The following is a 230,686-nucleotide window of genomic DNA, read 5'->3' on the forward strand; positions in this document are numbered from 1 at the left end:
CGGCGGCCAGTGGCACCTGCTTGACCTGATCCGTACCCATGCGGCCGCCGTGCTTGGTCATGCCGACGCGCAGGATGTCGACGCTGACCGGAGCTTTAGGGAACAGGGCTTCGACTCGTACGCCGCCATCAAGATGTGTGACCGACTCACCGCGGTGACCGGGCTGCGGCTGCCGACCACCCTGCTGTTCAACTACCCCACTCCCGTGGCACTGCGGGGATACCTGCAGCGCCGGTTGGACGGGCTGTCAGAACCGGCAACCGAACCGGTCGCCGCAGCCACTGCGCTCGACGAGCCGGTGGCGATCGTCGGGATGGGGTGTCGGTATCCGGGTGGGGTGGATGACCCGGACGGGTTCTGGCGGTTGCTGGTCGAGGGTGTTGACGCGGTGGGTGAGTTCCCCGCGGATCGGGGTTGGGACCTGACGGCGCTGCACGGCCCTGGTCGGCAGGGGTCGGAGACTCGGTACGGAACATTCCTTGCCGGGGCCGGGATGTTCGACGCGGGGTTCTTCGGGATCAGTCCGCGGGAGGCTGTGGCGATGGATCCGCAGCAGCGGCTGTTGTTGGAGGTTTCCTGGGAGGCGTTGGAGCGGGCGGGGATCGACCCGTCGGGGCTGCGGGGGTCGGACACCGGCGTGTACGTGGGCCTCATGTACCACGACTACGCCATGCAGTTGGCGGCAAGCCCGGCCGAAACCGAGGGATACACGCTGACCGGAACCAGCGCAAGCGTGGCGTCAGGGCGGGTGGCGTACACGCTGGGTCTGGAAGGCCCGGCGGTGTCGGTGGATACGGCGTGTTCGTCGTCGTTGGTGGCGGTGCATCTGGCGGCGCAGGCGTTGCGGTCGGGTGAGTGTTCGATGGCTCTGGCCGGTGGTGTGACGGTGATGGCCACGCCGGGGGCGTTCGTGGAGTTCTCCCGGCAGGGCGGGTTGGCCGCCGATGGGCGGTGCAAGCCGTTCGCGGACGCCGCTGACGGTACGGGTTGGGGTGAGGGTGTCGGCGTTGTGGTGTTGGAGCGGTTGTCGGATGCGCGTCGGCGGGGGCATCAGGTGTTGGCGGTGGTGCGGGGCAGCGCGGTCAATCAGGATGGTGCGTCGAATGGGTTGAGTGCTCCGAATGGGCCGTCGCAGCAGCGGGTGATCCGTCAGGCTTTGGCCAACGCGCGGTTGTCGCCTGGCGAGGTGGATGTGGTGGAGGCGCACGGTACGGGCACCACCCTGGGTGATCCGATCGAGGCGCAGGCGCTGATTGCCGCGTACGGTCAGGATCGGCCGGCGGGGCAGCCGTTGCGGTTGGGGTCGGTGAAGTCGAACATCGGTCACACCCAGGCGGCCGCAGGTGTTGCCGGGATCATCAAGATGGTCCTGGCGATGCGGCACGGTTTGATGCCCAGGACATTGCATGTGGACGCCCCGTCGTCACATGTGGACTGGTCGGCCGGTTCGGTGCGGTTGCTGACCGAGGCGACACCGTGGCCGGTCAGCGGTCGGCCGCGGCGGGCTGGGGTGTCGTCGTTCGGGATCAGTGGCACCAACGCCCACCTCATCATCGAAGAACCCGAACCGCTCCAGATCCCGGACGAGACCGAACCGATCGAGTCGCCGCAGGGCACACCGGCTGACCCGGCGGCCCCGGACCAGGAGTCGGGCCATGAGCCGCTGGCGCTGCCGGGTGGGATGGTGCCGTGGTTGTTGTCGGCGAAGTCTGAGGTGGCGTTGCGGGCGCAGGCGCAGCGGCTGGCGGGGTTTGTGGCCGACCAGCCTGAGGTGGATCCGGTGGTGGTGGGGCGGGCGTTGGTGGACAGCCGGGCAATCGGGTTCACCTACCGGGGTGTGGTGCTCGGTCAGGATCGGTCGGTGTTGGTGGACGGGTTGCAGGCGTTGGCCTCTGGTGTCGAGGCGCCGGGGGTGGTTGCCGGGGTTGCGGGGTCTGGTCGTCTGGCGGTGGTGTTTTCCGGGCAGGGCAGCCAGCGGCTCGGGATGGGCCGGGGCCTGTATGAGGCGTATCCGGTGTTCGCTGAAGTGTTCGATGAGGTGTGCGCGTACTTCGACCAGCATCTTGAGCGGCCGTTGCGGGACGTGGTCGCGGGCGAGCCACGGCTGCTGGACCAGACGATGTACACCCAGGCGGGGTTGTTCGCGGTGCAGGTGGCGTTGTACCGGCTGCTCGACTCGTGGGGGGTGGCCCCGCAGTATCTGGCCGGACACTCGATCGGCGAGTTGAGCGCGGCGTATGTGGCTGGGGTGTGGGGTCTGCCTGATGCGGTGGCGGTGGTGGCCGCCCGGGGCAGGTTGATGCAGGCGCTTCCTGCTGGTGGTGCCATGGTGGCGTTGACCGCCAGTGACGTCGAGGCGCAGGAGTTGATTGCCGGGCACACCGATCTGGTGGGCGTCGCGGCGGTCAACGGTCCCCGCTCGACGGTGATCTCCGGTGACCAGAATCTGGTGCTGGGCCTGGCGCGGCAGTGGCGAGACAGCGGCGGCAAAGCCCGGCAGCTGAAGGTCAGTCACGCGTTCCATTCGCCGTTGATGGAACCGATGCTGGCCGAGTTCGCCGACGTGTTAGCCGGGGTGGTGTGGCGGGAGCCGACCATCCCGGTGGTGTCCGGCATCCCGGGCGCGGACGTGACCGATCCCGAGTACTGGCTGGTGCATGCCCGCCAGACGGTGCGCTATCACGATGCGGTGAACGCGTTGCGTGAGCGAGGGGTGGGTGTCTTCCTCGAGTTGGGCCCGGACGGCACGCTGACCTCGATGGCCGACCCCGACACGGACGTGTGGCTACCCGCGCTGCGAGCTGAGCGGGATGAGCCGCAGACACTGTTGACCGCAGTCGCGGGCGTCCACGTACACGGCGGAGCGGTGGACTGGCCGACGCTGCTCGGTGCGAGTACCGGCCCGGCCGAGGCCATGGGCGTGGCGGTGGGCGGGGCCATCGCGCTGCGGGCTGAGTTGCCGACCTATCCGTTTCAGCGTCAGCGGTTCTGGCCGGTGGTGCGGGGTGTGTCGGTGGGGGGTGTGGATGGTGGGTTTAGGTGGTGCAGCGGGGTGATGTGGCGGCTTTGGCTTCTGTCTTGCGGGTGGATGAGGAGGGTGTGGCGGGGGTTCTGCCGGCGTTGGTGGAGTGGCGGCGGGCTCGTGAGGGCCGGCGGTTGATTGACGGGTGGCGGTACCGGGTTGTGTGGGAGCCGTTGACTGGTGGTCCTGAGGCGATGCTGGATGGTGTGTGGCTTCTGGTGTATGGCGTGGATTTGGTGGCTGATGACAGTGAGTGGGTCGGGTTGGTTGAGCAGGTTCTGGTGGGGCATGGTGCGCGGGTGGTGCCGGTAGCTGTTGACGGCAGCCGGGTGGGGGTGGCTGCGGCGTTGGGGGCGGTGGTGGGCGGGCCTGATGGGGGTGGGTGGGGTGGGGTGGTGTTCCTGCCTGGTCGGGCGCCGGTGCCTGAGTTGTTGGCGTTGCTGCAGGGTCTGCACGACGCTGACATGGGTAGCGACGCGGGGCGGGTGTGGGTGTTCACGCGGGGTGCGGTGGGTACGGGTCGTTTCGATGCTCCTGTGGATCCGGTGCAGGCTCAGGCGTGGGGTTTGGGTGTGGTCGCGGCGTTGGAGTATCCCCGTGTCTGGGGTGGTCTGGTTGATCTGCCCATGTCGTGGCCGGATGGGTCGCGGGACGCGGCTGCGATGGGGCGTCGTTGTGCTGGGGTGTTGGCTGGGTGGGGTGGTCAGGATCAGGTCGCGGTGCGCGCGAGTGGTGTGTATGGGCGCAGGTTGGTGCGTGCCCGGGCGGAGGGGTCGCCGCGGGTGTGGCAGCCGCGGGGCACGGTGTTGATCACTGGTGGTACTGGTGGTCTGGGTGGACATGTGGCTCGTTGGGTGGCTGGGCATGGTGCGCAGCATGTGGTGTTGGTGTCGCGTCGGGGTGTGGATGGGCCGGGCGTGGCCGAGTTGGTCGGTGAGTTGAGCGCTGATGGCCGGGTCCGGGTGAGTGTGTGGGGTTGTGATGTGGCGGATCGTGACGCGTTGGCGGCGGTCCTGTCCGAGGTGGGGCCGGTGGATGCGGTGGTCCACGCGGCGGGGGTGGGTCATCTCGCGGCTATCGATGATGTCGGTCCGCAGGTGGTAGAGCGTGTTTTGGCGGGGAAGGTCGCGGGTCTTCGTAATCTGCATGAGCTTCTGGTCGAGGGGTCCGAGCATCGGTTGGACGCGATGGTGTTGTTTTCTTCGAATGCTGGGGTGTGGGGTGGTGGTGGGCAGGGGGTGTATGCGGCTGCTAATGCGTTTCTGGATGCCTACGCCGTTCAGCAGCGTGCTGTGGGGCGGTCGGTGACCAGTGTGGCGTGGGGTTTGTGGGCTGGTGAGGGGATGGCTGAGCAGGGCGATACCGCGCGGTTGCATCGGCGTGGGGTTCGCAGTATGGATCCGCAGCGGGCGGTGCAGGCTCTGGCCGAGGCGGTCGGTCAGGGTGAGGACTTCCTCGCGGTGGCTGACGTGGACTGGGGCCAGTTCACGAAGGCGTTCACTTCCGCACGCCCGAGTGCGCTCCTGGCCGGACTGCCCGAGGCACAAGCCGCCACCACCGACGTCGAGCCTGGGCCGCTCGATGATTCAGCACTGGCCACCGAGCTACGGACGTTGACCGGCCCGCAACGTCAGCAGAAAATCCTCGAACTGGTACGCACCCACGCCGCCACCGCCCTGGGCCACGACAGCGCCGAGGCGATCCCACCTGATCGGGCGTTCCGCGAACTCGGCTTCGACTCGCTGACCGCGGTGGAACTACGCAACCGGCTGGCTACCGCGACCGGACTGCCGTTGCCGGCCACGCTGGTCCTCGACTACCCCAGTGCGGGGGTGTTGACCGACCATCTGACGGACCTGCTGCTTGGCAACAACGCTGCCGTGGCCGTCGCGCCGGCGACGGTCGGTGCAGATGTCGACGAGCCGGTAGCGATCGTCGGGATGGGGTGTCGGTATCCGGGTGGGGTGGATGACCCGGACGGGTTCTGGCGGTTGCTGGTCGAGGGTGTTGACGCGGTGGGTGAGTTCCCCGCGGATCGGGGTTGGGACCTGACGGCGCTGCACGACCCCGATCGGCAGCGGTCGGAGACTCGGTACGGAACATTCCTTGCCGGGGCCGGGATGTTCGACGCGGGGTTCTTCGGCATCAGTCCGCGGGAAGCTGTGGCGATGGATCCGCAGCAGCGGCTGTTGTTGGAGGTGTCCTGGGAGGCATTGGAACGGGCGGGGATCGACCCGTCGGGGCTACGCGGCTCGGACACCGGCGTGTATGTCGGCACCAACGGCCAGGACTACATCTCCATGATCGGTGACGCGCAGACCGGCAGCGAGGGACATCTGCTGACCGGTAATGCGGCGAGTGTGATGTCGGGGCGGGTGGCGTACAGCTTGGGCCTGGAGGGTCCGGCGGTGTCGGTGGATACGGCGTGTTCGTCGTCGTTGGTGGCGGTGCATCTGGCGGCGCAGGCGTTGCGCTCGGGTGAGTGTTCGATGGCCCTGGCCGGCGGTGTGACGGTGATGGCTACGCCGGCAGCGTTCGTGGAGTTTTCCCGGCAGGGTGGGTTGGCTGCTGATGGGCGGTGTAAGCCGTTCGCGGATGCGGCTGACGGTACGGGTTGGGGTGAGGGTGTCGGGGTTGTGGTGTTGGAGCGGTTGTCGGATGCGCGTCGGCGGGGGCATCAGGTGTTGGCGGTGCTGCGGGGCAGCGCGGTCAATCAGGATGGTGCGTCGAATGGGTTGAGTGCTCCGAATGGGCCGTCGCAGCAGCGGGTGATCCGTCAGGCTTTGGCTAACGCGCGGTTGTCGCCGGGCGAGGTGGATGTGGTGGAGGCGCACGGTACGGGCACCACGCTGGGTGATCCGATCGAGGCGCAGGCGCTGATTGCCGCGTACGGTCAGGATCGGCCGGCGGGGCAGCCGTTGCGGTTGGGGTCGGTGAAGTCGAACATCGGCCACACCCAGGCGGCCGCAGGTGTTGCCGGGATCATCAAGATGGTCCTGGCGATGCGGCACGGGTTGATGCCCAGAACGCTGCATGTGGACGCCCCGTCGTCACATGTGGACTGGTCGGCCGGTTCGGTGCGGTTGCTGACCGAGGCGACACCGTGGCCGGTCAATGGCCGGCCGCGGCGGGCTGGGGTGTCGTCGTTCGGGATCAGTGGCACCAATGCCCACCTCATCCTCGAAGAAGCCGAACCGCTCCAGATCCTGCAGGAGGCCGATCCCACACCGGACACGGCGTCGGGTCATGAACCGGCCCCGCCGCTGGCCGGTGGGGCGGTGCCATGGTTGTTGTCGGCCAAGTCCGAGGTGGCGTTGCGGGCGCAGGCGCAGCGGCTGGCCGGGTTCGTGGCCGACCAGCCCGACGTCGAGCCGGTCGTGGTGGGGCGGGCGTTGGCGGACAGCCGGGCGACCGGGTTCACCCACCGGGGTGTGGTGCTCGGCCAGGATCGGTCGGCGTTGTTGGACGGGTTGCAGGCGCTGGCCTCTGGTGTCGAGGCGCCGGGGGTGGTTACCGGGATCGCCGGGTCTGGTCGTCTGGCGGTGGTGTTTTCCGGGCAGGGTAGCCAGCGCGTCGGGATGGGCCGGGGCCTGTATGAGGCGTATCCGGTGTTCGCTGAAGTGTTCGATCAGGTCTGCGCATACTTCGACCAACATCTTGAGCGGCCGCTGCGGGACGCGGTCGCGGGCGAGCCACGGCTGCTGGACCAGACGATATACACCCAAGCAGGGCTGTTCGCGGTGCAGGTGGCGTTGTACCGGCTGCTCGACTCGTGGGGGGTGGCCCCGCAGTATCTGGCCGGACACTCGATTGGTGAGTTGAGCGCGGCGTATGTGGCCGGGGTGTGGGGTCTGCCCGATGCGGTGGCGGTGGTGGCCGCCCGGGGCAGGTTGATGCAGGCATTACCCGCTGGCGGCGCCATGGTCGCGTTGACCGCCAGCGACGTCGAGGCGCAGGAGCTGATCGCCGGGCACACCGACCTGGTAGGCGTCGCGGCGGTCAACGGTCCCCGCTCCACGGTGATCTCCGGTGACCAGAATCTGGTGCTGGGCCTGGCGCAGCAGTGGCGAGACAGCGGCGGCAAAGCCCGGCAGCTGAAGGTCAGTCACGCGTTCCATTCGCCGTTGATGGAACCGATGCTGGCCGAGTTCGCCGACGTGTTGGACGGGGTGACCTGGCGAGAGCCGACCATCCCGGTGGTGTCCGGCACCCCGGGTGCGGATGTGACCGAACCGGGATATTGGCTGGCGCATGCCCGGCACACGGTGCGCTACCACGATGCGGTGAACGCGTTGCGTGAGCAAGGCGTGGGTGTCTTCCTCGAGTTGGGCCCGGACGGCACGCTGACCTCGATGGCCGACCCCGAGACCCCCGACACGGACGTGTGGCTACCCGCGCTGCGAGCTGAGCGGGACGAGCCGCAGACACTGCTGACCGCAGTCGCGGGCGTCCACGTACACGGCGCGGCGGTCGACTGGTCGACAGTGCTCGGCACGAGTACCGGCCCGACCCAGCCGGTTGCCCTGCCGACCTATCCGTTCCAGCATCAGCGGTTCTGGCCGCAGACGGTAGCGGCTGGTGTGGGCGACGTCCGGGTGTTGGGGCAGGGTTCGGCTGATCATCCGTTGTTGCGGGCGGCGGTGTCGTTGGCTGATGGGGACGGGGTGTTGTTGACCGGCCGGTTGTCGTTGTCTGCGCAGCCGTGGCTGGCTGATCACGTGGTGTTGGGTTCGGTGTTGTTGGCGGGCACGGCGTTCGTGGAGTTGGTGGTGTATGCCGGGGATCAGGTGGGTTGTGGCGTGGTGCAGGAGTTGACGCTGCAGGCGCCGTTGGTGTTGCCCGAGCAGGGTGGGGTGCAGGTGCAGGTGTGGGTCGGTGATCCCGACCAGGACGGTCGACGGCCGGTCAACGTGTACTCCCGGGCAGAGGGCGTGGAGGGTGTGGGGGGTTCGTGGACTCGGCATGCCACGGGTGTGCTGAGCCCGCAGACTGGCCGGGTTGCGGCGGGGTTGGGGCAGTGGCCGCCGGCGGATGCGCGGCCGGTGGCGGTGGACGGCTTGTACGAGCGGTTGGCCGATGGTGGGTACGTATACGGGCCGGTGTTCCAGGGTGTACGGGCGGTGTGGCGTTCCGAGCGGGATGTGTACGCCGAGGTGACGCTGCCCGAGCACGCCGAAGCCGACGGGTTCGGGTTGCATCCGGCGGTGTTGGACGCGGCGTTGCACCCGATCGGGTTGACCGGACTGCTCGGCGACGATCAGGCGGTGTTGCCGTTTGCCTGGAGCGGGGTCCGGCTGCACGCGACCGGAGCGAGGACGCTGCGGGTCCGGCTGACATCCGCCGACGACGGCGGCATAGCGGTGGCGGTGTTTGACACCGCCGGCCAGCCGGTCCTGACCGCGGACTCGCTGGTGCTGCGACCGGTGACCGCCGACCAACTGGGCGCCGGGGTGCCGGATGCGGCCCGGTCACTGTTCGCGGTGGAGTGGGTGCCGCTGCCGGACGCGGAGCCCGACATCACGCCGGTGGTTACCGAGACGGCCTGGGCGTGGCATGGGCAGGTTGAGGGTGAGCTGCCCCCCGTCGTGGTCGCTGAGCTACCGGCTGCGGGCGATGCTGTGGGTGTTGTCGAGGCTACGCACGTGGCGAGCGCGTTGGTGTTGGGTTGGGTTCAGGATTGGCTGGCTGGTCCGGGTACGGAGGGTTCCCGGTTGGTGGTGCTCACCCGTGGTGCTACCGATGGTAGTGACCTGGCCGCGGCTGCGGTGTGGGGCTTGGTCCGTTCCGCGCAGTCTGAACACCCCCGCCGTTTCATCCTGCTCGACACCGACACCGACACCGACACCGACACCGACACCGACCACGGCACCGGCACCGGCACCGACCACGGCAGCGAATTGGGCAGGATTCTGACGGCGGTGCTCGACAGCGGCGAACCGGAGATCGCGGTTCGCGCTGGCGGGTTGTATGTCCGGCGGTTGACCCGAGCCGATGGTGCTGGCGGGTTGTCTCTGCCTGGGGCTGAGCGGTTGTCGTGGCGTCTGGGTGTGTCGGAGCCGGGCAGTTTGGACAATCTTGCGGTGGTGGAGTGTTCGGAGGTGGTGGCGCCTTTGGGGGTTGGGCAGGTGCGGGTTGGGGTGCGGGCGGCGGGGTTGAACTTCCGGGATGTGTTGGTCGGGTTGGGTATGTATCCGGATCCGGCTGCGGTGATGGGTAGTGAGGCGGCGGGGGTGGTGTTGGAGACTGGTCCGGGTGTGAGTGGGGTGGTGGTCGGGGATCGGGTGTTTGGCATGTTCAACGGTGCGTTGGGGCCGGTGGCGGTCACTGATCATCGGCTGTTGGCTCGGGTGCCGCGGGGGTGGTCGTTTACCCGGGCGGCGTCGACGCCGATTGTGTTCCTGACCGCGTTCTACGCGTTGCGGGACCTGGCTGGTGTGCGGTCGGGGCAACGGATCCTGATTCATGCTGCGGCCGGTGGGGTGGGTATGGCCGCGGTGCAGTTGGCCCGGGCGTGGGGTTTGCAGGTGTACGCCACCGCGAGTGCCGGTAAGTGGGAGATCTTGCGGGGGATGGGGTTGGACGATGCGCACCTGGCTTCTTCCCGGGATCTGGAGTTTCGCCGCAGCTTCCTGGCCGTGACAGGGGGGGAGGGTGTGGATGTGGTGCTCAACGCCTTGGCCGGGGAGTTCGTGGACGCGTCGTTGGACCTGCTGCCCCATGGTGGCCGGTTCGTGGAGATGGGTAAGACCGATGTGCGGGACCCGGCGCGGGTTGCCGCGGACCATCCCGGGGTGGTGTATCAGGCGTTCGACCTGTCCGACGCTGGTGCTGACCGGATCGGGCAGATGCTGGCCGAGGTTTTGGACATGTTCGCTGCGGGGGTCCTGCGGCCGCTGCCGGTGAGTGTGTTCGAGGCGACTGACGCGGTGCAGGCCCTGCGTCATCTGCAGGCGGCTCGTCATGTGGGCAAGGTGGTGCTGCGGCTGCCGGCCGGGTTGGATCCGGAAGGCACGGTGGTGGTCACTGGTGGGACTGGGGTGTTGGGTGGGTTGGTGGCCCGGCATCTGGTCACCACGTATGGGGTCAGGCATCTGTTGTTGTTGTCGAGGCGGGGTCCGGCCGCGGCGGGGGCGGCGGAGTTGGTCGGTGACCTGACCGGGTTGGGTGCGCGGGTGCGGGTGGCGGCGTGTGACGTCGCCGACCGGCACGCTTTGGCCGATGCCCTGGCGGCGGTGCCGGCCGAGCATCCGCTGGTCGGGGTGGTGCACACCGCGGGAGTGCTTGATGACGGGGTGGTCGAGGCGTTGACGCCGCAGCGGCTGGACACGGTGTTGCGGGCCAAGGCCGATGCGGCGTGGTGGTTGCACGAGCTGACCCAGGATATGGATCTTGCGATGTTCGTGGTGTATTCCTCGGCCGCGGCCACGCTCGGATCACCGGGGCAGGGAAACTACGCCGCGGCGAATGCGGTCTTGGACGCCTTGGCGTTGCGGCGGCGGGCTGAGGGTCTGGTCGGGCAGTCGTTGGCGTGGGGGCTGTGGGCGCAGCAGTCGGCAATGACCGGACATCTCGAGGAGGCCGACCTGGACCGGATGCGACGCAGCGGCATCCTTCCCCTCTCCTCCGAGCAGGGCCTGGCATTGTTCGACACGGCAGTACGCACCCACCAGCCGCAACTCGTGCCGATCCGGGTGGACCTCGCCGCGCTGCGTCGCGCCGACGCCGGAGGTATGCCGCCACTGTGGCGGACGTTGGCTGGCGGCTCGGCCCGCCGTACGGCGATCACCGCCGATACGCGGGTGGATTTGGCCGCCAGGTTGGCTGCCATGGGAGTTGAGGAACGCCAGCGGACAGTCCTGGAACTGGTACTGACACAGGCCGCCGTCGTGCTCGGCCATGCCGACCCAGCGGCGATCAACCCGGACAGCGCGTTCCGCGAGCTCGGCTTCGATTCGCTGACCGCGGTGGAGCTGCGTAACCGGTTGGCCGCCGCGACCGGACTGTCGTTGCCGGCCACGCTGGTCTTCGACCATCCGGCCCCGGTGGTGTTGGCCGGGTATCTGTTGACGGAGCTGCTCGGTGAGCAGGTCGATGTTCTCGTGCCAGTGGCGGTTGGTGCGGGTGTGGATGAGCCGGTGGCGATTGTGGGGATGGGGTGTCGGTATCCGGGTGGGGTGGGTGACCCGGAGGGGTTCTGGCGGTTGCTGGTCGAGGGTGTTGACGCGGTGGGTGGGTTCCCTGCGGATCGGGGTTGGGATCTGACGGCGCTGTACGACCCCGATCGGCAGCGGTCGGGGACCAGTTATGCCCGTGAGGGCGGGTTTCTGGCTGACGTGGCGTTGTTTGATGCGGGTTTTTTTGGGATCAGTCCGCGGGAGGCTGTGGCGATGGATCCGCAGCAGCGGTTGTTGTTGGAGGTGTCCTGGGAGGCGTTGGAGCGGGCGGGGATCGATCCGTCGGGGCTGCGTGGGTCGGACACGGGCGTGTATGTGGGTACCACCGGGCAGGACTACGTCTCGGTGGTTGGTGATGCGCAGACCGGTAGTGAGGGGCATTTGCTGACGGGGAATGCGGCGAGTGTGATGTCGGGGCGGGTGGCGTACGCGCTGGGTCTGGAGGGTCCGGCGGTGTCGGTGGATACGGCGTGTTCGTCGTCGTTGGTGGCGGTGCATTTGGCGGCGCAGGCGTTGCGGTCGGGTGAGTGTTCGATGGCTCTGGCTGGTGGTGTGACGGTGATGGCCACGCCGGGGGCGTTTGTGGAGTTTTCCCGGCAGGGCGGGTTGGCTGCTGATGGGCGGTGTAAGCCGTTCGCGGATGCGGCTGACGGTACGGGTTGGGGTGAGGGTGTCGGGGTTGTGGTGTTGGAGCGGTTGTCGGATGCGCGTCGGCGGGGGCATCAGGTGTTGGCGGTGCTGCGGGGCAGCGCGGTCAATCAGGATGGTGCGTCGAATGGGTTGAGTGCTCCGAATGGGCCGTCGCAGCAGCGGGTGATCCGTCAGGCTTTGGCCAACGCGCGGTTGTCGCCGGGCGAGGTGGATGTGGTGGAGGCGCACGGTACGGGCACCAGGTTGGGTGATCCGATCGAGGCGCAGGCGCTGATTGCCGCGTACGGTCAGGATCGGCCGGCGGGGCAGCCGTTGCGGTTGGGGTCGGTGAAGTCGAACATCGGCCACACCATGGCGGCCGCGGGTGTTGCCGGGATCATCAAGATGGTCCTGGCGATGCGGCACGGGTTGATGCCCAGGACATTGCATGTGGATGCTCCGTCGTCACATGTGGACTGGTCGGCCGGTTCGGTGCGGTTGCTGACCGAGGCGACACCGTGGCCGGTCAATGGTCGGCCGAGGCGGGCTGGGGTGTCGTCGTTTGGGATCAGCGGTACCAATGCCCACCTCATCCTCGAAGAAGCCGAACCGGCATCGGATACGGCGTTGGCTCATGAGCCGGCCCTGCCGGCTGACGGTGTGGTGCCGTGGTTGTTGTCGGCGAAGTCTGAGGTGGCGTTGCGGGCGCAGGCGCAGCGGTTGGCGGGGTTTGTGGCTGACCGGCCTGAGGTGGATCCGGTGGTGGTGGGGCGGGCGTTGGCGGGTCGGGCCGTGTTTGCGCATCGGGCGGTGGTGGTGGCCGCTGGTGTGGGCGGGTTCTTGGCGGGGTTGCGGGATGTGGATGTTTCGTCGGTGGTGGTGCGGGGTGTCGCGGCTGGTGTGGGTGGGTTGGGTCCGGTGTTTGTGTTTCCGGGTCAGGGGGCGCAGTGGGTGGGGATGGGGGTGGCGTTGTGGGATGTGGAGCCGGTGTTCGCGGAGGCGATGGGTCGGTGTGCGGAGGTGTTGGCGCCGTTTGTGGATTGGTCGTTGCGGGAGGCGTTGGCTGATCCGGTGTTGTTGGGTCGGGTGGATGTGGTGCAGCCGGTGTCGTGGGCGGTGATGGTGTCGTTGGCGGAGTTGTGGCGTTCGGTGGGTGTGGTTCCGGCGGCGGTGGTGGGGCACAGTCAGGGTGAGATCGCGGCGGCGTGTGTGGCTGGTGGTTTGTCGTTGGCGGATGGGGCGCGGGTGGTGGCGTTGCGGAGTCGGGCGATTGTGGCGTTGTCGGGGTCGGGGGGCATGGTGTCGGTGCCCGCACCCCTGGACGAGGTGCTGGAGTTGATTGTCGGGTGGGGTGGGGACCTGTCGGTGGCGGCGGTCAACGGTCCGGCGCAGGTGGTGATCTCCGGTACCGCGGCGGCGTGTGAGGAGTTCGTGCAGGCGTACGCGGAGTTGGGTGTCCGTCGGATCGCGGTGGACTACGCGTCGCATTCGTCGCAGGTGCAGGCGATCCGCGACCGGTTGCACACCGATCTGGCCGGTCTGCAGCCTCGTAGTGGGCAGGTGCCGTTCTACTCGACGCTGGAAGCGGGGCGGGTCGACACCGCTGGCCTTGATGGCGGCTACTGGTATCGGAACCTGCGGCACACGGTCCGGTTCGGCGAGGTGATCCAGACGCTGACCGAAGCCGGTCATCGGACGTTCGTGGAGGTTAGTCCGCATCCGGTGTTGGCGATGGCGGTGGAGCAGGCCGGTGAGGATCTGGTGGTGGCCGGCACTCTGCGTCGTGACGACGGCGGACGGGACCGGTGGCTGCGTTCGATGGCCGCCCTGCACGTTGCGGGCATCACCATCGACTGGACCTCGACACTGCTCGGCCCGAGTACCGGTCGGCAGGCTCTGGAGCTGCCGACCTACCCATTCCAGCATCAGCGGTTCTGGCCGCAGACGGCGCTGCCCGGTGTGGGCGACGTCCGGGTATTGGGGCAGGGTTCGGCTGATCATCCGTTGTTGCGGGCGGCGGTGTCGTTGGCTGATGGGGATGGGGTGTTGTTGACCGGCCGGTTGTCGTTGTCTGCGCAGCCGTGGCTGGCTGATCACGTGGTGTTGGGCTCAGTGCTGCTGGCGGGCACGGCGTTTGTGGAGTTGGTGATGTACGCCGGGGACCAGGTCGGGTGTGCCCTGGTGCAGGAGTTGACCCTGCAGACGCCGTTGGTGCTGCCCGAGCAGGGTGGGGTGCAGGTGCAGGTGTGGGTCGGTGATCCCGACCAGGATGGTCGGCGGCCGGTCAACGTGTACTCCCGGCCGGAGGGTGAGGGCGTGGGGGGTTCGTGGACTCGGCATGCCACGGGTGTGCTGAGCCCGCAGGCCGGTCGGGTTGCGGCGGGGTTGGGGCAGTGGCCGCCGGCGGATGCGCGGCCGGTGGCGGTTGACGGCTTGTATGAGCGGTTGGCCGGTGGTGGGTATGTGTATGGGCCGGTGTTTCAGGGCTTGCGGGCGGTGTGGCGTGGCGGCCGGGATGTGTACGCCGAGGTGACGCTGTCCGAGAACGCCGAAGCGGATGGGTTCGGGTTGCATCCGGCGGTGTTGGACGCGGCGTTGCACCCGATCGGGTTGACCGGGCTGCTCGGCGACGACGGGGCGGCGGTGTTGCCGTTCGCGTGGAGCGGGGTCCGGCTGCACGCGACCGGAGCGAGGACGCTGCGGGTCCGGCTGACACCCGTCGACGACGGCGGTGTCGCGGTGGCGGTGTTTGACACCGCCGGTCAGCCGGTCCTGACCGCGGACTCGCTGGTGATGCGACCAGTGACCACCGACCAACTCGCGGCCGGGGCGCTAGACGCGGCGCAGTCACTGTTCACCGTGCAATGGGTGCCGCTACCGGACGCGGAACCCGACACCACGGCGGCGGCTACCGAGACGGCCTGGGCGTGGCATGGGCAGGTTGACGGCGAACTGCCCCCCGTCGTGGTCGCCGAGCTACCAGCTGCGGGCGATCTACCGGCTGCGGGCGATGCTGTGGGTGTTGTCGAGGCTACGCACGTGGCGAGTGCGTTGGTGTTGGGGTGGGTTCAGGATTGGCTGGCTGGTCCGGGTACGGAGGGTTCCCGGTTGGTGGTGCTCACCCACGGTGCTACCGATGGCAGTGACCTGGCCGCGGCCGCGGTATGGGGCCTGGTCCGCTCCGCGCAGTCCGAACACCCCAACCGATTCATCCTGCTCGACACCGACACCGACACCGACACCGACACCGACACCGACACCGACACCGACCACGGCACCGGCACTGGCACCGACCGCGGCAGCGAATTGGGCAGGATTCTGACGGCGGTGCTCGATAGCGGCGAGCCGGAGATTGCGGTTCGTGCTGGTGGGTTGTTTGTCCGGCGGTTGGTCCGGGCCGGTGGTGGCCGTTTGGTCCTGCCTGGGGCTGAGCGGTTGTCGTGGCGTCTGGGTGTGTCGGAGCCGGGCAGTTTGGACAATCTTGCGGTGGTGGAGTGTTCGGAGGTGGTGGCGCCTTTGGGGGTTGGGCAGGTGCGGGTTGGGGTGCGGGCGGCGGGGTTGAACTTCCGGGATGTGTTGGTCGGGTTGGGTATGTATCCGGATCCGGCTGCGGTGATGGGTAGTGAGGCGGCGGGGGTGGTGTTGGAGACTGGTCCGGGTGTGAGTGGGGTGGTGGTCGGGGATCGGGTGTTTGGCATGTTCAACGGTGCGTTGGGGCCGGTGGCGGTCACTGATCATCGGCTGTTGGCTCGGGTGCCGCGGGGGTGGTCGTTTACCCGGGCGGCGTCGACGCCGATTGTGTTCCTGACCGCGTTCTACGCGTTGCGGGATCTGGCTGGTGTGCGGTCGGGGCAACGGATTCTGATTCATGCTGCGGCCGGTGGGGTGGGTATGGCCGCGGTGCAGTTGGCCCGGGCGTGGGGTTTGCAGGTGTACGCCACCGCGAGTGCCGGTAAGTGGGAGATCTTGCGGGGGATGGGGTTGGACGATGCGCACCTGGCTTCTTCCCGGGATCTTGAGTTTCGCCGCAGCTTCCTGGCCGTGACAGGGGGGGAGGGTGTGGATGTGGTGCTCAACGCCTTGGCCGGGGAGTTCGTGGACGCGTCGTTGGACCTGCTGCCCCATGGTGGCCGGTTCGTGGAGATGGGTAAGACCGATGTGCGGGACCCGGCGCGGGTTGCCGCGGACCATCCCGGGGTGGTGTATCAGGCGTTCGACCTGTCCGACGCTGGTGCTGACCGGATCGGGCAGATGCTGGCCGAGATTTTGGACATGTTCGCTGCGGAGGTCCTGCGGCCGCTGCCGGTGAGTGTGTTCGAGGCGACTGACGCCGTGCAGGCCCTGCGCTATCTGCAGGCGGCTCGTCATGTGGGCAAGGTGGTGCTGCGGCTGCCGGCCGGGTTGGATCCGGAAGGCACGGTGGTGGTCACTGGTGGGACTGGGGTGTTGGGTGGGTTGGTGGCCCGGCATCTGGTCACCGCGTATGGGGTTAGGCATCTGTTGTTGTTGTCCCGGCGCGGCCTGGCCGCGCCGGGGGCGGCGGAGTTGGTCGGTGAGCTGACCGGGTTGGGTGCGCGGGTGCGGGTGGCGGCGTGTGACGTCGCCGACCGGCACGCTTTGGCCGATGCCCTGGCGGCGGTGCCGGCCGGGCATCCGTTGGTCGGGGTGGTGCACACCGCGGGAGTGCTTGATGACGGGGTGGTCGAGGCGTTGACGCCGCAGCGGCTGGACACGGTGTTGCGGGCCAAGGCCGATGCGGCGTGGTGGTTGCACGAGCTGACCCAGGATATGGATCTTGCGATGTTCGTGGTGTATTCCTCGGCCGCGGCCACGCTCGGATCACCGGGGCAGGGTAACTACGCCGCGGCCAACGCCGTCCTGGACGCCCTGGCACAACGACGACAGACCACCGGTCTGGTCGGGCAGTCACTGGCGTGGGGGCTGTGGGCTCAGCAGTCGGCGATGACCGGGCAGCTCGACGAGCTCGACCTGGGCCGGATGCGACGCAGCAGCGGCATCCTTGCCATGTCCTCCGAGGAGGGCCTGGCGTTGTTCGACGCGGCGGTGCGTACCGACCGGCCGCAGCTGGTGCCGATGCGGGTGGACCTGCCCGTGCTGCGACGCGCCGGCGCCGGTGGCCTGCCGCCGTTGTGGCAGGCGTTGGCCGGCAGCTCGACCCGCCGGGCGGCGTCCACGGCCGATACGCCGATGGGTCTGGCCGCCAGGTTGGCGGCTATGGGGGTCGAGGAACGTCAGCGGACAGTTCTGGAGCTGGTGCGTACCCACGCGGCCACAGCTCTTGGTCACGACAGTGCTCAGGCAGTCGCACCTGATCGGGCGTTCCGTGAGCTCGGTTTCGACTCGTTGACCGCGGTGGAGTTGCGTAATCGGTTGGCTACCGCGACTGGGTTGTCGTTGCCGGCCACGCTGGTCTTCGACTATCCGACCCCGGTGGTGTTGGCCCGGTATCTGCTGACGGAACTGCTTGGTGAGCAGGTCGATGTTCTCGTGCCGGTGGTGGTTGGTGCGGGTGTGGATGAGCCGGTGGCGATTGTGGGGATGGGGTGTCGGTATCCGGGTGGGGTGGGTGACCCGGAGGGGTTCTGGCGGTTGTTGGTTGAGGGTGTTGACGCGGTGGGTGGGTTCCCCGCCGATCGGGGTTGGGATGTCGGGTCGTGGGATGACCCGGATTCGGCGGGGTCGGAGACCGCGTATGTCCGCGAGGGCGGCTTTCTGACTGACGCGGCGTTGTTTGATGCGGGGTTTTTTGGGATCAGTCCGCGGGAGGCTGTGGCGATGGATCCGCAGCAGCGGTTGTTGTTGGAGGTTTCCTGGGAGGCGTTGGAGCGGGCGGGGATCGATCCGTCGGGGCTGCGTGGGTCGGACACCGGCGTGTATGTCGGCACCCATGGGCAGGATTATCCGGCGTTGTTGAGTGTGGCTGACGCTGCGGGGGAGGGGTTCTCCGGTACCGGGAACGCGGCGAGTGTGATGTCGGGGCGGGTGGCGTACACGCTGGGTCTGGAGGGTCCGGCGGTGTCGGTGGATACGGCGTGTTCGTCGTCGTTGGTGGCGGTGCATCTGGCGGCGCAGGCGTTGCGCTCGGGTGAGTGTTCGATGGCCCTGGCCGGCGGTGTAGCGGTGATGGCCACTCCGGGGACGTTCGTGGAGTTTTCCCGGCAGGGTGGGTTGGCTGCTGATGGGCGGTGTAAGCCGTTCGCGGATGCCGCTGACGGTACGGGTTGGGGTGAGGGTGTCGGGTTGTTGGTGTTGGAGCGGTTGTCGGATGCGCGTCGGCGGGGGCATCAGGTGTTGGCGGTGCTGCGGGGCAGCGCGGTCAACCAGGATGGCGCGTCGAATGGGTTGAGTGCTCCGAACGGGCCGTCGCAGCAGCGGGTGATCCGTCAGGCCCTGGCCAACGCGCGGTTGTCGCCGGGCGAGGTGGACGTGGTGGAGGCGCACGGTACGGGCACCACCCTGGGTGATCCGATCGAGGCGCAGGCGCTGATTGCTGCGTACGGTCAGGATCGGCCGGCGGGGCAGCCGTTGCGGTTGGGGTCGGTGAAGTCGAACATCGGTCACACCATGGCGGCCGCGGGTGTTGCCGGGATCATCAAGATGGTCCTGGCGATGCGGCACGGTTTGATGCCCAAGACATTGCATGTGGATGCCCCGTCGTCACATGTGGACTGGTCGGCCGGGTCGGTGCAGTTGCTGACCGAGGCGACACCGTGGCCGGTCAGCGGTCGGCCGAGGCGGGCTGGGGTGTCGTCGTTTGGGATCAGCGGTACCAATGCCCACCTCATCCTCGAAGAAGCCGAACCGGCATCGGATACGGCGTTGGCTCATGAATCGGCCCTGCCGGCTGACGGTGTGGTGCCGTGGTTGTTGTCGGCGAAGTCTGAGGTGGCGTTGCGGGCGCAGGCGCAGCGGTTGGCGGGGTTTGTGGCTGACCGGCCTGAGGTGGATCCGGTGGTGGTGGGGCGGGCGTTGGCGGCCCGGTCGGTGTTCGCGCACCGAGCGGTGGTGGTGACCGCAGATGTGGACGGCCTCCTGGCCGGGTTGCAGGATCTGGCCGGGCTGCAGGATCCGGCGGGGTTGCGGGATGTGGCGGGGTTGCGGGATGTGGATGTTTCGTCGGTGGTGGTGCGGGGTGTCGCGGCTGGTGTGGGTGGGTTGGGTCCGGTGTTTGTGTTTCCGGGTCAGGGGGCGCAGTGGGTGGGGATGGGGGTGGCGTTGTGGGATGTGGAGCCGGTGTTCGCGGAGGCGATGGGTCGGTGTGCGGAGGTGTTGGCGCCGTTTGTGGATTGGTCGTTGCGGGAGGCGTTGGCTGATCCGGTGTTGTTGGGTCGGGTGGATGTGGTGCAGCCGGTGTCGTGGGCGGTGATGGTGTCGTTGGCGGAGTTGTGGCGTTCGGTGGGTGTGGTTCCGGCGGCGGTGGTGGGGCACAGTCAGGGTGAGATCGCGGCGGCGTGTGTGGCTGGTGGTTTGTCGTTGGCGGATGGGGCGCGGGTGGTGGCGTTGCGGAGTCGGGCGATTGTGGCGTTGTCGGGGTCGGGGGGCATGGTGTCGGTGCCCGCACCCCTGGACGAGGTGCTGGAGTTGATTGTCGGGTGGGGTGGGGACCTGTCGGTGGCGGCGGTCAACGGTCCGGCGCAGGTGGTGATTTCCGGTACCGCGGCGGCGTGTGAGGAGTTCGTGCAGGCGTACGCGGAGTTGGGTGTTCGTCGGATCGCGGTGGACTACGCGTCGCATTCGCCGCAGGTGCAGGCGATCCGCGACCGGTTGCACACCGATCTGGCCGGTCTGCAGCCTCGTAGTGGGCAGGTGCCGTTCTACTCGACGCTGGAAGCGGCGTTGGTGGATACCGCTGGTCTTGATGGTGGCTACTGGTATCGGAACTTGCGGCACACGGTCCGGTTCGGCGAGGTGATCCGCACCCTGACCGAAGCCGGTCATCGGACGTTCGTGGAGGTTAGTCCGCATCCGGTGTTGGCGATGGCGGTGGAGCAGGCCGGTGAGGATCTGGTGGTGGCCGGCACTCTGCGTCGTGACGACGGTGGGCGGGATCGGTGGCTGCGTTCGATGGCCGCCCTGCACGTCGCCGGTGTCGCCGTCGACTGGACTCCGGCGCTGGGCACCGGCCCGACCCACACGATTGCCCTGCCCACTTACCCATTCCAGCATCAGCGGTTCTGGCCGCAGACGGCGGCGGCTGGTGCGGGGGACGTTCGGGTGTTGGGGTTGGGTTCGGTTGATCATCCGTTGTTGGGTGCGGCGGTGTCGTTGGCTGATGGGGATGGGGTGTTGTTGACCGGCCGGTTGTCGTTGTCTGCGCAGCCGTGGCTGGCCGATCATGCGGTGTTGGGTTCGGTGTTGTTGGCGGGCACGGCGTTCGTGGAGTTGGTGGTGTATGCCGGGGACCAGGTGGGTTGTGGCGTGGTGGAGGAGTTGACGCTGCAGGCGCCGTTGGTGTTGCCCGAGCAGGGTGGGGTGCAGGTGCAGGTGTGGGTCGGTGATCCCGACCAGGATGGTCGGCGGCCGGTCAACGTGTACTCCCGGCCGGAGGGTGAGGGCGTGGGGGGTTCGTGGACGCGCCACGCCACGGGTGTGCTGAGCCCGCAGGCCGGTCGGGTTGCGGCGGGGTTGGGGCAGTGGCCGCCGGCGGATGCGCGGCCGGTGGCGGTTGACGGCTTGTACGAGCGGTTGGCCGATGGTGGGTACGTGTACGGGCCGGTGTTTCAGGGTGTACGGGCGGTGTGGCGTTCCGAGCGGGATGTGTATGCCGAGGTGACGCTGCCCGAGCACGCCGAAGCCGACGGGTTCGGACTACATCCGGCGGCGTTGGACGCGGCGTTGCACCCGATCGGGTTGACCGGGCTGCTCGGCGACGACGGGGCGGCGGTGTTGCCGTTCGCGTGGAGCGGGGTCCGGCTGCACGCGACCGGAGCGAGGACGCTGCGGGTCCGGCTGACACCCGTCGACGACGGCGGTGTCGCGGTGGCGGTGTTTGACACCGCCGGCCAGCCGGTCCTGACCGCGGACTCGCTGGTGCTGCGACCGGTGACCGCCGACCAACTGGGCGCCGGGGTGCCGGATGCGGCCCGGTCACTGTTCGCGGTGGAGTGGGTGCCGCTGCCGGATACGACGCCCGACACCCCGGCGGCGGCTACCGAACTGGTCTGGGCGTGGCATGGGCAGGTTGAGGGTGAGCTGCCCCCCGTCGTGGTCGCCGAGCTACCGGCCGAAGACGATGCTGTGGGTGTTGTCGAGGCTACGCACGCTGCGAGCGCGTTGGTGTTGGGTTGGGTTCAGGATTGGCTGGCTGATCCGGGCACGGAGGGTTCCCGGTTGGTGGTGCTCACCCGTGGTGCTACCGATGGCAGTGACCTGGCCGCGGCCGCGGTGTGGGGCCTGGTCCGTTCCGCGCAGTCCGAACACCCCCACCGATTCATCCTGCTCGACACCGACACCGACACCGACACCGACCACGGCACCGGCACCGACCACGGCAGCGAATTGGGCAGGATTCTGACGGCGGTGCTCGACAGCGGCGAACCGGAGATCGCGGTTCGCGCTGGCGGGTTGTATGTCCGGCGGTTGACCCGAGCCGATGGTGCTGGCGGGTTGTCTCTGCCTGGTCCTGAGCGGTTGTCGTGGCGTCTTGATGTGTCGGAGCCGGGCAGTTTGGACAACCTTGCGGTGCTGGAGTGTTCGGAGGCGTTGGCGCCGTTGGCGGCTGGGCAGGTGCGGGTTGCGGTGCGGGCGGCGGGGTTGAACTTCCGCGATGTGTGGCTCGGGTTGGGTATGTCCCCGGATCCGGCTGCGGTGATGGGTAGTGAGGCGGCGGGGGTGGTGCTCGAGACTGCTCCGGATGTGAGTGGGGTGGTGGTCGGGGATCGGGTGTTCGGCATGTTCAACGGTGCGTTGGGGCCGGTGGCGGTCACGGATCATCGGCTGTTGGCCCGGGTGCCGCGGGGGTGGTCGTTCACCCGGGCGGCGTCGACGCCGATTGTGTTCCTGACCGCGTTCTACGCGTTGCGGGACCTGGCCGGTGTGCGGCCGGGGCAACGGATCCTGATCCACGCCGCGGCCGGTGGGGTGGGCATGGCCGCGGTGCAACTGGCCCGGGCCTGGGGGTTGCAGGTCTACGCCACCGCCAGCGCCGGCAAGTGGGACACCCTGCGCGGGATGGGTGTGGACGATACGCACCTGGCCTCCTCCCGCGATCTGGACTTCCGGCGCAGCTTCCTGACCGCGACGGGAGGCGAGGGTGTGGATGTGGTGCTCAACGCCCTGACCGGCGAGTTCGTGGACGCGTCGCTGGACCTGCTGCCCCGCGGCGGCCGGTTCGTGGAGATGGGTAAAACCGACGTGCGGGACCCGGCCCAGGTTGCCGCGGACTACCCCGGGGTGGTGTATCAGGCGTTCAACCTGCCCGACACCGGCGCTGACCGGATCGGGCAGATGCTGACCGAGATCCTGGACATGTTCGCCACGGAGGTCCTGCAGCCGCTACCGGTGAGCGTGTTCGAGGCGACTCACGCCGTGCAGGCCCTGCGCTACCTGCAAGCAGCCCGCCACGTCGGCAAGGTGGTACTGCGGCTACCGACCGGACTGGACCCGGAAGGCACGGTGGTGATCACCGGCGGGACCGGGGTGTTGGGCGGATTGGTAGCCCGGCACCTGGTCACCACACACGGAGTCAGGCACCTGGTGTTGCTGTCCCGGCGCGGCCTGGCCGCGGCCGGAGCGGCGGAACTGGTCGGTGACCTGACCGAGCTGGGCGCACGGGTGCAGGTGACCGCGTGTGACGTCGCCGACCGCGACGCCCTGGCCGAGATGCTGGCGGCGGTGCCGGCCGAGCATCCGCTGGCCGGGGTGGTACACACCGCCGCAGTCCTCGACGACGGGGTGATCGAGGCGTTGACACCGCAGCGGCTGGACACGGTGCTGCGGGCCAAAGCCGACGCGGCATGGTGGCTACACGAACTGACCCAGGATATGGATCTTGCGATGTTCGTGGTGTATTCCTCGGCCGCGGCCACACTCGGATCACCAGGACAGGGAAACTACGCCGCGGCCAACGCCGTCCTGGACGCCCTGGCACTACGACGACAGATCACCGGTCTGGTCGGTCAGTCACTGGCATGGGGACTGTGGGCCCAACAATCGGCCATGACCGGACACCTCGACGAGGCCGACCTGGACCGGATGCGACGCAGCGGCGGCGTCCTTGCCATGTCCTCCGAGCAGGGCCTGGCGCTGTTCGACACGGCAATACGCACCCACCAGCCGCAACTCGTGCCGATCCGGGTGGACCTGCCCGCGCTGCGTCGTACCGGCGCCGGTGGTGTGCCGCCGTTGTGGCGGACATTGGCCGGCGGCTCCGGCTCGGCCCGCCGGGCGGCGACCACAACCGATACGCGGGTGGGTCTGGCCGCCAGGTTGGCCGCTATGGGAGTCGAGGAACGCCAGCGGACAGTCCTGGAACTGGTACGAATACAAGCCGCCGTTGTGCTCGGCCATGCCGGCCCCGCGACTATTGATCCGGACAGTGCGTTCCGTGAGCTCGGTTTCGACTCGTTGACCGCGGTGGAGTTGCGTAATCGGCTGGCCGCCGTGACTGGGTTGTCGTTGCCGGCCACGTTGGTCTTCGACTACCCCACCCCCGCCGAGCTCAGCCGCGAGCTGTGGACGCGAGTTGTGCCTGAGGAGAAGACGCCCGCAAACACTTTGGAGTCCGACTTGGACCGGGTCGAGCGGGCTATACGCACGTTGGGCCTGGGAGATGGCGGAAATCCGTCGAAGCTGGCGGATCGCCTGCGTGAGCTGGTGCGCAGGCTTGACGCCCAGACGGGCGGCCACGGGGCGATCCCGGTGATCGACACCTATGCGGCCTCCGATGACGAGCTGTTCGACGTTATCGACAAGATCGCAGGCTCCGAGGGAGGGCGTACGGCGTGAGCAACGATGAGAAGCTGCGGACATATCTGCGACAGGCCACGGACAACCTGCTGGAGACCCGACGACGCCTGCAGGAGATTCAGGACCGGGCGAGTGAGCCCATCGCCGTGGTCTCGATGGCCTGCCGGTTCTCGGCCGGCATAGACACCCCGGAACAACTCTGGGATCTCATCGCCACCGGTAGCGACGCCATCGGGCCATGGCCGATGGATCGGGGTTGGGATGTCGAGTCGCTGTACGACCCGGATCCGACACGGCCGGGAACCAGCTACGTCCGCGAGGGCGGGTTCCTGACTGACGTGGCGTTGTTCGATGCGGGGTTCTTCGGGATCAGTCCGCGGGAGGCTGTGGCGATGGATCCGCAGCAGCGGTTGTTGTTGGAGGTGTCCTGGGAGGCGTTGGAGCGGGCGGGGATCGACCCGTCGGGGCTGCGTGGGTCGGACACGGGCGTGTATGTGGGTACCACCGGGCAGGACTACGTATCGATGATTGGCGATGCGCAGACCGGTAGTGAGGGGCATCTGCTGACCGGTAATGCGGCGAGTGTGATGTCGGGGCGGGTGGCGTACAGCTTGGGCCTGGAGGGTCCGGCGGTGTCGGTGGATACGGCGTGTTCGTCGTCGTTGGTGGCGGTGCATTTGGCGGCGCAGGCGTTGCGGTCGGGTGAGTGTTCGATGGCCCTGGCCGGCGGTGCAGCGGTGATGGCCACCCCGGCAGCGTTCGTGGAGTTCTCCCGGCAGGGCGGATTGGCCGCCGATGGGCGGTGCAAGCCGTTCGCGGACGCGGCTGACGGTACGGGTTGGGGTGAAGGCGTCGGGGTTGTGGTGTTGGAGCGGTTGTCGGATGCGCGTCGGCGGGGGCATCAGGTGTTGGCGGTGCTGCGGGGCAGCGCGGTCAACCAGGACGGTGCGTCGAATGGGTTGAGTGCTCCGAATGGGCCGTCGCAGCAGCGGGTGATCCGTCAGGCCCTGGCCAACGCGCGGCTGACACCGGGCGAGGTGGACGTGGTCGAGGCGCACGGCACTGGCACCACGCTGGGTGATCCGATCGAGGCGCAGGCGCTGATTGCCGCGTACGGTCAGGATCGGCCGGCGGGGCAGCCGTTGCGGTTGGGGTCGGTGAAGTCGAACATCGGCCACACCATGGCGGCCGCGGGTGTTGCCGGGATCATCAAGATGGTCCTGGCGATGCGGCACGGGTTGATGCCCAAGACATTGCATGTGGATGCTCCGTCGTCACATGTGGACTGGTCGGCCGGGTCGGTGCAGTTGCTGACCGAGGCGACACCGTGGCCGGTCAATGGTCGGCCGAGGCGGGCTGGGGTGTCGTCGTTTGGGATCAGCGGTACCAATGCCCACCTCATCCTCGAAGAAGCCGAACCGGCATCGGATACGGCGTTGGCTCATGAGCCGGCCCTGCCGGCTGACGGTGTGGTGCCGTGGTTGTTGTCGGCGAAGTCTGAGGTGGCGTTGCGGGCGCAGGCGCAGCGGTTGGCGGGGTTTGTGGCTGACCGGCCTGAGGTGGATCCGGTGGTGGTGGGGCGGGCGTTGGCGGGTCGGGCCGTGTTTGCGCATCGGGCGGTGGTGGTGGCCGCTGGTGTGGGCGGGTTCTTGGCGGGGTTGCGGGATGTGGATGTTTCGTCGGTGGTGGTGCGGGGTGTCGCGGCTGGTGTGGGTGGGTTGGGTCCGGTGTTTGTGTTTCCGGGTCAGGGGGCGCAGTGGGTGGGGATGGGGGTGGCGTTGTGGGATGTGGAGCCGGTGTTCGCGGAGGCGATGGGTCGGTGTGCGGAGGTGTTGGCGCCGTTTGTGGATTGGTCGTTGCGGGAGGCGTTGGCTGATCCGGTGTTGTTGGGTCGGGTGGATGTGGTGCAGCCGGTGTCGTGGGCGGTGATGGTGTCGTTGGCGGAGTTGTGGCGTTCGGTGGGTGTGGTTCCGGCGGCGGTGGTGGGGCACAGTCAGGGTGAGATCGCGGCGGCGTGTGTGGCTGGTGGTTTGTCGTTGGCGGATGGGGCGCGGGTGGTGGCGTTGCGGAGTCGGGCGATTGTGGCGTTGTCGGGGTCGGGGGGCATGGTGTCGGTGCCCGCACCCCTGGACGAGGTGCTGGAGTTGATTGTCGGGTGGGGTGGGGACCTGTCGGTGGCGGCGGTCAACGGTCCGGCGCAGGTGGTGATTTCCGGTACCGCGGCGGCGTGTGAGGAGTTCGTGCAGGCGTACGCGGAGTTGGGTGTTCGTCGGATCGCGGTGGACTACGCGTCGCATTCGTCGCAGGTGCAGGCGATCCGCGACCGGTTGCACACCGATCTGGCCGGTCTGCAGCCTCGTAGTGGGCAGGTGCCGTTCTACTCGACGCTGGAAGCGGCGTTGGTGGATACCGCTGGTCTTGATGGTGGCTACTGGTATCGGAACTTGCGGCACACGGTCCGGTTCGGCGAGGTGATTCAGACGCTGACCGAGGCCGGTCATCGGACGTTCGTGGAGGTTAGTCCGCATCCGGTGTTGGCGATGGCGGTGGAGCAGGCCGGTGAGGATCTGGTGGTGGCCGGCACTCTGCGTCGTGACGACGGTGGGCGGGATCGGTGGCTGCGTTCGATGGCCGCCCTGCACGTCGCCGGTGTCGCCGTCGACTGGACTCCGGCGCTGGGCACCGGCCCGACCCACACGATTGCCTTGCCCACTTACCCATTCCAGCATCAGCGGTTCTGGCCGCAGACGGCGGCGGCTGGTGCGGGGGACGTTCGGGTGTTGGGGTTGGGTTCGGTTGATCATCCGTTGTTGGGTGCGGCGGTGTCGTTGGCTGATGGGGATGGGGTGTTGTTGACCGGCCGGTTGTCGTTGTCTGCGCAGCCGTGGCTGGCCGATCATGCGGTGTTGGGTTCGGTGTTGTTGGCGGGCACGGCGTTCGTGGAGTTGGTGGTGTATGCCGGGGACCAGGTGGGTTGTGGCGTGGTGGAGGAGTTGACGCTGCAGGCGCCGTTGGTGTTGCCCGAGCAGGGTGGGGTGCAGGTGCAGGTGTGGGTTGGTGATCCCGACCAGGATGGTCGGCGGCCGGTCAACGTGTACTCCCGGGCAGAGGATGTGCAGGGTTCGTGGACTCGGCATGCCATGGGTGTGCTGAGCCCGCAGGCCGGTCGGGTTGCGGCGGGGTTGGGGCAGTGGCCGCCGGCGGATGCGCGGCCGGTGGCGGTTGACGGTTTGTACGAGCGGTTGGCCGGTGGCGGGTATGTGTACGGGCCGGTGTTTCAGGGTGTGCGGGCGGTGTGGCGTTCCGAGCGGGATGTGTATGCCGAGGTGACGCTGCCCGAGCACGCCGAAGCCGACGGGTTCGGACTACATCCGGCGGCGTTGGACGCGGCGTTGCACCCGATCGGGTTGACCGGGCTGCTCGGCGACGACGGGGCGGCGGTGTTGCCGTTCGCGTGGAGCGGGGTCCGGCTGCACGCGACCGGAGCGAGGACGCTGCGGGTCCGGCTGACATCCGCCGACGACGGCGGTGTCGCGGTGGCGGTGTTTGACACCGCCGGCCAGCCGGTCCTGACCGCGGACTCGCTGGTGCTGCGACCGGTGACCGCCGACCAACTGGGCGCCGGGGTGCCGGATGCGGCCCGGTCACTGTTCGCGGTGGAGTGGGTGCCGCTGCCGGATACGACGCCCGACACCCCGGCGGCGGCTACCGAACTGGTCTGGGCGTGGCATGGGCAGGTTGAGGGTGAGCTGCCCCCCGTCGTGGTCGCCGAGCTACCGGCCGAAGACGATGCTGTGGGTGTTGTCGAGGCTACGCACGCTGCGAGCGCGTTGGTGTTGGGTTGGGTTCAGGATTGGCTGGCTGATCCGGGCACGGAGGGTTCCCGGTTGGTGGTGCTCACCCGTGGTGCTACCGATGGCAGTGACCTGGCCGCGGCCGCGGTTTGGGGCTTGGTCCGTTCCGCGCAGTCTGAACACCCCCACCGATTCATCCTGCTCGACCTCGACGATCACACCGACCACGGCAGCGAACTGGGCAGAATCCTGACAGCGGTGCTCGACAGCGGCGAACCAGAAATCGCGGTACGCGCCGGTGAGTTGTATGCCCGCCGGTTGACCCGAGCCGGTACTGGCCGGCTGCCCCTGTCCGGCGCTGACGGGTTGTCGGCGGGGTTGGATGCGGGTGGCACGGTGGTGGTCACTGGTGGGACTGGGGTGTTGGGTGGGTTGGTGGCCCGGCATCTGGTCACTACGCATGGGGTCAGGCATCTGGTGTTGTTGTCCCGGCGCGGCCTGGCCGCGGCCGGGGCGACGGAGTTGGTCGGTGACCTGACCGAGCTGGGTGCGCGGGTGCGGGTGGCCGCGTGTGACGTCGCCGACCGGCACGCTTTGGCCGATGCCCTGGCGGCGGTGCCGGCCGAGCATCCGCTGGTCGGGGTGGTGCACACCGCGGGAGTGCTTGATGACGGGGTGGTCGAGGCGTTGACGCCGCGGCGGCTGGAGCCGGTGTTGCGGGCCAAGGCCGATGCGGCGTGGTGGTTGCACGAGCTGACCCAGGATATGGATCTTGCGATGTTCGTGGTGTATTCCTCGGCCGCGGCCACGCTCGGATCACCGGGGCAGGGTAACTACGCCGCGGCGAATGCGGTCTTGGACGCCTTGGCGTTGCGGCGGCGGGCTGAGGGTCTGGTCGGGCAGTCGTTGGCGTGGGGGCTGTGGGCGCAGCAGTCGGCGATGACTGGGCATCTCGACGGCGTGGATCTGGGTCGGATGCGACGCAGCGGCGGGGTCCTTGCCATGTCCTCCGAGGAGGGCCTGGCGTTGTTCGATGCGGCGGTGCGTACCGACCGGCCGCAGCTGGTGCCGATGCGGGTGGACCTGCCCGTGCTGCGACGCGCCGGCGCCGGTGGCCTGCCGCCGTTGTGGCAGGCGTTGGCCGGCAGCTCGACCCGCCGGGCGGCGTCCACCGCCGATACGCCGATGGGTCTGGCCGCCAGGCTGGCGGCTATGGGGGTCGAGGATCGCCAGCGGACGGTGCTGGAGCTGGTGCGGGGACAGGCCGCGGTCGTGCTCGGCCATGCCGACCCAGCGGCGGTTGATCCGGACAGCGCGTTCCGTGAGCTCGGTTTCGACTCGCTGACTGCGGTGGAGTTGCGTAATCGGTTGGCCGCCGCGACTGGGTTGTCGTTGCCGGCCACGCTGGTCTTCGACTACCCCACCCCTGACGTGTTGGCCCGGTACGTGCTGACGGAACTGCTTGGTGAGCAGGTCGATGTTCTCGTGCCGGTGGTGGTTGGTGCGGGTGTGGATGAGCCGGTGGCGATTGTGGGGATGGGGTGTCGGTATCCGGGTGGGGTGGGTGACCCGGAGGAGTTCTGGCGGTTGCTGGTTGAGGGTGTTGACGCGGTGGGTGGGTTCCCCGCCGATCGGGGTTGGGATGTCGGGTCGTGGGATGACCCGGATTCGGCGGGGTCGGAGACCACGTATGTCCGCGAGGGCGGGTTCCTGACTGATGCGGCGTTGTTCGATGCGGGGTTCTTCGGGATCAGTCCGCGGGAGGCTGTGGCGATGGATCCGCAGCAGCGGTTGTTGTTGGAGGTTTCCTGGGAGGCGTTGGAGCGGGCGGGGATCGATCCGTCGGGGCTGCGGGGGTCGGACACCGGCGTGTACGTGGGCCTCATGTACCACGACTACGCGATGCAGTTGGCGGCGAGTCCGGCTGAGACCGAGGGATATGCCACCGGGACCAGCGGAAGTGTGGCGTCGGGGCGGGTGGCGTACACGCTGGGTCTGGAGGGTCCGGCGGTGTCGGTGGATACGGCGTGTTCGTCGTCGTTGGTGGCGGTGCATTTGGCGGCGCAGGCGTTGCGGTCGGGTGAGTGTTCGATGGCTCTGGCTGGCGGTGTGACGGTGATGGCCACCCCGGGGGCGTTCGTGGAGTTTTCCCGGCAGGGCGGGTTGGCTGCTGACGGGCGGTGCAAGCCGTTCGCGGATGCCGCCGACGGTACGGGTTGGGGTGAAGGCGTCGGCGTTGTGGTGTTGGAGCGGTTGTCGGATGCGCGTCGGCGGGGGCATCAGGTGCTGGCGGTGCTGCGGGGCAGCGCGGTCAATCAGGATGGTGCGTCGAATGGGTTGAGTGCTCCGAATGGGCCGTCGCAGCAGCGGGTGATCCGTCAGGCTTTGGCTAACGCGCGGTTGTCGCCGGGCGAGGTGGATGTGGTGGAGGCGCACGGTACGGGCACCACGCTGGGTGATCCGATCGAGGCGCAGGCGCTGATTGCCGCGTACGGTCAGGATCGGCCGGCGGGGCAGCCGTTGCGGTTGGGGTCGGTGAAGTCGAACATCGGCCACACTCAGGCAGCCGCAGGCGTTGCCGGGATCATCAAAATGGTCCTCGCCATGCGGCACGGGCTGATGCCCAAGACGCTGCATGTGGACGCTCCGTCGTCACATGTGGACTGGTCGGCCGGTTCGGTGCAGTTGTTGACCGAGGCGACACCATGGCCGGTCAACGGCCGGCCACGACGCGCCGGGGTGTCCTCGTTCGGAGTCAGCGGCACCAACGCCCACCTCATCTTGGAGGAGGCCGAACCGCTCAAGATCCTGGAGGAGGCCGATCCGTTCGAGCCGCCGCGGGACACAGCGGCCGACCCGGTGGGCTCGGGCCAGGGGGCGCCGGCCCTGCCGGCTGACGGTGTGGTGCCGTGGTTGTTGTCGGCGAAGTCTGAGGTGGCGTTGCGGGCGCAGGCGCAGCGGTTGGCGGGGTTTGTGGCTGACCGGCCTGAGGTGGATCCGGTGGTGGTGGGGCGGGCGTTGGCGGGTCGGGCCGTGTTTGCGCATCGGGCGGTGGTGGTGGCCGCTGGTGTGGGCGGGTTCTTGGCGGGGTTGCGGGATGTGGATGTTTCGTCGGTGGTGGTGCGGGGTGTCGCGGCTGGTGTGGGTGGGTTGGGTCCGGTGTTTGTGTTTCCGGGTCAGGGGGCGCAGTGGGTGGGGATGGGGGTGGCGTTGTGGGATGTGGAGCCGGTGTTCGCGGAGGCGATGGGTCGGTGTGCGGAGGTGTTGGCGCCGTTTGTGGATTGGTCGTTGCGGGAGGCGTTGGCTGATCCGGTGTTGTTGGGTCGGGTGGATGTGGTGCAGCCGGTGTCGTGGGCGGTGATGGTGTCGTTGGCGGAGTTGTGGCGTTCGGTGGGTGTGGTTCCGGCGGCGGTGGTGGGGCACAGTCAGGGTGAGATCGCGGCGGCGTGTGTGGCTGGTGGTTTGTCGTTGGCGGATGGGGCGCGGGTGGTGGCGTTGCGGAGTCGGGCGATTGTGGCGTTGTCGGGGTCGGGGGGCATGGTGTCGGTGCCCGCACCCCTGGACGAGGTGCAGGAGTTGATTGTCGGGTGGGGTGGGGACCTGTCGGTGGCGGCGGTCAACGGTCCGGCGCAGGTGGTGATCTCCGGTACCGCGGCGGCGTGTGAGGAGTTCGTGCAGGCGTACGCGGAGTTGGGTGTCCGTCGGATCGCGGTGGACTACGCGTCGCATTCGTCGCAGGTGCAGGCGATCCGCGACCGGTTGCACACCGATCTGGCCGGTCTGCAGCCTCGTAGTGGGCAGGTGCCGTTCTACTCGACGCTGGAAGCGGGGCGGGTCGACACCGCTGGCCTTGATGGCGGCTACTGGTATCGGAACCTGCGGCACACGGTCCGGTTCGGCGAGGTGATCCAGACGCTGACCGAGGCCGGTCATCGGACGTTCGTGGAGGTTAGTCCGCATCCGGTGTTGGCGATGGCGGTGGAGCAGGCCGGTGAGGATCTGGTGGTGGCCGGCACTCTGCGTCGTGACGACGGCGGACGGGACCGGTGGCTGCGTTCGATGGCCGCCCTGCACGTTGCGGGCATCACCATCGACTGGACCTCGACACTGCTCGGCCCGAGTACCGGTCGGCAGGCTCTGGAGCTGCCGACCTACCCATTCCAGCATCAGCGGTTCTGGCCGCAGACGGCGCTGCCCGGTGTGGGCGACGTCCGGGTATTGGGGCAGGGTTCGGCTGATCATCCGTTGTTGCGGGCGGCGGTGTCGTTGGCTGATGGGGATGGGGTGTTGTTGACCGGCCGGTTGTCGTTGTCTGCGCAGCCGTGGCTGGCCGATCATGCGGTGTTGGGTTCGGTGTTGTTGGCGGGCACGGCGTTCGTGGAGTTGGTGGTGTATGCCGGGGACCAGGTGGGTTGTGGCGTGGTGGAGGAGTTGACGCTGCAGGCGCCGTTGGTGTTGCCCGAGCAGGGTGGGGTGCAGGTGCAGGTGTGGGTCGGTGATCCCGACCAGGATGGTCGGCGGCCGGTCAACGTGTACTCCCGGCCGGAGGGTGAGGGCGTGGGGGGTTCGTGGACTCGGCATGCCACGGGTGTGCTGAGCCCGCAGGCCGGTCGGGTTGCGGCGGGGTTGGGGCAGTGGCCGCCGGCGGATGCGCGGCCGGTGGCGGTTGACGGCTTGTATGAGCGGTTGGCCGGTGGTGGGTATGTGTATGGGCCGGTGTTTCAGGGCTTGCGGGCGGTGTGGCGTGGCGGCCGGGATGTGTACGCCGAGGTGACGCTGTCCGAGAACGCCGAAGCGGATGGGTTCGGGTTGCATCCGGCGGTGTTGGACGCGGCGTTGCACCCGATCGGGTTGACCGGGCTGCTCGGCGACGACGGGGCGGCGGTGTTGCCGTTCGCGTGGAGCGGGGTCCGGCTGCACGCGACCGGAGCGAGGACGCTGCGGGTCCGGCTGACACCCGTCGACGACGGCGGTGTCGCGGTGGCGGTGTTTGACACCGCCGGTCAGCCGGTCCTGACCGCGGACTCGCTGGTGATGCGACCAGTGACCACCGACCAACTCGCGGCCGGGGCGCTAGACGCGGCGCAGTCACTGTTCACCGTGCAATGGGTGCCGCTACCGGACGCGGAACCCGACACCACGGCGGCGGCTACCGAGACGGCCTGGGCGTGGCATGGGCAGGTTGACGGCGAACTGCCCCCCGTCGTGGTCGCCGAGCTACCAGCTGCGGGCGATCTACCGGCTGCGGGCGATGCTGTGGGTGTTGTCGAGGCTACGCACGTGGCGAGTGCGTTGGTGTTGGGGTGGGTTCAGGATTGGCTGGCTGGTCCGGGTACGGAGGGTTCCCGGTTGGTGGTGCTCACCCACGGTGCTACCGATGGCAGTGACCTGGCCGCGGCCGCGGTATGGGGCCTGGTCCGCTCCGCGCAGTCCGAACACCCCAACCGATTCATCCTGCTCGACACCGACACCGACACCGACACCGACACCGACACCGACACCGACACCGACCACGGCACCGGCACTGGCACCGACCGCGGCAGCGAATTGGGCAGGATTCTGACGGCGGTGCTCGATAGCGGCGAGCCGGAGATTGCGGTTCGTGCTGGTGGGTTGTTTGTCCGGCGGTTGGTCCGGGCCGGTGGTGGCCGTTTGGTCCTGCCTGGGGCTGAGCGGTTGTCGTGGCGTCTGGGTGTGTCGGAGCCGGGCAGTTTGGACAATCTTGCGGTGGTGGAGTGTTCGGAGGTGGTGGCGCCTTTGGGGGTTGGGCAGGTGCGGGTTGGGGTGCGGGCGGCGGGGTTGAACTTCCGGGATGTGTTGGTCGGGTTGGGTATGTATCCGGATCCGGCTGCGGTGATGGGTAGTGAGGCGGCGGGGGTGGTGTTGGAGACTGGTCCGGGTGTGAGTGGGGTGGTGGTCGGGGATCGGGTGTTTGGCATGTTCAACGGTGCGTTGGGGCCGGTGGCGGTCACGGATCATCGGCTGTTGGCTCGGGTGCCGCGGGGGTGGTCGTTTACCCGGGCGGCGTCGACGCCGATTGTGTTCCTGACCGCGTTCTACGCGTTGCGGGATCTGGCTGGTGTGCGGTCGGGGCAACGGATTCTGATTCATGCTGCGGCCGGTGGGGTGGGTATGGCCGCGGTGCAGTTGGCCCGGGCGTGGGGTTTGCAGGTGTACGCCACCGCGAGTGCCGGTAAGTGGGAGATCTTGCGGGGGATGGGGTTGGACGATGCGCACCTGGCTTCTTCCCGGGATCTGGAGTTTCGCCGCAGCTTCCTGGCCGTGACAGGGGGGGAGGGTGTGGATGTGGTGCTCAACGCCTTGGCCGGGGAGTTCGTGGACGCGTCGTTGGACCTGCTGCCCCATGGTGGCCGGTTCGTGGAGATGGGTAAGACCGATGTGCGGGACCCGGCGCGGGTTGCCGCGGACCATCCCGGGGTGGTGTATCAGGCGTTCGACCTGTCCGACGCTGGTGCTGACCGGATCGGGCAGATGCTGGCCGAGGTTTTGGACATGTTCGCTGCGGGGGTCCTGCGGCCGCTGCCGGTGAGTGTGTTTGAGGCGACTGACGCGGTGCAGGCCCTGCGTCATCTGCAGGCGGCTCGTCATGTGGGCAAGGTGGTGCTGCGGCTGCCGGCCGGGTTGGATCCGGAAGGCACGGTGGTGGTCACTGGTGGGACTGGGGTGTTGGGTGGGTTGGTGGCCCGGCATCTGGTCACCACGTATGGGGTCAGGCATCTGTTGTTGTTGTCGAGGCGGGGTCCGGCCGCGGCGGGGGCGGCGGAGTTGGTCGGTGACCTGACCGGGTTGGGTGCGCGGGTGCGGGTGGCGGCGTGTGACGTCGCCGACCGGCACGCTTTGGCCGAGGTGTTGGCGGCGGTGCCGGCCGAGCATCCGCTGGTCGGGGTGGTGCATACCGCGGGAGTGCTTGATGACGGGGTGGTCGAGGCGTTGACGCCGCGGCGGCTGGAGCCGGTGTTGCGGGCCAAGGCCGATGCGGCGTGGTGGTTGCACGAGCTGACCCAGGATATGGATCTTGCGATGTTCGTGGTGTATTCCTCGGCCGCGGCCACGCTCGGATCACCGGGGCAGGGTAACTACGCCGCGGCGAATGCGGTCTTGGACGCCTTGGCGTTGCGGCGGCGGGCTGAGGGTCTGGTCGGGCAGTCGTTGGCGTGGGGGCTGTGGGCGCAGCAGTCGGCGATGACTGGGCATCTCGACGGCGTGGATCTGGGTCGGATGCGACGCAGCGGCGGGGTCCTTGCCATGTCCTCCGAGGAGGGCCTGGCGTTGTTCGATGCGGCGGTGCGTGTCGACCGGCCGCAGCTGGTGCCGATGCGGGTGGATCTGGCCGCGTTGCGTCGCGCCGGCGCCGGTGGCCTGCCGCCGTTGTGGCAGGCGTTGGCCGGCAGCTCGACCCGCCGGGCGGCGTCCACCGCCGATACGCCGGTGGATCTGGCCGCCAGGCTGGCGGCTATGGGGGTCGAGGATCGCCAGCGGACGGTGCTGGAGCTGGTGCGGGGACAGGCCGCGGTCGTGCTCGGCCATGCCGACCCAGCGGCGGTTGATCCGGACAGCGCGTTCCGTGAGCTCGGTTTCGACTCGCTGACTGCGGTGGAGTTGCGTAATCGGTTGGCTACCGCGACTGGGTTGTCGTTGCCGGCCACGCTGGTCTTCGACTATCCGACCCCGGTGGTGTTGGCCCGGTACGTGCTGACGGAACTGCTTGGTGAGCAGGTCGATGTTCTCGTGCCGGTGGTGGTTGGTGCGGGTGTGGATGAGCCGGTGGCGATTGTGGGGATGGGGTGTCGGTATCCGGGTGGGGTGGGTGACCCGGAGGAGTTCTGGCGGTTGCTGGTTGAGGGTGTTGACGCGGTGGGTGGGTTCCCCGCCGATCGGGGTTGGGATGTCGGGTCGTGGGATGACCCGGATTCGGCGGGGTCGGAGACCACGTATGTCCGCGAGGGCGGGTTCCTGGCTGACGCGGCGTTGTTTGATGCGGGGTTTTTTGGGATCAGTCCGCGGGAGGCTGTGGCGATGGATCCGCAGCAGCGGTTGTTGTTGGAGGTTTCCTGGGAGGCGTTGGAGCGGGCGGGGATCGATCCGTCGGGGCTGCGTGGGTCGGACACCGGCGTGTATGTCGGCACCCATGGGCAGGATTATCCGGCGTTGTTGAGTGTGGCTGACGCTGCGGGGGAGGGGTTCTCCGGTACCGGCAACGCGGCGAGTGTGATGTCGGGGCGGGTGGCGTACACGCTGGGTCTGGAGGGTCCGGCGGTGTCGGTGGATACGGCGTGTTCGTCGTCGTTGGTGGCGGTGCATCTGGCGGCGCAGGCGTTGCGCTCGGGTGAGTGTTCGATGGCCCTGGCCGGCGGTGTAGCGGTGATGGCCACCCCGGGGGCGTTCGTGGGGTTCAACCGGCAGGGTGGGTTGGCTGCTGACGGGCGGTGTAAGCCGTTCGCGGATGCGGCTGACGGTACGGGTTGGGGTGAGGGTGTCGGGGTTGTGGTGTTGGAGCGGTTGTCGGATGCGCGTCGGCGGGGGCATCAGGTGTTGGCGGTGCTGCGGGGCAGCGCGGTCAACCAGGATGGCGCGTCGAATGGGTTGAGTGCTCCGAACGGGCCGTCGCAGCAGCGGGTGATCCGTCAGGCCCTGGCCAACGCGCGGTTGTCGCCGGGCGAGGTGGACGTGGTGGAGGCGCACGGTACGGGCACCACGCTGGGTGATCCGATCGAGGCGCAGGCGCTGATTGCCGCGTACGGTCAGGATCGGCCGGCGGGGCAGCCGTTGCGGTTGGGGTCGGTGAAGTCGAACATCGGCCACACCATGGCGGCCGCGGGTGTTGCCGGGATCATCAAGATGGTCCTGGCGATGCGGCACGGTTTGATGCCCAAGACGCTGCATGTGGATGCCCCGTCGTCACATGTGGACTGGTCGGCCGGGTCGGTGCAGTTGCTGACCGAGGCGACACCGTGGCCGGTCAATGGTCGGCCGAGGCGGGCTGGGGTGTCGTCGTTTGGGATCAGCGGTACCAATGCCCACCTCATCCTCGAAGAAGCCGAACCGGCACCGGATACGGCGTCGGCTCATGAGCCGGCCCTGCCGGCTGACGGTGTGGTGCCGTGGTTGTTGTCGGCGAAGTCTGAGGTGGCGTTGCGGGCGCAGGCGCAGCGGTTGGCGGGGTTTGTGGCTGACCGGCCTGAGGTGGATCCGGTGGTGGTGGGGCGGGCGTTGGCGGGCCGGGCCGTGTTTGCGCATCGGGCGGTGGTGGTGGCCGCTGGTGTGGGCGGGTTCTTGGCGGGGTTGCGGGATGTGGATGTTTCGTCGGTGGTGGTGCGGGGTGTCGCGGCTGGTGTGGGTGGGTTGGGTCCGGTGTTTGTGTTTCCGGGTCAGGGGGCGCAGTGGGTGGGGATGGGGGTGGCGTTGTGGGATGTGGAGCCGGTGTTCGCGGAGGCGATGGGTCGGTGTGCGGAGGTGTTGGCGCCGTTTGTGGATTGGTCGTTGCGGGAGGCGTTGGCTGATCCGGTGTTGTTGGGTCGGGTGGATGTGGTGCAGCCGGTGTCGTGGGCGGTGATGGTGTCGTTGGCGGAGTTGTGGCGTTCGGTGGGTGTGGTTCCGGCGGCGGTGGTGGGGCACAGTCAGGGTGAGATCGCGGCGGCGTGTGTGGCTGGTGGCCTGTCGTTGGCGGATGGGGCGCGGGTGGTGGCGTTGCGGAGTCGGGCGATTGTGGCGTTGTCGGGGTCGGGGGGCATGGTGTCGGTGCCCGCACCCCTGGACGAGGTGCTGGAGTTGATTGTCGGGTGGGGTGGGGACCTGTCGGTGGCGGCGGTCAACGGTCCGGCGCAGGTGGTGATTTCCGGTACCGCGGCGGCGTGTGAGGAGTTCGTCCAGGCGTACGCGGAGTTGGGTGTTCGTCGGATCGCGGTGGACTACGCGTCGCATTCGCCGCAGGTGCAGGCGATCCGCGACCGGTTGCACACCGATCTGGCCGGTCTGCAGCCTCGTAGTGGGCAGGTGCCGTTCTACTCGACGCTGGAAGCGGCGTTGGTGGATACCGCTGGTCTTGATGGCGGCTACTGGTATCGGAACTTGCGGCACACGGTCCGGTTCGGCGAGGTGATCCGCACCCTGACCGAAGCCGGTCATCGGACGTTCGTGGAGGTCAGTCCGCATCCGGTGTTGGCGATGGCGGTGGAGCAGGCCGGTGAGGATCTGGTGGTGGCCGGCACTCTGCGTCGTGACGACGGTGGGCGGGATCGGTGGCTGCGTTCGATGGCTGCCCTGCACGTCGCCGGTGTCGCCATCGACTGGACTCCGGCGCTGGGCGCCGGCCCGACCCACACGATTGCCTTGCCCACTTACCCATTCCAGCGTCAGCGGTTCTGGCCGGTGGTGCGGGGTGTGTCGGTGGGGGGTGTGGATGGTGGGTTTGATGCGGAGTTTTGGCAGGTGGTGCAGCGGGGTGATGTGGCGGCTTTGGCTTCTGTCTTGCGGGTGGATGAGGAGGGTGTGGCGGGGGTTCTGCCGGCGTTGGTGGAGTGGCGGCGGGCTCGTGAGGGCCGGCGGTTGATTGACGGGTGGCGGTACCGGGTTGTGTGGGAGCCGTTGACTGGTGGTCCTGAGGCGATGCTGGATGGTGTGTGGCTTCTGGTGTATGGCGTGGATTTGGTGGCTGATGACAGTGAGTGGGTCGGGTTGGTTGAGCAGGTTCTGGTGGGGCATGGTGCGCGGGTGGTGCCGGTAGCTGTTGACGGCAGCCGGGTGGGGGTGGCTGCGGCGTTGGGGGCGGTGGTGGGCGGGCCTGACGGGGGTGGGTGGGGTGGGGTGGTGTTCCTGCCTGGTCGGGCGCCGGTGCCTGAGTTGTTGGCGTTGCTGCAGGGTCTGCACGACGCTGACATGGGTAGCGACGCGGGGCGGGTGTGGGTGTTCACGCGGGGTGCGGTGGGTACGGGTCGTTTCGATGCTCCTGTGGATCCGGTGCAGGCTCAGGCGTGGGGTTTGGGTGTGGTCGCGGCGTTGGAGTATCCCCGTGTCTGGGGTGGTCTGGTTGATCTGCCCATGTCGTGGCCGGATGGGTCGCGGGACGCGGCTGCGATGGGGCGTCGTTGTGCTGGGGTGTTGGCTGGGTGGGGTGGTCAGGATCAGGTCGCGGTGCGCGCGAGTGGTGTGTATGGGCGCAGGTTGGTGCGTGCCCGGGCGGAGGGGTCGCCGCGGGTGTGGCAGCCGCGGGGCACGGTGTTGATCACTGGTGGTACTGGTGGTCTGGGTGGACATGTGGCTCGTTGGGTGGCTGGGCATGGTGCGCAGCATGTGGTGTTGGTGTCGCGTCGGGGTGTGGATGGGCCGGGCGTGGCCGAGTTGGTCGGTGAGTTGAGCGCTGATGGCCGGGTCCGGGTGAGTGTGTGGGGTTGTGATGTGGCGGATCGTGACGCGTTGGCGGCGGTCCTGTCCGAGGTGGGGCCGGTGGATGCGGTGGTCCACGCGGCGGGGGTGGGTCATCTCGCGGCTATCGATGATGTCGGTCCGCAGGTGGTAGAGCGTGTTTTGGCGGGGAAGGTCGCGGGTCTTCGTAATCTGCATGAGCTTCTGGTCGAGGGGTCCGAGCATCGGTTGGACGCGATGGTGTTGTTTTCTTCGAATGCTGGGGTGTGGGGTGGTGGTGGGCAGGGGGTGTATGCGGCTGCTAATGCGTTTCTGGATGCCTACGCCGTTCAGCAGCGTGCTGTGGGGCGGTCGGTGACCAGTGTGGCGTGGGGTTTGTGGGCTGGTGAGGGGATGGCTGAGCAGGGCGATACCGCGCGGTTGCATCGGCGTGGGGTTCGCAGTATGGATCCGCAGCGGGCGGTGCAGGCTCTGGCCGAGGCGGTCGGTCAGGGTGAGGACTTCCTCGCGGTGGCTGACGTGGACTGGGGCCAGTTCACGAAGGCGTTCACTTCCGCACGCCCGAGTGCGCTCCTGGCCGGACTGCCCGAGGCGCAAGCCGCCATCGCTGTAGCCGACGTCGAGCCTGGGCCGTTCGATGATTCAGCACTGGCCACCGAGCTACGGACGTTGACCGGCCCGCAACGTCAGCAGAAGATCCTCGAACTGGTACGCACCCACGCCGCCACCGCCCTGGGCCACGACAGCGCCGAGGCGATCCCACCTGATCGGGCGTTCCGCGAACTCGGCTTCGACTCGCTGACCGCGGTGGAACTACGCAACCGGCTGGCTACCGCGACCGGACTGCCGTTGCCGGCCACGCTGGTCTTCGACCATCCGACACCGGCCGCCCTGGCCGACCATCTCCGGGCCCAGCTGTGGCCGGCCGAGTCGGCCGAGGCACCGGCCGTCGCCGAGCTCGACCGGTTGGAACGCGTGCTCGCCGAATCAGCCGTGGACGCGGACACGCGTGCCCAGCTCGCCCGGCGCCTCCAGGCGTTGGTCGCTCGGCTCACCACGCCGTCGCCCGCGGAGTCGACCGCCGGGCCCGACACCGACCTGGACGAGGTCACCGACGACGAGCTGTTCGAACTTGTCGACAACGAGCTCGGCTCGGCCTGAACGCCCGTACCCGCTCCGGAGGGACATTCGTGACCAACGACGACAAGCTGCGCGAGTACCTCAAGCGGACCGTAGCCGAGCTGCGCCAGGCCAACCGCCGGGTACAGGCCCTGGAGGCCGCCAGCGCCGAGCCGGTGGCGATTGTGGGGATGGGGTGTCGGTATCCGGGTGGGGTGGGTGACCCGGACGGGTTTTGGCGGTTGCTGGCCGAGGGTGTCGACGCGGTGGGTGAGTTCCCCATGGATCGGGGTTGGGATGTCGGGTCGTGGGATGACCCGGATCCGGCGGGGTCGGGGACCAGCTATGCCCGGGAGGGTGGGTTCCTGACTGATGCGGCGTTGTTCGACGCGGGGTTCTTCGGGATCAGTCCGCGGGAGGCTGTGGCGATGGATCCGCAGCAGCGGCTGTTGTTGGAGGTTTCCTGGGAGGCGTTGGAGCGGGCCGGGATCGACCCGTCGGGGCTACGCGGCTCGGACACCGGCGTGTATGTGGGCGCCACCGGGCAGGACTACATTTCGGTGATCGGCGACGCCCAGAGCGGTAGTGAGGGACACCTGCTCACCGGCAACGTGGCGAGTGTCATCTCGGGGCGGGTGGCGTACACCCTGGGCCTGGAGGGTCCGGCGGTGTCGGTGGATACGGCGTGTTCGTCGTCGTTGGTGGCGGTGCATTTGGCGGCGCAGGCGTTGCGCTCGGGTGAGTGTTCGATGGCCCTGGCCGGCGGTGTAGCGGTGATGGCCACCCCGGGCGCGTTCGTGGGGTTCAGCCAGCAGGGCGGGTTGGCCGCCGATGGGCGGTGCAAACCATTCGCGGACGCCGCCGACGGTACGGGTTGGGGTGAGGGTGTCGGGGTTGTGGTGTTGGAGCGGTTGTCGGATGCGCGTCGGCGGGGGCATCAGGTGTTGGCGGTGCTGCGGGGCAGCGCGGTCAACCAGGACGGCGCCTCCAACGGGTTGAGTGCTCCGAATGGGCCGTCGCAGCAGCGGGTGATCCGTCAGGCTTTGGCCAACGCGCGGTTGTCGCCTGGCGAGGTGGATGTGGTGGAGGCGCACGGTACGGGCACCACGCTGGGTGATCCGATCGAGGCGCAGGCCCTGATTGCCGTTTACGGTCAGGATCGGCCGGCGGGGCAGCCGTTGCGGTTGGGGTCGGTGAAGTCGAACATCGGTCACACCCAGGCGGCCGCAGGTGTTGCCGGCATTATCAAGATGGTCCTCGCCATGCGGCACGGTTTGATGCCCAGGACACTGCACGTGGACGCCCCGTCGTCACATGTGGACTGGTCGGCCGGTTCGGTGCGGTTGCTGACCGAGGCCACACCGTGGCCGGCCAACGGCCGACCGAGGCGGGCTGGGGTGTCGTCGTTCGGGATCAGCGGCACCAACGCCCACCTCATCCTGGAGGACGCCGAACCGTTCGAGCCGCCGCAGGACACACCGGCTGCCCCGGCGGGCCTGGGCCATCAGCCGCCGGCGGTCCCGCTGCCGGGTGGGGTGGTGCCGTGGTTGTTGTCGGCGAAGTCTGAGGTGGCGTTGCGGGCGCAGGCGCAGCGGTTGGCTGGGTTCGTGGCTGACCGGCCTGAGGTGGATCCGGTGGTGGTGGGGCGGGCGTTGGTGGACAGCCGGGCGACCGGGTTCACGCATCGGGGTGTGGTGCTCGGCCAGGATCGGTCGGCGTTGTTCGACGGGTTGCAAGCGCTGGCTACGGGTGTTCAGGCGCCGCCGGGGGTGGTGACGGGGGTTGCTGGGTCTGGTCGTCTGGCGGTGGTGTTTTCCGGGCAGGGTAGCCAGCGCGTCGGGATGGGCCAAGGCCTGTATGAGGCGTATCCGGTGTTCGCTGAGGCGTTCGATGAGGTGTGCGCGTACTTCGACCAGCATCTTGAGCGGCCGTTGCGGCATGTGGTCGCGGGGGAGCCGCGGTTGCTGGATCAGACGGTGTATACCCAGGCGGGGTTGTTCGCGGTGCAGGTGGCGTTGTACCGGCTGGTCGGTTCGTGGGGGGTGGCCCCGCAGTGTCTGGCGGGGCATTCGATCGGTGAGTTGAGCGCGGCGTATGTGGCCGGGGTGTGGGACCTGCCTGACGCGGTGGCGGTGGTGACCGCCCGGGGCAGGTTGATGCAGGCGCTTCCTGCTGGTGGTGCCATGGTGGCGTTGACCGCCAGCGACGCCGAAGCGCACGAGCTGATCGCCGGGCACACCGACCTGGTAGGCGTCGCGGCGGTCAACGGTCCCCGCTCCACGGTGATCTCCGGTGACCAGGATCTGGTGCTGGATCTGGCGCGGCAGTGGCGAGACGGGGGCGGCAAGGCGCGGCAGTTGAAGGTCAGTCACGCGTTCCATTCACCGTTGATGGAGCCGATGCTGGCCGAGTTCGCCGACGTGTTGACCGAGGTCACCTGGCGGGAACCGACCATCCCGATCATCTCCGGCACCCCCGACGCAGACATGATCGAACCCGGATACTGGCTGGCGCACGCCCGCCAGACGGTGCGGTACCACGACGCGGTGAACGCCCTACGCGAGCGAGGCGTGGATGTCTTCCTCGAACTGGGACCGGACGGCACGTTGACCTCGATGGCCGACACCGACTCCCCGGAAGCAGGTGTGTGGCTGCCAGCGTTGCGTGCCGACCGCGACGAGCCGCAGACACTACTGACCGCGGTCGCCGGTGTTCACGTACACGGCGCGGCGGTGGACTGGCCGACACTACTCGGCGCGAGTACCGGTCCGGCCGAGGCGACGGGCGTGGGCGGGGCCATCGCGCTGCGGGCTGAGTTGCCGACCTATCCGTTCCAGCATCAGCGGTTCTGGCCGCAGACGGCGGCGGCTGGTGTGGGCGATGTTCGGGTGTTGGGGCTGGGTTCGGCTGATCATCCGTTGTTGGGTGCGGCGGTGTCGTTGGCTGATGGGGATGGGGTGTTGTTGACCGGCCGGTTGTCGGTGTCTGCGCAGCCGTGGTTGGCCGATTACGTGGTGTTGGGTTCGGTGTTGTTGGCGGGCACGGCGTTTGTGGAGTTGGTGGTGTATGCCGGGGATCAGGTGGGTTGTGGCGTGGTGCAGGAGTTGACGCTGCAGGCGCCGTTGGTGTTGCCCGAGCAGGGTGGGGTGCAGGTGCAGGTGTGGGTCGGTGATCCCGACCAGGATGGTCGGCGGCCGGTCAACGTGTACTCCCGGCCGGAGGGTGTGGAGGGTGTAGGGGGTTCGTGGACGCGCCACGCCACGGGTGTGTTGAGCCCGCAGGCTGGTCGGGTTGCGGCCGGGTTGGGGCAGTGGCCGCCGGCGGATGCGCGGCCGGTGGCGGTTGAGGGCTTGTATGAGCGGTTGGCCGGTGGTGGGTATGTGTACGGGCCGGTGTTTCAGGGCTTGCGGGCGGTGTGGCGTTCCGAGCGGGATGTGTATGCCGAGGTGGCGCTGCCTGAGCAGGTTGGGGCGGATGGGTTCGGGTTGCATCCGGCGGTGTTGGACGCGGCGTTGCACCCGATCGGTTTGACCGGGCTGCTCGGCGACGACGGGGCGGTGTTGCCATTCGCGTGGAGCGGGGTCCGGCTGCACGCGACCGGAGCGAGGACGCTGCGGGTCCGGCTGACACCCGCCGACGACGGCGCTTTCGCGGTGGCCGTGTTTGACACCGCCGGCCAGCCGGTCCTGACCGCGGACTCGCTGGTGCTGCGACCGGTGACCATCGACCAACTGGGCGCCGGGGCACCGGACGCGGCCCGGTCACTGTTCGCGGTGGAGTGGGTGCCGCTACCGGACGCCGAACCCGACACCCCGGCGGCGGCTACCGAACCGGTCTGGGCATGGCATGGGCAGGTTGACGGCGAACTGCCCCCCGTCGTGGTCGCCGAACTGCCAGCGCCGGATGACGCCGTTGGCGTTGTCGAGGCTACGCACGTGGCGAGCGCGTTGGTGTTGGGGTGGGTTCAGGATTGGCTGGCTGATCCGGGAACGGAGGGTTCCCGGTTGGTGGTGCTCACCCACGGTGCTACCGATGGCAGTGACCTGGCCGCAGCTGCGGTGTGGGGCTTGGTCCGTTCCGCGCAGTCTGAACACCCCCACCGATTCATCCTGCTCGACCTCGACGATCACACCGACCACGGCAGCGAACTGGGCAGAATCCTGACAGCGGTGCTCGACAGCGGCGAACCAGAAATCGCGGTACGTGCTGGTGGGCTGTATGTCCGCCGGTTGACCCGAGCCGGTACTGGCCGGCTGTCGCTGCCTGGCGCTGACGGGTTGTCGGCGGGGTTGGATGCGGGTGGCACGGTGGTGGTCACGGGTGGGACTGGGGTGTTGGGTGGGTTGGTGGCCCGGCATCTGGTCACCGCGTATGGGGTCAGGCATCTGTTGTTGTTGTCGAGGCGGGGTCCGGCCGCGCCGGGGGCGGCGGGGCTGGTCGGTGAGCTGACGGAGTTGGGTGCGCGGGTGCAGGTGGCCGCGTGTGATGTCGCTGACCGCGATGCTCTGGCTGAGGTGTTGGCGGCGGTGCCGGCTGAGTATCCGTTGGTCGGGGTGGTGCACACCGCGGGAGTGCTTGATGACGGGGTGGTCGAGGCGTTGACGCCGCAGCGGCTGGACACGGTGCTGCGGGCCAAGGCCGACGCGGCGTGGTGGTTGCACGAACTGACCCAGGATTCGGATCTCGCGATGTTCGTGGTGTATTCCTCGGCAGCGGCCACGCTCGGATCACCAGGACAAGGAAACTACGCCGCCGCGAACGCGGTCCTGGACGCCTTGGCGCTGCGGCGGCAGAGCGAGGGCCTGGTCGGCCAGTCACTGGCGTGGGGACTGTGGGCCCAACAGTCAGCGATGACCGGACATCTCGACGACGTGGACCTGGACCGGATGCGACGTGCCGGCATCCTTGCCATGTCCCCTGAGCAGGGCCTGACGTTGTTCGACACGGCAATACGCAACAACCAGCCGCAACTCGTGCCGATCCGGCTGGACCTCGCCGCGTTGCGTCGTGCCGGTGCCGGTGCCGGTGCCGGTGCCGGTGGCCTGCCGCCGTTGTGGCAGGCGTTGGCCGGCGGCTCGACCCGCCGGGCCGCGACCACCGCCGATACGCCGGTGGATTTGGCCGCCAGGTTGGCTGCCATGGGGGTCGAGGAACGCCAGCGGACGGTGCTGGAATTGGTACTGGCACAGGCCGCCGTTGTGCTCGGCCATGCCGACGCCGCGGCGATCAACCCGGACAGTGCGTTCCGTGAGCTCGGTTTCGACTCGTTGACTGCGGTGGAGTTGCGTAATCGGTTGGCCGCCGCGACCGGGTTGTCGTTGCCGGCCACGCTGGTCTTCGACTATCCGGCCCCGGTGGTGTTGGCCGGGTATCTGTTGACGGAGCTGCTCGGTGGACAGGTCGATGTTCTCGTGCCGGTGGTGGTTGGTGCGGGTGTTGATGAGCTGGTGGCGATTGTGGGGATGGGGTGTCGGTATCCGGGTGGGGTGGGTGACCCGGAGGGGTTCTGGCGGTTGCTGGTCGAGGGTGTTGACGCGGTGGGTGGGTTCCCTGCGGATCGGGGTTGGGATCTGACGGCGCTGTACGACCCCGATCGGCAGCGGTCGGGGACCAGTTATGCCCGTGAGGGTGGGTTTCTGGCTGACGTGGCGTTGTTTGATGCGGGTTTTTTTGGGATCAGTCCGCGGGAGGCTGTGGCGATGGATCCGCAGCAGCGGTTGTTGTTGGAGGTGTCCTGGGAGGCGTTGGAGCGGGCGGGGATCGATCCGTCGGGGCTGCGTGGGTCGGACACGGGCGTGTATGTGGGTACCACTGGGCAGGACTACGTCTCGGTGGTTGGTGATGCGCAGACCGGTAGTGAGGGGCATTTGCTGACGGGGAATGCGGCGAGTGTGATGTCGGGGCGGGTGGCGTACGCGCTGGGTCTGGAGGGTCCGGCGGTGTCGGTGGATACGGCGTGTTCGTCGTCGTTGGTGGCGGTGCATTTGGCGGCGCAGGCGTTGCGGTCGGGTGAGTGTTCGATGGCTCTGGCTGGTGGTGTGACGGTGATGGCCACGCCGGGGGCGTTTGTGGAGTTTTCCCGGCAGGGCGGGTTGGCTGCTGATGGGCGGTGTAAGCCGTTCGCGGATGCGGCTGACGGTACGGGTTGGGGTGAGGGTGTCGGGGTTGTGGTGTTGGAGCGGTTGTCGGATGCGCGTCGGCGGGGGCATCAGGTGTTGGCGGTGCTGCGGGGCAGCGCGGTCAATCAGGATGGTGCGTCGAATGGGTTGAGTGCTCCGAATGGGCCGTCGCAGCAGCGGGTGATCCGTCAGGCTTTGGCCAACGCGCGGTTGTCGCCGGGCGAGGTGGATGTGGTGGAGGCGCACGGTACGGGCACCAGGTTGGGTGATCCGATCGAGGCGCAGGCGCTGATTGCCGCGTACGGTCAGGATCGGCCGGCGGGGCAGCCGTTGCGGTTGGGGTCGGTGAAGTCGAACATCGGCCACACCATGGCGGCCGCAGGTGTTGCCGGGATCATCAAAATGGTCCTGGCGATGCGGCACGGTTTGATGCCCAGGACACTGCATGTGGACGCCCCGTCCACCCATGTGGATTGGTCGACCGGTTCGGTGCAGTTGCTGACCGAGGCCACACCATGGCCGGTCAACGGCCGGCCGCGGCGGGCTGGGGTGTCGTCGTTTGGAATCAGCGGTACCAACGCCCACCTCATCCTCGAAGAGGCCGAACCGCTCCAGATCCTGGAGGAGGCTGAACCGTTCGAACCGCTGCAGGGCACACCTGCCGACCGGGCGGGCTCGAGCCAGAAGCCGCCGGCCCCGTCGCTGGCCGGTGGGGTGGTGCCGTGGTTGTTGTCGGCCAAGACCGAGCTGGCGTTGCGGGCGCAGGCGCAGCGGTTGGCGGGGTTTCTGGCCGACCGGCCTGAGGTTGAGCCGGTAACGGTGGGGCGGGCGTTGGCGGCCCGGTCGGTGTTCGCGCATCGGGGTGTGGTGCTCGGTCAGGATCGGTCGGTGTTGTTGGACGGGTTGCAGGCGTTGGCTTCTGGTGTCGAGGCGCCGGGGGTGGTTGCCGGGGTTGCGGGGTCTGGTCGTCTGGCGGTGGTGTTTTCCGGGCAGGGTAGCCAGCGCGTCGGGATGGGTCGGGGCCTGTATGAGGCGTATCCGGTGTTCGCGGAAGTGTTCGATGAGGTGTGCGCGTACTTCGACCAGCATTTGGAGCGGTCGTTGCGGGAGGTGGTCGCGGGGGAGCCGCGGTTGCTGGATCAGACGGTGTATACGCAGGCGGGGTTGTTCGCGGTGCAGGTGGCGTTGTACCGGCTGCTCGACTCGTGGGGGGTGACCCCGCAGTATGTGGCGGGGCATTCGGTTGGTGAGTTGAGCGCGGCGTGTGTGGCTGGGGTGTGGGGTCTGGCTGATGCGGTGGCGGTGGTGGCCGCCCGGGGCCGCCTGATGCAGGCGCTTCCTGCTGGTGGAGCCATGGTGGCGTTGACCGCCAGTGACGTCGAGGCGCAGGAGTTGATCGTCGGGCACACCGATCTGGTGGGCGTCGCGGCGGTCAACGGTCCCCGCTCCACGGTGATCTCCGGTGACCAGAATCTGGTGCTGGATCTGGCGCAGCAGTGGCGAGACAGCGGCGGCAAAGCGCGGCAGCTGAAGGTCAGTCACGCGTTCCATTCGCCGTTGATGGAGCCGATGCTGGCCGAGTTCGCCGACGTGTTGGCCGAGGTCACCTGGCGGGAGCCGACCATCCCGGTGGTGTCCGGCACCCCGGGTGCGGACGTGACCGATCCCGAGTACTGGCTGGGGCATGCCCGGCAGACGGTGCGCTATCACGATGCGGTGAACGCGTTGCGTGAGCGAGGGGTGGGTGTCTTCCTCGAGTTGGGCCCGGACGGCACGCTGACCTCGATGGCCGACCCCGACACGGACGTGTGGCTACCCGCGCTGCGAGCTGAGCGGGATGAGCCGCAGACACTGTTGACCGCAGTCGCGGGCGTCCACGTACACGGCGGAGCGGTGGACTGGCCGACGCTGCTCGGTGCGAGTACCGGCCCGGCCGAGGCCATGGGCGTGGCGGTGGGCGGGGCCATCGCGCTGCGGGCTGAGTTGCCGACCTATCCGTTTCAGCGTCAGCGGTTCTGGCCGGTGGTGCGGGGTGTGTCGGTGGGGGGTGTGGATGGTGGGTTTGATGCGGAGTTTTGGCAGGTGGTGCAGCGGGGTGATGTGGCGGCTTTGGCTTCTGTCTTGCGGGTGGATGAGGAGGGTGTGGCGGGGGTTCTGCCGGCGTTGGTGGAGTGGCGGCGGGCTCGTGAGGGCCGGCGGTTGATTGACGGGTGGCGGTACCGGGTTGTGTGGGAGCCGTTGACTGGTGGTCCTGAGGCGATGCTGGATGGTGTGTGGCTTCTGGTGTATGGCGTGGATTTGGTGGCTGATGACAGTGAGTGGGTCGGGTTGGTTGAGCAGGTTCTGGTGGGGCATGGTGCGCGGGTGGTGCCGGTAGCTGTTGACGGCAGCCGGGTGGGGGTGGCTGCGGCGTTGGGGGCGGTGGTGGGCGGGCCTGATGGGGGTGGGTGGGGTGGGGTGGTGTTCCTGCCTGGTCGGGCGCCGGTGCCTGAGTTGTTGGCGTTGCTGCAGGGTCTGCACGACGCTGACATGGGTAGCGACGCGGGGCGGGTGTGGGTGTTCACGCGGGGTGCGGTGGGTACGGGTCGTTTCGATGCTCCTGTGGATCCGGTGCAGGCTCAGGCGTGGGGTTTGGGTGTGGTCGCGGCGTTGGAGTATCCCCGTGTCTGGGGTGGTCTGGTTGATCTGCCCATGTCGTGGCCGGATGGGTCGCGGGACGCGGCTGCGATGGGGCGTCGTTGTGCTGGGGTGTTGGCTGGGTGGGGTGGTCAGGATCAGGTCGCGGTGCGCGCGAGTGGTGTGTATGGGCGCAGGTTGGTGCGTGCCCGGGCGGAGGGGTCGCCGCGGGTGTGGCAGCCGCGGGGCACGGTGTTGATCACTGGTGGTACTGGTGGTCTGGGTGGACATGTGGCTCGTTGGGTGGCTGGGCATGGTGCGCAGCATGTGGTGTTGGTGTCGCGTCGGGGTGTGGATGGGCCGGGCGTGGCCGAGTTGGTCGGTGAGTTGAGCGCTGATGGCCGGGTCCGGGTGAGTGTGTGGGGTTGTGATGTGGCGGATCGTGACGCGTTGGCGGCGGTCCTGTCCGAGGTGGGGCCGGTGGATGCGGTGGTCCACGCGGCGGGGGTGGGTCATCTCGCGGCTATCGATGATGTCGGTCCGCAGGTGGTAGAGCGTGTTTTGGCGGGGAAGGTCGCGGGTCTTCGTAATCTGCATGAGCTTCTGGTCGAGGGGTCCGAGCATCGGTTGGACGCGATGGTGTTGTTTTCTTCGAATGCTGGGGTGTGGGGTGGTGGTGGGCAGGGGGTGTATGCGGCTGCTAATGCGTTTCTGGATGCCTACGCCGTTCAGCAGCGTGCTGTGGGGCGGTCGGTGACCAGTGTGGCGTGGGGTTTGTGGGCTGGTGAGGGGATGGCTGAGCAGGGCGATACCGCGCGGTTGCATCGGCGTGGGGTTCGCAGTATGGATCCGCAGCGGGCGGTGCAGGCTCTGGCCGAGGCGGTCGGTCAGGGTGAGGACTTCCTCGCGGTGGCTGACGTGGACTGGGGCCAGTTCACGAAGGCGTTCACTTCCGCACGCCCGAGTGCGCTCCTGGCCGGACTGCCCGAGGCGCAAGCCGCCATCGCTGTAGCCGACGTCGAGCCTGGGCCGTTCGATGATTCAGCACTGGCCACCGAGCTACGGACGTTGACCGGCCCGCAACGTCAGCAGAAGATCCTCGAACTGGTACGCACCCACGCCGCCACCGCCCTGGGCCACGACAGCGCCGAGGCGATCCCACCTGATCGGGCGTTCCGCGAACTCGGCTTCGACTCGCTGACCGCGGTGGAACTACGCAATCGGCTGGCTACCGCGACCGGACTGCCGTTGCCGGCCACGCTGGTCTTCGACTACCCCACCCCTGACGTGTTGGCCCGGTACGTGCTGACGGAGCTGCTCGGTGAGCAGGCCGATGTCCTCATACCGGTAACGGTTGGTGCGGGTGTTGATGAGCCGGTGGCGATTGTGGGGATGGGGTGTCGGTATCCGGGTGGGGTGGGTGACCCGGAGGGGTTCTGGCGGTTGCTGGTCGAGGGTGTTGACGCGGTGGGTGGGTTCCCTGCGGATCGGGGTTGGGATCTGACGGCGCTGTACGACCCCGATCGGCAGCGGTCGGGGACCAGTTATGCCCGTGAGGGCGGGTTTCTGGCTGACGTGGCGTTGTTTGATGCGGGTTTTTTTGGGATCAGTCCGCGGGAGGCTGTGGCGATGGATCCGCAGCAGCGGTTGTTGTTGGAGGTGTCCTGGGAGGCGTTGGAGCGGGCGGGGATCGATCCGTCGGGGCTGCGTGGGTCGGACACGGGCGTGTATGTGGGTACCACCGGGCAGGACTACGTCTCGGTGGTTGGTGATGCGCAGACCGGTAGTGAGGGGCATTTGCTGACGGGGAATGCGGCGAGTGTGATGTCGGGGCGGGTGGCGTACGCGCTGGGTCTGGAGGGTCCGGCGGTGTCGGTGGATACGGCGTGTTCGTCGTCGTTGGTGGCGGTGCATTTGGCGGCGCAGGCGTTGCGGTCGGGTGAGTGTTCGATGGCTCTGGCTGGTGGTGTGACGGTGATGGCCACGCCGGGGGCGTTTGTGGAGTTTTCCCGGCAGGGCGGGTTGGCTGCTGATGGGCGGTGTAAGCCGTTCGCGGACGCGGCTGACGGTACGGGTTGGGGTGAGGGTGTCGGGGTTGTGGTGTTGGAGCGGTTGTCGGATGCGCGTCGGCGGGGGCATCAGGTGTTGGCGGTGCTGCGGGGCAGCGCGGTCAATCAGGATGGTGCGTCGAATGGGTTGAGTGCTCCGAATGGGCCGTCGCAGCAGCGGGTGATCCGTCAGGCTTTGGCTAACGCGCGGTTGTCGCCGGGCGAGGTGGATGTGGTGGAGGCGCACGGTACGGGCACCACGCTGGGTGATCCGATCGAGGCGCAGGCGCTGATTGCCGCGTACGGTCAGGATCGGCCGGCGGGGCAGCCGTTGCGGTTGGGGTCGGTGAAGTCGAACATCGGCCACACCCAGGCGGCCGCAGGCGTTGCCGGGATCATCAAGATGGTCCTGGCGATGCGGCACGGGTTGATGCCCAGGACACTGCATGTGGACGCCCCGTCGTCACATGTGGACTGGTCGGCCGGTTCGGTGCGGTTGCTGACCGAGGCGACACCGTGGCCGGTCAATGGTCGGCCGCGGCGGGCTGGGGTGTCGTCGTTCGGGATCAGCGGCACCAACGCCCACCTCATCCTCGAAGAAGCCGATCCCGTACCGGACACGGCGTTGAGTCATGAGCCGGCCCTGCCGGCCGGCGGTGTGGTGCCGTGGTTGTTGTCGGCCAAGTCCGAGGTGGCGTTGCGGGCGCAGGCGCAGCGGTTGGCGGGGTTTGTGGCCGACCAGCCTGAGGTGGATCCGGCGGTGGTGGGGCGGGCGTTGGTGGACAGCCGGGCGACCGGGTTCGCGCATCGGGGTGTGGTGCTCGGTCAGGATCGGTCGGTGTTGGTCGACGGGTTGCAGGCGTTGGCCTCTGGTGTCGAGGCGCCGGGGGTGGTTGCCGGGGTTGCGGGGTCTGGTCGTCTGGCGGTGGTGTTTTCCGGGCAGGGCAGCCAGCGGCTCGGGATGGGCCGGGGCCTGTATGAGGCGTATCCGGTGTTCGCTGAAGTGTTCGATGAGGTGTGCGCGTACTTCGACCAGCATTTGGAGCGGTCGTTGCGGGAGGTGGTCGCGGGGGAGCCGCGGTTGCTGGATCAGACGGTGTATACGCAGGCGGGGTTGTTCGCGGTGCAGGTGGCGTTGTATCGGCTGCTCGACTCGTGGGGTGTGGTGCCGCAGTATCTGGCCGGACACTCGATTGGTGAGTTGAGCGCGGCGTATGTGGCCGGGGTGTGGGGTCTGCCTGACGCGGTGGCGGTGGTGGCCGCCCGGGGCAGGTTGATGCAGGCGCTACCCGCTGGCGGCGCCATGGTCGCGTTGACCGCCAGCGACGTCGAGGCGCAGGATCTGATCGCCGGGCACACCGACCTGGTCGGCGTCGCGGCGGTCAACGGTCCCCGCTCCACGGTGATCTCCGGCGACCAGAATCTGGTGCTGGATCTGGCGCAGCAGTGGCGAGACAGCGGCGGCAAAGCGCGGCAGCTGAAGGTCAGTCACGCGTTCCATTCGCCGTTGATGGAACCGATGCTGGCCGAGTTCGCCGACGTGTTGGACGAGGTCACCTGGCGGGAGCCGACCATCCCGGTAATCTCCGGCACTCCGGGTGCGGATGTGACCGAACCGGGATATTGGCTGGCGCATGCCCGGCACACGGTGCGCTATCACGATGCGGTGAACGCGTTGCGTGAGCGAGGGGTGGGTGTCTTCCTCGAGTTGGGCCCGGACGGCACGCTGACCTCGATGGTCGACCCCGAGACCCCCGACACGGACGTGTGGCTACCCGCGCTGCGAGCTGAGCGGGACGAGCCGCAGACACTGCTGACCGCGGTCGCGGGTGCTCACGTACACGGCGCGGCGGTCGACTGGTCGACAGTGCTCGGCACGAGTACCGGCTCGACCCAGCCGGTTGCTCTGCCGACCTATCCGTTCCAGCATCAGCGGTTCTGGCCGCAGCCGGCGCTGGCCGGTGTGGGCGACGTCCGGGTGTTGGGGCAGGGTTCGGCTGATCATCCGTTGTTGCGGGCGGCGGTGTCCTTGGCCGATGGGGACGGGGTGTTGTTGACCGGCCGGTTGTCGGTGTCTGCGCAGCCGTGGCTGGCCGATCACGCGGTGTTGGGTTCGGTGTTGTTGGCGGGCACGGCGTTTGTGGAGTTGGTGGTGTATGCCGGGGATCAGGTGGGTTGTGGCGTGGTGCAGGAGTTGACGCTGCAGGCGCCGTTGGTGTTGCCCGAGCAGGGTGGGGTGCAGGTGCAGGTGTGGGTCGGTGATCCCGACCAGGATGGTCGGCGGCCGGTCAACGTGTACTCCCGGGCAGAGGATGTGCAGGGTTCGTGGACTCGGAATGCCACGGGTGTGTTGAGCTTGCAGGCCGGCCGGGTTGCGGCGGGGTTGGGGCAGTGGCCACCGGCCGACGCCCAGCCGGTGGCGGTGGACGGGTTGTACGAACGGTTGGCCGGTGGCGGGTACGTGTACGGGCCGGTGTTTCAGGGCTTGCGGGCGGTGTGGCGTGCCGACCGGGATGTGTATGCCGAGGTGGCACTGCCCGAGCACGCCGAAGCCGACGGGTTCGGACTACATCCGGCGGTGCTGGACGCGGCGTTGCACCCGATCGGGTTGACCGGACTGCTCGGCGACGATCAGGCGGTGTTGCCGTTCGCGTGGAGCGGGGTCCGGCTGCACGCCACCGGAGCGAGGACGCTGCGGGTCCGGCTGACACCAGCCGACGACGGCGCTTTCGCGGTGGCGGTGTTCGACACCGCCGGCCAGCCGGTCCTGACCGCGGACTCGCTGGTGATGCGGCCGGCAACCACCGACCAGCTCGGCGCCGGGGCGCCAGACACGGCGCAGTCACTGTTCACGGTGGAATGGGTACCGCTACCAGACGCCGAACCCGATACCACGTCGGTGGCTACCGAACTTGTCTGGGCATGGCACGGCCAGCGGCCGCAACCCCTACTGGTGCCCCACCCGCCAGCCCTGCTTGACGGCGAGCTGCCCCCCGTCGTGGTCGCCGAACTACCGGCCACAGACGATGCTGTGGGTGTTGTCGAGGCTACGCACGTGGCGAGTGCGTTGGTGTTGGGGTGGGTTCAGGATTGGCTGGCTGGTCCGGGTACGGAGGGTTCCCGGTTGGTGGTGCTCACTCACGGTGCTACCGATGGTAGTGACCTGGCCGCGGCTGCGGTGTGGGGCTTGGTCCGTTCCGCGCAGTCTGAACACCCCCACCGGTTCATCCTGCTCGACACCGACACCGACACCGACCACGGCAGCGAATTGGGCAGGATCCTCACGGCGGTGCTGGACAGCGGCGAACCGGAGATCGCGGTACGCGCTCGTGAGTTGTATGCCCGCCGGTTGACCCGAGCCGGTACTGGCCGGCTGTCGCTGTCCGGCGCTGACGGGTTGTCGGCGGGGTTGGATGCGGGTGGCACGGTGGTGGTCACGGGTGGGACCGGGGTGTTGGGTGGGTTGGTGGCCCGGCATCTGGTCACCGCGCATGGGGTCAGGCATCTGTTGTTGTTGTCGAGGCGGGGTCCGGCCGCGCCGGGAGCTGCGGAGCTGGTCGGTGAGCTGACCGGGTTGGGTGCGCGGGTGCAGGTGGCGGCGTGTGATGTCGCTGACCGCGACGCTTTGGCCGAGGTGTTGGCGGCGTTGCCGGCCGGGCATCCGCTGGTCGGGGTGGTGCACACCGCGGGAGTGCTTGATGACGGGGTGGTCGAGGCGTTGACGCCGCAGCGGCTGGGCACGGTGCTGCGGGCCAAGGCCGATGCGGCGTGGTGGCTGCACGAACTGACCCAGGATTCGGATCTTGCGATGTTCGTGGTGTATTCCTCGGCAGCGGCCACGCTCGGATCACCGGGGCAGGGAAACTACGCCGCCGCGAACGCGGTCCTGGACGCCTTGGCGCTGCGGCGGCGGGCCGAGGGTCTGGTCGGTCAGTCGCTGGCGTGGGGGCTGTGGGCGCAGCAGTCGGCGATGACCGGGCATCTCGGCGAGGCCGACCTGGACCGGATGCGACGCGGCGGCATCCTTCCCATGTCCTCGGAGGAGGGCCTGGCGTTGTTCGACACGGCAGTACGCACCGACCGGCCGCAGCTCGTGCCGATCCGGGTGGACCTGCCCGTGCTGCGTCGCGCCGGCGCCGGTGGCCTGCCGCCGTTGTGGCAGGCGTTGGCCGGCGGCTCAACCCGCCGGGCGGCGACCGCCGCCGATACGCCGGTCGATCTGGCCGCCAGGTTGGCCGTCATGGGGGTCGAGGAACGCCAGCGGACAGTTCTGGAGCTGGTGCGTACCCACGCGGCCACAGCTCTTGGTCACGACAGTGCTCAGGCAGTCGCACCTGATCGGGCGTTCCGCGAGCTCGGCTTCGACTCCCTGACCGCGGTGGAGCTGCGTAACCGGCTGGCCACCGCGACCGGACTGTCGCTGCCGGCCACGCTGGTCTTCGACTACCCCACCCCGGACGTGTTGGCCCGGTACGTGCTGACGGAACTGCTCGGTGAGCAGGCCGATGTTCTCGTGCCGGTAACGGTTGGTGCGGGTGTGGATGAGCCGGTGGCGATTGTGGGGATGGGGTGTCGATATCCGGGTGGGGTGGGTGACCCGGAGGAGTTCTGGCAGTTGCTGGTCGAGGGTGTTGACGCGGTGGATGGGTTCCCCGCCGATCGGGGCTGGGAAGCCGGGTCGTGGGATGACCCGGATTCGGCGGGGTCGGGGACCAGTTATGTCCGCAAGGGCGGCTTCCTGACTGACGCGGCGTTGTTTGATGCGGGGTTTTTTGGGATCAGTCCGCGGGAGGCTGTGGCGATGGATCCGCAGCAGCGGTTGTTGTTGGAGGTTTCCTGGGAGGCGTTGGAGCGGGCCGGGATCGATCCGTCGGGGCTGCGGGGGTCGGACACCGGCGTGTACGTGGGCCTCATGTACCACGACTACGCGATGCAGTTGGCGGCGAGTCCGGCTGAGACCGAGGGATATGCCACCGGGACCAGCGGAAGCGTGGCGTCGGGGCGGGTGGCTTACGCCTTGGGCCTGGAGGGTCCGGCGGTGTCGGTGGATACGGCGTGTTCGTCGTCGTTGGTGACGGTGCATCTGGCGGCGCAGGCGTTGCGCTCGGGTGAGTGTTCGATGGCCCTGGCCGGCGGTGTGACGGTGATGGCTACGCCGGCAGCGTTCGTGGAGTTCTCCCGGCAGGGCGGGTTGGCTGCTGACGGGCGGTGTAAGCCGTTCGCGGATGCGGCTGACGGTACGGGTTGGGGTGAGGGTGTCGGGTTGTTGGTGTTGGAGCGGTTGTCGGATGCGCGTCGGCGGGGGCATCAGGTGTTGGCGGTGCTGCGGGGCAGCGCGGTCAACCAGGACGGCGCCTCCAACGGGTTGAGTGCTCCGAATGGGCCGTCGCAGCAGCGGGTGATCCGTCAGGCCCTGGCCAACGCGCGGTTGTCGCCGGGCGAGGTGGATGTGGTGGAGGCGCACGGTACGGGCACCACGCTGGGTGATCCGATCGAGGCGCAGGCGCTGATTGCCGCGTACGGTCAGGATCGGCCGGCGGGGCAGCCGTTGCGGTTGGGGTCGGTGAAGTCGAACATCGGCCACACCCAGGCAGCCGCAGGCGTCGCCGGGATCATCAAGATGGTCCTGGCGATGCGGCACGGTTTGATGCCCAAGACACTGCACGTGGACGCTCCGTCGTCACATGTGGACTGGTCGGCCGGTTCGGTGACGCTGCTGACCGAGGCGACACCGTGGCCGGTCAATGGTCGGCCGCGGCGGGCTGGGGTGTCGTCGTTCGGGATCAGTGGCACCAACGCCCACCTCATCCTCGAAGAAGCCGATCCCGTACCGGATACGGCGTTGGGTCGTGAACCGGCCCCGCCGCTGGGGGGTGTCGTGCCGTGGTTGTTGTCGGCCAAGTCCGAGCTGGCGTTGCGGGCGCAGGCGCAGCGGTTGGCGGGGTTTCTGGCCGACCGGCCTGACGTTGAGCCGGTAACGGTGGGGCGGGCGTTGGCGGCCCGGTCGGTGTTCGCGCATCGGGGTGTGGTGCTCGGTCAGGATCGGTCGGTGTTGGTGGACGGGTTGCAGGCGTTGGCCTCGGGTGTCGAGGCGCCGGGGGTGGTTGCCGGGGTTGCGGGGTCTGGTCGTCTGGCGGTGGTGTTTTCCGGGCAGGGTAGCCAGCGGCTCGGGATGGGTCGGGGCCTGTATGAGGCGTATCCGGTGTTCGCTGAAGTGTTCGATCAGGTCTGCGCATACTTCGACCAGCATTTGGAGCGGTCGTTGCGGGAGGTGGTCGCGGGGGAGCCGCGGTTGCTGGATCAGACGGTGTACACCCAGGCGGGGTTGTTCGCGGTGCAGGTGGCGTTGTACCGGCTGCTCGACTCGTGGGGGGTGGCCCCGCAGTATCTGGCCGGACACTCGATCGGCGAGTTGAGCGCGGCGTATGTGGCCGGGGTGTGGGACCTGCCCGATGCGGTGGCGGTGGTGGCCGCCCGGGGCCGCCTGATGCAGGCGCTACCCGCTGGCGGAGCCATGGTGGCGTTGACCGCCAGTGACGTCGAGGCGCAGGAGCTGATCGCCGGGCACACCGACCTGGTGGGCGTCGCGGCGGTCAACGGTCCCCGCTCCACGGTGATCTCCGGTGACCAGAGTCTGGTGCTGGATCTGGCGCAGCAGTGGCGAGACAGCGGCGGCAAAGCGCGGCAGCTGAAGGTCAGTCACGCGTTCCATTCGCCGTTGATGGAACCGATGCTGGCCGAGTTCGCCGACGTGTTGGACGAGGTCACCTGGCGGGAGCCGACCATCCCGGTAATCTCCGGCACTCCGGGTGCGGATGTGACCGAACCGGGATATTGGCTGGCGCATGCCCGGCACACGGTGCGCTATCACGATGCGGTGAACGCGTTGCGTGAGCGAGGGGTGGGTGTCTTCCTCGAGTTGGGCCCGGACGGCACGCTGACCTCGATGGCCGACCCCGAGACCCCCGACACGGATGTGTGGCTACCCGCGCTGCGAGCTGAGCGGGACGAGCCGCAGACACTGCTGACCGCGGTCGCGGGCGTCCACGTACACGGCGGAGCGGTGGACTGGCCGACACTGCTCGGCACGAGCGCCGGTCGGCGGGCTCTGGAACTGCCGACCTACCCGTTCCAGCATCAGCGGTTCTGGCCGCAGCCGGCGGTGGCCGGTGTGGGCGACGCTCGGGTGTTGGGGCTGGGTTCGGCTGATCATCCGTTGTTGGGTGCGGCGGTGTCGTTGGCTGATGGGGACGGGGTGTTGTTGACCGGCCGGTTGTCGGTGTCTGCGCAGCCGTGGCTGGCCGATCATGCGGTGTTGGGTTCGGTGCTGCTGGCAGGCACGACGTACGTGGAGTTGATGATGTACGCCGGCGACCAGGCGGGTTGTGGCGTGGTGCAGGAGTTGACGCTGCAGGCGCCGTTGGTGCTGCCCGAGCAGGGTGGGGTGCAGGTGCAGGTGTGGGTCGGTGATCCCGACCAGGGTGGTCGACGGCCGGTCAACGTGTACTCCCGGGCAGAGGATGTGCAGGGTTCGTGGACTCGGCATGCCACGGGTGTGCTGAGCCCACAGGCCGGTCGGGTTCCGGCCGGGTTGGGGCAGTGGCCACCGGCCGACGCGCGGCCGGTGGCGGTTGACGGTTTGTACGAGCGGTTGGCCGGTGGCGGGTACGTGTACGGGCCGGTGTTCCAGGGTGTACGGGCGGTATGGCGTGCCGACCGGGATGTGTATGCCGAGGTGGCGTTGTCCGAGGAGGTCGAGACCGGCGGGTTCGGGTTGCATCCGGCGGTGTTGGACGCGGCGCTGCACCCGATCGGACTGACCGGACTGCTCGGCGACGGGGCGGTGTTGCCATTCGCGTGGAGCGGGGTCCGGCTGCACGCGACCGGAGCGAGGACGCTGCGGGTCCGGCTGACACCCGCCGACGACGGCGGTATCGCGGTGGCCGTGTTCGACACCGCCGGCCAGCCGGTCCTGACCGCAGACTCGCTGGTGCTGCGACCAGTGACCACCGACCAACTCGCGGCCGGGGCGCTAGACGCGGCGCAGTCACTGTTCACCGTGCAATGGGTGCCGCTACCAGACGCGGAACCCGACACCACGCCGGCGGCTGCCGAAACGGACTGGGCATGGCATGGGCAGGTTGAGGGTGAGCTGCCCCCCGTCGTGGTCGCCGAGCTACCGGCCACAGACGATGCTGTGGGTGTTGTCGAGGCTACGCACGTGGCGAGTGCGTTGGTGTTGGGGTGGGTTCAGGATTGGCTGGCTGGTCCGGGTACGGAGGGTTCCCGGTTGGTGGTGCTCACCCGTGGTGCTACCGATGGCAGTGACCTGGCCGCGGCTGCGGTGTGGGGCCTGGTCCGTTCCGCGCAGTCCGAACACCCCAACCGATTCATCCTGCTCGACACCGACACCGACACCGACCACGGCAGCGAATTGGGCAGGATCCTCACGGCGGTGCTCGACAGCGGCGAACCGGAGATCGCGGTACGCGCCGGTGAGTTGTATGTCCGCCGGTTGACCCGAGCCGGTACTGGCCGGCTGTCGCTGTCCGGCGCTGACGCGTTGTCGGCGGGGTTGGATGCGGGTGGCACGGTGGTGGTCACTGGTGGGACTGGGGTGTTGGGTGGGTTGGTGGCCCGGCATCTGGTCACCGCGTATGGGGTCAGGCATCTGTTGTTGTTGTCGAGGCGGGGTCCGGCCGCGGCGGGGGCTGCGGAGCTGGTCGGTGAGCTGACGGAGTTGGGTGCGCGGGTGCGGGTGGCGGCGTGTGATGTCGCTGACCGCGACGCTCTGGCCGAGGTGTTGGCGGCGTTGCCGGCTGAGCATCCGCTGGTCGGGGTGGTGCACACCGCGGGAGTGCTTGATGACGGGGTGGTCGAGGCGTTGACGCCGCAGCGGCTGGGCACGGTGTTGCGGGCCAAGGCCGATGCGGCGTGGTGGCTGCACGAACTGACCCAGGATTCGGATCTTGCGATGTTCGTGGTGTATTCCTCGGCAGCGGCCACGCTCGGATCACCGGGGCAGGGAAACTACGCTGCGGCGAACGCGGTCCTGGACGCCTTGGCGCTGCGGCGGCGGGCCGAGGGTCTGGTCGGTCAGTCGTTGGCGTGGGGGCTGTGGGCGCAGCAGTCGGCGATGACCGGACATCTCGACGAGGCCGACCTGGACCGGATGCGACGCGGCGGCATCCTTCCCCTCTCCTCCGAGGAGGGCCTGGCGTTGTTCGACACGGCAGTACGCACCGACCGGCCGCAGCTCGTGCCGATCCGGGTGGACCTGCCCGTGCTGCGTCGCGCCGGCGCCGGTGGCCTGCCGCCGTTGTGGCAGGCGTTGGCCGGCGGCTCAACCCGCCGCACGGCGACCACAACCGATACGCCGGTGGATCTGGCCGCCAGGCTGGCGGCTATGGGGGTCGAGGAACGCCAGCGGACAGTCCTGGAACTGGTACGGGCACAGGTCGCGGTCGTGCTCGGCCACCCCGACGCCACGGCGATCAACCCGGACAGCGCGTTCCGTGAGCTCGGGTTCGACTCGTTGACCGCGGTGGAGTTGCGTAACCGGTTGGCCGCCGCGACCGGGTTGTCGTTGCCGGCCACGCTGGTCTTCGACCAGCCCAGTACCGGAGCCTTGACCGATCATCTGGTGAACAAGTTGGCCTCTGCCGTGAGTGTCGGCGGCGTTCGCAGCACCGGAGCCGAATCGGCTGGCTCGGGAGCCGTTCGGGTGTCGAACCTTGCGGAGATGTACATGCAGGCCGAGGTGGACGGCAGACACGACGAGTTCTTCGACGTGATCGGGCGATTGGCGAAGCTCCGCCAGACGTTCGGTGTGGACACGGCCGACGAGGCGGTCCGGCCTCCCACCCGGGTCGCCACCGGCGACGCCAAGCCCAAGTTGTACCTGTTCACGCCATACGTAGCCCCGGCCGACTTCCCCTATGCGCGGCTGGGGTTGGCCTTCCAGGGCATTCGTGACGTGTCGGTGGTGCACTCGCCCGGCTTCCATGCCGGGGAGAAACTGCCGGAGGACATCGAGGCGATGACTCTCGCGTACGTCGAGACGATCCTCCGGGACAACGCGAACGGCGAAGAATTCGCACTGGGCGGCACCTCCAGCGGTGGGCTGATCGCCCACCGGGTTGCTGCCAGGCTGGCGCGGATGGGCGTGGCGCCGGCTGGCGTCATTCTGCTCGACTCACCCTCGCAGAGGGACCTTCCCACCGTGTCGGAGGACGGGTCGCTGTGGCAGAAACAGATTTTTGAGGGACTCAGGCGGACCGGCGATGACGGCGATGACAGTTGGGTCTTCGCGATGGTCCATTACCTCTCCTTCCCGTGGTGGCCTGCGGAGCACATCGAGATACCGACGCTCCAGGTTCGTGCATCCGAACGGATCAGCGGACCGACAGACAACGACGACTGGATGTTCACCTGGAGCTACGCCAACACCGTCACGTTGGCAGACGTGCCAGGAAATCATCTACAGATAACCGACGAATACGCTTCGGTGAGCGCGTTGGCGGTCAATGACTGGCTCTCCCGCAGGCCCGAGCAGCGCCCAGCGTTCGTCGACTACCGAGGGTCGAAGTAGACGCGACCCTCCCGAGCTCATGAGCCCAGCTTCGCTGAGCCACCGAATCCTGACCCGGTGGGGGCCACCAACCTGCTCCGCCGGTGGGGCCCGTCTCGCCAAGAACTCGCAGATGAGGGCGCAGGCGAAGCTGAGGACGGCGGCCCTGGAGCGCCCGGATTGCAGGAGCACCTCGTGCAGCCGTTGCCACACCCCGGCGTCGTTGAAGTCCCGTGACCCGCGCCGGCAGGTCATCCTTGAGCCGAACCCCGACTCCGGCGGCAGGTACCCCACGGAACCGGGGGGCAGATGGCGCCGCTTGCTCCGCCCTCCGTCGCGTACATCGAAGGTGTTAACTCTGTTTCATGGACTGGCAGGATCTGCGCGCGCTGCGGGCGGCGGTGCGGCACGGGTCGATCACGGCGGCGGCAGCGGCGCTCGACCGGACCCGGCCCGCCCTGTCCCGACGGATCGCCCGCCTGGAGCGACAGCTCGGCACACCGCTGCTCGTGCGGACCCCGCGGAGCTGCGTGCCGACCGACGCCGGCCGTCGCCTGGTGGACGCCGCCGCCCGGGCTGCCGCCTCCTGGGCCGCCACCGTCGGACAGGCCCGGGAGGTCGTCGGCGGCACGGCGGCTCCGCCGCCCACCCCGGACTCGGTCACCTGGTCCGACCTGGCGGTGCTGCGCGCGGTCCACGAGCACGGCGGCGTCGCGGCTGCCGGGCGAGAGCTGCGACTGGCCCGGCCCGCGGTCTCCCGGCGGATCGCCCGGCTGCACCGGGTGGTCGGCGTCGCGTTGCTGGTGTCCGGCGCCCGACGTGCGACGGTCACCCCCGCCGGACACATCCTGCTCAAGGGCGCCGACCAGATCGATGCCGCCCTGGCCCAGGCGGTTTCGCTGCGGCGACCCACCAGGTCGGCATCGCCGCCGACGGCCCGCCTGCCCGAAAGGCTGAGGCTGGCCTTCGGGCTGATCTCCCCGCAGCAGGTGGTCGCCCGGCTGCGCGCGTCGGTACCCACCACCGCCTGGCAGTTGGAGCAGGTGCCACTACCGACGGCGGTGCACCGGATGCGCGCCGACGACCTGGACCTCTTCTACGGCTGGTCGATGGGGCTGGCGATGCCGCGCGGCCGGGGACCGGTCCGGATGCGGTCGCTGCTGGCCGCCCCGTACGCGGTGGCCGCGGGTGCCGGGCACTGGGCGGCCAGCCGCGCCGGGCTGCGGGTGACCGATCTGGCCGGCGAGGAGTGGGTGGTGGACCCGGATCCGGTCATCCGCGCGTACGAGTTGGGATTGTGCCGCCGCTACGGCTTCGTGCCGGAGACCGTGCACGTCGCGGGGGACACGGCGGCCATTCGGGCGCTGGTGGGCGCCGGGCAGGCGATCAGCTGGGTGGTCGGCGGGCTGATGCCCGGCGACGACTACGTGGTGGTGCGTCCGTCGGACGCGCCCCTCGGACGGCTGGTCCTCATGTGGAACGCCCGGGTGCTGACCGACGCCGACGCCGGCTGGCTGGGAGAGCTCATGCTCGACCTGAACCTGCGGCTGTGGCGCGAGCGTGAGCCGGCCCTGATCGAGTGGCTGCGCCGGCACGCCACGTCGGACCTCCGCCGCCGCCTCGACCGACCCGCCGGCGGAGCGTGAACGTCGGCACCGTAAGGCGATCGTTGCACCACCGCGGGGGCGTGCCGAGAACGGCTCTGGCAGCCCCCTACCGGCGCGCGCGAGGCTGACGGCGGCTGATCGTCGCCCGGCGCCCCCACCCCGTCCCGGGGCCGGCCCGGACGACCGACCGCGTCCGTCTCGCACCGCAACGGATACGGACGCACGATCCGAGAGGACCTCCATGTTCCTGCGCAACCGCGTGTGCGTCGGCCTGCTCGCCGCCGCCGGCGCGCTGGCGGCGGGGCTGGCGAGCATCGCCACGCCGGCGATGGCGGCGCCCGCGCCCGCAGCGGTCGGATACACCGCCGTCGAGGGCGTACGCACCCTGACCTTCCTCAACGCCCCGGAACGCCTGCTCTACGGCGAGGACACCGACCGGGACCTCATCTATCGGGGCTCGCTCGACCCCGGCGCCCACCGGGTCTTCTTCGAGCACGGCAACTACAGCGGGACCCCGTTCGTCTACGGCATCCTGTTGCAGAACACCTCCGGCTGCGACCTGACCTTCAAGGTCGACCGCAAGGGCTACGGCACCTACCCGGGCGCCGGCGTGGGCGCCGCCGCACCGCTGGCCACCATGCTCAACGGCAACGGCGCGGAGACGGCGAAGTCGCTGCCGCGCAACACGAGCGCGTGGCTGTTCACCGCGACCGCCCCGGCGAACGCCTTCTTCACCGGCGCGATCGACCTGAACACCACCCGGGTGGTGAGCTCCTGCGTCGGCGGCGCGGTCTTCGTCAAGGTCGGTGTCTTCAGTGCCCTGCCCACCGCGTCGGCTGCCGCCGCGCTGCCCTATCGCGGCGCCGACAACGGCGACGGGCTGCACAACGACCGCAAGGTCTACGACGGGCGGGTGACCGTGCCGTACAACGTCAACCGGCACGCCCACGAGGTGGTCGCGCAGAACATCAACTACACCATCGACGCCACGACCGCGCTGAACCAGAACTTCCCGGTCAGCTACGGCGGGGTCACCCGCGACCGGTGGACCACCAACGCCACCCCGTCCCGCAAGCCGGCCGCCATCGGCAACGACATGCTCTCGGTCTGGATGCCGCTGTCGTCGAGCAGCTTCGCCCTCACCGAGATCAACCCGTTCGAGCTCGACCCGCGCAACAGCGACGGCACCACCGGCAACCTGGCCAACTGGGGTGTGGTGGAAACCAACACCGGGCGGATCACCAACAACACCGGGGTGCCGCACACCGTGCGCTACGTGCTGCGCCAGGGTGACACGGGAGGCAACGTGCGCTTCGCGCACCGGTGCAGTGTCAACGGCGCGGCCGCGGCCTGGACCAGCGTGGACATGCCGGCGGGCACGCCGGCGAAGACCAGGGAGTGCGTGATCCCGGTGCCGGCCTTCGGCTCGGCGACGTTCTCGGTGTCCCAGGTGCTCGGCGGGCCGAGCATCGGGGTGCTGGAGAACTACCTGGTGATGACCGCCTGACCGACAGGTCTCCGGGGTGGGTGCCGGCCGTACGGCCGGCACCCACCCCGGTCGCCTCGGTTTGCCGGCCCGGTCGTACCGCCGGTGCAGATCGCCCACGTGCACGCCCACGGCCGGCGGGACCAGGTTCCGCTGGCGCGCGTACGAGCAGCCACACGTCCACAGCGGGCGCGAAAGCACAGATCGCCGGCACCGGCCACTTCGTCATTGACGAATTGCCGGCGGCTCTCGTCCAGTAGCCGGCGGCATTCCTGGCTGATCTGCGAGAACGGGAGCCCGCGCCCGCGCGGCCCCCGTTCGGTGACGGTCGGATTGAGCAATGCAGAAGAAGATGAGGGTACCGGCCCGTACTATCTTTCCCCGGTGAGCATTGATCAGCTTGAAACGACGCCTTGTCGCGGGCCGCGTTCCGTGGTGAGCCCGAGTGGTCGGCGTACCGGGCCAGAAGGGCGAGCCTGAACGCCCGCGGCCCGTCGCTGGTGATCGTGCCTGCGTCGTACCGGATCGCGCTCCCGGCCGTGGTGTCCAGATTCGCGACGACGCCGATGGCCCAGGAGCGACTCGACGCGCCGAGCGGCGACGCGATCCGGGCACCGAGCCCGTTCGGCCGGGTCGCCGACCCTGCATGGGAGGAGAAGACCAGATGAGTGGTCCGCAGATCGTGTCCCGGGAGGACTGGCTGCGCGCGCGAATCGAGTTGCTCGCCAAGGAGAAGGCGCTCACCGACGCACGGGACGAGGTCTCGGCAGCTCGGCGGGCCCTGCCGATGACACCGGTCGAGAAAGACTACCGGTTTCGGTCCGCGTCGGGTGAGAAGAGCCTGCTCGACCTGTTCGAGGGGCGCCGGCAGCTCATCACGTACCACTTCATGTTCGATCCGAGCTGGGACGAGGGCTGCGTGAGCTGTTCGTTCCTCGTCGACAACGTGGCGCACCTCGGGCATCTGAATTCCCGCGACACGTCGTTCGCGGCCGTTTCCCGGGCGCCGGCGGAGAAGATCGAGAAGTTCAAGGCACGAATGGGTTGGACGATCCCGTGGGTGTCCTCCTTCGGAACCGACTTCAACTACGACTTCAAGGTCACCGTGGACGAGTCCGTCGCCCCGGTCGAGTACAACTACAAAGACAAGGCGACGCTGGAGCGCGAGGGCCTGACCCACCACATGAGCGGTGAGCAGCACGGGCTGAGCGTCTTCTTCCGGGACGGCTCGAACGTGTTCCACACCTATTCCACGTACGGGCGAGGGCCGGACATCGTGCTCGGCACGTACAACTACCTCGACTTCACGCCGCTGGGCCGGCAGGAGGTCGGAACCGGAATCATGCTGTTCAAGCACCATGACAGGTACGAGTCAGCGGCGGACGGGCCCAGCTGCCACTGACCGGGTCGCTTCCGAACGGTTCGGGCGGGCTGATCCCGCCCGAACCTTCGACGGTGTCGGCCGCCTCCCGAGGAGAGTGTGTCCCGTGCAGGCATGTGCGAACGTCGATGCATGCTGACGTTGCGGCTTCTCGGTCCGATGCAGGTGCATGCCGCTGGTGTTCGAGTGGACGCGGGTCCGCTTCGGCAACGGACGGTTCTCGCGGCGCTCGCGATCGATGCGGGCAGGCCGTTGCAACCGGAGGTGCTGATCGATCGGGTCTGGGGGCAGGCTCTACCGCTCCGGGCACGCCACACCCTGCACGTCTACGTGGCGCGGATCCGCAAGGTGCTCGCCGCGGCCAGCGACCTCAGCAGCTGTCCCGCCGCCCTGACCCATCGATCGGGTGGCTACGTACTGGAGGTGGACCCGGACGCTGTCGACGCGCACCGCTTCCAATCCCTGCTCGACCGTGCCCTGCCCGACCGCGATCCGGTGCGGGAGCGTGCGGAGCTGCTGAAGGCCGCACTCGACCTGTGGCGTGATCGTCCGTTGGCCGATCTCTCCGGCGAGTGGGTCGAGCAGGTGCGGGAGCAATGGCAGCAGAAGCGCATCATCGCGCTCACCTCCTGGGCGGCCGCGGCGGTGGAACTCAACACCCCGGAACTGGTGCTTCCCGAACTCCTCCAGGCCAGTGCCGAACATCCGCTGGTGGAGACCCTGGTGGCGGCGTTGATGCGGGCGTACGCCGCAGCCGGCCGGGGCGCGGAGGCACTGTGCCACTACGCGGCGACCCGTCAATTGCTGGCGGAGCAACTGGGCACCGAGCCGGGACGGGAGCTTCAAGCCCTGCACGGGAAGCTGCTGCGCGGCGACCTCGTGCCGGTGTCGTCCGGGTCGACGCTGAGCCGCCCGCGGCAAGCCGAGCCGGAGGGGCTCGGCGGCGGTGCGGCCGACCGGCCTTTCGACGGACTCACCCGGCCGGCACAGTTGCCGCGCGCGGTGCCTCGCCTCGTCGGCCGGGACGCCGAGCTGGCGACGCTCGACAGGGTAGCGGTCGGCCCGGCGGTGGTGGTCGTCTCGGGCATGGCAGGTGTGGGCAAGACGGCCCTGGTGGTGCACTGGGCCCACCGAGCCGCGCGTGAGTTCCCGGACGGGCAGCTCTACTGCGACTTCGGCGGCTTCGGTCCGGCCGAGGTGCCGGTCCCGCCCGAGGTGGCGCTGGGCGACTTCCTCCAGGCGCTCGGGGTGCCGTCCCCGCAGATGCCGATCGGGGTGGCGGCGCTGGCGGCCCTGTACCGCAGCCTGCTCGTCACCCGGCGCATGGTGATCGTGTTGGACAACGCCCGTACCGCCGACCAGGTCCGCCCCCTGCTGCCCGCCGCCTCCCGGAGCGTGGTGCTGGTGACGAGCCGCGACTGTCTCACCGGCCTGGTGGCGGCCGCGGCTGCTCAGCCGCTCGCTCTCGGCCCGCTTCCACCGCCGGCCGCGCGCGCTCTGCTGCGCTCGCGGCTCGGGAGCGGTCGCGGCACGACGACGGATGCGCTCGGCGACATCGTCGCCGCATGCGGCGGCCTTCCGCTCGCTCTGACGATCGCGGGCGCGCGCCTGGCCACCCGCCCCCTGCTGTCGGTGCCGCAGTTGGCCGCGGAACTGCTCGCCGCCGGGACACTCGACGCCCTCGACGGCGGCGACGCCCACACCGATGTCCGCACCGTACTCTCCTGGTCCTACCGGACGCTGACGGATCGACCCGCACGTCTGTTCCGGTTGCTCGCGGTCCAGCCCTGGCAGGAGATCACGGTGCCGGCCGCCGCCAGCGTCGCCGGGATGTCCCCGGCGGAGGCGGAGCGGGCGCTGGCCACACTCGCCCGCCTGCACCTGATCGACGAGTCAGCGTCTGGACGATTCCGGCAGCACGACGTTCTCCACCGGTACGCCACCGAACTGCTGCACGCGAGCGAGACCGCCGCCGAGCGGAGCGCCGCGCGTGACCGGCTGCTGGCGCACTACGCCGGCACTGCCGTCGCCGCCGCACGCCTGCTCGAACCGCACCGCGAGATGCCGCCGGTGCCGCCCGCCGGGCCGGACGTGTACCCGGTCGTCCTGGACGACGTCGGTACGGCCCGGCAATGGCTGGACACCAACCGGGCCGCGCTGGTGAACGCTGCGCGAGAGGCCCACGCGACCGGTGCCCACCCGGCGGCCGGGCTGATCGCCGCCGCTCTGGCCACCTACCTGCAGCGGCACGGGCACTGGCACGACCAGGCCACCGTCGCGCGCATCGCGCTGCGCGCGGCGGCATGCCTCGGTGACGGTGCGGCGCGTGCGCTCGCGCACCGGGGTACGGCACGCGCGTTGATCCGCCTGCACCGCTACGCCGAAGCCGAGGTGCATCTGCGCCGTTCCCTGCGCCTGGACCAGCGCCTCGGTGACCCCCTGGGGCAGGCCCGGGCACTGAACGGTCTGGCCCTCGTGGCGCAGCACCGCCGCCGCTACGCCGAAGCGCTTCGCCGCAACGGCGAGGGTCTGGCCCTGTTCCTCGCCGCCGGCCACCTCAGCGGCGCCGCGTCCACGCTCAACGACATCGGCTGGCAACAGACCCTGCTCGGACGGCACCGGCACGCCCTCTCCTCCTGCGAGCAGGCACGGGTCTGGCTCGGCCGGCTCGGCGACACCCACGGTCAGGCATGCGCCTGGGACAGCCTGGGCCACATACACGCCCGGCTCGGCAGCCACGGCCTGGCGGCCCGGTGCTTCCGCCAGGCCGTGCAGCTGTTCCAGCCACTCGGCGATCGCTACCTGCAGGCGCAGGCTCTGATCAACAGCGGCGTCAACGAGATGGCGCGGGCGAGACGTCACGATGCTGTCCGGTCGTGGCAGGAGGCGCTGGTGATCCTGGAGGGACTGGGCAGCCCGGAGGCGCGAAGCGTCCGGCGCCTGCTGGCGGACGGCGGCGCGCGTCCCACCTGCCGTTGACTCAGGCCGGTGGCCGCTTGCCGCCGTCGGCCGGCGACAGTGCGGCGTCGACAGGCGGATCACCGAGCACAGCCCTCGCCCGCCGTACCCCCTCGTCCAGGGCGCTCGCCAAGCCGGCCAGTTCGGCGCGCTGGTCCGCCGGCAACGCCCGCGCGGCGGCCCGCCGCAGGTCGAGCTCGGTCCGCGCGAGCCCCGCAGCCCGATTGCAGTCGGCGTCCTGGATCGCGATGGCGATCTCTCGTTTCCGGTCCACCTTCTGTGACACCAGATGTTTCCGTAGCTCCTTCGGGTTCTCGTACCGAAGGCCATGCTGGGCCATGCACCGGCTCCACTCCCGCAGGGGCGCCTGTAGCCGCGGATCGGCGGCCACTGTCCGGGCGAGCGTCATGTTGATCCCCGACGGCAGAAAGGTCACCCGGGCCCAGGTGGTGACATCCCCGAACACGGCAGCGTGCGCCCGCGCGGTGCAGCCCTCCACGGGATACCCCACCTCTCCGGCCCCCGGGACCCGCAACTGTGCCACCTTGTGCGACCGGCCGAACAACGCCTCGTCCAGGCGGGCGCCGCCGGAGGCGCGGGGCCGCTCTCCGGCGGAGCCGCGGCCCGCATCGGCCAATCCGTACCCGTCACGCCGTCGACCTTCCACGTTCAGCGCACGATCCTCGTCCGAGCCCGGTGGCGGCCGGTACACGAAACCGGACCAGGTGAGCCCGGCAGCGCGTACGCAGCGCTGCGTCGCCCGCTCGTCGGCCAGTTCGACGACGTAGTTCCGGTCGGGGTAGGCGCCAGAGTTGGTGGCCAGGTCGATCGCGGCGGTCCCCAACTCGGGTCCCGCCTTCGGAGGTTCGGTCACGGCCGCGGCGGTGGGGATGGTCTCTGGCTGCCCCCCGCAGCCGGAGAGCACCCCCACCAGCAGGGCCGACAATGCCAGGAGCCGCATTCGGCGTGCCTCGCGCATCACCAGCCAGCCTTCCTCTTCAGTCTGCGGTCAGCGCGGCGAGCACCAGTGGACCGAGGAGACGATGTCCTCCCAGGAGCCGACCGGGCTCGGGCCGGGATCGGTGTTCATGTAGGCCCGGTAGGCCCCGAGCGCCATGGGGAGGTTGGTGCCCGCGTAACCGGGATCCGTCCAGAGGTAGACCCAGCAGGTCCTGCCGTTGTTGAACGCCGAGGACGCCTTGTCGTTCGCGGTGCCGATGCTGCTGTTGTCGTACTTCCCCTGCCAGCGCAGACCGGTGAAGTTCCGGTCCCACCACAGGCAGACATGCTCGTCCGGGCAGTCTCCGCGGCCGTCCGCCTGGGCCGGCGCGGCGAACGCGGTTGCCGCCGCCGCGACGACGCCGAGCATGACCGCCGCACGTTGAACGCTCTTCCTCATGGCTCTCCTCCGATTCGTTGCGGTTCGTCTCTCCGGCGGTTGCGGGCTGCGGTCCCGCGCCGCCGGCGGACACCAGCGTCGACGACCGGAGTCAACCGATTCCTTCAGAGCGCTCAAATGCCCGGGTCACCGGCGCTCGCGGCGGTCCCGAGCCGCTGCCTCGCCGGGCGGGCCGGCAGACGTTCGACATTCGTCTGATCCGTCGCTCTTCGCTCCATCTGACGGTGACCGGTCCCGCCGGACGTATCAAACGCGCCGCACCGCGCTCCTGAACAACGTCACCGCGTCGGCCGGGTAGGCGACAACACCCGATCGGCGGTCCCTCGACGATGGGAGAGCCTGTCATGGGCAACGTAGGAAGACGTGTCCGCCGCTCGGCGCTGGCCGTGCTCACCGGCACCGCGCTGGCCGCCCTGCTGGCGGTCACCACGGCCGCCGCCGCGCCGGTCGAGGCGCGGCAGGACAAGGCGGCAGCGGCCCGCACCGACGTCTACATCCGGGACGTCGCCGCCGACGTCGGCGTCCAGCCCCACTCGTACAACCCGCTGTGGGCCAGCCCCGACATCAAGGTCTGCCCGACCGCCGTCGAGTGTGCCGTCAGCCAGAACCCGATCGTCGGCGTCACCAACTACATCTTCATCAAGCTGCGTAACCCCGGCCCGTACGGCTCCGGCACCAGCAGCGGCGTGCTGCGGGTCTACCGGACGACGCCGGGTGGCGGCGCCGTCTGGCCGACGCACTGGACCCAGATCGGCGCGATGAGCGTGACCGCCTTCGCCGGCACCACGACCGTGACGATCCCGTGGAACGGAGTGCCCGGGCCGGGCCACTTCTGTCTGCTGGCCAGGTGGGTGTCCGCCACCGATCCGATGACCTTCGAGGGGCCGGACATCAGCACCAACACCCGTTACAACAACAACATCGCCTGGCGCAACGTCAACTCGGTGCGGCTCGTCGCGGGCGGGGCGCCGGTCGTGCGGCCGTTCGCCATCGGCAACTCGCTCCAGGTGGCGACCAAGAACGACCTGGTCTTCACGCAGCCGGGGGAGCCGATCCAGAACGTGGGCGGCCGGGTCGTCGTCGACCTCGGGCCGACGCTGTTCGAGCGGTGGCAGGCCGGCGGCAAGGTCGGCACCGGCGTACGCGAGGTCGGCAGGAACCAACTGGAGGTCGTCGAACCGGCGAAGGCCAGCCTCGGCAACCTGCTGCTGGAACCGGGTGAGCGGGTCGAGTTCTCCCTCACCTTCGCGGCCGCGGTCGCCTCGGACAAGGAGTTCACGCTCGACGTGACCCAGTTCGGCCCGGACACGAGCGGGGCGGAACGGACCGACCTCGGTGGTGTGGAGTACCTGATCGGCGTCGGGCGACAGTAGCCCGGCCACCAGCGGGGGTCGTGGGCCTGGGCAGCCCGCGGCCCCCGTCACCGCGCGCTCGCCGGGACGGTCCGGCGTCCCGGCGAGCGCCGCCGCCCCGGGGGCCGGTCGCGGAGCCGTCGCGGGTGTTGGCGGCGGTGCTGGCGGTGGGTCAGCGCAGCGAGACCCAGGCGGTGGCCACCACGTAGCCGTCGGTGTGGGCGCGCAGCCGGACCGGGCCGGGCGGGGGAGCGCCCAACGAGAAGAAGCCGACCGCGTCGACCGGCGCCTCGGCGTACGTGCCCGAGGCGGTCTGCGCGGACACCCGCCCACCCCGGGGCGGGGAGAGTTGACCGACGATGCCGGCGTCGGACACCTCGATCTCCAGCGCCACCACGGCACTGCGGAACGACAGCGTGCGCGTCGACCCGGCCGACCGGGTCAGCGCCGGGGTCGTGTCGCACGCCGAGTCGAACATCAGCTCGGCGAGCGCCACCTCCTGGTCGACGTTTCGCCAGGCGAACGCCGCCCGCGCGGCGGTCAGGAACTCCTCCGGGACCGATCCGGACTCCCGCAGCGCCGCACCCAGCTCGGCGGTCAGGGCCGCGTCATCGGCCGGCGGCAACGGCTCCATCGCGTTCACCTCCATTCGTCCGGGTCGCGGTCGTGCCGAGGAACGGGGCGAGCGCCGGGCAGTCCCGTAACCGCCGCAGGCATCGGGCCTGGGTCGGCCCGATGCTGCCGACCGGCACGCTCAGCCGTTCGGAGACCTCCCGGTAGCTGGCCGGCGGGTCGGCGGTCAACAGGGCCAGCAGCCGCTGGCAGCGCGGCGGCAGCTGCGCGAAGCCCTCCCGCAGTGCCTGCCGCCGCTCCGCGCGGAGCAGCTCCTCGTCGGGGGCCGCCACGTCCGTCGTGCGGGAGAAGCCATGGTACGCGTCCAGCGCCTCGTCGTAGGGGTCGAAGAGCTGGGTGCGGCGGCCGAGGCGGGACAGCCGGTAGCACTCGCGCCGGGCCGTGGTCGCCAACCAGGAGGCGAGGGCCTGCGGATCGCGTACCCGGCTCAGCTGCTCGACGAGACGCAGCCAGACGGTCTGGTTGACGTCGGCGGCGTCGGCGCGGCTCAGGTCGTACGACCGGATCACCGAGTAGACGAGCGGGGTGTACCGGTGGACCAGCTCCACCCACGCCGACTCGTCGCCGCCCGCCGCGGCGGTCACCAGGCCGGTCGTGCTCGGGTCGGTCACGGCGACGCCGTCCGTCGGCTGGTGCGGCACTGCTCCGCCACTCGCGACCGCTCGTTCCCGCCGCCGCCTCGCTGCGCCCACCGCCGGCCGGGACCACCGCACGGTGCTGCTGGTTCGTTCGCGGCCCGCTCGCTCATCCGACGAGCACGCCGTAGTCGGGGTGCCAGCGCGGCGCGGCGAGCAGCGTCAGCCGGGCCGCGTCGGCGCTCAGGCCGCCGGCGGTCATCAGCGCGGCGAGCCGACCGGAGACGTGTGCCGTGGCGAACGAGGTGCCCGCCCAGGCGGCGAAGCCGTGGAACACCCGGGTCGGTCGGCCCGGCAGCGGCAACTGCCCCTCGACGTACGTGCTGTGGCGCTCGCCGACCGCGCAGACGTCGACCCATGGCCCGTACCCGCTGTAGGTGGCCGGCACCACGCCACCGGGGCCCTGGCTGACCGCCGCCACCGCGACGACCCGGCCCAGCGCGGCGGGCCAGGTCGGCCGGCTGGTGCCGGCGTTGCCCGCCGCCGCGACCACGGCGCTCGTCGCGGGTAACGCGGCCACCGCGTTGGCCAGGGGCAGCGACGGCTGGTCGTCCTGGGTGAACCCGCCCAGGGACAGGTTGACCACGGACACCGCCGGCGCGAGTCGGGCCGTCGCGGCCACCACCGACGCCTCGTCACCGACGCCGGTGGCGCTCAGCGCCTGCTCCGGATCGACCCGGACCCCCGGCGCGGCCTGCCGCACCACCCCGGCGACGAAGGTGCCGTGCCCGCCCTGCGGGGCGAGCACGTCGGTGTGCACGTAGAGCGGGTCCTCGTCGTCGACCTCCGGCAGGTACGCCCCGCCGAGCCACTGCGGGTGGTAGCCGCCGGCCTGCCGCCAGATGCCGGTGTCGCAGATCCCGACGGTCACTCCGGCGCCCTCACCCAGCCGGGCCGGGTCCGGCGGCGACAGCGCGGCGACCGTCGTGGGCGGGCCGCCCGGGTTGCCCATGATGTTGCCGAGGCCCAGCAGCACGTGGTGCGGCTGCACCTTCGGCGCCGGCTGTCCCGGCCACTGCTGGGGGTCGCGCAGTTTGGTCACGAGCGCGGGAACGTCGGTCTCCCGGTCGAAGAGCAGCCGGGTGACCCCGGCGAAACCGTCGCCCACGACCACCACGTGGCCGAGGGCACGCAGCCGGGCGGTGACCCGCTGGGCGTCGGCGTCGGCGGCGAGCAGCTGCCGTGGCCGGTAGAGGAACTCCCGGCCCGACGTGGTGTGCCGGCGGACGTTCTTGTCGGCGGCCAGCGCCTCGTCGAACGCGCGCTGGTAGGCGGCGTCGTCCGCGCCGTCGGCGCGGGCCGGGGCGGCACGGGACCCGGCGGCGAACGACGCCGCGGCGGCCAGCGCGGACGCGGCCAGTAGCCGCCGTCGGGACAGTTGGCCGGCCGGGCGCGGCGCGGCGGGGTGGTCAGGCGACACGGGTCCTCCATGCGGTCGGCAGAAGCGTCCGCCAATGGCCGGCGTGAGCCACGTTTCCCGGGTGCCGTCGATTCTTCCAAAGCATAGGCGGATGTCAATGATGTTAAGGCTGGTGCGGATTCCCGACAGAACCGCGCAGACATTGACGGTTGGGCATTGGTTCGGGGACTCTTTGGGCATGCCCGACAGCACCGGTTCCGGTGCCGGCACGGCCCAGGCGGCGCTCGACGCCGTCCAGCGCTACCCGCGCGAGGCGATCGCGATCGCCCAGCGGGTGCTGGCCGCCGGGCCCGCGGCCGGGGCCGACGAGCGCTCCACCGCCGAGCGGGCCGTCGGTCTGGCCCTGCGGGAGCTCAACGACCTGCCCGGCGCGCTGCGCCACCTGCGCCGCGCGGTCCGGGCCGCCGGCACGCCCCGGACCCGGGCACTGGCCCGGATGAGCCTGGGCTACGTGTTGGCCAACGCCGGTCACACCGCCGCGGCGCTGCGCGCGGTGACCGCCGCGCTGCCGCAGCTCGTCGGCGCCGACGCGGGACGGGCCCGGATGCAGCGGGGCGTGGTGCTGCACTACCGGGGCCGCTACGACGAGGCGGTACGCGACTACGGCCTGGCCGTCGACATCGCCCTGCGCGAGGGTGACCTGTTGCTGGAGGCGCGGGCGCGCAACAACCGAGGGCTGCTCAACGCCCACCGGGGTGCCGCCGGCGGCACCGACGACGACCTGTCCCGCGCGGCTGCCGCCTTCCAACGGCTGGGCCTGGACCTCGCGGCGGCCGACGCCCGCTGGAACCGCGGCATCGCGGCCGGCCAGCGTGGCGACATCGCCGGCGCGCTGCGCTGCTTCGCCGCCGTCGACGAGGAGTACCGGCGGCTCGCCGTACCCCGGCCGGCGCTGCTGCTGGACCGCGTCGAGCTGCTGCTGTCGGTGCCGCTGGTCGACGAGGCGGTGGTGGTCGCGACAGCGGCCGTCCGGGAACTGGGGCGCCGGGGCATGGCCTCCGACCTGGCCGAGGCGCTGCTGGCCCGGGCCCGCGCGGCGCTGCTCGCCGGGGACCTGGACACCGCGACCGAGGCCGCCGCCGCGGCCCGGGCCCGGTTCCGTCGCCAGGGCCGGCCCACCTGGGCCGCCTTCGCCCGCCACGTCGAGCTGCGCGCCGAGTACCGTCGCGGCACCCGCTCGGCGCGCCTGCTCACCGCCATGGCGCGTACCGCCGACCAGCTCGACGGCACCGGGTGGCCGGGGCCGGCGCTGACCACCCGGATCGAGGCCGGCCTGGTGGCCGCCGCGCTGGGGCGGCCGGGCCGGGCCCGGAACCTGCTGGCGGTGGCCGCCCGGGCCCGCCGTCGCGGCACCGCCGACCGACGGGCACAGGGCTGGTACGCCCTGGCCCTGTCGCGTCGGCTCGGCGGGGACGAGCCCGGGGCCGCCCGGGCGCTGCGCCGCGGGCTGGCCGTGCTCGACCGGCACCGGGTGTCGCTCGGCGCGACGGAGCTGCGTGCCCACAGCGGAGCGTACGGTCAGGAACTGGCGGCCGAGGGCCTCGACATCGCGGTCCGGGCGGGCGCGCCGGCGCGGGTCCTGGCGTGGGCGGAGCGGTGGCGGGCCAATGCGCTGCGGGCCCGGCCGGCCCGGCCCCCGGCCGACCCCGACCTGGTGGCGGCGCTCGCTGAGCTCCGACTGGTCAGCGGCCTGCTCGAAGACGAGGTGCTGGCCGGCCGGCCGGCAACCGCCCTGCGCGGCCGGCAGGCCCGGCTGGAGCAGCACATCCGGGACCTGGCCCGGCGGGTGCCCGGTGGAGGCGTCGTGCTGGCCCCGCCGGGGGTGGGCGCGCTGGCCGCGCGGCTCGGCTCCCGGGTGCTGGTCGAGCTGGTCGCCCACGGCGACCGGATCCGGGCGGTGCTGGTCCGCGACGGCCGGGCCAGCCTGCACGACCTGGGCCCGCTCGCCGCCGCGGTGGACCTGGCCCGCCGGCACCGGTTCGCCCTGCGCCGACTGGTCACCACCGGCGACGAGGCCGCCGCGCGGGCGGGGGCCGGCCACGCCGCGACCGCCCTGGACCGGCTGCTGTTCGCCCCGCTGCGGCCGCGGCTGGCCGACCGGGCCCTGGTGATCGTCCCGGTCGGGGCGCTGCACGCGGTGCCCTGGTCGGCGCTGCCCACCTGCGCGGGGCGTCCGGTGACCGTCGCCCCCTCGGCCACCGCCTGGCTCGGGGCGGACCGGCGGGAGCTGCCGATTGGGCCGCCGGTCCTGGCCGCCGGCCCGCGCCTGCCGGCCGGGCACCTCGAGGTGCGCCGGCTCGCCCAGGTCCTGCCCGGGGCGCGGCGGCTCACCGGGCCCGACGCCACCGCCGCGGCGTTGACCGCCGCGCTGGACGGGGCGGGGCTGGTGCACATCGCCGCCCACGGCACGTTCCGCGCGGACAACCCGCAGTTCTCCACCCTGGAACTGGCCGACGGGCCGCTGTTCGCCCACGAGTGGGAGGCGGTCGCCCGGCCGCCCGGCTGCGTGGTGCTCTCCGCCTGCGACTCCGGCCTGACCGGGCTGCGCCCCGGCGACGAGGTCATGGGGTTCACCGCGGTGCTCCTGGCGCTCGGCGCCCGGTGCCTGATCGCGACCGTGCTGCCCGTGCCGGCCGAGCCCACCACGGCACTGATGCTGGACCTGCACGCGCGGATGCGGACGGGTGCCGGCCCGGCGCGAGCCCTCGCCGACGCGCAGCGGGCCTTCGGTGCGGCAGGCGACGGTCCCGCCCGGGCCACCGCGGCGGCGTTCGTCTGCTTCGGGGCCGGCTGACCGGAGCGGGAACGGCCGCTCGGCGGCGGCGAGAGCGTCGGCGGTCCAGCCGAGCTGCTCCAGTCGGTCATGGGACGAGCTGCCGCAGCACGGTGGGGTCGGTGATCGTGTCGTCGGCGGCGAGCATGATCGCTTTCGACAGGATCGTCGAGAGCATCGGGTCGTCCTCGAACGGCAGGTGCAGCCGCCCGGCGCCGCCGCGTGCCGGGACGATGCACAGGTAGGCGTCGTGGGGCTCCATCATGATGTTGCCCGAGCCGAGGTGGATCCGGTAGCCGCGCATGGTCCCGCGTACGTGCAGGTACCGATCCGTGAGGGTGACCCGGTCGGCGATGGCCATGCGGGGGAGCAGCCGGGCCAGGGCGTCGCGGCGTACCTGCGCCGACGGGGCCAGCGGCCCGACGGCGGTGCGGTGCCAGTAGTCCCGGAATCGGTCCTCGCCGCGGTCGGCCCACTGCGGGTCGGTGGCGATCGAGGTGACGCCGACGAACAGGTCCACGTCCCGCATCGCCTCGGTGAACACCAGCGGCGGTACGTCCGCGACCGGTGCGGGTCGCCAGGTCGCGCCGTCGGATCGGGCGAAGCGCACCTGGTCGGTGGAGCAGTGGTGGACGTCGTGGTCGCCCGGGTCGTCGCTGTCGACGAGTTGGTGGTGGAAGGACGCCCGCCAGGCGCCACCGCCGAAGAGCTTCGTGGCTTCGCTGTCGTACCCGCCGTCCCACGTGCCCAGGTAGCCGGCCTGCCAGCCGCGGGCGCGCATGAGCGCGTTCGCCTGGCGGTAGCGCAGGATGTGCGCGGCGAACCGGTTGGAGTAGGAGCCGGTCCGCTCCTCGGCCGGCGTGAGCAGGTAGACCTCGCGGAACGCCTGCTTGAACGGTTGCGTCAGGCCGGCGGCGAGCACCCGTTCCCGCCAGGCGAGGGTCTCGTCCACCCGAGCGCGGACGGGATGCCACAGTCGGACCCGATCGCCGGGTACCGGTCGCCCGTCGAGACCGACGATCGTCCACCCGTCGCCGTCCCTGCGGGGCAGGCCCGCCGACCAGCGCCGCCCGTCGGTGCTGGTCTCCCAGAGCAGCCGCCGCCCGTACGTTCCGGTGATCGGGTGGTCCGGGAAGCGCGACACCCAGTCCGCATACGTCCAGGTGCGGTCCTCGGACAGCAGCGCCTCCACCCGCTGGCGTTCGGAGGTCAGCGTCGCGTTGACGCTCTTCACCAGGCCACGGAGCTGCCTCAGCTCGTCGGCGTGCGTCTCCTTGACCGCCGCCGGGACACCCTTGAGCGCGGTGCCGCCGCGCGCGAAGGTCAGGCGCGCCTTCTCGCCCTCGACCCGCACCGTCGCCTCGTACGGGCCGACCGGGGTCCGCCGGCATCCGTCGGAGTCGAGCCCGTGGTCGTCGACGGCGAGTTCCATCACCTCGCTGAGCGACCACCCGCGCAGGGCGCCGAGGTGCGCCAACGCGGTCTGCACCCGACTGCGTACCGCCTTGTTCCGCACCGTCACCGCGAGCCGCGCCAGGGTCCGCGCCGGCGCCTCACCGGCGCGCTCCGCGAGCAGTCGCACGGCCGCGATCGCGGTGCGCTGGGCGTGCGGGAAACCGGACGCCTGGCGGGGCGCGGCCGAGGCGACGGCGGTGACCCCGGCCAGCAGGTCGGTCGCCGCCTCGTCCGACTCCCGCGACAGCGCCCAGGCCAGGCCACGCAGGAGACGGTCCGTGTCGTCGTGCACGGACCGGTGGTGGGCGACGAACGCCGCCAGGAGCGCGTGGACCGCCTTCCTCCCGTCGGCGGCGCTCGCGAGGTGCCCGTCGAGGACGCGCAGCCACCGCGCCGGCGCCGCCGGCTTGTCGAGCGAGGCGCAGTGCGTCAGCAACTCGGCCACACCCGGCGCGGCCAGGACGTCACCCAGGCCGGCGCGGACGAGCGGACCGAACTCGTCCCCGTGGTGCAGCAACCAGGACGGCACGCGGCGACCCGTGGCGCGGTCGAGCGCCTCTCCGATCAGCGTGACGACCCGGCGTCGGGGACCGGCCGACGGGACGTGGCGCGTGGTGAGTTCGGCGAACAGGGCCGACAGCGCCGGCGCCAGATCGGCCAGGTCGGCGGGGGTCAGGTGCCCGGCGATCGTCGCCGGCAACTCCAGATGGGCGCCGTCGTCGTAGCCGTGCCCGCGCCCGGCCACCTCCAGGCACCACAGCAGATCCGCCCGGGTCCACTCGGGCCCACCGTCGGCGAGATTCCGCAGGACGTCGTTCAGGGCGGTCGGACTCGAACTGGTCGCCGCCTCCAGGTGCATGGCCAGGGCGGCGCGGCGGCGAAGCTCGGCCGACCACGACTCGGTGACGGTCCACTCCGGCGTGCGGGTCACCGACGCACCCCGGTAGTAGGTGATCGTTCTCCCGATCACCGCCCGAATCCGGGCGTCCGCGTCGACCAGACCGGTCTCGACCCTCCGGCGGTCCGCCGCGCCCAGCGCGGGAAGCAGCCGCGCCCAGCCCCGCACGTCAGCCACCCACCAGGGGAACGAGCCGCACGAAGGCCACCTCGGGATCCGCGAGCAGGTCGATCTCCTCGTCCAGATCCTCGACCTGGTGGTCACCCACCAGCAACACGAAGCCGTTGCGGGCGAAGGCGGCACACGCCGCGTCCGCCTGACGCTCCCAGTCCAGCCGCCGGCCCCGGCCGACCCGGTAGCCGTTCAACGTCGCCTCCGCGTCGGTCGGCCGCACCAGGCCCCGGAAGAGGTCCGCCTGGTCGGCGTTGAACCGCGCCACCTCCTCGCGTACCCGCAACCGGACCAGCTCCCGCGCGCGGATGCGCTCGGGCAAGCCGGTCAACGGCCACTGATCGATCGCCCTGCCCGTCGCTGTCTCGTCCCGAACCGTCACCGTGGCCATCGCGCCGTGCTCCTTGCCTTGAGGTGAGCGGCATCATGGCACGACAGTCCGACGGAACGACTCGTTCAGTCGCCCGGACACCAGGACCAGGAATCCCACGATCGGGCCACCCCACCGACCCGTGCTGACCGCCTCAGACGTCATGCAGCCCATGGACGGCTCAACCCGACCAAGCTCGATCAGCTATGTTGCCGGCGTGGAGATCCAGGTGTTGGAGCGTGCGCTGGTTGAGGCGCCCACGGCCGATGTCAGTGGCATGGACCGGCGTGCGTTCGGCGAGTTCGTGGGGCCGCGTGGCGAGTTGGCCTCGTACGCGTTCGGTTGGACCACCGGCTCAGACCCGCATATCGCCCGCCTGTCCATCGGGATTGGCGCCGGCAATCCTGGCGGTGGCACGTTCCACGCCGTCATTTTCGCGCACGAGAATGGTCACGCGTTCTCGCTCGTCGATGAGCCGTTCGAGCAGGTCCCGCAGGGCGGCCCGCACCTGAGCGCGGATCAGTCGCGCGCCCACGAGGACCTGCCGTTCGTCTGGTGGGTCGCCGACCACGCCATGCGGCACGATCGGCGAGCCGGTTGGATGCGGCACTGGTTGCTCGGCACCACCTGTATCCAGACCCCTGAAGTCTTCGAACGCCACGAGCCTGTCCTGTTCGTCAGTCACGACGCGGACGACGGCGTCTGGCAGTTGATCGGAGCCTCTGACGCGAGCGGCGGCACCGGCAAGGTCGGACACCTGCACCATGCCGTCGACGAGGACCCCACCCTGATCGACGTTCTTGACCTACCGCCCGGGAGCACCGCGGTACGCGCGGGCGTCGGAGAACCCTGGACCCCTGACGCCTGACCGCAATCGAGGCGTCTCCTACCGACTTTCAGCCAGCTGCTGGCGAACGGCGAACGGGGTGTCCGGATCTGCCGCCGAGAGGAAGCGGTGCCTCCAGGGATCCTGCGACTACCAGCGTCGTCTCCACCAGTGCCTCGCACCGGTTGCCCTCCCACGAGCATTGAGCCCTTTTCATAGTGGTGGCGCGGTGGGGGCAAGGTCACCAGGCCCGCGATGCGCCACGGCGTTCCTCCCGAACAAGCAAGGATCTTGCCACTCTGTAGCATGCCGCGCATGTATGCGCTCTACGCCTGGGGAAACTTCATCAGCGAGGTCGGACTCGACCGGCGGCCGGCCTGGCTCGACCCGGCGGTACTCCGCGGTGAACAACAGGTCATCGACGAAAGCCTGATGATCGGCGACACGGATACGCTGCTGGTCGACGGTCCCGGCACTCTCTTCGAGATCGATGGCGACGACGAGAATCTCGTGCCCGGGAGTGAGCTCATCGGCCGCGACCTCAGCGGCGTCGAGTGGCGGGTCTCCCGCATCCGGGCAGCCACCGACGGCACCCGCGAGGACGCCCTGCGCATCGTCGCGGTGATCGAGGAGGATGGCGACTACTACGAGGAAGATGAGCGGCACGAGTACAACTCGGTCCCGGTCGGCGAGGTCGTCACCCTCTGGGAAGACGCTCACGGCCAGTGGACGCTGGCCCTGGTCGAGCTCTGAAACTGGAAGATCCTCGACGAGCTGCGCTGCTGCCCCCGCCGCGCCACCGCGATCGTGCAAGCCATCCTCGTTCTTCAAGCCGCCGAGGACGCCCGCTACCCACGATGAAAATGGCTCATTGTCGACAACCGACCGTTCTTCTTGTTCGCATGGCGCAGACCATCCGAAGCCGGTAGTGGAATGCCGATCCCGAGCCCACCGGGCCAGTGGATTTTGGGGCCGGCAGTCGGTAACCGGACTGTGCCGGCCGCCGGCCGGGGCGCATCGTGGGAGTGGGACACGCCTGCTGGTGTTGGTCGGAGAGGGAGGCCGTCATGGAGCTGAACCGGCGGTTGGCGCAGGACCCACCGGACCGCAGCGCGAGCCAGGTGATCGGCCCCCATCTGCTCGGCAGGGTGTACCGGCCGGACCCGCGGGACTGGTCGCTGCCGCGGCTCATGGAGATCGCCGAGCCGCCGGAGGGGATCCGGCAGCGGACCATCGAGCAGGTGCTGAGCGAGACCACCTACTTCACCGACTGGCGGGCGTACCTGGTCTTCTGGCGCTGGCTCAAGAAGCAGGCCGGCGGGACCCCACCCGCGCCGGGCCCGACGCCGGCCGGTGACGGGGCCCCGGCCTGGCAGTTGCCGATCCAGCTCGACCAGGGCGACACCGGGCACTGCGTGGGCTTCGGCTGGACGGGCTGGGTGGACGCGACGCCGGTGCCGGGGGAGTTCCAGAACGCCGACGCGCACGCGCTGTACTACGAGTGCAAGGTGATCGACGGCGAGCCGCGGGCGGAGAACGGCTCGACCGTCCGGTCCGGGGCGCTGGCGCTGCGCGACCGGGGCCGGCTCGCGGCGTTCGCGTTCGCCGGCTCGCTGGCCGAGATCGACCAGTGGATCGACACCCAGGGCTCGGTGGTGGTCGGCACCAACTGGACGGACGACATGTTCCACCCGGACGCCGAGGGCTACGTGAAGCCGACCGGCAGGGTGGCCGGCGGGCACTGCTACGTGATGCTGGACCGGCTGGACTCCGAGCAGGCGTACCTGTTCCAGAACTCGTGGGGGAGCGGCTGGGGCCAGCACGGCCGCTTCAAGATCAAGTGTGCGGACTTCGCGGGCCTGCTCGCTGCCGACGGTGAGGCCTGCTGCGCCGCCGAGCTGCCGCACTGACCACGACGTCCGCCACGGACCGGGCTCCTTCCCCTCGACCGTGGTCATGCCTGCGGCGGGCGCACCTCGACGATCATCTCCGTCTCGCAGCAGATGTCCAGCGTCAGCGCGGCGACGGTGACCGCCGACCGGGCGTGCCGTCCGCGCTCGCCGTACAGGTCCATGAGCAGGTCCGAGCAGCCCTCGGCGACCACCGACGGTTTGTTGAAGCCGGGTTCGCCGTAGACGTACGCGTTGATCTTGACGATCCGGACCACGTCGTCCAGGTCACCGATCTCCCGGCGCAGCGAGGAGAGCAGCGCGAGCGCGTTGTAGCGGGTCGCCGCCCGCGCCTCGGCGACGCCGATGGCCACGCCGACCGGGCCCTTGAAGGGGTAGCCCCCCTCGTGGAACGGACCGTGGCCGGCGAGGTACACGAGGTTGCCGGTGCGGACCGCGCGGACCCGGCGGGTGCCCGGCTTCTCCGGCAGCACCGGCAGATCCAGGCCCAGTTCCGCGATCTTCTTCTCGATCTCCATGTGGCTGCTCCTCAGTTCCCGTCCCAGAAGACGATGCGTTTGCGGGCCAGCTCGATCAGCTTCGTCATGCCGATGCCCATCAGCCCGAGCAGGATGAGGATCGCGAAGACGGTGGCGATGTCGAGCCGGAAGTTGGCCTGGAGGATCAGCACGCCCAGCCCCATCTGGCCGCTGACGAACTCGCTGACGATCGCGGCGATGACCGCGTAGACCGCGGCGATCTCCAGGCCGGCGAAGATGAACGGCAGGGCGCTGGGCACGATCACCAGGCGGATGGTGAGCGCCCGGCCCGCGCGGAGCGAGCGCATGAGTTCGAGCCGCTCGGCCGGCACCGAACGCATCCCCGACACGGTGTTCACGAAGATCGGAAAGAACGTGACGAGGACCGCCAGCGCGACCTTCGACTCGATGCCGAAGCCCAGCCAGACCACCATCAGCGGGGCGATCGCGATCTTCGGTACCGCCTCGATCATGACGATGTACGGGCGGATGATCGCCTGCGCGGTGGGGGAGATGGCGACCAGGCCGCCCAGCAGGAGGCCGATGACCACGCCGCCGCCGAACCCGAGCAGCACCTCCTGGAGCGTGCGCCAGAAGTGCGGGTAGAAACTGGCCGGGCCGGTCTGCGCGAGCCCTCGCCAGAGCGACTGCACGACGCTGACCGGGGTGGGGACGAGCACCGAGTTGACCTGGGTGACCCGGACCGCGACCTCCCAGCCGACGATGATCAGCACCAGGGAGACCGGAAACCAGAGTCGCGCGGTGAGGCGTCGCTCGGCCGGCTCCGCGCCGCCGGGGAGTTTGCGGGCGGACAGGACTTTCTCCGACACTGCCATGCGTCACTCCGGTCGGTCGAGAAGCTGACGGATCTGGTTGGTGTACGCGCCGAAGTCCGCCGAGCCGGTGACCTCGAGTTCGCGCGGCCGGGGCAGGGTGACGTCGACGATCTCGCGGATCGTGCCGGGGCGTCCGGTCATCACGATGATCCGGTCGGAGAGGAACACCGCCTCGGCGATGCTGTGCGTGACCAGCAGGATGGTCTTGCCGGTCTGCTGCCGGACGCGCTCCACCTCGAGGTTCATCTGGTCCCGGGTCATCGCGTCCAGTGCCCCGAACGGCTCGTCGAGCAGCAGCAGCCGGGGATCCTGCAACAGCGAGCGGGCCAGCGCGGCACGTTGCTGCATGCCGCCGGAGAGTTCGCCGGGGTACTTCTCGGCGAACCCGTCCAGCCCGACCATCTCGATCAGGGCCCGGGCCCGGGGGCGTACGTCCCGGAACCGGCGGCCGGCCACGATCCCGGGCAGGGCGACGTTCTGCTCGACGGTCCGCCACGGCAGCAGCACCGCCTGCTGGAACATCAGGCCCACGTCGGTTCCCGGTCCGGCTCCGGCGGCGTTGATGTCCACCGTGCCCCCGGTCTCGCCGGTCAGGCCGGCGACGATGCGCAGCAGGGTCGACTTGCCGCACCCGGACGGGCCGAGGATGGAGACGAACTCCCCCTCGGCCACGTCGAACGACACGTCCGCCAGGGCGACGACCGGGGTGCCGGTCCGGGTGCCGTACACCTTGGACAGGCCCCGGGCCGACACCACCGGCGCCCGGGTCACGAGGTCGGCCACGAGGTCGCCTTCGCCCGGACCGCCGCCGCGTCGATCGCGCCGATCTTGGCGGCCACGTCGTTGGTGTAGAACGCCGAGACGTCCTTGACCTTGTCCTGGACGCCGAGGAACTGGACGTACGCCTGCCACGACTCCGCGGTGAACTGGCCGTACGGCTTCTCCGCCGAACCGTCGTCCTCGATCACGTCGATCCGGCGCTTGAGCACCGGCAGCGCGGCCTGCATGGCCTTGGCCCGGTCGCCGGTGGGGGCGAACTGCGGGTACTGCTCCCAGTGGATGCGGATGGCCGCCTCCGGGTTCGCCTTGGCGAACAGCACGGATTTGGTGTATGCGCGGGCGTATCCCGCCGCAGCCTCGGGGTTCTCGGTCAGCCAGGCGTTGCGGGCCAGCAGCCCGGCGCCGAAGAGGTCCGCGGTCACACCGGGCTTGTCGAGGTAGCGGAACTGGTATCCGGCGGCCTCCAGCGCGGCGTACCGCACGTCGTTGATGACCAGCGCGTCGATGTCGCCCTTCTTGAGCGACTCGGCCGCCGCCGCCTCGGTGCCGACGGCGACGAAGTCGACCGAGGCCGGGTCGACGCCGGCGGCGCGCAGGCCGGCCTTGGCGAAGAGTTCGAAACTGCCGCCCAGGGAGGCCAGGCCGATGGTGGCGTCCTTCAGGTCGGCGAAGGACCGGACCGGGCTGTCCGGCAGGACCGTCGCGTCGAAGAGGAACTTCGGCGCGACCTCGTAGAAGTACCGCAGGTCCAGGTTGCGTCCGTCCGCGGCGGCCTGCACCAGCACGTCCGGGCTGGGCGCGGAGATGTCGGCCTGACCGGCGGCGAGCAGTTGCAGGCAGGCGCCGGTGCCGCCGGCGACGGGCAGCATCTCGAGGGAGATCTTCTCCTCGGCGAAGTAGCCGAGCTTCTCGCCGATCCAGAACGGCGCGCCGCTGGCGGCGAGCGTCTCGGCGCAGTAGACGTAGCGGACCTTGCTGACTCCGTTCGCGTCGGCGCCGCCGCCCGCGCCGTCGTCGCCGCACCCGGTGGCGGAGAGCGCCACGGCGAGCACTCCGGCCAGGAACAACCGCTTTCTGATCATCCGACTACCTCCACGACCGTTCCGGATGGGCCCCCGACTGTCATGTTCCGTTTGGCGGAACATTGTTTCTATGGACGATGAAGCTAGGAGTGGTCGGGATCGCTGTCAAGACATCGCCCGGACGGCGGTGGCAAAGTCGGCCATCTGTGCCAGCGCGTCGTCGCCGCTGATCCGACCGGCGAACTTGACCACCAGATCGGTCACCCCGACCTCGGTCTCCAGTCGTCGCACCCAGTCGACGCAGGTGTCGAGGTCACCGACCACGTACCGGTCGGCCAGCCGGCTCGCGAAGTCCCCGACGCTGGCCCGGGTCACCATGGGATTGCCGCGCAGCAGGTGCAGTTCGTGCGAGACGCGCAGGTACTCCTCGGCGTCCCGCCGGGCCCGCGCGTCCGTCTCGCCCAGCACCACGTGTCGGACCAGGGGCCGGAACGCGGCCGGTGGCCGACCCGAGGCGGCCCGGTGCTGGTCCACGGTCGCGAAGCCTTGGACGACCTCGTCCACGGTGAGCGCCGCGTCCGGGAACCACGCCTCGCCGTGGCGGGCCGCCCGGCGCATCGCCGCGACCGACCGGCCGCCGACCCAGACCGGGACCGGCCAGGCGGGACGGGGGGAGAGCGTGAAGTCGGCCAGGGTGCGGTCGTCGTCCCGGTAGGAGACCGACTCCTGGTGCCAGAGCCGGTCCATCAGGGCCAGGTGACGGTCGGTGACGGCGCCCCGCCGGCGGGCGTTGGCGCCCAACGCGGCGAACTCCGGCTCGTCCCAGCCGATGCCCGCGCCGAGCACCGCCCGGCCCTCGCTGAGGTTGCTCAGCAACGCGAACTCCCCGGCCAGCCGAACCGGGTCGGCCAGCGGCAGGATCAGGATGTTCGTGCCCAGCCGGACCCGCTCGGTCCGGGCCGCGACCGCTGCCAGCACCAGTTGCGGCGAGGGCCAGTAGGTGGGGTAGCCGTGGTGCTCGCCGAGCCAGACCGAGTCGTACCCCATCGCCTCGGCGGCGACCGCCTGGGCGACGGTACGGCGCACGTCCGACCCGCCCTCGGGCAGCCGGACCCCGAGCCGGAGCCTAGCCACGGTCCACCGCCGGGTAGCTGGCCTGGTCGAACACCCGCATGTCGTGGCCGGGGAGCACCACGTCGGCGTGTTCGGCCAACCGGTCGAAGGACCGGTAGTAGTCCGCCAGGTTCACGTGGGTCCGGGACGGGACCACCCGGTAGGGCCCGGCGCCCCGCCAGTTCTCGAACTGGGCGCAGTGGTCCCCGGCGAGGGCGTACCGGCCGGCGGCGGTGTCCACCACCAGGGCGGTCATGCCGGGGGTGTGCCCCGGGATGTGCAGCAACCGCAGACCGGGACGGAGCGTGATGTCGCCCTCGATCAGCCGCGTCCGGTCCATGGTGGCCAGCCAGCGGGGGGTGAAGCCGAGCGCCGGCGCCTCGTAGGCGGCCTGGTGCACCGGGTAGGGCGCGATGGCGTACGCGACCTCGCTGCGCTGCACCACGAACTCCGCGTTCGGGAACAGGTGGTTGTTGCCGCAGTGGTCGTAGTGCAGGTGGCTGAGCACGACCGTCCGGACCGCGGCCGGGTCCACGCCGGCGGCGGCGAGCGCCACGGCCGGTTCCTCCTCGGCGGTGCGCTCGAACGGCCGATGGTGCCGGGTCACCCACTCCGCGTCCGGCGAGCCGGTGTCCAGGACCGTCACGTCGCCCCGGTCGTCCCGGACCACCCAGATGATGTGCGGGCTCTCCACCGTCTCCCCGGGGTGCTGCCCCCAGAGCAGGTCGGCCCGCCGGATGCCGGGGGCGCGGCCCACCCGTACCGGCACGATCTGCGATGTCATCGTCCTCCCGCCCCGACGGACCACCCGTCGATTGCTCAACGTCGGACCGGTTGGTGGAACACCATTCCGGAGAGCGGTACCGTAACAGCGCGTGAGAGCGAAGCCCAGGGCTGGCGGATCGCCGTTTCCTCTCCTTGACCAGCGGGTCCGGCACTCGGTACGGTTTGAGGAACGACGTTCCCGCTAACGGAACGACCGAACGACGGGAGTGGGCCGGGTGGGTGGTCAGGAGTCGCGGAGCCGGCGGGCGCTGGACGGTGTCCGGGTGCTCGACGTGTCGACGATCCTGGCGGGTCCGTTGACCTGTCAGATCCTCGGCGACTTCGGCGCCGACGTGATCAAGATCGAACACCCGCGACACGGGGACGGCATGCGGGGCCACGGCCTCAGCAAGGACGGCGTCGGCCTCTGGTGGAAGATGATCGGCCGCAACAAGCGGACCGTCGGGCTCTACCTGGGCGACCCGGAGGGTCAGGAGATCTTCCGGGAGCTGGTCCGCACCGCCGACGTGGTGGTCGAGAACTTCCGCCCCGGCACGCTGGAACGCTGGGGCCTGGGCTGGGCGGACCTGCGGGCGCTCAACCCCGCGCTGGTGCTGCTGCGGGTCACCGGCTTCGGGCAGACCGGCCCGTACGCCGCCCGCCCCGGCTTCGGCACCCTCGCCGAGTCGATGAGCGGCTTCGCCCACCTGACCGGGTCGCCGGACGGACCGCCGATGCTGCCCGCCTTCGGGCTGGCCGACTCCATCGCCGGGATCACCGGCGCGGCGGCGGTGCTGACCGCGCTCTACGCGCGGGCCACCGGCGACGGCACCGGCCAGGAGATCGACCTCGACATCCTGGAACCGATCATGACGGCGGTCGGCCCGAGCGTCATCTACGTCGACCAGCTCGGCGTGGTCCAGCAACGGACCGGCAACCGGTCGCTGAACAACGCCCCGCGCAACACGTACCGGACCGCCGACGGGCACTGGGTGGCCATCTCCACCTCGGCGAACTCCATCGCCGAGCGGGTGCTGACACTGGTCGGGCACGCCGAGGTGATCAGCGAGGAGTGGTTCGCCACCGGCGCCGGCCGGGCGCGGCACGCCGACCTGCTCGACGGGTACGTGGCCGACTGGATCGGCGCGCGGACCCGCGCCGAGGTGATCGAGTCGTTCACCGCCGCCGGGGCCGCCGTCGCGCCGGTGTATGCGCCTGACGAACTCCTGGCCGACCCGCAGGTCAGGGCGCTGGACATGATCACCCAGGTGCCCGATCCGGAGCTGGGTCAGATCCGGATGCAGAACGTGCTGTTCCGGATGAGCGCCACCCCCGGTGAGATCCGCTTCACCGGGCGGGGCGTGGGGGCCGACACCGACGAGGTGCTCGGCGACGAACTGGGCATCGGCGCGGAACGACTCGCCGAGCTGCGAGACCGGGGAGTGCTGCGATGACCGTGGAGACCATCCCGAGCGAGCGGCGCGGCGACGTCCTGCTCGCCGCCGTCGAGGCGGGCGTCCGGGTCTTCGACCTGGGCCGGCCGTTGCGCATCGGCATGCCCCAGTCGCCGAACCACCCGCCGTTCTGGCACACCCTGCCCCGCCGGCACGGCGACAGCTACCGGGCCGACGGGATGTCCGCCGCCAACGACCTGATCTCGCTGGGCACCCACGTCGGCACGCACATCGACGCCCTCGCGCACGTCTCCGTCGACGGCCGGCTGCACGACGGCGCCGACGCGATGCGGGCGCAGACCGGCGGCGGCTTCACCACCGGGGCGATCGACGAACTGCCCCCGCTGGTGGGCCGCGGGGTGCTGCTCGACGTGCCGGCCGCGCTCGGGGTCCCCGCCCTCGACCCGGCGTACGAGATCACGCCCGCCGACCTGGACGCCACCGTCGCCCGGCAGGGCACCCCGGTCGGACCGGGCGACGTGGTCCTGGTGCGCAGCGGCTGGGGCCGCCGCTACGACGACCGGGAGGCATACATCGGACACGCGACCGGGGTGCCCGGCGTCGGCGAGGCCGGGGCCCGGTGGATCGCCGCCCGCGACGTGCGGCTGGCCGGTGCGGACACCATCGCCTTCGAACGCCTCGCCGCCGGGTCCGGGCACGCCCTGCTGCCCGCGCACCGGGTGCTGCTCGCCGAACACGGCATCAACCTCATCGAGGCGATGGCCCTGGAGGAACTGGCCGAGTCCGGGGTGCGGGAGTTCACAGTCGTCCTGGCACACCTGAACATCGTCGGCGCGACCGGCAGCCCGGTCCGCCCGCTCGCCCTGGTCGTGTCCGGATGACCGCCACGTCGCCGGCGGCCACCCTGGGCGGGCAGCTCGCCGCGTTCGCCGCGGCCCACGGCCCGGCCGGCGTTCCCCTGCCCGCGCCGGTGGTGCGCAGCGTCGCCCAACGGGTGCTGGACGTGCTGGGCATCGCGGTCGCCGCCACCACGCTGCCCACCAGCGTGGCCGTGCTCGACCTGGTCGCCGAGCGGGGCGGCCGGCCGGACGCCCGGGTGGTCGGGCTGCGCCAGCGGGTGCCGGCCAGCGAGGCGGCGTTCGCCCACGGTGTGCTCGCCCACTCGCTCGACTACGACGACACCCACCTGCCGTCGGTGCTGCACCCCAGCGCCAGCGTGGTCCCGGCGGCGCTGGCCGTCGCCGAGCCGACCCGGGCCACCGGCGCGGAGGTGGTCGCCGCCATCGCGGTCGGCCTGGAGATCTGCGTACGGGTGGGGATGGCCGGTTACGACGCGGCCACCGGGGCGAACCGGTACTTCGACCGGGGACAGCACGCCACCTCGATGTGCGGGGCGGTCGGCTCGGCCGCCGCCGCCGCGAAACTGCTCGGTCTCTCCGCCGGCGGCGTGCTGCACGCCATGGGCATCGCGGCCAGCATGGCGTCCGGGATCATCGAGAGCAACCGCACCGGCGGCACCGTCAAGCGGATGCACTGCGGCTGGGCCGCGCACGCCGGCGTGTACGCCGCGCAGCTCGCCCAACGCGGGATCACCGGCCCGGCGACCCTGCTGGAGGGGCGCTTCGGCTTCTTCCAGGCGTTCCTCGGCGGCGAGTTCGACGCCGGGGCGGTCACCGACGGGCTCGGCCAACGCTGGGAGGTGCCGGGGATCTTCTTCAAGCCGTACCCGGCGAACCACTTCACGCACGCCGGCATCGACGCCGCGCTGGCGCTGCGGGACGCCGGCCTGCGCCCGGCCGACGTGGCCAGCGTCGAACTGGCCGTGCCGACCGCCACCGTCCGCACCATCGGCGAGCCCCTCGACGTCAAGCAGGCCCCGGAGACCGGTTACCAGGCGCAGTTCTCCGGCCCGTACACCGTCGCGGCCGCGCTGCTCGGCGGCGGTGGCGGTCTGGGTCTGGGGCTGGACGACTTCACCGACGACCTGGCCCGTGACCCGGTCCGGCGGCGGCTGATGAGCCGGGTCACCGTGGTCGCCGACCCGCGCTGCGACGAGATCTTCCCGCACCAGTTCCCGGCCGTGCTGCGGGTGCGCACCACCGACGGCCGGCTCCTTGAGGAGGCCGTGCTCGCCAACCGGGGCGGCTCGCACCGCCCGCTCACCGACGACGAGGTCGCCGGCAAGTTCCGCGACAACGCCGGCCGGGTGTTGCCGCCGGAGCGGGTGACCGCGATCGCCCGGGCCGCCCGGGCGCTGCCCGACGCGGCCTCGGTGGATGACCTGCTCAGCCCGCTGATGTTCGAGAACGGTATTCCGCTGTGAGGAACTACGTCGCCCCCGGCGTACAATCTCGTTCGCCGCGTCACGGACCGAAGTGGTCCGACGCCGCAGCGGAAGGACTCTCAGTGACCGAGACCAGCAAGACGATTCTCACCGTGGGCCGCGCGATGGAGGTGCTCACCCTCTTCACCGAACGGAGGGAGTCCACCCTCGGGGTCACCGAGATCTCCAAGGCGCTCGGGCTGTCGAAGGCCGTCGTGCACCGGATCCTGTCGACCCTGCTGGAGAAGGACTACATCCAGATCGAGCCGCAGACCCGCCGGTACGCGCTCGGCCACGCGGCCCTCAAGCTCGGCCTGACCTACTTCGAAGGCATCGACGTGCGCCGAATGGCGCAGCCGATCCTGCACGAGCTGGTCACGGCCACCCAGGAAACCTCCACGCTCTCCATCCGCAGCGGCTGGACCCGGATCTACATCGACCAGGAGACCCCGCCCACCGACATCCGCATGTCGGTGCGGCTCGGCCATCCGTACCCGCTGCACGCCGGTTCGTCGTCGAAGGCGCTGCTGGCCTTCCTCGACCCCGAGGAGCAGGACGCCTACCTCGCCACCGGCCCGTTCGAGCGGCTGACCGACACCACCATCACCACGCCCGCGCAACTCCGCGCCGACCTGGACCGCATCCGCAAGCGCGGGTACGCCCGGTCGCTGGGGGAGCGTCAGGCCGACGCCGCCTCGGTGGCCGCCCCGGTCTTCGACCACCGGGGCAAGCCGACCGCGGCGATCAGCGTGTGCGGCCCACTGCGCCGCTTCGAACCGAAGATCGACGAGGCGGCCGACGCGCTGCTGGACGCCGTACGGCGACTCTCGGCCCTGATGGGCCATCGGGAGTCGGAGATCATCGGGCAACGCTCCACGGAGTGATGCCCGCCAGCGGTGGGGCCGGACCGCCCCGCGGGAGGGAACAGCGGTGTCGGTGCCATCCGCGCTCGACCCATCGGGCGACTCGGTGCTCTACGCGGACCCCGGCGAGGTGGAGCGGCTACGTGACCCGCTGATCGCGGCGCAGGTCCAGCTGCTGGCCCGGCACCACCCGCACTACCGGCGACTCTTCGCGCGCACCGGCGTCGACCCGGACCGGGTACGCGGGGTCGTGGACCTGGCCCGGCTTCCGGTCACCGGCAAGCAGGACTTCCTCGGTGACCCCGAGTCCTTCCGGTTGACCGCCCCGGCCGACCTGCCGGTCGCCGAACGCACCCTCGCGTACGTCATCTACACCACCGGCACCACCAGCGGCGCGCCCGCCCCGCTCTACGTCACCACCAGCGACGACTGGGCCTACCTGCTGCACGCCCGGCGCTGCGCCCGGCTGCTCGGTCTCGGCGCCGACGAGGTGATCGCGAACCTCTTCCCGCTCACCCCGTTCCCGATGGGCGCCCGGATCCGCGCCGACCGGACGGCGGCGGCGATCGGGGCGACCATCTTCCAGGGGCACACCGGCCGCCCCTCGCCGGACTGGCCGGTGCACCGCCGGCTCGACGAGGCGATCGACCTGGTGGCGGCACACGGCGCGACGGTGCTGTGGGGGGTCGCCGGGTTCGTCCGCCGGGTGCTGATCCGGGCCGCCGAACGCGGGCTGCGGCTGCCCACGGTCCGCTGGTGCTTCGTCACCGGCGAGGCGACGAGCGCCGCCGGCGTCGAGGATCTGCGCGCCCGGCTGCGCGCGGTGGGCGCGGAGACGGCCCGGGTCGCCAACCGCTACGGCTCGACCGAGGGCTGGTCGATGATCGAGTGCGCGGAGGGAACGGGTTGGCACAATCCCACCCCGGGCCTGATCCACCTGGAGACCGTCGACGCGGCCAGCGGCGAGCCGGTGCCCGACGGGGAACCCGGCCTGCTGCTCATCACCCACCTGCGGGCCCGGGGCACCGCCTTCCTCCGGTACGCCGTCGGCGACATCGTCCGGCTGACCCGGGAACGGTGTGCCTGCGGGCGGACCGCCGAGCGGATCGTCTCCCAGCCGGTCCGCACCAAGGACCTGGTCAAGGTCAACGGCACGCTGGTCAACCTGACCGTGCTCGGCGACGCCCTGGTCGACCTGGCCGGCGTCGCCGAGTACCGGGTGGTCCTCGACCACCTGCGCCCCGGCGACGCGCTCTCCGGCGACGGCGTGGTGGTCGAGTTCGCCCCGGTCGCCGGCCGCGACGCCGACGCGCTGGTCTCGGCCGTACGGTCGCGGATCCGCGACCTGACCCACCTCACGCCCGAGGTGCGGGTGGTCGGCGTGGACGACATCTACGACCCGCTGGCCGACGCCAAACCCCGTCGTCTCGTCGACCGCCGCCACGTCGGCTGACGTCGTCGACACGTAGCTCTCAGAAAGGTCGTGACTGACCGTGTACACCGGTGCCATCGACGTGGTCGTCAATCCGTACACACCCGAGATCGTGGCCGCGCGGCCGGCGTGGTCGAAGGACTTCCTCGGCCGCAAGATCGGCGCCGGGGACCGGCTGCCCGGGACGACGATCGAGGAGTACCTGGCCAAGATGGACCGGGCCGGGATCGCCCGGTCCTTCCTGATCGCCGCGAAGCTCGGCCCGGCCGGTGACGTCAACAGTTTCGCGCTCCAGGTCGAGACCGTCGCCGAGTTGGTCGCCGCGCACCCGGACCGGTTCAGCGGCCTGGTCGGGTTGGACCCGACCGCCGGCATGGCCGAGCTGCGGCACCTGGAACGGGCGGTCACCGAGTACGGCTTCGTCGGCGCGCACTCGTACCCGCACTGGTTCGGGCTGCCCCCGGACCACCGGCGCTACTACCCGATCTACGCCAAGTGCGCCGAGCTGGACGTGCCGATCCAGCTCCAGGTGGGCCACTGCCTGCGCTACGACGACGCCCGGCCGCTGCGCAGCGTCGGCCGGCCGATCACCCTCGACACGGTCGCCTGCGAGTTCCCCGAGCTGAAGCTGGTCGGCATCCACACCGGGTGGCCGTGGACCGAGGAGATGATCGCGGTCGCGTACAAGCACCCCAACGTGTACATCGGGGTGGACGCGTACGCCCCGAAGCACTGGCCGGCCGCGCTGGTGCACTACATGAACACGTTCGGCCGGGAGAAGGTGCTCTTCGGCACCGACTACCCGGTGATCGACCCGGAGCGCGCCATGACGGAGTTCGCCGAGCTGGGCCTGCGGCCGGAGTCGGCCACGGCGGTGCTGCGCGACAACGCCCTGCGCCTCTACGGTCTCACCGACTGATCCGCCCCGCCGTCGGGGCGTGTGTCACCGACGCCGGCCGGCCGCGGTGAGCGCGACGAGCGCGACCGCGGCGGCGGCGCCACCGACGGAGAACGCGGCCATCGGGCCGACCGCGCCGACCAGCACCGCGCCCAGGGCCGGGCCGGTGGACTGGCCGAGCCGCGACGACGCCGACCACGCGCCGATGAGCATGCCCCGGCCGTCGACCGGCTGCCGGGAGACGGCGTGCACGGAGGCGTTGTACGCGCAGCCCACCCCGACGCCGAGGAGCACCACGGCGACCGCCACCACCCACACCGCCGGGGCGGCGGCGGTGAGCAGCAGGGAAACCGCGCACAATCCGAGCCCGATCCGGGCGACGTGCCGGTCGGCGGTCCGCCCGGCGAGCAGGGCCAGGGCCGCCGAGGCGGCGAGACTGCCCACGTTGCCGAGCCCGACGAGCAGACCCCGGGCCGCCAGGGGCACCTCGAAGACCCGGTCCAGGGCCAGCGGCAGCATCGCCGCGGTGGCCGCGGTCATCAGGCCGATGACGACGGTGGTCAGGGTCAGCGCGCCCACCACGGTACGCAGCTCGCCGGCGCGTCGCAGGTCGGCCAGGAGCCGGGCGGAGCGGTGGTCCCGGGTCGGCCGCCGGCCGGGGCCGAGCCCGAGCACCCGGACGGTCCCGGGTGCCAGCAGCGCACCCAGCGCGTAGAGCCAGAACGCGGCGCGTGGGTCGCCGAGGCTCGCCACCGCGCCGCCGGCCATCGGTCCGACGGTGGAGGCGGTGGTCAGCACGAAGGTGTTGACCGCCAGGCCGCGCTGCCGGGCCGCGCCGGTCAGCGTCTCGCCGATCACGGTCGGGGGGATGGTGAGCAGGCCGGCGAAGCCGATTCCCTGGACCGCCCGGAGCGCGACGGCCGTGCCGAACGAGTCGACAAGCGCGCAGGCGGTGCCGGCGACGGAGAACAACAGCAGGCAGCCGAGCGCCACCCGACCGCGGCCGAGCCGGTCGGAGAGGCCGCCCAGCGCCACGGTCAGCACGATGCCGGGCACCGCGATCACGCCTTGGAGGAGCCCGACGGCGGCCTCCGAGACCTGGTACGCGGCGGCGAGTTCCGCCATCGCCGGGGCGAGCGTTCCGTAGCCGGTGGCGCCGACCGCGGACAGTGCGGTGACGGTCAGGATCCCGCCGGTACCGAGCGGTAGGGAAGGCGCCACAAGCGGTCCATTCAGCGGAACGATGTTTCGCTGAACGTACCGTAAACCTGAGCATGGGTCCATAACGGCACGTCAGGCCGTTGACACTGCGGAGAAGCCGGACCTAGTGTGTAGAAACGCTGTTCCGCTAAGCGGATCGAATGTGCGAATCGCATGGGAGAGGGGTGCCGGGATGAGTCCGAAGACGGGAGTTCTCGGCCGGTTCAGAGCCCTGAAGGTTTCTGCTCTGGTCGGGGTGGTGGCCCTCCTGGCCACAGCCTGTAGTTCGTCCAACGGGGACAGTGCGGCGGAGGCCGACTCCTCCCCGGGAGCAGCCGGGGCGGACATCGTGGTCGGGGTCGGGGTGATCAACCCCGACCTGGACGCATTCTCCGCCACGTCCCCGCCGCGTTCCTTCTACGCCTACCCGGTCTGGTCCCTGCTGACCCGGGTCGACACCCTCGGCGAGGGCGCCAAGGTGGTCCCCGGCGTCGCCGAGTCGTGGACCCGCGTCAACGACCTGACCTGGCAGTTCGTCCTCCGCAAGGACCTGAAGTTCGCCAACGGCGAGCCGGTCGACGCCGACGCCGTCGTCTACTCCACGAAGTTCATGCTCGACCCGAAGAACGAGGCGAGCATCCGCGGCAAGCTCGGCATCATCAAGCAGGTCGAAGCGGTCGACGCCAACACCGTCCGGTTCACCATGAGCGCGCCGGAGGCGATCCTGCCCCGGCTGCTCGGCGCGATGCCGATCGTCCCGCCCAAGGAGCACGCGCGGGTGGGCGCGAAGGCCTTCAACGCCAAGCCCATCGGCACCGGCGCGTTCATGGTCGAGAAGTTCGTCCCCGGCAAGGAACTCGTGCTGGTGCCGAACCCCAACTCCGGACAGGGCAAGGCGCTGCCGGCCTCGATCACCTTCAAGGCGATCCCGGAGGACGCGGCCCGGGTGGCCGCCCTGCGCGCCGGTGACGTCGACATCATCACCAAGGTCCCGATCGACGGGATCAAGTCGCTGGAGTCCGGCGCCTTCACGGTCTACGACGCGGTCGAGCCCCGCACGTACGTGGTGGACCTGTTCACCGACTCCGGACCGCTGACCGACGTGCGCGTCCGGCGGGCCATCGCCCAGTCCCTCGACCTGGACGCGCTGGTCCAGGGCGTGATGGGCGGCAAGGGACAGGTCGGCCAGGGCCAGTTGGCGCCGAGCTTCATGTCCGGCTACTGCAAGGACGTCACCCGGTACCCGTACGACCTGGCCGCGGCCAACAAGCTGATGGCCGAGGCCGGCGTCTCCGGGCTCAAGCTGAAGTTCCAGACCTCGCAGGGGTTCATCCTGAACGACACGCTGCTCGCCCAGGCGATCGGCGAGATGGTCAACAAGCTGGACGCGGTCGAGTCGGTGGAGATCGCCCCGATGGAGTTCTCCAACTACCTCGACGTGTACTACAACCGCACCGAACGGGCCGACTTCTTCGCCTGGGGCATGAGCAGCTCACCGTTCGTGGACGCCTCCGTGCAGCTCGAGCGCCTGGTCACCGGCTACCCCCAGCACAACATCGGCTACTCCAACCCGAAGTACGACGAGTGGTTCGGCAAGCTGCGCTCGGCCGAGGAGGGCACCCCGGAGCGGCAGCAGGCGTTCTGCGAGTTGTCGAAGATCTACAAGGAGGACGTCCCGTCGGTGGCGGTGATGACCATGCCGGACGTCTGGGCCAGCTCCGACAAGATCCGGGGCTTCAAGGTGGACCAGGCGGGCAACCCGGCCTGGGAGCTGATCACCAAGGTGACGGGCTAGACGGGGTCCGACCGTGGCGAAGCTTCTGCGACAGCGGCTCCTGCAGCTGGTCCTGGTCATCCTCGGACTGTCCAGCCTGGTGTTCTTCCTGGTCCGGATCTCCGGCGACCCGGCCTCGGCCATCGCCGGTGCGGACGCGGACCCGGAGACCCTGGCGGCCATCCGCAGCAACCTCGGGCTGAACGAACCGGTGCTCGTCCAGTACGTGAGGTTCCTCGGTGACCTGCTGGTGCTCGACTTCGGCGACTCGTACCAGTACCGCAGCGACGCGATGGCGTTGGTGCTGGACCGGTTTCCGGCGTCGGCGCTGCTGACCCTCCTCGCGATGCTCATCGCGGTCGGACTCGGCGTACCGGCCGGGGTGCTCGGTGCCGTGCACCGGGACGGGCTCCTCGGCCGGGCCGTCAACGGCCTCGCCATCCTCGGGCAGAGCGTGCCGAACTTCGTGCTCGGTCTGGTGCTCATCATGATCTTCGCGGTCAGCCTGGGCTGGCTGCCCAGCTTCGGCGGGGAGGGGGTGATGAGCCTGATCCTGCCGGCCGTCACCCTCGCCGCCTTCATCTGCGCCCGGCAGATGCGGCTGGTGCAGGCGTACACCCTGGAGGAACTCAGCAAGGGGTACGTGCGGACGGCGAACTCGCTCGGCTACAGCACCCGGCGGATCCGCTACCGGCACATCCTGCGCAACGTCAGCGTGCCCATGCTCTCGCTCGTCGGGCTGGAACTCGGCCAGTTCATCGCCGGTTCGGTGGTGGTCGAGTCGGTGTTCTCCTGGCCCGGCCTGGGCCGGTTGATGGTCGAGTCGGTCACCGCCCGCGACTACCCGGTGCTCCAGGCGGGCGTGTTCGTCATCGGCGTGCTCGTCGTGCTGATCAACTTCATCGTCGACCTGCTCTACCAGGTGGTCGACCCCCGACTCAAGGCGCAGTTGGTGACCCGATGAGCACAGTGCTGACCGTTCCCGAGCCGGGCGGGGCCGAACCCGTGGCCGAGGTCGTCCCCGCGCCGCGCCGGCCCCGCCGGCGCCTCCTGCCGAGACACTTCGGCGCCCGGATCGCGCTCGGCTTCCTGATCGTCGGCGTCCTGGCCGCGATCTTCGCCCCGGCCGTCTCGCCGTACGACCCCAACGAGCAGTCCCTGCTCAACCGGCTCGCCGCGCCGTCGCTGTTCGGCGGCGAGGGCGCGCACCTGCTCGGCACCGACGAACTCGGCCGGGACCTGCTCAGCCGCGCCATCCACGGCGGCCGGGTCAGCTTCACCGTCGGGTTCGTCGCGGCCACCTTCGCCGGCCTGCTCGGCACCGTCCTCGGCGTCGTCGCCGGGTACTACCGGGGCATCGTGGAGTCGGTGATCATGCGGACGGTCGACATCCTCACCGCGTTCCCGTTCCTCATCGTCGCCCTCGCCGTGGTCGCCGTCTTCGGCGCCAAACTGTCGGTGCTGATCATCGTGCTGGTGCTCTGGGAATGGGTGCCGTTCACCCGGCTCGCCCACGCCAAGACGCTGAACGTGGTCTCCACCGACTACTTCCGGGCCGCCGTCGCCATCGGCCGTCGGGGTGCCGGCATCCTCGCCCGGCACGTGCTGCCCAACATCGCCGGTCCGCTCATCGTCGTCTGGACGTTCGTGGTGGCCCGGTCCATCGTCATCGAGAGTTCGCTCAGCTTCCTCGGGCTCGGCGTGCCGCCGCCCACCGCCACCTGGGGCGGGATGCTGAGCGCCAGCCGGGGCTACCTCGACACCGCGTGGTGGATCCCGCTGGTCCCCGGCGTGGCCATCACCCTGGTCGTGTTGAGCGTCAACGTCGTCGGTGACTGGCTGAGTGAGAGGTGGGATCCGCATGGCCGGCGCTGACGCCGTACCGCTGCTCGAGGTCGACGGGCTGGACGTCACCTTCGACACCCTCCGAGGGCCGGTGCACGCCGTCCGGGGCGCCACCTGGTCGGTGCGCCAGGGCGAGACCCTGGTGGTGCTCGGCGAGTCCGGCTCCGGCAAGAGCGTCTCGTTGCACGCCGTCGCCGGGCTGCTGCCGGCCAACGGCCACACCGCCGGCCGGGTCCGCTTCCAGGGCCGGGACGTGCTCGGGCTGCGCGGCGCGCGGCTGCGCCGGTTCTGCGCCGAGAACTACGGCATGGTGTTCCAGGACCCGATGAGTTCGCTGGACCCCAGCTTCACCGTCGGCGACCAGATCGCCGAGATCCTGCGGGTGCACCGGGGGACGTCGGCGAAGGACGCCTGGGAGCGGGCGGTCGAGCTGCTGGGCGTGGTCCGGATCGACGACCCCGGCCGGCGGGCGAAGCAGTACCCGCACGAACTCTCCGGCGGCATGCGCCAGCGCGTCATGATCGCCATGGCGATCGCCCTGGACCCGCCGCTCTTCCTCGCCGACGAGCCGACCACCGCGCTGGACACCAGCGTCCGGGGCGCGGTGCTGGAGACCATGATCGAGCTGCGGGACCGCCTGTCGATGGGGGTCGTCCTGATCACCCACGACATCGGCGTGGCGGCGGCCGTCGCCGACCGGGTCGCCGTCATGTACGCCGGCCGGGTCGTCGAGTACGGCACGGCGGAGCAGGTGCTGCACGAACCCGGCCACCCGTACACCGCCGCGCTGCTCGGGTCGCTGCCCCGGCTGCGGCGGCTGCGGTCCACGCTGACCGCCATTCCCGGCGCGCCACCGAACGCGGCCCGGCTGCCGGCCGGCTGCTCCTTCCACCCCCGGTGCCGGTTCGCCACCGACCGCTGCGCCGAGGAACTGCCGGTCCTGCAACCGAGCGGCGGCGGCCAGGTCGCGGCCTGCCACTGGACCGGCCGGCTGACCGCCGACGGCGACCTCGGCTACTGGCGCGAGGGCGGCGAACCACTCGTCGACGCCCGGCCCGGCGACGCGGAACAACCGTTCGTGGTGGTCGAGAACCTGGTCAAGGAGTATCCACTCGGCTCCGGCCGCAAGGCCCGGGTGCTGCGGGCGGTGGACGACGTCTCCTTCACCATCCCCAAGGGCACCACGCTCGGCCTGGTGGGGGAGTCCGGGTCCGGCAAGTCCACCACCGCGATGATCATGTCCGGGCTGCTCGCCCCCACCTCCGGACGGGTGGTCATCGGCGGCGTCGACATCGCCCGGCTCTCCGGCAAGGCCATGCGGGACGTCCGCCGTGACCTCCAGGTGGTCTTCCAGGACCCGTACTCCTCGATGGACCCCCGGATGACCATCGGGCAGATCGTCGACGAGCCGCTGCTGGTGCACAAACGCGGGTCGAAGGCCCAGCGGCGGGACCGGGTCACCGAACTGCTCGACCTGGTCGGGCTGGACGGCGACTACGCCGCACGCTTCCCGCACCAGCTCTCCGGCGGGCAGGCCCAGCGGGTCGCCATCGCCCGCGCGCTCGCGCTGGAACCCGCGCTGATGGTGCTGGACGAGCCGGTCGCCGCGCTGGACCTCTCCATCCAGGCGCAGATCCTCAACCTGCTGCGCGACCTCCAGGCCCGGCTCGGCCTGACGTACCTGTTCATCGGGCACGACCTGGCGGCGGTGGCCTACATCTCCGACCGGGTGGCGGTCATGTCCACCGGGAAGATCGTCGAACTGGACCGGGTCGACGCGATCTACCAGCGGCCGGCGGCGGCGTACACCCGGCAACTCCTCGACGCGGTGCTCGACCCCGAGGCCGACCTCGGCCGGTACCGGGACCGTCCGACGATCCGGAGGGAGGAGCCGTGCGTCCCCTCGGCCCCGGCGACGCCCTGATCGTCATCGACGTCCAACGCAAGTACGTCACCGGACCGCTGGCCGTCCCGGACGCCGCCGGGCTGGTGGACCGGATCGCCCGGTTCGCCGACGCGGCCCGCGCCCGGGACGTGCCGCTGGTCTGGGTGACCCGCGAGCTGCGCCCCGGCGTGTCGATGGGCGCCGCCACCACCGCCGGGTACGGCGCGGCGGTCGACGAGCTGTTCCGGAGCCCGGCCGCCGACCTGCATCCCGGCCTCGGCGCCCGCGACGACGAGATCCGGGTGGTCAAGCCCCGCCAGTCGGCGTTCTACGGCACCGATCTGGAGGTGGTGCTGCGCACGCTCGGCGCGGACCGGGTGGTGCTCACCGGCGTCACCACCAACATCTGTGTCCAGGCCACGGCCCAGGACGCCCGCGCCCGCGACCTCGACGTGCTGGTGGTCGCCGACCTGACCGCCGCGCTGCCGGTCACCGCCGCCGGCTTCGACCTGCCGGCGGAGCAGGTGCAGCGGGCCACGCTGGCCACCCTCGCGCACGCCGTCGGCACCGTCCGTTCCGCTCCCGCCGTGCTGTCCGCCTGAACCCGTCCGGGCGTCAGGCCGTACCGGCCCCGGACCGCCCGCGCGACCCCTCGCGCGGGCGGTCCCGGGATCTCAGTAGCCCCGGCTGCGGTCGAACTCGCCGAGCAGGGGTTCGTCGGCGTGCCAGCGACGCAGGTTCGCGCAGAACTGGTCGACCACCCGTTCGGCCCGGCGCGGTGAACCGCCGGCGATGTGCGGGGTGACCACCACGTTGGGCAGTCGCCACAGCGGGTCGTCGGCGGCGAGCGGCTCCCGGGCCACCACGTCCAGCCCGGCCCCGCCGAGCCGTCCGCCGGTGAGCGCGGCGCGCAGCGCCGACTCGTCGACCAGGTCGCCCCGGCTGACGTTGACCAGGATCGCGCCGGGTTTCATCGCGGCGATCCGGGTGGCGTCCAGCAGGTGGCGGGTGGCCGGGGTGAGCGGCACGGTGAGCACCACCACGTCGGCGGTGGGCAGCACCTCGTCCAGCCGGTCCGGGGTGACCAGCAGGTCCACGTCGGGGCCGGCCTCGACGGATTCCGGCTCGACCGCGACGATCCGCGCGAACTCGAAGCCCCGGGCCCGCCGGGCCACCGCCCGGCCGGCCCCGCCGAGGCCGACCACCAGCATGGTCCGGTCGGTGAACTCCCACTGGGTGGCCCGCACCGCGATCCGGTACGCGTCGGTCCAGTCGGGCGCGCGCAGCACCGTCGCCACACCCCGGGTGAGCGCGAGCAGCAGCGCGAACGCGTGCTCGGCCAGGTGCGCGCCGACGATCCCGCCCTTGGCCGAGACCAGACGGACGTCGCGGCCGGCGAGGTGGGCGGCGACCCGGTCCACGCCGGCGCCGACCGACTGCACCCAGCGCAGGTTCGGCGCGGCGTCGAGGGCCGCCGGCTGGATGTCACCGAAGAGGACGGCCGCGCCGGGGGCGTGCCGCAGCACGGTGGCGGGGTCCCGGGCGACCACCACCGGGTCGGGTGCGGCGGCGGCGCGGATCGCGTCGACCTGTGCCTCGGTCAGCGGGGCGATCAGCGCGTGCGCGGCGGCCAGGACGGTACGGCCGGTGTCGCCCGGCCCGGTCACGTGTCGCCCCGCCCGGCGTCGGCGCTGCCCGGCCGAGGCGGGACACCGCCGGCGCCCAGGTAGCGGTCGCGGAGTCGGGTGACCTCGTCGTAGCCGATGAGCCGGGTGAACTCGCGCAGCGGTACGCCCCGGGCGGCGACCACGCCGGGCTCCGGGCCGAGCAGGTCGGTGTACGCCGCGGTGAGCGCGCGGGCGGTGGCGAGCAGGCCCTGGAGACCGTAGATGACCACGGCGATGCCGAGTTCCCGGGCGATGGCGGGGGTGAGTTCCCGTTCCAGCCAACTGCCGGGGGCGACCGCGGCGGCCAGTGGTCGGCCACAGGCGTCCCGGGTGGCCTGCCACGCCTCGAACGGGAACGTCTCGTCGTGGCGCATCGGGAAGACCACGTCCGCCCCGGCCGCCGCGTACGCCTCGGCCCGCCGCAGCACCTCGTCGACGGTGTCGGCGTTGGTCCGGGCGACCACGGCGGCCCGGTCCCGGGCGTCGACGCAGGCGCGGACCTTCGCCGCCGCCTCGGCCCGGGGCACCAGACTCACCCCGGCCTGCTCGCTCAGCGGCCCCGGCTTGGGGGAGATCTGGTCCTCCAGCATCAGCGCCGCCGCGCCGGCCCGCTCGAAGTCCCGGGCGGCGTGGTACGCGTTGACCGCGTTGCCCCAGCCGGTGTCCAGGTCGGCGATGACCGGCAGGCCGCCGGCCCGGGCGGCGACGCCGACCGCGCGGGTCATGTCGGCGCGGGTGTAGAGGTCGGCGTCGGGCAGGCCGAGCGAGGCGGCCACGGCGAACCCGGAGACGAAGAGGCAACGGAAACCGGCCGCGGCGGCCAGCGTGGCGCTGAGCCCGTCCCAGACGCCGGCGGCGTACACGGGCGGTTCGGCGGCGAGGACGTCGGCGAAGCCGACCGGGGTGTGCACCGGCATCGGATCACACCTCCGGCAGGTCGACGACCACGTCGACCAGGACGGGACGACCCTCGCGGACGCCCTTGACCGCCTCGGTGAGGGTGGACGCCAGGGCGTCGCGGTCGACCACGGTGAACGCCTCGACGCCCTGGGCGCGGGCCATCCCGGCGTGGTCGACGTCCGGCCCGGTCAGGTCCATGCCGTGCCGGGCCCGGTCCAGGTCGCCGCCGCGTGTCTGCACCACCCGACGTTGGTGCAGCCAGTCCGCGCCGTAGCTGCGGTTGTTGACCACCACGGCCAGCAGCGGGAGCCGGTGGTGGGCGGCGGTCCAGAGCGCCTGCGGGGTGTAGAGCAGGTCGCCGTCGGGTTGCAGGTCGACCACCACGGTGTCGTCGTCGCGGTGGTGCAGCGCCGCGCCGATCGAACCGCCGATGCCGAAGCCGAGGCCGCCGGCGCCGGAGCCGCCCAGGTGGCAGTTGTAGTCGACCAGGTCCCAGGTGCGCCGGGGCCAGCCCCGGAACATGGTGAAGCCGATCTGCCAGGGGCCGTCGCGTACCGCGTCGTAGGTGGCGGCGGCGAGGACGCCCTCGGTGATCCCGCCGTGCGGCGACTCCGGCGGTGGCCCTTCGGCGGCGCGCAGCGCGGCGGTGTGACCGGTCAGCCACTCGCGGCGGGCGGCGACGGCGTCGGCGCGGCGGGCGACCCGCTCGGCGACCAGGTCGGCGAGGACGGGCAGGGCGACCGCGGTGTCGGCGACCAGGTACTCGTCGGCCCGGATCGGCGGTTCCAGGTCGAGGAAGCCGTTGTGTTTCAGGTCGTTGAGGGTGATCACGGCGAGTTTCGTGCCGGGCCGGGTGAGCATCCGGTAGCCGCGCCGGTCGTTGTCCACCTGGGACGTGGCCCAGCGGACGTCCCGGCAGTCCAGCGCCAGGACGAGGTCGGCGTCGGCGAGCCGGCCGGCCCGGTCGGCGGTGCAGTCGGCCCAGTGCCCGGTGGGGAAGTTGTGCCGGCTGCCGAGGTCCACCACGGGTACGGCGAGGCTCTCGGCGAGCCGGCGCAGCGCGTCGAAGCCGGCCCGGCTGCGGCCGACGAAGTCGGCGAGGACGACCGGGGACTCGGCGGCGACGAGCAGGTCGGCGACGGCTTCGAGGCGGTCCAGCGGGGCGGTCGGCGGGGCGAGCGGGGCCGGTCCCCAGTCGCCGAGGTCGACCGCGGGCGCGGGGGACTCCTGCATCAGCGCGTCGAGGGCCACGTAGGTGGGGCCGGGCGGCTGGGCCACGGCGAGCTGGTGGGCGCGGAGCATCAGGTCGGGCAGGGCGGCGACGGACGTGGGTTCGGTGTCCCACTTGACCACGTCCCGGACGGCCTGGCCCTGCTGGTTCGCGGTGTGCACCCAGTCGATCCACGGGCGGCGGCGGGCCTGGTCGGCCGGCCCGGAGCCGCCGAGCAGGAGCACCGGCGCGTGGTCGGCGTACGCGTTGAAGGTCGCCATCACGGCCTGCTGGAGGCCGACCAGGTTGTGCACGGCGGCGGCCATCACCTCGCCGGACGCCTTGGCGTAGCCGTGGGCGACGGCCACGGCGACGCCCTCGTGCAGCGCCGAGATCACCTCGGGGCTGCCGCTTGTGGTGAGGGAGTCGTGCAGGCCCCGGAACGAGGCGCCGGGATTGGCTGCCACGTACCGGATGCCGAGGCGCTGGAGCAGCGCCACCATCACGTCGCTTCCGTATGTCAGATCCATGTGTCACGTCCTGAGTCGGTCGGCCTGTCCCGCCCCCGTCGGCTGCGCTACTTTATGAAACACCGTTTCATCAACCGGAACAAGAGGGGTGCCCATCATGCATCGACCTGGTCAGGCCGTGGATCTGCACAGTCACTGGTGGCCCCGCGAGTTCGCGTCGGCCGTCCGGGCCGGCCGGCGCTGGCACGCCTGGGACGCCGACCTCACCGCCGCCACCCCCCGGATCGTGGCCGGCGACCGGGACGCCCCCGCCCCGGTCGACCTCTACTCCACCGACCTGACCGCCCGCCGGGAACGCCGGGCCGCCGAGGGCATCGTCCGCGAGGCGGCGATGGTCCCGGTCTTCCTCTGGGGGTACGAACTCCCGGCTGCCGAGGCCGAGGCGTACTGCCGGGACGTCAACGCGGACCTGGCCGACGCGCAGGCCGCCTCCGACGGCACCTTCACCGGTCTCGGACTGCTGCCGCTCCAGGACCACGACGCGTCCCTGCGGGTGCTCGACCACGCCGTCAAGGACCTCGGCCTGTACGCGTTCAGCATCGGCACCAACGTCGAGGACGCCAACCTGGACGACCCGAAGGTGGTCGCCATCCTCGACCAGGTGCTGGCCGCCGGGGCGGCGATCGTCATCCACGCCAACTGGTACACCCGGGCCGGGCGCGAGCGCACCTGCCGGCACATGTTCGACAACTCGGTGGGCGTGCCCCTCGAATCCGGGCTGGCGTTGGCCTCGCTGATCTACTCGGGTCTGCTGGACCGGCACCCGGGCGCCCGGATCTGCTGCTCGCACGGGGGCGGCTGGCTGCCGTACGGCATCGGCCGGCTCAACCTGCGCTACCTCCAGGGGCGGGACAGCGGCCTGCTGGCCGAGGCGCCGGACCGGTACCTGCGCCGGTTCCACTACGACTGCCTGGTGCACGACGAGCGGGCCCTGCAACTGCTTGTCGAGCGGGTCGGCCCGGACCGGGTGGTGATCGGCACCGACCACCCGTACGGCGGGGACATCCCCGAGGTCGGCGCGGTGCGCTGGATCGCCGACCAGCCGTTCCTGACCAGCCGGGAGAAGGACATGGTGGTCCGGGAGAACGCGACCCTCTTCCTCGACGGCGCGCGGCGGGCGGCCGGCGGCGCCGGCTGACGTCCCGTCGCGTCCGACGGCGGATTCGCTGGTCACGGCGTCCGTCCGGCCCTTGACACGGTTCGACGGACCCCCCTACGTTTTGTGGAACGTCGTTTCGCTGAGTGGAAGGAATCTGATGGCCACGCTCCGAGGGTTCGGCAATCCCCTGTCCCCGTCCGGTCGGGCGGCGCTCGTCGACGACCCCCCGCACCACATCAGCGCCGACGCCATCCAGGTGATCTACCGGGTCGACCCGGACAAGGCCCGCGCCTACCTGCCCGACGGCCTCGACCTGCACCCGGAGGCCCTGGCCTACGCCTACGTCGCCGACATGGTCAAGGTCAGCGACAGTCACCCCGACCAGGCCTGGACCGAACCGCAGTGGTCGCAGTACCAGGAGGGCATCCTCGGCCTCTACTGCACCTACCAGGGCCAGCCCGGCCGGTTCAGCGCCTACATCTACGTCAGCGAGGACTGGTCGGTGGTCTTCGGCCACTTCATGGGCTTCGCCAAGAAGCAGGGCGTCATCCACAAGACCAAGATCCAGCCGGCCAACCCGGCGTTCGGGCCGATCGGCCCCGGCAGCCGGATGCGGGGGACCGTGGACCGGTTCGGCCGGCGGATCTTCAACGTGGACATCCAGCTCACCGAGAAGATCGACGACGACGCGGTGCCCTCGCACGGGCACCGCGTCTACACCTACCGGCACATTCCCTCGCCCAGCCCGCAGGTGCCCGACCAGCGGCAGCTCTTCGCGCTCGACCTGGACCGGGCCACCACCATCGACGCCTGGAAGGGCACCGGCGGCGTGGAGATCTTCACCGACGTGATCAACGAGGACCTCGACGGCTTCCAGCCCCTGGAGATCGTCGAGGCGTACAGCTTCCAGCGCGGCTGGACCACCAAGGCCGGCGCCACCCTGCTGCGAGAGGACCACTGATGACCGACTGGGCCGCGATCCAGGTCGCCAAGGCCGCCGACAACATCGTGAACACCTCCCTGGCCGTCCGGCCCGGGGAACTGGTCGCCGTCGCCGCCGACCACAACTCCGACCACGCGGTCGTCGACGCGCTCCTCGCGGCGGTCGCCGCCGCCGGCGCCGAGGGCACCCTGCTGGTCCAGCCCGCCCGCGCCCGGGCCGGCGAACCGGCGAACCGGATCGTCGCCGCCGCACTGGCCGGCGCGGACGTGATCATCTCGCCGACCTCGACCGCGCTGAGCTTCACCCCCGAACTCAAGCAGGCGCTCAACCGGGGCGCCCGGGCGATCGTGATGACCGGGGTGACCCGGGCCGAGCTGACCGGCGGCGCGGGCATCGCCGACTACGAGGAGGTCCACCGGATCACCAAACCGCTGGCCGACGCCATCACCGCCGGCTCCCGGATCCGGGTCACCTCGCAGCAGGGCTCCGACCTCACCGCCAGCCTGGAGGGGGTCACCTGCGGAGTGGGCGCGTCCTTCGCCCGCGAGCCCGGCCAGATCTCCAGCTATCCCAGCGGCGAGGCGTGGAGCGCCCCGGCCACCGGCACCGGGCAGGGGGTCCTGGTCGCCGACGGTTCCGCGCACCAGCTCGGCAAGCTGCGCGAACCGATCCGGGTCCACTTCGACCAGGGGCGCGCGGTCCGGATCGAGGGCGGCGACCAGGCCGGCGAGCTGCGCCGCATGATCGACGGGGTGGAGAACGGCGACAACCTCGGCGAGATCTCCATCGGCACCAACCCGGCGGCCCGCTTCCTCGGCAACATCACCGAGGACAAGAAGCAGGTCGGCACCGTCCACTTCGCCCTCGGCAACAGCGTGGTCGGCGGGACGGTCAAGGCCCCGATCCACGTCGACCTGCTGCTGCTCACCCCCACCGTGGAGGTGGACGGGGAGATCCTGGTCCAGGACGGGAAGATCGTGAAGGTGGCATGACCGCCGCATCCGCTCCGGCCCCCGGAGACGCCGTCTCCGGGGTGCCGGCCATCGACACGCACACCCACTTCTGGCCCCGGGGACTGCTCGCCGCCGGGCGGGAAGGGCGGGACTGGTACGGCTGGCGGCCGGTCACCGAGGCCGACGGCCGGCGGGCGTTCGCGCTGGGGCGTACCGTGCTGGCCTTCGCCCCGCCCGAGGTGGACCTGGCCGACCCGACGGCCCGGCTCGCCGCCCGCGCCGCGCAGCAGGGGATCGGCTTCGAGGCCGTCCAGGTGGCCGGGTTCCTGTTCAACTACCACCTGGACGCGGCCCGGGGCGCGGCCTTCTGCCGGGAACTCAACACCGAGCTGGCCGAACTGGAGGCCGCCGCCCCGGGCACCTACCGGGGGCTGGCGCAACTGCCGCTCCAGGACCGGGACGCCGCGCTGGCCGTGCTCGACCACGCCGTGACGGAACTGGGGCTGCGGCACTTCGTGCTCACCCCGGCGGTCAACGGGCGCAACCTCGACGACCCGCAGATCCTGCCGGTGCTGGAGGCGATGGCCGAGGCCGGGGTGACCGCCAACGTGCACCCGGCGTTCTTCGACAAGCTCGGCGCCGGCGACCGGCTCGGCCGGTACTACTTCGAGAGCTCGTTCGCCGCGCCGGTCGAGGCGAGCATCGGGCTGATGACGGTGATCCACTCCGGGCTGCTGGACCGGCACCCGGACTTCCGGATGTGCTTCACCCACGGCGGCGGCATCGCGATCCACTCGCTGGGCCGGTTCGACCACCGCTGGCACATGATCTCCCCGGCGCAGCGCACCATGGCCCGCCCGCCCAGCGAGTACCTCGCCGCCGGCAACCTCTTCTACGACGTGCTGGTGCACGACGAGCGCGCGCTGGAGCTGGTGATCGAGCGCGTCGGGGTGGACCAGCTCACCATCGGCACCGACCACCCGTTCGCCTGGGACCACCCCGGCGGCGCCGCGAACTGGATCCGTACCGCCGGCTTTCTGGACACCGCGGCCCGGGAGAAGATCCTCTGGCGCAACGCGGCCCGCTTCTACGGCCTCGACCCCGACAACCCACCCGGGACGGCCGGGACGGCCGGCTCATGACCGACTGCGACGCCCTGGTCGCCGGCGCCGGCGCGGCCGGCCTGGCCGCCGCGCTGGCCGCCGCCCGGCCCGGCCGCACCGTCGTCCTCGCCGAGGCGCGGGAGACGTTCCGGCAGGGCAGCAACACCGCGATGAGCACCTCGATGATCCCGGCCGCCGGCAGCCGTTGGCAGCGGGCGGCCGGCGTCGAGGACTCACCGGGTCGGTTCCTCGCCGACATCCGGGCCAAGACCCACGACCGGGCCGACCCGGTGGTGGCCGCCGCGCTCACCGCGGTCGCCCCCGAACTGGTCGAGTGGCTGGCCGACGACTGCGGGGTGCCGCTCGAACTGGTCACCGACTTCCGCTACCCGGGCCACTCGGCGCTGCGCTGCCACAGCGTGCCGGACCGCTCCGGCGCGGCCCTGCACCGCGCCCTGCTCGACGCCGCCGCGGACCGGGACGACCTGCACCTGGTCGTGCCGGCCCGGCTGGTCGAGGTGCGGACCGACGACACCGGCGCGGTCCGGGGCGCGGTGCTGGCCCGCCCCGACGGCACCCGGGAGGAGCTGAACTGCCCGGTGGTGGTGCTCGCCACCAACGGGTTCGCCGCCGACCCCGAGCTGGTCCGGCGCCACCTGCCCGAGATCGCCCACGGCGTCTACCACGGCGGCGAGGCGTCCCGAGGGGACGCGTTGCGGCTGGCCGAACGGCTCGACCTGGACACCGGCCACCTCGACGCCTACCAGGGACACGGCTCGCTGGCCGTTCCGGATGCCATCCTGCTCACCTGGGCGACGGTCATGCACGGCGGCTTCCTCGTGGACGCCACCGGGCGACGCTTCGGCGACGAGACGGTCGGCTACTCCGAGTACGCCGTACCGGTGCTGTCCCGTCCGGGTGGCCGGGCCTGGGTGGTCTACGACGCACGCGTCCACGACGCCTGTCTGGCGTTCAAGGACTACCGGGACGTGGTGGCCGCCGGGGCGGTCCGCTGGGCCGACGACGTCGACGCGCTCGCCTCCGTGGTGGGCGCCCCGGTCGACGCGCTGGCGGCCACCCTGGCCGACGCCGACGCGGCGGCCGCCGGGACCGCGTCCGACGCGTTCGGCCGGCGCGCCTGGGGCGCACCGCTGCGTGCGCCGTACGCGGCCGTCCGGGTCACCGGGGCGCTCTTCCACACCCAGGGCGGCCTGCGGGTGGACCGGCACGCCCGGGCGTTGCGCGCCGGCCAGCCGGTGCCGGGCCTGTACGCGGCCGGCGGCGCGGCGGTCGGCATCTCCGGCCACGGGGCGGACGGGTACCTGGCCGGAAACGGCCTGCTCGCCGCCCTCGGCCTCGGCTACCTCGCCGGCCGGCACGCCACCGCCTGAGCCGGTACCGGTCCGACTCGCCACCGCGCCCCTCACCCGGTGGGTGAGGGGCGCGGTGGCGGGCGCGGCCTAGCGGCTGACCGGGCGGCGCAGGTACTCGCCGCGCGGGGTGCCGACCACCGCGCCGTCGCGGAGGATGCGGTGCCCGCGCAGCCACACCTCGTCGACCCGGGCGGTCAGCTCGAACCCTTCGAACGGGGTGTACTCCTGGGTGGACTCGCTCGCCTCGGCGGTCACCGTCCAGGTGCGGTCCGGGTCGACCAGGACGATGTCCGCGTCGAAGCCCACCGCCAGGTCCCCCTTGCGCGGCCACAGCCCGTAGCGCTTCGCCGGATTGGCGCAGACCAGCTCGGCGACCCGGCCCAACGGCAGCCCCTGCCGCCGGCCCTCGGTGATCAGGGCCGGGAGCAGGTACTCGGCCCCGCCGAACCCGGACTTCGCCACGAAGACGTCGTCCCGGTCGATGCCGAACTTCGTCTCGTCCCGGCAGCAGGCGTGGTCGGAGACCACCCAGTCGACCTGCCCGGCGAGCACCGCACGCCAGAGCGCCTGCCGGTCGGCCTCGGCACGCAGCGGAGGGTTCACCTTGCCGCCGAGGCCGGCGGCGGTGTCGTAGGTGGCGATCAGGTGCCCGATGGTGACCTCGCGGCGGAAGTCCACGTGCGGGAAGGCGGCGGCCATCCGCAGCGCGGACTCCATCGCCTTCGCACCCGACAGGTGCAGCAGGTTGATCGCCGGCAGGCCGGTCTCGTGGGCCAGGTAGGAGGCGATGGTGATCGCGAGCCCCTCCGAGTGCGCCGGCCGGGACGCGCTGTAGGCGGCCAGCCCCTTCAGCTCCCCGGCCTCCTCCACCAGCTTCGAGTAGGCCGCCATGATCTCGGCGGTCTCGCAGTGCAGCGACAGGCTGATGCCGTCGGCCAGCTCGGGCCGCTCCTCCCGGATCCGCTGAACGCCGCGCATGACGAACTCGAAGTGCGCCAGGTCGTACCGCTCACCGGGCGGGGTCATCAGGAACGACGACTGGTCGGTGGAGCGCCCGTGCAGGCCGTGCGAACCGTAGAACATGAAGATCTTGAACGAGCTGACCCCGAACTCGTCGACCAGCGTGCCGAGTTCGTCGATGTGGCCGGCCTGCATGGGGGCGAGGTGGAAGGCGTAGTCGACGAAGGCCCGGCCCTCGGCCAGGCGCAGCACCTCGGGGAAGAACTCGGCGTAGCTGCCGCCCCGGTTCAGGTAGTACTGCCCGGTCCGCATGTAGGTCAGCCCGGTGGTGACGCCGCCCTGTGCCGACGCCCGCGACTCGCTGGCGGTGTCGACGTCGAGCGGGTTGTAGATGCCCCAGTGCTGGTGTCCGTCGACCGCGCCGGGGAAGGCCAGTCGGCCGCCGGCGTCGACCACCTCGTGCGCGTCGGCGGGGGAGAGGTCCGGCCCGATGGCCGCGATCCGGCCCGACCGGACCGCGATGGATGCTGGTACGGGCTCGTCCTCGCCCGGGCGTACCGCCCGCGCATTGGCGATGAGCAGGTCATAAGCCATGGGGCTACCTCCTTGCCGGTGGCCACAGGCTAAGCCCGGCGGACCGCTCAGTGCAACAGCGATCCGTCCAGCGGAACGAAATGATGGTTACTGTCGGCGCGCGCGGACCAGCACCGCCCGGGCCGAACGGGCGACCGCCTCGTCCACCATCGTTCCGGTGCCGTCCACCGCCGCCGCCCCACCGCCCCCCTCGGCGTACGCGGCGATGACCCGCTCGGCCTCGGCCACCTCCTCGGCGGTCGGCGTGAAGACCTCGTTGATCACCGGCACCTGGTGGGGATGGATCGCCGTCCGCCCGGAGAAGCCGAGCCGGCGCAGGGCCTCGGTGCCGGCTCGCAGCTTCTCGGTGTCCCGGTAGTTCACGGTGGCCGGGCCGACCGGTGCGGCCAGCCCGGCGGCGGCCGAGGCGACGACCGCCTCGAACCGGGCCGGGAGCAGTTCCCACCCCTCCGGGCCGGGACGCAGGCCCAGGTCGGCGCTGAGATCCGCCTCGCCGAGACCGAGCAGCAACACCCGGGGCGCGGCGGCGACGGCGTCGATCTGTCGGAGCCCGCGCGCGGACTCCAGCCGGGGTGAGACGGCGATCCGTCCGGCCGGCAGACCGCGCTCGCTCTCCAGGGCGCTGAGTAGGGCGTCGAGGCGGGTCAGCAGGGACGGCCCGTCCACCTTCGCCACCACCACGCCGGTGAGGCCGGGACGGACCGCCGCCCGCAGATCCTCCTCGAGGGCGTCCGGCGAGACCCGTACCCAGGCGTCGGCGTCGCCGGTGGCGCCGGAGTCGAGCCAGTCGGCGACCACCGAACGGGCGGTCGGCCGCTGCGCCGCCGGCACCGCGTCCTCCAGGTCCGCGATGATCGCGTCGGCCCCGACGCCGGCGGCCTTGTCGAGCATTCGGCGGGAGTGGCCGGGGACGTAGAGCCAGGACCGGGACACCATGATGCCTCCTCGATTGGAACGGTGTTCCAATCTATCCCGGTCGGGCCGCGGCGCAGCGCGCGGCCCGCTCCCTGCCGGCCCGCTTCCAGGAGCTGGCTCCCGCACCGATGGGGGTGACGGAGCTCAGGGCAGCGCGAAGGGGCCCGGCGGGAAGCGGTCGCGGCCGTCGCCGTCAGTTCGGGGCGTGCACCCCGGCGGCGTCATGGTCCCTGGTCGCACCTCGGACGTAGATTCCCGTGTCGGTCTGCCCACCCGAGAAGTACTGCCGAATGGAGCCGGGGAACGGCGCACTGGCTGCGTTGCGCCCGTACGCGTCGGTGTAGACCGTGGTCGGGCCGGTGTTCTGCACCGAGAAGGCGCCGGGCCGGAACTCGCGGTGGGTTCCCTTGAACGGTGAGCGCGGGTCGTCCCAGGCGAGATTCTGCCCGGCCCGGCGGGCCTGGTCGCACAGGTCGCCTCCCGCGAGGTCCGTGTAGCACAGGTCGACGATCCGGCCGTTCTTGTCCGACTTGGTCGGGTCGTAGTAACGCGACGGGTTGATGACGTAGAACAGCGGTGCGAGGTGGAAGTTCAGGCCGGGACCCGTTACCTGGACGTCGGAGAACCAGAAGTCGTCCATGTCGGAGACGGTGAACGGGACCGGATTGGGGTAGAGCGGGTCATTGTGGGTGCGGCCCTCCCGGATCGCCTGCACGCAGCCCGGTTCGGTGATCAGCCGCCCCGGCGACCGAGTCTCCGAGGGGGAATCCGCCGGTGTCGCCGGCCCGACGTTGATGAACGGGCCGCCGAAGCCGGGACACTCGCTGGGGCTGAAGCCTCCGGCCCGCCCGAGTGGGATCAGGGCGCTGTAGCGGGCCTCGGTGACCTGGCCGTTGGTCCGGGCGCAGCGTTGGTTGAACAGCAACTCGTGGATGTTGTTGGTGAAGGCGTCCGGTGAGTGGGTGCCCTGGTGGAACTTGAGCAGCACGTCGCAGGTGGCGATCGTGGCACCCTGCGGTGGGAAGAAGCTTGTGCCGTTGTCGCCCTGGATCACGTTGACGTTGTTGACCGAGAGCACCTTGTGCCCGACGTGGTCCTCGTGCCGGTGGCTGTGCTCGGGCATGTTGTCCATCATGACCTCGCTGGTGTAGCCGAAGGCGGGCCAGCCGGCGGTGTGGAACAGGTCCGAGCTGCGAGGGTCGTCGCCGTGTTCGTGGCCGAAGTTGCAGCCGCTGGGATCGCGGGTCGGGTGCCAGGTCGGGTAGACCTTGCCGTCCGGTCCGTACGTCCAGTAGCGGGCGTGAACCTCTACCGAGCACTCTCCGCTTCGCGGCAGGTATCCCTTGGCGTTGGCGGTGGCGATCAGGCTGTAGGCCCGGCTGGTCACGGCGTCGGCTGGCGGGAGCGCGGTGCCCCAGGTCGCGGTGCCGGGTGGCGCTGAGGTGGGTGGCTGGCCGGGTCCGGTGGTGCCGGGGGCGGGCGAGCCGGTGCAGGCGGTGCCGTTCAGGGCGAAACCGGTCGGCGCGGGGTTGCTGCCGCTCCACGAGCCGTTGAAACCGAACGAGACGCTGCCGCCGGTGGCGATGCTGCCGTTGTAGCTGGCGTTGCGGGCGGTGACCTGGCTGCCGCTCTGCGACACGGTGGCGTCCCACGGCTGGGTGACGCGCTGGCCGCCGGTGTATCCCCAGGTCAGTGTCCATGAGCTGAGCGGACCACCGACGTTGGTGATGGTGACCGCGGCAGTGAAGCCGTCCTGCCATTGCGACGTGACGGCATAGGTGACGCCGCAGCCGGTGGCTGCGGTTGCGGGGGCGGCGAAGGTGACGGCCAGCCCACTGGCCACGACCACGACCACGGCCGCGGTTGCGGCCGGCCCGAGCCGGGAGCGAGGGCGATGTAGGCGCATTGCGGATCCTTCGAATGGTGGTGGGTGGACGGATCTGGGCTGGCCCCGGCACCGAGCCGCCGGGCGATGGGGCTCCGCCCGATCTCCCCGGGAGACCTGTCCCCGGGTCGGCCGGCGACCCGGGTTGTCGGAACCACCGGCGCTGGGGTTCGTGCGGTGGTCCGGCCCGGTGTGGCGAGGCATGCTCGCCACACCGAGTCAGATGATCATGCTGCCGTGCAGGTGGGGCTGAGGTTGCTGGCGGTGCCGGTGCCTTGGAAGCCGAACTCGGTGCTCTGTCCGGCGCCGATCTGGCCGTTGTAGGACACGTTGGTGAACCGCACGGAGCCGCTGGTGCCGGTGGCAGTGGCGCTCCAGGTGTTGGTGACCGAGACACCCGCGGGCAGGGTCAGGCCGACGCTCCACCCGTTGACGCCCGTTGATCCGGCCGTCACCCGGAGCGTGGCGACGAAACCACCGCTCCACTGGTTGATCGACGTTGTCGCCGAGCATCCGGCGGACGGAGGCGGCGTGGTGGGCGGGGGCGTGGTCGGTGGCGGTGTGGTGGGCGGGGGCGTGGTGGGCGGCGGCGTGGTCGGCGGTGGCGTGGTCGGCGGCGGGGTGTTGCCGAGGGCCGGCGTGGTCCAGTCGATCCAGTCGGCGAGCCGGCCCTGCGCCTTGCTGGAGATCCGGATCGTTCCGGGGTCGTTGCCGGTCTTGAGGAGGAACTTGCGGATGTTCTGTTGCAGCGGGGTGCGCCATTCGGGCCGGTTGGCGCAGTGGTTGCCGTCAGCGACGTCGGACCAGTAGGTGATGTTGCTTCCGGCCCCGAGGGCCTTGTAGACCTCGGCGCCGCCCAGGGCGGCGACGCTCGCGGATCGTGGTCCCAGGTTGGCGATGTGCGGGTTGTCCATGATGAACAGCCCGCGGGGCGCCACCATGGCCACGATCTCGTGGGTGTCGAGCGGGAGTCGGTTCGGGCTGCTGGTGAAGGACCCGAAGGCGTCGCCCAGCCACGGCTGCTCGCCGTAGGCACTGCTGAGGCTCTGGGCGCCCTCGCCGGGGATGCCGCGGAAGATCGGCACCCCGCCGCTGCCCGACTCGATCGGCATGGTGAGCTGGATACGCTGGTCGAACGCCCCGATCACGAACGCGCCCTTGCCGAAGCGGGAGCAACCGGTGACCCCGGTGGCGTCGCCTCTGAGGATGGTGCCCCCTGACTGCTCGAGGACGTCGATGATCCTGCTGACGCCCCAGGACCAGGCCATCAGCAGGCCGGTGGGGCTGGTGTTGCCGTAGATGCTGTAGAACGCGCCCTGCTTGTTGGTTCGCGGCGTGCCTTCACGGCCTACCGCGTAGGGGTCGTAGTTGATGACTGCGGCGCCGGCGGCCTTGATCCCGGCGGTGTCCGCGCCGAAACCGCCAAGGACCACCACGGCCGGGAACGGGCCGGTGCCGGCGGGAAGTTCGACGCCCGCCGAGAAGCTGGAGGTGCGGCCCTGGTGGGAGACGTTCACGGTGATGCTGGTGCTGGACACGGAGCCGGTGACGGTCTGCGGCTTGGCCGGCTTCTCGCCGTAGACGAACTTCTCGGACAGCCTTTTGATCTCTTCGCGCCGGCAGCGCCAGTCGGACACCGTGCTGATCCGGGTGCCGTTGATCTTCGTGAACGGGTCGGGAAGTTTCGCATTCGTCGGCAACGAGCCCTGTTCCGGTAGCGCGGGTACCGCGCAGTCGGCACCCTCGTTCTCGACGCCGGCCGCGGCGGCCGTGGCCATGCCGCGCACGTCGACGGCACCGGCGAGCGCAAGCGTCGAGACGACGAGCGTGACCAGTGCGGTGCGTAGGTGGGAGCGGCCCGGTCTTGTGATCATTGGGTCCATCCTTCCGGGGTAGATGGGGCTGTCGTCCTCGCGATGGGGTTCCTGGGCGAGCGGGCTGAGCCGCCCGGCTGCGTGGCTCATGACGGCAGACGCGACGGTGAGTGCTGCTGCTGCGGCCGGAGCGGCCGGGGATGTGGCGATCGGGTCTGCGGGGCCACGCACCAGGCGGAGCAGGCCGTCGAGTACGACGACGACCGAAATCCGCGGAGCTGTCGCGATCCCGATCCGTCACGGCCGCCGTCGGCGGTTCGGTGCGTTACGCGTCACCCGGCTCATGGGTGTCGGTCCGCTGGACGCGACGGAGGCCTTCGCCTTCGTGGTCGGGTGTTGCCCGCAGCCGACCCGCTCCAATCTGAACCGATTCCAAGTATCGATAAAAATGATTCGATCGGCAAGGGGTCGGCGCCGGGTGCCTACCGGGTGGCCGGAGGCGCCGTGCTGTCCCGCACGATCAGGGTCGTCGCCAGTTCCAGGCGGGCCGGCCTGGGTGTGCGACCAGCCGCCGCGGTCAGCACGAGTTCGGCCGCGGCCGTACCCATGTCGGTGAACGGTTGCTGCACCGTGGTCAGGGCGGGTCCGCACCACCTGCTGTAGGAGAGGTCGTCGAAGCCCACCACGCTGAGCTCCTGCGGGATGCGTACGCCCAACTGCCGAGCGGCCTCGTAGACCCCGTAGGCCTGCATGTCGTTGCCGCACAGGATCGCCGTCGGCGGGTCCGTGACGCGCAACAGCTCTCGTCCGCCCCCCAGGCCGTCCTCGAAGGCGAACCACCGGCCGACCCGTACCAGCCGGTTGTCCAGCGCGATCCCGGCCGACTCCATCGCGGCTCGGGCGCCCTCCAGCCTGGCCCTGGCGGACAGGTGCTCGGTCGGCCCGGCGACGACGCCGATGCGCCGGTGTCCGAGGTCGAGCAGATGCCTGGTCGCGGTGATCGCGCCGGACCAGTTCGTGGCTCCCACCGACGGAGTCGAGTGCGCCGGCTCACCGCTGGGGTCGAGCATGACCAGCGGGATGCCGCTGGTCTCGAGCAAGGCGTGCTGCTCGGAGGTGAAGCCGAGGTGCACGGCGATCACCCCACTCGGCCGGCGAGCCAGCAACTGCCGGGCCCAGTCCCGTCCCGCCATGGTCAGCTGGCGCACGTCGGTCACCCCGACGGCCAGGTTCTGGCCGGATGTCACCCGCTCCACGCCGTGGATGATGTGCACGGCGATGCTGGTCTGCATGCCGTAGAAGACGACCTCGAGATGCGCTGCCCGGATGAGGTTCTCCGGCCGGCGATAGCCGTGTTCGCGCAGTGCGGCCTCCACCCGGTGCCGGGTCTGCGACGCCACCCCCGGCCGGCCGTTGAGCACCTTCGACACCGTGGCTGCCGAGACCCCGGTGATCCGCGCGACGGCGGCGACCGTCAGATCACCCCGTCGTCGCCCGCGTTGCGGGCCGCTGAAGCCGGTGGTCGCTGGTGTGGCGGTCGCTGCGGGTGCCGGCGACTGCGCAGACGTCGATCTCAGTCGCGAGCGGAGTTCACCCGACTCCTGGAGCAGCCGGGTGCGCACCGCCTCGGCGTCATGCTCGGCAGTGGGCCCGGCCGGGACGGTCTCCACCAGGTAGCGCCGCTTGCGCGTGACGGGATCGACACCTACGTACACGCGGACCCGTAGCGAACCACTCGGAAGTCGCTCGATTTCCCCACGTGCCGCCATGCGGACACCGTAGTGACGACGGTCCTCGGGTCAAGCCGCTGGCGACGAGGGGTGGGGCGGTGATACGCCCCCGATCGCTCGCGTGGAGCCATATGGAGCCATCGAGCGATTCACGTGGAGCATCAAAGAGGCTCCACGTGCGCGGCGCGCTCGCTATTGGTCCGCGGACACCCTCATCGAGGTATTGACACTTACCGAAGTCAGCGCCCAGAATTCCCCGAAAAGGTTTTCGGGGGCTCCGGTCCGAACGCCGGCCCTGGCTCCTTCGGACAACGGGAGGCCCACATGACATCCCCACCGGGTCCAACCCGTCGACGGATGCTGGCCGCGGTCATGTCGGCGGTGCTGGTGCTCGGCGCGGTGGCGTGCGGTGACGACGGCGGCGACGACCAGGGGCTGGCCCAGGCCGGCGCGAACGGGATCGACGACGGCAGCAAGCTGACCCTGTGGACCCGGGCACCGCTGGAGAAACAGGCGAAACTCCTGGTCGAGGCGTACAACGCCGGCCACCGGAACAAGGTCGAACTGACCGTCGTCCCCAACGACGACTATGTCGCCAAGGTGGGCGCGGCGGCCGGCTCCGGCAATCTCCCGGACCTGTTCGCCGCAGACATCGTGTACGTGCCGAACTGGGTGAGCCAGGGCCTGTTCCGGGATCTGACCACCAACATCGACGGCCTCGGTTTCAAGGACGCCGTCAACAAGGGCCACCTCGCCGCCGGCACCCGGGACGGCAGGGAGCACGTGCTGCCGTTCGTGCTCGACCTGTCGATGCTGTTCTGGAACAAGAAGCTGTTCACCGAGGCCGGGCTCGATCCGGAGAAGGCACCGGCCAGCCTCGCCGAGTACGCCACGGCCGCCAGGGCCGTCCAGGCGATCGGGAAGGACGGCGTCTACGGCACCGCCACCGGCCTCAACTGCGGCGGCTGCCTGGCATTCACCTGGTTCCCGTCGATCTGGGCTGCCGGCGGCCACGTGCTCGGCGCCGACGGGGCCACGTCCGACCTCGCCGGCGACACCGCGCGGCAGGTGTTCCGCACCTGGGCGGAGCTGTGGCGCTCCGGGGCGGTCCTGCCGTCCTCGGCGGGTGAGACCGGCCCGACCTGGACCGCCGCCTTCACCGAGGGCAAGGTCGGCCTGATGTTCTACCCGGCGACGCTGCTCTCCTCGACACCGTTCGACGTGGGGGTGGCCGGCATTCCCGGCCCGGACGGCGGGGCGTCGACGTTCGTCGGCGGCGACGGCATCGGCGTGTCGAAGGACTCCAGGAAGTCGGCCCAGGCCTGGAACTTCCTGAACTGGCTGATGTCGGAGCAGGCCCAGGTCGAGGTGCTGGCGAAGAACAAGGACGTGGTGTCCCGCGCCGACCTGGCGAACAACAGGTATGCCGCGCAGGATCCTCGTCTGGTCACCATCAACCAGGTGGCCGGCCGGGGAGACACACCGGTCGCGTTGAACTTCCAACAGGCCTTCAACGCCCCGGGCAGTCCGTGGCTGGCTCTGGTCCGTAGCCAGGTCCTTCAGGGTGGCGGCGACATCCGGAAGCAGAACGACGAGATCACCGCCGTGCTGAAGCAGTAGACCATGCAGACCAACGCGCCGGGACGCCGCCGCTCCCGCCTGCTCGGCTGGCTGTACGCCGCGCCCACCACGGTGTTCGTCGTGGCGCTGTTCGTCCTGCCGCTGCTGCTGGTGTTCAGGATGGCGGCGTCGCGGTGGCCGCTGCTGGCCGGGGACCAGGGGCTGAACGCGCCGGACAACCTCACCCGGGCGGTGAGCCACCGCTTCTTCACCGATTCGGTCGTCTTCACCGTCAAGTACACGCTGCTCGCCACCGTGCTGCTGATCGCGCTCGGGTTGGGGTTGGCGCTGCTCGTCCAGGAGTCCAGCCGCTGGAACAACCTGCTGCGCGCGTCGTTCCTCATTCCCGGCGCGCTCGGGCTGGCCTCGGCGTCCCTGCTGTTCTACGTGCTCTACTCGCCGTACGCCAGCCCGTTCGCGCCCCTGATGCGCCGACTGGACCTGACGTTCCTCGGCTCGCCGAACGCGGCGCTGCTCTCGACGGTGTTCCTGGTCGTCTGGCGCTACGCCGGCTTCTACATGGTGCTCATGCTGGTCGGCCTGCAGAGCATTCCGGCGGACGTGTTCGAGGCGGCGCGCTCGGACGGCGCCAGCCGCTGGCAGATCTTCCGACGGGTGACCCTGCCGCTGCTGCGCCCGACGCTCGCGCTGACGACCGTGCTCTGCGTGACCGGTTCCCTGCTCGCCTTCGAACAGTTCTACCTCCTCACCAAGGGCGGCCCGGACAACAGCACCGTCACCGTGGTCCAACTGATCTACCTGATCGCGTTCCAGGGCCAGAACGACCTCGGGGTCGCCGCCGCGCTGTCGGTCCTCGTGCTGCTCGCCCTGGTGCTGCTCAACGCGCTGCAACTGCGCGCCTTCCGGCCCGAGGAGCACTGACCATGGCCGTCGACTCCCGGTCCGCCCGGGCCACCCCGGGCGGACCGCCCCGGCATCCCGTCCGGGTGCCGGCCGGACCGCGCCGCCCGGACGGTCTCACCGTCGCCGGGGTGGCGCTGCGCACCCCGTACTGGGTGTTCACCGGCGCGTTGGCACTGATTTTCGTCTTTCCGCTGGTCTGGACGGCGGTGGCGTCGGTCTCCCCGCATCCGGGCACGAACCAGACGCACGGCTGGGGATTCGGCAACTACCAGACCCTGGCCGGCTACCAGGCCGGCATCTGGCGCTACCTCGCCAACTCCACGCTGGTGGCGCTCCTGACGGTCGCGCTCACCCTGACGGTCTCCCTGCTGGGCGGCTACGCGTTCGCGCGGTTCCGCTTCCCCGGCCGCAACGTGCTGTTCCTGCTGACCCTCGCCATCCTGATGGTGCCGTACGCCACCCTGCTGATCCCGCTCTACGTGCTGCTGAACCGGGTCGGGTTGCAGAACTCGCTGGTCGGCGTCGCGCTCGTGCTCACCATGTTCCAACTGCCGTTCGCCACGTTCCTGATGCGGATCTCCTTCGAGGCGGTGCCGCGCGAACTCGACGAGGCGGCGATGGTCGACGGGTGCTCATCGTTCGGCGCGTTGCGCCGGGTGCTCCTCCCGGCGGTGAGACCCGGGCTGATCACGGTGGGACTGTTCGCGTTCCTCGCCTCGTGGAACGACTTCATGGCGCCGCTGATCCTCATCAACGACTCCGACCGGATGACCCTGCCGCTCGCCGTGGCCAACCTCCGGGGCCAGGTCCAGGGCGTCGTCGACTACGGCGCGACCGAAGCGGGCGTCGTCGTGCTCGCCCTGCCGTGTGTCCTGCTGTTCCTGCTGCTCCAACGACACTACGTGCGCGGCTTCATGTCCGGCGCGCTGAAGGGATGAGCATGGTGGTCGGCGTGCCCACGGCGTCACCCGTCCGACCGACCCGCGGGCGGTTGCGGCCACTCGGCATCGGTGAGGTGCGCATCACCGGAGGTTTCTGGGCCCGACGCCAGTCGGTCAACGCGGACGCGAGCCTGTCGCACATCGGGCACTGGCTGGAGCGGGAGGGCTGGCTCGGCAACTTCGACCTGATCGCCGCCGGGGACCCGGGCGACGCGCGGCGCGGACGCGAGTTCTCCGACTCGGAGGTCTACAAGTACCTCGAAGCGCTGGCCTGGGAGATCGGGCGCAGCGGCGACCTGGGCCTGGAGCGGACCTTCCGTCACGTCGTCGGCCGGATCGCGCGGGCCCAGGACGCCGACGGCTACCTCAACACGGCATTCGGCCACCGCGGCCAACCACCCCGCTGGTCCGACCTCCGGCAGGGCCACGAGCTGTACTGCGCCGGCCACCTGCTTCAGGCGGCTGTCGCCCGCGCCCGGACCCGCCCGGACGCCGACGACGGGCTGGTGGGGCTCGCCCGGCGGGTCGCCGCGAACATCTGCGACACGTTCGGGCCGGACGGGCTCGACGGGGTGTGCGGGCACCCGGAGATCGAGACCGCCCTGGTCGAGTTCGCCCGGACCACCGGCGACGACCGCTACCTGGCCCAGGCGGCGATCTTCCTCGACCGGCGGGGCCACGGTCGGCTGGGAGATGTCGAGTGGGGGCGGGAATACTTCCAGGACGACACGCCGGTCCGCGAGGCGACCGTGCTGCGGGGGCACGCGGTGCGCGCCAACTACCTGGCCTGCGGGGCGGCCGACGTGGCCGTCGAGCGCGACGACCCGGGGCTGCTGAAGGCGGTGCGGCACCAGTGGCGCACCACGGTGGCGCGGCGGACCCACCTCACCGGTGGGCAGGGCTCCCGGCACCAGGACGAGGCGTTCGGCGCCGACTGGGCGCTGCCGCCCGATCGCGCCTACGCCGAGACGTGCGCGGCCGTGGGCTCGGTGATGCTGGCCTGGCGGCTGCTGCTCGCCTCCGGCGACCCCGGATGCGCCGACCTCATCGAGCGGACGCTGTTCAACGTGGTCGCGGCCTCGCCGGCGGCCGACGGCAGATCGTTCTTCTACACCAACCCGCTGCACCGCCGCGAGCCCGGCGCCGCGCCCGACACCGACCGGCCCAGCATCCGCGCCGAGGCGGCCCAACGGGCGCCCTGGTTCGAGGTGTCGTGCTGCCCGACGAACGTGGCGCGCATCCTGGCCAGCCTCGCGTCGTACGTGGCCACCACCGACGACGAGGGCCTCCAGATCCACCAGTACGCCCCGGCGACGGTCGTCCATCGCCCGCCGGACTCCGGTGAGCGGCGGGTGACCGTCACCACCGACTACCCGGACGACGGCCGGATCCGGGTGCGGATCGACAGCGACGACGAGCGCCCCTGGACCCTGTCGTTGCGGGTGCCGGACTGGGCGGGACGAGGCGCGACGCTGACCGTCCACGGGCGGACCCGCCCGGTGGATCCGGGCTACGTCATCGAGCGGCGGAGATGGCGCAGCGGCGAGGAGATCGTCCTGAGCCTGCCGGTGGAACCCCGGTTCACCTATCCGGATCCGCGCATCGACGCGGTCCGCGGATGCGTGGCGGTGGAGCGCGGCCCGCTGGTGTGCGCGGTCGAGTCGGTGGACCTGCCCGCCGGCACGAACGTCGAGGATCTGCACGTCGACCCGACCCGGCCGCCCCGAAACGCCGGCGGTCGGGTGCTGGTGTGCTGCCGGCAGCTCGACCGGGCCGAGCACGACTGGCCGTACGGTGACCCGAGCGCGCCGCCGGTCGAGGCGGGGACGGAGCCGGTCGAGGTTCCGCTGGTCGCGTACCACGCCTGGGCGAGTCGGGGGCCGTCCACGATGCGGGTGTGGCTGCCGGTGGGCTGACTCAGCTCGACGGCGGGGACGCCGCCGAGCTGGCCCGGACGACGAGTTGGGGGATCAGGAGGACGCGCTCGGGCGTCGGCCGGTGGCCCGTGGCGTCGAGCTGGGCCAGCAACAGGTCGACGCTGCGCCGGCCGAGCGCGGCGAAGTCCTGCCGTACGGTGGTCAGCGGCGGCAGGAAGTATTCCGCGTCGGGCGTGTCGTCGAAGCCCACCACGCTGACCTCGTCCGGCACCCGCCGCCCCGCCTCGTGCAGCGCGCGCAGCACCCCCAGGGCGATCTGGTCGCTGGCGCAGAAGATCGCCGTCACGGACCGGTCGAGGGCCAACCGCCGGCCCTGCGTGTAGCCCGCCTGGGCGGTCCACGTCCCCGGCGCCGCGTACGGCGACGGGCGACCGTCGGCGTGCAGGGCGGCCCGCCACCCGTCGGCCCGCTCGGTAGCCTCCGGCCAGTCGGCCGGGCCGGCCACGTGGTGCACCGTGGCGTGCCCCAGGCGGAGCAGGTGCTGGGTGGCCAGCCGGGCGCCGGCATCGTTGTCGATCTGGACGCTCGGGACCGCCTCGTCCTGCCCGCCGCCCACCCCGACGACCGCCAGGCCGTCGGACACCTGCGCGAGCGCGCCGGCCACGACCGGCTTCGGGGCGATCGCGATGATCCCCTCGACCGACTGCTGGCGCAGCCGGTCGACGGCGTCGAGCACCGAGCGGCGGTCGAGGTTCCGCAGACCGGCGACGCTGACGAAGTAGCCGGCGGAGCGGGCCGCGCCCTCGATCGCGTACAGCATGGAGGTCGGCCCGTACAGCGCGCTCTCGTACGCGATGATCCCCAGCGTCCCGGAGCGGCGGGTGACAAGCGTGCGGGCCGCCTGGTTCCGGCGGTAGTCCAGCGCCTGGACCGCCGCCAGCACCCGGCGGCGGGTGTCGTCCCGGACGTGCGGGTGCGCGTTCAGCACCCGGGAGACCGTCTGGTTCGACACCCCCGCCAGTCGCGCGACGTCGCGCATGATCGAGTGCCCCATGGGACCGGGTCAGCCGGTCGGCTCGCCGGACGGGGCCGGCAGCCGGACCCCGGCGGCGACCGGGGTGCCGAAGTGGGGTGTGCCGTCGGCGTTCCAGGTGAACTTCTGCGCACGGGTACTGCGGTTCATGTCGCAGCCCCCGGAGGCCGAGCTGTTCGCGTGGTAGACGATCCAGTCCTCGGTGCCGTCCGGGGACGTGAAGAACCCGTTGTGGCCGGGCCCGTACACGCGGTTGGCGTCGCTGCGCTGGAAGACCGGCTGCGGCGACTTGACCCACGACGAGGAGTTGAGCGGGTCACCGCCGGTCCAGGTCAACATGCCCAGCTTGTAGTCCGGCGTGCTGCAGTGGCTGGCGGAGAAGATGATGAACGTCTTTCCGTTGTGTTGCAGTACCTCGGCGCCCTCGTTGACCGAGCCACCGACGGTCTCCCAACTGTAGGTGGCGGTGGAGAGCAGATGTCGGGTGCCGGCGGCGGTCCACGGGTTGCTCAGCTCGCGGATGAAGTTGGGCTGTGCGCCGTCGTAGTAGGTGCCCAACAGGTAGAGCTTGCCGTTGAGCTTCATGACGCTGGGATCGAGCTCCCAGGTGTTGTCGGCCGTCGGGTCCAGCAGGTCGGCCTTGAACGTGTACGGCCCCATCGGGTCGGTGCCGGCGCTCTCCAGCACGTGGATGCGTTGGGTGCCCAGGTCGTACGGCTGGCGTCCGGCGACGTAGTAGAGGTACCAGCGCTTGCCGTTCGGGCCGTCGAGCAGGTGGAACTCGGGCGCCCACATGGTGCCGGCACCGTTGGGTCGGGTGAGCGTGAACAGCACGGTGTCGGCCGCTGCGGCGAGTCCGTCCAGCGTCCGGGACCGCCGCATGGTGACGGTGTTGTTCCAGGTCGTGGTGGCCAGATAGTAGTAGCCCTCGTGGTAGGTCAGCCACGGGTCGGGCCCGTTCGCCTTGATCGGGTTGGCGTAGGTGTTGGGGCTGGGGTTCGGTCCGCCACCCGGATAGCCGGTGAGTCGCCAGGTCCGGCTGGCGGCGGTGGTGCAGGGCAGTTGGACGAGCGCGGTGTCGGCCGCGCCACCGTCGTTGGCCGGAGCGACGCACTTGCCGCTGGCGACGGAGACCAGGTTCACCATGCCGGCGGCGCCGTTGGCCGCGAGACGGAACTGCTGGTTGGCGCCGCCGTGGCAGGTGTACTGGATGACCGCCGCGTGGTCGGCGGTGGACGCGCCGGAGATGTCGACGCAGCTACCGGCGGTGAGGGTGGTGATGGTGTACCGGTCGGTCGTGCCGGCCACCGGCGTGACGGTGAAGGTCTGCCGGGCGCCGGCCCCGCAGCCGGCCTGCACGAGTTGCCGCCCGTTGGTGGCGGCGCCGCCGGGCACCTCGACGCAGTTTCGGTTGGCCTGGTTGACGATGGTGGTGCCGAAGGCGTTGACGGCCTGGGCGGGAGCGGCGGACAGCAGGGGCAGGAGCGCGGCGACCAGCAGCACCGCGGCGGCGGCCCCACCGGTGCGCCGGCGGGGGTGCCGGGACGGGTCCATGCGGGATTCCTCTCGGTGCGGGGTACGGGACGTGCGGTTCAGCTGATCTGGATCCGGTCGAGGTCCGGCGCCCAGCCGGCGGTGTTGCCGACGGTGAGGGTGTTCGCTCCGGCGGTCAGGTTCACGGTCACCGCAACCGTGGCGATGGTGTCCCAGCCGCCGCTGCTCGGGGCGTTCACGGTGACCGCGGTGCCGCCGTTGACGCTGATCTGCATCGACCTCGCCTCACCCGAGGCGTAGGAGACGACGACCGTGCGGGGGCCGGCCGTGTCCGCGGTGACGTTGTTGAACCGCACCGTGTTGGCGGTGCCGTTCCCGACGTAGCCGACCAGGGCGCCGCCGGAGGCGCCGGCCGACGATCGCGTCGCGGCCTGCCCGGACAGCGTGTTGCCGGTCGCCTCGGCCTCGTAGGAGGCGCCGGTCGGTGGGGGTGGCGTGGTGCCGCCCCGGCGGTACGCCTGCACCTCGGTCAGGCCGGACCGGGCGCCGGCCGCATGGGTCAGCAGCACCCGGATCCGTTGCGCGGTCACGGCGGTGAACCGGACGTCGTTGTAGTTGCCCTGCGGCGTGGCCGGCGTGCCGACCTGCGCGGTGACGTTCACCCAGCCGCTGCCGTCGTGGTACTGGACCTGGTACGACGCCGGCGGTCGGTAGGTGGTGCTCGCCGGCCGGCTGTCCTTGACGTACAGCCGGAGTTCGTCCACCGTCTTCGCCGAACCGAGGTCGAGTTCGTACCAGTCCTGGGCGTTTGACCCGCCCGCGCCCCAGAACGGCTCGTTGGTCGAGTAGCCGTCGACCGCCGCGGTGGGGCTGGTGCCGCTCGCGGTGCTCGATGTCGTCACGGTGGCGCCGGCGGCCAGGTTGGGCAGGGTGGCGGCCAGGTCCACTCCGGCCTTGGCGAGCAGGTCCACGGTGCTGGCGTCGCTGAGCACCACCTGGTTGGGGGCGCGCATGCCGGGCACCGGGGTGCTGAAGGTGACAGCGGCGGTGGCGCCGGGGAAGCTGACCGTGCCACCGGCCGGGTCGAAGACGAACGGGACCAGCTTGTCGACGGTGACGGCCCGGCTGCCGTTGAGGTAGATCGAGTAGCCCTCGGGGACGCCGGGGTACTTCACCACGCCGTCGGTCGGGTCGTCCCAGACGATGGTCAGGTCGCTGTTGCGGTAGCGGACGTTGTTGACCGTGAAGTTCGGCCAGCCGATGGCGATGGGGGACAGCTCGACCTTGTTGTCGTTGCGCGGTCGTAGGCCGGCCACGTCCTCGATCACGGTCCAGTTGCTGCTGCCCAGGATGTTGTGGTGGATCCAGGAGCGGTAGTCGATGCGCCGGCTGCCCGGGTTCCAGTCGGCCCAGAACTCGTTGGCGTCGGGCCAGCGGGTGTCGCCGTCGACGTACTGCGCCCAGACGTTCCAGTAGAGCAGCTTCTTGTAGTCCTCGGCGCTCATCCACTGGTTGGGGTACCTGCGCAGCACGGAGGAGTAGAGCCGGAACTGCACGGTCGAGTTGATGGTGGAGAAGTTGTTGCTGCCCGGGTTGCCGGCGGCCGCGGCGGCGGCCTTGTCCCGCTGGTTGGCGGTGTAGAACGGGAAGATCGGGTACTCCGCCGGGTCGGCGAACAGCCGCAGCGCCTGCTTGTACTGGTCTGTCGTCGGCATCAGGCCGACCGCGTACGGGTAGTAGTTGTTGATCTCCTTCCACGGGACGTGGGCGTTGGTGGCCACGTGCCGGTGCTCCAGCAGGTTGTCCGCCGGGTTCCAGAGCACGGTGACGATCGCGTTCTGGATCCGGGTGGCCAGGGCGCGCATCTCGGCCGCCTTGGTGGGGTTGCCGATCGCGTCGTACGCCTGGGCGGCGGCCAGCGCGCCGCTGTACTGGTACGCGCCCTCGGCCCGGTCCAGGTTGCCGGATCGCCAGTGGAACGAGACCGCGTCGGCGTCGTTGCCGGTCAGCGCGCCCCAGTCGTACTCGATGACGCCGTTGCCGTCGCGGTCGTAGTAGCCGAGCTGTCCCTTGACGTCGCCCTCGGCGTAGTGGGCCAGGCTTGCGGCGATGGCGGGCTGGCCACCGTGGAGCTGGTAGCTGCGCCAGGCCGCCTCGGCGATGTACTGGGTGTAGCTGTTGGACCAGTTCTCCGGGTCACCGGGGTTGTCCACGAAGCGGCCGCCCCGGGACACCTGGCCGACCGAGAGCCAGTCACCGTAGGCGTACTTCGGGTCGCGGAGGTACTTCAGGTCGTCGATGTGCATCGGCTGGGTCAGCGCGATCGCGTTGTTGTATCCCAACGCGCCCTCCACCGACGTCGGGAACTGGAACGTCTGCCCCGGGATGTTGGCGTCGAGGTGGTTGAAGCGCATCAGCCACCAGCGGTAGTAGATGTTCTTCTTGATCGCCGGTTCCGGCACGTCGAGGTAGGGGACGTTGTCGGCCCACCACTTGTGGTACGCGCGGACGTGCGTGGTGAACGCCGCGTCGGGGGTGGCGTCGCGGTAGGCGGTGTAGTCGGTGGCCGACTGCGGGATCTCCCGCGCGGTGAAGCCCATGACCACCTTCGTCTGCACGGTGGCGCCGGCGGCGATCGTGATCGAGCGGGTCAGCGCGCCGCCGGAGGCGGCGAAGCCGTCACCGGCGAGTCGGGTGGTGAGCGTGGTGAGGCCGTTCTTCACCCCGGTCGACCCGGTCAGCTCGGTGCCGCTGCCGGACGACGCGTACGGCGAGGTGGCCCGCAGGGTGAGCGTGGTCGACGCCGCGCCGGTGTTCCTGATGGACAGGTTGGTCACGGCGACGTTGTTGTCGGTGATGAACTTCGTGACGGTGGCCTGCACCGGGCCGCTGGCGTACACGCTGCGCCAGTGGCTGGGCGCCTGCCACCGCTGGCTGCTCTGCTCGGTGAACGTTCCCGGGCCCAGCGCGATCGAGTAGGCGGCGGCGTCGCTGATGCTCTCCCAGTACGCCACCCGGCCGCCAAATCCGATCACCGCCGGGTTGTGCTGCTTCATGAACAGCGCCCGGCCGCGCGTCATCAGGATCCCGCCGTCGGCGTCGGACGGGTCGCCACCGCCGGAGCGGGACAGGAGCCGGTCGATCCAGAAGTCGGTGCCCGACTTCTCCGCGTCGTAGATCGACTGCATCATGTTGCCGGTGGTGTAACCGACCGGCGGCTGCGGAACCGCCGGGCCGCCGAAGGTGGGATAGCCGATGGGCTGCGCGGCCTGCGCCGGGCTCGCGGTCACCGGGGTGAGCGCGGCCACGACCACCAGGGCGAGCGTCGCGCCGACGAGCCGCCGGGCCCGGGCGGGGGACGGATTTCCGGGAGAAGCCCACGTGTCCATGGGTGCTCACCGAGACCTTTCGTTGTCGGGGGACGGGGAACAGCGCCGGTGGTCGCCGCCCGGCCGTCGGACCACCGCTCGCCCGGCAGGCCGGCTGCCCCGCCGGCCTGACCGAAAACCTTTTCAGTAACATATCACCAGATCGGATCGTGTCAATGTATTCGATCGTCGCGACGCCGGTCCGGCCGGTGTCTGCGGCCCGTATCCGACTGACCGATGGCCGAAAAGCTTTCGGTACCCGGCCCGGCGGGTCCGCCCGGGGCGGGCCGCTGGGGGGCGGCGCGAACCGATTCTCGAAATCCTTTTCAAAATCCGGCCGTCCGGTATAGTCGGTACGCCTCGATGGCCCAGCCCCGGTCCGGCCCCGAAGGGATTCCGGTGGGTAGACGACGTTCGCAGTCGGTGACTCTGATGGATGTGGCGAAGCTGGCCGGCGTGTCGGTCGCCACCGCCTCGAAGGCGCTCAACGCCCGGGAGCAGGTCGCCCCGGCCACCCGCCGCCGGGTGCAGCAGGCCGCCGAGCAGCTCTCGTTCCAACCCAACGGGCTGGCTCGCGGGCTGATCTCCGGACGCTCCCACACCGTCGGGCTGCTCACCGAGACGCTCGGCGAACGCTTCGCCTTCCCGGTCCTCAGCGGAGTCGAGAACGCGCTGGGCAACGAGCGGATGTGCGTGCTGCTGTGCGACGCCCGCGGCGATGTCATCCGCCGCCAGCACCACATCCGTACGCTGCTCTCGCGGCAGGTCGACGGATTCGTGATCCTGGGCGACTCCAACGACATCCGGCCGTCGCTCCGGCGCGACCTGCCGGTGCCGGCGGTCTACGTCTACGGCGAGTCGGACGACCCGGAGGATCTCTCCCTCCTGGCCGACGACGAGGGCGGTGGGCGGCTCGCCGCCGAGCACCTCGTCTCGCTGGGCCGCCGCCGCATCGCGCACATCACCGGTCCGCAGACCTACCGGGCCGCGCGGGACCGGGTGGTCGGCCTGGAAGCGGTGCTGCGCGAGGCGGGCCTGCCGCTGGTCGGCGGCGGGCCCCGCTACGGCGACTGGTCACAGCGTTGGGGGCGGCAGGCGGCGGCCATGGTCATCAACACCTCGCCGGACACCGACGCCATCTTCTGCGGCAACGACCAGATCGCGACCGGCGCGATCGAGGCCCTGCGCGACCTCGGCCGGCGCACGCCCCAGGACGTGGCCATCGTCGGGTACGACAACTGGGAGGTCTTCGCCACCGACTGCCGGCCGCCGCTGACCACCGTGGACCTCAACCTCGAACAGCTCGGCGCCGCGGCGGTCAGGTACCTCTTCGCCGCCCTGGACGGCAACCCCGCACGCGGCGTCGTCCGGCACCCCGGACGCCTGGTCGTGCGCGACTCCACCGGCCCGGCGGGTGACCTCGGCGCGGTCGTCGCTCCCACCGGCCCGGGCCGGCTGCCGGTCGCGCCCCTGGGCTGACGGGCGGTCCTGCCTCGGCCGGCCCGCCCCGTCCGGGGGGCGGGCCGGCCGGCGGGCGTCAGGACAGGAAGGCGCCGTACGGGCCGGCGAGGATCTGGTCCTTCTGGGCCTGACTGAAGTGCGTGTTGGGGTAGTTGTAGAACGAGGCCGACATCGGGGTGCCGTCGGTCGAGGTGGAGTCCGGCAGGCCGAGCGCGTGGCCGAGTTCGTGCACCATGCCGCCGTACCAGCGGTTCATCGGGCCGTTCACGCCGGCCGCGCCGTCGGCGTCGTGCTGGCACAGGATCACCCAGCCACCGCCGCCGCCACCCCCGGCGCCCGGACCCTCGGCGCTGATCTCACCAACGTTGAGCCAGCGGTTGTCCGGGGAGCGCAGGCTCAGCTTGCGCATGAGCTCCTGCTGCATGTTGAACACCGACCACCAGTACCGCTCGGAGCCGTTGGGGGTGTTCTCGTACCAGGACTTGACGTTGTCGCCGTCGACCACCTCCACCACCGGGCTGTTCAGGGTGAACGTCCGGCCCAGCTCCTGCCGGTAGTAGCGCTGGGCCTCGCGCATCACGGCGGCGATGCCGTCCGGCCACCGTTGGTCGTACGCGACGTCCGAGGGCTTGAGCCAGTAGACGCGCACGGTCCGCACCGGCGGCGTGCCGCCGGGTGGGGAAGCGGTCACGGTCGGCGTGGGTGTCGGGTTGGCGGTCGGGGTCGGTGGTCCGGGGGTCGGCGACGTGCCGCCGGTGCAGGTGACCCCGTTGAGCGTGAACGTGCCCGGGACCGGGTTGGCGCCGTTGTTCCACGCCCCGTTGAAGCCGAACGACGCGGACGCGCCGGTGCCCAGATCACCGTTGTAGGAGACGTTTGTCGCGGTGGCCGTGGCGCCGCTCTGTGACACGGTGGCGTTCCACGCCTGGGTGACGGTCTGCCCGGCGGTGAACGACCAGCGCAGCGTCCAGCCGCTGATCGGGTCGCCCAGGTTGGTGACCGTCACGTTCGCGCCGAACCCGCCCGACCACTGGGAGCTGACCGCGTAGGCGACCCGGCACCCGGCGGCGGCCGCGTGGCCGGTGCCGCCGGTCGCCACGCCGGCGCCGGCCAGGACCACGGCGAGCGCCGTCGCCGCGAGACGGAAGGAGTTCCTTCGGGTACGCATCGGCTGACCTCCTCCGTCAGTAGCCGTATCGGCTCTTGAGGTGCCGCCACCAGTCGCGCAGCATCCAGGTGTCGAAGGCGGTGATCGTGGTGGCGCTGCCGGCCTTCATGATGAAGCCCTGGCCCGGCAGCGGATCCCAGTCGTAGAAGTCGTCGAGGCCGTAGGTGTGGCCGATCTCGTGCAGCAGGATGTGGATGTTGTCGCTGCCGAGGTTGCCCATGAAGTACTCGCGACCGATGCGTTGCCCCCAGTCGCCGCCGGCGCCGCCGGCGAAGCCGTCGGTCAGCCAGAGCGAGTGGTCGTAGTGGTGGGTGGCGCCACCCGGGCAGTTCGGGTACTGGCCGTTCTGGTTGAAGTACCGGCCGCACGGCTCACTGCACTGCGGCGCGTTCTCCCGGATGTTGTTGACGTAGATGTCGACCGAGTTGTCCGACCACTGCAACTGGTTGCGGTCCCGCACCGCCCAGCCGACCACCTTCACCGGCACGTCGGTGTAGGGGAAGCCGTTGTGGCCGGCCATCACGTTCATCCACTTCTGGTACTGGCGGGCCAGGGCGGCCTGGACCTGGTCGCGTTGGGCGGCCGTCACGGTGGCCGACGAGTCCCACCGTACGCAGTAGTTGATCGCGCCCCGGTTCGCGAAGAGCTGGTCCCACCCGTAGTTGCGGAAGCCGAGCGGGTTGCCGTTGTTGTAGGTCTGCTCCACGTGCCGCCACACCTGGTCGAGCGGGCCGACCAGGTTCGCCGGTGGGTTCCAGCCGGAGGTGGGGGGTGGCGTGGTGGGGCCGGCGGTGGGGGTGGGCGCCGGGGTGGTCGGCGCGGGCGTGGTCGGTGTCGGGGTGCCCGGCGTGCCGGTGCACGTCGTGCCGTTCATGGTGAACGAGGTGGGCGCCGGGTTGGACCCGGTGAAGGAGCCGTTGAAGCCGAACGACGCCGCGGCGCCGGTGCCCAGGAACCCGTTGTAGGCGGCATTCGTCGCGGTGACCCGGCTGCCACTCTGGCTGACGCTCGCGTTCCACGCCTGCGAGACCGTCTGCCCGGCCGCGTAGGACCAGACAAGCGTCCAGCCGTTGACCGGGTCACCGAGGTTGGTGACCGTCACGTCGGCGCCGAAGCCGCCGGACCACTGGCTGGTCACCCGGTAGTCGACGCGGCAGCCGGGCGCGGCGGCCTGCGCCCCGGTGACCACGAGGGCCGCGCCGGCGGTGGCGGCCAGCGTGGCGGTCAGGGCGACCGCCAGCCGTACGCCGCTTCTCGATGAAGCCATGGTTCTCCTCTCGGCCGGCGTGGCGGCTCCGGCCGACCGTCACCCCGGGATGCTCGAAACGGGTTCGTAACCCGACAATGCATCGACAACCATCGCTGCCGAAAAGGTTTTCGTCAAGGCGTACGCGATGCCGTGGGGGACTGCGCAGATTTCGTGGAGTTCGCTCAGCAACCGGCCGAGCAGGCCAAGGCCGACGGAGTCCCTGTTCGGGCCGGGCGTGACATGGCGATGGCCGTCACGGGGCCATGAGCCAGCCCTCGGTGGGGTGGCCCGCGCGGCGGGGCACCTGGTCCGCCCACCAACGGGTGGACGCGCGCACCACCTGGGCGGGGTCCGCCACCGGGAAGGTGGGCTCGAACGGTCGGCGCATTGCGGTGTACGCCTCGAACTGTTCGAGCAGGTCGGTGGCGCGCATCTGCATGGGGGAGAGGTGCTCGCGTACCAGCGGGAGATGCAGGCGTTTCCAGCGGTCCGGCGCGACGATCGGGGGGAACGGCACCGGTTCGCGTCCGCGCTGGCGTCGCCACTCGTTGATCTCGTCGAGGAAGGCCGACAGGAACGCGCCCATGGTCAGGCAGTCCCTCCCGGCGGCGATCACCTCGGTCCGCCCGCCGCCGGGCCGCAGGCAGCACGTCTCGAGCGCCGCGGCCACCTCGTCGACCGGAGCCACCTCGACATATCCGTCGCCGGCGCCGACGACGGCCGGCGCCAGGCCCGACACGAGGGCTTGGAAGAGCGTGTACGGGCCGGTGAACGCCGAGATCATCCCGGTGGACCGTCGACCGAGGATCAGCGGTGGTCGGACGATCACGCAGTCTCCGACGGTCGAGTCGGTGACGATCCGTTCACCGGCGGCCTTGGACCACTCGTAGCCGTTGCGGAAGCCGTCGTACTCGGGTCGTCCCGGCGCGTCGGTGGGTCCGGGTCCGTCGGCGTAGGCGGTCGACACGTGCACGAACCGGGTCCGGCCGGTGGCCAGGGCCAGGGCCGCGCGCAGGGTGTCGATGTTCGCGCGGGTGGCCTCGGCGCGGTCCATGGTCCAGCGGGTGGACGCCGCGGTGTGCACGATGACGTCCCACGGGCCGCGCAGTCGCGCGGGTGGGTCCTCCGCACCCATCACCCAGCCGACGGTCGGCGGTCCGCCGTCGGGTTCGGGGCGGCGGCGCACCGTGCGCACCACGTCGAACCGCGGGTCCCGGGCAAGTAGCCGGGCCGTCTCACTGCCGACGATGCCCGCCGCTCCCGTCACCAGGATGCGCATCGATGTTCCTATCGCTCGGGGGAGAGGACGAGGGAGCTGTTGTGCCCGCCGAAGCCGTAGGAGTGGCTGAGTACCGGCGTCGGGTCGATCCGGCGGGTCGATCCGGCGACGACGTCGATGTCGACATCGGGCTGTCGCAGGTTGCCCACCGGAGGGACCGTGCCCAGCCGGGCACACTCGAGAGCGACGATCGCCTCCATCGCCCCGGCCGCGCCGAAGAGGTGCCCGGTGACGCCCTTGCAGGTGGTGACCGGCGGGCAGGCGGCACCGAAGACCGTCCGGTAGGAGCGGGCCTCCGCGGCGTCGCCGGCCCGGGTGCCCGTGCCGTGTCCGTTGATGTGCCCGATCTCGGCGGGGTTCAGCTTCGCGTCGAGGAGGGCCGACTCGATCGCCTGGGCACCGCCCGCGCCGCTCGCGTCGGGAGCCAGCGGATGGTGGGCGTCGGAGGTGGTGCCGTACCCCAGGATCCGGCCGAGGACGGTGGCGCCCCGCGCCCGGGCACGGGTCTCCTCCTCCAGGACGAGGAACGCGGCCCCCTCGGCGAGGACGAGGCCGCTGCGGTCGGCGTCGAAGGGCCGGCAGGCCCGGCCGGGGTCGTCGGAGGCGGTGGCCATGACACCCAGGCGCGCCATCCCGGTCATGATGTGGGGGGTGACCGGCGCGTCCGTCCCGCCGGCCACAGCTACGTCCAGCTCGCCGTACTGGACCTTGCGGAACGCCTCGCCGATGGCGGTCGTGCCGCTGGCGCAGGCGGCGGCGTACGTCGTGGCGGAGCCGTGCGCGCCCAGCGTGAGGGCGAGGGCGGCGGCCGGGGAGTTGGGCATGGCCAGTGGCACCAGGAGGGCGGTGGTGCCGGTCGGGTCGCCCGCGGCCTCCCGTACGGCGAACTCCATCGGCGGCGCGCCCCCGCTGCCCACTCCCACGGCGACGCCGGCGCCGCGCAGGAGCGGGTCGCCGCTGAGGCCGCTGTGGCTGACGGCGGCCAGCGCCGCGGTCACCGCCATCTCGGCGGAACGGCTGTAGTACTTGCGCCGCCGGTCGGTCAGCCCCGGCACCGCGGCGAAGTCCGCCACCGTGGCGGCGAAGGGCACGGCGACGTTGTCGGCGACCAACTCGGGCACGACCGCGGCGACACCCCGGGCCCGGTCCAGTGCGGACAGGACGACGCCCACCGTGTTTCCGATCGGTGTGACCAGACCGAAGCCGGTCACCACCACCGACCGGGTCACGGCCGACCTTCCCGCAGGTGCTCCGTCAGCACCCGGACGAAGTCGTCGACGGAGACGATGTCGCGCAGGGTCTGCACCGGCAGCCGCCGCCCGAGCGACCGTTCGAGCCGGACACCCATCTCGGTCAGCTCCAGGCTGTCGACCTTGTAGGTCCGCACGAACGGCTCGTCGCCGGCGAGTTCGGTCGGGTCGATGCCGAGTACGGCGGCCACCTCGTGACGGACGATGCTGTCGATGGACGGTGACATGATGCGCGGCCTCCTATGTCTCGACGTCCCGCACCGCGCGGTCGAGCGCGGCGGAGATGAGTTGGTGGGCGGTGTCGATGTCGTCGAGGCCGGCGACCAGCGGCGGCATGAGTCGCAGGCACTCCGGTCGGCCCAGGCACGGCGAGACCAACAGCCCTTCCTGGGCGAGGTTCACCAGCACCTCGCCACCCAGGTGCGGGGTGGCGAACTCGATCGCCCACAGCAGCCCCCGCCCGCGCACCTGGTTGACCGCGTCCGGGTGTCGGGCGCGTAGGTCGGTCAGGTGCCCGGCCAGCCGCTCGGCCAGGTCGACGGCGTGGCCGGCCAGCCGCTCGACCTCGTCCAGGGCGGCCACCAGGGCGGCGCATCCGAGGGGGTAGGCGCTGAACGTGGCCGTGTGCTTGTACGGGTCGGCCAGCAGCGGCCGGTAGAGGTCATCGGTGCAGACGACCGCGGAGACCGGTACCACCCCGCCGCCGAGCCCCTTGCCGAACAGCACCGCGTCGACGGGCAGCTCGTCCGCGACGGCGACTGACGGCGCGAGGCAGCGGCGCAGCCCGCACTGGATCTCGTCGGAGATGGCGAAGGCGCCGGCCTCGTGCGCGGCGGCGCACCACTCGGCCAGCACGTCGCGATCCAGGGGGACGACGCCGCCCTCGCCCTGGACCGGCTCGAAGATCACCGCCGCGACGTCCCCGGCGCGTAGCCTGACCCGCAACGCGGCGGTGTCGGCCACGTCGAGGTGCTCGACGTGGCCGAGCAGCGCGTGCAGCCCCGCCCGGAACAGCGGCGTCGAGGTGGCCGACAGGGCGCCCAGCGTCTTGCCGTGGTAGCCGCCGTGGACCGCCAGCACGGTGGGGCGCCCGGTGGCCAGGCGGGCGAGTTTGAGTGCGGCCTCGACCGCGTCGCTGCCGTTGGCGCCGAGGTAGACCCGGGTCAGGCCGGCGCCGAGATAGGTGCCCAACCGGGTGGCGGCCGTGGCCGCGGCCGGGTTGGCCAGGGTCCGGGTGCTGACCGGCTGCTTGTCGAGTTGGCGGGTCACGGCCGCCAGCACCGCCGGGTTGCGGTGCCCCAGCAGGGCCACGCCGTACGAGCCGAAGTCCAACAGGGATCGGCCGTCGGAGGTCCGGACGCGACATCCCGCCGCGGACTCCTCGACCGCCCCCTGACCGATCACCTTGCCGGTGAGCGCGGCGGCCGGGGTGAGGTGCCGGCGGACGGCGCCGAAGGTGTCCGCCGCCACCGGGTCACGTCGCATCGCGCACCTGCCCGGCCGCGCGCACCGGGGTGTCCGAGAGGTCCAGGCCCCCGTCGATGCCCAGGTGCCGTCGTCCCAGGTACTGCCGGACGGCTGCCCGGGTCGGCGGGTGGTACCGGCTGGCCTGGGCGTCGCGCCACAGCCGGGACAGCCGAGCGCGTCGGCCGTACGACTGCCCGCCGCACACCTCGCCGAACGTGGCGACCGCCTCGGTGACGACGTCCACGGCCTCGCTCTTGAGCGCGAGCGCGAAGGGCAGCAGCGCGGTGGCGTCGCGGCCGGCGTCCATCTGGGTGGCCAGGGCGAGGCACGACGCCTCCAGGGTCAGCAGCCGGCTGAGCGCGCCGCCGGCAACTCCCTGGTAGGTGGGAAGTTGCGCGCGGGACCCGCCGGTGTGCACGACCCGGCCGCGGTGCAGCATCTCACCGGCGGCATCGGCCGCCGCCTTCGCCACCCCGAGGTAGACGGCGGTGGCGGTGAGGCAGAACCAGACGAGCCCGGCGTCGATCGTGACGTCCTCGACGCCCGCCCGTCCTTCGGTGAAGACCAGGTCCTTGGGCAGGTGTACGTCGTCGAAGACGACGGTGTGTGACCCCGACGCCCGCATGCCCATCGCGTCCCAGGTGCGGTCGACGGTGATGCCGGGGGCGTGCCCGGGGAGCAGGCCGATGACGAGGTCGCCGTCGGCGCTCTGCGCCTGGGTGCAGTACAGGTCGGCGACGCCCGCGAGTGAGCAGGGTGTCTTGCGCCCCTTCACCGTCCAGCCGTCGGCGTGTCGAACCGCCGTCATGCCGGCCCGCGACACGCTGCCGGCCAGCCCGGGTTCGGCGAACGCCGAGGCCACCAGTCTGCCCTGGGACGCGATCGCCTCCAACAGGAACCAGGAGGTGTCGGTGTTCCGCCGCCACTCCTCGACCATGATCCCGACGGAGAACACGTGCATGTTCACCGCGATGGCCAGACCGGGGTCGGCGCTGCCGAGAAGGCGCTGGGTGGCGCAGCACTCGACCAAGCCGGCCCCACGGCCCTCCATCTCCACGGGCACGGCCAGCCCGGGCCACCCGCATTCCCGGAGCGCGGCGACGCTGTCGAGATTCAGCTCCCCGTCGTCGTCGGACTTCGCGGCGCGACTCGCGATGCCGTCGAGTGTGCCGGCCGGCAGGAGCGCACTCACGTCCGGCCACAGGTAGTCGTAGTTCATTAGGGTATCGCTCACCCGGAACCCCTCCGATGATCACGCCTGCTCCATCGGAATATAGGACAGCGGGCCATCGGCATTGCTGAATGTTTTTCAGCAATACGTGTCGGCGGCGATGTTACCGTCCAACCGACCACGGCGACATGCCGTCGAATCGTGGCCGACATGTCACCGCGGCGTCGGGAGCGGGGATGCTGAAACAGGACACCGATATACGGAGCGCGTTGTCGAAGGTGGGCATCACGCTCGCGCAATTGCGGGACACGGGTGGGAGTGTGCTGGCCGATGGCCGCGCCTATCTGGTCGGCTCGCTGGCTCAGGGGTTCGGCAACGGGGGAAGCGACGTCGATATCCACGTGTTCGACGAATCCGCGCACCCGAACAGCGCCCCCTATCTGTTCTTCGTCGATCAGGTGCCGGTCGACATCGAATTCTTTCCCGCGGTCCGGGTCGCCACGATGGTCGCCGAACTCGGCCGTGCGGCGGTGCACACGGAGGTCGGGCGGATCGCGCTCCACCCGGCACCGCGTGGCCATCGCAAGATGTGCCTGTCCCGCTGGATGACGGCGGTTCCCCTCGACCCCGCACACGGCGCGCTGTTGACCACCGCCGACGCCGCGGTGATCCGGGCGCATCTGCTGCGCCACAGCGTCGAGCTGACCGTGCTGTACGCGGCGCTGGCCGAGTTGGCCGAGCTGGGTGGCGCGAACCCGGCGGGGCTGTGGGGACACAGCGGGCGGGCGCTGCTCGATCTGTTGTGCACCGCACGTGGCCTTGCACCGATGGGCGCCAAGTGGCTCCCGGCGCGACTGCGTGCGGCCGGGGTCGACGACGCCGTACGCCGATCGTTCGCCCCGGCCACCCTGGACGACTGGGTCGCGGCCGTCGCTCGACTGGTGTGGCCGATCGACGACCCCCTCGCCCTGGTCGAGCTGCAGGAGTGCACGATCGGCGAACCGGTCCCCCTCGGACGGCGGGCGATGACCGTGACGCGCTACCACCGGCTGCACGGCGGCGAGCCGCCGGTCGGCGGGTGCCTCCGGCAGGTCGTCGCGCAGGCCGGGGCCCGGCGGGTCCTGGCGTGGATACGGGCCGGGCTGGTGCGTCCCGTTGTCGACCCGGCCGCGCTCAACCACTCCGCCCGCAGGTCGCCGACCGACGCCGGGCCCGAAGGAGAGCCGCGATGACCCAGGCGCCGGAGCGGGACACCTGGTGGGTGGCCAACCGGGCGGCCCCCGCGACCTACGTCTACTTCACGTACGTGCAGAGCTCACTGGGTGACATGGATGCCGCGACCGTCGACCGTGACTGGGAGACCGTCGTGGCGGCGGCGGCCGAGGCGGTGACGTCGATCGGGTACTGCCTGCTGGTGCTGCGGGGCCTGGAGGGCAACACCTACGACGGCGAGGTGGCGATCCACCTGGCCGACGCCCGCCCCGGCGATCCGATGGCGGAGGTCGAGTCGACCCGCCGGTCGCTGCCGGAGGCGGTGGGCGCGTCGCGGGAGCAGGCCGAGACGGCCCGCGCGGCGGTGCGGAGGCTGACCGATCTCGTCGTGGCCGAACTGCCGTCGGCGCTGCCGACCGTACGCGCCTCCGACGGGTTCTTCCCCAGCGTCCGCATCGCCAAGGACTACGAGAACCTGCGCAAACGGCTCGGACTACCGCCTCTGGACTGGATCAGGTGGCTGCACTGAGAGCGTGTGCCGCCGCGAGCCGCCGTCGATTGCGAGGAGTGTCATGCCGCATGTGATCACCCGGACCGTCTGCGCCGCAGGTGTCGACGCGGTCTGGGCCAAACTCAAGGACATCGAGTCCTATCCGACCTACATGACCGTGGTCCGGTCGGTGGAGATCGAACGGGAGCTGTCCGACGGACGCCGGGTCAGCTCGTGGTCGGTTCTGCTCAAGGGCTCGGTCCTGGAATGGCGTGAGGAGGAGGTCGTCGACGAGGCGAGCCGAACGCTGTCCTTCGAGCAACTCGACGGAGACATGGACGTGTTCACCGGGCAGTGGCGGGTGACCGCCGAGTCGGGCGGGACGGTCATCACGATGGAGGCCACGTTCGACATCGGCATCCCGCTGCTGGCCGAGATGCTGAACCCGGTCGCCGAGAAGGCGCTGCGGGACAGTTGCGTCCAGATCGCCTCGGCCGTGGGCGCGCAGGCGCATGCCTAGCGGGGCGGTGGGCCCGTACCTGGCCGCCCGGTTCCCCGTACCGCTGATGGTGGTGGCCGCGCTTCCCGGGGGCGCCGCGGGTCTCGCCCACGGCGGCGCCACGCCCGCCACCCTCGCCGCGTGCGCCGCGGGCACGATGCTGCTGTTCCTGGCGCAGCGGCTGGTGGACGACATCGACGACTTCGACCGCGATCGCGCCCAGGGCCGGCTCCCGGAGCGGGTCACCCGGGCGGGCATGGTCGCCGGCCTGGTGCTGACCGGCGCCCTGGCGCTGCTGCTCGGCCTGCCCGGACCCGCGGCCGTGCTGACCGCGGCCGTGGCGTTGACCGGCATGTGGGTGGGCCCCCTGGTGGCGCGTCACCGGGCGCTGCGGCGGCCGGTGCTGCTGTTCGTGCTCTACGAGAGCGTGCCCCTCGCGATCATGGTCTTCCCGTCCGCACGGGTCGCCGCCGACGCCCCGGTGGCGTGGGGCGCCGCGCTGACCGTCGGCGTCGTGCTGTGGTGCGCCTACGAGTTCTGGAAGTTCTCCCGTAAACCCGGCGACTCCGGCTACACGCCCTTCGACCTGACGCCCGAGGGCCGGGTCCGGGCTGCCGCCGTCATCGCCGCCGTCGGCGCGGCGGTCGCCGCCGTGGCCGGCCGTACCGGTCTGCTGAACGGTCCGGTGTCGGTCGCCACCGCGACGGTCGCGGGGCTGTTCTGCCTGGCCGCCGCCCACCAGGCCGGGATCCGCGACCGCCGCGGTCTCCCGCCACGGTGGTGGCCGGGCCTGCCGTTGCTGGTGATCCTGCCGTCGGTGGTGGCGGTGACCGCCGCCGCCACGGTCTGAACCCACGAGAGCGAGCCGCGATGCGAATTCTCCACCCGGGCATGCCGGTCGCCGAGGTCGCCGCACTGGGCGGGCGCAAGGCCGCCGGACTCCGTGACCTGCGTGAACTCGGCCTAGCCGTGCCCGACTGGCGGGCGCTGCCGGTCGACGCCTTCACCGAGCACCTACGACGCTGCCGGCCCGCCCGGGGCGAAGGCGAGCCGAGCCCGCCCGGAGACCCCGAGGAGGCCCGGCGAATCCGGAAGGCCATTCTGACGCACCCCCCGGCCCCGCAGGTGAGGGCGGCGATCCGGCGGATCGAGGACGAGTTGGGTGACGGTCCCCTCGCGGTCCGGTCCTCGGGGCTGGAGGAGGACGGCGAGGCCACCTCCTTCGCCGGTCAGCACGAGAGCTTCCTCAACGTTCGCGGGACCGACGCCCTGCTGGACGCGGTCCTCGGATGCTGGGCGTCGGCCTTCTCCGACCGCAGCGTCAGCTACCGCGCCCAGCACGGCATCCAGGCGTCCCCCCGAGGGCTGGCGGTGGTCCTCCAGCGTCTGGTGCCCGCCGAGGTCAGTGGCGTTCTGTTCACCGCCAACCCGCTCACCGGATCGCGGACGGAGCGGGTGGTCAGCGGCACCTGGGGTCTCGGTGAGGGTCTCGTGTCGGGCGCCGTCGACGCCGACACGGTGGTGCTGGACCGGGCGGGCGCGGTGCGGTCCGTCGTGCTGGGGGACAAGTCCGAGCGGTACGTGCCCGCCGACGGCGGCGGCGTCTCACCGCACCCGGTGGCGCCGGCCGACGCCGCGCAGGCGTGCGTCGACGAGGGCCTGCTCAGGCGGCTCGGCGCGGTGGCCGACGTCATCGACGAACGGTTGGACACGCCGCAGGACATCGAGTGGGCCGTCGCGGACGGCCAGCTCTGGGTCCTGCAGTGCCGGCCGATCACGAGCGCGCTCGACGCTCCGCCAGGACAGATCCGCACCTGGGACAACTCCAACATCATCGAGAGCTTCCGGGGTGTCACCTCGCCGCTGACCTACAGTTTCGCCCGGCGCGTCTACGGCGAGGTCTACCGGCACTACGCCGCGTCGCTCGGACTCGACCGCACCGCGTTGGACCAGGTCGAGCAGTGGACCCCGTACCTGTTGGGCTACTTCGACGGCCACGTCTACTACAACCTGCACAACTGGTACCGCCTGGTGGGCCTGGCGCCCTTCTACGACAACGGCCGACGCAACCTGGAACTCACCCTGGGCGTCCGCGAGGCGCTGGCGAGGGAGGTGGCGGAGTCCCTGGTGCCGTACGAGCCGGGCGCGGGGCCGGCCCGCCTGCTCCGGATGGCACGTACCCGGACGGTCTTCGCCTGGCGCCTGCTGCGCCGCGACCGGATCGTCGCGCGCTTCCTCACCGGCTTCGACGCGGCGTTCGCGGCGTACGACGCGGTCGACTACAGCCGCCTGCCGGGCGACGAGGTGCTGCGCCGCTATCTCGCGCTGGAGCGCGACTTCGTCACCCGTTGGGGTCCGGTGTCCATCACGGACCAGGCCATCGGGGTCTTCTTCGGTCTGCTCGCCCACCTCACGCGTCGTTGGCTGCCCGACGCGCCGCCCTGGCTGGCCTGGGCCGCCGCCGGGCCCGGCAAGGTCGTCTCCGTCGAGCCCGCGGAACGGCTGGCCGAGTTGGCCGAGCAGGTTCGGGCCGACCCCGCGCTGGAGGCGTTGGTGCGCGACACGGAGGGGACAGCGACCCGGCAGGCCCTCGCGGACGCCGGACACCACGCGTTCCTGACCCGGATCGACGCGTACATCGACCGCTTCGGGTATCGCAGCGTCGACGAGCTGAAGCTGGAGGTGCCCGAACTCTCGCACGATCCCGCCTCGTTCTTCGCGCTGCTCACGACCGCGCTCGGCGGCGGCGAGAAGCGGGCCGCCGCAGACATCGCGCCCCATCTGCGGGGCCTCGGCCCGTTCCGCCGCCTGGCCTACCGCTGGGCCCGCACCCGGGCTCAGCGCGCCTTCGCCGCCCGGGAGAAGACCAGGTTCTCGCGCACGATGGCCTTCGGAGTGGTCAAGCGGATGTTCCGCGCGCTGGGTGCGGACCTCGCCCGGTCGGGCCGGCTGGCCGCCCCGGCCGACGTCTACCTGCTCACCCTGGACGAGGTCATCGGCGCCTACGAGGGCACGCTCGTGGAGTCCGACCTGGCCGGGATCGTCGCCCGTCGGTCGGCCGACCACGCCCGCGGTGTGACCGCCCCCGAGCGTTTCACCACGACGGGCGCGGTGTATCCGGCGTCGGGCGGGCAGCAGTGGCCCGAGGACGTCGACGACGCCCCGGCCATGGGTCCGCGGGACGAGATGGTCGGTGTGGCGGCCGGGCCGGGAACGGCCACCGGCCCCGCGATCGTGGTGGACACCCCGCACGGCGTCGACGGTCATGTGGTCGTCACGTACCGCACCGACCCCGGCTGGGTGGCGGTGCTGCCGTCCGCCGCCGCGCTGCTCATCGAGCGCGGCAGCCCGCTCACCCACGTCGCGATCGTCGCGCGGGAACTCGGTGTCCCCACCGTCGTGCAGATCAGGGACCTGACCAGGCGGGTCGCGGACGGAACCCTGCTGGAGGTCAACGGCTCCACCGGCCGGGTACGAGTGGTGGAGCCGGCCGATCATGGATGAACGGGGCGCGGCCGGCCGGTTCATCGCGTTCGAGGGGATCGACGGCAGCGGCAAGACGACCACGGCGGCGCATCTGGTGGGGCTGCTGCGTCGTTCCGGGGTGCCCGCCACCCTGGTCGCGCACAACAGCACCGATGTGGGTCAGCCGGCCGTGTCGCAGTACGTCGCCGAGTTGCTGTCGTTGAAGCAGCGGACGCACTCGTTCGACTACGCGTCTCTCGGCGCGGTGCACTGGGCGCTGATCCGTGCCAGCTACTACGCCCTGGTCGACCGTTTCGTCGTCGGGCCGGCGTTGGAGCGGGGTGAGGTGACGGTGGCCGACGGGTGGTATCACAAGTTCATCGCCCGGGTCACCGCGGCCGGGCACGCCGACCCGGAGGCGGTCCGATCGATCTTCGCCCCCGTCCGCCGGCCGGACACGGTGTTGCTGCTGGACACCGCGCCGGAGGTGGCCGCCGACCGGAAGAAGGACATCAACGACGCCGAGTACGGCCCGGCCCGCCGGGGCACGGGCACCCGCTCGGTGTTCGCCCGGTACCAGCTCCGGGTCCGTGGCGAGCTTCTGCGCATGGCCGATCCTCGGGCCTGGCAGGTGATTCCCACGGAGGACCTCGGACCCGGGCAGGTCGCCGCCGCCTGCCTCGACGCGCTGCGCGGGCAGGGCCTGCTGGCGGAGGGGTCTCGCGTACGGTGACGACGACGGTGTTCTCGCTAGGTGTGCCCGCCGTCCGGGCCGCCGCGGCGGGAGTCGGCCGGGCCCGGCGTGCGGAAGCCGAACGGCGGTCCCGTCGTGGCGTGCGTCATGTCGGCGACCTTCTGCCGGGCCTCGACGAGCGCGACCTCGATTTTCTCCACCGCCGCCAACAGCGCCTCTCCGCCCCGGGTCGTGGACACCCGCCGCGTCGTACGCGTGAGCAGCGGGACGCCCCAGTCCTTCTCGAGACGCCGGATCCGGTGCGAGAGTGTGCTGGGGCTGACGAACAGCAGGGCCGCCGCGCGCGTGAAGGACCGCTCCCGAGCGACGATGCGGAACGAGTGTAGGGCCTGCCAATCCACGTGAACCCCCTCGAAAAACGGAAGACGGGCGTGTTCGAAACTCGTCAGGGCGGGAGAGATGCAGGCCGCGGCCCGGTCGGCATCCGGATGGCGACAATTCGGTCCGCCGGCGTTGAAATCTTCCGGGCGCACACTTCTTGCAGGAATGGATTCCGTTCGGAGTGGTACGGCGACCCGGGTTTGACGGGTCGTGGAGGTGCTACCGTCAACGACCGTGTTCCTGGCTGATGGCCATCCTTGCACCACTTCCTCACCGGTTGTTCAACCCGCAGAGGGCATTGGCCCGTCAGCCGCGGACGTATTTTGAACAAGTGCGAGCAATTGCTGCGACTGACCGCCGCCTCGTTACTTCGGCTGATCCGAGTCTTGCATGAATGGAAGGCGTCCGGCCATTCCACTTGCGTATTCTTGTGGTTACTCACGGCAACCCCGCCGGATTGCCGGGACGGCCGGGTCCGGGAAGCAGGCGCATTCGACCGCGGGTGCCGTGCGGGAAATGTCGCTTAGCAAGGTCGCCTGCGCGGCCGGATATCGGAGTTCGCAGAGCGGCGGCCGGAAAAGTCGCCGGATCTCGTACACGTCATTCGAGTTCGCGGCGGCCTATGCGTCGGCGACGTGCCGGCCTTCCTCGGTCGCCGGCCGCTCCGGCGGGTGAGACGTCTCTGCGGGCGTTGCGCCCTTCGGCCCTGTGCGGGCGGGCCGGGCCGCGGGGCAGCGTCAGAAGCTGCTGACCAGCTTCACGAACGCGTCGTCGATCGTCGCCGGATCGGTGGCGTCGAAGGCCTTGCCGGACGACGCCTTGGCGATCCGGTCCAGGGTGGTGAAGTCCGACTCCCGGTCGAAGGCGATGCAGAACACCTTGACCGGACGCTGCGGGTCCAGGGCGACCTCGGCGAGCAGGCGGGCCAGGTCGTTGTCCGGGCCGTACTCGTTCTTGCCGTCGGTCAGCACGACGATCGCGTTGATCCGCTGGGGGTCGTACCGGTCGAGCAGGTCCCGGTGTGCGGCCCGGACCGTCGCGTAGAGCGCGGTGCCGCCCTCGACGTGCAGGCCGGCGATCTTGCTGTTGATCCGCTTCTGGTCGAACCCGCCGAGCGGGACCTCCGTCCGGTACGGGCTCTTCGGCCGCTTCTTGGTCTCCGAGGAGAACGACCAGAGCCCCACCCGGTCCTCGGTGTTGAGCAGCGCGAGGCCCTTGCCCGCCGCCGCCGAGGCGACCTGGAACCGGGTACGGGTGCCGACCATCGCCTGCATCGACCCGGACGTGTCCAGCGCGATCAGGATGTTGGCCTTCTTGCGGAGCGTGCGCCAGCCGTCCAGCATCGCGCCGACCACCTGCGGGTCCGGGGGCTCGAAGTAGGTCAGTCCGCCGCTGGGCTCCGCGCCGACGCTGGCGAGCAGTTCCGCCGACGCCCGGCGCTCGTGGTCCCGGAAGCCGAGGCGGGCGAAGCTCTCCTGCTGCGCGTCAGCGGTCAGGAACGCCTGGAAGTCGGCCGCCGCCGCGCGCTGCCGCTCGTCGGCGGAGGGCAGCACCACGAACGGGTGGTCCAGGTTGAACGTGCCCTCCTTGGGATGGATGGCGACCAGCGGGACGTTCGGCCGGCGGCCCCGCTCCTGCCCGTCCTGCCGAGGGCTCAGCGCCCCCGTGTTGTAGAGGTCGACCAGCTCCTCCTGCAGGACGATGGCGCTCATGTCGTCGGTGCTGCCCGCGCCGCCGGCCAGGTCCGCCTCGGCGAGGTTGCGCAGCAGGTCCACCGAGTCGTCGCTGTAGTGCGACACGTTGGCCTCGATCCGGCGGACGAACTGGGTGACCGCGGGGTCGGCCAGGTCGGCGCGGGTCAGGTCGCTGGACCGTCGCACCGCCGCGTAGTAGGTGGCGATGGTCGCGGCCAGCCCGGAGGTGGACAGGTTGGGGTTGTCCTTGCCGAAGGTGAAGCGGCCCCACTCCGGCTTGCCGAAGCCGGCCCACCCGTCCCGCCCGGACAGGCCCAGGATCTCGCCCCAGCCCAGTGGCCCGCGCCGGCGTACCAGCTCGGCCTTGGGCTGCGGCATCGCGATCACCAGCGGGCTGTTGGCGATCGACGGGTAGCGGTCCGGGGTCTGCGGCGCCCGCCCGGCGGCCTGGTCGAGCAGCCGGAGCTGGCCGGTCCACAGGCTCGACGTCGGCAGCCAGACCTGCGGTTGCGGCAGGCCGGTGCGGGCCCAGTCGGTGGCCAGCGCCTCGGTGGCCTTGCCCGAGTTCAACGCGCTGACGTGCACCTGGGCGCACCCGCCACCCTCGATCGACCGGTTGCCGCGGTTGTAGCGCTCGGCCAGCTCGACCAGCAGGTCCGCCTTCTCCGTCGAGGAGTTGACCTGGAGGGTGGTGGCGCAGTCGGTGCGGGCCCCGGTGCTGCCCGCGTCGCGCTGCCGGACGAACACGAACGCCCCGGCGATGACCACCAGCCCGGCGGTGACGGCGGCGGTGTAGGGCAACCACTGCCGCGTACGCGTAGCGGATGGGGTCATCGGGGCGTCCTCCTCGGCGGGCGGCTGGTGGCAGCCAACCTATCGATGCGGCGCCAGCCCGCGCCCCGGGGCCCCACCGCACCGGGTCACCCGTGGTCGGGTCGTCCCCCGAGCGCGGTCGCGATCAGTAGCCGGACCAGGTAGACCACGACGAAGGCGCCGGCCCCGACCGCGGCGGCCGGGCCGATCGCGCTCGACGCGACGTAGCCGGCGGCGGCGCCGGCCGAACCGAGGAAGAGCGCGGTGGAGATGCCCCAGGCGTCGAGGGCCTCACGACGCAGCCGCCGCAACGCGCCGTCCGCGCCCGCGCCGACGCCGGGCTCCGTCACCGGCGGTTGCGCCGGCTGGGTCGCCATCGGCGGGTATGTCGGCTGCGTCGCCACCGGCGGGTGTGCCGGTCGGGTCGCCATCGGCGGGTGTGTCGGCTGCGTCGGTCCGGCCCGGAACGGCGTTGTCGTCGGCGGTGCCGGAGTCGTCGGCGGTGTCGGAGTCGGCGTTGGGCGCGGGTGCGGTGCCGTCGGCGGGACCGGGGGAAGCGGGTGGTTCGGCGTCGGCGCGCCCGCGGTCTCGTTGCCGGCCTCGAGCAGGCTCTCCCGACGCAGCGGCGCGGTGACCGTGGCATCCTGCCGGAGCAGCCGCACCAGCACGCGCTCGGCGTCCGGCCGATCCGCCGGATCCTTGGCCAGGCACACCCGGATCAGCTCGTCCAGCACGGGCGGCAACGGCGGCAGCTCGGGTGGATCGTGCAGCACCCGGTGCATCACGGCGAAGAGCGAGTCGTTGCCGAACGGCGGCCGCCCGCCGGCGGCGAAGGCGATCGTGGCCGCCCAGGCGAAGACGTCGCAGGGCGGACCGACCGCGTCGTTGCGGAACCGCTCGGGCGCCATGTACGCGGTGGTCCCCATGACCCGGCTGGACGCCGTCTCGGTGACTCCCAACGCGCGGGCGATGCCGAAGTCGATCACCCGAGGACCGTCCCTGCCCAGCACCACATTGTCCGGCTTCAGGTCGCAGTGGACCACACCGGCGCTGTGGATCGCGGCGAGCGCGGTGACCGTGCCGACCGCGAGCCGGTGCAGGGCGTTGCCGGCCAGCGGGCCGCTCTCGCGGACGTGCCGGTGGAGCGTCGGGCCCTCGATGAACTCACTGACCACGTAGGGCTGCTCGCCGTCCACCTCGGCGAAGAGCACCTGCGCGGTGCAGAACGGAGCGACCCGGCGCGCGGCGGCGATCTCCTTCACGAACTGCGACCGCGCCCGTGGATCACTCAGATCGACGTTGACCATCTTGACCGCCACCCGGTCACCGGCGTCGTCCTCGCCGAGGTAGACGACCCCCTGCCCACCCGCGCCCAGCCGGCCGACCAGCCGGTAGCGGCCGGCGGTGACCGGGTCGTGCGTCCACAGTCTGGCCAATCCTGGCACCGGCGGGCCGGCCGGTTCTGACATCCCGACTCCATCAGTGTCGTGCCCGGCCACCGGCGGCGCAGGACACGGTCATCGTGCCATGTCGCCGCCGGTGACCGGAGACGTCCGACCACGGGTGGAGATCAGCGCTGGCGGCGGGGCTGCGCAACGACACGGTCCGGGCGTGCGTCACCCACCGTGTACGCGTACGGCACCGCCGCCACCTCCGTGCCGAACCCGGTACGCGCGTCGAACGCGGTCACCGTCAGCGAGCCGGCGACCCGTCGCCCGACCGGCCCGTCGGGCGTGAGGGTCACCGTGACCCGGCCGCTGTGCCCCGGCGCCAGCGTCAACGGCGCGTCCGGCCCGGTCACGCCCTCGACCACCCGCCGCCAGTAGCTGCCGGTGGACGACGTGGCCCGCCGGTCGGGAAGCCGGGTCAACGCGGTCGCCGCGCAGTCCACCCGGGCCGTCGGCTGGGGCGTGGCACCGAACGGGCCGGACCGGTTGGCGTTGCAGATCCAGGTGGTCGCCGCCACCTCGACCGAGGACACCAGCACCTCCGATCGGCGGCCCGAGGTGCCGGCCAGGTCCGGGTCCCCGACGTAGTAGCCGTTCTCACCGTAGGGCTGCGTGTCGAGCAGGTGCGGCAGTGTCGAGTCGGCGGTCATCCGCAGCTCGGTGGTGCCGGTCGGAACGGAGAAGCGGGGGTAGACCTCGGTCCCGGTCACCGGTGTCCGGTAGGTGGCGGACGCGACCGGCCGCAGCGGTACCTCGCCGACGGCGTCCAGCCGGGCGTCGACCAGGTAGGACGCCGGGGCGACGCCGGTGTTCGTGATCGTGAGCGTGGCCCGGGCCGGCGTGCCGGCGGGGAGCACGCCACCCGCCGGCACGCCGGTCGCGGCCACGGGTGGCGGGGCGTACGCCACCCGGCCGTGGAACGGTTGGCTGGTGCGCGCCGTGGCGGTCGGGGCGGTGAGCACCAGCACCACGGTCCATCGGCCGGCCCGCGGGGCCCGCCGGACCAGGTCCAGGCGGGGCGGCGCGGTGGCCCCCGCGGAGCGGGAGCTGCTGGCGGCGAGCGGCATGCCGTCCGGGTCGACGAGCAGACCCCACACCTCCAGGCCGGGATCGTCGCCGACGGCCACCGACACGGCCAGCGTCGGTCTCCCGGCGGGCACGTCGAGTTGAAAGCTGCGTCGCTGCCCGAGCAGGGCCCATCCGGCCAGGGCGCCGTTGCCGCCGGAGAAGACGCCGCGGAAGCTGCCGCCGGAAGGGCCGGTCGGCACCAGCGTCCGCAGGCCCAGCGGAAGCGCCGCGTACCCGGTCGCGCCGGCGGTGACGGTCACCGCGGCCACCGCGTCACCGGCCTCGGCGGGCAGACCGACCGGGAACCGGACGGTCCGCGTGCCGCCGGCCGGCACCACAGCCGACGGGCCGGTGCGGGTGTGCAGACGCAGCGCGGTGATGTCGTACCGCACCGCGCCCACCGGCGGGGAACCGTCGTCGCGGGTCCAGATCGCCACGCTCCAGCGGCCCGGCTGCGGGCGGGCCACGGTCGCGGCCGCGTATCCGCCGTTGCCCAGCGGCAACGAGTAGCCGGCGAGTCGTCCGGCGGGGTCGAAGACGCTCACCGCGACCGGGGCGGTGTGCGAGCGGGGGTCCCAGGCCGCCGCGGCGTGGAGCTGGTCGGTTCCGCCGGGCACGGTGACCGGCACCCGGCGGGCGTTCGCCGGCACCCCGTCGGAGTCGGCGAACGTCTCACCGGCGCCGGCGGCGGGCGTCACCCGGCCGGCGGCCAACCGGCGGGCCGGCGCGGCGGACCGCAGGGCGACGGTGACGCGGCGGGCGCGCGGGCCCGGGTTGGTGACCCGCACGTCGACCGGCGTGAACCGTCCCGGCGCGCCGGTGATGCTCGCCGTCGAGGTGGTGACGAGCAGCCCCGCCGCGTCCCGGCCGGCGCGTCGACCGGCGTCGGTGGCGGGGGACCGGCCGGCCGGCGGGTCGGTCAGCGCGGCGGCCAGGCGCACCGCGGCGAGCGTGTCGACGCGTCCGGCGCCCTGCTGGCCGGCCGGCTGCCGCAGGTCGGCCGCGGAACTCATGAGGATGTGTTTGACCCGCGCCGGGGTCGGGGTGGCGCCGGTGTGCCGGCGTACCGTCTGGATCACCAGCGCGGCGGCGCCGGCCACGAACGGCGCCGCCGCGCTGGTGCCGCCGAACAGGAAGAACGGGCTGGGGGTGCCGCCGTCGAAGAAGGAGACGCAGCTCTGGTAGCGGGTGGTGTCCGGGGAGCAGGCGGCCCAGCCGGTGTCGCCGGGAGCGACGAGGTCGACCGTGCGCGGTTCGGTCTGGGCGGTGCCGCCGGAGCTCAACGCGGACACCGAGTCGGACCGGTAGCCGCGTCCGAGCGGGGCCCCGCCGTAACCGAGCTGGTCGTAGGCGCGTAGTTGGGTGCTGGCGCCGACGGCGACGACGTCCGGGTCGCTGGCGGGTGAGCCGAGGGTGTCGTCCGGTCCGGCGTCCCCGGTGGCGACCACCACGGTCACGCCCGCCGCGACGGCCGCGTCGTTCGCCAGCCGCAGGGCGTTGGCGGCCGTGTCCGGGTAGCCGAAGCCGACAAGCGACTCGTTCAGCACGTCCACGTGTTCGTGGAGCACCGCCCACTCGATGCCCCGCATGACCACGGACGTCGGCGCGGCGACGTTGCTGAACACCTTCGCCACGTGCACGGTGGCCGCCGGCGCGACGCCGAGGATCCGGATCGGGCACGGGGTGGCCGGGCGGTGCACCGGGTGGGCGTACGGTCCGGCGTCGTGGACACCGGCGCCCTGGGCGGCGATGACGCTCGCATCGCCGAAGGACTCCAGGATGTACGAGGGGGCGTCCAGGCCGTCGCCGGTGAAGTCGGCGTACCCGGCGACGACGGACCGGCCGTCGCGGACGAACTCGGGCGCGTTCGGATCGATCGGCCCGCCCAGCACCCCGACGCGCACCCCGGCCCCGTCGGCGAGGTCGTGCGCGCCGGGACCCTGGACCGATCCGACGGTTCGCGTCACCGTCAGCCCCTCCGGTTCGATCGCCGGCGGTTCACCCGGGCGGGCGCAGCTCCGCCCCCCGTCCCCGACGGCGACCGACGCGGACGCGGGGCGGGGCGCGCCGACCGGGGTGACCGGTTGGCGTAGTCGTAGCTGACGGTCGGGCAGCACGGCGCGTACTCCCGGGCGGGACGCCAGTTCCGCGGCGGCCCGCGGCGGCAGCGTGGCGGCGATGGCGTTGACCAGGCGCAACGGCTGCACCCGGGTGGCGCCCGCGCGGCGCAGTTCGGTGAGCATCGGCTGCTGCCCGGCGGCGATGCGGGCGGTCCGGTCGGCGAGCCGCCGGCCCGAAGCGGTGTCGTGCTGGTCGGCGAGCACGACGATGACAGCCTGGGCCGGCCCGCCGGCCGCGACCGCCGGCGCGGCCACGGTGCCGACCGGGACGGCGGCCAGGGCCGGCGTGAGGAGCGCGGCCAGTACGCGGCGCGGCGCGGTGAACAGCACGATGATGTCCTCGCTTCCGGGGGAGGGCGGCGGTGGGCGAGCCGGTCAGGTGGCGGTACGGCGTTCGGTGACGACGACCCAGCCGAAGGTGGCCAGTTGCAGGGCGACGAGCGCGAGGAAGCCGACGCCGTTCCAGAAGGCGGGCCCGTCGGGCGGGGCGTCGAGGCCGTCGACGGCCAGGCTGACCATCGTGACCATGGCGGGCACCGTCAGGGTCAGCAGCGCCACGGTCACCAGGAGCGACCCGAGCAGGTAGCACGGCGCGTACCAGCGGATGATCCGCAGTTCCCGCGCCGGCACACCGGCGAGGTCGTGCGCGGCGGCGCGGCCGACCAGCCGTCGGGCCCGGTCGGCCAGCCAGCGCCGGGTGTCGCCCATCAGGTCACCCAGCCGCAGCCAGTTGCCCAGCACGAAGTAGATGTCGGTGCGCATGAACACCAGGAACTGGTAGACCACCGACAGCGTGAGCGTGTAGACGATCCCGCGCACCAGCCGCTCGTGCACCCCGGCGAGTTGCAGCAGCAGACCGGCCGACATGAGCAGCAGGTCCCAGGTCAACCCCGCCAGATAGGGGGCGTAGCGGCGGCGGCGGGGCACGGACCGAACCGCCGACATCTCCGTCTGCGCCACCAGGAACCACAGCCGTCGACTGATGGACAGTCGTCCCGTGACGCCCAACGCCCGCACGGTGGCCGCGTGCGCCAGCTCGTGCAGCAGCACCAGGGTCCAGGCCACCGCCGCGACGACCAGCGCGTTGGCCAGGACGCCGTCCAGGAGGAACGCGTCCGCCGGGGTGGGCCGCAGCCGGGGAACGAACGCCAGCAGCAGCGGCACGGTCAGCCAGCCGGCGACGTAGAGCAGCCGCATCGGCGGCGCGAGCAGCCAGGCGACGCGCCGCGGCGACAGGTTCGCCAGCAGCGCCAGCCCTCGCCGGGGCGCGGCGGCGCCGGTGCCCGGTCCGGCGCCGGTCGTCGACGCGCCGGCGCCGGCCGGGCCGTCGTCCGCGCCCGGTGCGGCGTCGGCCCGCACGAAACCGCAGGACGCGATGCCGTCGAGGAAGTCGGCGAGGTCCGGCTCCGTTCCGTACCGCTCGGTGAACCGCCGGCGGACCTCGCCCAGCGGGAGCCCTTCGCCGAGCCACCGGACGAGGTCGACGCCCTCGACCGGCAGCTCGACGAAGTCGCCGGTGTCCACCCGGCCGACCTCGCACACACCGTCCTCGCTCTCGCCGATGTGCAGCGGATACAGCCGGACGACAGTGGTATCGGCGAGCGTGCTGGTCACGTCGCGGCTCCCGACGCGACCGTGTCCCGTACGCCGGGGGCCGAGGCGCCGGGGCGGGGCACCCGGCCGTGCGGGCCGCAGGCGGCGCAGTCGTCGAGCAGCGTGCCCTCGGCGAACTGCGTCTCCATCCGGTGCACGTCCACGACGAGCTTGCGGCCGACGATGACCGGTTCCGCCATGCCGGTGAGGTACTTGACGGCCTCCAGGGCGGCCAGGTTGCCGATCATCCCGGCCATCGGCGCGTTGCACGGGTTGATGGTGCGGTCACCGATCACCCCGACCACGTACTCGGCCATCGGCGTGTACTCCGGGTGGTTGGCCGCGGCGTCCTGCTCGACGCACTGGAAACACGCGGTCCGGTAGGGCACGTGCAGGAAGAGGCTGACCGTCAGCCCGTCGTTGGAGCCGCGCATCCACGCGGTGCCCTCCCGCAGGGCCGCCTCGTTCAGCCACTGGTAGAGCGTGAGCCGGGGGCGGTCCGCGGCGCAGATCACCAGGTCCCGGCCGGTCATGCAGGCGCGGGCGGCCTCGACCCCGTCCACCCGGGCGTTGCGTCCACCGACCCGGACGTGCGGGTTGATCTCGGTCAGCCGACGGACGGCGGCGCTCACCTTCGGCTGCCCGACGTCGGCGTCGGTGTAGAGCACCTGCCGGTTGAGGTTCATCAGCTCCACGTCGTCGTCGTCGACGAGCAGGATGTCCCCGACGCCGATCGCGGCCAGGCTCATGGCCACGTACGACCCGAGGCCGCCGATGCCGAGCACCGTGACCCGGGCGTCGCGCAGCCGGAGCTGGAAGTCCGCCGCGGTCAGCGGCGGCTTGTGGAAGTAGGAGAAGAACTCCAGGTTGCGCCGGTACCGTTCGCGTTCCGCCGCCGGCAGTCGGGCCGGCGGGGGCACGGCGGCGTCCTCCACGAAACCCATGTCGATCAGCGCGTCGACGGACGCGTCGACGTCGGCGGCGGTGATGCCCGGCTGGTGCTGCGCCATCGCGTCGGCCAGCTCCGGGCGGGTGCGCGTGCCGTCCATCAGGTTCAGCAGACGCCAGGTGTTGCCGTGCTCGTCGTCGACCATCTCCGAGGCGATGCCGTAGTCGCCGCCGCCGATGCGGATGCGGCCGTCGCCCAGCGGGATGGGGGGAAACACACTCTTGATCCGGGGTCGCCTCATCCGTACTCGCTCCTTCGGGTGTTGCCGGGGCGGCGGTCGCCCCGCGGCGTCGAGCGGTCCTGGCCACCGCCGGAGGCGGTGGCCAGGACCATCGGGTCAGCAGTCCGTGCAGGGGCTGCAAGCGCAGATGACGGTGGTCTCGATCTTCTCGAGACGACGGATCTGGATCTTCATGGCGACACCTCCCTCGTCAGCTAGCGGCGGACCGGACCGTGGCCGGCGGACGCCGGCGGTGCCGGTCGGCACCAGGAAGTCTGCGGCGGGTCGGCGGGGCGTGGGGAAATCCCGGACGACTCCGGACGGCCCCGCGTCACGCCCCGCCGGCGCCCCCGACGTCGGTGCAAATCAACGACACATCTGGTGACGCCGCTGGCCAGTGCGGGTCTAGTAGGGACATCAACCGATGCATGTTCCAGGAGCTGCCGTGATCGAGTCGCTGTCGAGTGGCGGCGATGGGGCACCGCCGGACCCGGGGCGGGCCGACTCACTGGACGAGGTGGCCGGCACCCTGCGGAGCCTGAAAGTGTGGGCCGGCGACCCCTCCTACGACACGATCAAGAACCGGATCAACGCCGCCTGCCGGGCCGCGCATCCCGCCGGCCCGATCATCGCCAGGCGGACGACAGTCGCCGACTGCTTCCGGACCGGCCGACGACGGGTCAACACCGACCTGGTGATCGCCGTGGTGCAGGCGCTGCACCCGGACGTGGGCTACGTGGCGCAGTGGCGCCAGGCGCTGCGGGTCGTCAGCGGAGAGGCCCGCGCGGCGTCGCAGGTGCGGGTGTACGACACCCTGCCGCCGGACCTGCCCGGCTTCATCGGTCGTGCCACCGCGCTGCGCCGGCTCCGACAGGCACTCGACACCGGCGCGCACGGCGGCGTGGTCGTCGTCGCGCTGCACGGGATGGCGGGCGTCGGCAAGACCCAACTGGCGGTCCACGCCGCGCACGCCCGGCACCGCGCGGAGCCGTTCGACCGGATCCTGTTCGTCAACCTCCGCGGATTCCACCCCGACCCGACCCAGCCGCCGGCCGACCCGTCCTCCGTCCTCGAGGGCTTCCTGCGTCTGCTGGGTGTCGCCGGCCAGCAGGTACCGCACGGCCTGACCGCCCGCGCGGCCACCTACCGGCGTCTGCTGGCCGGCACCCGTACGCTTGTCGTGCTGGACAACGCCGGCGACGCCGAGCAGGCCCGCCCGCTGCTGACCGACACCCCGGGCTGCCCCGTGCTGATCACCAGCCGACGCGACCTGCGCGAGCTGCCGCACACCACCCACGTCGCGGTGGACCTGTTCACCCCGGACGAGTCGGCGGCCCTGCTCGCCGTCGGCGGATCGCACCTCCCCGGCGGCTCCGACCCGCACGCGATGGCCCGGATCGCCCACCGGTGCGGGCACCTGCCGCTCGCGCTCGGACTGGTCACCGCGCACATCAGCGGCACCTCCGGTTGGACGCTCACCGACCACGCCGACCGGCTCGACGAACGGCATCACCGACAGCGCCTCGACCTCAGCGTCGAACTTGCCTTCGACCTGTCGTACCGGCACCTGCCCGCCGACCGGCGCCGGCTGCTGCGCCTCGTGGCGGCACACCCGGGCGACGACTTCGACGCCCCGGCCGCCGCCGCCCTCGCCGGCATCTCCACCTGCGAGGCCCGCACCCACCTGCGTCACCTGCACCGCGACCACCTGCTGCACCACGCCGCCCCCGGCCGCTACGCCCTGCACGACCTGGTGCGCGCCTACGCCACCAGCCGATGCGGCGACGAGGACCCGCCGCCGGAACGCCGCGCCGCGCTGACCCGCCTGTTCGACTACTACCTGGCCGGCACGCTCGCCGCCGTGGATGTCCTGTACCCCGCCGGATCGCACCGTCGGGTGCCGTCGAACGGCGTCCCCGTCGCCGCTCCGGCCGATCCGGACACCGCCCGCCGGTGGCTGGACACCGAACGCCCGACCCTGGTGGCCGTCGCCACGCACGCCGCCGCCCATGGCTGGCCCACCCACGCGGCGCACCTGTCGGCCGCCCTGTTCCAGTACCTGCACGGCGGACATCCCACCGACGCGCTCGTCATCCACGAACACGCCGGGCACGCCGCGTGCCGTGCCGGCGACCCGGTCGAGCAGGCCCACGCGTCGACCAGCCTCGGCGCCACCTACACCCAGCTCGGCCGATACGCGTCGGCCGCCGAGCACCTCCAGCGGGCCAGAATCCTGTTCCGGGGGACCGGGGACCGGGTCGGCGAGGCCCGCGCGCTGATCAACCTCGGCGTCATCGAGTCACAGCTCGGCCGCAACCGGCCCGCCGCCGACAACTACCGCCACGCGCTGGCCCTGTTCCGGCAGGCCGGTCACCGGGCCGGGGAGGCGCACGCGCTGAACAACCTCGGTGAGGTCGAAGCGCAACTGGGTGAGTACGGTTCGGCCACGAAACACGTGCGGCAGTCGTTGGTCCTCTTCCAGCAGTTGGGCGGCCGGGCCAGCGAAGCCTGGACGCTGCACACCCTCGGTGACGTCGACATCCGGCGGGGACGGCACGCGGCGGCCCGGTCCCACCTGCGGCAGGCGTTGACCCTGTACCGCCAACTCGGCAACCGCACCGGCGAGGCCTGGACGCTGAACAGCCTCGGCACGCTGCACACCCGCCTCGGTCAGCGCACCGACCATCATCAACGGTCGCTCGACATCTTCCGCGAGACCGGCGAACGGTACGGCGAAGCCAGCGCCCTCAACGGCATCGCCGAAGCGGCCCGCCTGGCGGGAGCGCCGGCCGACGTGCTCCGCCACCACACCGCGGCCCACACGGTCGCGGTCGACATCGGCGCGCACCAGGAGCATGCCCGCGCCCACGCCGGCCTCGGTCACGTCCACCGGGCCCTCGGGGCGCCCGCGTCCGCCCGCCAGCACTTCCAACGGGCGGTGACCCTCTACCGCGACCTCGACATGCCCGAGGCCGAGCAGATGATCGTCCACCTCGGCGCCCTCGACGACGACGTCGCGCACGGGGACCGCACCGCCGCGCTCACGATGAGCACCTGGAGCTGCCGATGACCCTCGCGGAGACATGAGACAGCCGGGTCTCAGCGAAGAGCCGCGGTGGCCTGGTCGACCAGCCAGCGTTCCGACCGCTCGTACGTCCAGCCGTTGTCGTCGAGCAGGGTGAAGTAGCCGGAGTATCCGAAGTAGAACCAGAGGATGTCGGTCGCCTCCGCGACGTCCATCCCCGCGCGTAGGCCGCCGACGTCGCGGAGCCGGACGGCGACGGCTTCGATGGCATCGCGGTAGCGTCCGGTGGCCACCCGTAGGCTCTCGGCGACCTCGGTGTGGTGCGGCGCGGTCGACAGCATCAGCCGCATGATGTCGCCGTACGTCTCGCGCATGGCCCGGACCGTGGCTGCCGTGTCTCGCAGGATCTCGTCCGGGTCGGTGAGGGTCTCCTGCCGGGAGAGGGTCTGCGCCACGATCGGTGCCTGGCTCCACAGGTCGACAAGCGTCCGGATCAGCCCCTGCTTGCCGCCGGTCACCGCGTACACCGTGGCCGGCGCGACGCGGGCCGCCACGGCGATGTCCTCGATCTTCGTCGCGAAGTATCCGTTGCGGGCGAAGAGTGCGCGTGCCGCCTCGATGATGGCGGTGCGGGTGGCTGCCGCGTACTCGGCCCGGCGGCTTCTCGGCGCTTCGGTCATGGTCGGGTGAGCATAGCCTCCGTCACTCGTCAGAGTTGGACTCTGACGAGTGGGTGGATACTCTGGCCACATGGGTGACATGCTGACGTCCGGACCGGAGTACGAAGCAGCGCGGACGGTCTGGAACGGCGCGGTGACCAGCCGTCCGCGCGCCGTCCTTCGATGCGCCACCACTGCCGACGTCCAGGCCGGGGTGCGGGCCGCCCAGGAGCAGGGTCTCGCGCTGTCGGTGCGCGGTGGCGGGCACGACTGGGCCGGTCGCGCGCTGGCCGACGGCGGGCTGACGCTGGACCTGAGCCCGATGCGGCAGGTGCGTGTCGACCCGGCCACCGGGGTCGCCACCGTGGCCGGCGGGGCCACCTCGGCCGACGTGGCCGCGGCCGCACAGCGGGCCGGACTGGTCGCGGTGACCGGGACGGCCGGTTCGGTCGGCATGGCCGGCCTGACGCTCGGCGGTGGTTACGGTCCGCTGAGCGGCCGGTTCGGCCTCGCCGCCGACAACCTGCTGTCGGCCGACGTCGTGCTCGCCGACGGCACGCTGGTCACCGCCGCCGAGGAGCACGATCCCGAGTTGCTCTGGGCGCTGCGCGGCGGTGGCGGCAACTTCGGCGTGGTCACCTCGATGCGGATCCGGCTGCACGCGGTGCCGGCGATCCTGGCCGGGATGATCATGTTCCGGTTCGACGTTCTGCCGGCGTTGGCGGAGTCGCTGCTGCGCGGGCCGGACGAGCTGACCGTGCAGGCCGGCTTCATCACCGCCCCGACCGGCGAGCCGGCGCTCTTCGCCGCCCCGACCTGGTGCGGCGATCCCGAGGTCGGGGCCACGGTGCTCCAGCGGCTCACCGAACTCGGCGAGCCGCTGACGGCGCAGCTCGGCCCGACCACGATGCCCGAGCAGCTCGCGCAGATCGACGCGATGTTCCCGGGCGGTCGCCACGTCGAGATCGGGTCGCGCACGGTCACCGGACTCGACCGTACGGTCCAGGAGGTTCTGCTCGACGCCGCGCGCGCCACGACCTCGCCGCTGTCGGCGATCTCGCTGCACAGCCTGCACGGCGCAGCCGCCCGCGTCCCGGCCGACGCCACCGCGTTCCGCAACCGGACTCCGCACCTGATGGTCGAGACCATCGCGGTGTGGGAACCGGGAGACCCCGCTGAAGATCACCACCGGGCCTGGGTCCGGGGGACCGACCGGCTGCCGGGCGGCTACCCCAACCTGCTCGGACCGGGCGACACCGAACGCGCCGCCGCCGCCTTCGGGCCGAATGCCGAGCGTCTGCTCGCCGTCAAGAAGCGATACGACCCGGACCTGGTATTCCACGCTCCTGGGCGGCTCTGACGAAGAAGGTGCGCAGTGGCCTGGAGCACCCGGGAGATCGCCCAACTCGCCGGCACCACCCTGCGGGCGGTACGCCACTATCACGAGATCGGGCTGCTGGCGGAACCACGCCGGCGCACCAACGGCTACAAGCAGTACGGGGTGGCCCACCTCGTCCGGATCCTGCGCATCAAGCGCCTCACGGACCTGGGGTTCTCGCTGTCGCAGATCGCGACCATGCCGGACACCGACGATCAGCCCGTGGAGGCCCTGCGCACCCTCGACGCCGAACTCGCGGCGACCATCGAGCGGCTCGAACGGACGCGGCTCGAACTCGCCGTCATCCTGCGGCAGCCCACCCCGGCGGAACTGCCACCCGGCTTCGCCGCCGCCGGAGCCGTGACGAGGATGCCGCCCGCCGACCGGTCCTTCATCGTCGTGCTGACCCGGGTGCTCGGTGCCGACACCATGCGGGCCTGGGCGGACATGCTGCGCAAGCCCGTCACCGATCCGGTCGCCGAGCGGTTCGAGACACTCGCCGCGGACGCCGACGAGCAGACCCGCGCTGCCGTGGCCCGGGACCTGGCCCCGTACGTACGCACGCTGTACGCGGAGCACCCCGGCGCGACGATCACCAACGCCGGCACCCGGTACAGCGCGAGCTATGTCGAACGGGCCGTCAGCACGGCCCTGGCGGAGCTCTACAACCACGCGCAACTGGACGTCCTGCGGCGCACCAACCGACTGTTGTCCGAACCGCACGACTGACCGTCCGGGCCGGTCAGGCGGTGCCGACCGGCCCGGACGGGATGAGCGGTCGGCAGACGCGCCGGGCGATCCTCTCCGGCGTCGCCGACAAGATCACACCCGGGCGGGGTTGAGTGTGCCGCTACGGCCGGGTGTCTCATCGACGCCGTGATCCGCCGACGCGGCCACGAGCGTCGGCACCGGGCCGGGCAGTCCCGCGCTGCGGGCGGCCCCACCGGATCGGCACATCGACACGAAGGACACCATGCGTCACTCTCCCGCACGTCCGATCGTGCGCCCGTTGGGGGCGTTCGAGCACATCATCGACCTCTACATCAGTCGCAACCCGGTGCAGTTCTCGCTCGCCCTCGAACTCGCCTCGCCCGTTTCGGCGCACCACCTGGAGCGGGCGCTCACGCAGTTGCAGCGGACGCACCCGCTGCTCGCCGTCGGCATCGATCGCACCGGCGACCGCCCTACCTTCCGGGAGTCGACCGAGCTCATCGGTGTCCGACAGGTCCGCGGGGGAGACTGGCGCGAAGCGGCGGCGCAGGAGCAGACCCACCCCGTCGACGCCGACGGGAGTCCGCTGGCCCGCGCGACGCTCGTGAGCGACGCCTCCGGTGACCGTGGAACCGCCGTCGTCCTGACGTTCTCCCACCAGATCACCGACGGACGCGGCGCGCTCCGCGCCGCACACGACCTCCTCGCGATCCTCGCCGGGCAGACGCTCCCGGCCCGGCCGGTGCCGGACGACCAGGAGAGCCTGCTCGAGCGCCTGCCCCGCAGGGGGCAGCCGATCGACCACACCCCGGGCCCTGCCGCGGAGCCGGCCGTCGCCACGATCCGTCCGTTCGACGCCACGGCGCCGAGCATCGAGACCGCCGAACTCGACCCCGCGACGACCGGACACCTTCGCTCCACCGCCCGAGCCAACGGGTCGACGGTCCAGGGCGCGATCTGTGCCGCCGCCGCGCAGGCGCTCTCCGCGCTCAGCGGAGCCCGGAGCATCCGCATCAACGTTCCCATCGACCTGCGCTCGGCGCTGGATCTCGAGGACGACGTCGTGAACCGCTTCACCGCGACGACCGTGGTGTTGCCGGTGCCCGCGGGCAGCACGCTCTGGTCCCTCGCGAAGGACGCGACGGCGCAGCTGCGAGCTGCCCGGGAGGCCGCCCGGGACGCGGCACTGATGTTGGCGTCGCTCAACCCCGCCGACGCCTCGGAGGCGGAGGCGGCGATGCTCGCGGCCACCGCCGCCGACCTGGAGATCACCAATCTGGGAACGTCCGAGCCCGGCGGGTCGTCCGTGGTCGCGATCTGGGGACCGACGATGACGACGCAGGTCCGCGACGAGCGCATCCTCGGCGTCGTCACGCACGCCGGGTCGCTGAGGCTCGTCCTGACGACACACGGCGATACGCGGGGTCTTCCTGCTGACATCGCCGGCCGCCTCACCCGACTCTCGGGCTCGGAAGCCGAGGGCTGACAGGTCCGCGCCGGGGAGCACAGGTGTGGCCGGCGGGGTGCCGGTGTGGAGCGCAATCCGTAGGTCGACAAGATCACACTCGGGCGGGGTTGAGTGTGCCGCTACGGCCGGGTGTCTCGTCGAGGACGCACACGTCTGGAACGAATCGACTTCGGAGGCCCCGATGGCCCTGCTCGACTCCGGCCCGCCCGTGGACCGGCCCGCCGCACCTGCTCCCCGGCGCATAGCCGCTCGCGTCGGCGCCGCCGTCGGGGCGACGGCGGCGCTCGCCCTGTCGGCTGCCTGCACCGGCCCGACCGCGGCGGAATCCGAGCCGCGGCCGTCCGCTGCCGGGCTGGAGGTCTTCTACGGGCAGAAGCTGTCGTTCGGCTCGTGCCGGGACTTCGGCAGCACGCCGGGGGAGAAGAAGCAGTATGTCGAGCCGTTCGAGTGCGCGCGGCTGACGGTGCCGTTGGACTACCAGGATCCGAAGGGCCGGACCATCCAGGTCGCGGTGCTCCGCCTGCCCGCCCAGGGGGATCCCGGGCAGCGCATCGGGTCGCTGGTGCTCAACCCGGGCGGCCCGGGAGGTTCGGGCCTGACCCAGGCGACGACCTTCGGCGCGGCGCAGGCGAAGAGCCCGCTGCTGCAACGGTTCGACGTGGTGGGTTTCGATCCGCGCGGGGTCGGGTCGTCGACGCCCGCGATCAGCTGTTTCACCGATGCCGAACGCGACCGTGGCGAGGACCAGACCACGCTGCTGGCCTCCTCGGGGCAGTGGACCCAGGAGGACACCCGGCGCCTGGCGGAACGTTGCGCGAAGGGCTCCGGCGGGGCGGAGATCCTGTCCGCGGTCGGCACCCGCAACGTCGCCCGGGACCTGGACGTCCTGCGCGCGGCGCTGGGCGACGAGAAGCTCACGTTCGCCGGGCAGAGCTACGGCACCCGACTCGGCGCGGTCTACGCGGAGATGTTCGCCAGGAACGTGCGGGCGATGGTGCTGGACGGCGTGACGGACCCCACCCTGGAGAACCCGCGGCGGCGGCTCACCCAGCAGGCCGGCTTCCAACAGAACTTCGAACGACTGGCGGCCGTCTGCGCGGCCGGCAAGGACTGCCCCCTGGGCGCCGACCCGGCCCGGGCCACGGCGGTCTTCCAGAAGTTGGTGCAGCCACTCATCGACAGGCCCGTCCCCGCCGGGAAGGGGCGCACGCTCAACTTCAACCAGGCCACCGGCGGCGTCACCGCCGGCCTCTACTACCCCGAGGCGTGGCCCGCGCTCATCAAGGGCCTGACCCGGCTCAAGCAGGGCGACGGGTCGCAGATCCTGAAGGTCGGTGACGTGTTCGGCGGCCGGGACCCCGCCGGCGGGTGGACCAACTTCCTTGAGGCCAATCTCGCCGTCAACTGCAACGACGAGGTACGCCGCACGCCGGAGGAGGAAGCCCGGCTACGCGCCGACATCGCCCGGACCAGCCCGTACGTGGCCACCGGCAGGAGCGTCGACGGGGTCACCCGGGACGCGTGCGAGTCCTGGCCCGGCGAGCCCAGCCTCGGCATCCCCTACGCGCAGGACGTCAAGGGTCTGCCCGACACTCTGATCATCTCCGTCACCGGCGACCCGGCCACCCCCTACGCCGCCGGCCAGGTCCTCGCCGACGAGATCGGCGGTACGGTGCTCACCGTCGAGGGCGCTCGGCACACCGTCGCGCAGGAGGGGGTCAATCCCTGCGTCAACGCCGCCTTCGCCGCCTACCTGATCGACCTCAAGATCCCTGCGGAAGGCCAACGCTGCCGACTCTGACCGGCCCCCGGTCACCGAGTCGGGCTCCGGGTGTGGCGGGCGGCACCGAAGCGGTCCGCCACACCCGTGAACCCGCCGGCCGGCGTCGACCACGGGCTGCCCATTCCGCGCCGTTGATGCCGGATCGGCATGAATCCCGCGACTTCTGTCTTCGACGACATGCCGGATCGCTGTCAGGGTCGAATGGTTCCGGCCGGCGCTGTCCGGCGCCCGGTTCCCGCTTCCCGCAAGGAGTGATCATGGTTTCTGCGACACGCCGCCTGGTGGCCACGGCGGCAGTGGTGTCAGTGGCCGCCTGCGGTCCCGCCGGCGCCACCGCACAGCCGACGCGGGACAGCGCGGTGAGCGCCCCCGCGTCGTCCGCACCCGACCGGGAGCACGCGTTCCGGCAACTGGAGGAGCGGTTCGACGCGCGGCTGGGTGTCTACGCGGTCGACACCGGCACCGGCCGGACGGTGCGGTACCGGGCCGACGAGCGGTTCGCGTACGCCTCGACGTTCAAGGCGTTGGCCGCCGCCGAGGTCCTCGACGAGACCACCGACGCCGAGCTGGACCGGGTGGTGCGGTACTCGGCCGACGACCTGGTGACCTACTCGCCGGTCACCGAGCAGCACGTCGCCACGGGCATGACGCTGCGCGCCATCGCGGACGCCGCCGTCCGGTACAGCGACAACACCGCCGGCAACCTGATGCTGCGCCACCTCGGCGGACCGCAGAAGTTCGAGCAGGAACTCCGCGGGATCGGCGACAAGGTCACCGATCCGGCCCGCTACGAGACCGCGCTCAACGAGGCCACGCCCGGCGACCGGCGGGACACCAGCACCCCACGGGCCATGGCCGGGTCGCTGCGGGCGTACGCCGTCGGGACGGCCCTCGAAACCGCGGACCGCGACACCCTCAACGGGTGGCTGCGGGGGAACACCACGGGCGGTGAGCTGATCCGTGCCGGCGTTCCCGCCGGCTGGGTCGTCGGGGACAAGACCGGGGCCGGCGGATACGGCACCCGCAACGACATCGCGGTGATCTGGCCGCCGGACCGGGCGCCGATCGTCCTCGCGATCCTGTCCAGCCGCGACCAGAAGGACGCCGACTACGACAACGCCCTCATCGCCGAGGCGACGAAGGCAGCGGTCGCCGACTGGTGACCGGACGACCGGCACGTGTCACCGGGCCGCTGCCGGCGGACCTCGCCGGGTGAGGCGCGCCGTCGACGTCCCCATGGTGGCGCTGGTCCGGCCGCGAGCCGCGCATCCGGGCCGCGCACGCCGGCTAACCCCACCAGGGCAGGGTGCCGGTCCGTAGATGGTCGTGCAGCGACCGGGCGACCTGGGCCATCGTCGCCTCACTGCCGGGTTGCGCGGCAGCGGGCACCCGGGAGGCGGTCAGCGCGGCGACCGCGTACGACTGCCCGTCGGCGTGGTCCACCACGCCCACCTCGTGACGCAGGTGCAGCAGGGTGCCGGTCTTGGCCGACCAGCGGGAGGCGTCGGAGGTGAAGTCGGGGGCGAGCCGCTGCCGGTGCAGGTTGTCGCCCATCAGGGCGCGTACCCGGGCGGCGGTGGCCGGATGGATCGCGGACGGCCGCCAGAGAGCGTGCAGCAGGTCGACGAAGGCCCGGGCCGACCCGGTGTTGGCGCGGGTGACGTCGAGTTGCGCGACCGGGTGGCCCTGCCCGGGGGTCACCGCGCCGATGGCGAGGGAGTGGGCCAGGTGCACCTCGTCGGGCCCGAACCGTTCCGCGGGCGTGTCGACGAGCTCACCGGCCCGGTGCCGCACGGCGATGCCGTCGAGGCGTAGCCGCCGCAGCTCGGTGGCGACCGCGTCCGGCGGAACGAGGTCGAACAGGGCGTCGGCGGCGACGGAGTCGCTGACGGAGGTGCTCAGGTAGAGCAGGTCCTCCACGGCGATCCGCGCCGGATGGCGGAAGCGGCTCAGCCCGGTCGGGCCCGGTGCGGTGATCCGGCCGGGCGGGACGTCGACCGGTCTCGCCGGGTCGAGTTCCCCGCGCGTGATCCGTTCCAGCACGGCGACCGCCAGTGGCACCTTCACCAGCGACGCCGCCGGGTACGGGGTGTCCGTGTCGAAGCCGATCTCCGCGCCGGTGTCGAGGTCGCGCACCAGAACGGCGCCGTGCAGCCCCGCCTCGTCGAGCAGGTCCCGGGCGTTGCGGACGACAGTGGCGGCGCTCATGTCGGATCTCCTGTCGACGGGCTGCCGGGTGGAAGGTCCCCGGTCGGCGACGGGTGCCCGTCGGACGCGCCCAGACACCGGGCGAGGTCCGCGTACAGGACGGTGCTGAGCTGGTCGAGGTCCTCGCCCAGATCGGCGGCGACGTCGTAGCCCCGCAGGAGCCGGAGGCCGGCGAGCGGGCGCCAGTGCAGGTCGAAGTCCTCGGCCTGCTGACGGGAGCAGAGCAGCAGGTCGGGGGAGTCGAGGGCCGCCGCCACGGCGTCGACAAGTGACGGCGTGACCGTCACCTGGGTCGGCGCCAGGCCGGCCGACTGCCCGGCACGGGTCAGCGGGTCCCGCAGGTGCGCGACGTCGTCCTCGGGTTGGATCAGGATCCGCCGGCGGGCCTGCGCCCGGGACCGTCCGCTGCGCAGCGTCTCCAGGAACACCGTCGGCGCCGGGAACGGGGTCCGGGCGGCCAGCCCGAGCGGCACCCGCCAGGCCGCCGTCGCCGCCGGGACCGCCACGATCCCGGCACCGACCTCCAGGGTCCGGCAGAGCCGTTCCCGCTCCGGCGGGCCGGCCGGCCGTACCTCCAGGTGGATCCGCTGCCGCCGCGCCCCGACCACCAGATCGGCGAGGCGGCGCGGCGGGCAGATCTCGGGTACGGCGACCCGCAGCGGACGCAGCCGGGCCCGCTCGGCGTCGTCGGCCATGGCGTCGGCGAGGTCGACCAGCCGCCGTGCCGAGGGCAGCATGTCCTGCCCGAACGGGGTCAACCGCACCGCCCGGGACGACCTGTCGAACAGCCGCGCCCCGAAGTGCTCCTCCAGGGCGGCGACGCGGCGACTGGCGACCGACTGGGGGATGCCCGCGGCGGCGGCGCCGGAGGTGAAGCTGCCGTGCCCACTGACCGCGACGAAGGCCCGGCAGGCGGCGACCACATCCACCTGCCGAACCTATACCCGGGACCGCGCGGCGACCGCTCGCCCGCCCGGCCGAGCGGTCGGGCTCACTCCGGGCACGATCGTCGCGGCGGCCGGGGCCGTTCGTTCGTCCGGCCCCGACACGCCGGGCCGCGTCAGCCGGTGTGCTTCCTGGTCGCGGGGCCGATCCGCTGGGAGCGATACCAACGGGGCGACGATCCACATCGTCCGGTCGCTACACTCCCCGACAGAGTCCGGAACCGCACCCGGCACCGGTGCGCCGACCAGGATCGGATGGAGACGCCAGTGACCCGCGACAAGGCCGCCCCCCGCGGAATCGACCGCACCGTTCCCAGCGTGGCCCGGGTCTACGACTACTTCCTGGGCGGTAAGGACAACTTCGAGGTCGACCGGAAGGTCGCCGAGCACGCCCTGCGGATCACTCCGGACGGGCCGGCCGCCGGCCAGGCGAACCGGGCCTTCCTGCGCCGGGTCATCCGGTTCCTGGTCACCGAGGCCGGCATCGACCAGTTCCTCGACCTCGGGTCAGGGCTCCCCACCCAGGGCAACGTGCACGAGGTCGCCACCGAGCACAACCCGAACGCCCGGGTGGTGTACGTGGACAACGACCCGATCGTCCTGACGCACGGGCGGGCCCTGCTCGCCGCGGAGGGCACCGCGACGGTGATCCAGGCCGACATCCGGCGACCGCAGGAGATCCTCGACGATCCGGACGTCCGCCGGTTCCTCGACTTCGACCGGCCGGTCGGGTTGTTGCTCTTCGCGATCCTGCACCACCTCGGCGACGACGAGGAGCCGCGCGCGGTGGCGGCGGAGTTGATCGACGCGCTGCCGTCGGGCAGTTACGTGGCGATCTCGCACTTCCGTGACCCGGGCGAGCGGGACCCGGAGGGTTCCCGGAAGGCCCGCGAGGTCGAGCGGGTCTTCAACGAGTCGCTGGGCACCGGCCGTTGGCGTACCGACGAGGAGATCCTCTCCTTCGCCGACGGGCTGACGGTGCTGGAGCCGGGGCTGGTGCCGCTGGCCGAGTGGCGTCCGGATCCGGGCACGCCCGCGCCGAAGCAGACCGACACCTACCACACCTTCGTCGGTCTGCTCGCCCGCAAGCCCTAGGCCGTCGGGGCGTCACCCGTCGAGGTGGCCGGTGGTGGCCAGGTGGCGGTACCAGTGGGCGCTGTCCTTCCAGGTGCGCTGCTGGGTGTCGTAGTCGACGCGGATGATGCCGAAGCGGCGGTCGTAGCCGTAACCCCACTCGAAGTTGTCCAGCAGCGACCAGACGAAGTAGCCCCGGACGTCCGCGCCCCGCGCGCGGGCGTCGGCCATCGCGCCGATGTGCCGGCGCAGGTAGTCGATCCGCCGGTCGTCGTGGACCCGTCCGTCGGCCGAGACCACGTCGTCGAACGCCGCGCCGTTCTCGGTGATCATCAACGGCTGGCCCGGGTACCCGTCCCGTAGCCGCAGCAGCAGCTCGGTCAGGGCCGGCGGGTCGATGTTCCACCCCATCGCCGTGCGCGGGCCGGGCTGCGGCAGGAAGTCGACGTCGTCGGCGCCCACCCACGGGGTGTGGGCCGAGGCGCCGTGGCCGTCGGCGTCGGAGCGGGCCGAGTGTCCGTCCCCGGCGCGGACCAGGGTGCTGGCGTAGTAGTTGACGCCGAGCACGTCCAGCGGCACCGCGATCAGTTTCTCGTCACCCGGGCGCACGAACGACCAGTCGGTGACGGGGGCGGTGTCGGCCAGCAGGTCGGCCGGGTACGCCCCGTCCAGCATCGGGCCGAGGAACGCCCGGTTCGCGAGGGCGTCGATCCGCCGGACCGCGTCGGAGTCGGCGGCCGAGCCGGACGCGCCGCGCACGACGTGCAGGTTCAGCGTCACCGACAGCTCGGCGCTCGGCGCCAGCTCCCGGACCACCCGCCCGGCCAGGCCGTGCGCCAGGTTCAGGTGGTGCACCGCCGCCAGCGCGGCCGCCGGTTCGGTCCGGCCGGGCGCGTGCACGCCGGAGGCGTAACCCAGGTACGCCGAGCACCAGGGCTCGTTGAGCGTGGTCCAGGTGTGCACCCGGTCGCCGAGCGCCGAGACGATCCCCGACGCGTACTCCTGGAAGCGCAGCGCGGTCTCCCGCGCCGGCCACCCGCCGGCGTCCTCCAGCTCCTGCGGCAGGTCCCAGTGGTACATGGTCGCGACCGGTCGGACGCCGCGCTCCAGCAGGCCGTCGACCAGCCGGGCGTAGAAGTCCAGGCCGGCGGCGTTGAAACGGCCGGAACCGCCGGGCTGCACCCGGGGCCAGGAGATCGAGAAACGGTACGCGCCGAGCCCCAGCCCGGCGATGTGGTCGAGGTCCTGCGGCCACCGGTGGTAGTGGTCGGCGGCCACGTCCCCGGTGTCGCCGCCCAGCGTACGCCCGGGGGTGTGGCTGTAGGTGTCCCAGATGGACGGGCCGCGGCCGTCCTCGGTGGCCGCGCCCTCGACCTGGTACGCCGCGGTGGCCGAACCCCAGACGAAGCTCTCCGGGAAGTCTCGTGCCGTCATCGTCCCGTCCTCTCCGTGCCGGCCACCACGCAGTGGTACGCCGACGACTCGCCCGCCACCAGCTCGGCGGTCGCCACGCCGTCGCGGAAGCCCACCTCGAACTCCGTGCCCGGCCCCGCGCCGGGCGACGGGATGCGTACCCGCTGCCGTTGCCCCTCCGCCGGGGCGTGGAGCCGCAGCTCCACCCCGTCGGCCCAGTCGTAGTCGGGCCGGTCGGAGCGCGCCCCGAACCCGATGACCGCGCCGGGCCGGACGAGCACCGGCAGGCTGTCGTACTCGTGTTTCTCGGTCACCCAGGCCGGCCCGGTGAGTTGCGCGCCGGTGACCAGGTGGGTCCAGGTGCCGGCGGGCACGTAGAAGGTGACCTGCCCGTCGGCGCTGAGCACCGGCGCGACCAGGATGTCGGAGCCGAGCATGTACTGCCGGTCGAGGTGCGCCACGGCCGGGTCGTCCGGGAACTCCACGATCATCGGGCGCATCATCGGAATGCCGTCGCGGTGCGCCTCCTCGGCGGTCGCCGCCAGGTACGGCATCAGCCGGAGCTTGAGCCGGGTGAAGTGCCGCAGCACGTCCACGGCCTCCTCGTCGTACGCCCACGGCACCCGGTACGAGCCGGAGCCGTGCAGCCGCGAGTGCGAGGAGAGCAGGCCGAACGCGATCCACCGCTTGAACACCGCCGGGTCGGGGGTGCCCTCGAAGCCGCCGATGTCGTGGCTCCAGTAGCCGAAGCCGGACGAGGCCAGGGACAGCCCGCCGCGCAGCGACTCGGCCATCGCGACGAACGTCGACTCGCAGTCGCCGCCCCAGTGCACCGGGAACTGCTGGCCGCCGGCGGTGGCCGAGCGGGCGAACAGCACCGCCTCGCCCTCGCCCCGCTCGGCCTCCAGCAGCTCGAAGACTGCCTTGTTGTAGAGGTACGAGTAGTAGTTGTGCATGCGTTGCGGGTCCGACCCGTCGTGCCACACCACGTCGGTCGGGATGCGCTCACCGAAGTCGGTCTTGAAGCAGTCGACGCCCATGTCCAGCAGCGCCTTGAGCTTGCCGGTGAACCAGGCCACCGCGTCCGGGTCGGTGAAGTCGACAAGCGCCATGCCGGCCTGCCACTTGTCCCACTGCCACACCGAGCCGTCCGGGTTGCGCACCAGGTAGCCGGCCCGGCGGCCCTCCTCGAACAGGTACGAGCGCTGCGCGATGTACGGGTTGATCCACACGCACACCTTCAGCCCGCGCTCGTGCAACCGGCGCAGCATGCCCTCGGGGTCGGGGAAGGTCGCCGGGTCCCAGACGAAGTCGACCCAGTGGAACTGGCGCATCCAGAAGCAGTCGAAGTGGAACACCGACAGCGGCAGGTTCCGCTCGGCCATCCCGTCGACGAACTCGGTGACCGTCTTCTCGTCGTACGACGTGGTGAACGACGTGGACAGCCACAGCCCGTACGACCAGGCGGGCACCCGGGCCGGTCGGCCGGTCAGCGCCGTGTAGCGGCGCAGCACGTCCTTCGGGGTGGGCCCGTCGACGACGTGGTAGGTCAGCGACTGGCCCTCGACGCTGAACTGGGTCTGCGCGACGACCTCGGAGCCGACCTCGAACGACACGTGCTCCGGGTGGTCCACGAACACCCCGTACCCGGCGCTGCTGAGATAGAACGGCACGTTCTTGTACGCCTGCTCGCTGGCGGTGCCGCCGTCGGCGTTCCACACGTCGACCGCCTGGCCGTTCTTCACGAACGGGCCGAACCGCTCGCCCAGCCCGTACACCGTCTCGCCGACGCCGAGCGCGAGCCGCTCGTGCACGTACCGGTGGCCCTCGCCGTCGGTGACGATCCCGACGCTGCGCCCGGTGGACGCCGTGACCAGCCGGTCGCCGTGCCGGAACTCGACCCGCCACCCGTCGACGAGCGCGACCCGGACGGTCAGCTCGCCGGTGGTCAGCGACGCGCTGATCCCGGTGATGTCGACGGTGACCGGGTGGGTGTCGTCGGTGCGCAGCCCGAAGTGGGGTTCGCGGGGCAGCCCGCCGCTGTGGTGGCCGATGGTCACCCCGACCACGCCGGGCGCGGGGGAGAAGAAGCGGACGGTGACGACCGGCCGGTTGAGCGTGTCGCCGCGGCCGTTGATCTGCCCGGCCGGCGCGAAGACGTTGAAGCCGCGCTCGTCCATCTCGACCGATTCGACAGTGCCGGGGCGCAGCACGCTGACTCCCGGGCGCAGTTGCCAGTACCCGTCGGTGAACTTCACTTCTCGGCTCCTGCCGTGATGCCGCGCGCCAGAGTGCGCTGGAAGATGAGGAAGAAGAGGATGGCCGGCACCAGGCTGAGCAACGCGCCGGCGTTCGTCGTCGGGGCGTCCATCAGGCGGTCGCCCTGCAACGACGCGAGCGCGACCGGGATGGTCTGCGTCTGGTTGTCGATCAGCATGACCAGCGGGATGAGGAACTCGTTCCAGGTCCAGATGAAGAAGAAGATGAGCAGGACGGCGAGGGTCGGCCGCAGGTTGGGGAAGACCACCCGCCACAGCACCGTCCACTTGCCGGCGCCGTCCAGCGCCGCGGCCTCCAGCAGTGAGCGCGGGAACGTGCCAAGCACCGAGGCGAGCAGGTAGGTGCCGAACGCGCTCTGGATGACGGTGAAGATGATGATCACCGACAGTCGGGTGTTGTAGAGGCCGATCTCCTTGGCCACGTAGTACAGCGGGTAGATCAACGCCTCCTGCGGCAGCATGTTGGCCAGCAGGAACACCCCGACGATCCAGAGCCGGCCGCGGACCCGGCCGATCCCCAGGGCGTACGCGTTGAGCAGCGACACGACGACGCCGAGCACCGCCACGGACCCGGCGATCAGCGCCGAGTTCCACAACTTCAGCGGGAAGTTCACCGCGGACCAGTACGTCCGCAGACCCCTGGTGTAGAACTCGGTCGGCCAGCTCAGCGGGCCGCCCGACGAGTAGTCCCCGGGCGACTTGAACGCGTTGAGCAGCATGAACGCGAACGGCACCAGCATGACGAGCGCGCCGATGGTGACGCCGGCGAGCACCACCCACCGGCTGACGCCCCGGTGGTGCCGGTCGCGCACCGGCCGGCGCGGCGGGGCACCGGTGATCGTGATGGCCATGTCAGATCCCCCGGTCCCGGCGCTCGCTGCGGGCCTGCACCCCGATGAAGACCACGGCCACCACGACGATGATCACGGTGAGCACGGTGGAGATCGCGGAGCCGTACCCGACCTGGAGCTTCTTGAAGAACGTGTAGTACGCGAAGTACGACGGCACGTTGGTGGCGTTCTCCGGGCCGCCCCGGGTCAGCGCGAAGATCGGCCCGAACACCTTCAACGCGGCGATGGTGCAGGTCAGCGCCACCACGAACGTCTCCGGCCGGATCTGCGGCAGCGTGATCGCCCGGAACCGGCGCAGCCAGTTCGCCCCGTCGACCTCGGCCGCCTCGTACAGCTCCGGGTCGACCCGCTGCAACGCCGCCATGAACACGACCACCGGGTAGCCGATCTGCACCCAGATCATCACCGCCATCACCACCGGCAGCGCGGTGTCCGGGTCGCCCAGCCAGTCGTGGCGCAGCGCCCCGAGCCCGACCGCGTCGAGCAGGCTGTTGAACGCGCCGTCGGGGCGCAGGATCCAGCCCCAGACGATGCCGGCGACCACCACGGGCAGCACCTGCGGCAGGTAGAACGCGGCCCGCAACGCCGCCGCCGTACGCGGCTTGAACCGACGCCCGATGACGTCGAAGAGCACCGAGGCGAGCAGCAGCCCGAGCACTGTCGGCACCACCACCATCGCGACGATCATCGCCACGGTGTTGCGGAACGACGCCCAGAACACCTCGTCGTCCAGCAACCGCCGGTAGTTGTCCAACCCGACGAACGTAGGGTCACCGATGCCCGACCACCGGGTCAGCGACAGGTAGCCGGTGCCGACCAGCGGCGCGCCGATGACCAGGACGAACAGCGCCGCCCCGGGGAGCAGGTAGAGCCAGTACGCCGCGTCGCGGCCCCGCTGTCGGCGGCGGGACGGGGGAGCGGGGGCGGGGGTCGCCGCGGACGGCGCGGCGGCGGTGTCGGTGTCGGTGTCGGAGACTGCCATGGCGGATCCTTCCCGGCGGGGCGGCCGGGCGCACCGGTCGTGCCGGTCGCGCCCGCCGCTCGCCGTGTCACTTGCCGGTGATCTCCTTGACGCCGTCGGCGTACGGCTTGGCGATCGTGTCGAGCACCTGGTCGGGGGACTTGGACCCGTTGATCAGTCCCTGGAACCCGCCGACCAGCACGTCGTAGTAGCCGGGCACCGGCCAGTCCGGGTAGAAGGCCAGACCGTCCTGCTTGCTGACCGTGTTGAAGTCCTCGATCAGCTTGCGGTCCTTCGGGTCGGTGATCCTGGCGGGGTCACCGGCCACCGGGACACCACCGTGGTTGCCGATCAGGTCCTGGATCTCCGGACGCAGGGTGATGTCGATGAAGTCGTACGCCAGGCTCTTGGCCTTGCTGTTCGTCGGGACGACCCAGAGATTGCCGGACGAGCCGGCGTTCAGCCTGTTGCCCGGGAACAGGAAGGTGTCCCAGTTGGCCTTCATCTCGGCCTTGAAGCGGCCGTACCACCAGCTCCCCGAGACGATCATCGGCGTCTTGCCGGCGATGAACGCGGTGCCCATGTCCTCGGCCTTGAGGCTCGCCGAGTTCTTGGCCACGTAGCCCTTCCGCACCCAGTCGGCGAAGGTGTCCGCGCCGTACTTCAGCGGGTCGGCCTTGAAGTCGACGGGGTTCTTGTAGAGCTGGTAGTCGTCGACGAACGCCCGGTCGGCCTTCGACAGCGCGAGCTGGTAGAAGAGCTGCCCGGCCGGGTACTCGGTGCCGGCCATGCCCAGCGGGGTGATCTTCTTGCTGACGAAGGTGTCCATCGCGGACGTCATCTCGGCCATGGTGGTGGGCACCCGGACGCCGTTGCGGTCGAACAGGTCCTTGTTGTAATAGACCGTGACGTACTCGCCGTAGTTCGGCACGCCGAACCAGTTGCCCGACCCCATCACACCCTTGTCGGTGTAGCGGGCGGTGGTCTGGAGGCTGGGGCTGAGCTTGCCGGCCCAGCCGCGCTTCTCCGCCTCGTCGCTGAGGTCGGTGAGCAGGCCCTGGGAGGACAGCAGCCCGGCCGTCGCGTTGCCCTTGTTGTACTCCATGATGTCCGGGCCTTCGGACGAGTTGATGATCATGCCGGCGTTCTGCTGGATCTGCTCGAACGCCTTGCGCTCGAAGCGCACCTCCACGCCCGGGTGCTCGGTCTTGAAGATCTCGATGGCCCGGTCCCAGCCGACCCCCATCGCGCTGTTCTCGCCCTCGTAGTGCCAGAGCTTGAGGGTCTTGGCCCCGCTGTCGTCACCGCTGTCGTCGCCCCCGCACGCGGCCACGGTGGTCGTCGCGGTCGCCGCCAGGGCGAGCGCCGCGACGATCCGGCGGAATCGCTGCATTGCTATCCTCCTCGTTGAGTATCGAGCCGGTACTTCACTGGGTCCGTCGTCGCGTTGCCGCGCGGCGACGGGCCGTTTCTACTGGTCAGCCCCCATGAGTTGGCGGCTTCGTGGGGCTGCGGTCGAGCCCCGGATCTCCAGCGCGCACGGCAGCAGTTGCTGGTGGCGCTCGTCGCCGCCCCCGTCCAGGTGACGCACCAGCGCCTCGATCGCGATCCGGCCCATCGCCGATCCGGGCGACGTCATCGCGGTCAGCGCCGGGGTGGCCAGCTCGGCTACCTGTGGCGAGGTGACCATCGAGACGACCGAGACGTCGTCGGGCACGGACAGCCCCCGCGCGGTCAGCTCGCCGAGGATGCCGAAGATCGCCGTCTCGTTCATGGCCAGCACGGCCGTCAGGCCCGGCGCCCGCGCCAGGGCGGCGGACAGCGCCGCCCGGCCGCCGGCGGCGCTGTCCTCGGCCGGGATCATGACCGGTTCCAGGCCGTGGCCGGTCATGGCCGTGACAAAGGCGTCCCGGGTACGCAGCGCCGGGCCGTAACCGCGGGTCAGGGTCTGCGCCGAGTGGTTGACGTAGACGATCTGCCGGTGCCCCAGCCCGACCAGGTGCGCCACCGCCTCCCGCACGGTCTGCCCGAAGTCGATGTCGACGTAGGAGAGGCCGTCGGTGTCCCCGGTGCGCCCGATGAGCACCAGCGGCACACCGGCCTCCTGGAGCGCGGCGACCCGCTCGTCGGCGAGCTTCACCTCCATCAGCACGACGCCGTCGAACATCCGCTGGCTGGCCAGCCGGCGCAGGTCGTCGAGGTCGCCGTCACCCCCGACGGGCGACAGGACCAGGTGGTAGCCGACGGCGCTGGCCGCCGCGGCCGCCCCGGTGACGAACGCCGTCTCGGTCGCGCCGAGGCCGCGCTCGTCCATCGGCAGCAGCAGGCCCAGGATCCGACTACGTCGGCTGGCCAGGCCGCGGGCCATGGCGTTGGGCTGGTAGTCCAGCTCGGTCATGGCGGCGCGCACCTTGGCCCGGGTGGCCGGGGAGATCGGCCGGGTGCCGGTGAGCACGTAGGACACGGTGCTGACCGAGACCTGGGCCAGGCGGGCGACGTCGTGCATGGTGGCCATCGCGCACCTCCTCCGGCCGGGCGTGGCACCGCCGTTCGAATGATCGTCGAAGCGCTTCGACGAAGCGGTTCGACAGACGCTAGGCCGCTGTTACGGCGACGTCAATAGCCGATGTCGAAAGACGTCACGCCGCCGGTCCGCGAGGGTGGCCGGCCGGCTGGCGGTCGAACGGCCGGCGGTAGCGGCCCGGGCCGGTCACCCCGTCGTCACCCGCGCGAGCGACTCGGCCACGTACCGGTGTCCGGCGGTCGCGGTGAACCGGATCTCCGACCCGTCCCGGGTGACGTCGACCGGGCGGCGGGTGGCGCGGTCGGTGACCTGGAACCGGCCGTCGAACAAGGTGCTGCGGACCCGCAGCGGTCCGCCGCTGCCGGCGGTCAGGGTGATGCGGGTCGCGGTGCGCCCGCGCCACTCGGCGTCGACCGTGACGTCGCCGCGGGCGCGCAGGCCGCGGACCGAGCCGTCGGCCCAGTCGTCGGGGAGCGCGGGCAGCACGTCGACGACGCCGCGGTGGCTCTGCAGCAGCATCTCCGCCACCCCCGCGGTGGCGCCGAAGTTGCCGTCGATCTGGAACGGCGGGTGGTTGTCCCACAGGTTGTCGAGCGTGCTCGACCTGAGCAGCTCGGAGAGCATCCGGTGGGAGTGGTTGCCGTGCCGCAGCCGGGCCCAGAAGTTGATCTTCCAGGCCTTGCTCCAGCCGGTGCCGCCGGCACCCCGCGCGGTCAGCGAGACGTCCGCCGCCCTGGCGTACCCGGGCGTGGTCAGCGGGCAGATCTGCCGGCCGGGAAAGAGGCCGAACAGGTGCGACACGTGCCGGTGCGTGTCGCCCTCGTCGTCCCAGTCGTCCTTCCATTCCCGCAACTGCCCCCACGAGCCGACCCGGAGGCCCGGGTCGAGCCTGGCCAGCGTCTCGGCGATCCGGTCGCGGAACGCGGCGTCCGGCTCGCCCACCGTCGCGGCGGCCTCCGACACGTTGGTCAGCAGGTCCCACACGATCTGCTGGGACATCGACGCGCCGGCCGAGAAGTCGCCGTGCTCCGGGGAGAAGCTGGGGCTCACCACCAGCCTGCCGTCGCGCGGGTCGACGACCAGCTCGTCGAGCCAGAACCGGGCCAGCTCCTTCATCAGCGGGTACGCCCGCTCGCGCAGGAACGTCTCGTCCCGGGTGAAGCGGTAGTGCTCGTGGTAGTGCTGCGCCAGCCACGCCCCGGCCTCCGGCATCCAGAACGAGGTGGGGTGGTCGTGCACGCCGGTGAAGCCGAACGGGTTCGTCTCGTTGTGCACCACCCAGCCGCGGTTGTCGTAGATCTTCCTGGCGCTGATCCGGCCGGGCGCGACCATGGCGTCGACGTGGTCGAAGAACGGCAGGGTCGTCTCGGCGAGGTTCGTCGTCTCGGCGGGCCAGTAGTTCATCTGGAAGTTGATGTTGGTGTGGTAGTCCGCCGACCAGGGCGGGCTGGTCGAGTCGTTCCAGACGCCCTGCAGGTTCGCCGGCAGCGAGCCGGCCCGGGAGGACGCGATGAGCAGGTAGCGACCGTACTGGAAGAAGAGCACCTCCAGGGCCGTGCGGGCGGCCCGGTCCGCCCGCCCCCGCCGGTAGCTGAGCAGGAGCTGATCGGTGGGGACGGCCGGCATCCGCTGGCCGATGTCGAGCGTGAGCCGCCGGAACAGCTTCCGGTGGTCGCGGACGTGGGCGGCCCGCAACGCCGGGTACGGCGTGGCCGCCGCCGCGTCGACCCGCGCGGTCACCGCCGCGTGCGGGTCGTCTCCCCGGTACGTCGGATGGTCGTCGGCGTAGTCGGTGCCGGCGGCCAGGATCAGCGTGACGGCGTCCGCGCCCTCGACGGTGACCGTGCCGTCGTCGTTGTCGACCCGGGTGCCGCCGGTGTGGACCACCTGCACCTGCGCCTCGAAGCGCAGCCCGTTGTCGTCGAGGCGTCCGCGGAACGTGATCCGCCCGTACGCGGCGGAGAGGCGCCGTGACCGGTTGGACGCGGTGGTGACGGACACGGTGCACCCGATGCCGCCCGGCCGGTCGGCGGTGAGCCGGGCGACCAGCACGTTGTCGGGGGCGGAGGCGAAGTACTCGCGGGTGTGGCGGACCCCGGCGGCGGTGTACGCGACGCCGGCCGTGGCGTCGGCGATGTCGAGCTGCCGGCGGTAGTCGGTGTGGTCGGCCGGCGCGTCCGGGAAGGACAGCCGCACGTCGCCGAAGGGCTGGTAGCAGCCGAACCCGCTCCTCGGCTGTCCCAGCCTGCCGGCCACCCAGGACGGGTCGACCCGCGTGTCGGCGTCGATCCGCTGCCGGACCTCGTCGATCGCGCCGGGGCGCGGCGTGGTCCAGTCACCGAAGTCGTAGCCGGGGGAGCCGGGGCCGCCGGTCCACAGCGACTTCTCGTTGAACTGGAGCCGTTCGGCCCGGACCCCGCCGAAGACCGAGGCGCCGAGGGCGCCGTTGCCGATCGGCAGTGACTGCGACTCCCAGTCGGTGGCGGGCTTGTCGTACCAGAGGGTCATGCCGCTCGGCGGCGGCCCGCCGAGCGGGCCGGGCAGCCCGGGAGCCGGGACGTCGGTCAACGTGGCCCCCCGGCGGCGGGGATGTCGGGGCGGGTCCGCGCTTTCGTCGTCAGGAACGGCATGGCAACCCCTCGGTCGTCCACACATCGGATGTGTTGCGCGGACGCTACCGGCGTCGCTGTCCGTGAGCAACGCATGGGCGACACCGCGCGTGGCGACGGGTGCGCGAGCACCACCGTCGGGTCGCCACGGTCGCCGGCGACCGGGGCCTGGCCGAGGCGGTCGCGGTCACCGCGCCCCGGGTGTACGAGTTCAGCGAACCCCTCGTCGACGGGCTGCGGATGCTCGGGCCCGGCGAACGACCGGTGACGCTGCTGCGCGCCGGCGGATGACCTACGACGCGTCGCCGCCCCGGCGGCGGGCCAGTCGCCAGCCGACGTAGGCGAGCGTGAGAACGACCGCGCCGGCGATCAGGTACCACCCGAACCGGTGCAGGTCCACGAGCACGGCCCGCATGTGGTCGCCGGTCAGGTAGCCGGCCGTCGTCCACAGCCCCACCCAGGCGGCGGCGCCGAGCGCGTTGTAGGCCACGAAGCGCCGCCACGGCATGCCGGTGGTGCCGGCGACGACCCCGTTGAACTGCCGGAGACCGTCGACGAAGCGGGCGGCGGCGACGAGCTTCGGGCCGTGGCGGCTCATCACGGCCTCCAGGCGGGCGAACCGGTCCGGGTTCAGACGGAGGCGGCGGCCGTGGCGCAGGACGAGCCGGCGGCCGCCGTAACGGCCGATCAGGTAGCCGATGCTGTCCCCGGCCACCGCCGCCAGGAACGCGGTGGCCGCCACGGCGACGACGCTCAGCCGGCCGTGGGACGCGTACCCGGCGGCGAGGACGATCGCGGTCTGGCCCGGCGCCGGGACGCCGAAGCCCTCGACGCCGACCAGTAGGGCGAGCCCTGGGTAGCCGTAGTGGCTCACCAGGTCGGTGAGCAGCCGGAACGGGCTCACCGGCCGGTCCCGGGAAGGCGGCCCACCACGTCGACGAGCCTAGCCGGCGCGAGCGTCGACCGGTGGCCACGGCTGCCGGCTCACCCCGTCGGGGACGCGGGTCTGTCGCGTATCGAATTGATTCGATATAGCATCGCGGCAGGGCAGCGTCACTCCGACCGGGCGCACGAGGCGGGGTGTTCGCCATCCACCGGCGGACCGGGTAGCCGGCCGGTGGTCACCGATTCGGACGCGGCCGGGACGCCACGACGGCGTCACCTGCCGCGTGCTGGTCCCACCGCGAGCGCGGTACGCCGACCGTCGACCGGCCGGATCCCGTGCCGTGCGCGGCAACGGACCAGACCGCACACCGAGGAGTAGGCACAGATGAACGACGTACCCGATCGACCGCGCCGCCGTAGCAGGAGCGCCGTCCGGCTGCTCCTGGGCGGCGCCTGCGCCCTGGCGGTCACGGTGTCCTCGATGGCCGTGGCCACCTTCGCCCGCGCCGATCTCAGCGGCCCGCCCGGAACCACCCTGAAGGCCGCGGCCGAGCGCAGCGGCCGGTACTTCGGCGCCGCGATGGGCGGTGACCGGCTCACCGACCAGGGCTTCCTGACCATCGCGAACCGCGAGTTCGACATGATGACGGCCGTCAACGAGATGAAGCCCGACGCGACCGAGCCCAACCCGGGCCAGTTCGACTTCCGGGCCGGTGACGCGATCTACAACTGGGCCACCCAGCACGGCATGCGGGTCCGTGGTCACACGTTGGCCTGGCACGCCCAGCAGCCGAGGTTCTGGGGAAGTCTCAGCGGCAGCGCGCTGCGGACCGCGATGATCGACCACATCAACGGCGTGATGGCCCACTACCGGGGCAAGCTGGCCTACTGGGACGTGGTGAACGAGGCGTTCGCCGAGAACGGCAGCCGGCGGTCGTCGAACCTGCAGTCCACCGGCAACGACTGGATCGAGGTGGCGTTCCGGACCGCGCGCGCCGCCGACCCGTCGGTCAAGCTCTGCTACAACGACTACAACATCGAGAACTGGACGTACGCCAAGACGCAGGGCGTCTACAACATGATCAAGGACTTCAAGGCCCGGGGCGTCCCGGTCGACTGCGTCGGTCTGCAGACCCACTTCACCGGTGGCAGTTCGCTGCCGTCCACCTTCCAGACCACGCTGTCCAGCTTCGCCGCGCTCGGCGTCGACGTGGCGCTGACCGAGGCCGACGTCACCAACGCCTCGACCAGCCAGTACCAGGGCCTCACCCAGGCCTGCATGAACGTGCCCCGCTGCGTCGGCATCACGACGTGGGGCATCCGGGACAGCGACTCCTGGCGTGGCAACGAGAACCCGCTGCTGTTCGACCGCAACAGCAACCCCAAGGCGGCGTACGGCGCCGTGCGCGACGCTCTCAACGCCGCCTCCACCACGGTGCCGGGCACGACCGCGCCGCCGACCACCGCGCCGCCGACCACGGCCCCGCCGACCACCGTGCCGCCGACCACCACCCCGCCGACCACGCCGCCCGCCACCGGGCAGCCCGGGGCGTGCACCGCGACGTATCGCATGGTCAACAGCTGGAGCGGTGGCTTCCAGGGCGAGGTCACCGTGACCAACAACGGTTCCACCACGCTCACCGGCTGGACCGTGCGGCTGACGCTGGCCGGCGGGCAGACCATCGCCAACGTCTGGAACGGCGTCCACACCGGCACCAGCGGCACGGTCGGCGTCCGCAACGCCGACTACAACGGTTCCCTCGGCGCGAACGCCTCGACCACCTTCGGATTCCTGGCCAACGGCAGCAGCAACGCCGCCCCCGGTGGCCTCTCCTGCACCAGCCCCTGACCGACGACACGTGGAGGATGATCATGCGTAGGTTCCTCGCGGTGTTCGCCGCCGCCCTGACGCTCGGCACCGTCGCCGGCAGCGGGCCGGCCGGCGCGTCGACCGCCACCCCGCGTTCGTGCCCCCGCGGCCTGCTCTTCTGCGAGGACTTCGAGCGACTGCCCCCGGGCGGGCCCCGCACGCTGAAGTGGGGCGTCGACACCCGCCACGGCACGCTCACCGTCGAGCGGTCCCGCCGGGGCAACCAGGTGCTGCATGTCCACACGGTCGACAACGGGCGTGCCTTCCTGCGCGTCGACGACGTCGCCGCGCCGGGTAACCGCCTCTACGGCCGGATGCGGCTGCGCGTCGACGCGTTCCCCACCGCCCCGGACTGGGCGCACTTCACGCTGGTGGAGGCGACCGGCGCCGGCAGCGCGGAGGTCGTCCGCCCGGTCGGCGGCCAGTACGCGCCCACGGTCCCCGGCACGTTCTGGGGGATCGGCGCGGACGGCGGCCCGACCGGCGACTGGACCAACTGGCGGGAGTCCGCCCCGGTCACCGAGGACACCTGGCAGTGCGTCGAGTGGCGGCTGGACGCGACGGACAACCGGGTCGCGGTGTGGATCGACGGCGTGGCGAACCCGGAGCTGACCGCGTCCACGACCGAACACGGCGGCAACGACGTGCCCTTCGTCCTGCCGACGGTCGACACCGTCAAGATCGGCTGGCAGCTCTACCAGGGCGGCACCACGCCGGGCGAGTTCGACCTCTGGATCGACGACGTCGCGCTGTCCGGCAAGCGGCTCGGCTGCTGACCGGAACCCCCCGCTGGCGGAACGCCCGGCCGGTGCTCACCGGCCGGGCGTTCCGCCCACAGCGGTCGGGGACGCGGCCGGACGCCGCTCCGGCGCAGCCGCGGTAGCGCAACGCGACGTCCGCCAGCCGCGGAGCCGTCCGGGGGACCGCGGATCAGTCGTGGCGGTGCCGCACGATGTGGTCGAGGTAGCGAATCGTGTCCTCGCGGTCGGCCGGGCTTATCGAGTCCCACAGGTCGGCCAGCCAGTAGAGCGAGCCGGACAGCATCCAGGCCCACCCGCGAACCCAGGTCGCCTCGTCGAAGCCGAGCGCCTCCCGGTAGGCGGCCCGCGCGCGGGCGTCGAACAGGCTCCAGCCCGGCCGGACCTCGACCGCCGGATCGCCGAGGCCGAGACCACCGAAGTCGATCACCCCGGTGAGCCTGCCCCGGTCGACCAGCAGGTTGCCCGCCAGGAGGTCACCGTGCAGCCACACCGGCGGACCGGGCCACTCGTCGACCGCCATCGCCTCGTCCCAGGCCGCGGTCACCGCGCGCCCGTCGATCCGATCACCCAGCTCCGCGATCGATCGACGGGTGAGTTCGTCCCGTTGCGCCAAGGGCACACCCCGTTGGATCCCCTCCTTGACCGGCCCGCCCATCGGGTCGATCGCGATCATCGCGCGGACGAAGCCGGCGAGGTCGACGGCGAGGTCCACGAGGTCCTGCCCGTTCTCCGGGTTGTGCCCGTCCAGCCACGGGACGACCGTCCACGGCCACGGGTAGTCCCCGGCGGGCCGGCCGACCGCGACCGGGGCGGGCACCGGCACCGGCAGGTGCGGCGCCAGCTTCGGCAACCAGGTCGTGTCGGTCGTCACCTGGTCGACCGCCCACGGTGCCCGGGGCAGCCGTGCGGTCAGGGAATCGCCGAGCCGAAACAACGCGTTGTCGGTGCCGGTCAGCGGCTGCGCGTCGATCGGCAGGCGCGACCATTCGGGGAACTGCTCGTCGATCAGGGCGCGAACCTGCTCGACAGTTACGACGATCTCTCCGGGGCGCATCGGAGCGACCGTAGGATCAACTCGGTGGCCCGTCAATCCAATTCGGTTCGGCGCGCCTTTGGTCGACTCCGCCGCCGCGGGGGTCCGCAGCGTGTGACATGCGGTATCGGGCGACCACGCCGGATCCGGCCGAGCGTTGCCACCCGGCAGAGTTCGGTGAATGACCACCGATTGTGGCTATTCGACGGCTGAACCGCAGTGCGTGGGCCCGGTTCGTCGGAGCGGCGACGTCACTGCGACGCTGCTGGGCCTGGGGTAGGGGCGCGGCACCATGTCTGAAAGGTCGACATGCTCCAATGTGATGGCTCGCGTCTCGGGGGTGATCGGTCAACCGGTTCCTGACCGCTCGTGAAGCGCGACATCGCGTTCTCGAAGCCCGCTCGAAGGAGTTGAGTGTGTCCGCCGCATTCCGGCCCGAGAGCCCGGACCAGGGCGTGCCCGGGGCAGTCGGAGAAGCGGCCATCGGGATGGTCCGCCACGCGGGTCTTCCGCTCGGACTCGGCGCGGAACTGGCCGGCTTCGCCTCCGAGGTGGTGGACCTCGTCGCGGCCGCCGGGACGGCGCCGGAGGACCCGGCGGCACACCCCGACGAGGAGTTGTCGGTGCGCTGGGCGGCCTGGACGCTGCCGGGGTGCCCGCCGTCGGCATCAGCAGGCTCGAAGGCCGGTACGACTCGTGGCTGGCCAGGTTCGAGCCGATGACGCCGCCGCGATGACCAGCGTCGACGACGTCGCCCTGTCCAGCAGGCGGCTCGGCTGCTGACCGGACGCCGCTCAGGCGCAGCCGCGGTACTGCAACGCGCCGTCCTTCATGTACGCCCACAGCGCCAGGCCGTTCCAGTAGTCGTAGGTGAGCGTCCAGCCGTTGGCGGTGTTGCCGGTCGGGCCGGTGACGACCTGGCCGTAGCGGCGGGTGCCGTACAACGTGGACTCGTTAGGCTCGGTGTACATGCCCGCGTAGTCCCAGACGACGGTGAAGCTGCTCGTCGTGCACGCCGCCTGCGCCGTCCCGGCCGGCGCCAGGGCCGTCAGCGCCGTCGCCGCGAGGCAGGCCGCCATCGTGCGCGACAGCAGTCGTCGAACGGTCATCAGTTCCTCCACTCGATCGTGGTGCACGGATGTGCCCCGGGGGCACCCACCCGCCGGATTCTATTGGTCGGCGCCGATCCCCGCGATCGCCGTGCTGTCGACCACGTCGATCTCGTGGGGCCGCAGGGTTCGTTCTCCGGCCTGGTCGGTCCGAACGGCGCCGGCAAGACGACATCGTCGACAACCGGGCCGGCCGGGCCGGCGGTCCTTCGCCGGCCGGTGATCGGGAGCTGGAATCGGCCTGACGGCGAATTCGGTTGTGGCGGTCGCCTCGGGCGTGCGAGCCTGCCGACGGCTCCCTCCCCGCCGCACCCGGCGGGCACCGGCCACCACGACGACGAGGAGTGACGATGCGAGCAGATTCCACGCTCCGGACCCTGGACCGTCCTACCGTGGAGTTCTGCCTTGGCCTTGTTGAACCTCGGAATCGTCGCCCATGTTGACGCCGGAAAGACCAGCCTGACCGAACGCCTGCTCTACGAGGCCGGCGCGGTCTCCCGCCCGGGCAGTGTCGACGCCGGCACGACGCGGACCGACTCGATGGAGTTGGAGCGCCGACGTGGCATCACCATCCGGGCGGCGGTCACCTCGATCGCGATCGGTGACCTGAGCGTCAACCTGGTGGACACCCCCGGTCACCCGGACTTCATCGCGGAGGTCGAGCGTTCGCTCGCCGTCCTGGACGCCGCCGTGCTCGTGGTGTCGAGCGTGGAGGGGGTCCAGCCGCAGACCGTGGCCATCTGGCGGGCGCTGCGGCGCATCGGCGTGCCGACGGTGTTCTTCCTCAACAAGGTGGACCGTCGCGGCGCCGACGTCGACCGGGTGACGGCCCAGGTGCGCCAGCGGCTCGGCGCGTGCCCGGTCGCGCTCACCACGGTCGCCGGCCAGGGCACGCGCGACGCCCGGGTGCGGGCCGTGGGCCTCGACGCCGAACCGGTGGTGGCGGCCGTGGCGGAGGTCGACGACGCGGTGGCGGCCCGCTGGCTGACGGACGAGTCGGTACGCGTCCGCGACGTCCGGCGCGCGATCCGGAACGCGGTGCGCCGCGGCGGGCTCAGCCCGTTGGCGTGCGGCTCGGCGATCACCGGAGCCGGGGTACGGCAGTTGTGCCGCCTCGTGGCCGACCTGCTGCCGCGCGACGAGCAGCGGGACGGCCCGCCGGCGGGCACGGTCTTCGCCGTCGACCGGGACGGCCAGGGTCGGCGGACGTGGCTACGGTTGTGGTCCGGGCAGCTCCGCGTCCGGGACCGGGTACGGCTCGCCGGGGCCCCACCCCAGACGGTCACCCAGATCGCCGTCACCGAGCCCGACGGCGTCCTGGTGCGCCCCTCGGTGTCCGCCGGGCAGATCGCCGCGGTGCGCGGCCTGTCGGCCCGGATCGGCCAGCACATCGGGGACCCGCCGCGGCGGCACGCCTACCGGTTCCCGCCACCGACCCGGCAGGCGGTCGTCGAGCCCGTCGACCCGGACCAGCGCCTGGCGATGTTCGCCGGCCTGGCCGAGCTGGCCGACGAGGACCCGCTGGTGGACCTGCGGCTCGACGAGCAGCAGGCGGAGGCGGTGATCCGCCTGCACGGCGAGGTCCAGAAGGAGGTGCTGGCCGCGCTCATGGCGGACCGGTACGGCGTCCGGGTGCGGTTCTCCGGCACGCTCACCGCCTGCATCGAACGGGTCGTCGGCACCGGCGCCGCCGAGGAGCGGGTGCAGGAGCGGGGCAACCCGTACCTGGCCGGGTTGGGGTTGCGCATCGACGCCGCGCCGGTGGGGCACGGCGTCGGGTTCCGCCCGGGGGTCGAGCCCGGCCGGCTCCCGCCGGCGTTCGTCGCCGCCACGGAGGAGGGCGTGCGGGCCGGGCTGCGGCAGGGCCGGCACGGCTGGCCGGTCACCGACTGCACGGTCACCATGACGGCGTCCCGGTACTGGCCGCGGCAGAGCCGGCCGCACCAGAAGTTCGACAAGTCCATCTCGACGGTGGCGGCGGACTTCCGCAACCTTGCCCCGGTGGTGGTCGCCGCGGCGCTGCGCCGGGCCGGCACCCGGGTGTGCCAGCCGATCGAGCGCTTCGACGTCAACCTTCCGCAGCAGGCGGTGGAGACGGTGCTGGCGCTGCTCGGTCGGCTCGGCGCGATCGTCCACGACACCGCCGTCGCCGGCGGGTACCTCGAGGTGAGCGGCACCCTGCCGACGGCGCGGGTGCCGCAGGTCGTGGCGGCCCTTCCCGACCTCACCGGTGGCGAGGCGGCCCTGACCACCACCTTCGACCACTACGCGCCGGTCACTGGTGCGGAGCCGCCGACGTTGCCCCGGCGTGGACCCGACCCGGCCGTCCGGGACGAGTGGTTCCGGGCCGTGCCCCGGTAGCTCCCGACCGGGCGGCGTGACGCGTTCCCCTCGGGTCCGACGCGCTCGGGTCGAGTCCTGAATGGTGATTCGAGCGGTTGCGTGCTGTGCGAATAATATTTATCTCGATATATTGTCCGTGGTTGCCGGAGGGCGTCGTGGAAAGGTCGAGAGCGGTTTTCTGATCGCTCTGTCGTCGCATCGGCACTGGCCCTCACCAGCGCCGATGCGACGAGGGGAGGAGCGCGATCCGCATGGGACCATGAATCGTCGACCCGGGTGGATGACCCGCCCGGCCCTCGCCTGACGGAGGCGAGGAAATCTCTTTTCCGGCGCTCTGTCGCGCCGCCTCCGGCATATTCATCATCGGCGCAATGTTGTTCCTCCGGGGGCGGTCGAATGGAGGTCCGCGCCCGCCGGTAACGCCGTTTCCGCCGCCCTGCGTCCCGGGGACCACCAGTTGCCCGTCCACTCTCTCCGGATGTGAACGATGTCGTCTCCGACCCTGTCCTGGCGCACCATGGGCGCTGACCTGTCCGCCTCCGTCGTCGTCTTCCTCGTCGCGCTCCCGCTCTGCGTGGGCATCGCTGTCGCCTCCGGCGTACCTGCCGAACTGGGCCTGGTCACCGGCATCGTCGGCGGTCTCGTCGTCGGCTGCCTGCCCGGCAGCAGCATGCAGGTCAGCGGCCCCGCCGCCGGCCTGACCGTGCTGGTCGCCGACGCGGTGAGCCGGCACGGCCTCGGCGGCCTCGGCACGGTCGTCCTGGTCGCCGGCCTCATCCAGGTGATCCTGGGGTTCCTCCGACTCGGCCGCTGGTTCCGGGCCATCTCCGTGGCCGTGGTGCAGGGCATGCTCGCCGGCATCGGCCTGCTGCTCGTCGTCGGCCAGCTCTACGTGCTGTCCGGGCGGGAGGCGCCGCGGTCCGGGGTCGGGAAGTTCACCGGCCTGCCCGCGCTCTGGAGCGACATCCTCGGCTCCACCACGGTGCGGACGTCACTGGCCGTCGGCGTGGTCACGCTCCTGGTCATGCTCTCGTGGGACCGGCTGCCGGACCGACTGCGGAGGGTACCCGGGGCGCTGGTCGCGGTCATGGTCGCCGCCGCGGCGGCCGGCGTCCTGCGGCTGCCGGTGGCGACGATCACGGTGGAGGGGTTGCTCCCGGCCGTGCAGCCGTCGCTCGGACACTGGACCATGCTGACCGAGCTGAGCGTGCTGGCCAGCGTCGCCACGTTCACCCTGATCGCGTCGGCGGAGAGCCTGTTCAGCGCCGCGGCGGTGGACCGGCTCCACCACGGACCGCGTACCGACTTCGACAAGGAGCTGGTGGCGCAGGGCGCCGGCAACGCGGTCTGCGGAATGCTCGGCGCGCTGCCGATGACCGCGGTCATCGTGCGCAGCTCCGCCAACGTGCGGGCCGGCGCGCGAACCAAGGCCTCCCGAGTCCTGCACGGGGTGTGGCTGCTGCTGTTCGCCGCCGCCGCACCCGGCCTGATCGAGCTGATCCCGTTGCCCGCGCTGGCCGCCGTGCTCATCCACGCCGGGACGAAGCTGCTGCCGTTGCGGTCGATGCCGGAGCTGTGGCGGGGGCACCGGGGGGAGGCGCTTGTGCTGCTCGCGACCGCGCTCGTGATCCTCCTGACCGACCTGTTCGTCGGGGTGCTCGTCGGCCTCGGCCTGGCCATCGTCAAGACCGCCTGGGAGACCTCCCACGTACGGGTGGCGGTGGCCGACGGAGGGACCGGCCCGATCGACGTCACGCTCACCGGCAACGCCACCTTCCTGCGACTGCCCACGATCCTCACCGCGCTCAACGCCCTGCCGCCCAGCCGGCCCGTACACCTGGACCTGGGCGGTCTGCGGCACGTCGACCTCGCCTGCCGGGCGGCGCTGACCACCTGGATCGAGACGCACAACCGCAGCGCGGGCGTCCTGGTGCGGGTCGCCGCCGCGGACGGGACCCCGGACGGCCCGCCCGACGACCGGGACTGACCGGCACCGGCGTCGTCGAAGCGCTGGTCAGGGCGCGCGGAGCGAAAACCCGGCCGTGACATGATGACGCCCATGGGCGAGCAGCGGGACGTAGGCGGACACCACGGCGTGAGCGATGCGACCGGGGCGGGTGTCGATGCGCGGCTCGCCCTCGCGCAGGACCCCGCCACCTCCCAGATGACCCTCATCGACCTGGCGTCCGACCCGTCGGCCGCGGTCCGCAAGGCGGTCGCGACCCGCACCGACGCGCCGGCACAGGCCCTGCGACCGCTGGCCCGCGACCACGACCGGCACGTCCGGGAGGCGGTGGCGCGGAACCCCTCGACCTCGGTGGGTAACCTCCTGCGACTCGTGAAGGACGCCGACCGCTGGGTCCGCTGGGCGGTCGCCGGCAACCCGGGCTGCGACGAGTCGGTCCGCCGGGCGATGGCGGACGCCCCCGACAAGGAACTGCGCGGCCTCCTCGCGGAGCGCCGCGAGCTGGAGCCCGAGCTGGCCGCGCGGCTGGTCGACGACGTCTCACCCGAGGTACGGGAACGACTCGCCACGCACACCCACGACCCCGACACGATCACGGCCCTGATGGCCGACCGCACCGCACGCGTGCGCAAGGGGCTCGCCCGTAACCCGCGGACCACCGCGACCCAGCGCCGCGCGCTCGCGCAGGACCCGGTGGCGGACGTCCGGGCCGCGCTGGTGCTCGCCGTCGAGCTGGACGAGGCGGACCTGCGACTCCTGCTCGACGATCGCGCGGTGCAGGTGCGGATGGCGATGGCGAGGTCGGAGCTGATCCCGGCGGACATCCGTCGGGCGCTCGGTCGCGATCCCGACGAGATGGTGGCCGGCGTCGCGCGGGACTTCCGCCCCGGGGCGGGCGCGGCCCCGGTGGTGCGCGCCGCGCGCGGCGGTCGCCAGTCCTCCGGGGCCGGCCGGGGCCGACCGGGTGGCGCCCGGCGCTGAGGCCGGTGACCGGGACGGCCGGCCCGGACCCGTCATTCGCGGTGACCGACGGCCTCGACCGGCGGGGCGCGTCGCCGCCGTGACGCCCGACGACGACCGGGGCCGGGGCCGGCTCGGTCACTCCTCGGCCGCGCCCGTCCCGGCGACGTCGACGATCGTGACGGGCGTGCCGAGCTGGACGGTGCGGGACACGGTGCAGAGCCGGTCGTGCGACTGACGCAGTGACCGGGGCAGCGCCTCGCGCGCCCGGTCGCCGTCCGGTCCCTCCGGGAAGGTCACGGTGAACTCCACCCGAAGGTCACGCATCCGGTTGCCGCCGGCCTCGTCGCGGATCTTCTCGCCGGTGACCTCGACGGTGAATCGGTCCGGCTCGGCGCGGCGGCTGGTGATGTGGTCGACGTCGACGGCGGTGCACCCGCCGATGGCGGCCAGCAGCAGTTCCACCGGCGTGAACGTGTCGTTCTGGCCGGAGCCGATGGAGATCGACCCACCACGGGGATTCCGCACGGTGTAGGTGCCCAGGCCGGTGCGCTCGATCTCCACCGAGCGGAAGGTGTCGTCACTCATGCCCGCGAACCTACCCGGCGGCCGGCGCCGTCAGCGGACGAACGTGACGTCGGGGAAGCCGGCGGAGGGCCCGTCCAGCACCCGACCGTCCCGGCCCCGCAGCCACCTGTCGAAGAAGGCGGCGACGAACGTCGGGAACCAGGGCCGCCCGGACGGCTGCCCCTCACCGGCTTCACGCTATGAGCGGCACGGCGTCCCGATAAGGAGGTTGGCACCCGTCGTCATACCGGGGGTTGGCCCCCACTCCCGGCGCGACACGGCGGTGGCGGTCGATGTCTACCCTGGCCGCGTGACCTTCCTGACGGTCGTCGTCGCGATCCTGGGATTCGTCGGATACGCCATGCTGGTGCTGGCGCCGGTATGGCTGGCCCTGGCCGTGTCGAGCGGCCGTCAGCACCGGTGGGTCCGCCGACACCCGGTGTCCCCGTGTGCCGCGCTGCGCCCGGGGACCCGGCTGCCCCGGCGGATGGCCGTGTACGGCGAGACCGCGCCGGGGCCCGCCGGGCTGGTGGTCGCGCCGCTGTCCGGCGTCGAGTCGGTGTGGTTCCGCACCACCGTGTACACGGTCGACAGCGCCGGCGACCCGCCGCTCACCAGCACGAATGTGCTGTGGGAACAGTCCGCGGGGGACCCGTTCGGGGTGGCCGACAGCACCGGCACCGCCGTGGTGTCGGCGCGGCTCCTCCAGGCGGCCATCGACGACCCGCGGCTGTCCGTATGGGCGCAGACGCGGCTGCCGGTGGCGCACGCCGGTCCCACGCCGGTACGGACCGTCGTCGGCGAGGAGACCACCAGTCCTCGCCGTCACGGCCGGTGGCTCCAGGACCTCATCGACCGCGGGCTGGTCCCCGCGGACGCGGCGCGGCGCGTGGAACGGGTGTGGGTGGTCGAGCAGGTCGTGCCCCCGGGCCTCCCGCTGCACGTGATCGGCCGGCCGGTGCTCCTCGACAGCGGGGTCGCCGCGCTCACGCTGCCGAGAACCGGTCGCTACCTCGCGGTGAGCCGGGAGCCCACGGAGACCGAGCGGGTACTCGCCGGCGATCGCAAGTACGGCATGGGGTGTGCGCTGTGGGCCGCGGTGGTCGGCGTGGCCTCCCTCGCCGTCGTCTGGGCCATCAGCAACTTCGCGATGGGTCGGTAGGCGGCGCGGGCGCGTCAGGTGGTGGCGGCGTCGTGGACGGCCATGGTCTCCTGCCGGTCGGGTTCCTCGCGCAGGACGGCGCAGTGCAGCCAGGCGTCCGGGATGGCGAAGCCGTCCACGAGCGTCCGCATGTGCGGGCGCAGCTCCTTCAGCAGACCGTTCACCACCGCGGTGATCGCCTTGGCGCGGGCCGGGGTGAGCCGGCCGTGTTCCAGCAGCCAGCCCTTGTCGGCCTCGACGACGCTGAGCGCGTAGAGGTCGCAGACCCGGGAGAGCAGCGCCCGCACGGCCGGGTCCGTGGCGGCGTCGATGCCGGCGACGAACGCCTCGAGCGTCACCCGGTCGATGTGGGCGGCGGCCACGGCGAGGAGGTGGTCCTGCACGTCGTTGAAGATGTCGAAGGGGCGGTCCTTCTTCGTGGCGGTGCCGTTGCGCAGCCGGCGGACCACGCCGTCGAGGCGGTGCCGCTCGCGGTCCTCGAAGACCGTGAGCTGCCAGCCGCGGTCGGTGACGGCGACCTCATCGTCGCGGCCGGGCACGGCGCTGGTCAGCCGCTCGATGAGCGCCCGCGCGGCGGTGCGTTCGAGCACCATGTCGCGGATCTGGTCGGCGACGAAGGAGGCGCGTCCCCAGCCGTCCAACGAGCCGAACTCGTCGCGGTGGCCGGTGAGCAGTCCCTTGGCCACCAACTGCAGCAGCACCGTGTTGTCGCCCTCGAACGTGGTGAAGACATCGGTGTCGGCCTTGAGGCCGGGCAGCCGGTTCTCGGCCAGGTAGCCGGCGCCGCCGCACGCCTCCCGGCACATCTGGATGGTGCGGGTCGCGTGCCAGGTCTGGGCGGCCTTGAGACCGGCGGCCCGGGACTCCAGCTCCCGTTGCCGGTGCTCGTCGACCGGTCCGTCGCCGCCCTGCACCTCGCTGAGCGCGGTCACCAGCTCGGTCTGGGCGAAGGTCAGCGCATACGTGGTGGCCAGCGCGGGCAGCAGCTTGCGCTGGTGGGCCAGGTAGTCGTTGAGCAGCACCTCCCGGTCGGCGTCGGGGGTGCCGAACTGGCGGCGGATGTCGCCGTAGCGCACCGCGATGGTCAGCGCCGCCTTGGTGGCCGCCGAGGCGGCGCCGCCGACGCTCACCCGGCCGCGGACCAGGGTGCCGAGCATGGTGAAGAAGCGCCGGGAGTCGTTCTCGATCGGGCTGGAGTAGGTGCCGTCCGCCGCGACCTGGGCGTAGCGGTCCAGCAGCATGTCGCGCGGCACGCTCACGTGGTCGAAGCTGAGGCGTCCGTTGTCCACGCCGAGCAGGCCGGCCTTCGGCCCGGCGTCGCCGATGGTCACCCCGGGCAGCGGGTTGCCGTGCGCGTCGCGGATCGGGACCAGCCAGGCGTGCACGCCGTGCCGCCGCCCCTCGATGATCAGCTGGGCGAAGACCACCGCCATCCGGCCGTCGCGGGCCGCGTTGCCGATGTAGTCCTTGCGCGCCGCCTCGTGCGGGGTGTGCAGGTCGAACGTCTGCGTCCGCGGTTCGTACACGCAGGTGGTGCGCAGTTGCTGGACGTCCGAGCCGTGGCCGGTCTCCGTCATCGCGAAACAGCCGAAGACCTCGCCGGCGATGATGTCGCGCAGGTAGGCGTCGTGGTGGCGCCGGGTGCCGAGGGCCGCGACCGCGCCGCCGAACAGGCCCCACTGCACGCCCGCCTTCACCATCAGCGACAGGTCGACCTGGGCCAGCATCTCGATGGCGACGATCGAGGCGCCGACGTCGGAGTCGCCGCCGTACTCGGTGGGGAAGCCCTCGCCGATCCCCAGCTCGACCGGGAGTTCGCGGAGCAGCCGGCTGATCCGCTCGCGCGCCTGGTCGCCGGTCTCGCCGTACACCGGTAGGAAACGCCCGTCGAGGTGCTCGCGGTGCGCGTCGCGGACCCGGGCCCACGGGCCGTCGAGCACGGCCCGCAGGCGGGCCGGGTCGACCGGGCCGGTCTCGTTGCTCATGGCTACCTCGGATGCCGACGTCATACCCACCTCTCCTACCCGGTGAACGCCGCTGACCAGCCGCGGTGACGTGGTGAGAGCCGTCACGGCGACCGGGTCGACGGGCATATCGAAAAAGGCATACGCCCGCGCAACAGCGCTCCCACTTGAGTGCAGGCACGGAACCACACGCCAGGACGAAGGGAACGGAGTGTGATCATGGAATCGGATCCCGTACGTGGTGTCGACCGGAGGCGGCTGCTCGGGTGGGGCGGGCTGGCCGCGGTCGGCGTGGCGGCCGGCGCGCCGCTGCTGGGCGTCGACCCCGCACACGCCGCGCCGACCGTTCCCGCCTCCGGCACGCGTGGCGCCACGTCGTCCGGGCCCGGAAGGATCCCGCCGGCCACCCGCCCCGGCGGCGCGTACGACCGGTTCGTGGCGGAGCTGGCGGCGCAGGACAGGTTCTCCGGCGTGGTGCGGCTGTCGTACCGGGGCCGGACGGTGCTGTCCTGCAGCTACGGCCTGGCCGACCGGGAGCGGAGGATCCGCAACCACCAGGATGTGGCGTTCAACCTCGCCTCGGCGAGCCAACCGTTCCTGACGGTGGCGATCCTGCAACTGGCGCAGCGGGGCCGGGTGTCGCTGTCGGATCCGATCGGCACCCACCTGACGGACCTGGCCCCGGGGATCGCCGAGCGGGTGACCATCCACCACCTGCTCACCGGCACCTCCGGGCTGGACGCGCCGATGCCCGACTGGACACGCGTCTTCCACAGCCGGGCGGAGGTGCACGAATACCAGCAGTGGTGGATCCGGCAGGCGACGCTGGCGGGGGTGCCCGGCTCCGCTTCCAACGGCCACCTTCCCGGCGCCGGCGTCGGCCTGGCCATGGCGGCGCGGATCGTCGAGGTGGTGTCCGGCCTGACGTTCTGGGACTACGTGCACGAGCACGTCTTCGCCCGCGCCGGCATGCGCGGGTCGGGGTTCTACACCCGGACGCAGTGGCTCACCGACCGACACATCGCGCACCCGTACATGCGCCAGGCTGACGGCGGTCGGGTGGACGCCGTGCGCCACCTGGACCGGGGCAGCGTGAGCCCGCCCATCGCGGGCCGGAATCCGGGCCGCGACTTCATCGGTCACGCCTCGGGCGACGGCTTCGCCACCGCGCCGGACCTGGTCCGGTTCGCGGAGGCGCTGCGCGACGGCACGCTGCTCGACCGCCCCTGGGCCGACCTGTTCGCCGGGGCCAAGCAGCCCGGTCCGGCGCCCACCTCGTTCGACGGGTACACGATGCCGGTCTCGATCATCGGCGGCCAGTGGGTGTTCGGGCGCGGCGGCGGGGCCGGCGGCGTCGGTGCGAACTGGACCGTCTACCCGGACACCGGGTGGGTCGGAGTGGTCCTCAGCAACTACGACGACGTGCCGCTGCTGGAGATCTGCCTGGCGGAGGCGGAGGCGGTCACCGGCGAGCACGTCGAGTCGCCCGAGGGCGGCTGACGCGCGGACCGCGCGCCGTCCCCGGTGCAGCCCGCCGCGCAGCGGGCGCCGGGGGCGGGCACCGTCACGTCGACACCGTCCCGCGGCGGGTCAGCGGTTGAGGTAGGCGGCCAGGCCGCCGAGTTCCTCACTGGCGATGAAGACCGAGCGCACGTTCAGGATGGCCTCCTCCACGTGGATGGGGCAGCCCCACGCGGAGTCGCCCCACGAATCGGCGATCTTGATCTCGGCCGCCGCCGGGCATCCGCCGGTGCCGCCGAGCTGACACTGCTCGGGGTGCGGCGTGGCGGCCAGCGTGGCGGCCGCGGCACGCACCCGGGCGGTGAGTTCCGCGGCGGCGGCGGCGCGCTGCTCGGCCTCGGCGCGCAGCTCCCGCTCCGCGCGTACCACCCGGGCCAGCTCGTCGTGGGCGGCTCTGGCGCGTGCGTCGGCGGCCGCCTCGGCCTGCTCGATGTGGTGTCGTTCGATGGCCAGCGCCGCGGTGCCGGTGAAGACCCGGGCGAGCGCGAGGTCGGCGTCCTGGGGGACGCGCGGGGTGCGGTGGTACACGGCGAACGTGCCCAGCAGGCTGCCGTCGCGCCCGAGGATCGGCGTCGACCAGCAGGCGCCCAGCCCGGCCCGCTCCGCGAGGGGGCGGAAGTCGGTCCAGAACGGGTCGGTGGCGATGTCGGTGACCACGACCGGCTCCCGCCGGTGCGCGGCGGTGCCGCAGGAGCCGACGCCTTCGCCGGTGGCGATGCCGTCGATGGCCTGGTTGTAGAAGTCGGGCAGGCTCGGTGCCGCGCCGTGGCGCAGGTGCCGGCCGTCGGGATCGGCGAGCAGGACGGAGACCAGCAGTTCCTCCGGCGCGAGCTGCTCGATGCAGCGGGCCATCCCGTCGAGCACCTCGGCCAGCGGCGCCTGGCGCGCGATCTGCTCGACCAGCGCCCGGTGCTCGGCCATCAGTCGTTGGGCGTGCTTCACCTGGGTGGTCTCCAGGCCGATCACCCGGATGCCGACGACCGCGCCGGAGGCGTCCCGCCGCGGCTCGTAGGTGAAGTCGAAGAACGCCTCCCGCGCGTGCGCGCCGGTGCCCAGCACCACCCGGACGTCGCGCCCGGTGTAGGGCTCGCCGGTGCGGTACACCTGGTCCAGCAGGGTGATGAAGCCCTGCCCGGCCAGCTCGGGCATCAGCTCCGCGAGCGGCATCCCGGTGCCCGCCCGGTGCTCGCCGAGGGCGGCGAGGAACGCCTCGTTCGCGCTCTGCACCACGTGGGTCGGCCCGGCGAGCGACGCGAAGACCGCGGTGGACTGCCCGAACAGCGAGCGTACGTCCTCCTCCGCGCCCGGCCCCACCACCGCGGCGTCCGCAGCACCGGGCTGTTGGCCCTCCACCGCCGTCATGGTGCGGTCTGCCTCTCTGCCGAATCGTGGTCACCGGTCCGGGACTCCGGAGTTCCGTCTCGTGGTCCTCGCCGACGTCGCGATGCCCGTTCAGCCGGGCGGTGGCGAGCGGACCGGCCGAGACGCCGATCGTGCCGCCGAGCGTAACGGATCAACGTGAACCGTCCGGACCGCCGGCACGGCGTCTCCTCGTCGTCCGGGTCGGCGTCGGCACGCCCGCCGCGCCGCGCGTCCAGGCCGGCGAGCCTGTCCGGTACGGCGGGGAGGGGTGACCTGGTCCGGTACCCGGCCGGCCCGGTGCCGACGCGTCCCGGCGGGGTGACGCTGTCAACGTGGTCGATCGCGGCACGGCCGGTTAGGGTTGACTAACCGGATGTCGATCTTGAGGGGGCTGTGTGCTGGTTCTGGTGGCGGTCCATGCGCTCGCAGCCGTGACCGCCCCGGCGCTGGTACGCATCTGGGGCCCTCGGGCGCTCTACCTGCTGGCTGCCGTCCCGGCCGCGGCGCTGATCTGGGCCCTGACCCGCACCGACTCGGTCCGCTCGGGCACGCCCGAGGTCGAGACGGTCACCTGGGTGCCGCAACTCGGCCTGGACCTCGCGCTGCGGATGGGCACGCTGTCCTGGCTGATGGTGCTGCTGGTCGGCGGCGTCGGCGCGCTCGTGCTCGCGTACAGCGCCCGCTACTTCCGCTCCGACGATCCCGGCCTCGGCCGCTTCGCCGCGGTGTTCGTCGCGTTCGCCGGCGCGATGCTGGGCCTGGTGGTCTCCGACGACCTGCTGCTGCTCTACGTGTTCTGGGAACTCACCACCGTCTTCTCGTACCTGTTGATCGGCAGCGACCCGACCCGACGGGCCAGCCGGCACGCCGCCATGCAGGCGCTGCTGGTGACCACGCTCGGTGGCCTGGCGATGCTCGCCGGCTTCGTGATGCTCGGCGAGCACGCCGGCTCGTACCGGTGGTCGGAGATCTCGCAGGACCTGCCGGACGGCGGCTACCTCACCGTCGCGCTGGTGCTCGTCCTGCTCGGGGTGGCCAGCAAGTCGGCGATCTTCCCGTTCAGCTTCTGGCTGCCGCGGGCGATGGCCGCGCCGACCCCGGTCAGCGCCTACCTGCACGCGGCCGCCATGGTGAAGGCCGGGGTGTTCCTGGTCGCGCTGATGGGCCCGGCGGTGGGCCAGGCCACCGCGTGGCGCGGCGTCCTGCTGGCCGGCGGCCTGGTCACCATGTTCCTCGGCGGCTGGACGGCGCTGCGGCAGGTCGACCTCAAGCTGCTGCTGGCGTACGGCACGGTCAGCCAGCTCGGCCTGCTGATGGTGATCCTCGGCGCCGGCACCCGGGACACCGCGCTGGCCGGCGCCGCGATGGTGCTGGCCCACGCGCTGTTCAAAGCCACCCTGTTCCTGGTCGTCGGCGTCGTCGACCACGTCACCGGCACCCGGGACCTGCGTGAGCTCAGCGGCCTGGGCCGGCGGGCGCCGGCGCTGGCGGTGGTGGCCGGGCTCGCGGCGGCCTCGATGGCCGGCCTGCCGCCGCTGGCCGGGTTCGTCGCCAAGGAGGCCGCGCTGGAGGCGTTCCTGCACGGCGGCGCCGTCGAGCTGGTGGTGCTCGCCGGGCTGGTGACCGGTTCGGCGCTGACCGTCGCCTACACGGCGCGCTTCCTCTGGGGCGCGTTCGCCGCCAAACCCGACGTGCCGGCCACCCGGCCCGAGCCGGTCGACCGGGCGTTCCTGGCACCCGCGGTGGTGCTGGCCGTCGCCGGTCTCGCGGTCGGCGTCCTCGCCCCGGCCGTGGACCGGGCGCTCGCCCCGTACGCGGACCAGTATCCCGGCGCCGACGCGGGCTACCACCTCGCGCTCTGGCACGGGCCGACCCCGGCGCTCGGCCTGTCGGCGCTGGCCGTCGCCGCCGGCGTCGCGCTGTTCCTGCTGCTGCACCGACGCCGACCGCACCTGCCGCGGCTGCCCTTCGACGGCGCCACCGGCTACGACCGGCTGGCCGGCGCCGTCGACCGCGCGGCGGTGGAGCTCACCGGCGCCACCCAGCGCGGATCGCTGCCGTTCTACCTCGGCGTCATCCTGCTGGTGCTGGTCGTGCTGCCCGGCGGCGCGCTGCTCGTCGGCGTGCCGTGGCCCGAGCGCTACCAGCTCTGGGACACCCCGTTGCAGGCCGCCGCCGGCGCCGCCGTGGTGGTCGCCGCCGTGGCCGCCGCGCGCGCCCGACGCCGGTTGACCGCGATGATCCTCGTCGGGGTGACCGGCTACGGCACGGCGCTGCTGTTCATCCTGCACGGCGCGCCCGACCTGGCGCTGACCCAGTTCCTGGTGGAGACCGTCACGATCGTGATGTTCGTGCTCGTGCTGCGCCGGCTGCCGACGAAGTTCTCCGCCCGCCCGATCCGGTCCAGCCGGCGGGTGCGCGTCGCGCTCGGTGTGGCCGTGGGCGTGGTCACCGCCGGCATGGCGTACGTCGCGGCCGGGGCGCGGGTGGCGACGCCGATCTCGGTCGGGTTCCCCGAGGAGGCGGTCTCCTACGGCGGCGGCAAGAACGTGGTCAACGTGACGCTCGTCGACATCCGGGCCTGGGACACCATGGGCGAGATCGCCGTGCTGGTGGTGGCCGCCACCGGCGTGGCCAGCCTGATCTTCCGCCGGTCCCGCGCCCTGGACCTGCGCAGCGGCATTCCCGGCGCCGGCCGGCAGAGCTCGGCGCGCCCGCGCTGGCTGACCGGCGGCGCCACCACCCGCGCGCAGTCGGTGATCCTCCAGGTCGTCACCCGGGTGCTGTTCCACGCCATCCTGCTCTTCTCGATCTACCTGCTCTTCTCCGGCCACAACCAGCCCGGTGGCGGGTTCGCCGCCGGCCTGGTCGCCGGGCTCGGCCTGGCCGTGCGCTACCTGGCGGGCGGGCGTACCGAACTCAACGGCGCGGCGCCGGTGGACGCCGGCCGGGTGCTCGGCGCGGGCCTGTTCGTCGCCGTCGCCACCGGGCTGGCCGCGATGCCGCTGGGCGGCGACTTCCTGCAGAGCGCGGCGCTCGACCTCCACCTTCCGGTGCTGGGTCACGTCCACTTCGTCACGTCGGTCTTCTTCGACGTCGGCGTCTACCTCATCGTGGTCGGCCTGGTGCTGGACATCCTGCGCAGCCTGGGCGCGGAGATGGACCGCCAGGAGGAGGCCGACCAGGGGGAGACCGACCAGGGGGAGACCGCCCCGACCGAGGCACGGGAAGAGGAGTTGGTGTGAGCCCCAACCTGGTCTACGTCGTGGTGGTCGGCGTCCTGTTCGCCACCGGCGTCACGCTGCTGCTGGAACGCAGCCTCACCCGGGTGCTGATGGGGGTCATCCTGCTCGGCAACGGCGCGAACCTGCTGCTGCTCACCGGTGGCCGGGCCGGCGGCCCGCCGATCGTCGGCACCACCACCGAGGAGGAGATGTCCGATCCGCTCCCGCAGGCGATGGTGCTGACCGCCATCGTCATCACGCTGGGCATGACCGCGTTCCTGCTCGCCCTGGCGTACCGCAGTTGGCACCTCAACGGGCACGACGAGGTGCAGGACGACGTCGAGGACCAGCGCATCATGGAGCTGGCGGAGCGGGACGAGGGCCCCGGCACCGCCGACCCGGAGACCACCGACCGGGTCCCGGCCGCCGGGTCGGACGACGACCGGCGGGTGGCCGCCGGTGAGCCGGGGCGGGCCCGATGAGCTGGCTCGTGCCGTTGCCGGTGGTGATGCCGCTGTTCGGCGCCGCCCTGACGCTGCTGCTCGTCGGCCGGGCCCGCGCCCAGCGGTGGGTCAGCATCACCGTCCTCGCCGCCACCGTGGCGGTCGCGGCGCTGCTGCTGGTCCGCGCCACACTCGACGGTCCGCTGGTGGTCGAGGTGGGCGGCTGGGTCGCGCCGTTGGGCATCGTGCTGGTCGCCGACCAGCTCGCCGCGCTGATGCTGGTGGTCTCCGCCGCGGTCACGCTGTGCGTGCTCGTCTACTCCATCGGGCAGGGCCTGGCCGACGGCGACGAGGAGACGCCGCTGTCGGTCTACCACCCGACCTACCTGGTGCTGACCGCCGGCGTGTGCAACGCGTTCCTCTCCGGTGACCTGTTCAACCTCTACGTCGGGTTCGAGATCCTGCTGGTGGCCAGCTACGTGCTGCTGACGCTGGGCAGCACGGAGAACCGGATCCGCGCCGGCACCACGTACGTCGTGGTCAGCCTGCTGTCGTCGCTCATCTTCCTGGTCGCGATCGGCCTGATCTACGCCGCCACCGGCACGCTCAACCTGGCCCAGCTCGTCGACCGGCTGGACGCGCTGCCGGACGACCTGCGGCTGGTCCTCCAGGGCATGCTGCTGCTGGCGTTCGGTATCAAGGCCGCCGTGTTCCCGCTCTCGGCCTGGCTGCCGGACAGCTATCCCACCGCGCCGGCGCCGGTCACCGCGGTCTTCGCCGGCCTGCTCACCAAGGTCGGCGTGTACGCGATCATCCGGACCGAGACGCTGCTGTTCCCCGGCGGGCGCACCGCCGACCTGCTGCTGGTGATCGCGGCGCTGACCATGGTGGTCGGTATCCTCGGCGCGGTGGCGCAGTCGGACATCAAACGGCTGCTGTCGTTCACGCTGGTCAGCCACATCGGCTACATGCTGTTCGGGGTCGGCCTGACCACCGCGCTCGGGCTGTCCGCCGCGATCTTCTACGTGGTGCACCACATCACCATCCAGACCACCCTGTTCCTCGCCGCCGGTCTGGTCGAACGACGCGGCGGCAGCACCGCGCTGGACCGGCTCGGCGGGCTGGCCCGGTTGTCGCCGTTGCTGGCGGTGCTCTTCTTCGTGCCCGCGCTCAACCTGGCCGGCATACCGCCGTTCTCCGGGTTCCTCGGCAAGGTCGGCCTGGTGCAGGCCGGCGTGTCCGACGGCGGCGCGCTGGCCTGGGCGCTGGTCGCCGGCGGGCTGCTCACCAGCCTGCTCACGCTCTACGCGATCGCCCGGGTGTGGAACCTCGCGTTCTGGCGGGACCCGCACCCGGACATGCCGGGCCCCGACGACACCGCCCGGGCGACCCGCACCGACGGCGCCGAGCAGCCGCACGACGACCCGTCGCCGGCCGGCGCCGTGCTTCCCCGGCTGATGACCGCGTCCACCGCCGCGCTGGTGGTGCTCGGTCTCGGGCTGACGGTGGTGGCCGGGCCGCTCTTCGACATCAGCACCGACGCCGCCGACGACCTGCTGCGCCGCGCCCCCTACGTCGAGGCCGTCTTCCCGGACGGTGCGCCGTGACCACTCATCCGGGTGAGCCGCTGACCCGCCGCGTGCGGTGGCGCAACCGGGCCGTCGCGGTGACCGGCCTGGTCACCGTGTGGGTGCTGCTGTGGGGCACGTTCACCTGGGCGAACGTGATCAGCGGCCTGGCGGTCGCGGCCGTGCTGCTGGTGGTCTTCCCGCTGCCGCCGGTGACGTTCGCCGGGCGGATCCGGCCGGTGCCGCTGGCCCGCTTCCTGGCCCGTTTCCTGTGGGACCTGGTGGTCGCGTCCGCGCAGGTGGCCTGGCTCGCGGTCCGGTTCGGGCACACCCCACGCGGGGCGATCATCGCGGTGCGGCTGCGGGTGAACACCGACCTCAACCTGACGCTCACCGCCGAGGCGCTGTCCCTGGTGCCCGGCAGCCTCATCCTGGAGGCCGACCGGGGGACCGGCACGCTCTACGTGCACGTCATCGGCGTCCGGACGCTGGACGAGGTGGAACGGTTCCGGCGCGGTGTGCGGGAGCTGGAGGAACGCATCGTCGCCGCCGTCGGCTCGGCCGAGGAGCTGCGCCGGCTCCGCGATCCCGACCCCACCGGCCCACCCGAGCCGGTCGACCTGGAAGGGGCACCGACGTGACAGTCGTGGCCGTGATCGTCACCGTGCTGCTCACCGTGGCGGGTGGACTGACCCTGCTCCGCATCATCCGTGGACCGTCGATCCTGGACCGGGCCGTCGCCACCGACGTGCTGCTCGCCGTCGCGGTCGCCGCCATCGCCACCGAGGCCGCCTACAGCCGGGACGCCACCGCGCTGCCGGTGCTGGTGGTCCTCGCCGTCGTCGGGTTCGTCGGCTCGGTCAGCGTCGCGCGGTTCGCGGCCCGGAAAGATCCCAAGTGACCGTCGACGCCGTCCTCGACACCGCCGCCGGCGTCTGCCTGATCGCGGGCGCCCTGCTCAGCCTCGCCGCCGGCATCGCCCTGGTCCGTTTCCCGGACGTGCTGTCCCGCATGCACGCCGCCGCCAAGCCGCAGGTGCTGGGGCTGCTGCTGGTGCTGCTCGGGTGCGCGTTGCGGCTGCGTACCGGCGTGGACATCACCACGCTGGTGCTGGTGGGCATGTTCCAGCTCGCCACCGCCCCGGTCGCGGCGCACATGGTCGGGCGGGCCGCCTACCCGCACGACGACATCCGGCGGGACCTGCTGCTCACCGACGAGTTGGCCGGCCGGCTGGACCGGGTCCGCGCGAACCGGGCCGGGGCGGCGGAGACCCCGTCGTCGGTCGGCGCTCCCGGGCGCGACGCGTAGCCGCCAGCCTGATCGTTTTTCCGCTATCCTGACCCGGGTCATTGGTTGAGGTGGTGGGGTTGGTGGGCATGGAAAAGGGCACTATCGTCCGGTTCGACGACGTCCGGGGTTACGGGTTCATCGCGCCGGTGCGCGGCGGTGACGACGTCTTCGTGCACGCGAACGACTTCGGCGACCAGCGGCATTCCGTGGCGGTCGGCATGAAGGTGAGCTACGAGGTCGTGCAGTCCGAGCGGGGTCTGAAGGTCGCGCGGGTGACACTGGACCCGCCGCCGGTGTCGCTGCAGGGCGCGGCGTCCGCCGTGCCGGCCGGTGCCGGGTCGGCGCCGATGGAGGACGACGAGTTCGACGTCCTGACGGTCGGCCAGTTCGAGGCGTCGGTCACCGAGCTGCTGCTGGCGAACGCGCCCACCATGACCGGCGGGCAGATCGTCCAGGCCCGGCGCGCGCTGATCGCGCTGGGGCGTCAGCACGGCTGGGTGGAGGACTGACCGCCCCGGCGCCCGCCGGTCAGCGGTTGCGCTCCACGACGTAGGCGGTCAGGTCGAGCAGGAAACGACCGTCCTCGGTGTCGGCTGCGGCGCCGAGGGCCCGTTCTCCCTCGCGTCGGGCCGCCGCGGCCAGTTCCCGGGCGCTGCGCCGGGCCGCCTCCACACAGTCGTACGCGAGCAGCCGCCCGTGCAGCCAGCGCACCTCCGACGCGGTGCGGGTCGCCCGGGTCCGGCCCAGGAAGCGCAGCGTCCGCTCGCGTTCGTCGGGCGTGCACCGCCGCAGGAAGTCGATGAGGATGAGCGTCCGCTTGCCCTCCCACAGGTCGCCGGCGATCTCCTTGCCGTACCGGGCGTAGTCGCCGGTGAGGTTGAGCGCGTCGTCCTGGATCTGGAACGCGGCGCCGAGGTACCAGCCGTACCGGTCCAGGACGTCGACCGCGTTCTCCCGCCCGGTGGCGACCAGGACGCCGGCACGGCACGGATAGATGCAGGTGTACCAGGACGTCTTCTTCAGACACATCCGGTAGTAGTCGTCGGCGTCCAGGTCGCACACGTTGTCGCGGATCCAGCCGACCTCGATGGCCTGCCCCTCCAGCGAGTGGCGCAGCATCAGCTCGGTCTCGGTGAACAGCCGCCACGCGATCCCCGAGCCGAGCGCCGCCCGGTTCGCGGCGAGCCGCCGCAACGCCAGCAGGTTCGTCATGTTGCCGACGTTGAGCGCCACGCCGACCCCGTACTCGGCGTGCAGGGTCGGCCCGCCGCGTCGCTGCTCGCTGGCGTCCTGGATGTCGTCGTGGATCAGGAACGCGTTGTGGAACAGCTCGACGGTCACCGCGGCGTTGAGCCCCACCGGCTCGGCGCCGCCGAATGCCCGGCAGGTGGCGAGGCACAGCGCGGCGCGCAGTCCCTTGCCCCAGCGCCGGGGATACTCCGCGACCAGGTCGTAGAGGTACCGCGGCCCGTCGTCGGGCAGGTCGTCGAGCAGCGCGTCGAGGGCGAGCCCGCGGTAGCGCGCCAGCATGCGGTCCACGTGCCCGCCGGCCACCCCGGTGGTCGGCGCCACCGCGCCGCTACCGGTCCGTCCGGGTCGGGCCGGCCGGACCCGGCGATGACAGCCGGTCCGCGAGCCCGTTGGCCACGTCGGGCGCCAGCCGCGCGAGATTGAGTACGGTGTCGAGCGCGTCGTGCGCGTCCGAGGTGTAGCGGCGGATCACCTCGCCGCGTTGGTCGTCGGCCATCTTCAGTTGCCCGACCACGGTGTCGATCAGCGCGTGCCCGTCGGTGCGGACCCGCGCGACGAGTTCGTCGAACGCCTCCGGGTCGACCCGGCGGCTCTCGGTCAGCTTCTCCTCGAGCCGCCGGGCGTCGGCCAGCCCCGCCGCGAGTTCCTCCTCCAGCACCGTGGCCGCGTGGGTCACGGTCTCCGAGGTCTCCTCGGCCACCTTCTCGAAGCGCTCGTCGGTGCGCTCACGCTCGCTGTCCGTCATGGCCGAAGTGTCACCGGACCGCTGATGGCACGCCAGGGGACTGTCGCCATGGTGACTCCGCGTGGCGAGCCGGTGTGGAAACCGGGTGCGCGCCGGGCGATCGACCTTGCTCACTCCCGCATGTGCTGCGAACGTCGCGTGATGGAGCGGATGGCGCACTGGACGAACTGGCTGGAACTGGGGTCCTGGGGGGCGGCGATAGCAGGTACGGTGATCGCTGTCATCTCGGCCGTGCAGGCGTCGAACGCCTATCGGATGAAGGCGACGCTGGAAATGGCGATGCCCTTCGTTCGCGTGGCGGCGCTCTCGCTGGACAAGCCGGACATCCTCACGGCATACGAGTCCGAGTTGACAACCGCCCGGGACATCCTGCGCAAGAAGACACGCCGCAATCTCGCCGTGGCCGGATTGGCAGTTTCCGTACCGGCGCTGTCGGTCGGCATGGGCCTGCTGATCCCTCAGTTCACGTCCCCGACCGAGATACGATTCTCCGCCGGTGACGCGGCCCGGCAGGAGTGTGCGACCACGGGTCTCAACTGGGCAATGAAGACCACCTGTACCAACCGCTGGATCCTCGCGCCGGGACGAAAGATTCAGGCCCAGGCCGCCCTCTCGGGTCCGGCACGCCAGAGGGAACTGGACGTCCTCGTCGAGGGCTGCGCGCAGGTTCGGTGGGAGCTTCTCGCTGACGGCGACAGTCTCGGCAGCGGCGTTGCCGATCCCGGGCACCAGGAACGGGAACTGAACGTGCCGATCAAGGGCACGTCGTCGCTCACCATCCGAGCGGAGCGGATCGATGGTGACTCGTGCTCCGCGCAGTTCGTCGTCAAGGCCGTCGTATGGCCCTAGTACGGCAGCCGCCATTCGTGATCGAGGCTGGAGTTCGAGGTTGAGGCGGCGAGCGTAATGGCTGTGCCGGCCGCCGTCGTCGGGGTCGCCGTCAGCGCCGCTGAGCCTCTCGGCCGCCGCAAGGTCTGAAAATGCGTCCGCAACGCACAGATGATCATGTGGTGGCCGGACCTGTTTCCGAGGGTCTCAGCTGACCCCAGATGTCGAGGGCCACCGCCGACACCTGCTGCGGTTCTAACGTTTTCCGGCGCGTTCGTCATACTCCTCCCGGGCGTCGAGAACTTCCTCGATGTGCTGCACCGACCAGTCGGTGAGCGCCTTCAAAGGTCCTCGCAGTGTCTGGCCGAGCGGCGTCAGCTCGTACTCCACGCGGATCGGTACCTCCGGATACACCGTCCGCAGCAGCAGCCCGTCGCGTTCGAGGGTGCGCAGCGTCTGGGTGAGCATCTTCTCGCTGACTCCCGCGAGTTGCTGCCGTAGCTGCGTGAACCGGCATGCTCCATGTCTACCGAGCTCGCCCAGCACGAGAACGGCCCACTTGCTGCCGATCTGGTCGAGCACGTCACGCGACGGGCAGCCACGAGTGTAGGGATCCCACGAAGAAGTGGGCTCACTCACTTCCCGAGTCGTCGGCACACACCTCACCTCGATCCTTACCTCTGGGTGGCCACCTTACCTGCAAGTGCGTCCTTACCAAAGGAGAGTGACCAGGTCATCGTAGGTTCACGCCGCGGGAGTTCCGCGGCAGGAGGGAACGAACATCATGTCGATCGTTGTCACCGCGGCCTCCGGGCAACTGGGCAGGCTCACCGTCGAGGCGCTGCTGTCCCGTGGAGTGCCCGCTTCCGAGGTCGTCGCGACCAGCCGTGACGTCACAAAGATCAAAGACTTCGTCGACCGCGGTGTCGTGGTCCGCCGGGCCGATTTCGCCGAGCCCGACAGCCTGCCCGCGGCTTTCAAGGGCGCAGACAAGCTTCTGCTGGTCTCCACCACGACCCCGAGCGAGCGCGTCGCCAACCACCGCCGTGCCATCGACGCCGCAGTCGCGGCGGGGGCGTCGCTGGTCGCATATACGAGCATGCTGCGCGCGGACACGTCCACCACCAGCCTCGCTCCCACCCATGGCGCCACGGAGAAGTACCTGCGCGAGCGCCTGCCCAGCGTGATGCTGCGTAACGGCTGGTACCTGGAGAACTACACCGCCCAGCTCCCTCAGGTGCTGGAAGGGGGAGCCGTTGTCGGGGCCGCCGGCCAGGGAAGAATCAGCGCCGCGACCCGCGCCGACTACGCCGACGCCGCTGCGGTCGTGCTGACCGCCGACGGCCACACCGGCAAGGTGTACGAACTGGGCGGGGACGAAGCGTTCACCCTCACCGAGTTGGCCGCGGCAATCTCGGCCGCCACCGGTAAGCAGATCGAGTACGTCGATATGACAGCCGACGCGTTCGCCCGGGTGCTGACCGACGCGGGTGTACCCGCCGAATTGGTTCCCGTTCTCGCTGACGCTGATCTGGCCATGAGCCGCGACGAGATGTTCACCGATTCCGGCGACCTGCGGCGCCTGATCGGACGGCCGACCACGACCCCGGCCGAAGCGATCGCCGCCGCGCTGCGCTGACCGGCCGACGCTGCGTCCTCGCCCCGTTCATCCTGCTCATGTCGATCGGAGTGAGGTTCTCCGCGCTGTCCACCCGTCTGACCAACATCCTGCCGACCCGGCCGGCCCGCAGCATCGCCCACCGTTTGCGCTGGTCGAACTGGCGACGTCGACATCACGCACGAGCCGAACAAGCCCATGACGCCCGCCGCTTCAACCTGGAAATCGAGCCATGATCACGAATGGCGGCTGTCGTACCAGCTCCGGCCTCTCGCGGTTGTCGTGCCCTTGTTCGCGTCGAGGCGGACGACCGAAAGGGCTCGTCGCGTCCGTCTGCCAAACCGGTGGTCGGATCACGTCGGGTCGGCGACCATGGTCGGCATGGCGAGGGGTCGGGCATGAGGCTGCCGCTCCAGGGCGGGCTGCCGCCGGTGGCGGTGCCGTCCGGCGCGGTCGTGGAGATCGCCTGTGACGAGTCGGGGTTCTCCGGCACCAACCTGCTCGACCCGGCTACGCCGGTGATCGCGCACGCGAGCGTCGACCTGAGCGTGCCGGAGGCGACCGCGCTGGTCGCGGCGCTGCGCTCCGATTTCCGGTTCGCACCGCACGAGCTCAAGTCCCGGCAGTTCCTGCGCCGCCCGGAGGCGGCCGAGGCGTGGGCATGGCTCCTGGCGGCGCTGCGCGGGCGGGCGCACGTGCACCTGCTCGACAAGCAGTTCTTCCTGGTGACCCGCGTCGTCGACCTGCTGCTGGGCGAGCCGTCCTACCTGGCCGGCACCCGCCTGGCCGGGGACCGCTGGGCCGAGGCCCGCACGCTGCACGGGGCCGGACGGACTGCCGGCCCCGACTGGGACGCCTTCCTTGCGGCGTTCGTCGACACGTTGCGGACCAAGCGGCGGGACCGAGCCGGCGACGGCAGCGTGGACCGCTTCTTCGCGGCGCGGGACGCGTTGCTGCGGCACGTCCCGGCCGACGCCGTGCTCACCGCGCTCGACCGGAGCCGGGTGGCCGACGTCCAGGCCCGGCTCTACGCGCAGGACCGGTCGATCCCGCCGCCGCTGGAGCCACTGCTGCCGGCGCTGGCGGAGACGGTCCTGTTCTGGAGCGCCGGGCGGCGGCGGGTGCTGGTGACGCATGACGAGCAGAGCGCGTTGACTGCCGATCGACTGCGTCGCCTCCAGTGGGCGCTGGCCGAGCGCGCCGGGTTGCCGGCGGGGGAGTCGCCGCTGGCCGGGCTGGTGATGACCGACTCGCGCGACGACCCACGGGTGCAGGTCGCCGACCTGCTGGCCGGCATGGCCCGACCGATCCCGCGGTCCGGTGAGAAGGGGCCCCTTCTCTACCAGAGGCGTTAAGAAGGGGCCCGCCCTTCAGGCTGGCTGGGTACGCGTACTCAGCACAACTCCCGTCCGGTGGCTCAGGTGTCGGCGCGTCGGCGTCGGCAGGATCCTTGTCATGGCCGAGACACTGCACCGACCCGCCGCCCTGCGTACCGTCGAGATGCCCTTGCTGGGGGAGGCCGCCGGCCGCGCGGTGGCCACGCTGGTCCGGCTGGTCGGCCGGCACCCGGCCGGGTGGCGGTGGCTGGCCCGGCGGCACCACCCGGCGCTCGACCGGCTGGCCGAGGCGAACGCCCGCGCCGCGTGCGTGCGGGCGGCCCGGCGGGTGCCGGCCTACCGCGAGTTCCTGCGGGTCCGTCCGGCGGGTGTCCGCCGTCGGCTGCGGGACTTCCCGGAGACCGACAAGCTCGGGTACGTGGTGGGCCACGACGCCGCCGCCCGGTGCCGGCGGGGGCGGCTGCCGGAGCGGGGCGTGGTGGTCGACGAGTCGGCCGGGTCGTCGGGGCGGCCGTTCAACTGGCCGCGCGGCGAGCGGGAGCTGCGGGCGGTGCACCGGGACATCGCCGGCTACACCGGGCTGGTGTTCCCGATGCGCCGGCCGTTCGTGATCAACGCGTACTCGATGGGGGCCTGGGCGACCGGCACCACGACCGGCGCGGCGATGGCCCGGATCGCGGTGGTGAAGAACACCGGTCCGGACCTCGGCAAGATCATCGACACGTTGCGCGAGTTCGGCCCGGGGCACGACTACCTGGTCACCGCGTACCCGCCGTTCCTCAAGCACCTGCGCGACCGGCTGGACGCCGAGGACTTCCCCTGGTCGCGGTACCGGATCTTCGGTAGCTGCGGCGGGGAGGGGATGACCGAGGCGCTGCGGGACTACCTGGAGCAGCGGTTCGTGCGGGTGCGTTCGGCGTACGGGGCGTCGGACCTGACCATCGGCATCGGCGCGGAGACCCGGTTCACGGTGTGGCTGCGGCGCCGGCTGCGGACCGACCCGGGGCTGCGCGCGGACCTGCTCGGCGAGGGCGAGCAGCGGCTGCCGATGGTGTTCCAGTACAACCCGTTCGCGACCTACCTGGAGACCAACGAGCGGCGGGAGCTGGTCTGCACGGTGGCCGGGCCGGACGTGCTCCAGCCCCGGCTGCGCTACAACGTCGGCGACGAGGCGCTGCTGGTGCCGTACCGGCGGATCGCCGAACTGGCCGCGGCCGACCCGGTGCGCGCGGCCGAGTTCCGCGCCGCGACGGCCGACGAACGGATGACGCTGCCGCTGCTGCTGCTGTTCGGCCGGCGCGACTCCACGATCTCCTACCTGGGCGCGAACCTCTACCCGCAGGACGTCGAGTACGGCCTCTACACCGGCAACCCGCACGCCGCCGCGATCAGCCGGTTCTGCCTGGCGCTGGTCGAGGACGCGACGCTGGAGACCCGGCCGGTGATCCACGTCGAGCTGCGCGGCCCGCTGGCCGCCGCCGACCGCGCGGCGCTCGCCGCCGCCTGCCGCGACGGGGTACGCCGGCACCTCACCTCGGTGTCGCGCGACTTCGCCCAGTCCCTGCTGGAGGACCCGTCCGCCGGTGACCTGCGAATCGAGCTGCACGAACCGGGAACCGGCCCGTTCGCCGGCCCGCAGAAGATCAAGAACGCCTACCTGGTGGTGAGGTGACCATGCGTACCCGAGACTTCTCCCGCGCCCCGGCGCAGGCCCGCGCCGGCGCGATGTTCATCGGCGGCACCCGCTACGCGAGCCCGCTGGTGCTGCTGCGGCTGGCCTCCGACTGGTTCCGGATGGTGCGCGACATGCGCCGGATGTCCGGCTACTGCTGGCACACCGTCTACTGGCAGTTCCCGCTGACGTTGGGCACGATCGCGTTCTTCACCGATCGGGACGCGATGCTGCGCTTCGCGCGGACCCGGCACCACCGCAAACTGATGGCCTGGCTGACCGACGGCGGGCGCAACGCGACCGCCGGGTTCATCCGGCTCTACACGGCCTCGCCGGACGGCTACTCCAACGGCGCGTGGCGGGCCGAGGACGGCGCGATGGGCCACATCGACACGTTCACCCCGCTGGGCGCGGAGACCACCGGACCGGCGGTACGCCGGTGAGCGGCCACCGGTTCGAGCAGGTCACCGGCCGGCGCGGCCTGGCCGAGTTCCTCGCGCTCACCGACCGGCTGTACGCGGACGAGCCACGGTACGTGCCGACGCCCCGGCAGCAGATCCGCCGCTGGTGGGCCGACGGCGTGCCGCTGTACGTGCTGCGCGACGCCCACGGGGCGGTGGTCGGGCGGACCACGCTGCACACCGACGCGGACCTGGACGCGAAGCTGGGCCGCCGGTGCCAGTTGTTCGGGCTCACCGAGTTCACCGCGCCGGCCGCCGGGCCGCTGTTCGACGCGATCACCGCGCACGCCGGCGCCGACCGGGACCTGCTGTTCGGCCCGGTGGCGCTGCTGCCCAACCAGGCCGGCGGCGTGATCACGTCCGGGTTCGACGACCGGGGCTTCGTGGACAGCGCCTGGAACCCGCCGCGCTACCCGGCCGCCTACGAGGCGTACGGCTTCGCCCGCCGGTTCGTCTCCGACACCTGGATCTGCCCGGTGCCGGCCCCGGTCGAGCCGCCGCCGGCGTTGGGCGGGCAGCCGGACGGCGCGCGGCTGGAGCTGCACCGGGGCGACGCGCGGCGCCTCGACGAGCAGCTCGACCTGCTGCGCGGCATGCTGAACGACTCGTTCGCCCAGCTCGGCTACTACACCCCGATCTCCGCCGCGCAGCTGCGCCGACAGACCGACGGGCTGGCGTACCTGCTGGACTCCGCGCTGCTGCTGTACCTGACCCGGGACGGGCAGCCGGTGGCGTTCGTGCTCTGCGTACCGGACATCAGCGCGTTCCTGGTCGCGGCGCGCGGCGACCTGGGCCCGGTCAACCAGCTCCGGCTGCTGGCCACCCGCCGCCGGTACCGCCGCGAGGCGGTGCTGATCGTCAAGGGTGTGCTGCCGGAGTTCCAGGGGCGCGGCTACCAGCGGCTGCTCTCCGCGCACCTGCACCACAACCTGCACGCCGGCGGCTACACCACGCTGCGCAGCACCTACGTCGGGCGGGACAACCCGGCCTCGGCGGCGCAGTACCGCCGGCTCGGCGGCCGTCCGCTGCACGGTTACACGTTCTACGCCAAGGAGCGATGACATGGACCTCGCCGCGTTCCGCGCGTTGGAGCCGCTGTGCTGGCGCGCGCCGAGCGCGCACAACACCCAGCCGTGGCGACTGCGCTACGAGCGCTGGGCGATCACCGTCGGCTGGGACCCGGCCGACACGCTGCCGGCCGGCGACCCGAGCGGGCGGGACCTGCGGCTGTCGCTCGGCGCGTTCGTGGAGACCTGCCTGATCGTCGCCGCCGACGCGGGGCTGCGACTGGACTGGGTCGCCGACCACGACGAGCACGACCGTCGGGTGGGTCGGCTGCGTCCGGCGCGGCAGCCGTACCGCACGCCGTTCCGCACCTCGGACGTCTGGGACCGGCGTACCGACCGGGGCCGGTTCACCGGCGGCCCGGACGTCGACGTGCTCGCCGCCGTCGACGCCGTGGCCCGGCGGGCCGGCGGCGGGGTCCGCCTCGTGCCGAGGGCCGGGCGGCTCGGCGCGTTGCTGCGCGCCGCCGACCGGCAGGTCTACGCGGACCCGGCGGTGGTGGCCGAGCTGCGTCGGTGGCTGCGGCTGGACCCGGCGCGGCCGGACTACCGGGCCGACGGGCTGAGCGATCGTTGCCTCGGGTTGTCCCGACCGGCCGCCACCGGGCTGCGGGCGGCGCTGGCCGCGTATCCGGTGCTGCGCCCGCTGGGGTTGCCCCGGCTGCTCGCCGCCGGCGACGATCCGCTCGCGCGCGGCGGCGCGGTGCTGGCGTTGGTGGCCCCGCCCGACCTGGACGCCCCCGGCCAGGTCGAGTTCGGCCGGGTGCTGATGCGGGTGTGGCTGACGCTGCACGCCGCCGGCCTGGCGGCGCACCCGTTGAGCCAACTCGTCGACGTCGCCGCCACCCGCGACACGCTCGGGGCGCTGCTGGACGTGGCGCCGCAGCGGGTCGTGCACGTGACCCGGGTGGGGCGGCCGGTCGCTGCGGCGCCCCGCTCGGCACGCCGGATCCGAGATGGCAACGTTCGCAAAACCTGCTCGTCACTTCTTGACGACCGGCGTCTCATCCATGAAAGTCCATATGGGCTGATGTAGTGCGCGGTAAGGGAGCTCCGGCGTGCGCATCGTGGCAGTGGGCATCGTTAGGCGCGGCGCATTGATGTTAGCGCTAACAGTTGCCCGTCATCGTTGATTGTGTGACCGGGAGAGACCATGTCCGAAGTTTCCCGAAGGAACGTCCTCAAGGCTTCGGCGGCCGGCGCCGGCGCGGCGCTGGCGCCGGCCGCCTGGACCGCCGCCGCCCGCGCCGGCTCGGCGGCGCCGCCCGAGGTGCTGGCCGCGAACGATCTGGCACTGTGGTACGACGAGGAGGCCGGCACCGACTGGCTGCGGGCCCTGCCCATCGGCAACGGGCGGCTCGGCGCGATGGTGTTCGGCAACGTCGACACCGAACGGCTCCAACTCAACGAGGACACGGTCTGGGCCGGCGGCCCGTACGACTCCGCCAACACCCGGGGCGCGGCCAGTCTGGCCGAGATCCGGCGGCGCGTCTTCGCCGACCAGTGGACCTCGGCGCAGGACCTCATCAACCAGACCATGATGGGGACCCCCGGCGGTCAGCTCGCCTACCAGATCGTGGGCAACCTCCGGCTCGCCTTCGGCTCGTCCGGCGGGGCGACGCAGTACCGCCGGACGCTCGACCTCACCACCGCCACGGTCACCACGAGCTACGTGCTGGGTGGCGTACGCCATCAGCGGGAGGTGTTCGCGAGCGCGCCCGACCAGGTGGTCGTGGTCCGGCTGACCGCCGACCGGGCGAACTCGATCAGTTTCTCCGCCACCTTCGACAGTCCGCAACGCAGCAGCGTGTCGAGCCCGGACTCCGCCACCGTCGGGCTCGACGGCGTCTCCGGCAGCATGGAGGGCGTCACCGGCTCGGTGCGGTTCCTCGCCCTGGCCAACGCCGCCGTGACCGGTGGCACGGTCAGCAGCTCCGGCGGGACGCTGCGGGTCTCCGGCGCGACGAGCGTGACGCTGCTGATCTCGATCGGCTCCAGTTACGTCAACTACCGCACCGTCAACGGCGACCACCAGGGCATCGCGCGCAACCGGCTCAACGCCGCCCGCAGCGTGGCGGTCGACCAGTTGCGCAGCCGCCACCTCGCCGACTACCAGGCGCTGTTCAACCGGGTCACGATCGACCTGGGCCGGACGGCCGCGGCCGACCAGCCGACCGACGTGCGGATCGCGCAACACGCGAGCACCAACGATCCGCAGTTCGCCGCGCTGTTGTTCCAGTTCGGGCGGTACCTGCTGATCTCCTCCTCGCGTCCGGGCACCCAACCGGCGAACCTCCAGGGCATCTGGAACGACTCGCTCGCCCCGTCCTGGGACTCGAAGTACACGATCAACGCGAACCTGCCGATGAACTACTGGCCGGCCGACACCACGAACCTGTCCGAGTGCTTCCTGCCGGTCTTCGACATGATCAAGGATCTGACCGTGACCGGCGCGCGGGTCGCCCAGGCGCAGTACGGCGCCGGCGGCTGGGTCACCCACCACAACACGGACGCGTGGCGGGGCGCCTCGGTCGTCGACGGGGCGCTGTGGGGCATGTGGCAGACCGGTGGCGCGTGGCTGAGCACGCTCATCTGGGACCACTACCTGTTCACCGGCGACCTCGGGTTCCTCCAGGCCAACTATCCGGCGTTGAAGGGCGCCGCCCAGTTCTTCCTGGACACCCTGGTCGCCCACCCGACGCTCGGCTACCTGGTGACGAACCCGTCGAACTCGCCGGAGCTGCCGCACCACGCGAACGCGAGCGTCTGCGCCGGCCCCACCATGGACAACCAGATCCTGCGCGACCTGTTCGACGCCGCGGCCCGGGCCAGCGAGGTCCTCGGCGTCGACACCACGTTCCGGTCCCAGGTGCGCACCGCGAAAGACCGGCTGCCCCCGAGCCGCGTCGGCTCCCGCGGCAACGTCCAGGAGTGGCTCGCCGACTGGATCGAGCCCGAGCGGACCCACCGGCACGTCTCCCACCTGTACGGGCTGCATCCCAGCAACCAGATCACCAAGCGGGGCACGCCGGCGCTCTACGAGGCCGCCCGCCGGACGCTGGAGCTGCGGGGCGACGACGGGACCGGCTGGTCGCTCGCCTGGAAGATCAATTTCTGGGCCCGGCTGGAGGACGGCGCCCGCGCCCACAAGCTCCTGCGTGACCTGGTGCGCACCGACCGGCTGGCGCCGAACATGTTCGACCTGCATCCGCCGTTCCAGATCGACGGCAACTTCGGCGCCACCTCCGGCATCGCCGAGATGCTGCTGCACAGTCACACCGGCGAGCTGAACGTGTTGCCGGCGCTGCCCACCGCCTGGCCCGCCGGGCAGGTCGCGGGCCTACGCGGTCGGGGCGGGTACACGGTCGCGCTGGCCTGGTCGAACGGCCAGCCCGACGAGATCGTCGTCCGTGCCGACCGCGACGGCACGCTGCGGCTGCGGTCCCGGCTGTTCACCGGCGGCTTCACCCTCGTCGACGCCGGTGACGGCAGCACGCCGGCCACCACCCGACCGGAGACGGACGTCGTCCAGTTCGCCGTCCGGGCCGGTCGCACCTACCGGGCCGCGCGGCCGGGCGTGACGCCGGCACCGACGCCGACCGTCACGCCCACCCCCACGCCCACGCCGAGCCCGACACCGACGCCGACCACCAGCTCACCCGCGCCGTCCGGCGCGCGGGCGACGTACGCGGTGACGGGCTCCTGGTCGGGCGGCTTCCAGGCCGAGGTCACGGTGACCGCCGGCGCGACCGCGATCCGCGGCTGGACGGTGGCGTGGACGTTCCCCGACGGGCAGGCCATCAACCAGATCTGGGGCGGCTCCCACACCCAGAGCGGCGCGAACGTGTCGGTGCGCAACGTCGACTACAACGGCGCGCTGGCGGCCGGGGCGTCCACCACGTTCGGCTTCATCGGCACGGTCACCGGCGCCAACAACCCACCGACGAACCTCACCTGCACCACGATCTGACCGGCCAGGAACACGCCCCGGGTGGGCGGTCGTCAGGCCAGCAGCGTCTCGCGCAGCCGCGCCCCCGGGTTGATCCGACCCACCACCCGGGGGGCGGCCGGGTCGTACACGTCGATGCTGTGGTTGCGGCGCATCATCTCGCGGACCGGCGGCGGCAGCCGGGGCGGATCGTCCATGGTGGCGAGCACCTGCGCGGCGGTGCCGGTGAGCCGCTCGACAAGCGTGGCGCTGTCGGTGTCCACCCGCACCCGGCCGAACTCCCAGCCGGCGGTGGTGAGATCGAGCACCTCGAACAGGCGGGTCACGAACGGCTGCGGGTCGGTCACCCGGTCGAGGCGCTTCGCCCGGCCGCCGACCACCGTGACAGCGGCGGCCACCTGCGCGTACGGGTGCAGCCCGCTGGGCAGCGCGGCGAGCGGCCAGCGCAGCCACTGCCCGGCTTCCTTCCACAGGGGCCGGTAGTTGCGGCGGTGCACCAGCAGCCGCCGGCCGGTGCGCCGGAACACCTCCTGGGCCTGGAACTGGAGGTCGGCGTGGGCCTCCTCGGCGGCCTCGCAGACGATCCCGGCGGCCACCACCAGACCGTCGTCGTCGGCGAGTAGCCGACCGATCGCGTCGACCTGCTCGGGGAACCGGATCGGGGCGTGCGCGCCGTAGGAGTGCCGGACGTCCCGCAGCAGTGTCTGCTGGCGTTCGGGGTCCAGTTCGACCCCACCGCCGCCACCCAGCAACCGCCGGAGCCAACCCATCGTGCCTCGCTTCCGTCGCCGTCTGCGAACCGGGCAATGCTAGTGCGTCGGTGGATGCTCGTATGGTGACGGGGTGGCTGAGCGATCCCTGACCCTGATGGCGGTGCACGCGCACCCCGACGACGAAGCGACGAGCACCGGCGGCGTCCTCGCCCGCTATGCGGCTGAAGGCGTCACGACAGTGCTCGTGACCTGCACGGACGGCCGGTGCGGCGACGGCCCCGACGGCGTCAAGCCGGGCGAGGCCGGGCACGACCCGCAGGCCGTGGTGGCGATGCGCCGGGCGGAGCTGGCGGCCAGTTGCGAGGCGCTGAAGGTCACCCACCTGGAGACGCTCGACTACGCCGACTCCGGGATGATGGGTTGGGCCACCAACGACGCGCCCGGCGCGTTCTGGAACACGCCGGTCACCGAGGCGGCCGACCGGCTGGCCGAGCTGATCCGGCGTTACCGCCCCGACGTGGTGGTCACCTACGACGAGAACGGCTTCTACGGCCACCCCGACCACATCCAGGCGCACCGCATCACGATGGCCGCGGTGGAGCGCACCGGCATCCCGGCGAAGGTCTACTGGACCACGGTGCCGCGCAGCGCGTTCCGGGAGTTCGGCAAGGTCATGCAGGAGATCGGGGTGGAGTTCCCGGATCCGGAGGCGACCGACTCGACGCCGCCGCTGGGCCTGCCCGACGAGGAGATCACCACCTGGGTGGACACCCGTGCCCACGGGGAGCAGAAGTTCGCCTCGCTGGCCGCGCACGCCAGCCAGGCGGAGAACATCTTCTTCCTGCGCCTCGGGCAGGAGCGGTTCGTCGAGCTGATGGGGACGGAGACGTTCGTCCGGGTCCGCGACACCACCGGCGCGCCGACGCCGGAGGACGACCTGTTCGCCGGTCTGCGCTGACGGCACGGCCGGCACCGGTCAGGCCGCGGTGGTCTGCGCGGCCAGATGCTCCAGCACGGCGCGGACGTCGCCGCCGGTGTCGGCCATGATCCGCCGTTGCCGGGTGGCGCCGGTGCCGTCCCGCCGGAGCCGCTCCGCCTCCCGCATGATCAGCTCCCGGTCCCCGTGCCGGGTCAGCGCGGGCGCGACGATGGCGAGCAGCTCGTCGACCAGGTCCCAGGCCGGCCGGGGCCGGCCGGTGCGCAGGTCCACCAGCTCACCGTCGAGACCGTCGTGGGCGGCCCGCCAGTGCGCGGCGGCGACCAGGCAGTCGCGGATCGGCGGCGCGGGAACGCCCGCGCGGATCTCGTCGATCATGGTGGCGACCAGCGCCCGGACCAGCCCGGCGACGAGCACGGTGTCGTCGACGGTGGGGCAGACGTCGCCGACCCGGATCTCCACGGTCGGGTAGGACGCGGACGGCCGGGCGTACCAGTAGACCATCGCGGCGTCGAGCATGATCCCGGCGGTGATCAGCTCCTGCACGGTGGCGTCGTAGTCGGCGGCGGAGTCGAAGTGCGGCGTGGGCCCGATGCTCGGCCAGCGTTCCAGCTGCATCGAGCGCCAGCTCGCGTGTCCGGTGTCCCGCCCGTCGTGCAGCGGCGAGTTCACGGTGAGCGCCTGCACCACCGGCAGCCACGGGCGCAGGTGGTTGCAGACCCGGACGGCGAGTTCCCGGTCGGGCACCCCGACGTGGACGTGGCAGCCGCACACCGCCGGATCGTGGGCGACCGGCCCGAACCGGCGGGACATGTCGTGGTAGCGCGGCTCGTCGGGCACCGTGCGGTGGGCCTCGCAGACCGGGGTCGCCCCGACCGCCACCAGTCGCGCCCCGACCGCGTCCGCGGCCCGGGCGGCGGCCCGACGCAGCGCGACGAGGTGCTCCCGCAGTGACGCCAGGTCGAGGCTGACCGGGGTCACCATCTCCACCATGCTGTGCCGGAACTCCTGCCGGCTCTGCGCACGGGCGACCCCGGAGAGCGCGTCGCGGACCCGGTCGGCGACCGGCATGCTCTCCCCGGTCACCGGGTCCAGCAGCAGGAACTCCTCCTCCACCCCGAGCGTGAGCGGGTCGGCGGTCGCCGTGGCGTCGGTCGTTCGCGGCCGCACCGCCGTTCCGGGCCGGTCGTCGCGGGGCTGCGCCATGTCTCGACGGTACGAGGCCGGTGGCCTCCCGGATGCCGTTTCCACCGACCCCGCGGGCTCCGCACGCGGGGCCGGTGACGAACGGGTACGGCGTCAGCAGTCGAAGTACATCGCGAACTCGTGCGGGGTGGGCCGCAGGCGCACCGGGTCGACCTCGTTGGCGTTCTTCCAGGCGATCCAGGTGGCGATCAGGTCGTCGGTGAAGACGCCGCCGTCGAGCAGGTAGTCGTGGTCGGCCTCCAGCGCCTCCAGCGCGTGCGACAGCGAGGCGGGGACCTGCTTGACGTCGCCCCATTCCTCCGGGGGGAGGTCGTAGAGGTCCTTGTCGATCGGGGCCGGCGGTTCGATCTTGCTCTTGATGCCGTCGAGGCCGGCCATCATCATCGCGGAGAAGGCGAGGTAGACGTTGGCCGACGGGTCGGGGACGCGGAACTCGACGCGCTTGGCCTTGGGGTTGCTGCCGGTGACCGGGATGCGGGTGCACGCGGAGCGGTTGCGCTGGGAGTAGACCAGGTTGACCGGTGCCTCGAAGCCGGGCACGAGGCGCCGGTACGAGTTGACGGTCGGGTTGGTGAAGGCCAGCAGCGACGGCGCGTGGTGCAGCAGGCCACCGATGTACCAGCGGGCGGTGTCGGACAGGCCGGCGTAGCCGGTCTCGTCGTAGAACAGCGGCTCGCCGTTCAGCCACAGGCTCTGGTGGGTGTGCATGCCGGAACCGTTGTCACCGAACAGCGGCTTGGGCATGAACGTGGCCGTCTTCCCGTGCGCCCACGCCTCGTTCTTGATCAGATACTTGAAGAGCTGCAGTTCGTCGGCGGCGCGCAGCAGCGTCGAGAACTTGTAGTTGATCTCCGACTGTCCACCGGTGCCGACCTCGTGGTGCGAGCGCTCGACCGTGAAGCCCGCGTCGACCATGCGACGGACCATGCTGTCGCGCAGGTCGGCGTAGTGGTCGACCGGGGGGACGGGGAAGTAGCCGCCCTTGTAGGCGGTCTTGTAGCCGCGGTTGCCGCCTTCTTCGATCCGGCCGGTGTTCCAGGCGCCCTCGATCGAGTCGATGTAGTAGAACGACTGGTGGGCGGAGGTTTCGTGGCGGATGGAGTCGAAGATGTAGAACTCGGCTTCGGCGCCGAAGTAGGCGGTGTCGGCGATGCCGCTGGCGGCGAGGTAGGCCTCGGCCTTCTTGGCGACGTTGCGGGGGTCGCGGGAGTAGGCCTCGCGGGTGAAGGGGTCGTGGACGAAGAAGTTGAGCGCGAGGGTCTTCTGGGCGCGGAACGGGTCGATGAACGCGGTGGCGACGTCGGGGAGCAGGAGCATGTCCGACTCGTGGATCGACTGGAAGCCGCGGATCGACGAGCCGTCGAACGCGAGGCCGTCGGTGAAGACGCTGTCGTCGAAGGACTCGACCGGCAGGTTGAAGTGCTGCATCACGCCGGGCAGGTCACAGAAACGTACGTCGACGAACTTCACGTCCTCGTTGCTGAGGTATCGCAGGAGTTCCTCGGAATTGGCGAACACACGTCCTCCTGGCAGCGTTGTTGATCATGGCCACGTCCCGTGGCCGGACCGCCCGGGGACATGGCCCGTACCGTCACCGTACGACGGCTCATCGTCCCCGGCTCGCCAACCGCCCATCCCGGGTTTCCTTGGTCACACGCCGGGTAGTCGCCGACATGTGCGGGATCAGCGGTGAGGCCCGCTTCGACGGGGCCACCCCCGACGCGGGCGCGGTGACCCGGATGACCGAGGCCATGCGCTCCCGCGGCCCCGACGGCCAGGGGCGGTGGAACGACGGCTGGGTGACCCTGGGGCACCGCCGGTTGACCGTGATCGACCTGACCGAGACCGGCGACCAGCCGATGATCCGGGACGACCTCGGGCTCGCCCTGGTCTTCAACGGTTGCGTCTACAACTATCCCGAACTGCGCGACGAGCTGCGGGCGGCCGGGCACACCTTCCGATCGACGAGCGACACCGAGGTGATCCTGGTCGCGTACGCCCAGTGGGGCGAACGGTTCGTCGACCACCTGGTCGGCATGTTCGCCGTCGCGCTGGTGGACCGGCGGCGGCGCCGGCTCGTGCTGGCCCGGGACCGGCTGGGCATCAAGCCGCTCTACCTCGCCGAATCACCCGGACGGCTGCGGTTCGCCTCCACCCTCCCGGCCCTGCTGGCCGCCGGCGACGTGGACACCGGCATCGACCCGGTCGCGCTGCACCACTACCTGTCCTGGCACTCGATCGTGCCGGCCCCGCGCACCATCCTGCGCGGCGTGCGGAAGCTCCCGCCGGCCACCGTCCGGGTGGTGGAGGCCGACGGGAGCACCTCCGAGCACGTCTACTGGCGGCCCGAGTACCGGCGCGACCCGGCCCACGACGGGATGGACGCCGGCGACTGGCGGGCCGCGATCGGGGACGCGCTGCGCACCGCGGTACGCCGTCGGCTGGTCGCCGACGTGCCGGTCGGGGTGCTGCTCTCCGGCGGCCTCGACTCCAGCATGATCGTGGCGCTGCTCGACGGGGCCGGGCAGCAGCACCTCCAGACGTTCAGCATCGGCTTCGACAGCCGGGGGGACGAGTCCGGCGACGAGTTCCACTACTCCGACCTGGTCGCCCGCACCTTCGACACCGACCACCACCGCATCCGCCTCGCCGACGGCGACCTCGGCCCGGCCGTCCGCGCCACCGTGGCGGCCATGACCGAACCGATGGGCAGCCACGACGTGGTGGCCTTCCATCTGCTCTCCGAGCAGGTCGCCCGACACGTGAAGGTGGCGCAGTCCGGGCAGGGCGCCGACGAGGTGTTCGCCGGCTACGGCTACCACCACCGGCTCGCGCGGGCGGCCCGCGCCGACGCCGCGGCAGAGTTCACCGCCGCGTTCTTCGACCGGGACCACGTCGAGCTGAACCGGGTGGTCGACCCGGCGTACGCCTGCGACGCCGACGTCAGCGGCGAGCTGGTCGCCGCGGAACTGGCCGCGCCGGGCGCGCGGACCGCGGTGGACGCGGTGCTGCGCCTGGACACCCACCTGATGCTCCCCGACGACCCGGTCAAACGGGTCGACAGCATGAGCATGGCCTGGGGGCTGGAGGTGCGCACGCCCTTCCTCGACCAGGACCTGGTGACGCTTGCCGCCGCCTGCCCGCCCGAGCACAAACTGGCCCGGGGCGGCAAGGGCGTGCTCAAGGACGTGGCCCGGGAGGTGCTGCCGGCCGAGGTCATCGACCGGCCCAAGGGCTACTTCCCGGTGCCGGCGCTGCGCAACGTCGACGGCCCGGTGCGGGAGTTGGTGATCGAGGCGCTCGACGCGCCCGAGGCCCGCCGGCGTGGCCTGTTCCGCCGGGCCTACGTCGACGAGCTGCTCGCCGAGCCGGACCGGGCGCAGGCCGCCGCCGGCAGCAACAAGCTGTGGCAACTGGGCCTGCTGGAGCTGTGGTTGCAGTCGCACGGGGTCTGAGCGGCGGGAGGAACGCGGTGAAGTTCGTCATCGAGAGCGAGACCGACGGCCGGGTGGGGTTCACGGTGCTGGGCGGCGACGGCCAGGTGCTCGCGACCGGCCGCCCCTGCCCGGACAAGGGCTCGGCGCTGGCCGCCATCGGCGAGCTGATGCACGGCCTGGGCGACGCCAACATCGAGGACCGCACCGAGCCCACGACCCCGCCCCCACCCACCGCCACCAGCGAGATCGGTGGCGGCGACATGTCCGCCATCGGCCGCTCCGGCATCCCCCCGGTCTGACCGCCCGCGCCCCTCATCCCGCCCTGATTCACGGAAAGAGTGGTTATTCGGGCCCCGACAGCCACTCTTTCCGTGAAACAGGGCGGACGCCTAGGACGGCGGGTAGGGGCGGCGGGTCAGGGCGGCGTGGGCCATGGTGGTGAGGGTGACGATGTCGAACACCGGCACGCGCAGGCGTGCCTGGATCCGGTGGGCGAACGGCACCAGGTCGGTGCACTCGATCACCAGCGCGCCCAGGTCGGGGTGGGCGCGGGCCAACGCGTCGACCCGGTCGTCCACCTCGGCGGCCAGCCGGTCCACGTCGAGCGCGTCCCGCCGCCCCTGGAGCATCACCTCACGGAACTCCGGCTGCCCGGCCATGCCGGTGACCGCGACCGGCACGTCCGCCGCGCCGACCGCCGCCAGGTGCCGCGGCGTCAGCGCCGCCTCGTCGGCGACCAGCAGCCCGACGGTACGCCCGACCATCCGGTGCACCATCGGCAACTGCACCAGGCTCGACGACCACAGCGGCACGTCCACCGCGGCGGCCAGCTCGGCCTGGAACAGCACCAGGAACCCGCACGCCCCGGTGATGCCGGCCACGCCGGCGGCCTGGAGGTCCCGGGCCGCGTCGACGAACGGCGTCAGCAGCGTCGGGTCGGCGTCGCGGACCAGCCGCTGCGGCGTGGCGCCCTCCACCACCCGGTAGCGCACCGGGAAGTCGAACGTGGCCGGGTTGCGGATGTGCCCGGGGATCTTGTCGAAGCTGGTGTCGAGGCAGAGCACCCCGATCTCCGGTCGGTCGCCCATCAGCTCCCCCTCCGGAAGCGGTCCAGCGCGAACGTCCGCGCCGGCAGGGCCGGCTCCCCGCCGGTGACGAGCTGGGCGAGCAGCTCACCGCCGGCCGGGGCCAGCCCCATCCCGATGTGCCCGTGGCCGGTGGCCACGCTGACGTTGTCGTAGCCGCCGGCCCGGCCGATCAGCGGCAGGCTGTCCGGGGTGCACGGGCGCAGCCCGCTCCACACGTCCAGCCGGCGGCCGGTGTCCAGCGCCGGCAGGTAACGCCGGGCGGTCCGCAGGATGCCGTCCACCCGGCGCGGCGAGATCGAGGCGTCCAGCCCGGACAGCTCCAGCGTGCCGCCGACGCGTACCCGGTCACCCAGCGGCATCACCGCGACCTTGCCCTCGCTGAGCAGCACCGGCCGGGTGGGCGTGCCCGGCCCGGCCGGGAGTGTGACGGTGTAGCCCTTGGCCGGTTGCAGCGTCAGCCCGACGCCGAGCATCCGGGCGCACGCCGTCGACCACACCCCGGCGGCCACCACCACCTCGCTCGGGCGCAGGTCGCCCCGGGCGGTCCGCACCGTCCGCACCCGACGGCCGGTCGTCTCGAAGCCGCGTACCTCGGCGCGGGTGACGATCTCCACGCCGCGTGCCCGCAGCGCCTCGGCGAGACCGACCAGGAACGCCGGGATGCGCAGCGCGGCGCCCTCCTCGTTGAGCAGCGCGCCGGCCACCGCGAAGTCGACGCCCGGCTCCAGCCGGGCCAGCTCCGCCCGGCCCAGGTCGCGCAGCGGCACCCCGCGGGCGGTCGCCGCGCGGATCGTGCGGCGCGCCTGCGCGTACCCCTGCTCGGTGTGGCAGGCCAGGATCATGCCGCGTTCGGTGAGCGTGCCGGCCAGCTCGTCCTCGGCGCACATCCCGCGCAGCAGCGCCAGGCTGCGTTGCTTGAGCGCGAGCAGCGTCTCGAAGCCGGCGCGGGCGTGCCGCTCGGTGCAGTGCCGGCGGAAGTGCCACAGCCAGGCCAGCAGCGCGCCGTCCAGCCGGGGTCGGACCGAGAACGGGCTCTCCGGGCTGACCAGCCAGCGGATGCCCTTGGCCGGCACCCCCGGCTCGGCCAGCGGCGCCGAGCCCTGGGTGCCGACGAAGCCGGTGTTCCCCGCCGAGCAGGCCGCCGCGTCCCCGATCTCGCCCCGGTCGACCACGGTCACGGTGTGGCCGGCGCGGCGCAGGAACCAGGCACAGCACAAGCCGACCATGCCCGCGCCGATGACCAGGACGTCGGGGTCGGCGCGGGCGGGCGTCGTCATCGTCGCCGCCGGTCAGATCGTCACGACGAAGAAGCAGGTGGGCAGGTTGACCACGACCCGTTCCCAGATCTCGGCGCGCAACGCCACCCCCGGCTCGGCGAACGTGCCCGGCGGCGGCTCGGCGAACCCGATCGTGGACCGGCCGGCGTCGAACAGCAACGCGCCGTGGCCGAAGTCGCCGACGATCGCGGTGCCCGGGTCGACCAGTCGGGTACGCACGATGAAGACGCCGTTCTCCTCCACGTCCCGCATCAGCGTGCCGCTGCCGAGCAGCCGGTAGTAGTCGGCCGGGTTGATGATCAGCCCGTCGGCGGTGCTGCCCATCTGCTCGACCTCGTTGCACGCGGACAGGATGGTCGAGGCGAACGGCGCCGGGTCGGTGAGCCGGCCCAGGTCCGGCATGGCCAGCAGCCCGCCCTCGCCGCGCAGGATGGTGTGGTTCTCGGCGGTGGCCAGCCGCACCACCAGCCGGTAGTCGATGAACTGGGCGAAACTGACCGGGTCCTCCCACAGCGTGTCCGGCACCTGCACCCACGCGGTGGTGGTGAGCAGCGGCGGAATGGGGGAGCGGTGGAAGTGGTTGGCCGCCTCCCGGCGCAGGTCCGCGCCGTCGACCGCCGGGTCGTCCGGCCGGGGTGGGCTCTCGTGCCAGTAGAAGTCCTGCGGGTCCCGGGACAGGTCCACCACCTTCAGCATGTTCCGGGACGGGTAGCGGGGCTTGCGCCGGGAACTGGTCAGCGAGTCGGTGATCGTCACGTCGTAGTCGACGCTGGTGTCGAAGCCGTCCTTGGCGAACGCCTCGACGAACATCGCGCCGGGCGACATCTGGGTCTTCCGCTCGGCGACCACCTCGGCGATGGTCCGCTTCACGGTGTCGGTCCGCTGCTGCATGTGTCGCCCCTTCCTCAGGCCGGCTTGCGGGCGACGAACATGCCCCAGCCGAACTCGCCCCGGTCGATCGCCGCCTGGATCTCGTCGCACGACTCGGCGAAGCCGAGGATCCAGGTCCGCGCCGCCTCGTCCGCCGTGCCGTCCGCCCGCTCCCGGGCGGTGCGGCCCAGCACCCGGTACGTCTGCCGGATGTGCCCGTCCAGGCTGCGGGCCACCACGTCCACGAACCCGGCCTCGGCCAGCGCCTCGCGGTAGCCGTCCAGCGAGTACCCGCCGTTCCAGCGCACCCGGTCGTAGACGTGCCGGCGGGCCGCCTCGCCGATCCGCTCGGTCGGCTGGAGGAAGTCGGAGACCGCCAGCACCCCGCCCGGCGCGAGCACCCGGAACATCTCGGCGTGGCTGCGCGGCTTCTCCGGCACCAGGAACAGCGCGTCCTGGCTGACCACGTGCGTGAACGTGCCGTCGGCGTACGGCATGGCGGTGGCCGAGCCGTGCCGGAACCGGATGTCCAGCCCGGCGCCCCGCTCGGCGCGCCGCTGCTCGGCGAAGCGCACCCGCTCGACGCTCAGGTCCAGCCCCTCGCCCCGGCAGCCGGTGCGCCCGGCCAGCCGCAGCAGGAAGTTGCCGCAGCCGCACCCCACGTCGAGCACGTTCGAGGACGCGTCGATGCCGGCGTCGTCGGCGAGGATGTCCGAGGTCCGGTCCGCCGCCGCGTGGTAGTCGGTGTCGTCCTCGCCGGCGAAGTAGCCGGTGTGCAGCACGCCCTCGCTGTCCCAGAAACTGAGGTACGTCTGCGTGGTCTGGTCGAAGAACTCGGAGACGTCCCGCTCGGTGAACTGGCTGGTCGTCGACATGGGCACTCCCTCGTGCGGCGGTCGGGTGGATCAGGCGTAGGTGTCCTTGCGGACGCCGGTCAGGTGGGGCAGGTCGGGGCCGGTGGCGGCGGCGCCGCCGTCGATCAGGTGCACGCCGGCGGTCACGTACGACGCCCGCTCGCTGGCCAGGAACGCGGCCATCGCGGCCACCTCCTCGGGGTGGGCCAGCCGGCCGAGCGCGCTGTGGTGACCCATCGCGGCCAGCCGCGCCTCCACGTCACCGTCCGCGCCGGCCAGCCGCGCCGCCGCGCGTTCCATCGGCGGGGTACGCACACTGCCGGGCGCGAGCACGTTCACGGTGATGCCGTCGCGGCCCACGTCGACGGCGAGCCCCTGCGCGAAGCGGACCAGCGCCGCCCGGGTCACCCCGGACAGCACCAGCGGGCCGATCGGCACGCAGGCGGTCTCGGAGGCGACCAGCAGCAGCCGGCCCCAGCCGGCGGCGCGCATGTGCGGCAGCGCGGCCGTCGACACCGCGACCGCGGGCAGCAGCACCCGCTCGACGGCGGCCCGGTAGTCCTCGACGCCGAACCCGGCGGCGGTGCCGACCGGCGGGCTGCCGCCGCTGACCAGCAGCACGTGCGTCCCGCCCAGGTCGGCGGCGACGTCGTCGACCCAGCGGGCGGCGGCGGCCGTGTCGGTGAGGTCCACGGCGGTCGCGCTGACCCGTCCGGTGGCCACCGACGCCAGTTCCCGTTCGGCCGCGGCCAGGCGTGCCGGGTCCCGACCGCAGACCGCCACGTGCGCGCCCTCGGCGGCGAACTCCTTCGCGCAGGCCAACCCGATGCCGCTGGTGCCGCCGGCGACCAGCGCCACCCGACCCTTGAGCCCCAGATCCACGTCCGTCACCTCTCCGTCTCGCCGACGCGGGCCGCCGCGCCGGGATGCGTCCGGGCCGTTCCGCCGGGCCGGTAGCCGTAGCGGGTGGACAGCGGCCAGGCCAGCGCCGCCACGGCCAGCCGTTGCCGGCCGGTCAGCGTCCGCCGCCACCCGTCGTCGGTGTCCCGGATGACCGTCGGGCCGGTCCGGAACCGGTCCGGGTTGCCGGTGACGGTGTGGTTGCCGCGCAGCTCCACGGTCCGGTCGTGGACCGGGTTGCCGGCCGGGTCGGCGCCGACCAGCCGCAGCAGCGCGTCGACCGTGCCCGCCGGGTCGGCGGCGAAGTCCTCGTACCGCAGCAGCATCGACCGGCCGGGATGCCGGCGGTTGATCGCCGCCGAGGCCAGGTTGAACCCGTGCCAGTACGCGGTGCTGCGCGCCGCCGACATGGCGTAGACGTACTCCTTCGGCTCCCGCCACGAGTGCGCCACCGCGCGCGGGTCGCGGACCAGGTGCAGCCAGTACGGTTCGACGCCGGGCACGTGCGGCAGCAGGGCCGACTCGCCGGGGATCTTGGTGCTGTCCACGATCACGCGGGCGCCGGTGCGCGCGGCCACCTCCCGGTAGACCGCGCCGAGCAGCCCGGCGTGCGCGCGGGTGTCCGCGTCGGACGCGCCCCGGCGCAGCACCCGCCAGGTGTGCCGGGTCCGCAGCCGGGCGCGTTGCCGCCGGATCACCTCGGCGGCGTGCGCGTCGGCCGACACGCCGGCCGGGCGGCCGACCGGCAGCACCGCCGACCACAGCGGGCAGGCGGTCAGCGCCTCGCCGCAGCCGCAGCGGTCGTTGACGCCGCGCCCGGTCGAGTTCTTCCACAGGAAGTGCAGTTCGCCGACGTGCGCCACGCCGGGCACCTCGCCGAGGACGTTGCCGATGATGGTGCTGCCGTTGCGGCACCAGCCGGTGACGCTGAGCACGGTCACGGGTCCGCTCACGTGCGTACCTCCATCGGGGTTTCCGTGACCGTGGGCCGGCCGATGCGCAACGCCATCGCGGCGGCCACCGCCGCGCCGGCCGCGCCGGCGACGAACACCGCCGGGTAGCCGAACCCGGCGGCGACCAGTCCGGTCGCCGGCCCCCACACCGCCAGACCGAGGTCCCAGAACGACGTGTACGCGCCGATCGCCGCGCCCTGCCGCGCCGGATCGGTGCGGTTCATCACCATCAGGGCCAGCGACGGGTGCAGCAGCGAGAACCCGACGCCCATCACCACGCTGCCGACCACCGCCACCGCAAGGTTCGGGGCGACCGCGATGACCAGCAGGCCGACCGCCTCGCCCACCCCGCACCAGGTGGCCACCCGTCGGGGGCCGAGCCGGTCGGGCAGGTGCCCGATGACCAGGCGGGTGCCGGCGTAGACGGCGCTGAAGCAGCTCAGCACCACCACGCCGTGTCCGATGCCGCGGGCGTCCAGGTGCAGCACCACGAACGCGGCCAGGCCGGCGTACCCGGCGGCCCCGAACGTCAGCGCCACGCCGGGCAGCAGCGCGGGGCGCAGCAGCAGGCCCCCGCCCTTCGCCGCCGGCGCGGTACGCGGCGGCGCCGGCACCAGTGCGACGAGCACGGCGCCGGCCGCCGGCGCGGCGGCGCTGAGCACCCACACCGCCGAATAGCCGGCCTGCTGCACGGTCGCGCCGAGGAACGTGCCGGCGGAGATGCCGCCCCACATGCTCACCCCGTACAGGCCGATGAGCTGGCCGCGCCGGTGGTGCGGGGCGAGCTGGACGATCCACACCGCCCCGGCGGTGAACAGCGCCGCCTCGCCGGCGCCGAGCAGCAGCCGGACCGCCACCAACGCCGGCACGCCCAGCGGCGCCAGGTAGAGCAGCCCGCCGGCGGCCACCACGAGCGCGCCGGTCAGCATCACCGTGCGATGGCCGTACCGGTCGGCGAGCGCGCCGGCGACCGGACGGACCAGCAGCGCGGTCACCGCGGTCACCGTGACCACCACGCCGACGGTGAGGTCACCGGCGCCGTGCCGCTCGCGCAGGAAGCCGGGCAGCACCGGGATGACCGCGGTCAACCCCAGATAGCCGGCGAAGAGCCCGCCGAGCAGCCCGACCAGCGCCCGCCGGGGCAGCGGCTTCTCCTCGATGCCGGCGTCGGTCAGCGGCGCGCCGGTCACGGCCGGGCCAGCACGGTCTCGCGGGCGGCGGCCACCTTGCGGACCGCGCGGATCAGGTCGTCGCAGTCTTCCGGAGTGAGGTTCGACGACAGCGGCACGTCGACGGTCTCGGTGAGCAGTCGCGCGGTGCGCGGCAGCGTCGCCCGGATCTGTCCCGGGTCCGCGCTGTCGTAGAGGAAGCGCCAGTTCCAGAACGCGCGGACGTTCAGGTCGTCGTCCGCGCCGATGTTGCGCGCGTCGATCCCCTCGGCCCGCAGCGCCCGGGCGAACCAGCCGGCGTCGCCGCCGGGCACGCGGAACACGAACGCCTCCCCGAGGTACGCCCCGGGCGCGACCGGCCGCCGCGCCGCGATGCCGGGCAGGTCGGCCAGGGCCTGCGAGACGTGCGCGTAGTTGCGGTGGAACAGGGTCAGTCGCTGCGGCAGCCGGGTCAGCTCGGCGCGCAGCAGGGCCGCCCGGATCTCGTCCATCCGGAGGCTGAGCAGCGGCAGGTCCAGGCCGGTGAGCGGCGG

142 protein-coding genes and 2 pseudogenes (2 of these 144 only partly in view) are annotated in these 230,686 nt (G+C 71.5%); 76 read left to right on the top strand and 68 right to left on the bottom strand.

Annotated features, from left to right (window positions below):
- The 8 genes and pseudogenes from OG767_RS13730 to OG767_RS13765 form a co-directional block, all read left to right on the top strand.
- Positions 1–2,761, top strand: a pseudogene (locus tag OG767_RS13730) (type I polyketide synthase) (its annotated part extends 2,840 nt beyond the left edge of the window); the annotation flags it as partial.
- Positions 2,762–3,216: 455 nt separating this feature from the next.
- On the top strand, positions 3,217–23,793 hold the full coding sequence (locus tag OG767_RS13735) for an SDR family NAD(P)-dependent oxidoreductase (protein WP_405094216.1): 20,577 nt from the start codon (positions 3,217–3,219) through the stop codon (positions 23,791–23,793).
- The gene (locus tag OG767_RS13740; RefSeq protein WP_405093738.1) at positions 23,790–40,091 is read left to right on the top strand and encodes a type I polyketide synthase; all 16,302 of its coding nucleotides are present in this window, start codon (positions 23,790–23,792) and stop codon (positions 40,089–40,091) included. Before OG767_RS13735 ends, OG767_RS13740 begins: the two co-directional genes overlap by 4 nt.
- 29 nt (positions 40,092–40,120) lie before the next feature.
- Positions 40,121–61,423, top strand: a complete 21,303-nt coding sequence (locus OG767_RS13745; protein ID WP_405093739.1) for a type I polyketide synthase — start codon at positions 40,121–40,123, stop codon at positions 61,421–61,423.
- 344 nt (positions 61,424–61,767) lie between these two features.
- Complete coding sequence (locus OG767_RS13750) at positions 61,768–63,048, top strand: LysR family transcriptional regulator (RefSeq protein ID WP_405093740.1); 1,281 nt, start codon at positions 61,768–61,770, stop codon at positions 63,046–63,048.
- Between the two features lie 202 nt (positions 63,049–63,250).
- Positions 63,251–64,516, top strand: a complete 1,266-nt coding sequence (locus OG767_RS13755; protein WP_405093741.1) for a hypothetical protein — start codon at positions 63,251–63,253, stop codon at positions 64,514–64,516.
- Positions 64,517–65,159: 643 nt separating this feature from the next.
- On the top strand, positions 65,160–65,897 hold the full coding sequence (locus OG767_RS13760; protein WP_405093742.1) for a DUF899 domain-containing protein: 738 nt from the start codon (positions 65,160–65,162) through the stop codon (positions 65,895–65,897).
- A 111-nt stretch (positions 65,898–66,008) separates the two neighbouring features.
- Complete coding sequence (locus tag OG767_RS13765; RefSeq protein ID WP_405093743.1) at positions 66,009–68,855, top strand: BTAD domain-containing putative transcriptional regulator; 2,847 nt, start codon at positions 66,009–66,011, stop codon at positions 68,853–68,855.
- Between the two features lies 1 nt (position 68,856).
- Here OG767_RS13765 and OG767_RS13770 read toward each other — a convergent pair whose 3' ends face one another.
- Together OG767_RS13770 and OG767_RS13775 are read right to left on the bottom strand one after the other, a co-directional pair.
- Positions 68,857–69,813, bottom strand: a complete 957-nt coding sequence (locus OG767_RS13770) for a hypothetical protein (RefSeq protein ID WP_405093744.1) — start codon at positions 69,811–69,813, stop codon at positions 68,857–68,859.
- Between the two features lie 30 nt (positions 69,814–69,843).
- Positions 69,844–70,233, bottom strand: coding sequence for a peptidase inhibitor family I36 protein (locus OG767_RS13775; RefSeq protein WP_405093745.1), 390 nt, complete (start codon positions 70,231–70,233; stop codon positions 69,844–69,846).
- Positions 70,234–70,577: 344 nt separating this feature from the next.
- Here OG767_RS13775 and OG767_RS13780 point away from each other — a divergent pair, with 344 nt between their 5' ends.
- A complete protein-coding gene (locus tag OG767_RS13780) occupies positions 70,578–71,606 on the top strand; it encodes a hypothetical protein (RefSeq protein WP_405093746.1) in 1,029 nt (342 codons plus the stop codon).
- A gap of 151 nt (positions 71,607–71,757) precedes the next feature.
- Here OG767_RS13780 and OG767_RS13785 read toward each other — a convergent pair whose 3' ends face one another.
- From OG767_RS13785 to OG767_RS13795, 3 genes are all read right to left on the bottom strand, one after another.
- Positions 71,758–72,219, bottom strand: a complete 462-nt coding sequence (locus OG767_RS13785) for a hypothetical protein (protein WP_405093747.1) — start codon at positions 72,217–72,219, stop codon at positions 71,758–71,760.
- Entirely contained in the window at positions 72,194–72,829 is a 636-nt protein-coding gene (locus OG767_RS13790; RefSeq protein WP_405093748.1) for an RNA polymerase sigma factor, read from the bottom strand. Before OG767_RS13790 ends, OG767_RS13785 begins: the two co-directional genes overlap by 26 nt.
- 133 nt (positions 72,830–72,962) lie before the next feature.
- Complete coding sequence (locus OG767_RS13795; RefSeq protein WP_405093749.1) at positions 72,963–74,273, bottom strand: S8 family peptidase; 1,311 nt, start codon at positions 74,271–74,273, stop codon at positions 72,963–72,965.
- 178 nt (positions 74,274–74,451) lie between these two features.
- On the opposite strand from OG767_RS13795, the gene OG767_RS13800 reads away from it, so the two are divergent.
- A complete protein-coding gene (locus OG767_RS13800; protein ID WP_405093750.1) occupies positions 74,452–77,067 on the top strand; it encodes a CHAT domain-containing protein in 2,616 nt (871 codons plus the stop codon).
- Positions 77,068–77,134: 67 nt separating this feature from the next.
- On the opposite strand, the gene OG767_RS13805 is transcribed toward OG767_RS13800, so the two are convergent.
- Positions 77,135–79,576 carry a DUF4132 domain-containing protein gene (locus OG767_RS13805; protein ID WP_405093751.1) on the bottom strand — a complete coding sequence of 814 codons (2,442 nt, stop codon included), beginning with the start codon at positions 79,574–79,576 and terminating at the stop codon, positions 77,135–77,137.
- Positions 79,569–79,961: a hypothetical protein gene (locus OG767_RS13810; protein WP_281940212.1), complete on the bottom strand. Its 393-nt coding sequence runs from the start codon at positions 79,959–79,961 to the stop codon at positions 79,569–79,571. Before OG767_RS13810 ends, OG767_RS13805 begins: the two co-directional genes overlap by 8 nt.
- A gap of 196 nt (positions 79,962–80,157) precedes the next feature.
- Here OG767_RS13810 and OG767_RS13815 point away from each other — a divergent pair, with 196 nt between their 5' ends.
- From OG767_RS13815 to OG767_RS13830, 4 genes and pseudogenes are all read left to right on the top strand, one after another.
- Positions 80,158–80,808 (top strand): hypothetical protein, encoded by a 651-nt coding sequence (locus tag OG767_RS13815; protein WP_405093752.1) that lies wholly within the window; start codon positions 80,158–80,160, stop codon positions 80,806–80,808.
- A gap of 273 nt (positions 80,809–81,081) precedes the next feature.
- Entirely contained in the window at positions 81,082–81,519 is a 438-nt protein-coding gene (locus OG767_RS13820) for a hypothetical protein (protein WP_405093753.1), read from the top strand.
- A gap of 3 nt (positions 81,520–81,522) precedes the next feature.
- Positions 81,523–81,627: pseudogene (locus OG767_RS13825) on the top strand (IS5/IS1182 family transposase); the annotation flags it as partial.
- A 206-nt stretch (positions 81,628–81,833) separates the two neighbouring features.
- Positions 81,834–82,676 (top strand): hypothetical protein, encoded by an 843-nt coding sequence (locus OG767_RS13830; RefSeq protein WP_405093754.1) that lies wholly within the window; start codon positions 81,834–81,836, stop codon positions 82,674–82,676.
- 44 nt (positions 82,677–82,720) lie between these two features.
- Here the strand turns inward: OG767_RS13830 and OG767_RS13835 are convergent, their stop codons facing one another.
- The 6 genes from OG767_RS13835 to OG767_RS13860 form a co-directional block, all read right to left on the bottom strand.
- Complete coding sequence (locus OG767_RS13835) at positions 82,721–83,194, bottom strand: RidA family protein (RefSeq protein ID WP_405093755.1); 474 nt, start codon at positions 83,192–83,194, stop codon at positions 82,721–82,723.
- Between the two features lie 11 nt (positions 83,195–83,205).
- Positions 83,206–84,030: an ABC transporter permease gene (locus OG767_RS13840; RefSeq protein ID WP_281940219.1), complete on the bottom strand. Its 825-nt coding sequence runs from the start codon at positions 84,028–84,030 to the stop codon at positions 83,206–83,208.
- Positions 84,031–84,033: 3 nt separating this feature from the next.
- Positions 84,034–84,813, bottom strand: a complete 780-nt coding sequence (locus tag OG767_RS13845; RefSeq protein WP_405093756.1) for an ABC transporter ATP-binding protein — start codon at positions 84,811–84,813, stop codon at positions 84,034–84,036.
- The gene (locus OG767_RS13850) at positions 84,798–85,892 is read right to left on the bottom strand and encodes an ABC transporter substrate-binding protein (protein ID WP_405093757.1); all 1,095 of its coding nucleotides are present in this window, start codon (positions 85,890–85,892) and stop codon (positions 84,798–84,800) included. The genes OG767_RS13845 and OG767_RS13850 overlap by 16 nt, the downstream gene beginning before the upstream one ends.
- A gap of 105 nt (positions 85,893–85,997) precedes the next feature.
- Positions 85,998–86,966: an LLM class flavin-dependent oxidoreductase gene (locus OG767_RS13855; protein ID WP_405093758.1), complete on the bottom strand. Its 969-nt coding sequence runs from the start codon at positions 86,964–86,966 to the stop codon at positions 85,998–86,000.
- On the bottom strand, positions 86,959–87,729 hold the full coding sequence (locus tag OG767_RS13860) for an N-acyl homoserine lactonase family protein (protein ID WP_405093759.1): 771 nt from the start codon (positions 87,727–87,729) through the stop codon (positions 86,959–86,961). The genes OG767_RS13855 and OG767_RS13860 overlap by 8 nt, the downstream gene beginning before the upstream one ends.
- A gap of 217 nt (positions 87,730–87,946) precedes the next feature.
- Here OG767_RS13860 and OG767_RS13865 point away from each other — a divergent pair, with 217 nt between their 5' ends.
- The 6 genes from OG767_RS13865 to OG767_RS13890 all read left to right on the top strand — a co-directional run bounded on the left by OG767_RS13865 (position 87,947) and on the right by OG767_RS13890 (position 94,662).
- Positions 87,947–89,164: a CaiB/BaiF CoA transferase family protein gene (locus OG767_RS13865; protein ID WP_405093760.1), complete on the top strand. Its 1,218-nt coding sequence runs from the start codon at positions 87,947–87,949 to the stop codon at positions 89,162–89,164.
- Complete coding sequence (locus tag OG767_RS13870) at positions 89,161–90,006, top strand: cyclase family protein (RefSeq protein WP_405093761.1); 846 nt, start codon at positions 89,161–89,163, stop codon at positions 90,004–90,006. The genes OG767_RS13865 and OG767_RS13870 overlap by 4 nt, the downstream gene beginning before the upstream one ends.
- Positions 90,003–91,448, top strand: a complete 1,446-nt coding sequence (locus tag OG767_RS13875) for an MmgE/PrpD family protein (protein WP_405093762.1) — start codon at positions 90,003–90,005, stop codon at positions 91,446–91,448. The genes OG767_RS13870 and OG767_RS13875 overlap by 4 nt, the downstream gene beginning before the upstream one ends.
- 83 nt (positions 91,449–91,531) lie before the next feature.
- Positions 91,532–92,332: an IclR family transcriptional regulator gene (locus OG767_RS13880; protein WP_405093763.1), complete on the top strand. Its 801-nt coding sequence runs from the start codon at positions 91,532–91,534 to the stop codon at positions 92,330–92,332.
- Between the two features lie 46 nt (positions 92,333–92,378).
- Positions 92,379–93,764 carry a phenylacetate--CoA ligase family protein gene (locus OG767_RS13885; protein WP_405093764.1) on the top strand — a complete coding sequence of 462 codons (1,386 nt, stop codon included), beginning with the start codon at positions 92,379–92,381 and terminating at the stop codon, positions 93,762–93,764.
- Between the two features lie 40 nt (positions 93,765–93,804).
- Complete coding sequence (locus OG767_RS13890) at positions 93,805–94,662, top strand: amidohydrolase family protein (RefSeq protein WP_405093765.1); 858 nt, start codon at positions 93,805–93,807, stop codon at positions 94,660–94,662.
- Positions 94,663–94,686: 24 nt separating this feature from the next.
- Here OG767_RS13890 and OG767_RS13895 read toward each other — a convergent pair whose 3' ends face one another.
- Positions 94,687–95,862 carry an MFS transporter gene (locus OG767_RS13895; protein WP_405093766.1) on the bottom strand — a complete coding sequence of 392 codons (1,176 nt, stop codon included), beginning with the start codon at positions 95,860–95,862 and terminating at the stop codon, positions 94,687–94,689.
- A 172-nt stretch (positions 95,863–96,034) separates the two neighbouring features.
- Here OG767_RS13895 and OG767_RS13900 point away from each other — a divergent pair, with 172 nt between their 5' ends.
- Genes OG767_RS13900 through OG767_RS13920 form a run of 5 tightly spaced genes read left to right on the top strand, consistent with a single transcriptional unit; the run spans position 96,035 to position 101,947 of the window.
- Entirely contained in the window at positions 96,035–97,636 is a 1,602-nt protein-coding gene (locus OG767_RS13900) for an ABC transporter substrate-binding protein (RefSeq protein WP_405093767.1), read from the top strand.
- 13 nt (positions 97,637–97,649) lie between these two features.
- Positions 97,650–98,579 (top strand): ABC transporter permease, encoded by a 930-nt coding sequence (locus OG767_RS13905; RefSeq protein WP_107155344.1) that lies wholly within the window; start codon positions 97,650–97,652, stop codon positions 98,577–98,579.
- On the top strand, positions 98,576–99,490 hold the full coding sequence (locus OG767_RS13910) for an ABC transporter permease (protein WP_405093768.1): 915 nt from the start codon (positions 98,576–98,578) through the stop codon (positions 99,488–99,490). The genes OG767_RS13905 and OG767_RS13910 overlap by 4 nt, the downstream gene beginning before the upstream one ends.
- Complete coding sequence (locus OG767_RS13915) at positions 99,477–101,384, top strand: dipeptide ABC transporter ATP-binding protein (RefSeq protein ID WP_405093769.1); 1,908 nt, start codon at positions 99,477–99,479, stop codon at positions 101,382–101,384. The genes OG767_RS13910 and OG767_RS13915 overlap by 14 nt, the downstream gene beginning before the upstream one ends.
- Entirely contained in the window at positions 101,354–101,947 is a 594-nt protein-coding gene (locus OG767_RS13920) for a cysteine hydrolase family protein (protein ID WP_405093770.1), read from the top strand. The genes OG767_RS13915 and OG767_RS13920 overlap by 31 nt, the downstream gene beginning before the upstream one ends.
- 72 nt (positions 101,948–102,019) lie before the next feature.
- Here the strand turns inward: OG767_RS13920 and OG767_RS13925 are convergent, their stop codons facing one another.
- From OG767_RS13925 to OG767_RS13935, 3 genes are read right to left on the bottom strand one after another with little or no spacing between them, the layout of a single operon-like run.
- Positions 102,020–103,012: a D-2-hydroxyacid dehydrogenase gene (locus OG767_RS13925; RefSeq protein WP_405093771.1), complete on the bottom strand. Its 993-nt coding sequence runs from the start codon at positions 103,010–103,012 to the stop codon at positions 102,020–102,022.
- A complete protein-coding gene (locus OG767_RS13930) occupies positions 103,009–103,929 on the bottom strand; it encodes an isocitrate lyase/PEP mutase family protein (protein ID WP_405093772.1) in 921 nt (306 codons plus the stop codon). The genes OG767_RS13925 and OG767_RS13930 overlap by 4 nt, the downstream gene beginning before the upstream one ends.
- Positions 103,930–103,933: 4 nt before the next feature.
- A complete protein-coding gene (locus OG767_RS13935; RefSeq protein WP_405093773.1) occupies positions 103,934–105,652 on the bottom strand; it encodes a thiamine pyrophosphate-binding protein in 1,719 nt (572 codons plus the stop codon).
- A 97-nt stretch (positions 105,653–105,749) separates the two neighbouring features.
- Here OG767_RS13935 and OG767_RS13940 point away from each other — a divergent pair, with 97 nt between their 5' ends.
- The 5 genes from OG767_RS13940 (at position 105,750) to OG767_RS13960 (ending at position 111,141) form a co-directional block, all read left to right on the top strand.
- The gene (locus OG767_RS13940) at positions 105,750–106,790 is read left to right on the top strand and encodes an amidohydrolase family protein (protein ID WP_405093774.1); all 1,041 of its coding nucleotides are present in this window, start codon (positions 105,750–105,752) and stop codon (positions 106,788–106,790) included.
- A 118-nt stretch (positions 106,791–106,908) separates the two neighbouring features.
- On the top strand, positions 106,909–107,712 hold the full coding sequence (locus OG767_RS13945) for an acetoacetate decarboxylase family protein (protein WP_088643359.1): 804 nt from the start codon (positions 106,909–106,911) through the stop codon (positions 107,710–107,712).
- Positions 107,712–108,686: an aminopeptidase gene (locus OG767_RS13950; RefSeq protein ID WP_088643360.1), complete on the top strand. Its 975-nt coding sequence runs from the start codon at positions 107,712–107,714 to the stop codon at positions 108,684–108,686. Before OG767_RS13945 ends, OG767_RS13950 begins: the two co-directional genes overlap by 1 nt.
- A complete protein-coding gene (locus OG767_RS13955) occupies positions 108,683–109,789 on the top strand; it encodes an amidohydrolase family protein (RefSeq protein ID WP_405093775.1) in 1,107 nt (368 codons plus the stop codon). The genes OG767_RS13950 and OG767_RS13955 overlap by 4 nt, the downstream gene beginning before the upstream one ends.
- A complete protein-coding gene (locus OG767_RS13960; protein WP_405093776.1) occupies positions 109,786–111,141 on the top strand; it encodes an FAD-binding protein in 1,356 nt (451 codons plus the stop codon). The genes OG767_RS13955 and OG767_RS13960 overlap by 4 nt, the downstream gene beginning before the upstream one ends.
- 69 nt (positions 111,142–111,210) lie before the next feature.
- Here OG767_RS13960 and OG767_RS13965 read toward each other — a convergent pair whose 3' ends face one another.
- The 5 genes from OG767_RS13965 to OG767_RS13985 form a co-directional block, all read right to left on the bottom strand.
- Positions 111,211–112,677, bottom strand: a complete 1,467-nt coding sequence (locus tag OG767_RS13965; protein ID WP_405093777.1) for a dihydroorotase — start codon at positions 112,675–112,677, stop codon at positions 111,211–111,213.
- An 87-nt stretch (positions 112,678–112,764) separates the two neighbouring features.
- Positions 112,765–113,613 carry an HpcH/HpaI aldolase/citrate lyase family protein gene (locus OG767_RS13970; protein WP_405093778.1) on the bottom strand — a complete coding sequence of 283 codons (849 nt, stop codon included), beginning with the start codon at positions 113,611–113,613 and terminating at the stop codon, positions 112,765–112,767.
- A 172-nt stretch (positions 113,614–113,785) separates the two neighbouring features.
- Positions 113,786–115,498: a cellulose binding domain-containing protein gene (locus tag OG767_RS13975; RefSeq protein ID WP_405093779.1), complete on the bottom strand. Its 1,713-nt coding sequence runs from the start codon at positions 115,496–115,498 to the stop codon at positions 113,786–113,788.
- Between the two features lie 206 nt (positions 115,499–115,704).
- Positions 115,705–117,351, bottom strand: coding sequence for a cellulose binding domain-containing protein (locus OG767_RS13980; protein WP_405094217.1), 1,647 nt, complete (start codon positions 117,349–117,351; stop codon positions 115,705–115,707).
- Between the two features lie 422 nt (positions 117,352–117,773).
- The gene (locus OG767_RS13985) at positions 117,774–119,006 is read right to left on the bottom strand and encodes a LacI family DNA-binding transcriptional regulator (RefSeq protein ID WP_405093780.1); all 1,233 of its coding nucleotides are present in this window, start codon (positions 119,004–119,006) and stop codon (positions 117,774–117,776) included.
- Between the two features lie 372 nt (positions 119,007–119,378).
- On the opposite strand from OG767_RS13985, the gene OG767_RS13990 reads away from it, so the two are divergent.
- The 4 genes from OG767_RS13990 to OG767_RS14005 are packed head-to-tail and all read left to right on the top strand — an operon-like array spanning position 119,379 to position 124,362.
- Positions 119,379–120,641, top strand: coding sequence for an ABC transporter substrate-binding protein (locus OG767_RS13990; protein WP_405093781.1), 1,263 nt, complete (start codon positions 119,379–119,381; stop codon positions 120,639–120,641).
- 3 nt (positions 120,642–120,644) lie between these two features.
- Positions 120,645–121,523 (top strand): carbohydrate ABC transporter permease, encoded by an 879-nt coding sequence (locus tag OG767_RS13995; RefSeq protein WP_405093782.1) that lies wholly within the window; start codon positions 120,645–120,647, stop codon positions 121,521–121,523.
- A gap of 2 nt (positions 121,524–121,525) precedes the next feature.
- Positions 121,526–122,443, top strand: coding sequence for a carbohydrate ABC transporter permease (locus tag OG767_RS14000; RefSeq protein WP_405093783.1), 918 nt, complete (start codon positions 121,526–121,528; stop codon positions 122,441–122,443).
- Entirely contained in the window at positions 122,440–124,362 is a 1,923-nt protein-coding gene (locus tag OG767_RS14005) for a glycoside hydrolase family 127 protein (RefSeq protein ID WP_405093784.1), read from the top strand. Before OG767_RS14000 ends, OG767_RS14005 begins: the two co-directional genes overlap by 4 nt.
- A gap of 1 nt (position 124,363) precedes the next feature.
- Here the strand turns inward: OG767_RS14005 and OG767_RS14010 are convergent, their stop codons facing one another.
- The 3 genes from OG767_RS14010 to OG767_RS14020 are packed head-to-tail and all read right to left on the bottom strand — an operon-like array spanning position 124,364 to position 130,239.
- Positions 124,364–125,362 carry a LacI family DNA-binding transcriptional regulator gene (locus OG767_RS14010; protein ID WP_405093785.1) on the bottom strand — a complete coding sequence of 333 codons (999 nt, stop codon included), beginning with the start codon at positions 125,360–125,362 and terminating at the stop codon, positions 124,364–124,366.
- A 24-nt stretch (positions 125,363–125,386) separates the two neighbouring features.
- Positions 125,387–126,910, bottom strand: a complete 1,524-nt coding sequence (locus tag OG767_RS14015) for a family 43 glycosylhydrolase (RefSeq protein WP_405093786.1) — start codon at positions 126,908–126,910, stop codon at positions 125,387–125,389.
- Positions 126,911–126,948: 38 nt separating this feature from the next.
- Positions 126,949–130,239, bottom strand: coding sequence for a discoidin domain-containing protein (locus OG767_RS14020; protein ID WP_405093787.1), 3,291 nt, complete (start codon positions 130,237–130,239; stop codon positions 126,949–126,951).
- A gap of 411 nt (positions 130,240–130,650) precedes the next feature.
- On the opposite strand from OG767_RS14020, the gene OG767_RS14025 reads away from it, so the two are divergent.
- On the top strand, positions 130,651–131,697 hold the full coding sequence (locus tag OG767_RS14025) for a LacI family DNA-binding transcriptional regulator (RefSeq protein WP_405094218.1): 1,047 nt from the start codon (positions 130,651–130,653) through the stop codon (positions 131,695–131,697).
- A 58-nt stretch (positions 131,698–131,755) separates the two neighbouring features.
- Here the strand turns inward: OG767_RS14025 and OG767_RS14030 are convergent, their stop codons facing one another.
- The 7 genes from OG767_RS14030 to OG767_RS14060 form a co-directional block, all read right to left on the bottom strand.
- A complete protein-coding gene (locus OG767_RS14030) occupies positions 131,756–132,847 on the bottom strand; it encodes a cellulose-binding domain-containing protein (protein ID WP_405093788.1) in 1,092 nt (363 codons plus the stop codon).
- Between the two features lie 16 nt (positions 132,848–132,863).
- Entirely contained in the window at positions 132,864–134,114 is a 1,251-nt protein-coding gene (locus OG767_RS14035; protein ID WP_405093789.1) for a cellulose-binding domain-containing protein, read from the bottom strand.
- A 235-nt stretch (positions 134,115–134,349) separates the two neighbouring features.
- The gene (locus tag OG767_RS14040; protein WP_405093790.1) at positions 134,350–135,375 is read right to left on the bottom strand and encodes an SDR family oxidoreductase; all 1,026 of its coding nucleotides are present in this window, start codon (positions 135,373–135,375) and stop codon (positions 134,350–134,352) included.
- 8 nt (positions 135,376–135,383) lie between these two features.
- Positions 135,384–136,604 carry a beta-ketoacyl-[acyl-carrier-protein] synthase family protein gene (locus OG767_RS14045; protein WP_405093791.1) on the bottom strand — a complete coding sequence of 407 codons (1,221 nt, stop codon included), beginning with the start codon at positions 136,602–136,604 and terminating at the stop codon, positions 135,384–135,386.
- Complete coding sequence (locus OG767_RS14050; protein WP_405093792.1) at positions 136,601–136,852, bottom strand: acyl carrier protein; 252 nt, start codon at positions 136,850–136,852, stop codon at positions 136,601–136,603. Before OG767_RS14050 ends, OG767_RS14045 begins: the two co-directional genes overlap by 4 nt.
- Before the next feature lie 13 nt (positions 136,853–136,865).
- Positions 136,866–138,110, bottom strand: a complete 1,245-nt coding sequence (locus tag OG767_RS14055) for an aspartate aminotransferase family protein (protein ID WP_405093793.1) — start codon at positions 138,108–138,110, stop codon at positions 136,866–136,868.
- Entirely contained in the window at positions 138,100–139,326 is a 1,227-nt protein-coding gene (locus OG767_RS14060) for an acyl-CoA dehydrogenase family protein (RefSeq protein WP_405093794.1), read from the bottom strand. The genes OG767_RS14055 and OG767_RS14060 overlap by 11 nt, the downstream gene beginning before the upstream one ends.
- Before the next feature lie 173 nt (positions 139,327–139,499).
- Between OG767_RS14060 and OG767_RS14065 the strand changes: the two genes are divergently transcribed.
- The 6 genes from OG767_RS14065 to OG767_RS14090 are packed head-to-tail and all read left to right on the top strand — an operon-like array spanning position 139,500 to position 145,662.
- Positions 139,500–140,495: a hypothetical protein gene (locus OG767_RS14065; protein WP_405093795.1), complete on the top strand. Its 996-nt coding sequence runs from the start codon at positions 139,500–139,502 to the stop codon at positions 140,493–140,495.
- On the top strand, positions 140,492–141,004 hold the full coding sequence (locus tag OG767_RS14070; RefSeq protein WP_405093796.1) for a hypothetical protein: 513 nt from the start codon (positions 140,492–140,494) through the stop codon (positions 141,002–141,004). The genes OG767_RS14065 and OG767_RS14070 overlap by 4 nt, the downstream gene beginning before the upstream one ends.
- 43 nt (positions 141,005–141,047) lie before the next feature.
- Entirely contained in the window at positions 141,048–141,485 is a 438-nt protein-coding gene (locus OG767_RS14075; protein ID WP_405093797.1) for a type II toxin-antitoxin system RatA family toxin, read from the top strand.
- Positions 141,478–142,314 (top strand): hypothetical protein, encoded by an 837-nt coding sequence (locus OG767_RS14080; RefSeq protein WP_405093798.1) that lies wholly within the window; start codon positions 141,478–141,480, stop codon positions 142,312–142,314. The genes OG767_RS14075 and OG767_RS14080 overlap by 8 nt, the downstream gene beginning before the upstream one ends.
- Before the next feature lie 20 nt (positions 142,315–142,334).
- Positions 142,335–144,968 (top strand): phosphoenolpyruvate synthase, encoded by a 2,634-nt coding sequence (locus OG767_RS14085; RefSeq protein ID WP_405093799.1) that lies wholly within the window; start codon positions 142,335–142,337, stop codon positions 144,966–144,968.
- Positions 144,961–145,662: a dTMP kinase gene (locus OG767_RS14090; RefSeq protein ID WP_405093800.1), complete on the top strand. Its 702-nt coding sequence runs from the start codon at positions 144,961–144,963 to the stop codon at positions 145,660–145,662. The genes OG767_RS14085 and OG767_RS14090 overlap by 8 nt, the downstream gene beginning before the upstream one ends.
- Before the next feature lie 17 nt (positions 145,663–145,679).
- Here OG767_RS14090 and OG767_RS14095 read toward each other — a convergent pair whose 3' ends face one another.
- The 6 genes from OG767_RS14095 to OG767_RS14120 all read right to left on the bottom strand — a co-directional run bounded on the left by OG767_RS14095 (position 145,680) and on the right by OG767_RS14120 (position 155,930).
- Positions 145,680–146,024, bottom strand: a complete 345-nt coding sequence (locus OG767_RS14095) for a LysR family transcriptional regulator (protein ID WP_405093801.1) — start codon at positions 146,022–146,024, stop codon at positions 145,680–145,682.
- Between the two features lie 717 nt (positions 146,025–146,741).
- Positions 146,742–148,532 (bottom strand): extracellular solute-binding protein, encoded by a 1,791-nt coding sequence (locus tag OG767_RS14100; protein ID WP_405093802.1) that lies wholly within the window; start codon positions 148,530–148,532, stop codon positions 146,742–146,744.
- Between the two features lie 86 nt (positions 148,533–148,618).
- Entirely contained in the window at positions 148,619–149,980 is a 1,362-nt protein-coding gene (locus tag OG767_RS14105) for a serine/threonine-protein kinase (RefSeq protein ID WP_405093803.1), read from the bottom strand.
- Positions 149,981–150,081: 101 nt separating this feature from the next.
- Positions 150,082–153,477: a S8 family serine peptidase gene (locus tag OG767_RS14110; protein ID WP_405093804.1), complete on the bottom strand. Its 3,396-nt coding sequence runs from the start codon at positions 153,475–153,477 to the stop codon at positions 150,082–150,084.
- Between the two features lie 45 nt (positions 153,478–153,522).
- Positions 153,523–154,761, bottom strand: coding sequence for a hypothetical protein (locus OG767_RS14115; protein ID WP_405093805.1), 1,239 nt, complete (start codon positions 154,759–154,761; stop codon positions 153,523–153,525).
- On the bottom strand, positions 154,758–155,930 hold the full coding sequence (locus tag OG767_RS14120; RefSeq protein WP_405093806.1) for a ThiF family adenylyltransferase: 1,173 nt from the start codon (positions 155,928–155,930) through the stop codon (positions 154,758–154,760). The genes OG767_RS14115 and OG767_RS14120 overlap by 4 nt, the downstream gene beginning before the upstream one ends.
- A gap of 424 nt (positions 155,931–156,354) precedes the next feature.
- On the opposite strand from OG767_RS14120, the gene OG767_RS14125 reads away from it, so the two are divergent.
- Positions 156,355–158,979, top strand: a complete 2,625-nt coding sequence (locus tag OG767_RS14125) for a tetratricopeptide repeat protein (RefSeq protein ID WP_405093807.1) — start codon at positions 156,355–156,357, stop codon at positions 158,977–158,979.
- Between the two features lie 29 nt (positions 158,980–159,008).
- Here OG767_RS14125 and OG767_RS14130 read toward each other — a convergent pair whose 3' ends face one another.
- Positions 159,009–159,614: a TetR/AcrR family transcriptional regulator gene (locus OG767_RS14130; protein WP_405093808.1), complete on the bottom strand. Its 606-nt coding sequence runs from the start codon at positions 159,612–159,614 to the stop codon at positions 159,009–159,011.
- A gap of 70 nt (positions 159,615–159,684) precedes the next feature.
- Here OG767_RS14130 and OG767_RS14135 point away from each other — a divergent pair, with 70 nt between their 5' ends.
- From OG767_RS14135 to bla, 5 genes are all read left to right on the top strand, one after another.
- Positions 159,685–160,953, top strand: coding sequence for an FAD-binding oxidoreductase (locus OG767_RS14135; protein WP_405093809.1), 1,269 nt, complete (start codon positions 159,685–159,687; stop codon positions 160,951–160,953).
- Between the two features lie 15 nt (positions 160,954–160,968).
- Complete coding sequence (locus tag OG767_RS14140) at positions 160,969–161,700, top strand: MerR family transcriptional regulator (RefSeq protein WP_405093810.1); 732 nt, start codon at positions 160,969–160,971, stop codon at positions 161,698–161,700.
- A 280-nt stretch (positions 161,701–161,980) separates the two neighbouring features.
- Positions 161,981–163,168 (top strand): phthiocerol/phthiodiolone dimycocerosyl transferase family protein, encoded by a 1,188-nt coding sequence (locus OG767_RS14145; protein ID WP_405093811.1) that lies wholly within the window; start codon positions 161,981–161,983, stop codon positions 163,166–163,168.
- Positions 163,169–163,331: 163 nt separating this feature from the next.
- Entirely contained in the window at positions 163,332–164,951 is a 1,620-nt protein-coding gene (locus tag OG767_RS14150; protein WP_405093812.1) for an alpha/beta fold hydrolase, read from the top strand.
- 236 nt (positions 164,952–165,187) lie between these two features.
- The gene (gene bla, locus OG767_RS14155; RefSeq protein WP_405094219.1) at positions 165,188–166,096 is read left to right on the top strand and encodes a class A beta-lactamase; all 909 of its coding nucleotides are present in this window, start codon (positions 165,188–165,190) and stop codon (positions 166,094–166,096) included.
- Between the two features lie 124 nt (positions 166,097–166,220).
- On the opposite strand, the gene OG767_RS14160 is transcribed toward bla, so the two are convergent.
- Both OG767_RS14160 and OG767_RS14165 read right to left on the bottom strand, forming a co-directional pair.
- On the bottom strand, positions 166,221–167,141 hold the full coding sequence (locus tag OG767_RS14160; RefSeq protein WP_405093813.1) for a serine hydrolase: 921 nt from the start codon (positions 167,139–167,141) through the stop codon (positions 166,221–166,223).
- Positions 167,138–168,070, bottom strand: a complete 933-nt coding sequence (locus tag OG767_RS14165; RefSeq protein WP_405093814.1) for a LysR family transcriptional regulator — start codon at positions 168,068–168,070, stop codon at positions 167,138–167,140. Before OG767_RS14165 ends, OG767_RS14160 begins: the two co-directional genes overlap by 4 nt.
- 270 nt (positions 168,071–168,340) lie before the next feature.
- On the opposite strand from OG767_RS14165, the gene OG767_RS14170 reads away from it, so the two are divergent.
- Entirely contained in the window at positions 168,341–169,180 is an 840-nt protein-coding gene (locus tag OG767_RS14170; protein ID WP_405093815.1) for an SAM-dependent methyltransferase, read from the top strand.
- Positions 169,181–169,192: 12 nt separating this feature from the next.
- On the opposite strand, the gene OG767_RS14175 is transcribed toward OG767_RS14170, so the two are convergent.
- The 7 genes from OG767_RS14175 to OG767_RS14205 all read right to left on the bottom strand — a co-directional run bounded on the left by OG767_RS14175 (position 169,193) and on the right by OG767_RS14205 (position 179,755).
- Positions 169,193–170,593: a GH1 family beta-glucosidase gene (locus OG767_RS14175; protein ID WP_405093816.1), complete on the bottom strand. Its 1,401-nt coding sequence runs from the start codon at positions 170,591–170,593 to the stop codon at positions 169,193–169,195.
- Complete coding sequence (yicI, locus tag OG767_RS14180) at positions 170,590–172,830, bottom strand: alpha-xylosidase (protein WP_405093817.1); 2,241 nt, start codon at positions 172,828–172,830, stop codon at positions 170,590–170,592. The genes OG767_RS14175 and yicI overlap by 4 nt, the downstream gene beginning before the upstream one ends.
- Positions 172,827–173,702: a carbohydrate ABC transporter permease gene (locus tag OG767_RS14185; RefSeq protein WP_405093818.1), complete on the bottom strand. Its 876-nt coding sequence runs from the start codon at positions 173,700–173,702 to the stop codon at positions 172,827–172,829. The genes yicI and OG767_RS14185 overlap by 4 nt, the downstream gene beginning before the upstream one ends.
- A gap of 1 nt (position 173,703) precedes the next feature.
- Complete coding sequence (locus OG767_RS14190; protein WP_405093819.1) at positions 173,704–174,684, bottom strand: carbohydrate ABC transporter permease; 981 nt, start codon at positions 174,682–174,684, stop codon at positions 173,704–173,706.
- A 67-nt stretch (positions 174,685–174,751) separates the two neighbouring features.
- Positions 174,752–176,056, bottom strand: coding sequence for an ABC transporter substrate-binding protein (locus tag OG767_RS14195; protein WP_405093820.1), 1,305 nt, complete (start codon positions 176,054–176,056; stop codon positions 174,752–174,754).
- A 78-nt stretch (positions 176,057–176,134) separates the two neighbouring features.
- A complete protein-coding gene (locus tag OG767_RS14200) occupies positions 176,135–177,178 on the bottom strand; it encodes a LacI family DNA-binding transcriptional regulator (protein ID WP_405093821.1) in 1,044 nt (347 codons plus the stop codon).
- A gap of 195 nt (positions 177,179–177,373) precedes the next feature.
- Entirely contained in the window at positions 177,374–179,755 is a 2,382-nt protein-coding gene (locus OG767_RS14205; protein ID WP_405093822.1) for a glycosyl hydrolase family 95 catalytic domain-containing protein, read from the bottom strand.
- 161 nt (positions 179,756–179,916) lie between these two features.
- Between OG767_RS14205 and OG767_RS14210 the strand changes: the two genes are divergently transcribed.
- Positions 179,917–180,087, top strand: coding sequence for a hypothetical protein (locus OG767_RS14210; RefSeq protein WP_405093823.1), 171 nt, complete (start codon positions 179,917–179,919; stop codon positions 180,085–180,087).
- A gap of 1 nt (position 180,088) precedes the next feature.
- Here the strand turns inward: OG767_RS14210 and OG767_RS14215 are convergent, their stop codons facing one another.
- On the bottom strand, positions 180,089–180,700 hold the full coding sequence (locus OG767_RS14215) for a DedA family protein (RefSeq protein WP_405093824.1): 612 nt from the start codon (positions 180,698–180,700) through the stop codon (positions 180,089–180,091).
- A gap of 366 nt (positions 180,701–181,066) precedes the next feature.
- Between OG767_RS14215 and OG767_RS14220 the strand changes: the two genes are divergently transcribed.
- On the top strand, positions 181,067–182,530 hold the full coding sequence (locus OG767_RS14220) for an endo-1,4-beta-xylanase (RefSeq protein ID WP_405093825.1): 1,464 nt from the start codon (positions 181,067–181,069) through the stop codon (positions 182,528–182,530).
- Between the two features lie 23 nt (positions 182,531–182,553).
- Positions 182,554–183,327, top strand: a complete 774-nt coding sequence (locus tag OG767_RS14225; RefSeq protein WP_405093826.1) for a hypothetical protein — start codon at positions 182,554–182,556, stop codon at positions 183,325–183,327.
- 154 nt (positions 183,328–183,481) lie between these two features.
- On the opposite strand, the gene OG767_RS14230 is transcribed toward OG767_RS14225, so the two are convergent.
- Positions 183,482–184,366, bottom strand: coding sequence for an aminoglycoside phosphotransferase family protein (locus OG767_RS14230; RefSeq protein ID WP_405093827.1), 885 nt, complete (start codon positions 184,364–184,366; stop codon positions 183,482–183,484).
- Positions 184,367–184,761: 395 nt separating this feature from the next.
- Here OG767_RS14230 and OG767_RS14235 point away from each other — a divergent pair, with 395 nt between their 5' ends.
- Entirely contained in the window at positions 184,762–185,067 is a 306-nt protein-coding gene (locus tag OG767_RS14235) for a hypothetical protein (RefSeq protein ID WP_405093828.1), read from the top strand.
- Between the two features lie 72 nt (positions 185,068–185,139).
- On the opposite strand, the gene OG767_RS14240 is transcribed toward OG767_RS14235, so the two are convergent.
- Entirely contained in the window at positions 185,140–185,454 is a 315-nt protein-coding gene (locus OG767_RS14240; protein WP_405093829.1) for a hypothetical protein, read from the bottom strand.
- A 414-nt stretch (positions 185,455–185,868) separates the two neighbouring features.
- Here OG767_RS14240 and OG767_RS14245 point away from each other — a divergent pair, with 414 nt between their 5' ends.
- The 3 genes from OG767_RS14245 (at position 185,869) to OG767_RS14255 (ending at position 190,744) form a co-directional block, all read left to right on the top strand.
- Positions 185,869–187,815 carry a GTP-binding protein gene (locus OG767_RS14245; protein WP_405093830.1) on the top strand — a complete coding sequence of 649 codons (1,947 nt, stop codon included), beginning with the start codon at positions 185,869–185,871 and terminating at the stop codon, positions 187,813–187,815.
- A 469-nt stretch (positions 187,816–188,284) separates the two neighbouring features.
- On the top strand, positions 188,285–189,784 hold the full coding sequence (locus OG767_RS14250) for a SulP family inorganic anion transporter (RefSeq protein WP_405093831.1): 1,500 nt from the start codon (positions 188,285–188,287) through the stop codon (positions 189,782–189,784).
- Positions 189,785–189,892: 108 nt separating this feature from the next.
- A complete protein-coding gene (locus tag OG767_RS14255; protein ID WP_405093832.1) occupies positions 189,893–190,744 on the top strand; it encodes a hypothetical protein in 852 nt (283 codons plus the stop codon).
- Positions 190,745–190,861: 117 nt separating this feature from the next.
- Here OG767_RS14255 and OG767_RS14260 read toward each other — a convergent pair whose 3' ends face one another.
- A complete protein-coding gene (locus tag OG767_RS14260; protein WP_405093833.1) occupies positions 190,862–191,311 on the bottom strand; it encodes an OsmC family protein in 450 nt (149 codons plus the stop codon).
- A gap of 289 nt (positions 191,312–191,600) precedes the next feature.
- Here OG767_RS14260 and OG767_RS14265 point away from each other — a divergent pair, with 289 nt between their 5' ends.
- Positions 191,601–192,452 carry a hypothetical protein gene (locus OG767_RS14265; RefSeq protein ID WP_405093834.1) on the top strand — a complete coding sequence of 284 codons (852 nt, stop codon included), beginning with the start codon at positions 191,601–191,603 and terminating at the stop codon, positions 192,450–192,452.
- Between the two features lie 14 nt (positions 192,453–192,466).
- Here the strand turns inward: OG767_RS14265 and OG767_RS14270 are convergent, their stop codons facing one another.
- Positions 192,467–194,437, bottom strand: coding sequence for an acyl-CoA dehydrogenase (locus OG767_RS14270; RefSeq protein ID WP_405093835.1), 1,971 nt, complete (start codon positions 194,435–194,437; stop codon positions 192,467–192,469).
- Positions 194,438–194,635: 198 nt separating this feature from the next.
- Here OG767_RS14270 and OG767_RS14275 point away from each other — a divergent pair, with 198 nt between their 5' ends.
- Entirely contained in the window at positions 194,636–195,916 is a 1,281-nt protein-coding gene (locus tag OG767_RS14275; RefSeq protein WP_405093836.1) for a serine hydrolase domain-containing protein, read from the top strand.
- 90 nt (positions 195,917–196,006) lie between these two features.
- On the opposite strand, the gene OG767_RS14280 is transcribed toward OG767_RS14275, so the two are convergent.
- The gene (locus OG767_RS14280; RefSeq protein ID WP_405093837.1) at positions 196,007–197,299 is read right to left on the bottom strand and encodes a GAF domain-containing protein; all 1,293 of its coding nucleotides are present in this window, start codon (positions 197,297–197,299) and stop codon (positions 196,007–196,009) included.
- A 395-nt stretch (positions 197,300–197,694) separates the two neighbouring features.
- Here OG767_RS14280 and OG767_RS14285 point away from each other — a divergent pair, with 395 nt between their 5' ends.
- The 7 genes from OG767_RS14285 (at position 197,695) to OG767_RS14315 (ending at position 204,333) form a co-directional block, all read left to right on the top strand.
- Positions 197,695–200,544: a Na+/H+ antiporter subunit A gene (locus OG767_RS14285; protein ID WP_405093838.1), complete on the top strand. Its 2,850-nt coding sequence runs from the start codon at positions 197,695–197,697 to the stop codon at positions 200,542–200,544.
- On the top strand, positions 200,541–201,005 hold the full coding sequence (locus OG767_RS14290) for a Na(+)/H(+) antiporter subunit C (RefSeq protein WP_405093839.1): 465 nt from the start codon (positions 200,541–200,543) through the stop codon (positions 201,003–201,005). The genes OG767_RS14285 and OG767_RS14290 overlap by 4 nt, the downstream gene beginning before the upstream one ends.
- On the top strand, positions 201,002–202,573 hold the full coding sequence (locus OG767_RS14295; protein WP_405093840.1) for a Na+/H+ antiporter subunit D: 1,572 nt from the start codon (positions 201,002–201,004) through the stop codon (positions 202,571–202,573). The genes OG767_RS14290 and OG767_RS14295 overlap by 4 nt, the downstream gene beginning before the upstream one ends.
- On the top strand, positions 202,570–203,175 hold the full coding sequence (locus tag OG767_RS14300; RefSeq protein WP_405093841.1) for a Na+/H+ antiporter subunit E: 606 nt from the start codon (positions 202,570–202,572) through the stop codon (positions 203,173–203,175). The genes OG767_RS14295 and OG767_RS14300 overlap by 4 nt, the downstream gene beginning before the upstream one ends.
- On the top strand, positions 203,172–203,435 hold the full coding sequence (locus OG767_RS14305; RefSeq protein ID WP_107155397.1) for a monovalent cation/H+ antiporter complex subunit F: 264 nt from the start codon (positions 203,172–203,174) through the stop codon (positions 203,433–203,435). The genes OG767_RS14300 and OG767_RS14305 overlap by 4 nt, the downstream gene beginning before the upstream one ends.
- A complete protein-coding gene (gene mnhG / locus OG767_RS14310; RefSeq protein WP_405093842.1) occupies positions 203,432–203,842 on the top strand; it encodes a monovalent cation/H(+) antiporter subunit G in 411 nt (136 codons plus the stop codon). The genes OG767_RS14305 and mnhG overlap by 4 nt, the downstream gene beginning before the upstream one ends.
- A gap of 68 nt (positions 203,843–203,910) precedes the next feature.
- Positions 203,911–204,333, top strand: a complete 423-nt coding sequence (locus OG767_RS14315; protein WP_405093843.1) for a cold-shock protein — start codon at positions 203,911–203,913, stop codon at positions 204,331–204,333.
- A gap of 19 nt (positions 204,334–204,352) precedes the next feature.
- On the opposite strand, the gene OG767_RS14320 is transcribed toward OG767_RS14315, so the two are convergent.
- Together OG767_RS14320 and OG767_RS14325 are read right to left on the bottom strand one after the other, a co-directional pair.
- Positions 204,353–205,396, bottom strand: coding sequence for a polyprenyl synthetase family protein (locus tag OG767_RS14320; RefSeq protein WP_405093844.1), 1,044 nt, complete (start codon positions 205,394–205,396; stop codon positions 204,353–204,355).
- Between the two features lie 7 nt (positions 205,397–205,403).
- Positions 205,404–205,820 (bottom strand): hypothetical protein, encoded by a 417-nt coding sequence (locus OG767_RS14325; RefSeq protein ID WP_405093845.1) that lies wholly within the window; start codon positions 205,818–205,820, stop codon positions 205,404–205,406.
- A gap of 48 nt (positions 205,821–205,868) precedes the next feature.
- On the opposite strand from OG767_RS14325, the gene OG767_RS14330 reads away from it, so the two are divergent.
- A complete protein-coding gene (locus OG767_RS14330) occupies positions 205,869–206,669 on the top strand; it encodes a hypothetical protein (protein WP_405093846.1) in 801 nt (266 codons plus the stop codon).
- A 234-nt stretch (positions 206,670–206,903) separates the two neighbouring features.
- Here the strand turns inward: OG767_RS14330 and OG767_RS14335 are convergent, their stop codons facing one another.
- Entirely contained in the window at positions 206,904–207,230 is a 327-nt protein-coding gene (locus tag OG767_RS14335; protein WP_405093847.1) for a winged helix-turn-helix transcriptional regulator, read from the bottom strand.
- A 202-nt stretch (positions 207,231–207,432) separates the two neighbouring features.
- On the opposite strand from OG767_RS14335, the gene OG767_RS14340 reads away from it, so the two are divergent.
- From OG767_RS14340 to OG767_RS14375, 8 genes are all read left to right on the top strand, one after another.
- Positions 207,433–208,287, top strand: coding sequence for an NmrA family NAD(P)-binding protein (locus OG767_RS14340; RefSeq protein ID WP_405093848.1), 855 nt, complete (start codon positions 207,433–207,435; stop codon positions 208,285–208,287).
- Between the two features lie 38 nt (positions 208,288–208,325).
- Positions 208,326–208,502, top strand: coding sequence for a hypothetical protein (locus tag OG767_RS14345; protein WP_405093849.1), 177 nt, complete (start codon positions 208,326–208,328; stop codon positions 208,500–208,502).
- A gap of 162 nt (positions 208,503–208,664) precedes the next feature.
- Positions 208,665–209,621 carry a hypothetical protein gene (locus OG767_RS14350; RefSeq protein WP_405093850.1) on the top strand — a complete coding sequence of 319 codons (957 nt, stop codon included), beginning with the start codon at positions 208,665–208,667 and terminating at the stop codon, positions 209,619–209,621.
- 100 nt (positions 209,622–209,721) lie between these two features.
- Entirely contained in the window at positions 209,722–211,275 is a 1,554-nt protein-coding gene (locus OG767_RS14355) for a phenylacetate--CoA ligase family protein (protein ID WP_405093851.1), read from the top strand.
- 2 nt (positions 211,276–211,277) lie between these two features.
- Complete coding sequence (locus OG767_RS14360) at positions 211,278–211,718, top strand: DUF4188 domain-containing protein (RefSeq protein ID WP_405093852.1); 441 nt, start codon at positions 211,278–211,280, stop codon at positions 211,716–211,718.
- A complete protein-coding gene (locus tag OG767_RS14365; protein ID WP_405093853.1) occupies positions 211,715–212,797 on the top strand; it encodes a GNAT family N-acetyltransferase in 1,083 nt (360 codons plus the stop codon). Before OG767_RS14360 ends, OG767_RS14365 begins: the two co-directional genes overlap by 4 nt.
- A gap of 1 nt (position 212,798) precedes the next feature.
- On the top strand, positions 212,799–213,836 hold the full coding sequence (locus OG767_RS14370) for a nitroreductase (RefSeq protein ID WP_405093854.1): 1,038 nt from the start codon (positions 212,799–212,801) through the stop codon (positions 213,834–213,836).
- 117 nt (positions 213,837–213,953) lie between these two features.
- Entirely contained in the window at positions 213,954–216,770 is a 2,817-nt protein-coding gene (locus OG767_RS14375) for a glycosyl hydrolase family 95 catalytic domain-containing protein (protein WP_405093855.1), read from the top strand.
- A 32-nt stretch (positions 216,771–216,802) separates the two neighbouring features.
- Here the strand turns inward: OG767_RS14375 and OG767_RS14380 are convergent, their stop codons facing one another.
- Entirely contained in the window at positions 216,803–217,519 is a 717-nt protein-coding gene (locus OG767_RS14380; protein WP_281940381.1) for a hypothetical protein, read from the bottom strand.
- Positions 217,520–217,592: 73 nt separating this feature from the next.
- Here OG767_RS14380 and OG767_RS14385 point away from each other — a divergent pair, with 73 nt between their 5' ends.
- Positions 217,593–218,420 carry a PIG-L family deacetylase gene (locus OG767_RS14385; protein WP_281940383.1) on the top strand — a complete coding sequence of 276 codons (828 nt, stop codon included), beginning with the start codon at positions 217,593–217,595 and terminating at the stop codon, positions 218,418–218,420.
- 18 nt (positions 218,421–218,438) lie between these two features.
- Here OG767_RS14385 and OG767_RS14390 read toward each other — a convergent pair whose 3' ends face one another.
- Positions 218,439–219,605, bottom strand: coding sequence for a glutamate--cysteine ligase (locus tag OG767_RS14390; RefSeq protein ID WP_405093856.1), 1,167 nt, complete (start codon positions 219,603–219,605; stop codon positions 218,439–218,441).
- 93 nt (positions 219,606–219,698) lie between these two features.
- Entirely contained in the window at positions 219,699–221,123 is a 1,425-nt protein-coding gene (gene glnA / locus OG767_RS14395) for a type I glutamate--ammonia ligase (protein ID WP_405093857.1), read from the bottom strand.
- A 155-nt stretch (positions 221,124–221,278) separates the two neighbouring features.
- On the opposite strand from glnA, the gene OG767_RS14400 reads away from it, so the two are divergent.
- Together OG767_RS14400 and OG767_RS14405 are read left to right on the top strand one after the other, a co-directional pair.
- Entirely contained in the window at positions 221,279–223,060 is a 1,782-nt protein-coding gene (locus OG767_RS14400; RefSeq protein ID WP_405093858.1) for an N-acetylglutaminylglutamine amidotransferase, read from the top strand.
- Positions 223,061–223,077: 17 nt separating this feature from the next.
- Positions 223,078–223,341 (top strand): hypothetical protein, encoded by a 264-nt coding sequence (locus OG767_RS14405; protein ID WP_405093859.1) that lies wholly within the window; start codon positions 223,078–223,080, stop codon positions 223,339–223,341.
- A gap of 90 nt (positions 223,342–223,431) precedes the next feature.
- Here OG767_RS14405 and OG767_RS14410 read toward each other — a convergent pair whose 3' ends face one another.
- The 8 genes in view from OG767_RS14410 to OG767_RS14445 are tightly spaced (at most 30 nt apart) and all read right to left on the bottom strand, a layout consistent with a single transcriptional unit that may run on beyond the window.
- Entirely contained in the window at positions 223,432–224,130 is a 699-nt protein-coding gene (locus OG767_RS14410; protein ID WP_405093860.1) for an aspartate/glutamate racemase family protein, read from the bottom strand.
- Positions 224,130–225,407 carry an NAD(P)/FAD-dependent oxidoreductase gene (locus tag OG767_RS14415; RefSeq protein ID WP_405093861.1) on the bottom strand — a complete coding sequence of 426 codons (1,278 nt, stop codon included), beginning with the start codon at positions 225,405–225,407 and terminating at the stop codon, positions 224,130–224,132. Before OG767_RS14415 ends, OG767_RS14410 begins: the two co-directional genes overlap by 1 nt.
- A gap of 12 nt (positions 225,408–225,419) precedes the next feature.
- Complete coding sequence (locus tag OG767_RS14420) at positions 225,420–226,298, bottom strand: family 3 encapsulin nanocompartment shell protein (protein WP_405093862.1); 879 nt, start codon at positions 226,296–226,298, stop codon at positions 225,420–225,422.
- Between the two features lie 14 nt (positions 226,299–226,312).
- On the bottom strand, positions 226,313–227,152 hold the full coding sequence (locus OG767_RS14425) for an SAM-dependent methyltransferase (RefSeq protein ID WP_405093863.1): 840 nt from the start codon (positions 227,150–227,152) through the stop codon (positions 226,313–226,315).
- Between the two features lie 30 nt (positions 227,153–227,182).
- Positions 227,183–228,013, bottom strand: a complete 831-nt coding sequence (locus OG767_RS14430; protein WP_405093864.1) for an SDR family oxidoreductase — start codon at positions 228,011–228,013, stop codon at positions 227,183–227,185.
- Between the two features lie 5 nt (positions 228,014–228,018).
- Complete coding sequence (locus tag OG767_RS14435; RefSeq protein ID WP_405093865.1) at positions 228,019–228,984, bottom strand: sulfotransferase; 966 nt, start codon at positions 228,982–228,984, stop codon at positions 228,019–228,021.
- Positions 228,981–230,174 carry an MFS transporter gene (locus OG767_RS14440; protein WP_405093866.1) on the bottom strand — a complete coding sequence of 398 codons (1,194 nt, stop codon included), beginning with the start codon at positions 230,172–230,174 and terminating at the stop codon, positions 228,981–228,983. Before OG767_RS14440 ends, OG767_RS14435 begins: the two co-directional genes overlap by 4 nt.
- Positions 230,171–230,686, bottom strand: the final stretch of a protein-coding gene (locus OG767_RS14445; protein ID WP_405093867.1) for a DegT/DnrJ/EryC1/StrS family aminotransferase. It continues 798 nt past the right edge of the window; 516 of the gene's 1,314 nt are visible here — the last part of the coding sequence; its start codon lies off the right edge, out of view; its stop codon occupies positions 230,171–230,173. Before OG767_RS14445 ends, OG767_RS14440 begins: the two co-directional genes overlap by 4 nt.

This window comes from Micromonospora sp. NBC_01392 (assembly GCF_045040125.1).
In the GTDB taxonomy this organism is placed as follows: domain Bacteria; phylum Actinomycetota; class Actinomycetes; order Mycobacteriales; family Micromonosporaceae; genus Micromonospora.

What these genes read in the sequence shown, in the direction of transcription:
- OG767_RS14380 (WP_281940381.1), bottom strand. Translation starts at nt 217,519, where the DNA reads ATGGGTTGGCTCCGGCGGTTGCTGGGTGGCGGCGGTGGGGTCGAACTG.
- OG767_RS14040 (WP_405093790.1), bottom strand. Translation starts at nt 135,375, where the DNA reads ATGCGCATCCTGGTGACGGGAGCGGCGGGCATCGTCGGCAGTGAGACG.
- OG767_RS14375 (WP_405093855.1), top strand. Translation starts at nt 213,954, where the DNA reads ATGTCCGAAGTTTCCCGAAGGAACGTCCTCAAGGCTTCGGCGGCCGGC.
- OG767_RS14135 (WP_405093809.1), top strand. Translation starts at nt 159,685, where the DNA reads ATGGGTGACATGCTGACGTCCGGACCGGAGTACGAAGCAGCGCGGACG.
- OG767_RS14055 (WP_405093793.1), bottom strand. Translation starts at nt 138,110, where the DNA reads ATGCGACGTGACCCGGTGGCGGCGGACACCTTCGGCGCCGTCCGCCGG.
- OG767_RS13830 (WP_405093754.1), top strand. Translation starts at nt 81,834, where the DNA reads ATGGAGCTGAACCGGCGGTTGGCGCAGGACCCACCGGACCGCAGCGCG.
- OG767_RS14270 (WP_405093835.1), bottom strand. Translation starts at nt 194,437, where the DNA reads ATGAGCAACGAGACCGGCCCGGTCGACCCGGCCCGCCTGCGGGCCGTG.
- OG767_RS13965 (WP_405093777.1), bottom strand. Translation starts at nt 112,677, where the DNA reads ATGGCTTATGACCTGCTCATCGCCAATGCGCGGGCGGTACGCCCGGGC.
- OG767_RS14220 (WP_405093825.1), top strand. Translation starts at nt 181,067, where the DNA reads ATGAACGACGTACCCGATCGACCGCGCCGCCGTAGCAGGAGCGCCGTC.
- OG767_RS14315 (WP_405093843.1), top strand. Translation starts at nt 203,911, where the DNA reads ATGGAAAAGGGCACTATCGTCCGGTTCGACGACGTCCGGGGTTACGGG.
- OG767_RS13840 (WP_281940219.1), bottom strand. Translation starts at nt 84,030, where the DNA reads ATGGCAGTGTCGGAGAAAGTCCTGTCCGCCCGCAAACTCCCCGGCGGC.
- OG767_RS14025 (WP_405094218.1), top strand. Translation starts at nt 130,651, where the DNA reads ATGGATGTGGCGAAGCTGGCCGGCGTGTCGGTCGCCACCGCCTCGAAG.
- OG767_RS13750 (WP_405093740.1), top strand. Translation starts at nt 61,768, where the DNA reads ATGGACTGGCAGGATCTGCGCGCGCTGCGGGCGGCGGTGCGGCACGGG.
- OG767_RS13870 (WP_405093761.1), top strand. Translation starts at nt 89,161, where the DNA reads ATGACCGTGGAGACCATCCCGAGCGAGCGGCGCGGCGACGTCCTGCTC.
- OG767_RS14330 (WP_405093846.1), top strand. Translation starts at nt 205,869, where the DNA reads ATGGTGACTCCGCGTGGCGAGCCGGTGTGGAAACCGGGTGCGCGCCGG.
- OG767_RS13860 (WP_405093759.1), bottom strand. Translation starts at nt 87,729, where the DNA reads ATGACATCGCAGATCGTGCCGGTACGGGTGGGCCGCGCCCCCGGCATC.
- OG767_RS14050 (WP_405093792.1), bottom strand. Translation starts at nt 136,852, where the DNA reads ATGTCACCGTCCATCGACAGCATCGTCCGTCACGAGGTGGCCGCCGTA.
- OG767_RS14280 (WP_405093837.1), bottom strand. Translation starts at nt 197,299, where the DNA reads ATGACGGCGGTGGAGGGCCAACAGCCCGGTGCTGCGGACGCCGCGGTG.
- OG767_RS13820 (WP_405093753.1), top strand. Translation starts at nt 81,082, where the DNA reads ATGTATGCGCTCTACGCCTGGGGAAACTTCATCAGCGAGGTCGGACTC.
- OG767_RS14080 (WP_405093798.1), top strand. Translation starts at nt 141,478, where the DNA reads ATGCCTAGCGGGGCGGTGGGCCCGTACCTGGCCGCCCGGTTCCCCGTA.
- OG767_RS13780 (WP_405093746.1), top strand. Translation starts at nt 70,578, where the DNA reads ATGGGCAACGTAGGAAGACGTGTCCGCCGCTCGGCGCTGGCCGTGCTC.
- OG767_RS14410 (WP_405093860.1), bottom strand. Translation starts at nt 224,130, where the DNA reads ATGGGCGACCGACCGGAGATCGGGGTGCTCTGCCTCGACACCAGCTTC.
- OG767_RS13935 (WP_405093773.1), bottom strand. Translation starts at nt 105,652, where the DNA reads ATGGATCTGACATACGGAAGCGACGTGATGGTGGCGCTGCTCCAGCGC.
- OG767_RS14240 (WP_405093829.1), bottom strand. Translation starts at nt 185,454, where the DNA reads ATGACCGTTCGACGACTGCTGTCGCGCACGATGGCGGCCTGCCTCGCG.
- OG767_RS14000 (WP_405093783.1), top strand. Translation starts at nt 121,526, where the DNA reads ATGGCCGTCGACTCCCGGTCCGCCCGGGCCACCCCGGGCGGACCGCCC.
- OG767_RS13930 (WP_405093772.1), bottom strand. Translation starts at nt 103,929, where the DNA reads ATGCCGGTGCACACCCCGGTCGGCTTCGCCGACGTCCTCGCCGCCGAA.
- OG767_RS14175 (WP_405093816.1), bottom strand. Translation starts at nt 170,593, where the DNA reads ATGACGGCACGAGACTTCCCGGAGAGCTTCGTCTGGGGTTCGGCCACC.
- OG767_RS14225 (WP_405093826.1), top strand. Translation starts at nt 182,554, where the DNA reads ATGCGTAGGTTCCTCGCGGTGTTCGCCGCCGCCCTGACGCTCGGCACC.
- OG767_RS13755 (WP_405093741.1), top strand. Translation starts at nt 63,251, where the DNA reads ATGTTCCTGCGCAACCGCGTGTGCGTCGGCCTGCTCGCCGCCGCCGGC.
- OG767_RS13775 (WP_405093745.1), bottom strand. Translation starts at nt 70,233, where the DNA reads ATGAGGAAGAGCGTTCAACGTGCGGCGGTCATGCTCGGCGTCGTCGCG.
- OG767_RS14425 (WP_405093863.1), bottom strand. Translation starts at nt 227,152, where the DNA reads ATGTCGACGACCAGCCAGTTCACCGAGCGGGACGTCTCCGAGTTCTTC.
- OG767_RS13945 (WP_088643359.1), top strand. Translation starts at nt 106,909, where the DNA reads ATGGCCACGCTCCGAGGGTTCGGCAATCCCCTGTCCCCGTCCGGTCGG.
- OG767_RS13800 (WP_405093750.1), top strand. Translation starts at nt 74,452, where the DNA reads ATGCCCGACAGCACCGGTTCCGGTGCCGGCACGGCCCAGGCGGCGCTC.
- OG767_RS14065 (WP_405093795.1), top strand. Translation starts at nt 139,500, where the DNA reads ATGCTGAAACAGGACACCGATATACGGAGCGCGTTGTCGAAGGTGGGC.
- OG767_RS13950 (WP_088643360.1), top strand. Translation starts at nt 107,712, where the DNA reads ATGACCGACTGGGCCGCGATCCAGGTCGCCAAGGCCGCCGACAACATC.
- OG767_RS14130 (WP_405093808.1), bottom strand. Translation starts at nt 159,614, where the DNA reads ATGACCGAAGCGCCGAGAAGCCGCCGGGCCGAGTACGCGGCAGCCACC.
- OG767_RS14420 (WP_405093862.1), bottom strand. Translation starts at nt 226,298, where the DNA reads ATGCAGCAGCGGACCGACACCGTGAAGCGGACCATCGCCGAGGTGGTC.
- OG767_RS13770 (WP_405093744.1), bottom strand. Translation starts at nt 69,813, where the DNA reads ATGCGCGAGGCACGCCGAATGCGGCTCCTGGCATTGTCGGCCCTGCTG.
- OG767_RS14325 (WP_405093845.1), bottom strand. Translation starts at nt 205,820, where the DNA reads ATGACGGACAGCGAGCGTGAGCGCACCGACGAGCGCTTCGAGAAGGTG.
- OG767_RS13810 (WP_281940212.1), bottom strand. Translation starts at nt 79,961, where the DNA reads ATGGCCACGGTGACGGTTCGGGACGAGACAGCGACGGGCAGGGCGATC.
- OG767_RS14015 (WP_405093786.1), bottom strand. Translation starts at nt 126,910, where the DNA reads ATGGACCCGTCCCGGCACCCCCGCCGGCGCACCGGTGGGGCCGCCGCC.
- OG767_RS13875 (WP_405093762.1), top strand. Translation starts at nt 90,003, where the DNA reads ATGACCGCCACGTCGCCGGCGGCCACCCTGGGCGGGCAGCTCGCCGCG.
- OG767_RS14085 (WP_405093799.1), top strand. Translation starts at nt 142,335, where the DNA reads ATGCGAATTCTCCACCCGGGCATGCCGGTCGCCGAGGTCGCCGCACTG.
- OG767_RS14005 (WP_405093784.1), top strand. Translation starts at nt 122,440, where the DNA reads ATGAGCATGGTGGTCGGCGTGCCCACGGCGTCACCCGTCCGACCGACC.
- OG767_RS14345 (WP_405093849.1), top strand. Translation starts at nt 208,326, where the DNA reads ATGTCGATCGGAGTGAGGTTCTCCGCGCTGTCCACCCGTCTGACCAAC.
- OG767_RS14360 (WP_405093852.1), top strand. Translation starts at nt 211,278, where the DNA reads ATGCGTACCCGAGACTTCTCCCGCGCCCCGGCGCAGGCCCGCGCCGGC.
- OG767_RS13990 (WP_405093781.1), top strand. Translation starts at nt 119,379, where the DNA reads ATGCTGGCCGCGGTCATGTCGGCGGTGCTGGTGCTCGGCGCGGTGGCG.
- OG767_RS14230 (WP_405093827.1), bottom strand. Translation starts at nt 184,366, where the DNA reads ATGCGCCCCGGAGAGATCGTCGTAACTGTCGAGCAGGTTCGCGCCCTG.
- OG767_RS13980 (WP_405094217.1), bottom strand. Translation starts at nt 117,351, where the DNA reads ATGATCACAAGACCGGGCCGCTCCCACCTACGCACCGCACTGGTCACG.
- OG767_RS14160 (WP_405093813.1), bottom strand. Translation starts at nt 167,141, where the DNA reads ATGAGCGCCGCCACTGTCGTCCGCAACGCCCGGGACCTGCTCGACGAG.
- OG767_RS14340 (WP_405093848.1), top strand. Translation starts at nt 207,433, where the DNA reads ATGTCGATCGTTGTCACCGCGGCCTCCGGGCAACTGGGCAGGCTCACC.
- OG767_RS14105 (WP_405093803.1), bottom strand. Translation starts at nt 149,980, where the DNA reads ATGTCAGAACCGGCCGGCCCGCCGGTGCCAGGATTGGCCAGACTGTGG.
- OG767_RS13940 (WP_405093774.1), top strand. Translation starts at nt 105,750, where the DNA reads ATGCATCGACCTGGTCAGGCCGTGGATCTGCACAGTCACTGGTGGCCC.
- OG767_RS14030 (WP_405093788.1), bottom strand. Translation starts at nt 132,847, where the DNA reads ATGCGTACCCGAAGGAACTCCTTCCGTCTCGCGGCGACGGCGCTCGCC.
- OG767_RS13995 (WP_405093782.1), top strand. Translation starts at nt 120,645, where the DNA reads ATGCAGACCAACGCGCCGGGACGCCGCCGCTCCCGCCTGCTCGGCTGG.
- OG767_RS14355 (WP_405093851.1), top strand. Translation starts at nt 209,722, where the DNA reads ATGGCCGAGACACTGCACCGACCCGCCGCCCTGCGTACCGTCGAGATG.
- OG767_RS13975 (WP_405093779.1), bottom strand. Translation starts at nt 115,498, where the DNA reads ATGCGCCTACATCGCCCTCGCTCCCGGCTCGGGCCGGCCGCAACCGCG.
- OG767_RS13900 (WP_405093767.1), top strand. Translation starts at nt 96,035, where the DNA reads ATGAGTCCGAAGACGGGAGTTCTCGGCCGGTTCAGAGCCCTGAAGGTT.
- OG767_RS13835 (WP_405093755.1), bottom strand. Translation starts at nt 83,194, where the DNA reads ATGGAGATCGAGAAGAAGATCGCGGAACTGGGCCTGGATCTGCCGGTG.
- OG767_RS13970 (WP_405093778.1), bottom strand. Translation starts at nt 113,613, where the DNA reads ATGGTGTCCCGGTCCTGGCTCTACGTCCCCGGCCACTCCCGCCGAATG.
- OG767_RS14275 (WP_405093836.1), top strand. Translation starts at nt 194,636, where the DNA reads ATGGAATCGGATCCCGTACGTGGTGTCGACCGGAGGCGGCTGCTCGGG.
- OG767_RS14075 (WP_405093797.1), top strand. Translation starts at nt 141,048, where the DNA reads ATGCCGCATGTGATCACCCGGACCGTCTGCGCCGCAGGTGTCGACGCG.
- OG767_RS13785 (WP_405093747.1), bottom strand. Translation starts at nt 72,219, where the DNA reads ATGGAGCCGTTGCCGCCGGCCGATGACGCGGCCCTGACCGCCGAGCTG.
- OG767_RS14390 (WP_405093856.1), bottom strand. Translation starts at nt 219,605, where the DNA reads ATGGCGCAGCCCCGCGACGACCGGCCCGGAACGGCGGTGCGGCCGCGA.
- OG767_RS14120 (WP_405093806.1), bottom strand. Translation starts at nt 155,930, where the DNA reads ATGAGGCGACCCCGGATCAAGAGTGTGTTTCCCCCCATCCCGCTGGGC.
- OG767_RS14185 (WP_405093818.1), bottom strand. Translation starts at nt 173,702, where the DNA reads ATGGCCATCACGATCACCGGTGCCCCGCCGCGCCGGCCGGTGCGCGAC.
- OG767_RS14295 (WP_405093840.1), top strand. Translation starts at nt 201,002, where the DNA reads ATGAGCTGGCTCGTGCCGTTGCCGGTGGTGATGCCGCTGTTCGGCGCC.
- OG767_RS14260 (WP_405093833.1), bottom strand. Translation starts at nt 191,311, where the DNA reads ATGAGTGACGACACCTTCCGCTCGGTGGAGATCGAGCGCACCGGCCTG.
- OG767_RS13765 (WP_405093743.1), top strand. Translation starts at nt 66,009, where the DNA reads ATGCTGACGTTGCGGCTTCTCGGTCCGATGCAGGTGCATGCCGCTGGT.
- OG767_RS14370 (WP_405093854.1), top strand. Translation starts at nt 212,799, where the DNA reads ATGGACCTCGCCGCGTTCCGCGCGTTGGAGCCGCTGTGCTGGCGCGCG.
- OG767_RS13960 (WP_405093776.1), top strand. Translation starts at nt 109,786, where the DNA reads ATGACCGACTGCGACGCCCTGGTCGCCGGCGCCGGCGCGGCCGGCCTG.
- OG767_RS14200 (WP_405093821.1), bottom strand. Translation starts at nt 177,178, where the DNA reads ATGGCCACCATGCACGACGTCGCCCGCCTGGCCCAGGTCTCGGTCAGC.
- OG767_RS14090 (WP_405093800.1), top strand. Translation starts at nt 144,961, where the DNA reads ATGGATGAACGGGGCGCGGCCGGCCGGTTCATCGCGTTCGAGGGGATC.
- OG767_RS13910 (WP_405093768.1), top strand. Translation starts at nt 98,576, where the DNA reads ATGAGCACAGTGCTGACCGTTCCCGAGCCGGGCGGGGCCGAACCCGTG.
- OG767_RS14350 (WP_405093850.1), top strand. Translation starts at nt 208,665, where the DNA reads ATGAGGCTGCCGCTCCAGGGCGGGCTGCCGCCGGTGGCGGTGCCGTCC.
- OG767_RS14150 (WP_405093812.1), top strand. Translation starts at nt 163,332, where the DNA reads ATGGCCCTGCTCGACTCCGGCCCGCCCGTGGACCGGCCCGCCGCACCT.
- OG767_RS14415 (WP_405093861.1), bottom strand. Translation starts at nt 225,407, where the DNA reads ATGACGACGCCCGCCCGCGCCGACCCCGACGTCCTGGTCATCGGCGCG.
- OG767_RS14070 (WP_405093796.1), top strand. Translation starts at nt 140,492, where the DNA reads ATGACCCAGGCGCCGGAGCGGGACACCTGGTGGGTGGCCAACCGGGCG.
- OG767_RS14035 (WP_405093789.1), bottom strand. Translation starts at nt 134,114, where the DNA reads ATGGCTTCATCGAGAAGCGGCGTACGGCTGGCGGTCGCCCTGACCGCC.
- OG767_RS14250 (WP_405093831.1), top strand. Translation starts at nt 188,285, where the DNA reads ATGTCGTCTCCGACCCTGTCCTGGCGCACCATGGGCGCTGACCTGTCC.
- OG767_RS14020 (WP_405093787.1), bottom strand. Translation starts at nt 130,239, where the DNA reads ATGGACACGTGGGCTTCTCCCGGAAATCCGTCCCCCGCCCGGGCCCGG.
- OG767_RS14195 (WP_405093820.1), bottom strand. Translation starts at nt 176,056, where the DNA reads ATGCAGCGATTCCGCCGGATCGTCGCGGCGCTCGCCCTGGCGGCGACC.
- OG767_RS13760 (WP_405093742.1), top strand. Translation starts at nt 65,160, where the DNA reads ATGAGTGGTCCGCAGATCGTGTCCCGGGAGGACTGGCTGCGCGCGCGA.
- OG767_RS14190 (WP_405093819.1), bottom strand. Translation starts at nt 174,684, where the DNA reads ATGGCAGTCTCCGACACCGACACCGACACCGCCGCCGCGCCGTCCGCG.
- OG767_RS14100 (WP_405093802.1), bottom strand. Translation starts at nt 148,532, where the DNA reads ATGACCCCATCCGCTACGCGTACGCGGCAGTGGTTGCCCTACACCGCC.
- OG767_RS14170 (WP_405093815.1), top strand. Translation starts at nt 168,341, where the DNA reads ATGGAGACGCCAGTGACCCGCGACAAGGCCGCCCCCCGCGGAATCGAC.
- OG767_RS14400 (WP_405093858.1), top strand. Translation starts at nt 221,279, where the DNA reads ATGTGCGGGATCAGCGGTGAGGCCCGCTTCGACGGGGCCACCCCCGAC.
- OG767_RS13850 (WP_405093757.1), bottom strand. Translation starts at nt 85,892, where the DNA reads ATGATCAGAAAGCGGTTGTTCCTGGCCGGAGTGCTCGCCGTGGCGCTC.
- OG767_RS13735 (WP_405094216.1), top strand. Translation starts at nt 3,217, where the DNA reads ATGCTGGATGGTGTGTGGCTTCTGGTGTATGGCGTGGATTTGGTGGCT.
- OG767_RS13915 (WP_405093769.1), top strand. Translation starts at nt 99,477, where the DNA reads ATGGCCGGCGCTGACGCCGTACCGCTGCTCGAGGTCGACGGGCTGGAC.
- OG767_RS13955 (WP_405093775.1), top strand. Translation starts at nt 108,683, where the DNA reads ATGACCGCCGCATCCGCTCCGGCCCCCGGAGACGCCGTCTCCGGGGTG.
- OG767_RS14010 (WP_405093785.1), bottom strand. Translation starts at nt 125,362, where the DNA reads ATGCGCGACGTCGCGCGACTGGCGGGGGTGTCGAACCAGACGGTCTCC.